207 protein-coding genes and 1 pseudogene (1 of these 208 cut by a window edge) are annotated in these 230,686 nt (G+C 69.1%); 104 read left to right on the top strand and 104 right to left on the bottom strand.

All coding sequences use genetic code 11. The annotated features are described in order from the left end of the window. A protein-coding gene (locus T333_RS23815; protein WP_496425888.1) for a MarR family winged helix-turn-helix transcriptional regulator crosses the window boundary here: on the bottom strand, positions 1 to 410 show its 5' portion. It extends 88 nt beyond the left edge of the window; only the first 410 of its 498 coding nucleotides appear in the window; its start codon is at positions 408 to 410; the stop codon falls past the left edge of the window. Between the two features lie 152 nt (positions 411 to 562). On the opposite strand from T333_RS23815, the gene T333_RS23810 reads away from it, so the two are divergent. After that, positions 563 to 1,363, top strand: a complete 801-nt coding sequence (locus T333_RS23810) for a DUF1460 domain-containing protein (protein ID WP_496425887.1) — start codon at positions 563 to 565, stop codon at positions 1,361 to 1,363. Between the two features lie 19 nt (positions 1,364 to 1,382). Here T333_RS23810 and T333_RS23805 read toward each other — a convergent pair whose 3' ends face one another. Further along, the gene (locus tag T333_RS23805) at positions 1,383 to 1,862 is read right to left on the bottom strand and encodes a nucleoside deaminase (protein ID WP_496425886.1); all 480 of its coding nucleotides are present in this window, start codon (positions 1,860 to 1,862) and stop codon (positions 1,383 to 1,385) included. Positions 1,863 to 2,073: 211 nt separating this feature from the next. Continuing rightward, positions 2,074 to 2,904 carry a helix-turn-helix transcriptional regulator gene (locus T333_RS23800; RefSeq protein WP_496425885.1) on the bottom strand — a complete coding sequence of 277 codons (831 nt, stop codon included), beginning with the start codon at positions 2,902 to 2,904 and terminating at the stop codon, positions 2,074 to 2,076. A gap of 77 nt (positions 2,905 to 2,981) precedes the next feature. Between T333_RS23800 and T333_RS23795 the strand changes: the two genes are divergently transcribed. Further along, on the top strand, positions 2,982 to 3,737 hold the full coding sequence (locus T333_RS23795) for a hypothetical protein (RefSeq protein ID WP_496425884.1): 756 nt from the start codon (positions 2,982 to 2,984) through the stop codon (positions 3,735 to 3,737). On the opposite strand, the gene T333_RS23790 is transcribed toward T333_RS23795, so the two are convergent. Next, on the bottom strand, positions 3,722 to 4,129 hold the full coding sequence (locus T333_RS23790) for a VOC family protein (protein WP_355002335.1): 408 nt from the start codon (positions 4,127 to 4,129) through the stop codon (positions 3,722 to 3,724). The genes T333_RS23795 and T333_RS23790 overlap by 16 nt on opposite strands. Before the next feature lie 344 nt (positions 4,130 to 4,473). On the opposite strand from T333_RS23790, the gene T333_RS23785 reads away from it, so the two are divergent. From T333_RS23785 to T333_RS23755, 7 genes are all read left to right on the top strand, one after another. Beyond that, positions 4,474 to 6,000, top strand: coding sequence for a PucR family transcriptional regulator (locus T333_RS23785; RefSeq protein WP_496425883.1), 1,527 nt, complete (start codon positions 4,474 to 4,476; stop codon positions 5,998 to 6,000). A gap of 362 nt (positions 6,001 to 6,362) precedes the next feature. Beyond that, positions 6,363 to 6,893: a GreA/GreB family elongation factor gene (locus T333_RS23780; RefSeq protein WP_357248583.1), complete on the top strand. Its 531-nt coding sequence runs from the start codon at positions 6,363 to 6,365 to the stop codon at positions 6,891 to 6,893. A 15-nt stretch (positions 6,894 to 6,908) separates the two neighbouring features. Continuing rightward, positions 6,909 to 7,496, top strand: a complete 588-nt coding sequence (locus T333_RS23775) for a CBS domain-containing protein (protein WP_496425882.1) — start codon at positions 6,909 to 6,911, stop codon at positions 7,494 to 7,496. 509 nt (positions 7,497 to 8,005) lie between these two features. Next, positions 8,006 to 8,491, top strand: coding sequence for a TraR/DksA C4-type zinc finger protein (locus T333_RS23770; RefSeq protein ID WP_355002339.1), 486 nt, complete (start codon positions 8,006 to 8,008; stop codon positions 8,489 to 8,491). 252 nt (positions 8,492 to 8,743) lie between these two features. Further along, positions 8,744 to 9,115, top strand: a complete 372-nt coding sequence (locus T333_RS23765; protein WP_496425881.1) for a hypothetical protein — start codon at positions 8,744 to 8,746, stop codon at positions 9,113 to 9,115. Between the two features lie 216 nt (positions 9,116 to 9,331). Beyond that, positions 9,332 to 9,700: a nitroreductase/quinone reductase family protein gene (locus T333_RS23760; RefSeq protein WP_496425880.1), complete on the top strand. Its 369-nt coding sequence runs from the start codon at positions 9,332 to 9,334 to the stop codon at positions 9,698 to 9,700. Positions 9,701 to 9,854: 154 nt separating this feature from the next. Continuing rightward, entirely contained in the window at positions 9,855 to 10,010 is a 156-nt protein-coding gene (locus T333_RS23755) for a hypothetical protein (protein WP_496425879.1), read from the top strand. Here T333_RS23755 and T333_RS23750 read toward each other — a convergent pair. Then, positions 9,989 to 10,396 carry a winged helix-turn-helix transcriptional regulator gene (locus tag T333_RS23750; protein ID WP_357248595.1) on the bottom strand — a complete coding sequence of 136 codons (408 nt, stop codon included), beginning with the start codon at positions 10,394 to 10,396 and terminating at the stop codon, positions 9,989 to 9,991. The genes T333_RS23755 and T333_RS23750 overlap by 22 nt on opposite strands. Before the next feature lie 131 nt (positions 10,397 to 10,527). On the opposite strand from T333_RS23750, the gene T333_RS23745 reads away from it, so the two are divergent. After that, positions 10,528 to 11,400 (top strand): aldo/keto reductase family oxidoreductase, encoded by an 873-nt coding sequence (locus T333_RS23745; RefSeq protein ID WP_496425878.1) that lies wholly within the window; start codon positions 10,528 to 10,530, stop codon positions 11,398 to 11,400. Between the two features lie 205 nt (positions 11,401 to 11,605). Here T333_RS23745 and T333_RS23740 read toward each other — a convergent pair whose 3' ends face one another. Next, a complete protein-coding gene (locus tag T333_RS23740) occupies positions 11,606 to 12,598 on the bottom strand; it encodes a helix-turn-helix transcriptional regulator (RefSeq protein WP_496425877.1) in 993 nt (330 codons plus the stop codon). A gap of 103 nt (positions 12,599 to 12,701) precedes the next feature. Here T333_RS23740 and T333_RS23735 point away from each other — a divergent pair, with 103 nt between their 5' ends. From T333_RS23735 to T333_RS23720, 4 genes are all read left to right on the top strand, one after another. Further along, on the top strand, positions 12,702 to 13,100 hold the full coding sequence (locus T333_RS23735) for a VOC family protein (RefSeq protein WP_496426122.1): 399 nt from the start codon (positions 12,702 to 12,704) through the stop codon (positions 13,098 to 13,100). A 300-nt stretch (positions 13,101 to 13,400) separates the two neighbouring features. After that, positions 13,401 to 14,036, top strand: coding sequence for a DoxX family protein (locus T333_RS23730; RefSeq protein ID WP_496425876.1), 636 nt, complete (start codon positions 13,401 to 13,403; stop codon positions 14,034 to 14,036). Positions 14,037 to 14,140: 104 nt separating this feature from the next. Then, entirely contained in the window at positions 14,141 to 15,076 is a 936-nt protein-coding gene (locus tag T333_RS23725; protein WP_357248604.1) for a DUF998 domain-containing protein, read from the top strand. Between the two features lie 159 nt (positions 15,077 to 15,235). Next, complete coding sequence (locus T333_RS23720; RefSeq protein WP_357248607.1) at positions 15,236 to 15,952, top strand: SDR family oxidoreductase; 717 nt, start codon at positions 15,236 to 15,238, stop codon at positions 15,950 to 15,952. Positions 15,953 to 16,220: 268 nt separating this feature from the next. Here T333_RS23720 and T333_RS23715 read toward each other — a convergent pair whose 3' ends face one another. Continuing rightward, complete coding sequence (locus T333_RS23715) at positions 16,221 to 16,571, bottom strand: hypothetical protein (protein ID WP_496425875.1); 351 nt, start codon at positions 16,569 to 16,571, stop codon at positions 16,221 to 16,223. Between the two features lie 183 nt (positions 16,572 to 16,754). Between T333_RS23715 and T333_RS23710 the strand changes: the two genes are divergently transcribed. Further along, positions 16,755 to 17,189: a VOC family protein gene (locus T333_RS23710; protein ID WP_355002657.1), complete on the top strand. Its 435-nt coding sequence runs from the start codon at positions 16,755 to 16,757 to the stop codon at positions 17,187 to 17,189. A 10-nt stretch (positions 17,190 to 17,199) separates the two neighbouring features. Here the strand turns inward: T333_RS23710 and T333_RS23705 are convergent, their stop codons facing one another. Both T333_RS23705 and T333_RS23700 read right to left on the bottom strand, forming a co-directional pair. Next, positions 17,200 to 18,066 (bottom strand): alpha/beta fold hydrolase, encoded by an 867-nt coding sequence (locus tag T333_RS23705; protein WP_496425874.1) that lies wholly within the window; start codon positions 18,064 to 18,066, stop codon positions 17,200 to 17,202. A gap of 311 nt (positions 18,067 to 18,377) precedes the next feature. Further along, entirely contained in the window at positions 18,378 to 20,642 is a 2,265-nt protein-coding gene (locus T333_RS23700; RefSeq protein WP_496425873.1) for an MMPL family transporter, read from the bottom strand. A gap of 465 nt (positions 20,643 to 21,107) precedes the next feature. Between T333_RS23700 and T333_RS23695 the strand changes: the two genes are divergently transcribed. Both T333_RS23695 and T333_RS23690 read left to right on the top strand, forming a co-directional pair. Continuing rightward, positions 21,108 to 22,235 (top strand): serine hydrolase domain-containing protein, encoded by a 1,128-nt coding sequence (locus T333_RS23695; RefSeq protein ID WP_496425872.1) that lies wholly within the window; start codon positions 21,108 to 21,110, stop codon positions 22,233 to 22,235. A gap of 66 nt (positions 22,236 to 22,301) precedes the next feature. Beyond that, a complete protein-coding gene (locus T333_RS23690; RefSeq protein ID WP_496425871.1) occupies positions 22,302 to 22,925 on the top strand; it encodes a hypothetical protein in 624 nt (207 codons plus the stop codon). Here the strand turns inward: T333_RS23690 and T333_RS23685 are convergent. The 11 genes from T333_RS23685 to T333_RS23635 all read right to left on the bottom strand — a co-directional run bounded on the left by T333_RS23685 (position 22,922) and on the right by T333_RS23635 (position 43,017). Further along, the gene (locus T333_RS23685; protein WP_355002354.1) at positions 22,922 to 23,593 is read right to left on the bottom strand and encodes an MspA family porin; all 672 of its coding nucleotides are present in this window, start codon (positions 23,591 to 23,593) and stop codon (positions 22,922 to 22,924) included. The genes T333_RS23690 and T333_RS23685 overlap by 4 nt on opposite strands. A 27-nt stretch (positions 23,594 to 23,620) precedes the next feature. Then, positions 23,621 to 25,189 (bottom strand): MFS transporter, encoded by a 1,569-nt coding sequence (locus T333_RS23680; RefSeq protein ID WP_496425870.1) that lies wholly within the window; start codon positions 25,187 to 25,189, stop codon positions 23,621 to 23,623. Continuing rightward, entirely contained in the window at positions 25,186 to 25,632 is a 447-nt protein-coding gene (locus T333_RS23675; RefSeq protein WP_496425869.1) for a nitroreductase family deazaflavin-dependent oxidoreductase, read from the bottom strand. The genes T333_RS23680 and T333_RS23675 overlap by 4 nt, the downstream gene beginning before the upstream one ends. A 68-nt stretch (positions 25,633 to 25,700) precedes the next feature. After that, entirely contained in the window at positions 25,701 to 27,941 is a 2,241-nt protein-coding gene (locus T333_RS23670) for an MMPL family transporter (RefSeq protein WP_496425868.1), read from the bottom strand. Positions 27,942 to 28,039: 98 nt separating this feature from the next. Next, the gene (locus T333_RS23665; RefSeq protein WP_496425867.1) at positions 28,040 to 29,158 is read right to left on the bottom strand and encodes a cyclase family protein; all 1,119 of its coding nucleotides are present in this window, start codon (positions 29,156 to 29,158) and stop codon (positions 28,040 to 28,042) included. Position 29,159: 1 nt separating this feature from the next. Continuing rightward, complete coding sequence (locus tag T333_RS23660) at positions 29,160 to 30,806, bottom strand: FAD-dependent monooxygenase (RefSeq protein ID WP_496425866.1); 1,647 nt, start codon at positions 30,804 to 30,806, stop codon at positions 29,160 to 29,162. Continuing rightward, entirely contained in the window at positions 30,803 to 31,819 is a 1,017-nt protein-coding gene (locus T333_RS23655; RefSeq protein ID WP_496425865.1) for an AfsA-related hotdog domain-containing protein, read from the bottom strand. Before T333_RS23655 ends, T333_RS23660 begins: the two co-directional genes overlap by 4 nt. 2 nt (positions 31,820 to 31,821) lie before the next feature. Next, complete coding sequence (locus T333_RS23650; protein WP_496425864.1) at positions 31,822 to 32,628, bottom strand: thioesterase II family protein; 807 nt, start codon at positions 32,626 to 32,628, stop codon at positions 31,822 to 31,824. After that, positions 32,625 to 35,693 (bottom strand): type I polyketide synthase, encoded by a 3,069-nt coding sequence (locus T333_RS23645; RefSeq protein WP_496425863.1) that lies wholly within the window; start codon positions 35,691 to 35,693, stop codon positions 32,625 to 32,627. The genes T333_RS23650 and T333_RS23645 overlap by 4 nt, the downstream gene beginning before the upstream one ends. After that, positions 35,690 to 41,293: a type I polyketide synthase gene (locus T333_RS23640; RefSeq protein WP_496425862.1), complete on the bottom strand. Its 5,604-nt coding sequence runs from the start codon at positions 41,291 to 41,293 to the stop codon at positions 35,690 to 35,692. Before T333_RS23640 ends, T333_RS23645 begins: the two co-directional genes overlap by 4 nt. Next, a complete protein-coding gene (locus T333_RS23635) occupies positions 41,290 to 43,017 on the bottom strand; it encodes a fatty acyl-AMP ligase (RefSeq protein ID WP_496425861.1) in 1,728 nt (575 codons plus the stop codon). Before T333_RS23635 ends, T333_RS23640 begins: the two co-directional genes overlap by 4 nt. 269 nt (positions 43,018 to 43,286) lie before the next feature. Between T333_RS23635 and T333_RS23630 the strand changes: the two genes are divergently transcribed. Further along, a complete protein-coding gene (locus T333_RS23630; RefSeq protein WP_355002365.1) occupies positions 43,287 to 43,961 on the top strand; it encodes an HAD-IA family hydrolase in 675 nt (224 codons plus the stop codon). Here the strand turns inward: T333_RS23630 and T333_RS23625 are convergent. The 9 genes from T333_RS23625 to T333_RS23585 all read right to left on the bottom strand — a co-directional run bounded on the left by T333_RS23625 (position 43,931) and on the right by T333_RS23585 (position 51,940). After that, on the bottom strand, positions 43,931 to 44,569 hold the full coding sequence (locus T333_RS23625; RefSeq protein ID WP_355002366.1) for a MerR family transcriptional regulator: 639 nt from the start codon (positions 44,567 to 44,569) through the stop codon (positions 43,931 to 43,933). The genes T333_RS23630 and T333_RS23625 overlap by 31 nt on opposite strands. A gap of 160 nt (positions 44,570 to 44,729) precedes the next feature. Continuing rightward, on the bottom strand, positions 44,730 to 45,458 hold the full coding sequence (locus T333_RS23620) for a response regulator transcription factor (RefSeq protein ID WP_355002367.1): 729 nt from the start codon (positions 45,456 to 45,458) through the stop codon (positions 44,730 to 44,732). Positions 45,459 to 45,885: 427 nt separating this feature from the next. Continuing rightward, entirely contained in the window at positions 45,886 to 46,440 is a 555-nt protein-coding gene (locus T333_RS23615) for a GNAT family N-acetyltransferase (RefSeq protein ID WP_355002368.1), read from the bottom strand. Between the two features lie 47 nt (positions 46,441 to 46,487). Then, positions 46,488 to 48,056 (bottom strand): polyamine aminopropyltransferase, encoded by a 1,569-nt coding sequence (locus T333_RS23610; protein ID WP_357248660.1) that lies wholly within the window; start codon positions 48,054 to 48,056, stop codon positions 46,488 to 46,490. A gap of 2 nt (positions 48,057 to 48,058) precedes the next feature. Further along, a complete protein-coding gene (locus T333_RS23605; protein WP_067780720.1) occupies positions 48,059 to 48,484 on the bottom strand; it encodes a DUF350 domain-containing protein in 426 nt (141 codons plus the stop codon). A gap of 12 nt (positions 48,485 to 48,496) precedes the next feature. After that, positions 48,497 to 48,916: a DUF4247 domain-containing protein gene (locus T333_RS23600; RefSeq protein WP_097244348.1), complete on the bottom strand. Its 420-nt coding sequence runs from the start codon at positions 48,914 to 48,916 to the stop codon at positions 48,497 to 48,499. A gap of 126 nt (positions 48,917 to 49,042) precedes the next feature. Further along, positions 49,043 to 49,975, bottom strand: coding sequence for a non-homologous end joining protein Ku (gene ku / locus T333_RS23595; RefSeq protein WP_357248663.1), 933 nt, complete (start codon positions 49,973 to 49,975; stop codon positions 49,043 to 49,045). Then, positions 49,975 to 51,093: a lycopene cyclase family protein gene (locus tag T333_RS23590; RefSeq protein WP_496425860.1), complete on the bottom strand. Its 1,119-nt coding sequence runs from the start codon at positions 51,091 to 51,093 to the stop codon at positions 49,975 to 49,977. The genes ku and T333_RS23590 overlap by 1 nt, the downstream gene beginning before the upstream one ends. An 82-nt stretch (positions 51,094 to 51,175) precedes the next feature. Then, the gene (locus tag T333_RS23585) at positions 51,176 to 51,940 is read right to left on the bottom strand and encodes an SDR family oxidoreductase (protein WP_355002372.1); all 765 of its coding nucleotides are present in this window, start codon (positions 51,938 to 51,940) and stop codon (positions 51,176 to 51,178) included. A gap of 186 nt (positions 51,941 to 52,126) precedes the next feature. On the opposite strand from T333_RS23585, the gene T333_RS23580 reads away from it, so the two are divergent. Beyond that, complete coding sequence (locus T333_RS23580; protein WP_355002373.1) at positions 52,127 to 53,758, top strand: ABC-F family ATP-binding cassette domain-containing protein; 1,632 nt, start codon at positions 52,127 to 52,129, stop codon at positions 53,756 to 53,758. Between the two features lie 83 nt (positions 53,759 to 53,841). After that, positions 53,842 to 54,081 (top strand): helix-turn-helix domain-containing protein, encoded by a 240-nt coding sequence (locus tag T333_RS23575; RefSeq protein ID WP_067780848.1) that lies wholly within the window; start codon positions 53,842 to 53,844, stop codon positions 54,079 to 54,081. A 132-nt stretch (positions 54,082 to 54,213) separates the two neighbouring features. Here T333_RS23575 and T333_RS23570 read toward each other — a convergent pair whose 3' ends face one another. The 4 genes from T333_RS23570 to T333_RS23555 all read right to left on the bottom strand — a co-directional run bounded on the left by T333_RS23570 (position 54,214) and on the right by T333_RS23555 (position 56,822). Next, a complete protein-coding gene (locus tag T333_RS23570; protein ID WP_355002374.1) occupies positions 54,214 to 55,143 on the bottom strand; it encodes an MvdC/MvdD family ATP grasp protein in 930 nt (309 codons plus the stop codon). Positions 55,144 to 55,188: 45 nt separating this feature from the next. Further along, entirely contained in the window at positions 55,189 to 55,644 is a 456-nt protein-coding gene (locus T333_RS23565; protein WP_355002375.1) for a hypothetical protein, read from the bottom strand. Between the two features lie 259 nt (positions 55,645 to 55,903). After that, positions 55,904 to 56,320: an acyl-CoA thioesterase gene (locus tag T333_RS23560; RefSeq protein ID WP_496425859.1), complete on the bottom strand. Its 417-nt coding sequence runs from the start codon at positions 56,318 to 56,320 to the stop codon at positions 55,904 to 55,906. Between the two features lie 79 nt (positions 56,321 to 56,399). Beyond that, complete coding sequence (locus tag T333_RS23555) at positions 56,400 to 56,822, bottom strand: cupin domain-containing protein (protein WP_355002658.1); 423 nt, start codon at positions 56,820 to 56,822, stop codon at positions 56,400 to 56,402. Between the two features lie 150 nt (positions 56,823 to 56,972). Between T333_RS23555 and T333_RS23550 the strand changes: the two genes are divergently transcribed. The 3 genes from T333_RS23550 to T333_RS23540 all read left to right on the top strand — a co-directional run bounded on the left by T333_RS23550 (position 56,973) and on the right by T333_RS23540 (position 60,040). Then, entirely contained in the window at positions 56,973 to 57,479 is a 507-nt protein-coding gene (locus T333_RS23550; RefSeq protein WP_496425858.1) for a MarR family winged helix-turn-helix transcriptional regulator, read from the top strand. A gap of 123 nt (positions 57,480 to 57,602) precedes the next feature. Then, positions 57,603 to 58,394, top strand: coding sequence for a hypothetical protein (locus tag T333_RS23545; protein WP_496425857.1), 792 nt, complete (start codon positions 57,603 to 57,605; stop codon positions 58,392 to 58,394). A gap of 140 nt (positions 58,395 to 58,534) precedes the next feature. Next, the gene (locus tag T333_RS23540; protein ID WP_496426121.1) at positions 58,535 to 60,040 is read left to right on the top strand and encodes an amidohydrolase family protein; all 1,506 of its coding nucleotides are present in this window, start codon (positions 58,535 to 58,537) and stop codon (positions 60,038 to 60,040) included. A 45-nt stretch (positions 60,041 to 60,085) separates the two neighbouring features. On the opposite strand, the gene T333_RS23535 is transcribed toward T333_RS23540, so the two are convergent. Both T333_RS23535 and acnA read right to left on the bottom strand, forming a co-directional pair. After that, positions 60,086 to 60,652, bottom strand: a complete 567-nt coding sequence (locus tag T333_RS23535; RefSeq protein ID WP_011210017.1) for a TetR/AcrR family transcriptional regulator — start codon at positions 60,650 to 60,652, stop codon at positions 60,086 to 60,088. A 202-nt stretch (positions 60,653 to 60,854) separates the two neighbouring features. Continuing rightward, positions 60,855 to 63,656: an aconitate hydratase AcnA gene (acnA, locus tag T333_RS23530; protein WP_496425856.1), complete on the bottom strand. Its 2,802-nt coding sequence runs from the start codon at positions 63,654 to 63,656 to the stop codon at positions 60,855 to 60,857. A gap of 287 nt (positions 63,657 to 63,943) precedes the next feature. Between acnA and T333_RS23525 the strand changes: the two genes are divergently transcribed. The 9 genes from T333_RS23525 to T333_RS23485 all read left to right on the top strand — a co-directional run bounded on the left by T333_RS23525 (position 63,944) and on the right by T333_RS23485 (position 72,909). Beyond that, positions 63,944 to 64,522 carry an Rv1476 family membrane protein gene (locus T333_RS23525; protein ID WP_355002380.1) on the top strand — a complete coding sequence of 193 codons (579 nt, stop codon included), beginning with the start codon at positions 63,944 to 63,946 and terminating at the stop codon, positions 64,520 to 64,522. Between the two features lie 266 nt (positions 64,523 to 64,788). Further along, positions 64,789 to 66,207, top strand: coding sequence for an NlpC/P60 family protein (locus T333_RS23520; RefSeq protein ID WP_496425855.1), 1,419 nt, complete (start codon positions 64,789 to 64,791; stop codon positions 66,205 to 66,207). 115 nt (positions 66,208 to 66,322) lie between these two features. Continuing rightward, positions 66,323 to 67,498: an AAA family ATPase gene (locus tag T333_RS23515; RefSeq protein WP_496425854.1), complete on the top strand. Its 1,176-nt coding sequence runs from the start codon at positions 66,323 to 66,325 to the stop codon at positions 67,496 to 67,498. Positions 67,499 to 67,530: 32 nt separating this feature from the next. After that, on the top strand, positions 67,531 to 68,487 hold the full coding sequence (locus T333_RS23510) for a DUF58 domain-containing protein (RefSeq protein ID WP_357248690.1): 957 nt from the start codon (positions 67,531 to 67,533) through the stop codon (positions 68,485 to 68,487). Beyond that, a complete protein-coding gene (locus T333_RS23505; protein ID WP_355002384.1) occupies positions 68,484 to 69,488 on the top strand; it encodes a VWA domain-containing protein in 1,005 nt (334 codons plus the stop codon). Before T333_RS23510 ends, T333_RS23505 begins: the two co-directional genes overlap by 4 nt. An 80-nt stretch (positions 69,489 to 69,568) precedes the next feature. Continuing rightward, the gene (gene fabG1 / locus T333_RS23500) at positions 69,569 to 70,291 is read left to right on the top strand and encodes a 3-oxoacyl-ACP reductase FabG1 (RefSeq protein ID WP_355002385.1); all 723 of its coding nucleotides are present in this window, start codon (positions 69,569 to 69,571) and stop codon (positions 70,289 to 70,291) included. A gap of 114 nt (positions 70,292 to 70,405) precedes the next feature. Next, positions 70,406 to 71,242: an NADH-dependent enoyl-ACP reductase InhA gene (gene inhA, locus T333_RS23495; RefSeq protein ID WP_355002386.1), complete on the top strand. Its 837-nt coding sequence runs from the start codon at positions 70,406 to 70,408 to the stop codon at positions 71,240 to 71,242. 21 nt (positions 71,243 to 71,263) lie between these two features. Further along, a complete protein-coding gene (locus T333_RS23490; RefSeq protein WP_355002387.1) occupies positions 71,264 to 72,328 on the top strand; it encodes a ferrochelatase in 1,065 nt (354 codons plus the stop codon). A gap of 155 nt (positions 72,329 to 72,483) precedes the next feature. After that, on the top strand, positions 72,484 to 72,909 hold the full coding sequence (locus tag T333_RS23485; protein ID WP_355002388.1) for a hypothetical protein: 426 nt from the start codon (positions 72,484 to 72,486) through the stop codon (positions 72,907 to 72,909). A 339-nt stretch (positions 72,910 to 73,248) separates the two neighbouring features. Here the strand turns inward: T333_RS23485 and T333_RS23480 are convergent, their stop codons facing one another. From T333_RS23480 to T333_RS23465, 4 genes are all read right to left on the bottom strand, one after another. Then, positions 73,249 to 74,475, bottom strand: coding sequence for a cytochrome P450 family protein (locus T333_RS23480; RefSeq protein ID WP_355002389.1), 1,227 nt, complete (start codon positions 74,473 to 74,475; stop codon positions 73,249 to 73,251). 10 nt (positions 74,476 to 74,485) lie between these two features. After that, positions 74,486 to 75,760: a cytochrome P450 family protein gene (locus tag T333_RS23475; RefSeq protein WP_355002390.1), complete on the bottom strand. Its 1,275-nt coding sequence runs from the start codon at positions 75,758 to 75,760 to the stop codon at positions 74,486 to 74,488. Positions 75,761 to 76,098: 338 nt separating this feature from the next. Beyond that, complete coding sequence (locus T333_RS23470; RefSeq protein WP_357248707.1) at positions 76,099 to 76,914, bottom strand: Rv1486c family protein; 816 nt, start codon at positions 76,912 to 76,914, stop codon at positions 76,099 to 76,101. A gap of 129 nt (positions 76,915 to 77,043) precedes the next feature. Beyond that, positions 77,044 to 77,868: a DUF3097 domain-containing protein gene (locus T333_RS23465; RefSeq protein ID WP_355002392.1), complete on the bottom strand. Its 825-nt coding sequence runs from the start codon at positions 77,866 to 77,868 to the stop codon at positions 77,044 to 77,046. A gap of 146 nt (positions 77,869 to 78,014) precedes the next feature. Between T333_RS23465 and T333_RS23460 the strand changes: the two genes are divergently transcribed. The 9 genes from T333_RS23460 (at position 78,015) to T333_RS23420 (ending at position 87,729) form a co-directional block, all read left to right on the top strand. After that, the gene (locus tag T333_RS23460) at positions 78,015 to 78,446 is read left to right on the top strand and encodes an NfeD family protein (RefSeq protein ID WP_355002393.1); all 432 of its coding nucleotides are present in this window, start codon (positions 78,015 to 78,017) and stop codon (positions 78,444 to 78,446) included. Beyond that, positions 78,446 to 79,708, top strand: coding sequence for an SPFH domain-containing protein (locus T333_RS23455; protein ID WP_355002394.1), 1,263 nt, complete (start codon positions 78,446 to 78,448; stop codon positions 79,706 to 79,708). The genes T333_RS23460 and T333_RS23455 overlap by 1 nt, the downstream gene beginning before the upstream one ends. 176 nt (positions 79,709 to 79,884) lie before the next feature. Further along, entirely contained in the window at positions 79,885 to 81,180 is a 1,296-nt protein-coding gene (locus tag T333_RS23450; protein WP_496425853.1) for an ABC transporter substrate-binding protein, read from the top strand. Between the two features lie 4 nt (positions 81,181 to 81,184). After that, complete coding sequence (locus tag T333_RS23445) at positions 81,185 to 82,990, top strand: hypothetical protein (protein ID WP_496425852.1); 1,806 nt, start codon at positions 81,185 to 81,187, stop codon at positions 82,988 to 82,990. Then, complete coding sequence (locus T333_RS23440; RefSeq protein WP_496425851.1) at positions 82,987 to 84,774, top strand: hypothetical protein; 1,788 nt, start codon at positions 82,987 to 82,989, stop codon at positions 84,772 to 84,774. Before T333_RS23445 ends, T333_RS23440 begins: the two co-directional genes overlap by 4 nt. Positions 84,775 to 84,826: 52 nt before the next feature. Continuing rightward, complete coding sequence (locus T333_RS23435) at positions 84,827 to 85,300, top strand: RrF2 family transcriptional regulator (protein WP_355002660.1); 474 nt, start codon at positions 84,827 to 84,829, stop codon at positions 85,298 to 85,300. A gap of 50 nt (positions 85,301 to 85,350) precedes the next feature. Further along, positions 85,351 to 86,571, top strand: a complete 1,221-nt coding sequence (locus T333_RS23430; protein WP_496425850.1) for an MFS transporter — start codon at positions 85,351 to 85,353, stop codon at positions 86,569 to 86,571. 58 nt (positions 86,572 to 86,629) lie between these two features. Further along, on the top strand, positions 86,630 to 86,857 hold the full coding sequence (locus T333_RS23425; RefSeq protein WP_496425849.1) for a hypothetical protein: 228 nt from the start codon (positions 86,630 to 86,632) through the stop codon (positions 86,855 to 86,857). Next, entirely contained in the window at positions 86,854 to 87,729 is an 876-nt protein-coding gene (locus T333_RS23420; protein ID WP_496425848.1) for a VOC family protein, read from the top strand. Before T333_RS23425 ends, T333_RS23420 begins: the two co-directional genes overlap by 4 nt. Here T333_RS23420 and T333_RS23415 read toward each other — a convergent pair. Beyond that, positions 87,716 to 88,675: an Lrp/AsnC family transcriptional regulator gene (locus T333_RS23415; protein ID WP_496425847.1), complete on the bottom strand. Its 960-nt coding sequence runs from the start codon at positions 88,673 to 88,675 to the stop codon at positions 87,716 to 87,718. The two genes, T333_RS23420 and T333_RS23415, sit on opposite strands and share 14 nt — an antisense overlap. A gap of 261 nt (positions 88,676 to 88,936) precedes the next feature. On the opposite strand from T333_RS23415, the gene T333_RS23410 reads away from it, so the two are divergent. The 5 genes from T333_RS23410 (at position 88,937) to T333_RS23390 (ending at position 95,434) form a co-directional block, all read left to right on the top strand. After that, a complete protein-coding gene (locus tag T333_RS23410; RefSeq protein ID WP_355002405.1) occupies positions 88,937 to 89,755 on the top strand; it encodes a CorA family divalent cation transporter in 819 nt (272 codons plus the stop codon). 128 nt (positions 89,756 to 89,883) lie between these two features. After that, positions 89,884 to 91,626, top strand: coding sequence for an asparagine synthase (glutamine-hydrolyzing) (gene asnB / locus T333_RS23405; RefSeq protein ID WP_496425846.1), 1,743 nt, complete (start codon positions 89,884 to 89,886; stop codon positions 91,624 to 91,626). Positions 91,627 to 91,629: 3 nt separating this feature from the next. After that, complete coding sequence (locus T333_RS23400; RefSeq protein WP_496425845.1) at positions 91,630 to 92,934, top strand: UDP-glucose dehydrogenase family protein; 1,305 nt, start codon at positions 91,630 to 91,632, stop codon at positions 92,932 to 92,934. Between the two features lie 13 nt (positions 92,935 to 92,947). Beyond that, the gene (locus T333_RS23395; RefSeq protein WP_496425844.1) at positions 92,948 to 94,585 is read left to right on the top strand and encodes an asparagine synthetase B family protein; all 1,638 of its coding nucleotides are present in this window, start codon (positions 92,948 to 92,950) and stop codon (positions 94,583 to 94,585) included. Between the two features lie 114 nt (positions 94,586 to 94,699). After that, on the top strand, positions 94,700 to 95,434 hold the full coding sequence (locus T333_RS23390) for a hypothetical protein (RefSeq protein ID WP_355002409.1): 735 nt from the start codon (positions 94,700 to 94,702) through the stop codon (positions 95,432 to 95,434). Positions 95,435 to 95,466: 32 nt separating this feature from the next. Here T333_RS23390 and T333_RS23385 read toward each other — a convergent pair whose 3' ends face one another. Further along, the gene (locus tag T333_RS23385; RefSeq protein WP_357248743.1) at positions 95,467 to 96,492 is read right to left on the bottom strand and encodes an alcohol dehydrogenase catalytic domain-containing protein; all 1,026 of its coding nucleotides are present in this window, start codon (positions 96,490 to 96,492) and stop codon (positions 95,467 to 95,469) included. Between the two features lie 647 nt (positions 96,493 to 97,139). Here T333_RS23385 and T333_RS23380 point away from each other — a divergent pair. Further along, positions 97,140 to 98,042: a S1C family serine protease gene (locus tag T333_RS23380; protein ID WP_496426120.1), complete on the top strand. Its 903-nt coding sequence runs from the start codon at positions 97,140 to 97,142 to the stop codon at positions 98,040 to 98,042. A gap of 3 nt (positions 98,043 to 98,045) precedes the next feature. Here the strand turns inward: T333_RS23380 and T333_RS23375 are convergent, their stop codons facing one another. Then, positions 98,046 to 98,738 (bottom strand): TVP38/TMEM64 family protein, encoded by a 693-nt coding sequence (locus T333_RS23375; RefSeq protein WP_355002411.1) that lies wholly within the window; start codon positions 98,736 to 98,738, stop codon positions 98,046 to 98,048. Positions 98,739 to 98,921: 183 nt separating this feature from the next. On the opposite strand from T333_RS23375, the gene T333_RS23370 reads away from it, so the two are divergent. From T333_RS23370 to meaB, 3 genes are read left to right on the top strand one after another with little or no spacing between them, the layout of a single operon-like run. Then, a complete protein-coding gene (locus T333_RS23370) occupies positions 98,922 to 100,811 on the top strand; it encodes a methylmalonyl-CoA mutase family protein (RefSeq protein WP_496425843.1) in 1,890 nt (629 codons plus the stop codon). Next, positions 100,811 to 103,087 (top strand): methylmalonyl-CoA mutase, encoded by a 2,277-nt coding sequence (scpA, locus tag T333_RS23365; protein ID WP_496425842.1) that lies wholly within the window; start codon positions 100,811 to 100,813, stop codon positions 103,085 to 103,087. Before T333_RS23370 ends, scpA begins: the two co-directional genes overlap by 1 nt. Next, positions 103,084 to 104,127: a methylmalonyl Co-A mutase-associated GTPase MeaB gene (gene meaB, locus T333_RS23360; protein ID WP_355002414.1), complete on the top strand. Its 1,044-nt coding sequence runs from the start codon at positions 103,084 to 103,086 to the stop codon at positions 104,125 to 104,127. Before scpA ends, meaB begins: the two co-directional genes overlap by 4 nt. Before the next feature lie 240 nt (positions 104,128 to 104,367). On the opposite strand, the gene T333_RS23355 is transcribed toward meaB, so the two are convergent. The 3 genes from T333_RS23355 to T333_RS23345 all read right to left on the bottom strand — a co-directional run bounded on the left by T333_RS23355 (position 104,368) and on the right by T333_RS23345 (position 106,940). Then, entirely contained in the window at positions 104,368 to 105,018 is a 651-nt protein-coding gene (locus T333_RS23355) for a hypothetical protein (protein WP_496425841.1), read from the bottom strand. Positions 105,019 to 105,262: 244 nt separating this feature from the next. Further along, positions 105,263 to 105,826 (bottom strand): ester cyclase, encoded by a 564-nt coding sequence (locus T333_RS23350; RefSeq protein WP_357248766.1) that lies wholly within the window; start codon positions 105,824 to 105,826, stop codon positions 105,263 to 105,265. A gap of 10 nt (positions 105,827 to 105,836) precedes the next feature. Next, positions 105,837 to 106,940, bottom strand: a complete 1,104-nt coding sequence (locus T333_RS23345; protein ID WP_357248769.1) for an MBL fold metallo-hydrolase — start codon at positions 106,938 to 106,940, stop codon at positions 105,837 to 105,839. A gap of 95 nt (positions 106,941 to 107,035) precedes the next feature. On the opposite strand from T333_RS23345, the gene T333_RS23340 reads away from it, so the two are divergent. Next, positions 107,036 to 107,722, top strand: coding sequence for a TetR/AcrR family transcriptional regulator (locus T333_RS23340; RefSeq protein ID WP_496425840.1), 687 nt, complete (start codon positions 107,036 to 107,038; stop codon positions 107,720 to 107,722). A gap of 19 nt (positions 107,723 to 107,741) precedes the next feature. Here T333_RS23340 and T333_RS23335 read toward each other — a convergent pair whose 3' ends face one another. Both T333_RS23335 and T333_RS23330 read right to left on the bottom strand, forming a co-directional pair. After that, positions 107,742 to 108,683 (bottom strand): acyl-ACP desaturase, encoded by a 942-nt coding sequence (locus tag T333_RS23335; RefSeq protein ID WP_355002419.1) that lies wholly within the window; start codon positions 108,681 to 108,683, stop codon positions 107,742 to 107,744. Positions 108,684 to 108,774: 91 nt separating this feature from the next. Then, positions 108,775 to 110,447: pseudogene (locus tag T333_RS23330) on the bottom strand (ABC-F family ATP-binding cassette domain-containing protein). Between the two features lie 520 nt (positions 110,448 to 110,967). Between T333_RS23330 and T333_RS23325 the strand changes: the two are divergent. The 5 genes from T333_RS23325 (at position 110,968) to T333_RS23305 (ending at position 114,764) form a co-directional block, all read left to right on the top strand. Further along, entirely contained in the window at positions 110,968 to 111,729 is a 762-nt protein-coding gene (locus T333_RS23325) for a hypothetical protein (protein WP_355002421.1), read from the top strand. A gap of 132 nt (positions 111,730 to 111,861) precedes the next feature. Further along, entirely contained in the window at positions 111,862 to 112,377 is a 516-nt protein-coding gene (msrA, locus tag T333_RS23320) for a peptide-methionine (S)-S-oxide reductase MsrA (RefSeq protein WP_355002422.1), read from the top strand. A gap of 223 nt (positions 112,378 to 112,600) precedes the next feature. Next, a complete protein-coding gene (locus T333_RS23315) occupies positions 112,601 to 113,590 on the top strand; it encodes a DUF6745 domain-containing protein (RefSeq protein ID WP_496426119.1) in 990 nt (329 codons plus the stop codon). Between the two features lie 10 nt (positions 113,591 to 113,600). Continuing rightward, the gene (locus T333_RS23310; RefSeq protein WP_355002424.1) at positions 113,601 to 114,005 is read left to right on the top strand and encodes a DUF8820 family protein; all 405 of its coding nucleotides are present in this window, start codon (positions 113,601 to 113,603) and stop codon (positions 114,003 to 114,005) included. A 117-nt stretch (positions 114,006 to 114,122) separates the two neighbouring features. Next, entirely contained in the window at positions 114,123 to 114,764 is a 642-nt protein-coding gene (locus T333_RS23305) for an NAD(P)-dependent oxidoreductase (RefSeq protein ID WP_355002425.1), read from the top strand. Positions 114,765 to 114,898: 134 nt separating this feature from the next. Here the strand turns inward: T333_RS23305 and T333_RS23300 are convergent, their stop codons facing one another. The 10 genes from T333_RS23300 to T333_RS23255 all read right to left on the bottom strand — a co-directional run bounded on the left by T333_RS23300 (position 114,899) and on the right by T333_RS23255 (position 125,256). Further along, on the bottom strand, positions 114,899 to 115,204 hold the full coding sequence (locus T333_RS23300) for a hypothetical protein (RefSeq protein ID WP_496425839.1): 306 nt from the start codon (positions 115,202 to 115,204) through the stop codon (positions 114,899 to 114,901). 109 nt (positions 115,205 to 115,313) lie between these two features. Continuing rightward, on the bottom strand, positions 115,314 to 115,703 hold the full coding sequence (locus tag T333_RS23295) for a hypothetical protein (protein ID WP_355002427.1): 390 nt from the start codon (positions 115,701 to 115,703) through the stop codon (positions 115,314 to 115,316). Positions 115,704 to 115,815: 112 nt separating this feature from the next. Further along, positions 115,816 to 116,703, bottom strand: a complete 888-nt coding sequence (locus T333_RS23290) for a universal stress protein (RefSeq protein ID WP_357248786.1) — start codon at positions 116,701 to 116,703, stop codon at positions 115,816 to 115,818. A 122-nt stretch (positions 116,704 to 116,825) separates the two neighbouring features. Next, positions 116,826 to 118,952 carry an MMPL family transporter gene (locus T333_RS23285; RefSeq protein WP_496425838.1) on the bottom strand — a complete coding sequence of 709 codons (2,127 nt, stop codon included), beginning with the start codon at positions 118,950 to 118,952 and terminating at the stop codon, positions 116,826 to 116,828. A 96-nt stretch (positions 118,953 to 119,048) separates the two neighbouring features. After that, positions 119,049 to 120,242 (bottom strand): peptide synthetase, encoded by a 1,194-nt coding sequence (locus T333_RS23280; protein WP_496425837.1) that lies wholly within the window; start codon positions 120,240 to 120,242, stop codon positions 119,049 to 119,051. A gap of 13 nt (positions 120,243 to 120,255) precedes the next feature. After that, a complete protein-coding gene (locus T333_RS23275; RefSeq protein WP_496425836.1) occupies positions 120,256 to 121,299 on the bottom strand; it encodes an NAD-dependent epimerase/dehydratase family protein in 1,044 nt (347 codons plus the stop codon). Beyond that, entirely contained in the window at positions 121,296 to 121,610 is a 315-nt protein-coding gene (locus T333_RS23270; protein ID WP_357248795.1) for a hypothetical protein, read from the bottom strand. The genes T333_RS23275 and T333_RS23270 overlap by 4 nt, the downstream gene beginning before the upstream one ends. Further along, entirely contained in the window at positions 121,607 to 123,286 is a 1,680-nt protein-coding gene (locus T333_RS23265; protein WP_357248798.1) for a fatty acid CoA ligase family protein, read from the bottom strand. Before T333_RS23265 ends, T333_RS23270 begins: the two co-directional genes overlap by 4 nt. Continuing rightward, positions 123,283 to 124,197, bottom strand: coding sequence for a 3-oxoacyl-[acyl-carrier-protein] synthase III C-terminal domain-containing protein (locus tag T333_RS23260; RefSeq protein WP_496425835.1), 915 nt, complete (start codon positions 124,195 to 124,197; stop codon positions 123,283 to 123,285). Before T333_RS23260 ends, T333_RS23265 begins: the two co-directional genes overlap by 4 nt. A gap of 9 nt (positions 124,198 to 124,206) precedes the next feature. Continuing rightward, a complete protein-coding gene (locus T333_RS23255) occupies positions 124,207 to 125,256 on the bottom strand; it encodes a 3-oxoacyl-ACP synthase III family protein (protein WP_496425834.1) in 1,050 nt (349 codons plus the stop codon). Positions 125,257 to 125,753: 497 nt separating this feature from the next. On the opposite strand from T333_RS23255, the gene T333_RS23250 reads away from it, so the two are divergent. Continuing rightward, a complete protein-coding gene (locus T333_RS23250) occupies positions 125,754 to 127,244 on the top strand; it encodes a flavin-containing monooxygenase (RefSeq protein WP_496425833.1) in 1,491 nt (496 codons plus the stop codon). A 92-nt stretch (positions 127,245 to 127,336) separates the two neighbouring features. On the opposite strand, the gene T333_RS23245 is transcribed toward T333_RS23250, so the two are convergent. Then, positions 127,337 to 127,993 carry a TetR/AcrR family transcriptional regulator gene (locus T333_RS23245; protein ID WP_355002437.1) on the bottom strand — a complete coding sequence of 219 codons (657 nt, stop codon included), beginning with the start codon at positions 127,991 to 127,993 and terminating at the stop codon, positions 127,337 to 127,339. 62 nt (positions 127,994 to 128,055) lie between these two features. Beyond that, positions 128,056 to 128,745, bottom strand: coding sequence for a TetR/AcrR family transcriptional regulator (locus tag T333_RS23240; RefSeq protein ID WP_355002438.1), 690 nt, complete (start codon positions 128,743 to 128,745; stop codon positions 128,056 to 128,058). Positions 128,746 to 128,894: 149 nt separating this feature from the next. On the opposite strand from T333_RS23240, the gene T333_RS23235 reads away from it, so the two are divergent. Then, the gene (locus T333_RS23235) at positions 128,895 to 130,466 is read left to right on the top strand and encodes a succinic semialdehyde dehydrogenase (protein WP_355002439.1); all 1,572 of its coding nucleotides are present in this window, start codon (positions 128,895 to 128,897) and stop codon (positions 130,464 to 130,466) included. 67 nt (positions 130,467 to 130,533) lie between these two features. Further along, positions 130,534 to 131,364 (top strand): SDR family oxidoreductase, encoded by an 831-nt coding sequence (locus T333_RS23230; RefSeq protein WP_496425832.1) that lies wholly within the window; start codon positions 130,534 to 130,536, stop codon positions 131,362 to 131,364. Positions 131,365 to 131,436: 72 nt separating this feature from the next. Here the strand turns inward: T333_RS23230 and T333_RS23225 are convergent, their stop codons facing one another. Both T333_RS23225 and T333_RS23220 read right to left on the bottom strand, forming a co-directional pair. Next, positions 131,437 to 132,237, bottom strand: a complete 801-nt coding sequence (locus T333_RS23225) for a putative protein N(5)-glutamine methyltransferase (protein ID WP_496425831.1) — start codon at positions 132,235 to 132,237, stop codon at positions 131,437 to 131,439. Between the two features lie 168 nt (positions 132,238 to 132,405). Further along, positions 132,406 to 133,278, bottom strand: coding sequence for a YdcF family protein (locus T333_RS23220; RefSeq protein ID WP_355002442.1), 873 nt, complete (start codon positions 133,276 to 133,278; stop codon positions 132,406 to 132,408). Between the two features lie 216 nt (positions 133,279 to 133,494). Here T333_RS23220 and T333_RS23215 point away from each other — a divergent pair, with 216 nt between their 5' ends. Then, positions 133,495 to 134,346 carry a bifunctional 5,10-methylenetetrahydrofolate dehydrogenase/5,10-methenyltetrahydrofolate cyclohydrolase gene (locus tag T333_RS23215; protein WP_355002443.1) on the top strand — a complete coding sequence of 284 codons (852 nt, stop codon included), beginning with the start codon at positions 133,495 to 133,497 and terminating at the stop codon, positions 134,344 to 134,346. Positions 134,347 to 134,426: 80 nt separating this feature from the next. On the opposite strand, the gene T333_RS23210 is transcribed toward T333_RS23215, so the two are convergent. From T333_RS23210 to T333_RS23190, 5 genes are all read right to left on the bottom strand, one after another. Then, positions 134,427 to 135,203: a DUF8176 domain-containing protein gene (locus T333_RS23210; RefSeq protein WP_496425830.1), complete on the bottom strand. Its 777-nt coding sequence runs from the start codon at positions 135,201 to 135,203 to the stop codon at positions 134,427 to 134,429. A gap of 153 nt (positions 135,204 to 135,356) precedes the next feature. Continuing rightward, positions 135,357 to 136,109, bottom strand: coding sequence for a L,D-transpeptidase (locus T333_RS23205; protein WP_355002445.1), 753 nt, complete (start codon positions 136,107 to 136,109; stop codon positions 135,357 to 135,359). 162 nt (positions 136,110 to 136,271) lie between these two features. Beyond that, positions 136,272 to 136,688: a PPOX class F420-dependent oxidoreductase gene (locus T333_RS23200; RefSeq protein WP_496425829.1), complete on the bottom strand. Its 417-nt coding sequence runs from the start codon at positions 136,686 to 136,688 to the stop codon at positions 136,272 to 136,274. A gap of 29 nt (positions 136,689 to 136,717) precedes the next feature. After that, the gene (locus T333_RS23195; protein ID WP_357248830.1) at positions 136,718 to 137,626 is read right to left on the bottom strand and encodes a hypothetical protein; all 909 of its coding nucleotides are present in this window, start codon (positions 137,624 to 137,626) and stop codon (positions 136,718 to 136,720) included. Positions 137,627 to 137,770: 144 nt separating this feature from the next. Next, positions 137,771 to 138,430: a cyclodeaminase/cyclohydrolase family protein gene (locus T333_RS23190; protein ID WP_355002447.1), complete on the bottom strand. Its 660-nt coding sequence runs from the start codon at positions 138,428 to 138,430 to the stop codon at positions 137,771 to 137,773. 132 nt (positions 138,431 to 138,562) lie between these two features. Here T333_RS23190 and T333_RS23185 point away from each other — a divergent pair, with 132 nt between their 5' ends. Further along, positions 138,563 to 139,600 (top strand): LLM class F420-dependent oxidoreductase, encoded by a 1,038-nt coding sequence (locus tag T333_RS23185; RefSeq protein WP_355002448.1) that lies wholly within the window; start codon positions 138,563 to 138,565, stop codon positions 139,598 to 139,600. A gap of 99 nt (positions 139,601 to 139,699) precedes the next feature. On the opposite strand, the gene T333_RS23180 is transcribed toward T333_RS23185, so the two are convergent. Both T333_RS23180 and T333_RS23175 read right to left on the bottom strand, forming a co-directional pair. After that, on the bottom strand, positions 139,700 to 140,038 hold the full coding sequence (locus T333_RS23180) for an STAS domain-containing protein (protein WP_355002662.1): 339 nt from the start codon (positions 140,036 to 140,038) through the stop codon (positions 139,700 to 139,702). Positions 140,039 to 140,210: 172 nt separating this feature from the next. Next, positions 140,211 to 141,434, bottom strand: coding sequence for a lipase family protein (locus T333_RS23175; RefSeq protein ID WP_496425828.1), 1,224 nt, complete (start codon positions 141,432 to 141,434; stop codon positions 140,211 to 140,213). A gap of 165 nt (positions 141,435 to 141,599) precedes the next feature. Here T333_RS23175 and T333_RS23170 point away from each other — a divergent pair, with 165 nt between their 5' ends. From T333_RS23170 to pcaC, 7 genes are read left to right on the top strand one after another with little or no spacing between them, the layout of a single operon-like run. After that, positions 141,600 to 142,775 (top strand): 4-hydroxybenzoate 3-monooxygenase, encoded by a 1,176-nt coding sequence (locus tag T333_RS23170; RefSeq protein WP_496425827.1) that lies wholly within the window; start codon positions 141,600 to 141,602, stop codon positions 142,773 to 142,775. Then, complete coding sequence (locus T333_RS23165) at positions 142,768 to 143,583, top strand: CoA transferase subunit A (protein WP_496425826.1); 816 nt, start codon at positions 142,768 to 142,770, stop codon at positions 143,581 to 143,583. Before T333_RS23170 ends, T333_RS23165 begins: the two co-directional genes overlap by 8 nt. Next, a complete protein-coding gene (locus T333_RS23160) occupies positions 143,580 to 144,332 on the top strand; it encodes a CoA-transferase subunit beta (protein WP_357248841.1) in 753 nt (250 codons plus the stop codon). The genes T333_RS23165 and T333_RS23160 overlap by 4 nt, the downstream gene beginning before the upstream one ends. Next, positions 144,332 to 145,060, top strand: a complete 729-nt coding sequence (gene pcaH, locus T333_RS23155; RefSeq protein ID WP_496425825.1) for a protocatechuate 3,4-dioxygenase subunit beta — start codon at positions 144,332 to 144,334, stop codon at positions 145,058 to 145,060. The genes T333_RS23160 and pcaH overlap by 1 nt, the downstream gene beginning before the upstream one ends. Continuing rightward, a complete protein-coding gene (pcaG, locus tag T333_RS23150) occupies positions 145,053 to 145,598 on the top strand; it encodes a protocatechuate 3,4-dioxygenase subunit alpha (RefSeq protein ID WP_496425824.1) in 546 nt (181 codons plus the stop codon). The genes pcaH and pcaG overlap by 8 nt, the downstream gene beginning before the upstream one ends. Further along, positions 145,591 to 147,720, top strand: a complete 2,130-nt coding sequence (gene pcaD / locus T333_RS23145) for a 3-oxoadipate enol-lactonase (RefSeq protein ID WP_496425823.1) — start codon at positions 145,591 to 145,593, stop codon at positions 147,718 to 147,720. The genes pcaG and pcaD overlap by 8 nt, the downstream gene beginning before the upstream one ends. Before the next feature lie 26 nt (positions 147,721 to 147,746). Beyond that, positions 147,747 to 148,100: a 4-carboxymuconolactone decarboxylase gene (gene pcaC, locus T333_RS23140; protein WP_496426118.1), complete on the top strand. Its 354-nt coding sequence runs from the start codon at positions 147,747 to 147,749 to the stop codon at positions 148,098 to 148,100. Between the two features lie 111 nt (positions 148,101 to 148,211). On the opposite strand, the gene T333_RS23135 is transcribed toward pcaC, so the two are convergent. Continuing rightward, positions 148,212 to 149,672, bottom strand: a complete 1,461-nt coding sequence (locus tag T333_RS23135; protein ID WP_496425822.1) for an aldehyde dehydrogenase family protein — start codon at positions 149,670 to 149,672, stop codon at positions 148,212 to 148,214. Between the two features lie 109 nt (positions 149,673 to 149,781). Between T333_RS23135 and T333_RS23130 the strand changes: the two genes are divergently transcribed. The 3 genes from T333_RS23130 to T333_RS23120 all read left to right on the top strand — a co-directional run bounded on the left by T333_RS23130 (position 149,782) and on the right by T333_RS23120 (position 152,726). Further along, positions 149,782 to 150,258 carry a MarR family winged helix-turn-helix transcriptional regulator gene (locus T333_RS23130; RefSeq protein WP_496425821.1) on the top strand — a complete coding sequence of 159 codons (477 nt, stop codon included), beginning with the start codon at positions 149,782 to 149,784 and terminating at the stop codon, positions 150,256 to 150,258. Between the two features lie 105 nt (positions 150,259 to 150,363). Further along, a complete protein-coding gene (locus T333_RS23125; RefSeq protein WP_357248858.1) occupies positions 150,364 to 151,206 on the top strand; it encodes a p-hydroxycinnamoyl CoA hydratase/lyase in 843 nt (280 codons plus the stop codon). A 14-nt stretch (positions 151,207 to 151,220) separates the two neighbouring features. Then, entirely contained in the window at positions 151,221 to 152,726 is a 1,506-nt protein-coding gene (locus T333_RS23120) for an acyl-CoA synthetase (protein WP_496425820.1), read from the top strand. Between the two features lie 162 nt (positions 152,727 to 152,888). Here T333_RS23120 and T333_RS23115 read toward each other — a convergent pair whose 3' ends face one another. The 4 genes from T333_RS23115 to T333_RS23100 form a co-directional block, all read right to left on the bottom strand. Next, on the bottom strand, positions 152,889 to 153,548 hold the full coding sequence (locus T333_RS23115) for an MspA family porin (protein ID WP_496425819.1): 660 nt from the start codon (positions 153,546 to 153,548) through the stop codon (positions 152,889 to 152,891). Between the two features lie 69 nt (positions 153,549 to 153,617). Beyond that, on the bottom strand, positions 153,618 to 154,271 hold the full coding sequence (locus T333_RS23110) for an MspA family porin (protein WP_496425818.1): 654 nt from the start codon (positions 154,269 to 154,271) through the stop codon (positions 153,618 to 153,620). Positions 154,272 to 154,363: 92 nt separating this feature from the next. Then, complete coding sequence (locus T333_RS23105) at positions 154,364 to 155,707, bottom strand: MFS transporter (protein WP_355002461.1); 1,344 nt, start codon at positions 155,705 to 155,707, stop codon at positions 154,364 to 154,366. A gap of 128 nt (positions 155,708 to 155,835) precedes the next feature. Then, positions 155,836 to 156,714 carry an amidohydrolase family protein gene (locus T333_RS23100; protein ID WP_496425817.1) on the bottom strand — a complete coding sequence of 293 codons (879 nt, stop codon included), beginning with the start codon at positions 156,712 to 156,714 and terminating at the stop codon, positions 155,836 to 155,838. 83 nt (positions 156,715 to 156,797) lie between these two features. On the opposite strand from T333_RS23100, the gene T333_RS23095 reads away from it, so the two are divergent. Further along, positions 156,798 to 157,568, top strand: a complete 771-nt coding sequence (locus T333_RS23095; RefSeq protein WP_496425816.1) for an IclR family transcriptional regulator — start codon at positions 156,798 to 156,800, stop codon at positions 157,566 to 157,568. 220 nt (positions 157,569 to 157,788) lie between these two features. Beyond that, positions 157,789 to 158,439, top strand: coding sequence for a VldE C-terminal domain-containing protein (locus tag T333_RS23090; RefSeq protein ID WP_496425815.1), 651 nt, complete (start codon positions 157,789 to 157,791; stop codon positions 158,437 to 158,439). A 16-nt stretch (positions 158,440 to 158,455) separates the two neighbouring features. Here the strand turns inward: T333_RS23090 and T333_RS23085 are convergent, their stop codons facing one another. After that, positions 158,456 to 158,821 (bottom strand): cupin domain-containing protein, encoded by a 366-nt coding sequence (locus tag T333_RS23085; RefSeq protein WP_496425814.1) that lies wholly within the window; start codon positions 158,819 to 158,821, stop codon positions 158,456 to 158,458. Between the two features lie 343 nt (positions 158,822 to 159,164). Between T333_RS23085 and T333_RS23080 the strand changes: the two genes are divergently transcribed. Beyond that, positions 159,165 to 159,671 carry a DUF2231 domain-containing protein gene (locus T333_RS23080; RefSeq protein WP_496425813.1) on the top strand — a complete coding sequence of 169 codons (507 nt, stop codon included), beginning with the start codon at positions 159,165 to 159,167 and terminating at the stop codon, positions 159,669 to 159,671. A 381-nt stretch (positions 159,672 to 160,052) separates the two neighbouring features. Then, a complete protein-coding gene (locus T333_RS23075) occupies positions 160,053 to 160,376 on the top strand; it encodes a GYD domain-containing protein (RefSeq protein ID WP_355002467.1) in 324 nt (107 codons plus the stop codon). Positions 160,377 to 160,423: 47 nt separating this feature from the next. Here T333_RS23075 and T333_RS23070 read toward each other — a convergent pair whose 3' ends face one another. Continuing rightward, on the bottom strand, positions 160,424 to 161,092 hold the full coding sequence (locus T333_RS23070) for a hypothetical protein (RefSeq protein ID WP_357248879.1): 669 nt from the start codon (positions 161,090 to 161,092) through the stop codon (positions 160,424 to 160,426). A gap of 213 nt (positions 161,093 to 161,305) precedes the next feature. On the opposite strand from T333_RS23070, the gene T333_RS23065 reads away from it, so the two are divergent. The 8 genes from T333_RS23065 (at position 161,306) to T333_RS23030 (ending at position 169,855) form a co-directional block, all read left to right on the top strand. Continuing rightward, a complete protein-coding gene (locus T333_RS23065) occupies positions 161,306 to 161,509 on the top strand; it encodes a hypothetical protein (protein WP_355002469.1) in 204 nt (67 codons plus the stop codon). 550 nt (positions 161,510 to 162,059) lie between these two features. Then, positions 162,060 to 165,167, top strand: a complete 3,108-nt coding sequence (locus T333_RS23060) for a CHAT domain-containing protein (protein ID WP_496425812.1) — start codon at positions 162,060 to 162,062, stop codon at positions 165,165 to 165,167. Then, on the top strand, positions 165,164 to 165,577 hold the full coding sequence (locus T333_RS23055) for a hypothetical protein (protein WP_496425811.1): 414 nt from the start codon (positions 165,164 to 165,166) through the stop codon (positions 165,575 to 165,577). The genes T333_RS23060 and T333_RS23055 overlap by 4 nt, the downstream gene beginning before the upstream one ends. Then, positions 165,574 to 166,485, top strand: coding sequence for a hypothetical protein (locus tag T333_RS23050; protein WP_496425810.1), 912 nt, complete (start codon positions 165,574 to 165,576; stop codon positions 166,483 to 166,485). The genes T333_RS23055 and T333_RS23050 overlap by 4 nt, the downstream gene beginning before the upstream one ends. Before the next feature lie 209 nt (positions 166,486 to 166,694). Further along, positions 166,695 to 167,930, top strand: coding sequence for an ABC1 kinase family protein (locus tag T333_RS23045; RefSeq protein ID WP_496425809.1), 1,236 nt, complete (start codon positions 166,695 to 166,697; stop codon positions 167,928 to 167,930). A gap of 41 nt (positions 167,931 to 167,971) precedes the next feature. Beyond that, on the top strand, positions 167,972 to 168,247 hold the full coding sequence (locus T333_RS23040; RefSeq protein ID WP_357248896.1) for a hypothetical protein: 276 nt from the start codon (positions 167,972 to 167,974) through the stop codon (positions 168,245 to 168,247). After that, positions 168,244 to 168,963, top strand: coding sequence for a WXG100-like domain-containing protein (locus T333_RS23035; RefSeq protein WP_496425808.1), 720 nt, complete (start codon positions 168,244 to 168,246; stop codon positions 168,961 to 168,963). Before T333_RS23040 ends, T333_RS23035 begins: the two co-directional genes overlap by 4 nt. A gap of 109 nt (positions 168,964 to 169,072) precedes the next feature. Beyond that, a complete protein-coding gene (locus tag T333_RS23030) occupies positions 169,073 to 169,855 on the top strand; it encodes a hypothetical protein (protein ID WP_496425807.1) in 783 nt (260 codons plus the stop codon). Positions 169,856 to 169,923: 68 nt separating this feature from the next. Here T333_RS23030 and T333_RS23025 read toward each other — a convergent pair whose 3' ends face one another. Then, positions 169,924 to 170,448, bottom strand: a complete 525-nt coding sequence (locus tag T333_RS23025; protein ID WP_357248905.1) for a winged helix-turn-helix transcriptional regulator — start codon at positions 170,446 to 170,448, stop codon at positions 169,924 to 169,926. Positions 170,449 to 170,509: 61 nt separating this feature from the next. Between T333_RS23025 and T333_RS23020 the strand changes: the two genes are divergently transcribed. Both T333_RS23020 and helR read left to right on the top strand, forming a co-directional pair. After that, positions 170,510 to 171,154 carry a dihydrofolate reductase family protein gene (locus T333_RS23020; protein WP_496425806.1) on the top strand — a complete coding sequence of 215 codons (645 nt, stop codon included), beginning with the start codon at positions 170,510 to 170,512 and terminating at the stop codon, positions 171,152 to 171,154. Positions 171,155 to 171,420: 266 nt separating this feature from the next. Further along, positions 171,421 to 173,616: an RNA polymerase recycling motor ATPase HelR gene (helR, locus tag T333_RS23015; protein ID WP_496425805.1), complete on the top strand. Its 2,196-nt coding sequence runs from the start codon at positions 171,421 to 171,423 to the stop codon at positions 173,614 to 173,616. 24 nt (positions 173,617 to 173,640) lie between these two features. On the opposite strand, the gene T333_RS23010 is transcribed toward helR, so the two are convergent. From T333_RS23010 to T333_RS22975, 8 genes are all read right to left on the bottom strand, one after another. Next, the gene (locus T333_RS23010) at positions 173,641 to 175,023 is read right to left on the bottom strand and encodes a flavin monoamine oxidase family protein (protein ID WP_496425804.1); all 1,383 of its coding nucleotides are present in this window, start codon (positions 175,021 to 175,023) and stop codon (positions 173,641 to 173,643) included. Positions 175,024 to 175,248: 225 nt separating this feature from the next. Continuing rightward, entirely contained in the window at positions 175,249 to 176,250 is a 1,002-nt protein-coding gene (locus tag T333_RS23005) for a dipeptidase (protein ID WP_355002480.1), read from the bottom strand. 25 nt (positions 176,251 to 176,275) lie between these two features. Then, positions 176,276 to 177,505: an NAD(P)/FAD-dependent oxidoreductase gene (locus T333_RS23000; RefSeq protein WP_496425803.1), complete on the bottom strand. Its 1,230-nt coding sequence runs from the start codon at positions 177,503 to 177,505 to the stop codon at positions 176,276 to 176,278. A 217-nt stretch (positions 177,506 to 177,722) separates the two neighbouring features. Then, positions 177,723 to 178,517 carry an aminoglycoside adenylyltransferase domain-containing protein gene (locus T333_RS22995; protein WP_496425802.1) on the bottom strand — a complete coding sequence of 265 codons (795 nt, stop codon included), beginning with the start codon at positions 178,515 to 178,517 and terminating at the stop codon, positions 177,723 to 177,725. A gap of 198 nt (positions 178,518 to 178,715) precedes the next feature. Continuing rightward, on the bottom strand, positions 178,716 to 179,225 hold the full coding sequence (locus T333_RS22990; protein WP_355002483.1) for a metallophosphoesterase family protein: 510 nt from the start codon (positions 179,223 to 179,225) through the stop codon (positions 178,716 to 178,718). Between the two features lie 107 nt (positions 179,226 to 179,332). Beyond that, entirely contained in the window at positions 179,333 to 179,629 is a 297-nt protein-coding gene (locus T333_RS22985; RefSeq protein ID WP_357248929.1) for a DUF6506 family protein, read from the bottom strand. A gap of 33 nt (positions 179,630 to 179,662) precedes the next feature. Continuing rightward, on the bottom strand, positions 179,663 to 180,604 hold the full coding sequence (locus T333_RS22980) for a LysR family transcriptional regulator (protein WP_357248932.1): 942 nt from the start codon (positions 180,602 to 180,604) through the stop codon (positions 179,663 to 179,665). A gap of 127 nt (positions 180,605 to 180,731) precedes the next feature. Further along, the gene (locus T333_RS22975) at positions 180,732 to 181,118 is read right to left on the bottom strand and encodes a hypothetical protein (RefSeq protein WP_496425801.1); all 387 of its coding nucleotides are present in this window, start codon (positions 181,116 to 181,118) and stop codon (positions 180,732 to 180,734) included. A 176-nt stretch (positions 181,119 to 181,294) separates the two neighbouring features. On the opposite strand from T333_RS22975, the gene T333_RS22970 reads away from it, so the two are divergent. After that, positions 181,295 to 181,774 (top strand): GNAT family N-acetyltransferase, encoded by a 480-nt coding sequence (locus T333_RS22970; protein ID WP_496425800.1) that lies wholly within the window; start codon positions 181,295 to 181,297, stop codon positions 181,772 to 181,774. A 50-nt stretch (positions 181,775 to 181,824) separates the two neighbouring features. Here the strand turns inward: T333_RS22970 and T333_RS22965 are convergent, their stop codons facing one another. From T333_RS22965 to T333_RS22950, 4 genes are all read right to left on the bottom strand, one after another. Continuing rightward, entirely contained in the window at positions 181,825 to 182,658 is an 834-nt protein-coding gene (locus tag T333_RS22965) for an RNA polymerase sigma factor SigF (RefSeq protein ID WP_355002488.1), read from the bottom strand. A 118-nt stretch (positions 182,659 to 182,776) separates the two neighbouring features. After that, entirely contained in the window at positions 182,777 to 184,189 is a 1,413-nt protein-coding gene (locus T333_RS22960; RefSeq protein ID WP_496425799.1) for a phytoene desaturase family protein, read from the bottom strand. 27 nt (positions 184,190 to 184,216) lie between these two features. Then, positions 184,217 to 186,037 carry a DUF3556 domain-containing protein gene (locus tag T333_RS22955; RefSeq protein WP_496425798.1) on the bottom strand — a complete coding sequence of 607 codons (1,821 nt, stop codon included), beginning with the start codon at positions 186,035 to 186,037 and terminating at the stop codon, positions 184,217 to 184,219. A 117-nt stretch (positions 186,038 to 186,154) separates the two neighbouring features. Next, a complete protein-coding gene (locus tag T333_RS22950; RefSeq protein WP_496425797.1) occupies positions 186,155 to 187,615 on the bottom strand; it encodes a class I adenylate-forming enzyme family protein in 1,461 nt (486 codons plus the stop codon). A gap of 174 nt (positions 187,616 to 187,789) precedes the next feature. Here T333_RS22950 and T333_RS22945 point away from each other — a divergent pair, with 174 nt between their 5' ends. Continuing rightward, on the top strand, positions 187,790 to 189,103 hold the full coding sequence (locus T333_RS22945) for a PucR family transcriptional regulator (RefSeq protein WP_496425796.1): 1,314 nt from the start codon (positions 187,790 to 187,792) through the stop codon (positions 189,101 to 189,103). 157 nt (positions 189,104 to 189,260) lie between these two features. On the opposite strand, the gene T333_RS22940 is transcribed toward T333_RS22945, so the two are convergent. The 6 genes from T333_RS22940 to mftR form a co-directional block, all read right to left on the bottom strand. Further along, complete coding sequence (locus tag T333_RS22940) at positions 189,261 to 191,693, bottom strand: SpoIIE family protein phosphatase (RefSeq protein ID WP_496425795.1); 2,433 nt, start codon at positions 191,691 to 191,693, stop codon at positions 189,261 to 189,263. A gap of 49 nt (positions 191,694 to 191,742) precedes the next feature. Beyond that, a complete protein-coding gene (locus T333_RS22935) occupies positions 191,743 to 192,378 on the bottom strand; it encodes a SpoIIE family protein phosphatase (RefSeq protein ID WP_355002494.1) in 636 nt (211 codons plus the stop codon). Next, positions 192,371 to 192,784: an anti-sigma regulatory factor gene (locus tag T333_RS22930; RefSeq protein WP_141811885.1), complete on the bottom strand. Its 414-nt coding sequence runs from the start codon at positions 192,782 to 192,784 to the stop codon at positions 192,371 to 192,373. The genes T333_RS22935 and T333_RS22930 overlap by 8 nt, the downstream gene beginning before the upstream one ends. Then, the gene (locus T333_RS22925) at positions 192,774 to 193,163 is read right to left on the bottom strand and encodes an STAS domain-containing protein (protein WP_067781095.1); all 390 of its coding nucleotides are present in this window, start codon (positions 193,161 to 193,163) and stop codon (positions 192,774 to 192,776) included. Before T333_RS22925 ends, T333_RS22930 begins: the two co-directional genes overlap by 11 nt. 13 nt (positions 193,164 to 193,176) lie before the next feature. After that, entirely contained in the window at positions 193,177 to 194,082 is a 906-nt protein-coding gene (locus tag T333_RS22920; protein WP_141810165.1) for an STAS domain-containing protein, read from the bottom strand. A gap of 124 nt (positions 194,083 to 194,206) precedes the next feature. Next, positions 194,207 to 194,800 carry a mycofactocin system transcriptional regulator MftR gene (mftR, locus tag T333_RS22915; RefSeq protein WP_496425794.1) on the bottom strand — a complete coding sequence of 198 codons (594 nt, stop codon included), beginning with the start codon at positions 194,798 to 194,800 and terminating at the stop codon, positions 194,207 to 194,209. 86 nt (positions 194,801 to 194,886) lie between these two features. Between mftR and mftE the strand changes: the two genes are divergently transcribed. Further along, positions 194,887 to 195,588: a mycofactocin biosynthesis peptidyl-dipeptidase MftE gene (mftE, locus tag T333_RS22910; protein ID WP_496425793.1), complete on the top strand. Its 702-nt coding sequence runs from the start codon at positions 194,887 to 194,889 to the stop codon at positions 195,586 to 195,588. 3 nt (positions 195,589 to 195,591) lie between these two features. After that, on the top strand, positions 195,592 to 196,800 hold the full coding sequence (gene mftD / locus T333_RS22905) for a pre-mycofactocin synthase MftD (RefSeq protein WP_357248954.1): 1,209 nt from the start codon (positions 195,592 to 195,594) through the stop codon (positions 196,798 to 196,800). A gap of 6 nt (positions 196,801 to 196,806) precedes the next feature. On the opposite strand, the gene T333_RS22900 is transcribed toward mftD, so the two are convergent. Next, complete coding sequence (locus tag T333_RS22900; RefSeq protein WP_355002498.1) at positions 196,807 to 197,274, bottom strand: MarR family winged helix-turn-helix transcriptional regulator; 468 nt, start codon at positions 197,272 to 197,274, stop codon at positions 196,807 to 196,809. Positions 197,275 to 197,599: 325 nt separating this feature from the next. Between T333_RS22900 and T333_RS22895 the strand changes: the two genes are divergently transcribed. From T333_RS22895 to T333_RS22880, 4 genes are all read left to right on the top strand, one after another. Next, positions 197,600 to 199,276 carry a fumarate hydratase gene (locus tag T333_RS22895; RefSeq protein WP_357248959.1) on the top strand — a complete coding sequence of 559 codons (1,677 nt, stop codon included), beginning with the start codon at positions 197,600 to 197,602 and terminating at the stop codon, positions 199,274 to 199,276. Positions 199,277 to 199,450: 174 nt separating this feature from the next. Continuing rightward, entirely contained in the window at positions 199,451 to 199,846 is a 396-nt protein-coding gene (locus T333_RS22890) for a hypothetical protein (protein WP_496425792.1), read from the top strand. A gap of 142 nt (positions 199,847 to 199,988) precedes the next feature. After that, positions 199,989 to 200,177: a hypothetical protein gene (locus tag T333_RS22885; RefSeq protein WP_355002501.1), complete on the top strand. Its 189-nt coding sequence runs from the start codon at positions 199,989 to 199,991 to the stop codon at positions 200,175 to 200,177. Between the two features lie 671 nt (positions 200,178 to 200,848). Continuing rightward, positions 200,849 to 201,361 (top strand): M15 family metallopeptidase, encoded by a 513-nt coding sequence (locus T333_RS22880; RefSeq protein ID WP_357248963.1) that lies wholly within the window; start codon positions 200,849 to 200,851, stop codon positions 201,359 to 201,361. 444 nt (positions 201,362 to 201,805) lie between these two features. Here T333_RS22880 and T333_RS22875 read toward each other — a convergent pair whose 3' ends face one another. The 6 genes from T333_RS22875 to T333_RS22850 all read right to left on the bottom strand — a co-directional run bounded on the left by T333_RS22875 (position 201,806) and on the right by T333_RS22850 (position 212,131). Continuing rightward, positions 201,806 to 202,078: a DUF2283 domain-containing protein gene (locus tag T333_RS22875; protein WP_355002503.1), complete on the bottom strand. Its 273-nt coding sequence runs from the start codon at positions 202,076 to 202,078 to the stop codon at positions 201,806 to 201,808. A 62-nt stretch (positions 202,079 to 202,140) separates the two neighbouring features. Further along, positions 202,141 to 203,493 carry an MFS transporter gene (locus T333_RS22870; RefSeq protein WP_496425791.1) on the bottom strand — a complete coding sequence of 451 codons (1,353 nt, stop codon included), beginning with the start codon at positions 203,491 to 203,493 and terminating at the stop codon, positions 202,141 to 202,143. Positions 203,494 to 203,504: 11 nt separating this feature from the next. Continuing rightward, the gene (locus T333_RS22865; RefSeq protein ID WP_496425790.1) at positions 203,505 to 207,716 is read right to left on the bottom strand and encodes a TIGR02680 family protein; all 4,212 of its coding nucleotides are present in this window, start codon (positions 207,714 to 207,716) and stop codon (positions 203,505 to 203,507) included. A gap of 2 nt (positions 207,717 to 207,718) precedes the next feature. Further along, the gene (locus T333_RS22860) at positions 207,719 to 209,116 is read right to left on the bottom strand and encodes a TIGR02678 family protein (RefSeq protein WP_496426117.1); all 1,398 of its coding nucleotides are present in this window, start codon (positions 209,114 to 209,116) and stop codon (positions 207,719 to 207,721) included. Beyond that, a complete protein-coding gene (locus T333_RS22855; RefSeq protein ID WP_496426116.1) occupies positions 209,116 to 210,735 on the bottom strand; it encodes a TIGR02677 family protein in 1,620 nt (539 codons plus the stop codon). Before T333_RS22855 ends, T333_RS22860 begins: the two co-directional genes overlap by 1 nt. Before the next feature lie 256 nt (positions 210,736 to 210,991). After that, positions 210,992 to 212,131, bottom strand: coding sequence for an NsdA family TPR-like regulatory protein (locus T333_RS22850; protein WP_355002506.1), 1,140 nt, complete (start codon positions 212,129 to 212,131; stop codon positions 210,992 to 210,994). A 324-nt stretch (positions 212,132 to 212,455) separates the two neighbouring features. On the opposite strand from T333_RS22850, the gene T333_RS22845 reads away from it, so the two are divergent. Then, positions 212,456 to 212,803, top strand: coding sequence for a hypothetical protein (locus T333_RS22845; protein ID WP_355002507.1), 348 nt, complete (start codon positions 212,456 to 212,458; stop codon positions 212,801 to 212,803). 159 nt (positions 212,804 to 212,962) lie between these two features. On the opposite strand, the gene T333_RS22840 is transcribed toward T333_RS22845, so the two are convergent. After that, positions 212,963 to 213,847 (bottom strand): PAC2 family protein, encoded by an 885-nt coding sequence (locus tag T333_RS22840; protein WP_355002508.1) that lies wholly within the window; start codon positions 213,845 to 213,847, stop codon positions 212,963 to 212,965. 350 nt (positions 213,848 to 214,197) lie between these two features. On the opposite strand from T333_RS22840, the gene metH reads away from it, so the two are divergent. The 8 genes from metH to hisG all read left to right on the top strand — a co-directional run bounded on the left by metH (position 214,198) and on the right by hisG (position 226,101). Further along, positions 214,198 to 217,794, top strand: coding sequence for a methionine synthase (gene metH / locus T333_RS22835; RefSeq protein ID WP_496425789.1), 3,597 nt, complete (start codon positions 214,198 to 214,200; stop codon positions 217,792 to 217,794). Between the two features lie 461 nt (positions 217,795 to 218,255). After that, complete coding sequence (locus T333_RS22830; RefSeq protein WP_496425788.1) at positions 218,256 to 219,953, top strand: serine/threonine-protein kinase; 1,698 nt, start codon at positions 218,256 to 218,258, stop codon at positions 219,951 to 219,953. After that, a complete protein-coding gene (locus T333_RS22825; RefSeq protein WP_496425787.1) occupies positions 219,950 to 220,630 on the top strand; it encodes an HAD family hydrolase in 681 nt (226 codons plus the stop codon). Before T333_RS22830 ends, T333_RS22825 begins: the two co-directional genes overlap by 4 nt. Positions 220,631 to 221,059: 429 nt before the next feature. Continuing rightward, positions 221,060 to 221,920, top strand: coding sequence for a HalD/BesD family halogenase (locus T333_RS22820; protein ID WP_496425786.1), 861 nt, complete (start codon positions 221,060 to 221,062; stop codon positions 221,918 to 221,920). Positions 221,921 to 221,952: 32 nt separating this feature from the next. Continuing rightward, positions 221,953 to 222,774: a class I SAM-dependent methyltransferase gene (locus tag T333_RS22815; RefSeq protein ID WP_496425785.1), complete on the top strand. Its 822-nt coding sequence runs from the start codon at positions 221,953 to 221,955 to the stop codon at positions 222,772 to 222,774. A 154-nt stretch (positions 222,775 to 222,928) separates the two neighbouring features. Beyond that, positions 222,929 to 224,743: a choline/carnitine O-acyltransferase gene (locus T333_RS22810; RefSeq protein ID WP_357248987.1), complete on the top strand. Its 1,815-nt coding sequence runs from the start codon at positions 222,929 to 222,931 to the stop codon at positions 224,741 to 224,743. Positions 224,744 to 224,860: 117 nt separating this feature from the next. Further along, positions 224,861 to 225,124, top strand: coding sequence for a phosphoribosyl-ATP diphosphatase (locus tag T333_RS22805; protein ID WP_355002515.1), 264 nt, complete (start codon positions 224,861 to 224,863; stop codon positions 225,122 to 225,124). A 125-nt stretch (positions 225,125 to 225,249) separates the two neighbouring features. Then, on the top strand, positions 225,250 to 226,101 hold the full coding sequence (gene hisG / locus T333_RS22800; protein ID WP_357248990.1) for an ATP phosphoribosyltransferase: 852 nt from the start codon (positions 225,250 to 225,252) through the stop codon (positions 226,099 to 226,101). A gap of 163 nt (positions 226,102 to 226,264) precedes the next feature. Here the strand turns inward: hisG and T333_RS22795 are convergent, their stop codons facing one another. Further along, on the bottom strand, positions 226,265 to 227,173 hold the full coding sequence (locus tag T333_RS22795) for a RecB family exonuclease (protein ID WP_496425784.1): 909 nt from the start codon (positions 227,171 to 227,173) through the stop codon (positions 226,265 to 226,267). An 82-nt stretch (positions 227,174 to 227,255) separates the two neighbouring features. On the opposite strand from T333_RS22795, the gene T333_RS22790 reads away from it, so the two are divergent. Next, positions 227,256 to 228,089: a tRNA (adenine-N1)-methyltransferase gene (locus T333_RS22790; protein WP_355002518.1), complete on the top strand. Its 834-nt coding sequence runs from the start codon at positions 227,256 to 227,258 to the stop codon at positions 228,087 to 228,089. 93 nt (positions 228,090 to 228,182) lie between these two features. On the opposite strand, the gene T333_RS22785 is transcribed toward T333_RS22790, so the two are convergent. Continuing rightward, complete coding sequence (locus T333_RS22785) at positions 228,183 to 228,716, bottom strand: WKL family lipoprotein (protein ID WP_357248996.1); 534 nt, start codon at positions 228,714 to 228,716, stop codon at positions 228,183 to 228,185. Between the two features lie 181 nt (positions 228,717 to 228,897). Between T333_RS22785 and arc the strand changes: the two genes are divergently transcribed. After that, on the top strand, positions 228,898 to 230,658 hold the full coding sequence (arc, locus tag T333_RS22780; protein ID WP_355002520.1) for a proteasome ATPase: 1,761 nt from the start codon (positions 228,898 to 228,900) through the stop codon (positions 230,656 to 230,658). The last annotated feature ends 28 nt before the right edge of the window (positions 230,659 to 230,686 follow it).

The following is a 230,686-nucleotide window of genomic DNA, read 5'->3' as shown; positions in this document are numbered from 1 at the left end:
AGCTTGCGTACCGACTCACAGGCCTGCTCAGCGTCGTCCTCGCTCCAGTCGGCTAGGGCGGTTTGCAGGCCGCGCGCCCGCGACGCCCGCACCCGGCCGAGCAGTTCGCGGCCCTCGTCGGTGACCTGGATGAGGGTGGCCCTGCCGTCGCTCGGGTCGGCGTGGCGGCTGATGTAGCCCGCGCCGACCAGCTCGGTGACGTGCCTGCTCAGCGCGGACGCGCTGATGCACAGGTCCACGGCCAAGTCGACCTGGCGGCAGGGGCCCTTCGATTCGAGCGTGCCGAGCACGCCGATGCCGCCGGGTAGTAGTTGCCCTTCTTCCGGATGAAGTAGGGCGATCCGGATGGCCCTGCCGATGAGGTAAAGCTCCTTGATCAGGCTTTGCGCCGTATCGGGTGATACCGGCATGTTCGCTCCCCGCACGAGAAAGTTTGCTTGCAGTCAGCAACTATATTTCATTTGCTTGAGCTAAGCAACTAAATCTGTGACTTCGGGCCGGTGGGGGAGCCGGGCTACGGTGGGTACCGCACTCGTGCACCGATCGACCCTCGGGAGGCGTCTTGCGCACCATCGCCCGCGTACTGCTCGTTCTGCTGGCTCTCGCGTGCGGCATGGCGCCGACGCTGCCCGCGGCGGTGGGAGCGCCGAACATAGACGACGTCAGCGCGCGCAAGATCGATGAGCTGCTGACCTTGCGCGCGACTGTGCCCGGGGCGACCAAGGGGGAGCTGATCGAGTTGCTGTCGAGTCGCTTCCTCGGCACGCCGTATCAGGCGAACATGCTGGTCGGCTCCGCGACCCAACCGGAGCAGCTGGTCGTCGATCTGCGGCGGGTGGACTGCTTCACCTATCTCGACTACGTGGAGGCGCTGACCAGATCCGTCGATCGCGACCAGTTCGTGGCGAACCTGATCGAAACCCGCTACGCGGGTGGGCAAGTCGACTTCCGCAACCGCAAGCACTTCTTCACCGATTGGGCGCACACGCCGAGAATCGCCGCGACCGACATCACCGCGACCCTGACTTCCGCCGCGGTCACCGTCGGCAAGCAGCTCAACGCGAAAGGCGATGGGGGGACGTATCTTCCCGGGTTGCCGGTAGTCGCCCGCGACATCACCTACATTCCGAGCGCGGCGGTGGACGAGCACGTCATCGGACAGCTCCGCACCGGCGACTACATCGGCGCGTACGCCGACCAGCCCGGTTTGGACGTCACCCACGTCGGCATCTTCGTGATGACGCCGAACGGTCCGGTCTTCCGGAACGCGTCCTCGCTCGCCGCGAACAACCAAGTGGTGGATTCACCGTTGATCGATTACGTGCGGTCTACGCCGGGAATCGTGGTGCTCCGGCCGCAGTGACGTTCGGCGACTCCGCCGCTCAGGTTCGGGGCGTGCGGTGGAGGCGGTGCAGTTCGCGCATCGCGCCCGCCAGTTGGGGTGCGGGGCCGTCGGTGGGGATCCCCGGCGCGACCTCGTTGATCGGGAGTGAACGAACGGGGGCGGGTGGAACTCCCAGGTCGCTGAGCCATTCGGTTAGCTGCGCCGCCGAGCTGGCGTAGACGATCCGACCCAGACCGGCCCAGGCGTGGGCGGCCGAGCACATCGGGCAGTGCTCGCCGGAGGTGTAGACGGTCGCGGCCGCGCGGGCGGCGGGGTCGAGGTTGGCGATCGCCCAGTGGGCGAGCTCGAGCTCGGGATGCCGCGTCGGGTCGCCGCCACCTTCCTCGTTCCTTGCCTCCGCGACGATCCGGCCCCTGCTGACGAGCAGTGAGCCGAACGGCGCGTTCCCGGTGTCGAGCGCCTCCCGCGCCAAGTCCACGCAGCGCCGCAGGTAGCGGAGATCAGCATCGTCGACCATGCTCCGAGCCTAAGCGTCCGCATTGTTTGCCGGTGGTGAACTGTGGCTGATCCACGCGCTGTAGCAACCGGGTTGTTGACGCCGGTAGCTACCGAGGACCGGTGCAGGTCTCGGGAGAGCCACGCTTCATTGCACTATTTGGATATGCGCATCTATAGATGTTCGTGCCGCTGCACGAGCGGCCGGTAGTAATGCGCATGGAGGGGAGAGGTCAGTCCGACGTGCGCCGAGTGGCAGCAAGCGAGCCGAGCAGCGCCAGCGCCTCGGCACTCGGCGACGACGGCTCGGCGTGGTAGACGACCAGCTCCTGTCCGGGGCTGGAGCGCACGTCGAAGGTCTGCATGGTCAACTCGAGCGGTCCGACGTCGGGGTGATTGAACCGCTTGCGCGCCAACGCTTTCCCGCGTGCGTCGTGCCGGGCCCAGAGTTCGGTGAACTCGGGACTCGCGTCGAGCAGTTCGGTGAGCATTTGGCCGACGCGCGGATCATGCGGCGCCGCACCGTATCCCAAGCGGAAACCGGCGACGACGTTGCGGGCGACGGCGGACCAGTCGCGATAGAAGGTCCGCGCGGCCGGGTCGGTGAACACCAGCCGCAGCAGGTTGCGTGAATGACTCCAGCCGCAGAACAGTGCGTCGGCGATGGCGTTGGCGGCGAGGACGTCGTAGGCGCGGTTGTAGACGACCGCCGGATTGTGCGGCCAGGCGGCGACCAGTTCGAGCAGGCTCGGGTCGACGCGGTCGTCATCGGCTTCTCGGGTCCGCGGGCTCAGTCCGGCGAGCCGGAACAGGTGCTTGCGAGCGTCCTCGCCCAATTGAAGCGCCGCGGCCAGCGCATCGACGACCTGCGCCGACGGCCTGCGCTCCCGTCCTTGTTCGAGACGGGTGTAATAGTCAGCGCTGACCCCGGCGAGCAGCGCCACCTCCTCACGTCGCAGACCCGGCACGCGCCGATATCCGCCCGCCATTCGCAGGCCGGTTCGCGACGGTGCGACTTGTTCGCGCCGGGCCCGTAGATACGCGCCGAGTTCGGTACCGGTCATATCAGCATCGTAGGGCGCGGACGTCCCGGGTTCGGGGGTGCGTTACTCCCAGGAACGTTTCGGTCTGCCAAAGGGTGATGCAGGGCGGTTCACGACGGTTCGGGTACGGGAAAGTCGTTGGCACCCATCCGATTACCGGCGATGACGTTCTTGACCGGTATGCGTTGCGGGAGACCGAGGTTGCTGTTCTGTGTGAAGGGCGGGATCGGATCGTCAACGGGGAGTCGCAGACCACGATCGTCACCGACTGGAACGCTCGGGGAATCACCGCCTCCGAGGGCAAGCTGTGGCGGGTGGGCAAGCTCAGTGAATTGCTGCCGTTGGAGGCGTATGTCGTCTACGACCTGGGTGAGCACACCGACGCGAACGGGCAGCGGTGCGAGTGTCTGGACAACCCGGAGGGCAACGGCATTCGGGTGTATGAGTGTACCGGCACCCGGCACCCGGCACCCGGCACCCGGCACCCGGCATCGGGCGCGGTGGCCTGCTGTGTCACCCGCGCCGAGCATGACGACATGCGAGCGACGATCGGACTGAAGCAGAAACTGAAAGCGCTTCGTGCCGAACAGGATTCGTTGCGTGGCGCGCAAGCTCTCGCGGTGCTGGCCGATATCGGGTCCACACCGGGCGAGTCGCGTCAGGCCGTGGGATACGAAGGGTTCGCGCTGGCGGCACGAGGCTGCTGCGCGGCTGGTCGAGAAGGTCATCGTCGAACCCGCGCGGGTGTATGCCGCGAAATGGGTCGATCAGAACGGCAAGGCGTGGCGGTTCGACACCTCCTCGGTCGAGATCGTGTGGCGGGATCATCGGTCAGGAGTCATCGGAAGCGGTGATCGATTACCTCGCGTGGAAGCTGTTCGGGGGTCGGGTAGGTGATCAGCACGCGGCAACCATCCGGGTCGACGCCGTCGACGAAACTGATCCCGTTCGCGGTGCTGGTATGGGTACTGGGGTAGTGCGCGCGCATTCGGTGTTCGATGCGATCCAGTTCTGCTTTGCTGTCGGTGGACCAGATGAGGTGCACGACGCCCAGGTCACCGACGTAGCGCCTGGCAGGCATCCCGCTCACCCGTAGATACAGCTGGAAGCCTTCGGGTGTCAAGAGCAGCGCGGCGTCCGGCTCGTGAATCGAGACATGGCATTCGAGCACGTCGCAGTAGAAGCGGATCGAACGATCCAAATTCGACACTTCCAGCAAACACGACGCGGCACGCACAGTACCCATCTGGTTACCTTTCAGTAGCCTCGCCCAATCCCTACGCTATCTGTGCTGTGCTGGGCAAGCTGCTTCACGTCATCGAGCGCCGATAGCTGACATGGCGTCAAGAACGCCCACATCTCTCGAGCAGTCGTACTCGCCGATCTCCTTGCGCGACCGGACAGATCCGCCGAACCGTGACCGGCCGAGACGAGACACAGGCGGGCCGCGGAAGCCTCTCGCCGAACACAGCGCACGCGTCTACGGCTCGAGTCCATTATGGAAGGCGGTCCGGCGTCTTGGTCCACGACCTTCCTGGTCGGGTCGGGTCGTCTGATCGTGCTGACGTCGATTCGACACAGGAGCGGCCGATGGTGACATTGGATCGGTTGGCGAACATTCTGGGTGGTTACGGGGTCCGTTTGAGGTTGGGTTCGGTTCCTCGATCCACCCCATTGCGCAGCGTGGTGATCCACGGTGCCGATGAGGACGCCGCGGAAGTGGGTGATGTGCTGCTGGGGATCGGGGCACGCTCGGTCTCGGAGGTGGTGGACTGGGCAGTGTCGGCACGGGCTGTTGTCGCGCTTTTACGAGGGGGTGCGGAGACCGAGGACGAGCCGCGGGTCGAGGGTGTGGCGGTGATGGTGATCAGTCGCGAGGTGGCCTGGAGCGAGGTGGCCGCGGTGGTCTATGGGTTGGTGCTGGAAGGCCGTGAGACCGAGGCCGGGCGGGGCCCGACCGATCTGTTTGCCTTGGCCGACAATCTGGCCGACGCAGTCGAGGGGGCAGTGACGATCGAGGATCGTCAATCTCGGGTCCTGGCCTATTCCAGGGGGCCTCAGCAGCATCTCGACCCCGCATGGGTCGAGACGATCCTGGGCCGGGAGATGCCGCCGTGGTTGCGGGCTCTGTTGGATGCTCACGGTGTTTTCGCGCATTTGGCAGCCTCGGTAGAACCGTTGTTCGTTCCCGCGCAGGCGGAACGCGGTCTCACGGGGCGGATGGTCGTGGCGGTACGTGTGGGTCGGCAACTGCTGGGCTCGGTATGGGTGTCGTGCCCAGCACCGTTGCGGGGGGCTCGGCGCGCGGCTTTGGTCGATGGGGCGCGCACGGTGGCGCTGCACCTGTTGCGGTCGCGGGCCAGCGCGGACCTGGAGCGTCAGGTGGAATCCGACCTGGTGATCGGTTTGCTGGAGGGTGCCGCGGACGCGGCGACGGTGGCCAGCAGGCTGGGGTTGGCGTTGGAGAGTTTGCGGGTGATCGCGCTGCGAGCTCGGATCGGCGACGAGCAGCATGCCGCACTGCTGCAGGTCTTCGAACGCGCGACAACAGGATTCGGCTGGTCACGTCCGAGTCGCAGCGCCCTGGTCGGCGACACTATCTACACCGTGCTGCCCGCTGATCAAGCGGTGACGGCGCGCCGCTGGATGAGCGAGCTGCAGACGGCGCTGCCCGAGCGGATGACAGTGCTGGCCGGTATCAGCGGTGTTGCCCGGGCCACGGAGTTGGCGTTGGCGCGTCAAGAGGCTGAGGAATGCCTGGCGCTGCACGAGGCACGCTCGGCGGATACCGCACCGCCTGCTTATGACGAGTCGTGGGACGAAATCTTGCTGCAACGCCTTCGTACCGCAGGGCTTTCCGGGCGCACCCCCGCACGGGGGCCGGTGTCGGAGTTGCAGCGCCACGACCGCGCGAACTCCACCCAGTATGTGGCGACTCTGCGCGCCTGGTTGCAGTCCCAAGGCGACCCCGCCGAGGCGGGCGCCCTACTCGGCGTGCACGAAAACACCATCCGTAACCGGCTGCGCAAGATGGCCGAGGTGACCACCCTCGACCTGGACGATCCCCGCAAACGCCTGGCGATGATGATCGAACTCGCCGCCACCGACAACGTCTGACAACCCTGCGCTGTGCCCTCGCCACAATCTCGACGCCTCGATTGTCGGAAGAGCGCAACTGATCACCTCGGCAGCCACGCCATCATTGGAGGTGTGAGCAGAAGTCGCAGGTAGGAGCAGCGAAATGGTGGGCATCGATCAGATCGACAACCGACCGTGGCCAGCCATCGTCGTCAACACACCCTACGGACCTGACGCGCCGCGCGAATCCGATCGCTGATTCGGCACTGACCCGCGTAGCCGTGGGTCCGAGCGACTGAAAAACCCGGCCCGCTCTCAGAGCCCGCGCGTTGTCAGGGGCGGTACGCCGCCCTGGCCCGCCCCTGCCGATACCTCCCGGCCCCAGCAGGAAGGAAACCTACATGACCAGCACCGCAGGCGTCTGGATGACCCCTCGAGCCTATGACCGGCTTCGGACCGAATTACTCGAGCTCCACGCGCAACGCGACGCCGAAATGTCTGATGAGGGCAGTGACGACTACGCACTGGGCCAGGCTCTGCGTTCCGCGCGCCAAGCACGTATCCGCCGGATCCACCAGCTGCTGAGCAACGCCCTCATCGGTCAGAACCCGCCCGACGACGGAGTAGCCGAACCCGGCATGGTCTTGACCGTCCGCTACGACGACACCGGAGAGGTCGAAACGTTCCTGCTCGCGGTACGCGAGGCCCAAGACAGCGAGATGGAGGTCTACTCCACGCACTCGCCACTGGGCAGCGCCATCGCCGGAGCGCGACCGGGCGAACGCCGCACCTACCGCGCCCCCACCGGCGCCACCATGGCAGTGACGCTGCTACGCGCGGTCCCCTACCTGCTGACCGACCCAGCCTCCGGCGAGCACGAGGACAGCCCAACCATGGATCTGTCCTCTCGCGCCGAGCTAGCAGCCAGTTGAACGGAGTTGAACGGAATGAAGGACATGCAGGTGAGCGAGGTGATGCAACGACCGATCATCGCCTTGCGGCACAACAACACAGTACGCGAGGCGGCGCTGATGCTTGCCGAACTGGGTTACGCGGCGTTGCCTGTTCTCGACCAGAACGATCGCCTCGTTGGGATACTCAACAGCGGTGACCTCTTGCGGGCCGGTGAACTCGATGACACCGTCGCCGCGGTGATGACCACGCCGGCGGTGTCGGTGCCCGGTGGCGCGGCACTGGCCGAGGCCTTGAACAGGCTGATTGCGCACGGACTTCGCAGTCTGCCGGTCGTCGATGCCGACAGCCGCGTGGTCGGCATGTTCAGCCGCGGCGACGCGTTGCGAATCATGCTCACTCCCGACGACACACTCGCTGCCGAGGCACAGAATCGCCTCGATCAATACACCGGCGCACGGCGCTGGCGTGTCACCGTCGATGAAGCCGACGCCACCATCTGCGGCCGGTTCGCCGACGAATCCGAACGGCGCATCGCCATCGCCCTGACCCGCACAGTGCCCGGCATCCGCACCGCAACTATCGCGACCACACCGGCCGCTGCGGTCACATCCGTGCATTGACCTGACAATCACGACAGCGGACAAGCGGTTCAGCATGAGCGTAATCCCTGTCCGCCTGATCGGATCCACGCCCGCGCGGCTGCTGCGCCGTGCCCGCTGCCCGGTCACCGTCGTGCCTTGACAGCGGCGCCGTCGACCTCGTGAGCCGATCGGGTGGAGCACCCACGGCTGGCGGCGCCGATAAGTGCCTGGGCGCTACACGGGGGACGTTCCGCGGATCGTGTCACTCGGCGTACGACCCTGCCTTGGGCGACATCTTGCTGCAGCGTCTGAAGACGGCGCGCGGGCAAGCAGGCCCCCCGGAGCGTGGAGAAATCGGACAAGTTACGCACCGACAATTGGCGCAGCCGGACAAGCGCAGCCATCCGGTGTAAACGATCCTGGGGTTGTCAGCGAATATTCCGATCGCGTGGAGGTGGTTATGCACCGGGCGCCGCCAGGGCGGTCCCTTCCTTCTCACGTGACCACATCTCGAACAACTTTCCAAACCATCAGCCCCGGAGATCCGGATGACCTACGCACACCCCATCTCACCCGCACGCCTCAACGATCACCTGCCCGCCCTGCACGCCAGACTGAACCAGCAACGCCGCTTCCGCCTGCAGCAGTTGGCAGAACTCGAAGCCGAACTCGACCGCGCCGCACCCACGAACGCGGCTGATGCCGCCAGGCGTGATGTCACCATCAAGTTGGCCAAGGCAGCACTACAAGCGTTGGCCGACATCGAGAACACGCTCACGCTCATCGCTACAGGCCGTTACGGCCGTTGCCGCCGCTGTCACGCCGAGATACCGATTCACCTGCTGCAGACCATCCCTGCTACCCAGTGGTGCCTGGATTGCCGAAGGCATGTCCCTGCCTCCGACGGTTCCCGCCCGATACGCCGCCAGCCGCCCCGCGCAGCCGTCCGAACGCCGCGACGCGACTTGCTCGTACACGCCCGAGGCCACACCCGACCATTGAGCAAGCGCCTCAGCCAGACCGCTCTCGAGTAGATCCTGTATTGCCGCTGAGCGCTCGGCTGCGCTAACGGGCCGACGTCGCGCTGGGAGGCCCCTCATGCCGGTGAGCGCGCCCGATCATCGGTGCGCTGGCGCGCCGAGAAGGGCAGGCGCCGTTTACAAGTCGGAGTCGACCTGGTCAGCTTCCGTCGATTACCCCGTCCAGCGCCGCACGTGCCACATCAATGAACTCGTGATGCGCGGCCATGTAGCTCAGTCCAGTCGCTTCGGCGCCCGGGCTCGTTCATGAGCGTCTTCTGCCGCAGCCGCGTGTGCCTGGCCAAATTCTCGAACCTCTCGGACCAAGTCGGCCTGCACTTCGATCAGTTTGCGAGCTGCCTCAGCCACGCCCGATGGGCCTTCGAGCAAGACCCTGTTGCCGCGTTGTTCCGCGTCTTCGAACAGATGCCGGACCTCCGCTACCCGCGCTTGCTGAAGAGGTACAGGTTCGGTCGCGGCGGCCCGGCGGTCGCGGAAATACAGCTGAATGGCTCGGTCTGCGGCGTCGACGGCATCGAGGAAGTCGAGGTAGGCGGATTGGCGGCGTTCACGTCGCCAATTCAGTCAGCGCCCAGGAGGTATTTCGAGTGCCAGACAGGCTGTCCGACCGCGCGATAGGCGGCTAGCGGACGTTCATTGTGGATGAAGAAGATCGCTGTCGTCAGAACTGCCGGAGCGCACCGTTTGCGGTCGAGGCCGATCGACCCGACCAGTCGGCCCGGATGGTTTGTCAGAACCTACTCGGCTTTCGCTGCCGCTCGCCTGCCGAGGTTCATCTCCCGTCGCATCGCATGGAAACTCGATCCGCTGTTACTGCGACTCACGCGTGGCCGCATGGCAACAACCCTCATCTTCCCGACTGCGATCCTCGAGACCGAGGGCGCCAGGACGAAAGCTCCGCGACGCAACGCCCTCATCTACTTCCTGGACGGTGATCGCCTTGTCATCGTGGCGTCCAACGCGGGCAGCGCGACCAATCCCGGTTGGTACTACAACCTTCTGTCCAATCCCGATGTCGTATTCGCTGGGGCCCCGATGCGGGCGACCGTGATCCACGACGAGGCCGAGCGCCAACGACTCTGGACCATCGCCGATCGGGTCTTCCCGGCGTACATCTCATACCGCCGGGAGGCGGACCAGGCGGGCCGAACCATCCCGATCATTCAACTGACCTCGACGAGATCTGGTCGACCCGCCTTCTGAAAGACTGCCGCAACACGACACCGAAGTCTCTGTCCAGCTGGTGCAGATGCTCGCTCATCGGCATGGTGGTGCACTCGGCCGGCCCAGGTCGGCGATCCGAACTTGTAAGCGGCTATTACAGGATGGCCGCCCCAGGACCGTGCCGCAACGCTCTTTGGCAAAGTTGTCGTCTGCCGTCGGCAACAACGTCGGCAAGCGCGCGCTGTTCACCGCCGAGGAGCGGATCGCCGTGGCCCGCAAGGTCACTGGCGAATATTTTGAGCGTTCGTGCAAGCATCCGCGGCTTGATCAGGCGGTGCCGGTGTCGTAGCTGGCTCGGTTGTCGAGCACGTCGTCCATGTGTATCTCGGCCCAGCTCTTCACCCCACGCATCATCTGGCGCAGTGAGAGGCCGAGTTCGGTCAACTCGTAGCAGACCGTGACGGGCACGGTCGGCGTCACGGTGCGGGTGATCAGACCGTCTCGTTCCAAGGAGCGCAATGTCTGGGTCAGCATCTTCTGGCTGACGCCGGCCAGTTGGCGGGACAGCTCCGAATAGCGCATCGAACCACCGTCACCGCCGAGCGCACACAGGATCAGCGTGACCCATTTGTTGGAGATCCGGTCGAGCAGTTGGCGGCTCGGGCATGCCGCCAGGAACGCGTCGTATTGCGCCTTGGTCTGTGCCCGTTTCTGCGCCGCTGTCTGTGTTGCCATCGACCGCTCCTGTGATCCGCGAGTGCATTACGCACTTCGAGGTGCGTACTTCCCATCAGAGAGTTACACCTCCATTCTGGAGCAACGTTCGGTTGTGCACCACTAACCAGCTCGATACGAAAGGCACAGTCATGGGCATGCAGTCCACCGCGCTTCCCGGCGGTACTTGGTCCCTGGGGGATCTGACCGTCAGCAGATTCGGTTACGGCGCAATGCAATTGGCCGGTCCGGGGGTCTTGGGGCCACCGGCCGACCACGACGGCGCACTCGCGGTCCTTCGCGAGGTGGTGGACCTGGGCATCACCCACATCGACACCGCCGATGCCTACGGACCGCATATCACCAACCGGCTGATCCGGCAGGCGCTGCACCCCTACCCCGAATCACTGCACATCGTGACCAAGGTCGGCGCGATCCGTGACCGGCAGGGCGGCTGGCCCCCAGCCCGAGAGCCCGACGATCTGCGCCGCGCCATCGACGACAACCTCGAAACCCTCGGCGTCGAGGTGCTCGACCTGGTCAACCTCCGACTCGGCGATGCCCAGGGGACCCGATCCGGCTCGCTCGCGGCGGCGTTCGAGACGCTCGTCGAACTCCAGCAACAGGGGCTGATCCGGCACCTCGGGGTCAGCAACGCGACCACCGAGCAGGTCGCACAGGCGCAGTCGATCGCCCCGATCGTGTGCGTGCAGAACATGTACAACCTGGCCTACCGCCACGACGACGAGCTGATCGACCGGCTCGCCGACGAAGGCATCGCCTACGTTCCCTTCTTCCCGCTCGGCGGATTCAGTCCCCTTCAGTCCTCGGCACTTTCGGCCGTAGCCGCCAGGCTGGACGCGACGCCGATGGCAGTCGCTCTGGCCTGGCTGCTACAGCGGTCGCCGAACATCCTGTTGATCCCGGGTACCTCCTCGGTCGCGCATCTGCGCGAGAATGTCGTCGGCGCGAAATTGCCGCTCTCCGATGAGGACCTCGTCGAACTGGACAAGATCGGCCACTAGCCACCGATCCGCTTTCACCGCAGCCAAACAACAAGGCAGGAAAAGCGTCCCATCGCCGACAGCCGACTGCACACCATTCGGCTAGTTGGAGGCTGGTGCCAGGGTCAACCGAGATTTCACCCCGGCGAGCAGGGCCGACTGCGCACTCCTAAGGCCCGGAACAGCCCGCGCGATCAGCGGCTTTACCGAGCGTCCGGGCTGCTACCTATGGGTTTTGGTATCGGCCGTCGGCGGCCGCGGTGAGTCGGCGGGCCAGGGCGCGTACCTCGTCGTTGAGTGTGTCGGGGTGCTCGATGATGAACGGGCGGTTCAGGCCGGCGAGCAGGGCGGGAATCCAGTCGAGTTGTTCGGCGCGGATTCGGATCCGGACCCACGGTTCGGTGTCAGCGGGCTGCGAGTCGATCTCATGCACGGTCGCGATCGTCGCAGGGAGCAGCGGGCGGACCTGAGTGAGTATCCCCATGACTCGGATCGATACCTCGTGCCGATAGGGCGCGTTGGCCAATGCGGACAGCAGATGAGCGGCTGGCTCGAATCCGGCAGGCGGAGCGAACGTTCCGGGCTGTGTGCTCACCGCGGTGATGCGGTCCAGCCGGAACTGGCGTAGTTCGTCGCTGTTGCTGTCCATTCCTGTCAGATACCACCGGCCGGAGTGGTCGACGAGCCCGTAGGGGTGCACGGTCCGTTGGCTGGACCGCCCGTTTCGGTCGGTGTACCCGATTGCGACCGGTCGGTGCTCGCGGGTGGCCTCGGCGAGCCGGAGCAGGACGGGGGTCTCGACAGCCACTTCCGGGCGCGCGTCGGCGGTGAATTCGACGGTGTCGATCAGTGCGTCCAGTCGGGCGGTCAGACGTGGGGGTAAGACGCGGCGGAGTTTGGCCGTCGCGCTGTCGGCTGCGCGGGCGGCCGCTGTCGGCCGGTCGGCGCCGAGGCTGGTGAGGAGCCCGAGTAACACGGCCACCGCCTCGTCGTCGGTCAGCATCAGCGGTGGCATGCGGTATCCGGGAGCGAGCCGGTATCCCCCGTAGCGGCCCCGCACCGACAGGACCGGGATATCCAGGTCGGTGAGATGGGTGACGTATCGCCTGACGGTGCGTTCATCGACGCCGAGCCGTCCGGCGAGTTCGCCGACGGTATGAGTACCGCCGGTCTGCAACAGCTCGAGCAGGGCCAGCACTCGGGCGGTGGGGCGCGTCATCGGGGAATTCTCGCATCCATACTGGGCGGAAACTGTCCGGTATCGGCTCTACCGTGGCGTGCGGCGGTGGAACCCCCGCCTCATCCGACAGCAGGAGCACACAATGAAGCTCGTCTCGATCCGTCTGATCACTGACGACATCCAGCGGCTGGTCAGTTTCTATCGCCACGTGACCGGCGTCGAAGCACACTGGGCTACACCGGATTTCGCCGAAATCGTCACACCGGCCGGCACCCTCGCGATCGGAAGCACCCGCACCGTGGCGCTGTTCGCGGCAGGCAGCGCGCACCCAGCCGACAATCACACGGCGATCATCGAATTCCTGGTCCCCGACGTCGATGCCGATTACCGGCGGTTGCGAGATACGGTCGAGGATTTCGTCAACGAGCCCACGACGATGCCGTGGGGGAACCGGTCTTTGCTGCTTCGCGATCCAGACGGCAATCTGATCAACCTCTTCACCCCGGTCACCGCGCAGGCCGCCGCGAAGTTCGCCGGTTGACATCGGGGCTGCTGCACGAACAGGGACAGTGGTGACCTGCCCCGCCGATTGGGTTCCGGTCGAGGTGGCAGCGGTGATGGGTGTCTCTGATCGACTCATCGAGAGTGACCCGGGCGGCGGGATCCTCCGGGGTGGAACTGTCGAGCCATTCCGACCGGCTCGGTACCGGCTCTGGAATCCATTCGCCCACGTACGCCTGACATTCCGGACGGCTGTGTCGTCGGAAGGTCGTGACACTGTCAGCAAAGCAGGAGTTCGGAAAATGATCAGAATCGGCATCATTCTCGGCAGGAGTTGACCATGGCCATGACCAACGTTTTCCAGCGTGCAACCGATGAGAAGTCAGCCACCGTCGCACGAAACAACCGGAACTCGAGCCGGATCCGATCCATCGCCTTTTGGGTCACCACGCTCGTCATCGTCTTCGAATTGGTTGCGGGATCGGTGTGGAACCTTGTGCCGATCGAATGGATAGAAATCCAGTTGCAGCATCTGGGATACCCGCACTTTCTCGCCTACGTGCTGGGTGCGTGGCAGGTCGGCGCCGCCGTCGCGATCATCGCGCCCGGTCTCCCCCTGATCAAGGAGTGGGCGTACGCGGGCGCCATTTTCCTGTGGTCGGGTGCCGTTGCGTCCCATCTGGCAGTCGGTGACGGTATCGAGTCGTGGTCGGGGGCAATGATGTTCGCGATCTGCGCCATCGTGTCGTGGATGCTGAGACCGGCCGACCGGCGGCTCCCGCGGACGCGCCTACGTCGGGACCGCACTGCTGACGCTGGACAGGACGGGGCGCGTTTGCCGGAATTCAGTGTTCGAGGTTGGGCCGTTGCGATCGGGCTCCTCGTTGTTCTGTATGCGGTTTCGTTCCTCACGCTGCCCGTAGTCGAAGACGTCATGCACGAGAACGCGATTCAGCTCGGCTGGATCGAGGACTAGCGTTGCCCGCCGTAAGTTCGGGGGTCGCGAACTGATTGCCGACGACGCTGGCGAAATCGTTTTTGGCGCAGTGTGACAGGTCGACGCGGACGCCGGATCCCGAGGTGATCGCCGCCTGGCATCGCATACTCGCCTCCGGTGGCCAGGCGAAGGTCGGCGAGCTCGCCGAATCCTCGGATGGAGCCGTAAACGGCTATGGGGTACCGGGCCTGGGGAACATTTTTCCAATCCCCGGCCTGACCGATCGGTCGATAGTGGTGTTCTCCTCGGGTGCGGTCGGCGAGCCGAACGCAACTCGAACCCCCACACTGATCGACGACAAAAGGACACGTGTCGTGACCGACACCCTCAGCCCTGAAACCACAGCACGAAATACCGGACAGCAGTCAGCGGCAACGCGAATACTGCTGGCCTGTGGAATCATCGCTCCACTGCTCAACATCAGTGTCGTTCTCGTCCTCGGGGCGATACGCCCTGACTACAACGCCTTGGTGGTCCCCGACAGCAACCTCGAACTGGGGCCTGGTGGGTGGATGCAGATAACCAACTACATCGTCACCGGAGCGCTCCTGCTCGCTTTCACCGTCGGAGTGAGGCGGCTGCTGCGTAGCGGACGTGGAAACACCTGGGTCCCCATCCTGCTCGGCATCTATGGCCTCACCTTCGTCGCCATCGGGCCTGTCCTGCCCGACCCTTCGCTGGGGTACCCACCGGGAGCGTCGGAGGAGCTGACCATTCACGGCGCCATCCATAGTCTCCTCGGTCTGGTTCAGTTCACTTCGCTGACCGCGGCTTGCTTCGTGCTCGCACGACGCGACGAGGCACTCGGAAGCCGCGGCTGGTCCCGATATTCGAAAGCCACCGGCCTTCTGGTCGCCACCTCATACGTCGCCTTCGCCCTCACCGCCAAATTGGTGGACGGGGGACCCGCAGGGCTCATTGAACGGATCGGGATCATCGCCTGCGGCATTTGGATCGCTCTGTTGGCGATCCGCCTGAGATACGCACCGAGTTCGGCACCGGTCATATCCGCATCGTAGGGCGCGGACGCCCCGGGTTTCCGGGTGCGTTACTCCCAGGAACGTTTCGGTCTGCCGGGGGCGGTCGAGGGCTTCGAGAGTGGAAGTCGCGTCGACCGATTGGCGATGCCGGTGTTCCGCCGATGTGGCGGCCACCGTGACCGACCAAGGGGAGAGAACATGACCGACTCCGTCGCCTTCGTCACCGGTGCGAGCAGCGGCATCGGACGCGCCATTGCCCGTCGGCTCGCCGCCGACGGTATGCGCGTTGTCGCCGCGGCGCGGCGTGTGGACTTATTGCACGCGCTCGCCGACGAGAGCGGAGGCGCGATCGAGCCGTGCGAACTCGACGTCACCGATCGGGAGGCCGTTCGTTCCGCCGTCGACGACGTTGTGGCGCGGCACGGCCGACTCGATGTCCTGGTCGCCAACGCGGGTGTGATGCCGCTGTCGCGGCTGGATGCGGGCCTCGTCGACGAATGGGATCGGATGATCGACGTCAACATCCGCGGTCTGCTGCACGGCATCGCGGCCGCGCTTCCGCATTTCCTCGCCCGAGACAGCGGCCATCTGGTGACGGTGGCGTCGATCGGCGCGCACGCGGTCAGTCCGACCGCGGCCGTGTATTGCGGGACCAAGTACGCCGCGTGGGCGATCACCGAGGGTCTGCGGCTGGAGGCGCCGCCCGGAATCCGGGTCACCACGATCTCGCCGGGTGTGGTGACCACCGAACTGGCCGAGTCCATCAGCGACCCGCAGGCCAAGGCGTTCATGGCCGAGTACCGTCGCGACGCGATCGCACCCGAGTCGATCGCCGATGCGGTCGCCTACGCGGTGGGCCAAGCGCCGGACGTCGACGTCAACGAGATCGTCGTCCGGCCAGTTCGCCAGCGCTGAGGCGTCAACTCTGCGGTCGCCGTCTACCGGGCGAGTAACGGGCCTGCACCCGAACACGATTCGACCGGTAGACATCGGCGCGCGGAGGGGACGAGCATGATGATCGACCCGCGATGCGGTGGGGCCTCGCCTCGGTGCGGCTCCACCTCGCGCTCGCTTTCCGCGTTCAGCACATGATCAGCGCGCGGTCGGCATCCGGGATCCAGTGTCTTCCGGCTGGGCTATCGCCGATGCGAAGGTGCTGTCGCGCTCGACGGCGCGTGATGGATCAGTCCCGGTAGATCGTCACGTAGGCGTTCGTCGCGGTCCCGATGCTCAGCGGGCCCATGCACGAGGCCGTGCCTTGGCCGGACGGGCCGAAGGAGCCACTCCACGAACCCTGGTAAGGGCCGATGGCCATGAGCGGAAAGGCGTTGGGCACGCCGTGCAGGCCGAAACACTCGACGATCAGGGCGTACTCCCGCCCGGCGGGTCCGTCGTCGTGGCACGTCGCCGTCGCGCCGACCAGGTCCCGCGTGACAACGCAGTCCTGCGGCGCGGCGTGGGCCGCACCGGATCCGAGCGTGGTAGCGAAACCCGCAACAACGGCGGCGGCAACGACAGTTGTCGTCCTTCTCATGCGAAATCCTCTCTGCCACATCGCTTCGCTGTCACCTGACCATCGATTGCCCACCGTGCGGCGTTACGGAGCACAGGGAGCGCCGGGTCTCCGGGCTGACGCGTTACCGGCGGCACGTCAACCCATGACTTCAGGTCGATGTTCGAGGGCTCGGTGACCAGCACACGCCGTTATGGTGGACCGATGGCATCGGTTAAGCAGGTCCAAATCACTTTCGACTGTGCGGAACCCGAGCGCGTCGCTCGTTTCTGGTGCGAGGTGTTGGGCTACGTCGTACCGCCGCCGCCGGAGGGGTTCGCCACGTGGGACGAAGTCGATCGCTCGCGTCCACTCGAGCGTCAGGGTTCGTCGTTCGCCTGCGTCGATCCGTCGGGAGCGGGCCCGCGACTGTACTTCCAGCGCGTTCCCGAAGGCAAGGTCGTCAAGAATCGGGTGCATCTCGATGTCCGGGTCGGCACCGGCCTCGTGGGTGAGAAGCGCCTTGCCGCACTGGAAGCCGAGTGCGCACGACTGGTCGCCCTCGGCGCGGTACGCGTGCGACTACTGTCCGCCGATGGCTACGACGAGTCGTGCATCGTGATGCAAGACATCGAGGGCAACGAGTTCTGTCTCGACTGAGGTGGCCGCCTCACAGGCTGTCGATGAATTTCATGAAGCGCGGAATCACCTGGTCCGGATTGGCCCACAGCAGATCGTGTCCAACGCCCGGGTAGGTCTCGACCTCGACGCTCGGGATGCAAGCGTGGGCACGAGCGGCCCCGTGCCCAGGATCGCTGACGATTGTCTCGGCGCCGTAGAGGATCAGGCTCGGCGCGGCGATGGCGGCCAGCTGTTCGTCGGTGAACGGCCGATCCCACGGCACTCCCGACCGGAACTTCGTCGTCGCCATGGCTACCGCGAATTCTTCGTCGGTGTGCTCGAGTCCTGGCATCAACCACTTGGTGAGCTTTCGCATGCGTTCGGGAGTCGGCCGCATGCCCGCCATCAGGAATTTGACCAGCAGCCCCACCCTCGGCCTGGCGAAGGTGGCTCCACTGGGCTCGATCATGGTGAGACTGGCCAGGCGTTCGGAGTGGTACACCGCGACCACGCCGGCCAGCCAGGCGCCGTAGGAATTTCCTGCGAGGTGCACTCGATCCGCACCGAGACCGTCGAGGACTGCGACCAGCCAAGTCGCGATGTCCTCCGCATCGCGCAGCGGCGCGGTCTGCTCACACCGCCCGGCCCATCCGATGACGTCCGGCGTGTACACCACACGGTCGCGCGACAGCTCGCCGATGAATCGGTGCCACACCATGCCGTTGCCCCCGATGCCGGGCAGCAGCACGATCGGCGCGCCCTCGGCGACTCCTGATTTGCGGACTCGTGTTGTGCCGAACGGTGTTTCGACATCGATGTCGACCGAGGGCACTGGCCATCGCGCTGCCACGGTGTCGTAAGCGCGAAAGAAATCCGCCTTCGCTTCGGCGCTGGTGAATCGCCCGATCTTCGGCACGAGCCTCCCCTTCGTCCTCGTTGCGGTATGTACGTATCATTTAACGCGGTACGAACGTACCATGGATGCGATATGCGCGTACCATTTAGATCCGTTGGGGCCGTCCTCGACTCGGGTGCCGCGCCCCGACGAAGCCCTCCGGGCGGTATCGACCGAACATTGCCGCTCGACGATCAGCGCCGAGGAAAGCTCTTGTGCTCGGGCCTTCGGCTGGGCGGCCGTTATCGATGGATCGGCGTGGTGGGCGGTTCGGTGTCGGTCGAGATGGCTCGGGGCGGGTGTGGGGGCCGAAGTTGTGACACCCGCCGTGGTTACGGCGTGGGGTCGGGACCGAATACCGCGGGCAGCTGTGTGGTGACCGGATCGGTGACCGGTGTGGTGCGGATCAGATCGACCGGGTTGGCGTTACGAGGATGCGCGTCATCGAGGACTGGTTCGCCGAGGCCGACCTTCTGCTGAATGCGTTTCAGCCATCTCGGCGCCCACCAGCAGTCGTCGCCGAGCAGTTTCATGGTCGCTGGGACCAGCAGCATGCGCAGGACCGTGGCGTCGATAACCAGCGCCGCGATCATGCCGACGGCGATGTACTGCATCATCACCAGGTCCGAGAACGCGAACGCGCCGACGACCACCAGCAGGATCAAGGCGGCGGCGGTGATGATGCGGCCGGTGTGCGCGGTGCCGATGCGCACCGCCTCGGTGGTCGAGGCGCCTTGGGCGCGGGCTTCGACCATGCGGGATAGCAGGAAGACCTCGTAGTCGGTGGAGAGACCGTAGATGATGGCCATGATGACCACCAGCACCGGCGAGGTGATCGGTTGCGGGGTGAAGTTCAGCAGCGTCGCGCCGTGGCCGTCGATGAAGATCCAGGTCAGGATTCCGAGGGTGGAACCGAGGCCGAGCGCGCTCATCAGTGCGGCCTTGATCGGCAGCACCAGCGATCCGAAAGTCAGGAACATCAGCACCGTCGTGACCAGCACGACCAGGGCGACCATCCACGGTATCCGCGACAGCAGAGTGTCGACACTGTCCTTCTGCAGGGCGGGCATACCGCCGACGAGCATGCGCACGGACTCGGGCTGTGGCAGGTCACGCAGGTAATCGATGGAGGGCCCGGCGTCGCTGGAGTCGGTGAGCGCGGCGGTGGTGCGGAAGACCTCGGGTTGTGTGGTCGATCGGGTCGGCACACCGAAGGGCGCGGCCAGGCCGGGTGCGGTGTTGGCTTGTTTCCACAGCGCGCCGACCGCGTTGGTGTCGTCGGAGACGAAGACCAGTTCGAGGGGATCGGATTTGCGGAGCGGGAAGAGCCGGTCGAATTCCTGTTGGGCCAGGCGTGTCGGATTGTCCGGCGGCAGGTACTTCTCGCTGAGTCCGCCGAATGCCAGATTGCCGATGGGCAGGATCAGCAGCACGAGCCCGAGCATCAGTGGGACCAATACTTTGACCGGGTGGCGCATGACCCAGCGGGTGCTGCGACCCCAGAACCCGTTCTCGACCTCCTCGGCGGGTCTGGTCCGGCGAAACCGCTTGATACCCAGCATGTCCACGCGCGGACCGAGGACCGCCAGCATCGCGGGCAGGATCGTGATGGCGGTCAGGGCCGCCATCGATACCGTGGCGATCGCGCCGTAGGCGAAGGATTTCAGGAATCCTTGGGGGAACAGCAGCATTCCGCCGACGCTGGCGACGATCATTGTCGCGGAGAAGACAACAGTGCGCCCCGCGGTCATCACGGTGCGCCGCACGGCGGCGGGAGTGTCGTAGCCTTCGGCGAGTTCTTCGCGGAACCGGCTGACGATGAACAGTCCGTAATCGATGGCGAGGCCGAACCCGATCATCGAAACCACCGCGGAGACAAACGAGTTGACCTCGGTGAACTCGGTGAGGAACTTGACGATGCCGAAGGCGCCGAAGACCGTCAGCCCGCCCACGACCAACGGCAGCGCCGCGGCGACGAGACCGCCGAAGACGAAGAACAACAGCAGTCCGACGACGGGGAAGGCCAGCAGCTCCATCCGGTGGATGTCGTCGGCGATGGTGTCGTTGAGTGCGCCGGCGACCGGCTGCAACCCGCTCACCCGCACATCGACGCCTGCGATGTCGAAGGCGCCTTTGACAGCTCGGTAGTTGCGGATCATCGTCGTGTCGTCGTCGCCGCGCAGGGCGATGGCCGCGAAGGCGTGCCCGCGATCGTCGGTCGCGAGCCGGGGGCCACTGATCTTGCCGGTTTCGGTACGCCAGTAGGCGGCGGTGATGCCGGAGATCTGCTCCGGGTATCGCCGCGGTAGGTCGTTGAGGCTCGCGACGACCTTGGCCGAGAAATCGGGGTCGTCGACGGTCTGCCCCGCGGGCGCGGTGTAGCGGACGAGCACATCACCTTCGTGGTTGCGCCCGAACGCCGCATCGGCCAGCCGCGCGGCTTCCGAAGACTCCGAGGTCGGGTCGAACATTCCGCCCGAACTCAGATGATCCGCGAGCCCGGCCCCGTAACCGGCCAAACCGAGCATGCCCGCGGCCACCACCCCGATGACCACGAACCGGATCCGCGAGACCAAGCCGCCCCACCACGCGAACACTCACACCACCGCCACAATGCGCGCGGTAAGCACTCGTTCGATGCGTTCTGCAACGGCGATGCCCCCGAAACGCACCTTTTCGATCGTGCCTATCCGCATGAGGCCAGCACCCTTCCCGCCGTTGAACCCACCCGATGTGCTTCCCCGCCAACGGCTCTCACAATTTTCGAGTTCCCAGGAGGCGCGCATTCTCAGGAAAGAATCAGGGTTACCGGCCGCATGGACAGGCGATCGCGAGGCTCGCCGCAGGAGCGCTGCGGACACCGCTGAAGGCGACTTCGAAACATCGACCGCCGATCGGGCGGTGGGAAATCGCGGACCGGAGGGGGCTACCTCGAGCGCTCGACATGAGGGAGGCTGGGGGTGGGACTTCGGACGTTCGAGAACTGTTCGCTCTGTATCCGATCCCTGTGATCGCCGGATTCACGTCGGTGATCGCGGTGGGGTCGGGGGAGAGGGGAGATCATGCGCTGGTTCGTGGTGGTGGTTGTTCTGGTCGCGTCGATGGTGTGGGCGGGGCCGAGTCCCGTCGGGGCGGAACCGGGGGTCGAGGCGAATTGGCAGTCGGAGCTGGATCGGGTCGTGGTCGCCTCGGGTGTGCCGGGCGCGCAGCTGGTGGTGAGCGGCGACTCGGGCGAGACGCGGCTCAACAGCGGGGTCGGCGATCTCGGCACCGGGGCCCCGTTCCCCGACGACGCGCGGGTGCGCGTCGCGAGCAACACGAAGTCGTTCGTGGCCGCCGTCGCCTTGCAGCTGGTCGGCGAGCGGCGTGTCGAGCTGGACTCGCCGATCGATGCCTACCTGCCTGGCGTGGTCACCGGGCCCGGGGGTGACGGGCGCCGCATCACCGTGCGCAATCTGCTCCAGCACACCAGCGGCATCCCCGATTACCTGGACGAGGTGGATCTCGACAGCGTGGCGGGCATGCAGCGGTACCGTCCGGCGTCCGAGCTGATCCGAACCGCGTTGGACCGACCGGCCGAGTTCGAGCCGGGCGCCCGATGGGGGTACTCCAACACCAACTATCTGATCATCGGCTCGTTGATCGAACGGCTGACCGGCCTGCCGGTAGGCGTCGAGGTGACGCGCCGGATCATCCTGCCGCTCGGACTGCAGGAGACCTACTGGCCGCTGTATCCGCTGGAGCAGGTGGTGCGGGGGCCGCATCCCCGCAACTATCTCGTCGTCGGAGGGGAACGCGTCGACATCACCGACATCGACCCGAACTGGGGACTCCCCGACGGCGCGATCGTCGCCAGCGGACGGGACTTGAACCGCTTCTTCATGGCGCTGATCACCGGCCGGGTTGTCGCGCCCGCGCAGCTCGAGCAGATGCGCACGACGATTCCCAGCGGGGTGCCGTTGCTCGACCAGGAGGTCGGACTCGGGCTGTTCCGCAGGGTGAATCGGTGCGGCATCGAGACGTGGGGCCACGGCGGCTCGATCGCGGGCAGCAGCGTGGTGGGCGCGGCCACCGACGGGCACGCGGTCACCATCGCGATGAATCAGCTCCCCAACATCATCACCACGCTCACTCCGCACGGGGGAGTGCAGGACGTGATCGACATGGTCCTGTGCGACCTCGCCCGGTGAGCGCCGCGCGAGACGCGATGCGGCGAAACCGCTGTGCGCCGATCCGCGACGGCGCATGATGCGGGAGTGGACGAGGCAACGTACCGGGAGACCAGGAACTCCCTGCACGGGACGGCGGAGCTGCTGATCGCCGGGCCGCAGTACCGGCGCGACGGCACGATCCGGTTGCGGGTGGTGCTCGGCGGGTTCGGCGGGGCGCGGCTGCCGGTGTCGGTGGTCGGCGCCAGCCTGGTCGGACCGTTCGGCCGCGCGCCGTTGACCGGCACCTACCGCCAGCTGGCCGACGCGGCGAACCTCGAGCCGGGCGCACCCGAGGGCGTGTACGCCGACACCACCGGACGCGGCCTCGACGACGAAGTGCGCGTCGAGGAGGAGGCCGCGGCCGTGATCGCCGACTGGTTCGCCATCGGAGACGCCGCCCTGCGCTGCCTCGCGCCCGACATCACCCCGGTCCTGTGGCCCGAGCATTTCGACCTGTCCAGCACGCTGGACGAGGTCAATTTCGGTGTGTCCCCAGGGGATTCGTCCCACCCGGGCCCTTACGCGTATGTCGGCCCGTGGACCCCGCGCACCGGCCCCTACTGGAACGAATCGTTCGGTGCCTCGCGCCCGCGCGACCAGGTGCCCACCGTCGCGCGATTACTGGATTTCTTCGAGGAAGGCAGAGCTCGCGCCGTCGCGACCGACTAGCCGAGGCTGAACGGCGCGCCCCAGACGGTGAGGTGGGAGGCGACGTTCGCGGTCTCGATCTCGACTCGGATGAAGGCTCGGGCTTGGGCGTAGCCCGCGCATCCGGTCAGTGCGATGGTGGAGTCGGCCCACGTGACCGAGGCGGTGTTACCGCGAAAACGGTTGACGGGCTTGTGGTCTTCGTTGCCGAAGTCGTCGGGGACCTCGACGTCCAGCAGGTAGAACGAGCGGGTCTGGCCGGGGCCGAGCGAGAGCGCGCCACCGGACTCCGCGCCGACGTTCGGGCGGACGTTCTGCGGATCGCGCCAGCTGAGGCCGCCCTCCACGCCCCCTTCCACCCCGCCGCCGGAGATGTCCACCTGACAGCCGACGGTGTAGCCGGGGATGAGTTTGCCGCCCGGCCGGTCGCCCGCGCCGGTCACCTCGACGTGCGCGCTGCCGGACACCCAGGCGTTGCGGTGCAGCGGCGTCCCGCCGAGCGAGGGGTTGATGGTCACCGATTCGCCGGTCAGGCGCACGGTGACCACCGTCCCGTCCATGAGCGTCTGCACTTGGTGGGCGCCGGGTAGCGGCACCACCACGTCGGCGCCCGCGGTGCCGCAGGCCAGCGCGGCGACACCCGTCGCCACGACCGCCGTGGCTCGTCCGATCTGTTTGCGGCAGTTCATGATTCCCCTTCGATCTCGGCCCGCCCGTCAGGGCAGGGCGGGTGCGTCGTCGTGTTCGGGTGCGGCCGGATCCTGGACGAAATCCTGACGGCGGATCAGGAAAAGCGCGGCGGCGCCGACGATCACGCTGGCCAGCCCGCCGATGGTCGCCACGGCGTGCAGGCCGGACACGAAGGCCCGGTGCGCGGCGTCGGTCAGCTCGGCCGCGTGGGCGGCCGAGGTTTCGGTGGTGAGCCGGTCGATGGATCCGGCCGCGACCGCGTCCACCGCGGCGGCGGGCACCGGCTGGCCGGACAGACTGTCGGCGATCCGCGCGTGCGCGACCGCACCGAGCGCCGCGACGCCGAGTGCCGAACCCACTTGCTGGAAGGTCTCGTTCACGCCCGAGCCCATGCCGGAGTCCTCCGGCGCGACGATGGCGACCGAGGCGTTGGCCCGCGGCGGATTGAACAGCCCCATACCGATACCCGCGACCAGGAACGGCACCAGGGCGGCGGTCCAGTCGTCCTCCGGGCCGATGGCGTTGAGCAGCAGGAACCCGATACCGGTGAGGATCAGCGCCGCGCCGATCAACCGGTTGGTCGCGACCCGCACACTCAACACGCCGCCGAGCACGCCCGCCACCAGCAGCATCGCGGTGAGCGGCAGGAAGCGCAGTCCGGTCTCGATGGCGGAGTGGCCGAGCACGCCCTGCATCCACAGCACCCCGAACAGGATCACCGGGATGACAGCGAAATTCAGGACGAACGTCGCGGCCGAGAGTGCGTCGAAGGTGCGGTTGGCGAACAGCCCCAGATCGAGCATGGGATGCTTGCCGCGGCGCTGCACCAGCACGAACGCGGCGACCAGCACGAGGCAGCCGGTGAAGCACAGGATGGTCGAACCCGCTGTCCATCCGGCGACCGGACCGCGAATGATGCCGTACACCAACAGGAACAGCGCCGCCGAGAACAGTACGAGCCCGGCCCGATCCACCGGCCTGCCGCCCCGGCGCGCGCTCTCGGGCACCTTCGCCAGCACCACTAGCAATGCCACCAGCCCGGTCGGCACGTTGAGGTAGAACACCCAGCGCCAATCGATTTCGGTGAGCGCACCGCCGACCAGCGGACCGGCGGCGACCGAGATCCCGGTCGTCATGCCGAACAGGCCGAACGCGGTACCGCGCTCCTTGCCGGTGAAGGCCGCGGCGAGCATGGCGGGGCCGACCGCGTAGAGGATCGCCGCGCCGACGCCCTGGACGCCGCGAGAGAGGTTCAGCAGCAAGGGAGTTCCCGCGACGCCGCAGGCGACCGACGCGGCAGTGAAGACCACGAGACCACCGGCGAACAAACTGCGCCTGCCCATTCGGTCCGCCAGTGAGCCGCTGGTCAGCAGGAACGCGGCCATGCCGAGCGCGTAGGCATCCACCACCCATTGCAGCGCGCCGAAGCTCGCCGACAGATCGGCCTGGATGGCGGGCAGCGACACGTTCACCACCGTGATGTCCAGGGTGAGCATGAACGTGGAGACGCAGACGGTGGCGAGCACCCACCACCGGCTCGGATCGCGAATCGTCTCGAGCGCCGCCGAACTCGCCGCGGGGCGGGTGGTGGTCATGGGGTCTCGCTCCAGCCGTGCAGTAGGAAGACGGGGTGTCGGTGCGCCTCGGCGGTGAACACGCCGGGCGCCGAGCGCGGCGAGGCGTCGAAGTACGGCATCGTCACCGGCGCCTTCTTGACGTACTGGTGCAGCACGTGGCCCGCGCGGTCGCCGTGCACCGATTCCGCCCACACCCGCTGTTCGTCGTGGCCGCGGCGCAACACGACGACGTCGCGTTCGCGCAGGTTGTGCACCCAGCCCACCTCCCCGTAGGGGGAGACGAGCCACCGCTGTCCGTCGAATTCGATGATGCGCACCGGGTTTCGGCGCGTGAGGCCGCTGCGCCGTCCGATGGTCTCCAGGATGTACATGCCGTCCGGTCCCGCGCCGCGCGCGGCCAACGCCATCACGACGCGGTTCAGGATCTTGCGGACCGGACCGGCTTGGTACTTCGCTGCCATGAGCTATGTCCTTCCGGGGCGGCGGGCCCGGCCAGAGGAGTCGACCGGGCCCGCCACGAAACCGACGATCACCGCGACAGCGCTGTCGAGGTCGCCGCCGTGGTGCCGAGCGCATCTGCCGGTTCGATGCCACTCGGCCGGCCGGCACCGCCGGGTTCCGGAGCCACGTCGGCTCCAGGTTCGGGAATTCCGTACTTCTGCCACCAGGCGGCCAGCGGCTTCGGCGCCCACCAGGCCTTGTCGCCGAGCAGCCGCATCGTGGCGGGCACCAGCAGGCCGCGCACGATGGTGGCGTCCAGGAAGATGGCGAGCACCAAGCCGACGCCGATCATCTTCACGATGGTGATGCCGGAGAACACGAAGGCGCCGAGCACCACCGCGAGCAACAGCGCGGCGCTGGTGATCAGTCGCGCGGTGTGCCGCACGCCGAAGGCCACCGACTCCACCGGATCACCGCTGCGCAGGTAGTGCTCGCGGATGCGCGCCAGCAGGAACACCTCGTAGTCCATGGCCAGACCGAAGGCGATCGCCATGATCATCATCGGCATGTTCGCGTCCATGAAGCCCGCCGGAACGAAATTCAGCGGGCCGGAAAGGAATCCGTACTGGAAGATGAGCGCGACGATGCCGAAGGTGGCGAACAGCGACAGCAGGTTCATCAGCACCGACTTCAGCGGAAGCAGCACCGAGCCGAAGGCGAGGAACAGCACCGCGAACGAGACCACCGTGACGATCAGCAGCATCCACGGCAGCCGCTCGGCGAGCATGTCGAGCAGGTCGGCCACCGCCGCCGGGCGGTTGGTGAACGACGAGGTCGACTCGGCGGGCGGTTCGACGGCCCGCAGCTCGCGCACCACGTCGCGGATCGGCGCGTCCATCGAGTCCAGCGAGTAACCGAGCGTGACGCGGGCCAGGTCGCCCGCCGTGCCGGTGACGGCGGCGCTGTCCACGCCCTGCACCGCCCGCAGGCGGTCGAGGTAACCCGAAAGCGCCTGCTGGGCTTGCGGACTCGCGGCATCACCGGGCATGTCGACCACCGCGGTGATCACCTTGGTCGGATCGAGCGGGAAGTCCCGATCGAGTTCCTCGGAGACGACCCGGCTGTCGGTGCCCGCGGGCAGCGCCCAGTCGGCGGGCCGCGACCAGGTCGCGCCGAACAGCGGCAGACCGAGCAGCACCAGCACCAGGCCGATGCTGCCCGCGGCGAGCACCGGACGGCGCATGACCGCGTGCGCGACCTTGTACCAGCGCGCGCCAGGCTCGCCGCCGCGCTTGCCGAACGACGGCAGCGGGATCCGCAGCGAGTTGATGCGCAGGCCCGCGAAACGCAGCAGGGCGGGCATCACGATGAGCGCGCCGAGCACCGCGAACAGCACCACGCTGACGCCGGAGTAGCCGAGTGAAGTGAGGAACCGCGACGGGAAGATCACCAGGCCGCCGAGGGTGACCGCGACGGTGATGCCGGAGACGGCGACGGTGCGACCCGCGGTGGCCATGGTGGTGCCGATGGCGTCGTCGACCGTGCGGCCCGCGGCCAGCTCGTCACGGAATCGGTTGACGATGAGCAGCGCGTAGTCGATGGCCAGACCCAGACCGAGCAGGACGACCAGGTTGATCGAGAAGGTGGACAGGTCGGTGAACGTGCCGACCACCCGCAGCACCGCGAGCGAGCCGACCGAGACCACCACGCCGACCGCGAGCGGCAGCGCCGCGGCGATCGCGCTGCGGAAGATGACGATCAGCAGGATCAGCAGCAGCGGGAACGAGATCAGCTCGGCGCGCGCGAGGTCTTCCTCGGTGATGTCGTTGAACTGGTCGTTCACCGCGACCAGGCCGCCGAAGCGGACCTCGAGACCGGGCTGGTCGAAGAGGTGCTCGATCTCGCGCCACACCACGACCCGGTCTTCCTCGATCTGGCCGGGCAGCTGCATGGAGATGTAGGTCTTGTGCCGGTCGGCGGAGACGAAGTCCGGGGAGCCGGTGGTCCAGAACGTCTCCAGCCAGGTGTAGGAGCTGCGCGGGACCTTGGCGACCGCGTCCTCGACCCGCGCGCGGTAGCGCGGATCGTCGACAGTCATCTCCGCGCTCTCGTACATGACCACCACGTCGGCGACGTGCCTGCCGAGGGTGGTCTCCAAGATCTCGTCCGCGTGGGACGACTCGCTGGTCGGATCGTCCAGCCCGGCGCCGCCGCCGAGCAGGTTTCCCGCGCCCGAACCCCAGAGACCGCCGAGCAGGATGAACAGAACGGTGCCTACCACCACCCATCTGCGATGGGCGGCGGACCACCTGCCGAGTTTCTCGAACACGATTCCTCCACCTATATAGAGTCGAACTATCCACTACAGGTAGTGCTGCTATCTATTTCTGGAATGCTACGGCGGGTTGCCAAGCGCGGCAACAGCAATCAGACGAAGGCCAGCGCCCGCACCGGCGCGCCGAAGCCGCCACGCAGCTTCGCGGCGCCGACCACGAGGGTCGCTCCGCGTTCCGGGACCGTGTCCAGGGCGGCCAGGTTCTCGATGCCGTACCGGCCGGAGCGCAGCAGCATTCGGTGCACCATCGGCTCGAATCGGGTGCCGACGTCCAGGCTGCTGGTGTCGGTGCCGAAGCCGACGATGGAGCGTTCGGTGAGCAGGAATTCGGCGGCGTCGGGGCCGATGCCGGGAATCAGCAGGGCCAGCCGCAGCGGGTCGAAGGGCAGGTAGGCGGCGGGATCGTGGACGCGGTGATACCAACCGGTGTCCATCGCGACGAACGCGCCGTCGGGGATGCGGCCGTTGCGCCGCTCCCAGTCGAGCAGGTCCTCCACGTGCAGTTCGGTGGTGGTGTCCTGGGCCGCCCGCTCGGCGATGCGGACGACACACAGCGGCGCGACCAAGTTCTCCACCGGGATCGCGTCGGCGCGTGCCAGGCCGCGCTGGGAGTGGGCGGGCACGTCGATGTGAGTTCCGGTGTGCTCGTTCATGGTCCACTCGGCCGTGTTGAAGCCGATGATCTCCTCGAACATCACCTGACGCTGCACCGGCTGGCGCACGTACAGGTTGAACACCGGGAAATCCGGCCCCACCGCGTGGGTCAGGTCGCGCACGGAGAAACCGCTCAGGTTCAGTGGTTGCGCCTGGGCGCGCGGCGCGCCGATCGCCCCGGCGGCGGCCGACGCGCCCGCGATGCCGAGCGCCGCGCCCAGAGCGGTGCGCAGCGCGCGGCGACGGCCCACGCCCTCGGCGGCGACCGCGCCGCGGCTGTGCGTCACCGAGGCACTGTGCTCATGTGGGGCTCGCGCACCGTGTCCGTTGTGCGCGGCGCTGTGGCCGTGGTGCGATGGGGCGCTGCGCTCGTGGTGCGATGGGGCGCTGCGCTCGTGGTGCGGTGGGCCGCTGAGTTCGTGGTGCGCGCCCGCGTGCCCGTGGTGGGCGGTGGCGTGATCGTGGTGCGCGCCTGTGCCGTGTCCGTGCCCGCCGCACAGGTCGTCGTGCGGCGGCGCCTCGGCCAGGGCGGCGGCGAGGATCTGTGGGGAACACATGTCAGGGGACCTTCCGTCCGAGCAGGGTGGGCGCGGCATCGTGCGGTGCGCGGAACCCGGGTAGCTTGCCGAGCAGGTCGTCGAGGTCGAGTGTGGGTGAGGCGTCGGCGACATAGCCGTCCGGTCGGATCGCGATGAGCTTGCAGCCCGCGAGCTCGTGCTTCGGTGCGAAGCCGGGCGGGGCGTAGAACACCTCGCCGAGGTCGGGCGCGGTCGTCGCCGACGGGTCGCCTGGTACGACGACGTGCAATCGGAACGGCAAGCCCGACTCGTGGATTCGCGCGCGCAGCGTCGACACCCGCCGGGCGTCGTCCGCCGACGGCGTCGCGTCGAGCGCCGCGAGCAGCACGTGGCCCGGGGCGGAGAGCAACCGGCGCAGGCCGGTCGCCGCGCCGTCGGGGCCGATGAGCGCCGCCTCCGGAATCGCGCGCCCGAGCGCCCGGCGGCCGCCGCGCTTGCCGACGGCGGGGCTGTGCCGGTAGTCGAGCTCGTACTGGGCCAGCGAGGGCACCAGCCGCTTCTCCAGCAGCCCACTGCGACTCAGGGTCCCGAGCACCAGGTCGCGCACCGCGCGCCCCGGACGCGAACCCACGGTCCACAGTTTGGTCTGGCGGTCGGCGGCCTGGATCACCTCGCGCGCGATCGGCATCCGCTCGGACTCGTACCCGGCCAGCAGCACGTCGGCGTCGGCGCCGCCGCTGATGATCGCCGCCAGCTTGCCGCCGAGATTGGCCGCGTCCTGGATGCCGGTGTTGAGGCCTTGGCCGCCCGCCGGACTGTGCACGTGCGCGGCGTCGCCCGCCAGCACGCAGCGGCCCTCGCGGAAGGCGGCCGAATGCCGCATGTGCACCAGAAACCTGGTGGCCCACTGGAGTTCGTGGATGCGGATGGGGTAGGGCGCGCGCTTGTCGGCCAGCTGTTGCAGGTCGTCCACGGTGGGCGCGGCGTCCGGGTCGCCGCCGATGCCGCTGGCGTCGGCGAAGACCCGCACCTGACCGTCCGGCAGCGGCACGACCACGAGCACACCGTCGGGGTGCAGGTGGTAGTGCGCCTCGCCCGGCGGCACCGGCGCCGTGATGACGCCGTCGCCCAGCGTGTAGGACTGCGGATAGGTGCTGCCCTCGAAGGTGATGCCGCTCAGGGTGCGCACCGCGCTGTGCGCACCGTCGCAGCCCACCACCCACTGGGCGGTGAGTCGTTCGGCTTCCTCGCCGCGGCGCAGCAGCACCTCGACGTGCTCGCCCCGATCGGTCAGCTCCACCAGTTCGGTGCGCCACTCCACCGGCACGCCGAGCGTCCGAAGGTGCTCCACCAGAACGGATTCCACCGACGGCTGGGTGATGATCAGCGGCTCGGCGTCGTTGCCGGTCTGCGGTCCGAAACGCACCTGCGCGACGGGACGTCCGCCGGAGAAGTAGCGGGCGGCGGTCATCGGCAGGCCTCGCGCGCGCACCGCGTCACCGGTGCCGTGGCGGTCGAGCACATCCAGCGCGCCGTCCCACATCGTCAGTGCGCGAGCCTGATTCGCGGGCCTGTCGATGGCGCGATCGATGATCCGGCAGGTCAGTCCGTGCCTGCGGAGTTCGGTGGCCAGTGCCAGACCGGTCGGCCCCGCGCCGACCACCAGCACGTGCAGTGTGTCACTCATGACGGCTGCTCCGTCCGGTTCAGGTAGCTGTCCTCGCAACCGGTCAGCTCGGCGAGCTCCAGCGTGCCGACGGTGAGGACCCGGTCGAACTGGCGCAGTTCCAGATCGATGCGGGCCGTGCCCGGCCGGGTCGGATCCAATGGCGTGCAACGGCATTCGATCGGCGCGCCGAACTCGGCGAACTGGGTGAAGCGGGACGAGCAGGACACGACCGTGGCGTTCGGCGTGCCGAGCATGCCCTCGCGGACCGCGGTGTCCAGCGCGGCCTGCCGGAACGCCTCGATGATGAACGGGCCCGGCACGTGGTCGTAGTCGTGGTCGAACAGCGCCGGGTGGCGGCGATCGGGCAGCAGCGGATAGTCCCAGGCGGGACCGACCGCGACCGGCGCGCCGATCACCACGTTGCGCGAGTCCCGCCGCCCGACGGCCGCGGCGGGCAGCGGCGCGGCCGTGTAATCGGGCCCGCCCGCGGGGACCCGCCCGAGCTGGTACGCCCGCAGCGCCTCGTAGTCGGCGCGGGCCAGGAAGACCACATCGGCGCTCAATTCCATGGCGGCCCGGCCCCCGACGACGAGTTCGCCCGCCAGCGTCAGGTCGCTGAAATCGGCGCCGCGATCGACCCGCGAGACGATCTCGTAGCGCAGAATGCCCTCCAGCGGCGACTTCTCGTCGTCGCGGAAGGCCTCCCGGTCGGTGACCGCGAAGTCGTAGCGCTGCATGCTGAACGGCAGCCCCACCGGGACGCCGACGTGCCGGTGCAGGACCACGAACGAGCCCTGCCGCGCGGCCTCTGCCATCGCGAACGGGTCGTGGTAGACGGTGGTCCTGTCGTACCAGAGGCTGTGCGCGCGCGGGATCTGCAACGCCGTGTAGAAGGTGGAGTCGCCGTCGGCGACCGAGTCGGCGACGAACACCTCACCGAGCGCGCGGCGGTGCGCCTCGGCCCGCGGTACGGTGCGATCGAAACTCAGCGCGGAAGGCGCTGCCGGGAAACGGATCTCGGTCTCTGTCATCGTTATGCTCCTTTGCCCATCGGTGCGTCGAGCGCGCGGCGGATCGTCCGGAGCACGCCCGCTTCGGACTCGTCGAGATAGAAGTGGCCGCCGGGGAACTGACGCCACCGCGCCGTCGCGGTGGTGCGGTCCTGCCAGGCGGCCAGCTCTTCGGTCGGTGTCATCGGGTCGTCCACGCCCCCGAGGGCTGTGATGGGGACCGTCAGGGTGCCCGCACCGCGATAGCGGTAGTCGGCGCCGAGCATCAGGTCGGCGCGCAGCGTCGGCGCGAAATGCTCGGCCAGTTCGGGCGAATCCAGGATCGCCTCCGGCACCCCGCGGTAGACCCGGTCGACCAGCCGAAGCAGTTCCGTGTCGTCCTCGGGCAGGTCGAGGGTGAACTGCCTGCGCGGGTGCGCACGGGCCGACACGAACAGGTGCTGCGGCGGCAGGTCGGCGTCGGTGAGCCGCAGCGCGACATCGTAGGCGAGCAGCCCGCCGAGGCTGTGCCCGAACAAAGCGACGGGACGCGGAACGTGCGCCACGATCGCCTCGCAGATGTCGGCGACCAGCGGTTCCCATGTCCTGGCGTGCGGTTCGCGCCACCGCGGCCCGCGCCCGGGCAGGGTGACCCACCACAGCTCGATCTCGGGGGCGAGCTGATCGACCCAGCGCTGATACATCCGCGGATTCCCGCCGGAGTGGGCGAAGCACACCAACCGGATCGCCGGATTCGTTTGCGGCCGTGGGCAGGTCAGCACACCGCGATGCCCGGTCGGCAGCGGCGCCGCGGAAACGCCGACGACTCCGCCGTGCTGACGCCCGTTCACAGCGGCCCGCTTCCGACTTCGTCGCCCGTCACCGCCGCGGCGGATTCGGCCTCGACGATTACCTTGGCCAGGTCCCGCGCGCTGCCTTGTTCGAGGGTCTCGAGCAGCTGGGCCAGCGGCACGACGGTGCCGGACTCGGCTTCGATCTCGTTCTTCATCTCGACCACCACCAGCGATTCCAGCCCGTAGTCGCGGATCGGCGTCGCCTCGTCGATCTCGGTGATGGGTTTGCGCAGCGCACGCGCGATCCGTTCCCTGACGAATCCGGTGAGCGCGTCGAGCCGGGTCGGCCGGTCGACGTGGTGGGCGCGGGTCAGCGCCACCGGGCCGGATCCCCTGCGCTTGGCCGTCGCGGGGCGGACGGTGGCGTGCACGTGCTGCTCCTCGACGGCCCGCCGTTCCGGCAGCCAGTGCCTGCTGCGGTTCCAGGGGTAGTGCGGCAGCGGCGGCCGTCCGCTCGGCGTGCCGAGCACCGCGGACCAGTCCAGCTCGTGGCCACCGAGGTAGAGCTCGGCGACGCTGTGATCCAGGGACGCGGACCGGGACTGGCCCCGGCGCAGGCTCGCCGCCAGGATGACCGAACGGTCGAGTTCGCCTGCCGCCGAGGCGATGTCGCGGATCAGCACCGGGTGCGGACCGACTTCCAGCACGGTGGTCAGCGCGTGGTCGTCGGCCAGCGCCGCCTGGAGCGCGGGCGCGAACAGCACGGCGTCGGCGAGGTTGGCGGCCCAGTGCGCGCCGGTGAGATGGTCGGCGGTGACGCGCTTGCCGGTGACGGTCGAATACATCGGGATCGATCCCGGCGTGGCGCGCACCGCGTCGGCGTGCGCGGCGAATTCCGGTGCGCACGCGGCGAGCAGCGTGCTGTGGAAGCCGTACTCGACCGGCAGGTCCTTGACCGACGCGCCGCGAGCGCTCGCCTCCACCGCGATGCGGCGCACGCCGTCCGCCGGGCCGGTGATCACGGTCGAGCGCGGGCCGTTCACGGCGCCGATCGTGACCTCGGATTGTCCGGCCAGCAGCTCGGTCACCGCCGCGGCGGGCAGTGCGATGCTGCACATCGCGCCGCCGCGGGCATGCCGCTCGGTGAGCGCCGCTCGGCGCACCAGGATCTCGAAAGCCTGCTCTCTGCTGAGCATTCCGGCGACGGTCGCGGCCACGATCTCGCCCATGCTGTGGCCGACGACGGCGGCGGGCCGCACGCCCCAGGACTGCCACAGCGCCGCCAGCGCCAGCTCCACGGCGGCAATGCACACCTGCGCGACATCGGTGCGGTGCAGCTTGCTGTCGGGCTCGGCCGCCAGCAGCTCCTCCGACAGCGACCAGCCCGCGAGCCGCCGCACGAGCGCGTCGCAGGCGTCGAGCTCGGCCCTTGCCACGGGTTCGTCGGCGAGCAGGCGGCCCATCTCCGGCCACTGCGAACCCTGCCCGCTGAACACGAACAGCGTCCGGTGTCGCGCCGCCGCGCCGATGTGCCTGGCCGCCTTGGCGGTTCGCGCGCGGTCCACCAGCGCGTCGACCGTGTCGCCGGTGAGGCACAGCCGTACCGGAAGATGCGCGCGCCGGGTGGCCGCGGCCGCGCAGATCTCGGCCGCGGTCGCGTGGTCGGCGGCCGCGAGCAGATCGGCGTAGCGCCCGGCCAGTGCCCGCGCGGAGGCCGCGCTGCGGGCCGAAATGGGAAGCACCAGAGCGCCTTCCGCGTGCGGGTCGACTTCCTCGCGCGCCGCGGCGGCGAGCACGGCGTGCACGTTCGCGCCGCCGAAGCCGAACGAGCTGATCGCGGCCAGCTTCCGTCCGTTCCCGCCACCGAGCGGGGTGCGCTCCCTCGGTAGACGCAGTCGGGTTCCGGTGAGATCGAGCTCCGGATTGGGCCGCTCCAGGTGCAGGTTCGGCGGAACCTCGTCGTGTTCGAGAACCAGCATCGCCTTGACCAGACCCGCGATGCCCGCCGCGGCCTCCTGATGCCCGAAGTTGGTCTTGACCGCGCCGACGGGGCACGGCTGCTCGCCCGCGCCGTACACGGCGCGCAGCGCGTCGAACTCGATCGGGTCGCCGAGCGGGGTTCCGGTGCCGTGCGCCTCGATGTAGACCACCTCGGCGGGGTCGGCGGCGGCATCGCGCAGCGCACGGCGCAGCAGGTCGGTCTGGGCGCGCGGACTCGGCGCGGTGAGGCCGTTGGTGCGCCCGTCGTGGTTGGCGGCGGTGCCGCGGATGAACGCGCGCACCGGCCTGCCCTCCGCCTCGGCCAGCGACTCCCTGGTGAGCACCACCATGCCGCAGCCCTCGGCGCGCACGATGCCCTCCGCGCCCGCGTCGAAGGTGCGGCAGCGCCCGCCGGGCGCCAGCGGCAGCACCTTCTCGGTGACGGTGGTGGACAGCGGCGACAGGATCGTGTTGACGCCGCCGACCAACGCGATGTCGCAGTCTCCGTTGCGCAGCGCCCGCACCGCCAGGTGCACCGCCATCAGCGAAGAGGAGCACGCTGTGTCCACCGCCAGGCTGGGGCCGGACAGGTCGAGCAGGTAGGACAGCCGGTTGGCGACGATGCTGTGCGCGCCGCCCGGCGCGGTGTAGGCGTTGATGCCGGACGGGTCGGCGAACTGCATCATCAGGTAGTCGCTGCCGTACACCCCGAGGAAGACGCCGGTCGTCGCGGCGCGCAGCTCGGCGGGCGTCAGCCCGGCGTCCTCCATGGCCTCCCAAGCCACCTCGAGCACCAGCCGCTGCTGCGGATCCATCCGCTCGGCCTCGGCGGCCGAGATGCCGAAGAACTCCGCGTCGAAGCCGTCGACCTCGGCGAGCAGCCCGGCGTAGCGGCCGGTGCCCGCGGCGTGCCCGGTGCGGCGGCCGTCCTCGCTGTCGACCAGCGGCGTGATGGCGTCGCGTCCGTCTCGCAGCGCTGACCAGTAGCCGTCGAGATCCTCGATGCCCGAGGGCATTCGCACCGCCGCGCCGAGAATCGCCACCGGCTCGGTGCGGCGGTCGACTTCGGCTCGCAGGCTGCGGATCTCGTTGAGCGCCTTGCGTAGTAGCGCGCGGCGATCGTCGGTGGTTTCGGTCGTCATCGGGTGTCCCCTTCGGTGGAAAGATCCAGTTCCGCCGATAGGAGATCGGCGAGTTCGTCATCGGTGGCCTGGTCCAGGTCCGCATCGATTTCGGGCCGGGCGTGCCGCTGTGGCGGCGTATCGGACGCGGGCTCCCGCGGCGGGAGCATCCGCTGCGCCAGCTCCTCGACGAGCTGGTCGACGGTGGGGTGGGCGAAAATGAGGCTGGCCGGAATACGTTGGCCCAGCCCGGTTTCCAGTCGGTTGCGCAGATCGACCGCCATCAGCGAGTCGAAGCCGAGATCGCGGAAGGGCATGGTCGGGTCGACCGGCCGCGAGGTTCCGACGATCGTCGCGACCTGGCCGAGCACGAAGCCGCGCACCAGCTCCAGTCGTTCGGCGGGATCGTCGATCTCGTGCAGCGACAGCGCCTGCTCGGCCGGGCCGCCATGACTCTCGTCGTCGGGTAGCAGGTTCGCCAACAGCTCGCGCGCGGCCGGTGGCGTGCCGGGACCGGCCAGCGTCGGCAGGTCGAAGGCGGCCGCCGCGAGGACCGGGCCGGGATCGGCCAGTGCCGCCTCCAGCAGGTCCATCGCCGCTCCGGTTTCCAGCGCGGGCACGCCCATGGCGGCGAGGCGGCGTTCGCTGCCCACCGCGGCGGCCAAGCCGATCGCCGCCCAGGGACCCCAGGCGATACTGTGCGCGGGCCGCCCTTGCGCGGCGCGCGCTGCGGCTAGCGCGTCCAAGTAGGTGTTGGCCGCGGCGTAGGCGCCCTGGCCCGGCGAGCCGAAAAGCCCGGCGAGCGAGGAGAACAGCACGAAATGCGCGAGCGGCTGGTCGAGGGTGAGGTTGTGCAGGTGCCAGGCGCCGCGCGCCTTGCCGGCCAGCGCGCGGGCCAGCCTGGCCTCGTCGAGATCCGCGACGACCGCGTCCTCGAGCACACCGGCGAGGTGGAAGACACCGCCGATCCGTCCGGCTTCGGCCAGCACCGCGGCGAGCGCGGCGCTGTCGGCCACGTCGACTGCCGCCACGGTGACTCGGACGTCGCGCGCTCGCAGGTCGGCGATCGCCTGTTCGGCAACGGCGTCCGGCGCGGAACGACCGAGCAGCAGCAGGTTTCGCGCGCCACGTGCCGTCAGCCAGTCGGCGACGCGCAAGCCGAGCGCGCCGAGGCCGCCGGTGACGACCTGGCACAGGTCCGGATCGATGGACACCGAGGTGTGGGCCCGCGGCACCGGAACCAGCCGGGGAGCCAGAACCGCTCGGTCGATCGAAACCTGCTGCGGTGCTTGCGGATCCCGCAGGACCGTCACCAGCCGATCGATGTCGGCGCCGCTGGGAGCCGCGGGCAGATCGAGGACGCCGCAGGCCGTTTCGGGATGCTCGGTGGCTATCACCCGGCTCACGCCCCACAGGCTCGCCGTGGACAACCGCGACGGACGCACCGCGCGCTGGGTGTCCGGGGTGAGCAGCCACAGTCGCGGCGTCTCGCGCCAGGTGCGGCCGATCAGGAATGTGGCCAGCTCCACCGAGTCCGCCGTGTAGGCGGCCGACTCGACCGGGTCTTCGCCCGCGCTCGAATAGGCCCGCGCGTCGATGACGCCGCGCAATCCCTCGATGGTTTCGGCCAATTCGGCCGCCGCGGTCTCGTAGTCGGCCGCCTCGTGCGCCGCGGTGCGCACGACTCGGTCGCCGCGCGCGGTGAGGCGTTCGGCCAGCGCGTCCAGCGCCGGATGCGCACCGCCGACGATCAGCCAGCCGCCGCGCGGCGCTCGCCCGCCCTGGGATTCCCACGGCTGCCAGGCGAGCCGGTACAGCCTGCCGCGCTCGGCGGTGGCGGCTTCGGCGGTGGTGACGCGGAAGTCCATGGCCGAGCACAGGACTCGGCCGTCGGCGCCGAGCACGACGAGGTCGGCGATCAGATCCCGTTCCCCGTACTCCACGATGCGGGCATGGCACCAGACGTCGGTGACGGGCGCGGCCGGGGTGGCGAACTGCACCCGGGTGGCCCCCGCAGGCAGGGCGAGCGCGTCGGTCAGCCGCGGTCCGGCCGCTGCCGCGACGGTGTGCAGGCAGGCGTCGAGCAGCGCGGGATGCAACCCCGCGCCCGCCGTGAGTTGGATTGGCAGCGTGAGCTTTCCGACGGCTTCGTCGCCGCCGCGGGAGAGCTGGGTCAGCGCGCGGAAGGCCGGTCCGTAGTGCAGCCCGTTCCCCGCGAGGCGCTCGTAGAACTCCTCGATCGGCAGTGGCTGGGCGCACCGGGCCAGCAGTTCCCCGATCTCCGGTGCGGGTCGATCGGTGAGCGGGGCCTGCGCTTGGTCGAGCCAGCCGCGCGCGTGCGTGACCGCGGCGCCGTGCGAATCGGAGACGATCACGAATTCCGAACGCCCGCCCGCCGATTCGACGACCAGCTGGAGTGACGAGGCCGTACCGGGCAGCAGAACGTGCGGCGCTTCGAAGGTGACGTTGGTCAGCACCACGGTCGGCGTGCCGCCACCGGCCAGATCGCGCGCGGCCTGCGCCGCCGCGCCGAGCCAGTACGCGCCAGGGATCACCGGCACCTCGTCCACCACATGATCGGCGAGTTCGGGAGCGGCGTCCGGCCGTAGCGGCCACACGCCGAGCTCAGGGCGGGTGGCGATCCGCACACGCGGGCCGAGCCAGCCGCCGACCGGCGCGACTACGGCCGCGGCGCTCTCGGCGCGAATCAGCGGGAACCGCTGGGTGTTCCAGCCCTGCGAGGGAATCGGCACCGGCGTGCCAGGGCGGTAGAGCCGCGTCCAGTCCAGGTCCGCGCCGCGGGAGTAGAGCACGCCGAGCGCGTGCAGGAAGGCGAAGACCTCGTCCTCGTCGCGCCGGGCCGAGGACACCGCGACCATGTCCGCGCCGGGCGCGTTCGCGGTCGCGATCTCCGTGAGCGAGCGGGCCAGCACCGGATGCGGCGCGATCTCGACGAAGGTGTCGTGATCGGCGGCGAGCAAGGCGGTGATCGCCGTGTCGAACAGCACCGGTTCGCGCAGGTTGCGCGCCCAGTAGTCGGGGTCGACGAGCGTGTCGGTCAGCGGGCCGCCGGTGACCGTCGAGTACAGCGGCACGCTGGGCTCGCGCACCGCGATGTCGCGCACGGCCTCGCGCAGCCGGGGCCGCAGCGGCTCGACGGCGGGGCTGTGCGCGGCGAAGTCGACCGCGATGCGCCGGGCGAAGACCCCGTCGGCCTCCAGCCGCGCCACGATCTCGTCCAGCGCTCGCGGCTCACCGGAGATGACGGTCGCGCGGGGACCGTTCACCGCCGCCACCGACACTCGATCGCGGTACTCGGTGAGCGCCGACTCCACCTGCGCCGCATCGAGTTCCAGCAGTGCGAGGCCGCCGCGACCGGAGATCTCGGTGAGCAGCGCACTGCGCACGCAGACGATGCGCGCGGCATCGGCCAGCGACAGCGCGCCGCTGACGTGCGCCGCCGCGATCTCGCCCATGCTGTGCCCGCACACGGCGGCGGGTTCGATGCCGAAGGACCGCCAGGTCTCGGCGAGCGCGACCTGCATGGCGAACAGCGCGGGCGGCACGTGCGCGGTGCCATGCGCGACGATGCCGCGCTCGGCCGACCACAGCGACACCCCGAGCAGGCGCTCCAGCTCGGCGGCGCAGCGCCGCATCGCCTCGGCGAACGCGGGCACCGACGCGGCCAGCGCGCGGCCCATGCCGTCCCACTGCGAGCCCTGGCCGGGGAAGACCAGCGCAGTCCGCCGGGCGCGACGGCTCGGCGCCTGCGGTTCGCAGACCCCGCGGACCAGTTCGCCGTCGGCCAGCGCGGTCAGGCCGTCGATCAGTTCCTCGATGTCGCGGGCCACCACCGCGGCGCGGTGACCGTCGTGGTCGCCGCGCAGCGCTGCGGTGGCGGCCGCCCTGGCGAGCCAGGTCGAATCGTCACGGTTCTGCTCGGCGGTGCGTGCCCAGCCGCGCGCCCGCCGCCGCAGCCCCGCCGCGGAGCGCGCGGTCACCGGGAACAGCACGAAATCCGTTGCGCCGGAGTGCTCGTCCGGTTCGGTCGCCGGTGCGGTGGACAGCACCACGTGCGCGTTTGTCCCGCCGAAGCCGAACGAGCTCGTCCCGGCGATCGCGGCGCCGTCGGCGTCGACGGGCAGCGCCTCGACCACCGCCTGCACCGCCACCGGAACCCTGTCCAGCTCCAGCAGCGGGTTGGGCCGCCGGTAGTGGATGGTCGGCGGCAGCTCCCGATGATGCAGGGAGAGCGCGGTTTTGATGATTCCGGCGACACCGGCCGCGGCCTCCAGGTGGCCGAGGTTCGATTTCGCCGAGCCGACGCGCAACGGCTTCTCGGGATCGCGGCCTTGGCCGAGCACCGCGGCGAGCGCACCCACCTCGATCGGGTCGCCGACCGCGGTGCCGGTGCCGTGCGCCTCGACGTAGGCGACCCGGGCCGGGTCCACGCCCGCGGCGCGGTAGGCCGCGCGCAGCACCCGCTCCTGCGCGGGACGGCTCGGGGCGATGAGCCCGTTCGTCCGGCCGTCCTGATTGACCGCGCCGCCGCGGATCACGGCGTAGACGCGGTCGCCGTCGCGGCGGGCCCGCGCGAGCGTCTTCAGCACCACCACGCCCGCCCCCTCACTGCGGACGTAGCCGTTGGCGCGCTCGTCGAACGGCTTGCAGCGCCCGTCCGGCGCCATCAACCGGCCTTTGCTGAAGCTCAGCGCCACCCGCGGCGCCGCTATGACGTTCACGCCGCCGGCCAGCGCCACCTCCGATTCGCCCGCGCGCAGCGACTGGCAGGCCAGATGCACCGCGACCAGCGAGGACGAGCAGGCGGTGTCCACCACCATGCTCGCGCCCGCCAGGTTCAGGCAGTAGGACAGCCGGTTGGCGACGATGCTCAGCGCCGAGCCGGTGCCGTCCTGCGCCGACACCTCGGTGCCTGGCGCCAGCACGGCCACACCGTGGTCATAGGACGACGCGCCGAGGAAGACTCCGGTCGAGGTGCCCGCCAGCCTGCTCGGGCCGACGCCCGCGTCCTCGATCGCGTGCCAGGCGACCTCGAGCAGCAACCGCTGCTGCGGGTCCATCCGGATGGCCTCCTTGGCCGCGATGCCGAAGAACTCCGCGTCGAAATGCTCGACGTCGTCGAGGAATCCGCCCCACTTGGTGGTCATCCGGCCCGGCGCGTCCGGGTCGGGGTCGTACAGCGCCGCCGCGTCCCAGCGGTCCGCGGGGACCTCCGTGACGGCGTCCACGCCCGCGCGCAGCAGATCCCAGTACTCCCGTGGGCCGTCGGCGCCGGGAAATCGGCAGCCGATCCCGACGATGGCGATGGCGTCGTCGGGATCGGTGGCGATCGCCGCCTGTTCCGCCGTCTCGGCGACGCCGCCGAGCGCGGCGGCCAGCGCGGCGGCCGCGGCGGCCACGCTGGGATGGTCGTAGGCGAAGGTCGGCGACAAACTCGTCTCTGCCCAGCGCTGGAGATCGTCGGACAGCTCCACCGCTTGCATGGAGGACAGGCCGAGCGCCGCGAACGGCACGTCGACCGGGAGACCGGCCGGATCTACGCCGAGCAGCTCGGCGATCCTGGCGACCAGCCAGGCTTCGATGTCCGCCGCTGATCTCATGGCCGCACCGCCTCGGTCGCGGCGGGGGTGATCTCGTCGAGCGTGCCCGCCTCGAACGCCGCACGGGTCGCGCGCCGCTGCAACTTGCCGCTGGAGGTCTTGGGTACCGTGCCCGCCCGCACCAGGACGACCCGCGCGGGGGTGATCGAGTGGTCGACGCTGACCGCCGCGCGCAATGTCGCGGTGAGCGCGGCGATGTCGGGATCGGTGTCCGCCTTGACCTCGGCGACCACGATGAGCTCCTCACCGCGTTCCCGGTCGACCGCGAACGCGGCGGTGCAGCCGCGCCGGATCCGAGGATCGGCGTTCTCGACGGTGTGCTCGATGTCCTGCGGGTAGTAGTTGCGCCCGCCGATGATGACCAAGTCCTTGCGCCTGCCGACCACGTACAGCTCGCCGTCGACCAGCGCGCCGAGGTCGCCGCTGCGCAGGTACGGACCCGACTGCGGCGCAACGGTTTCCGCGCGGAACGTCTCCTGGGTGGCGTCCTCGTTGCCCCAGTAGGCCAGCGCCGCGTCCGGCCCGCCGATCCAGATCTCGCCGACCTGCCCGTCGGGCAGCGGCATCCTGGTGTCCGGGTCGACGATCAGCAGCTCGCGGTGCAAGGTCACGCGGCCGGAACCGACCAGCGTCTGATCCGGGCCAGGCGTGAGGCGGCCCTCGGCCAGTTCGTCGCGGCTCACCGTCAGCGTGACCGCGCCCGCGCCGCGGTGCGAACCGGTGGTCATGAGGGTGGACTCGGCCAGCCCGTAGCAGGGGTAGTAGGTGTTGGAATCGAAACCGTGCCCGGCGAATTCGGCGGCGAACTTGGCGAGGGTCTCCGCGCGGATGGGCTCGGCGCCGTTGAACGCGACCTCGAGCGAGCTGAGGTCGATACCCGCCCGATCGGCGGCGGGGATGCGGCGGCAGCACAGCTCGTAGGCGAAATTGGGACCGCCGGTGATGGTGGCCTGGTAGCGGGTCACCGCGCGCAGCCAGCGGACCGGTCGCTGCACGAAGGTCAGCGGCGGCATCAGCACCGTGCGGCTGCCCGCGTAGACGGCGGGCACCACGATGCCCATCAGGCCCATGTCGTGGAACAGCGGGAGCCAGCCGACGATGCGCGATTCGGCGCTGTAACCCATTGTCCGGCAGAGCAATTCCTGGTTGTGCATGAGCGCGTCATGGGTGACGACCACACCCTTCGGCGCGGAGGTCGACCCGGAGGTGTACTGGAGGAACGACACATCCGCGCCGGTCACCGGCACCGGTTCGAAGTCCGCGGCGCCGTCCGTGTCGGCCACGATGCCGATCCAGCGCAGGCGGTCCAGTTCCGGGGCGGCCTCGACCAGCAAGCCTCGGGTCTGCTCCGGCGCGGCGCACAACACCGCGGCGGCGTCGCAGTCCGCGGCGATGGTGCGCAGGGTCTCCACCCGGCGCGGCGAAGTCACCGGGAACGGCGGGTACACCGGCACCGCGACCACGCCGGCGAACTGGCAGGCGAGGAACGCGAGCACGAAGTCCGCGGAATCCGGCGCTACGATCAGTGCCCGGTCGCCGGGCGCGGCCTCTCGAGAAATGCGCGCGGCAAGTGCGCGGGTCAGTTGCTCCAGTTCCGCGAAAGTCCAGGAATGCGATTCTTTTTCACCGTCCGGCAAAAAGGTGTACGCGATTCTGTCGGCAGCGTCGGCGGCGCGCTGCGAAATTGCCTCGGCGAGCGTTCGAGCCCGGAGTTCGGTTTCCATCGCAATCCCTCCTCGATCAGCCGGCAGCCATCACGACGGTGCCGACAGAACAGGGACATTACGGGCGGAGGCGGCGAAATGGACAGGCTCAGAACGTGGTCCGAAGGGCGACACGCGGGGAATCGGAAGACATATCACTTTCGGACGGAAAACTCTCGGAAGGAATAGTCCGGAGGGATTGTCACCTTTGTGTAATGGCGATCGGCGCAGTCTCGCAGATACGTTCCCGCTGCACCGAAGAATTGCCGAACACAGAGCGGAGTAGAACTGTGACGAGCAGCACAGCGCGGGAGCGCATCGCCATTTGGTCGGATTTCGGGGGAGTGCTCACGCCGCCGGTAGCCGAGACATTCGCGGCATTCTGCGCGAAGACGGGATTGGCGCCGGATCCCTTGCGCCGCGCGATCGCGGAAGTCACCGCGACATTCGGCACCGAGGACATGATGCTGCCTTTGGACACGCCGCTGATCGGCGAGGACGAATGGCTGGATCTGGTGCGCGCGGCGCTGCGCAGGCAGGGCGTGCACACCGCGGTGCCCAGCCTCGCCGAGACCTGGTTCGACGGCCGAAAAGCCAACGCGCAGTGGGACGACGCGCTGCGGCGCTACCGAAGCGCCGGACATTTCGTCGGCATGCTGTCGAATATGCCGCCCGCGTGGGAAGCGCACTGGCGGCGGATGGTCGTCGCGGAGGAGTTGTTCGAGGAGATCGTCAACTCGGCGCAGGTCGGCTGCCGCAAACCCGATCCGGAGATCTTCGAGCTGGCGGCCGCGCGCGCAGGCGTCGAACCGAACCGCTGCGTCCTGATCGACGACCTGCCGCAGAACTGCGCGGGCGCCAGGGCGGCCGGTTGGCGCGCGGTGCTGTTCCGTGACGCCGCGACCGCGACCGCCGAGGTGGACGCCGAGCTGCGTCAGCTCGTCGCCGAGGGCGTCGCGATATAGGCCGAGGCCGCGTCCTCGTGCGCCAGCCGGCGCAGAGCGCTGAACATCGCGTCGCCGAGCGCCGTCCAGACGACGAGCGCCTCGGCCATGCTCTCCGCGTTCGGCTGGCGCAGCAGCGTGTCGATCTCCTTGGCCGCGATCCGTTCGGCCAGCTCGGCGTAGTCGTCGAGCAGGTCCCAGTGCTGCTGTCCCAGCCTGCCGAGGGTGGCGAGCACCGCGGCGAGGGTGCCGCGCGCCGGGTTCGTCTCGCGGACCTGCCAGCCGCGGCGGGCGAGCAGATCGCGGACCTGATCGGCGGCGGCCAGCTGCGCGTCGTCCGGCTCCGCGGCGGGCGGCTTGCTCATCGCGAACTGCGCCTTGCCCGCGGATTCCAGCACGGTCATCCCCGGCGTCCGCATCTTCTCCAGGACTTCCCTGGTCGCCGCCACCGACAGCCCGCCGACCTCGATCAAGGCCCGAACCAGCTTGAGCCGCCGCACATGTGAGTCGTCGTACTGCATCTGGTTGGGGCTGGTCCGTTCACCGGGAAACAGCAGCCCCTCGCGCATGTAGTACTTGATGGTGGGTGCGGGCACGCCCGAGACCTTGCTCAATTCGGCGATGCGCATATCCGCCTCCCGTCCGTGGCTACTACTGGTCGCCCAAGTGTAGGTCAGACGGATAGCGACCAGTTCCGGTTGCTGTTCGACTGCTCCGGCCGTCAGGACGCACTTTCGTGTTCGCGACGGCCGTGCGCGAGCTTCGGAAAGATCGACTCCGACGGCATCGTCACGCGGAATCCTGCTGGCCGATGTGCGCCCGATACCGGTTCACCGCGTCGATGCGGGAGACCGCGCCGAGCTTGTCGAAAATACTACGCAGATGCCGTTTCACGGTGCCCTCGGTGATGGACAGCGCATTGGCGATCTGCCGATTCGTCATGGCCTCGGACACCAGGCGCAGCACCTGTTCCTCGCGCGCCGAGAGCCTGCCCCGATTGGCCCCGGCGCCGGTGAGAAAATCCCGCGGCACGCTGACGGTGATCTGGTCCTCCACCGAGGCGATCCCCCGGATCGCGCTGACCAGCTCGCTGCGCGAGATCTTCTTGTGCAGGAAGCAGCGCACGCCCGCGTCGAGCATGTCGTACAGCAGGGTCTCGGTGCCCGTCGAGCTGAGCACCACGACGGCCGCGGACGGACAGGCACGGGTCAGCGAGCGCACCATTCGCACGGTGGCGCTGCCGATCTCGTCGTTGTCCAACACGATGACGTCCGGATGCGCGGCGGCGGCGAGATATCCGGCCTCGTTCCAGGACACGTCGCCGACTACCGTGAAATCAGCTTCGGAATTGAGGAAATCGCACAACATCTCGCGCGTCAGGAAGTTGTCTGTGACAATCTGAATGTGGACGACGCGCTGCGGCAGACCGTTTGTCGGTATCACCGAGACGAGGCGCGGAGCGGAGCATTCCGAAACGGCGTCCGTTATCGCGCTTTCCACGTCTGCCGTGCGTTTCATTCGGGCGGTTCCGCTCATTTCCACCATCCACCTCGGGGTTGCTGAGTCGGACCCGGCGGTCGTCCCAGACGACTTCCGGCGCGTAACCGACCCGTCGGCCGATGCCACGACAGCACGCGGCATCAACCCGCTGGATTTCGTTCACCGATGAACCAGAAAACCGGCCCCGCCCGGATCGGTATCGAAACGACTACCGACACTTGGCTTTTGGAACCTGAGACCGGTTATAGGAAGTGACCCTATCCGTAAACGGTGCACTCCACAAGCCGGTTGTTCCGCAGCGCACAATTAGGCTTCGAGTGTTCCCGATCCGTTAACACTTACCGCAAGGATCGGAAACGTGGTTGTGAGAAGCCGGTACGGCAATTGGTGGTCAAGACACGAAAAACAGGGGCACGCAAGGGGATTCGCGGAAAGTCGAGCGTGCTCAGCGACCACCGCGTCCCTCGCCCGCGAGCCTGCCGCGGCGGATGAGATCGCGTTTGGTGCCGGGGGCGATCGGCGGCAGCGCCGCGTCGGCGTCGGCCTCCGGCTCGTCGGGGTTCGGTCGCACGAACAGGGTGACGGTCGCGGCGGGACGGAAACCGCTGCGGGTCATCAGCGTCGCCGAGGCGGTGTTGTTGTTCTCCACGTCGGTGACGATGCGCCGCGCGCCGCGGGTGAACAGCGCCGTCGAGCACGCGTCGACCAGCCTGCGCGCGATGCCGTGCCCTTGCATGTCGGGCGCGACCGCAATCCACTCCAGATAACCCCAGTCGTCGCGCAGCTCGAATTCCATTGAGCCGAGCACGAATCCGACGACTCGATCGGAATCCAGCGCGACCCAGCACGCGTTGTCGGGGCTGTCCAGGTGCTCGGCCACGCTGGTCAGCGACCAGGAGGTGTAGGGCTTGGTGCCGGTGTCGAAGACCTGATGGCCGAGATCGAGCACCTGGCGCAGATGGCCGAGGCCCATGGGGACGATCACGGTGGCGGTGTCCATGGCGCACAGTTTGCCAGGAGCTAGCCGCTCTGCCGCTCAATGGAGGCTCAGCGCCGCCATTCCCGCAGTTCCAGGTCGACGATCACCGGATGCATCAAGGTGGAGACGGGCGCGCCGGTGTCGCGGCGGTCGGGCGCGAACACCGCCGCGGCCGCGAGCGTCGCCTCGTCGAGCGAGCGCAGCGGCGCGGGCGGGTCGAGGCGCAGGCGCGGTTCGGCCTCTCTGGTCGCCAGCACGAAGCCCCAGTCGCCGAAGCTGGGCACGTCGACGTGGTACGGCAGCGTCCGCAGGCCCGCCGCGCGAATCGTGTTCGCGATGCACCAGTACGAGCGCGGTGCGAAGAACGGCGAACCGGACTGGACCGCTAGCGTGCCGCCGGGGGCGAGCACATGGGCGGCCATCGCGTAGAACTCCTTGGAGTACAACTTGGCGATCGAGGTCTGGTCGGGGTCGGGTAAGTCGACGAGCACCGCGTCGTACGCGCCGGGCGAGCCGCGCAGCCAGGAGAACGCGTCCTCGTTGACGACCCGCACCCGCGGATCATCGAAGGCGTTGTGGTTCAACGTGTTCAGCCGGGCATCGGTGCGGGCCAGCCGGATCATCTCCGGATCCAGCTCCACCAGGGTGATCGTCTCGACATCGGGGTAGCGCAGGATCTCGCGCAGCGCCAGACCGTCGCCGCCGCCGAGCACGAGCACGTCGCGGCGCGGACCGGCGAGGGCCGGATGCACGAGCGCCTCGTGGTACCGGTACTCGTCCACCGAGGAGAACTGCAGATCGCCGTTCAGGAACAGCCGGGTGTCCGGGGTGCCGAACGGTGAGATCGACTCGGTGAGGACGATGTTCTGGTACTTGGTCCGCTCGTGCAGCACGATCGGATGGGCGAACAGCGCCTGCTGCGCGGTCGCCTCGAACCGGTCGGCGTAGAGGTAGGTGCCGAACAGCGTCGCCGCGACGAGCGCGGTCAGCGCGCCGAAGCCCCACCGCGCCCGCGGCCGGAGTTCGGTGCGGAACAACAGGAACACCAGCGCCAGCCCCGCCGCCGCGTTGACCACGCCGACGATCAGGCTGCCGCGGATCTGGCCGAACACGGGCAGCAGCAGGAACGGGAAGGCCAGCCCGCCGAGCAGCGCGCCCACGTAGTCCGCGGCGAACAGGTCGGCCACCGCGCTGCCCGGCTCCTGTTTGCGAATCCGCTGCAAAAGCTCCATCAGCAACGGGATTTCGGCGCCCACCAGAATGCCGAGGACGCTCGCGATCGCGATCAGCGCCGTGGTGTAGATGTTCAGCCAGGCATAGGCGGCGTAGAGCATCAGCACCGAAAGCCCGCCCAGCAGCGCGAGGATCAGCTCCACCGCGACGAACGCCGCCGCCGCGTGCCGCCGCAGCGGTTTCGCGGCCAGCGCGCCGATGCCCATGGCGAAAACCATGACGCTCAACGTGATCGAGGCCTGCGCCGCGGTGTCGCCGAGCAGATAGCTGCCCAGCGTCACCAGCGACAGTTCGTAGACCAGGCCGCAGGCCGCGCAGACGAACGCGGTGACCAGCAGCGCGATTCGGGCCGGGCGGCGCCGCAGGCGCGGCGGTAGCGGTGCGGTCTCGGTGTCCGCCCCCATACTCAGGACAGGCCCGCGGCCACCACGAAGGACACCGCGAGGTGCAGCGCCGCGGTCACCCAGACGGCCGGGTGAATCGCGCCGTCCGCGACCACATCTCGGAACTGGCCGGGCGTGAGCAGGTCCAGCAGCAGGAACGACAGCGCCATCGCGCCGAGACCGATCACGCCGTACACCGCGCTGGCCAGCAGCGCCTCACCGATCGCGCCCTGGGAGGTCCAGATCGCCATCGCCACGATGATCCCGACGCCGAGCAGGTTCGACGCCACGAGCAGCGACGCGTTCCGGTTCCGCTCGACCCAGATCTGCTCGCGCAGGTTGCCGGGCGTGATGACGTCCACCAGCACGAAACCGAGCGCCATCAACGCGATACCGACGCCGGTGTAGGCGAGCGCCGCGCCCGCGTCGGCCGCGAGGTCTGCCAGCATGTGTTTCTCCTTCTATTTGCCGCTCTGGCCGCGGTATTCGCTGCCCGGCGGCTGGCTCGGCCAGCCGAAACTCGACACCGTCGACTGGTGGCGCCGGTATCCGTTGCCGTACTGGTCGACGAGGATCATCGAGCCCGTCCCGTGCGGGGCGACGGTGATGATGTCGTTGCGATACTGCAGATAGGTGCGATCGCCGACGCGGCGGTTGTCCAGCGGCTGCGAGGCCGCGACGATAGCGCTGCCGACGGCGGCGGGCGCGAGGGCGGCGGTGTAGGCGCGGCCGTCGTTCGCCTGGTCCAGCGAGGTGGCCCGGGAATACTTGGCGGCGACGAAATCGCGCGCGCTCTCGATGTCGTCGCCGCAGCCGACGACCGAGAGCAGCAGCGCGGCCACCGCGACGAAACCGATGACCGTCCTGCCGAGGTGGTGCATGCGTCCCCCCGTAGAGCGCCGGGCCGTACCCGGTAGGTGATACGTCGAGTCCTCTATGTCGAAAACTCGTCGCGCACTGTATCACCGACGCGGCCACCCGCGTCCAGTCCTCGACGCGACAGTGCGCTACGCGCCCTTGCGGGCGGGGGTCTTCTTCGCGGCTTTCTTGGCGGGCTTCTCCGCGGTCTTCTTGGTCGCCTTGGCGGTCTTCTTCGCTGGCGCGGCCTTCTTGGCGGCCTTCTTCTGCGCGCCGCCACCGGAACTCGCCGCGCGCCTTCCGCTGGCCTCGAGGCTGCGTTGCAGCGCGGCGACCAGATCGACCACCTCGGCGTCCATCTCGGCGGGCGCGGCCTCGGGCTTGGTGGTCACCCGGTCGCTGCCGCTGGCGATCGCCTCGTCCAGGATCTTCTGCAGTTCGATCTGGTACTCGTCGGTGAACTGGCTCGGATCGAAATCGTCGGACATGGACTCGACGAGCGTCTCGGCCATCTTGATCTCCTGCGGCCGCGGCTCCGAGGCGTCCTGCAAGGACTCGAACTCGACCGCGCGCACCTCGTCGGGCCACAGCAGCGTCTGCAGCACGAGCATGCCCTCGCGCACCCGCAGCGCGGCGAGCCGGGTCTTCTGGCGCAGCGTGAAGTGGACCAGCGCGGTCCGGTCGATGCGCTCGAGCGTGGTGGCCAGCAGCACGTAGGCCTTCGGCGTCGTGGAGTCCGGCTCGAGGTAGTAGCTCTTGTCGAACAGGATCGGGTCGATCTGCTCGGACGGCACGAACTGCAACACCGGGATCTCGTGCTTCTCCGCGGCGGGCAGCCGGGCGAAATCCTCGTCGGAGAGGATCACCCGCTCGCCCTCGGGCGACTCGTACGCCTTGGCGATGTCGACGTACTCCACGGGTTTGTTGTCGACGGTGCAGACGCGCTGGTATTTGATCCGGCCGCCGTCCTTGGCGTGCACCTGGTGGAATTTGATGTCGTGGTCCTCGGTGGCGGTGTACACCTTGACCGGGACGTTTACCAGCCCGAATGCAATCGAGCCCTTCCAGATAGCTCGTGCCATCACTCCATGATGGCCGAACCATCCCGCCCGCGCGAGCGAACCGGAATCCCCGAGGTCGCGGCGGCGATTCGGATGCGCGATCCGGTGGGAAGCGCCGCGAACAGCGCGCGCATGGCCGCGACGGTGCCGGCGAGATCGGTGCGGCCGGACAGGTAGGCGCGTTGCAGCGGCGCGGGCAAGTCGAAGAAGGCGTCGAAGAACGCGGGGAGGTCAGCGGGCGGCAGCGCGAGCAGCGCGCGCAGCCCGGCCGCGCGCAGGGCCCGCACCGCTCGGGCCGAGGGCGGCCACAGGTCGGCGCCCGTCGCCGCCGCGTCCGCCGCGGCGAGTGCGGACGCCACGCTGTATCCCGTTGCGGGATGGGTGAATCCGCCCGCCGCGCCGAATGCGCGCTGGCCCGGTCGGCCGCCCTGCACCGGGAAGCGCACTCGCTCGACGGGCTCGTCGCCGTGGAGCGCGATGCCGCGGGCGCGCAACCGGTGCCGAAGGCGGGTGCGCAGTTCGCCGGTGTCCAGCGCGGGCCGCCCGGCCAGACAGGTCTCCTCGAGCAGCATCGCGCCGCCGCCCAGCGGAACCGCGTACAGGAACGAGCGCGGCGCGGCCGGATGCGCGCCGTTGTCGGCGCGCCAGTCCATGAACAGCGGCTCGATGCCCGCGGCGACCGTGTCGCCGACGAGCACGCCGTAGGCGGTTTGTTCGGCGCGGGCGGGGGAGCGGGCGATCCCGCGCGCGTCGATCACCCGCTCGGCGGGCAGCGTCCGGCCCGAGGCCAGCGTCACGCCGTGCCGTTCGAGCCGCACGGCGCGCTCGGCGACGATCTCCGCGCCCGCCAGGTCCAGCGAGTTCTGCAACCGCCCCGTGTCGAGCACGACGTAGGCACGATCGAGTTCGTGGCGGCGCGCGCCCCACGCGGTGGGGCGGGCGACCGTCGCGGCCGTGACCGCCGGATCGAGCCACCCGGGCAGTTCGTCCGCCCAGGCGGCGTAGGTCGCGGTCCACGGCCGTGCGGGCGCGGGATCGACCACGGTGACCGCCATGCCGCGAGCCAGGCAGCGGTGGGCGAGCGCCCGCCCGGCGGGGCCGAGACCGCAGACGACGATGTCGGTCACGACGGCCGCCATCGCTCAGGCTCGATCGGCCGCCGCCCTGCCGGGTGCGGCCGCTGTCGCCCGACGATGACCGGCTGCCGTCGCCCGCCGTCGATCAGATGCCGCCGGTGGAGAGCAGGCCGCCGTCGACGCGCACGGTCTCGCCGGTGATCCACGCGGCCTCGTCCGAGACCAGGAACGCGATCAGCCGCGCGACGTCCTCGGGCACGCCGAGCCGCTTCATCGGATACGCGGCGGCGGCTCGCTCCTCGTCGGCGGAGTAGAGCGCGTCGGCGAACTTGGTCTTGACCACGCCCGGGGCCACCGCGTTCACCCGGATCTTCGGGCCGAGCTGCCAGGCCAGCTCGTCGGTGAGGTGGATGAGCGCGGCCTTGGAGGCGCCGTAGGCGGCGATCACACCGCTGGACCGGATGCCAGCGACGCTGGCGACGTTCACGATCGCGCCGCCGTTGTCGCGCATCCAGGCCTTGTACGCCTCCTGGATGTAGCCGAGCGCGGCGACCACGTTGACGTCGAAGATCTTGCGCACCGCGTCCAGGTCCGCGTCCATCAGCGCGCCGTAGATCGGGTTGATGCCGGTGTTGTTGATCAGGATGTCGAGCGAGCCGAACTCCGAGACCGCGCGCTCGACCGCGGCGGCGCGGCTCTCCGCCTCGCCGGAATTGCCCGCCAGCGCGACGACCTGGCCCTGGTGGCCGAGGGCACGCAGCTCGGCGGCCGCCTCCTCCAGCGGTTCCGGTTTCCGCGCGGTGATCACCACGTTCGCGCCGCGGCGCAGCAGCTCGGCCGCCACGGCCTTGCCGATGCCCCGGCTGGCCCCGCTGACCAGCGCGCTTTTGCCCAACAGATCGGTACTCATGCCATCGCACGCTACCGAAGCCGGTCGAACGGCAGTTATCGCGGTCACACCGGCTTCCTCGGCTGCGGGGCCCGTCACGGGCACAGGTAAAATCGGTGGTTCTTGTGCATCGAGGGGCGCACAATCGAGCAGCGACTGCCCGGCCCCGCCATGCCACGACCACCACCATCCGTGAGGAGCCCATCTGTGATCACCGCGACCGACCTCGAGGTTCGGGCCGGAGTCCGGACCCTGCTGTCGGCGCCCGGTCCCGCGCTGCGGGTACAGGCCGGTGACCGCATCGGACTGGTCGGGCGCAACGGCGCGGGCAAGACGACGACGCTGCGCATCCTCGCCGGCGAGGGCGAGCCGTACGCCGGAAAGATCCTGCGCTCCACCGAGATCGGCTATCTGCCGCAGGATCCCAAGGAAGGCAACCTGGACGTGCTCGCGCGCGACCGGGTACTCTCCGCGCGCGGTCTGGACACGCTGATCCGCGACATGGAGAAGCAGCAGGCGCTGATGGCCGAGGTGGCCGATGAGAAGGAGCGCGAGAAGGCGGTCCGCAAGTACGGCAGGCTCGAGGAGCGCTTCTCGGCGCTGGGCGGCTATGTCGCCGAGAGCGAAGCCGCGCGGATCTGCCACAGCCTGGGGCTGCCCGACCGGGTGCTCGGCCAGCCGCTGCGCACCCTCTCCGGCGGTCAGCGCCGCCGAATCGAGCTGGCGCGCATCCTGTTCTCCGCCTCCGACGGCAGCGGCGGGCGCTCGGATCGCATCCTGCTGCTCGACGAGCCGACCAACCACCTCGACGCCGACTCCATCACCTGGCTGCGCGGGTTCTTGCAGAACCACGACGGCGGTCTGATCGTGATCAGCCACGACGTCGAACTGCTCGACGCGGTGGTCAACAAGGTGTGGTTCCTCGACGCCGTGCGCGGCGAGGCCGACGTCTACAACATGGGCTGGAAGAAGTACCTCGACGCCCGCGCCACCGACGAACAGCGCCGCCGCCGCGAGCGCGCCAACGCCGAGAAGAAGGCGTCCGCGCTCAAGGCGCAGGCCGCCAAGCTCGGCGCCAAGGCGACGAAAGCCGTTGCGGCACAGAACATGGTCAAGCGCGCCGAGCGACTGCTCAACGAGCTGGACGACGTGCGCGTCGCCGACAAGGTGGCCAGGATCAAGTTCCCCGAGCCCGCCGCCTGCGGCAAGACGCCGCTGATGGCCGAGAACCTGACCAAGATGTACGGCTCGCTGGAGATCTTCACCGGTGTGGACCTGGCGATCGACCGCGGCAGCCGGGTCGTGGTGCTCGGCCTCAACGGCGCGGGCAAGACCACGCTGCTGCGCCTGCTCGCCGGGGTGGAGCAGCCGTCGGCGGGCGGGCTGGTGCCGGGGCACGGTCTGAAGATCGGCTACTTCGCCCAGGAGCACGACACCCTCGACGACGACGCCACCGTGTGGGAGAACATCCGGCACGCGGCGCCGGACGCGGGCGAACAAGACCTGCGCGGCCTGCTCGGCGCGTTCATGTTCACCGGTCCGCAGCTCGACCAGCCCGCGGGCACCCTCTCCGGCGGTGAGAAGACCCGCTTGGCGCTGGCCGGTCTGGTGTCCTCGGCGGCCAATGTGCTGCTGCTCGACGAGCCGACCAACAACCTGGACCCGGTGTCTCGCGAACAGGTGCTCGACGCGCTGCGCACCTACGCCGGGGCCGTCGTCCTGGTGACCCACGATCCGGGCGCCGCGGAGGCTTTGTCGCCGGAGCGGGTCATTCTCCTCCCCGATGGCACCGAGGACCACTGGTCCGCGGAATATTTGGAACTGATTCAGCTCGCGTGAGTTTCATCACACGAACCCGTTGATCAAGGCCTGTTCAGTGCTTAGCCTGGAATGACGCGCTGCTCGGCGACTCGGAGGAAGCCATGAGCGACAGGGCCACACAAAGCAAGGCCACATTGGGTAAGGGCACACGCGTCACGGGGAAATCGCGTGACCGTCTGCAATCGCAGCTGAAGAAGCAATACGAGGCGGGCGCCAGCATCCGTTCGCTGGCGCGCTCGACGGGACGCTCCTACGGTTTCATCCACAACGTGCTGGTGGAGTCGCATGTGCAGCTCCGCAGCCGGGGTGGTGCGAACCGGCGTAAGAGCCCCGGCAAGTAACGCCGACGCTCGCTCGAATCCGGCGGCTGCGCACAGTCTTTCGCAGCCACCGCGGGAAATTCTTCGCGTCGGCGTCGTCCCTTCGCCGGGACGGTGCCGACGAGAGGAGGAGCGGGAGACCCGTACCGGCGGTCAGTAGCCGGGAACCATGCCGTCGCTGTGCACGAGCAGGTTGGACAGGCTCTGGAAGATCGGCATGCCGGTCTTGATCTCCAGGTAGGCGAACTGCCCCTGGGGGTTGACCTCCAGGAAGTAGTACTCGCCGTCCAAGCCGAGGCGCAGGTCGAGGACCCCGAAGCTGAGCCCGAGCGCGCCCATGAGCGTGGCCAGGGATTTGCTGACCGAGGCGGGCAGCTGGTCGCGGGTGAACTCGACGGAGGTGTCCAGCCGGGAGTCGACCCGGCCGACGCCCGCCTGGGAGTCGATGCGCACCGTCCAGGCGATGCCGTCCACCCACACCACCCGCAGGTCGCATTCGGCCTGGATGTAGTCCTGGAAGGTGGTCGGCGCCGACCGGATGCCCGCCAGCTTGCCGAAATCGGCGGCGGTGATGATCCTGGTCTCGGCGAATTCCGCGCGTCCCGTGCCGGTGCGCTTGTAAACCACTGCGCCGGGCCGTGATTCGACGAAGCTGCGCGCCTCGTCCGGATCGTTGGTGATCAGCGTCTCCGGGATCGCGAACCCGGCGCGCTGTGCCGTCTCCAATTGGACGATCTTGCGCGCCGCGGTGCGGTCGGCGCCGGGATCGTTGATCCAGAACGCCGGGATCGACCACAGCAGGCCCTGGATGAAGCCGTCGCACTCGGCCTGGCGGTAGGCGTCGTCGGAGGCGCGCACGCCGCCGGGCACCTGGCACGGGTGCGGTCGCCGCCACCACACCGAACGGACGGTGTCGAGCCCGATGACGTGCGAGAGCGAGCGCGTGGTGCCGAGGCGGTCCAGCCGGAAACTGCCCGACTCACGCGGGAAATCGCGCAGGTCGAGGTGTATCGGACTGAGCCCGTGGTGTTCTCGCAATGTCGCCGCCATCGCCGTGGCGTGCAGATCATCGGATTCGGACACGATCAGGACCGAGCCTGGGAGCCGGCTCACCATCGGCGGGTCCGCTCAGTCGAGGCTGTCGCAGTTGATGCCGTCGTCACTCGTCGCGAACGATTTCGTCTGACAATAGGTATAGGTCGCACCGGTGCCCGCCGGATAGTCCACGAGCCGAAGTCGATCGGCCCAGGTGGCCGTGAGTTGTTGCAGCAGTTCGTCTCCCAGCGCTTCCGAGGGTGCGGCGGCGATGGTCATCGGCCGGTCGACGAGGTCGATGCGCAGCCGCTGGGTGAAGTCGGCGGTGGCGCCGGGGCGGATGTCCACCAGAACCGGTCGGCCGTCGCCCGCTTGGTCGTCGGTGACGTTGTCGAGCATGCGGAGCACATCGTCACGGCGGAAGGTCCACGTGCCCTCGGCGACACGGACGGTGATCTCGCGTTCCGACTCGGCCACCAAGAGGCCCTGCAGTGCGGGTACGCGGTCTTCCGTCGACGTGACACCGGGTCGGTGGATTGCGTCGGCCATGGTCTGCTCTCCGATCTGCTCGCGATTTGCCAGGACCCCCGAGCGTGAACTGGATCATAACGCGGAAGGGGTCGGCCCCGGCCCGGATCGAAAGATTTCACGGCCGTTGGCAAACCGGATCCGGACACGGAAGGCGCTAGCGCCGAAAGATTTTCGGCAGTCCGAAAATAGCCCTACCGCAACCTTCTAGCTATTTCCGATTGGGGGTAGCGGACGGGTATTGCCCAAGATTGGCGGCCATGTCGACCGCCGCGCCACGCTACAGGTCGAGCAGATCGGGTCGTTCGGCGAGGGCTCGGAAACGCTCGCCCGGATCGGCGACCAGCTTGCGCTCGGCCAGATCGAGCAGGCCGCCGACGACAGCGACCTCGGCCGACACCGTACCGTCGAGCTTGCGGATCTGCTGGCGCATTCGGAAGATCTTGCCTTCGGTCCAAGCGAATTCGCAGCTGATCGTCACCTCGTCGCCGCCGCGCAGTTCACGGAAGTACTTGATGTTCGTCTCCAGGACCACCGGCCCGACACCGGCCTCGATGAGCTTGTCCTGGGCGACCCCGGCGGCGCGCAGCAGTTCCCAGCGGGCGTGCTCGGCGTACTGGAGGTACACCGCCTGATTCAGGTGGCCCTGGGTGTCGAGCTCGTAACCGCGGACGACGACGGGGACGGAAAAGGTCATATCGAAGCGAACCCGTCGCCGTCCGTTGTTGTTCCCGTTCCGCGCTGACGTCTGCGCCACACTCCGGTGCGCGAACGCATCACCGCCGGTTGGCGGTTCGCTCGGCCCACCACCGCGGAGCGTCCACGAAGTGGTTGTCGAATTCCTCTTGGGTGGCGGCGAGATCGGCGAGCGTCGCCTCGCCTCTGCCGAGGCGGTCGAGCAGGCGGAAGTACTCGAAACGTTGGACGCCGGGCATGAGCGCGATCAGCAGCCGGGCGGTGCTACCCGGCGCCGCGCCGAACGCGTGCGGCATGAACTTGGGCACCACCAGCGCGCCGCCCGCGCCCACGGTGACGATCTCCTCCCCGGCCAGCACCTGCAGTTCGCCCTCGGCCACATAGAACAGCTCGTCGGACTTGGTGTGGTAGTGCGGCGCGGCGCCGTCGGCGCCCTCGGCCAGGGTGACCTCCAGGCTGCTGACCGACCCGCCGGTCTCGTTCGCGTCGATCAGCAGGCGCATCCGGACGGTGTCGGTCCGCAAGGTCTCCGCGTCGTGCGGCTGACGGAGGGCGGGTTCGTGGCGGGGAAGGGCGGCGGTCAAGACGACTCCTGTAGTTCGGCGATTGATAATTCGGTACCGAACTATATCCCGGCGAATAGAATCCTGTCCATGACCGAAGCGAAACCCGATCCGGTGGACGCCATCGCCGAACAGTGGCGGCGCGAGCGGCCCGATCTCGACCTGGAGGCGATGGCGATCGTCGGGCGGCTCTGGCGGCTCATGGTCGTGGCGCAGCAGGCGATCGAAGCGGTCTTCACCGCACACGGATTGCAGCGCGGCGAGTTCGATGTGCTTGCGGCGCTGCGCCGTTCGGGCGAACCGTTCCAGCTGAACCCGTCCGTGCTCGCCGACACGCTGATGCTCTCCCGCGCGGGCATGACCGGCCGCCTGGACCGGCTGGAATCGGCGGGACTGGTGCGCCGCATCGCCGACGCGGCCGATCGGCGCGCTGTTCGGGTGGCGCTCACCGACGCGGGCCGGGAACTGGTCGACACCGTGGTGACGGCGCACACCCGCAACGAGACCCGCATCCTCTCGGTGCTCTCGGCGCAGGACCGCAAGGATCTCGACCGCATCGCGCGGAGTCTGCTCGCCAGTCTCGAAGGCGACGACTGACATTCGCGGCGCGTCGGGGAAACTGTCGCGCGAAATCGAGTAGTGCGCTACTCGTGTGCTGGGCGGCGCGCGGCCCTACGGTGTGGCTCTGCTTTCAGACCTTCAGGCGGGCAAGGAGAAACGATGATCGACATCATCACCCTCCGGGGCACCGGCGAGCCCCGCAATCCGGACGGCGCGCCCGCGGGCATGCTGCGCGACGTCACCAAACTGCTCGACCCGGAGAAGTTCACCGCGTTCGAGCCGAACTGGCCCGCCTCGGTCGGGCCGGCGCCGGAGGTGTGGGGTCCCTCGCTGGAGACCTCGGTCCGGCTCGGCGTCGCCGCCGGGGTGCGCGCCATTCAGGATTCGCCGAATGTCTGTGGGCTGCTGAGCTATTCGCTCGGCGGTATCTGCGCGAGCCGGATATTGGAGGGTGTGCGGTCGGGCAAGTACAAGAACTTCGACGGCTCGCCGCTGGAGATCGCGTTCGTGGTCAACATCGCCAATCCGGTGCGCAAAGCGGGTCAGTCCGTGGGGAATCTGTGCCCGCCGTCCACCTACGGACTGCACGGCCAGCGCGGCGCGTGGCCCAGCCTCGACGTCCGGGAATACGCCAATCCCGGCGACATCATCACCTCCTCGCCGCCGGATTCCCCGCTGCGCGTGATCGATGCCGGCATCTCCCCGTTCTCGTTCGTCGAGGGCGCTCGCTTCGGCAACGTGACGCCGCTGATCTTCGAGGAACTGCTGCGCTTCCTGTTGCGGAACCCGCTGGCCAATCTGAACCGCTACACCGCGGCCGTGCAGGGCGTCATCGGCTACCTCACCCCGTGGCCCGACGGTCAGCACGTCCTGTATTCCGGCCACAACATGCCCGGCACGAACGTCCTCTGGACCACCCACGCCGCCAACTACCTCAACGACACCTACTGACGCGCCCGCCGTCGACCACCCTGCGCCCGCCCTCGGCGTACAGTCTCTCGCGAGACACCGCGAGCCCGAAAACCTCTGCGAGACAGTGCGCTCGGGCTCGACAGTCGGATCGGGCAGCAGGGAGAGCGGACGTGGGCGAGATGAACCGCGGGCAGTTCCTGACGTGGTTGGCGGGCAGCGCCGTCGGCGCGGTGACCGGTGGCGTGCTAACGGGCGCGATCGCCGAGGCGGAACCGAACGCGCCGGTGACGGTCCTGGTGGGGGCCACGGTGATCGACGGGACGGGCGGGCGGTCGCAACCGGACACCACCGTAGTGCTGGCGGGCGATCGGATCGTCGCGGTCGGGCGTTTTCCCGACCTGCCGACGCCGCCGGTGCGGACCATCGATCTGCGCGGCAAGTTCGTCATCCCCGGTCTGTGGGACATGCACACGCACGTCGCCACGGCGGAGCGGACCTTTCCGCCGATGTATCTCGCATACGGCGTCACCGGCATTCGCGAGATGTGGGGCTTCCCGGAGACGCATTCGCTGCGTCGGCGCATCGAGGGCGGTGAACTACCCGGACCCCGGATGCTGGTAGCCAGCAGCATCATCGACGGCCCGCCCGTTATCTGGCCCGGCTCGGAAGGCGTGGCGACCGACGCCGAAGCTCGTGCGGCGGTCCGCAGGGCACACGGCACGGGCGCTGATTTCGTCAAGGTGTACTCCCAGCTGACGCGGGAGACTTTCGGAGCCATCGCCGACGAGTCGCGCCGGGTCGGGCTGCGTTTCGCGGGCCACGTGCCCTATCGCATTCCGGTCGAGGAGGCCGTCGAGACGGGTCTGTACACCCTCGAGCACATGTACGGCATGCTGACCGCCGCGTCCGCGCGGGCATCGGAGCTGCAAGCCGAAATCGACGCCATGCCTGCCGATCCCGGGCACCCCGAGGGCTGGCTCGCGCAGCGTGCCCGGCTGGAGCGCGAGGCGGCCGAGACCTACGACCCGGCACGTGCGGCGCGACTGTCCGACCTGATGATCCGGCGCGGCTGCTGGCAGTCGCCGACCCTCGTCGTGCAACGCCGGCTCGTGACCGGAAGCGGATATCCGCCGCCGGACGATCCGTCCGCCGAGGACATGCTGCGGCGCTACATGCCCGAGAGCATCCGGCAGTTCTGGACGGGCTACCGAACCGCTCCGTCGACGCCGGAGCAAATCGCCGAGCGGGAGTTCGCCTTCCGAGTGCGGCTGGATCTGCTCGCGGCGATGGCGGAGGCCGGTGTCGGGATCGTCGCGGGCACCGACGCCGGAAATCCCTATGTGTTCCCGGGCTATTCGTTGCACGAGGAGCTGGAACTCCTTGTGCGAGCGGGCCTGGCGCCGATGCGGGCGTTGCAAGCCGCCACGCGCGACGCGGCCCGCTGCGCGGGATGGGAACACCTGTCCGGCACCGTCGCACCGGGGAAGTTCGCGGATCTCGTTGTGCTGGACGCCGACCCGCTGGCGAGCATCGGCAACACCCGGAGTATTCACGCGGTCGTCAGCCGGGGCCGTTACCTGTCCGGCGCGGACCGGGAACGGATGCTGCGGGAGGTCGAGGTGGCCGCGCAGGAGCCGTCGCCGGTGTTCGTCCCCGGTGGGTCGCTCGGACGGTGCTGCGGCTGATCGCGGCTCAGTCCTTGCGGCGGAGCTCAGTCTTTGCGGCGGAGCTCAGTCTTTACGGCGGACCGAGGCTTCGACGAGGTCGAGGACCGCGGAGAGGTTCTCGTTGGTGTGGCCGGAGGCGATACGGGCGATGAGGCCGTCGAGGACGAGGTCGAGATAGCCGAGCAGGACGTCGGTGGGGACGTCGTCGCGCAGCGCGCCCGCGGCCTTGCGCCGCTCCAGGCGGGCCAGGGTGGCCGCGGTCAGCTCGGCGGAGCGCTGGGTCCAGCCCGCGCGGAACTCGGGATCGGTGCGCAGCCTGCGCGCGATCTCCAAACGGGTGCCGAGCCAATTGAATTGCTCGGGGTGGGCGAGCATATCGCGCATCACCTGCACGATGCCCTGGTTGGCCGCGACGTCGGCCATGCGCTCGGCGTCCTCCTGCGCCAGCGCGAGGAACAGCGCGTCCTTGTCGCGGAAGTGGTGGAAGATGGCGCCGCGAGACAGTCCGATGGCCTCTTCCAGGCGACGCACGGTGGCGCCGTCGTAGCCGTATTCGGCAAAGCAGCGTCGCGCCCCGTCGAGGATCTGACTGCGCCGGGCGGCGAGGTGGTCATCGCTGACCTTGGGCATGGGCGTGGCTCCTCCGAAAGAGTGACGCTGCGGGATGCGGAGAGGTCCGCGCACCGCCGTGGCGATGCGCGGACCTTCCGCACTGGCGACGAGCCGGCTACCCGGCTCGGCCGCGAATCATCGGTCGACCCCGCGTGCGCGGGGAACGCTCGAGGATCAGCCGCGAATCATGGGATCATCCCCGCATGCGCGGGGACGGGGCTCAGCCCCGAATCATGTTCCGCAGCACGTACTGCAGGATGCCGCCGTTGCGGTAGTAGTCGGCCTCACCGGGGGTGTCGATCCGGACCACCGCGTCGAAGACGACCTTCTCGCCGCTCTCCTTGGTGGCGGTCACCTTCAGGGTCTTCGGAGTCACACCCTCGTTCAGCTTGGTGATGCCCTCGATGTCGAAGACCTCGGTGCCGTCCAGGCCCAGCGACTTGGCGCTCTCACCGGCCGGGAACTGCAGCGGGACGACGCCCATACCGATGAGGTTGGAGCGGTGGATGCGCTCGAACGACTCGGTGATGACCGCCTTCACGCCGAGCAGGCGGGTGCCCTTGGCCGCCCAGTCACGCGACGAACCCGAGCCGTACTCCTTGCCGCCCAGCACGACCAGCGGGATGCCCGCGGCCTGGTAGTTCTGCGAGGCGTCGTAGATGAAGGCCTGCGGGCCGCCCTCCTGGGTGAAGTCGCGGGTGTAACCGCCCGAGACGTCGTCGAGCAGCTGGTTGCGCAGCCGGATGTTGGCGAAGGTGCCGCGGATCATCACCTCGTGGTTACCGCGACGCGAGCCGAGGGAGTTGTAGTCCTTGCGCTCCACGCCGTGCGAGTCCAGGTACTGCGCGGCCGGGGTGCCGGGCTTGATCGGACCGGCCGGGCTGATGTGGTCGGTGGTGACCGAGTCGCCCAGCAGCGCGAGGACGCGCGCGCCCTTGATGTCGGCGACCGGCGACGGCTCCATCTCCATGCCGTCGAAGTACGGCGCCTTGCGGACGTAGGTCGAGTTCTCGTCCCACGCGAAGGTGTCGCCCTCGGGGGTGGACAGGTTCTGCCAGCGCTCGTCGCCCTTGAAGACGTCGGCGTAGGACTTGGTGAACATGTCGCGGTTGATCGCCGACTTGATGGTGTCGTCGATCTCCTGCGGGGACGGCCAGATGTCGCGCAGGTAGACGTCGTTGCCTTCGGTGTCCTTGCCGAGCGAGTCGGTCTCGAAGTCGAAGTCCATGGTGCCCGCGAGCGCGTAGGCGATGACCAGCGGCGGCGAGGCCAGGTAGTTCATCTTCACGTCGGGGGAGATGCGACCCTCGAAGTTGCGGTTGCCGGAGAGCACCGCGGTGACCGAGAGGTCGTTGTCGTTGATCGCCTTGGAGATCTCCTCCGGCAACGGGCCGGTGTTGCCGATGCAGGTGGTGCAGCCGAAACCGCCCACGTAGAAGCCGAGCTTCTCCAGGTACGGCCACAGGCCGGCCTTCTCGTAGTAGTCGGCGACGACCTGCGAGCCAGGGGCCATGTTGGTCTTGACCCACGGCTTGGAGGACAGGCCCTTCTCCACCGCGTTGCGGGCCAGCAGAGCGGCGCCGAGCATGACCGACGGGTTGGAGGTGTTGGTGCAGGAGGTGATGCCCGCGACGACGACGGCGCCGTGATCGAGCACGAAGTCGCCACGCTCGGGATCGGAGACCTTGACCGGCTTGGTCGGGCGGCCCTCGGAGCCGTTGGCGGCGGTCGGCAGCACGGCGTCGTCCTCGGCGAAGGACAGCACGGCCGGATCGCTGGCCGGGAAGGACTCCTCGACGGCCTCGTCCAGCTGGGTGTGCGGCGCGGTGTCACCCTCGGTGACGTAGTTGCAGATGTCCTTGCGGAAGGCGATCTTGCTCTCCGACAGCAGGATTCGGTCCTGCGGGCGCTTCGGACCGGCGATGGACGGCACCACGGTGCTCAGGTCCAGCTCCAGGTACTCCGAGTAGGCGGGCTCGCGGTCGGCGTCGTGCCACATGCCCTGCTCCTTCGCGTACGCCTCGACGAGCGCGAGCTGCTCGTCGGTGCGGCCGGTGAGGCGCAGGTAGTTGATGGTCTCGGCGTCGATCGGGAAGATCGCCGCGGTGGAGCCGAACTCGGGGCTCATGTTGCCCAGGGTGGCGCGGTTGGCCAGCGGCACCTCGGCGACGCCCTTGCCGTAGAACTCGACGAACTTGCCGACCACACCGTGCTTGCGCAGCATGTCGGTGACGGTGAGCACGACGTCGGTCGCGGTCACGCCGGGCTGGATCTCACCGGTCAGCTTGAAGCCGACGACGCGCGGGATGAGCATGGAGACCGGCTGGCCCAGCATGGCCGCCTCGGCCTCGATGCCGCCGACGCCCCAGCCCAGCACGCCGAGGCCGTTGACCATGGTGGTATGCGAGTCGGTGCCGACGCAGGTGTCGGGGTAGGCCTGGCCGTTGCGGACCATGACGGTGGGGGCCAGGTACTCGATGTTGACCTGGTGCACGATGCCCATGCCCGGCGGGACGACGCGGAAGTCGTCGAAGGCGCCCTGGCCCCAGCGCAGGAACTGGTAGCGCTCGCCGTTGCGCTCGTACTCGAGCTCGACGTTGCGCTCCAGCGCGTCGGCGCGGCCGAAGACGTCCAGGATGACCGAGTGGTCGATGACCATGTCGGCGGGGGAGAGCGGGTTGACCTTGTTCGGGTCGCCACCGAGGGCGGTGACGGCCTCACGCATGGTGGCCAGGTCGACGACACAGGGCACGCCGGTGAAGTCCTGCATGATCACGCGAGCCGGGGTGAACTGGATCTCGGTGTCCGGCTCGGCCGACGGATCCCAGTTCGCGATGGCGCGGATGTGGTCGGCGGTGATGTTGGCGCCGTCCTCGGTGCGGAGCAGGTTCTCCGCGAGGACCTTCAGTGCGTAGGGGAGTTTTTCGGTGCCGGGCACGGCCGAGAGACGGAAGATCTCGTAGGAGTTGCTTCCGACCTCGAGGGTGCCCTTGGCGCCGAAAGTATCGATACTTGTCGTCACGTCAGCTCCACTCGTCTGTGAGGGTTGGCCACCGGCGGGGCTGTGCCGGCGACTCGAGTCTTTGGAGGGGCTCCTGCGCCTGGGAGAGCGCCGGTTCCTCGCGCCACGACTCTAACAGTACGCTTGTCCTGTGAAATACGCGGGGGCCGGTCGGCGTGGCGGGTGGCAGCGTCCGAACATCGGGTCGCGTACTGTGCTTTCGAGCTAGCCGGGGTAATAGTTAGCTCACCCTGCAGTGTTGGATGCCCGTCGCAGCGCCCGCTGACGCGGCTGGACAGACCGGATGGATGATGGCCCCTTCGTACACCTCGGTGTTCTCCCCCATGGCCGCGGAGCTGCCGCCCACCATCAACGACAGCGCGTTGCGGACCATCAAGGCCGACGTCGCCGACAATCACGTGGCGGCGCCGAAGGGGAAGGACCAGTCGGGACTCGAGGCGATCGTGGCCGAGGCGCGCGCCGACGGGATCCCGCTCAGCATCGTGGTGATTCCCGGCAATCCCGGTCACGACTCCAATCTACGGGACCTGGCCACCGAGATCGGCAAGACCGAACACGGCACCGTCGTGGTGCTCAGCGACGACTGGGTCGGCACCTACAGCGATTCCATCAGCCGGGTGAAGCTGGAGTGGGCCGAGGACGCCGCCAAGAGCAAGCAGGGCAACTCGGTCGAGGCCGCGCGAATCTTCGTCGGCCGCCTCGAAGAGCCGGAAACCTTCTCCTGGACCGCGATCACCAGCGTGTTGCTGGCCGGTACCGCGATCGTCATCGCCGGCCTGTACTGGGTGAAGTCCCGGCGTGCCGCGGCCGAATCCGCCGCCGTCGCGGTCGCCGAGCGTGACGACCTCGGCACTCCCGCTCGATAAGCGGTCTCTCTTTCACCACTTTTCATAACGATCGGTTCGTTTTCTTCCCCTAACGCCGATCGGCAATCCGGCTAATTCTTGGCTATGCGCAAATTACGTGCATGTCATTATGTTGCGGATGTTTTCTTGGTGAAAGAAGTGTCGTACGGTTCAAGTAGTTACCGATGGGGAAAGAGTGTTGTCGAGGGTTGCCCGCCGCCCACTGAGCTTGATGGGGCGGTTGGGGCTCGTGAGGCCTAGCCGCGTTCGAGTCCTTGGGAGGTGCGATGCACAAAAAAGGTCCGACCGGTCGGTCGCGTGGCCTATCGGTCGCTCTGGGGTTGCTCGTCTCTGTCGCCGTGGTGTTGACCGCGGGACCGACCACCGCTGTCCCGCCCGCGCCGCCCAATCCGAGCGACGGTGAGATCGCCGCGGCGGGCGCGCGCGTCGACGCGGGCGTCACCGAGGTCGGCGCGCTGATCAACCAGGTGGGCACGGTGAATCAGCAGCTGCAGGAACTCGATGACGCGGTGGCGCGCAAGCGCGAGGAAGTCAACAAGGCGCTCGTCGATTTGCAGAGCGCGCGGGACGCCGCCGACGCGGCCGCCGCCACGGTCGTACAGACCAGGGAAGACCTCTCCGACGCCGGGGCGAAGGTCGCGCAGGCGCGGCGCAATTTCGACGAGTTCGCCACCCAGGCCTACACCAGGCCGTCCTCGGGCTCGATGGTCACGTATCTGGCGGCCTCGTCGCCCGGCGGCGCGATCGATCGCTCCCAGGTGCTCGGCCTGGTGACGAAGAACCAGCAGCAGGTGCTCGACGCGCTGCGCCGCGCCCAGATCGAGCAGGGCAATCGGAATTCCACTGCGCGCCAAGCCAAATCGGAGGCCGATGCGGCCGCGGCGATGGCCGAGCAGAAGAAGAACGACGCCGAGCACGCCGTCGCCGCGGCCAAGACCGAGCTCGACCAGCAGACGGTGCGGCGCGACACCTTGCTGCGCGAGCGCGACGCCGCGCAGGGCAGGCTCGACATCGCCCGCGCCAACGTCGCCGGACTGCAAGGCCAGCGCGAGGCCTTCCTGGCCTGGGACGAGCGGCGCCGCGCCGAAGAGGCCGCGATCCGCGCCGCCGCGGCGGCCGCGGCCGAACGCGCCGCCGCCGATCAAGCCGCGCGCGACCGAGCCGCCCAGGCGGGCGACGGCAGGCGCCCGCACACCCAGCTCGAGGACGCCCCCGCCCCGCGGCAGAGCACGCCGCGACCCAGCGGGCCGGCGGCACGCGGCTCGCAGGCGGTGGAAATCGTGGTGGACCGGGCGCTTTCGCAATTGGGTGTGCAGTACGCCTGGGGCGGCGGCGACGAGAACGGCCCGACGCTCGGTATTCGCGACGGCGGCGTGGCCGACAGCCACGGCGATTACAACAAAGTCGGCTTCGACTGCTCGGGCCTGATGATCTACGCCTTCGCGGGTATCGGCGTCTCGCTGCCGCACTACAGCGGCTATCAATACAACGCTGGCACGCGCGTTCCGGTGGACGAGCGAGCCCGCGGCGACATGCTGTTCTGGGGGCCGAGCGGCAGCCAGCACGTGGCCCTCTACCTGGGCAACGGACAGATGGTCGAGGCGCCGCAGTCGGGCGACGTGGTGAAGGTTTCGCCGGTGCGGGAAAGCGGCATCATGCCCTACGCGGTGCGCATCGTCTCCTGAGAATCGGCCGCCGATCCGGCGCGAATTCCACTGATACCGGAGCCGGTTGCGGCATGCTGCGCGAATACCTGGAATAGTTGGGGCGAGCACGCACGAGACCAAGGCGAAAGCGGGGATGTTGGTGACTTCGACGGACAGCGTGAGCGGGGCGGATCTGGCGAAAGGTGCGCCGGAGCCCGCGTCGGGCACCCTGGAGCGTGACGTTCAGACCCTGGAGAAGGCGATCTACGAGGTCAAGCGGGTCATCGTGGGCCAGGATCGGCTCGTCGAACGGCTGCTCGTCGGTGTCCTCGCGCGCGGCCACGTGCTGCTCGAGGGCGTGCCGGGCATCGCGAAGACCCTGGCCGTGGAGACCTTCGCCAAGGTCGTCGGCGGTTCCTTCTCTCGCGTCCAGTTCACCCCCGATCTGGTGCCGACCGACCTGATCGGTACCCGCATCTACCGCCAGGGCCGCGAGGAGTTCGACACCGAACTCGGGCCGGTCGTCGCCAATTTCGTGCTCGCCGACGAGATCAACCGCGCGCCCGCCAAGGTGCAGTCCGCGCTGCTCGAGGTGATGGCCGAGCGGCATGTGTCGATCGGCGGCAAGACCTACCCGATGCCGGATCCCTTCCTGGTCATGGCGACTCAGAACCCGATCGAGAGCGAGGGCGTCTACCCGCTGCCCGAGGCGCAGCGCGACCGCTTCCTGTTCAAGGTCGTCGTCGACTACCCCTCCGTCGAGGAGGAGCGCGAGATCATCTACCGGATGGGCGTCACGCCGCCGGAGGCCAGGCAGGTCCTCGGTCCGGAGGACCTGATCCGGCTGCAGAAGGTCGCGGCCAACACCTTCGTGCACCACGCGCTGGTCGACTACGTGGTCCGGGTGATCGCGGCGACCCGCAAGCCGCTCGACTTCGGCATGGCCGACGTGGCGAACTGGATCGCCTACGGCGCCTCGCCGCGCGCCAGCCTCGGCATCATCGCCGCGGCCCGCGCGGTGGCGCTGATCCGTGGCCGCGACTACGTGGTGCCGCAGGACGTGGTCGAGGTGATCCCGGACGTGCTGCGCCACCGCCTGGTGCTGTCCTACGACGCGCTGGCCGACGAGGTCAGCCCGGAGGACGTCATCAAGCGGGTGCTGCAGACCGTCGGCCTGCCGCAGGTCGCTCCGCAGGCGGTGCATTCCGGCAGCCAGTCCGCACCCGCGCCCGCCGTGCCGCAGCCCGCGAGCCAGCAGCAGATTCCGCAGCCGCCGCAGCAGGGCCAGCCGCAGATGGCCCCGGCCGCCGGCAACCACCAGACCAAGTGACGGCCGCGTCGGCCGCGCCCGAGGTTTCCCGAGTGACAACGTCATCGCACGCACCGCCGTCGTTCCGGGCCGGAGAACTGACCGACCCGCGGCTCTCGGCGGCGCTGAGAACCCTGGAGCTGACCGTGCGCAGGCGCCTGGACGGCGTGCTGCACGGCGACCACCTCGGCTTGATCCCCGGACCGGGCTCGGAGCCCGGCGAGTCCCGGATGTATCAGCCGGGTGACGATGTGCGCCAGATGGATTGGTCGGTCACCGCCCGCACCACGCATCCGCACGTGCGGCAGCTGATCGCCGATCGCGAGCTGGAGACGTGGATGGTCGTCGACCTCTCGGCCAGCCTCGACTTCGGCACGGCGGCCTGCCAGAAACGCGATCTGGCGATCGCGGCCGCCGCGGCGATCACCCACCTCACCAGCGGCGGCGGCAACCGGATCGGCGCGGTCGTCGCCACCGGCGAGCAGCTGGTGCGGATTCCCGCGCGCAGCGGGCGGATTCACGCCCAGTCGCTGCTGCGCGGCGTGGCGACCACCCCGCACGCCCGCGACGGCGTGCGCGGCGATCTGCGCGGCGGCATCGAGTCGCTGCGCCGCCCGCAGCGCAAACGCGGTCTCGCGGTGATCATTTCCGACTTCCTCGGCGATATCGATTGGCAGCGTTCGCTGCGTGCCATCTCCGCGCGGCACGATCTGCTCGCGGTCGAGGTGCTCGACCCGCGCGATCTGGAGCTGCCCGACGTCGGCGATGTGGTGCTGCACGATCCCGAGAGCGGCCGCACCCGCGAGTTCAGCGTGACGCCCACGCTGCGCACCGATTTCGCGGCCGCCGCCCAGCGACACCGCGAGCAGGTCGAGCAGGCGCTGCGCAGCTGCGGCGCGCCGGTGCTCACCCTGCGGACCGACCGGGACTGGATCGCCGACGTGGTCCGGTTCGTTTCCACCCGGCGTCACAGCTTCGGCGCCCCGACCGGGCGGGTGCCGCGCCAGTGAGTATTTCGCATTTCACCGCACTGATCTGGCTCGGTTTCCTCGCGGTCGTCGTGCTGATCGCTCTCGGCTACGTGCTGGTGCAGCGCAGCAGGCACCGCCAGATGCTGCGCTTCACCAACATGGAACTGCTGGAGAAGGTCGCGCCCGCTCGGCCGAGTCCGATCCGGCACGTGCCGATCGCGCTGATGCTGGTCGGCCTGGTGTTGCTGACCGTCGCCGCGGCCGGGCCGACGGCGGTCAAGAAGGTGCCGCGCAACCGCGCGACCGTCGTTCTGGTGATGGACGTTTCGCTGTCCATGGAGGCCACCGACGTACCGCCGACCAGGCTTCAGGTGGCCCAGGAAGCTGGCAAGGAGTTCGTCGACGGCCTGACCCAGGGCATCAACCTCGGCTTCGTCACCTTCGCGGGCACCGCGTCGGTCATGGTGTCGCCGACGACCAACCGGGAATCGGTCAAGGCCGCCATCGACAACATCAAGCTGGCCGAGCGCACCGCCACGGGCGAGGGCATCCTGACGGCCCTGCAATCCATCGACACCCTGGCCACCGTGCTCGGCGGAGCGGAGACCCCGCCGCCCGCGCGGGTCGTGCTGATGTCCGACGGCAAGCAGACCGTGCCGGACGACAAGGACGTCGACAACCCGAGGCACGCGTTCACCGCCGCCCGCCTCGCCAAGAACAAGGGCATTCCGGTGTCCACGATCTCCTTCGGCACCGAATGGGGTTCGGTGGAGATCCCGGATCAGGACGGCCAGGGCTCGCAGCGGGTCAAGGTGCCCGTCGACAACGACTCGTTGCGCGAGATCGCCCAGCTGTCCGGCGGCGAGTTCTACACCGCCTCCAGCCTCGAAGAACTCACCGCCGTCTACGACACTCTCGAAGAGCAGATCGGCTACGAGACGACCCGCGGTGACGCGAGCAGGCCGTGGCTGTTGCTCGGCATGCTGGTCGTCGCCGCGGGCATCGTCACCGGCTTGCTCTATCGTCAACGCCTGCCGTAGCGCCGCGCTCGCTGTGGCATCGCACAAGGTTGCGGTGCCCCGAGCCCGGCGCACGAACCCGAACAGATAGGTTGATGCTTATGTCGAACATCACATCCCGGTCGGTCCTGGTCACCGGTGGCAACCGTGGCATCGGACTCGCTGTCGCGCAGCGCCTGGCAGCCGACGGCCACAAGGTGGCCGTCACTCATCGCGGATCGGGGGCGCCGGACGGACTGTTCGGCGTGAAGTGCGATGTGACCGACGCCGCGTCTGTCGACGCCGCGTTCGCCGAGGTCGAGGCGCACCAGGGTGCCGTCGAGGTGCTGGTCGCCAATGCGGGCATCGTCGACAACACGCTGCTCATGCGGATGAGCGAGGAGCAGTTCACCCGCGTCATCGACGCCAACCTGACCGGCGCATGGCGCTGCGCCAAGCGCGCCAACCGCGCCATGCTGCGGGCCAAGTTCGGCCGGATCATCTTCCTCGGTTCGGTGGTCGGCCTCGGCGGCGGCCCCGGCCAGGTCAACTACGCGGCCTCCAAGTCGGGCCTGATCGGTATGGCGCGTTCGATCACCCGCGAGATCGGTTCCCGCAACATCACCTCCAACGTGGTCGCTCCCGGCTTCATCGAGACCGACATGACCCGCGAGGAAGTCACCGAGGAGATGCGCGAGGTGGTCCTCAAGTACGGCGTCCCCGCCGGGCGTCCGGGCCAGCCCGAAGAGGTCGCGGCGGCGATCAGCTTCCTCGCCTCCGACGACGCCTCCTACATCAATGGCGCGGTCATCCCGGTCGACGGCGGCATGGGCATGGGCCACTAGTACTTTCGTTTCCGGGCACGCTGCCCCGAACACCGCGGCGCCGCGCGCCGGGACGATGTCCCGCGCGCGGCGGGGCGACAACTCGACTTTCAACTTCAGGAGAACCGAGAACTCATGGGCGGACTGCTCGAAGGCAAGACCATCCTGGTCACCGGCATCATCACCGACGCGTCGATCGCGTTCCACGCGGCCGCGGTCGCGCAGGAGCAGGGCGCCAAGGTCGTCATCACCGGCATCCCGGAGCGGCTGCGGCTGATCGACCGGATCGCGAAGCGGCTGCCCCAGGAGGTCCCGCCCGCCATCGGTCTCGACGTCACCAACGAAGAGGATCTGGCCGGGCTGGCCGACAAGCTGCGTGAGCTGGCGCCGGAGGGCATCGACGGCGTGCTGCACTCGATCGCGTTCGCGCCGCGCACTCTGATGGGCCCCGAGGCCCGTCCGTTCCTGGACGGTCCCGGCCCCGACGCGGCCAAGGCGTTCGAGATCTCGGCGTGGAGCTACGCCTCGCTGGCCCGCGCGGTGCTGCCGGTCATGAACGAGGGCGGCTCGCTCGTCGGCATGGACTTCGATCCGCGCACCGCGATGCCGTACTACAACTGGATGGGCGTGGCCAAGGCGGCGCTGGAGTCGGTGAACCGCTACGTCGCCCGCGAGGTCGGCGTCGCCAAGCGGGTCCGCTCCAACCTGATCGCCGCGGGCCCGATCAAGACTTTGGCCGCCAAGGCCATCGCGGGCACCGCCACCGACGACGCGGCCAAGCTGAACCAGCTCAACACCTACTGGGACGGTGCGTCGCCGATCGGCTGGGACGTCGACGACCCGACCGTGGTCGCCAAGTCGATCGTCGCGCTGCTGTCGGATTGGCTGCCGGGTACCACCGGCTCGATCATCTACGTCGACGGCGGCGCCAGCCACAACACCTGGTTCCCGGAGAACTGGTCGGCCAACTGAGTTCGTAACAGAGGAGATGCCGTGGCACCGGCCGTCGACGCACTGCTGCTGCTGTCCTTCGGCGGCCCGGAGCGGCCCGAGGACGTGATGCCGTTCCTGGAGAACGTCACCCGGGGCCGCGGGGTGCCGCGCGAGCGACTCGAAGAGGTCGCGCAGCACTACCTGCACTTCGGGGGGGTGTCTCCGATCAACGCGCTCAACCGCGACATCATCGCCGCGGTCGAGCGCGAATTCGCCGCCGCGGGAACGGAATTGCCGGTGTACTTCGGCAACCGCAACTGGCATCCCATGGTCGAGGACACCGTCGCGCGGATGGCCGCCGACGGTGTCCGCACCGCCCTGGTGTTCCCGACCTCCGCGTGGGGCGGCTACTCCGGCTGTCTCCAGTACCACGAGGACATCGTCAGGGCGCGAACGGCGTTCGGCGAGGGCGCGCCGGAACTGGTGAAGCTGCGCCAGTACTTCGACCATCCGCTGCTGATCGAGGCGTTCGCCGACGCGATCCGCGCCGCGGTGGCCGAGATTCCCGCCGAGCGCCGCGACGAGATCCGTTTGGTGTTCACCGCCCATTCGATCCCGGTGTCCGCCGACGCCACCGCGGGCCCGCCCACCGGGGGCGGCGGACTGTACAGCCGCCAGGTCGCGGAGGCGGCCCGGTTGTGCGCGGCCGCAACCGGATTCGGCGACTACGACCTGGTCTGGCAGTCGCGCTCGGGTCCGCCGCAGGTGCCGTGGCTGGAGCCCGACATCGTGGACCACCTCGAGGAGCTGTCCGGCAAGGGTGTATCGGCCGTGGTGGTCTGTCCCGTCGGTTTCGTGTCGGATCACCTCGAGGTCATCTGGGATCTCGACAACGAGGCCAAGGACAAGGCCGCCGAACTCGGCATGGCCTTCGCTCGCGCCGCGACGCCCGGCACCGACCCGCGATTCGCGCGACTGGTGGTGGAGCTGATCGGTGAGCACATCGGCGGCGTCGAACCGCGACGCCTCGGTGCGGTGCCGGGTTACGGCTGCACCCGTAACGGGGAGCCGTGCGCCGTCGGTTGTTGCGCACCGTCTCGCGGCGGTCGGCCCGCGCGGAGCTGAGCCCGATCGGGGCGCAGTCCGTGTGGTTCGATAGCGCTCCGCTCTGAATCGCCCTGGGCCACACCGGTTTCGGTGCGGACTTTGCTCTGCGGTAGCATCGGGGCCGGCCTTCGGGAGGAGGGCCGACCATCAACTCTTACCGGGGAGGCCCTTCGTTGTACTCCGAGCTGCTAGCCGCGACCGATCTGATGGCGGAGAGCGCCGTCTGGACTACGGCGCTGGATTCCTACGAGGCCCGGCGCGGTGGCGGCGGAAGTTCCAGCGGCGACGGCGACGTCGAGGTCTCCGACTACATCGGGGGCATCATCTGCCTGATCCTGGTGATCGTCGCGATCGTCCTGCTCGTCTGGTACTTCGGCAAGAAGGGCAACGACGCGCCGCCGCAGCAGCCGCCGCACCAGCTGCCGCCGCAGTATCCGCAGCAGCCGTACGGTCAGCAGCCGCCCTACGGGCAGGACCCGTACGCGCAGCAGTACCAGCAGGCTCCCTATCCGCAGCAGCCGCAGTACCCGCCGCCCTATCCGCAGCAGCCCTACCCGCCGCAGTACCAGCAGCAGCCGCAGTACCCGCCGCGTTACTGACCGCCACCCAGCTTGATGCCGCGCCTGGTCGCGGCGAACATGCGGCCCGGCAACTCTTCCGGGCTCGATCACTGGGTCCGGAGGGCGAGGTGTTGCCGGATCGCAAACCGCACTCGGTCGCGGCTGATGTCCGGCCCGGCAACCCTTTCGAAGTCCGCCACTGGGTGCGACGGAGGGCCGGATGCGATCGGATCGCAATCCCGCGCTCGTCGCGGCGAATATGGCTGCCCGACAGCCGATTCGACGTCGGTCCAGTATGCCCTGGACAGGCCGGGTGCTACCGGTTCGCGAAAGCCGGACGCTCGGGCGGGACGGGCCCCACCCGAGCACGACCGAAACCTACTGCGCCGCTTCCAGATACACCGGCAGCGTGCGATGCCCGTTGGAGACGAAGCTGCCCACCGGCAGGAGCTCCGACGGGTCGACGGCCAGCCGCATCTCCGGGAACCGCTGGAAGATCGCGGGCAACGCGATTTCCGCTTCCAGCCGAGCCAGTGGCGCGCCGAGGCAGTGGTGCGCGCCGTGGCCGAACGCGAGGTGGTCCTTGTTCGCGCGGTGCACGTCGAACTCGTTCGTCGTCGCGCCGTGCACCTTCGGGTCGCGGCTCGCCGCGGCGTAGGACGCCAGGATCGCCTCGCCCTTCGGGATGCGGATGTCGCCGATCTCGATGTCCTCCACCGCGTAACGCAGCGGCAGGTGCGCGACGGGCGACTCGTAGCGCAGCGCCTCCTCCACCACGTCCGACCACGGCACCCGGCCCGCGACGACGTCCGCGCGCTGGTTCTCGTGCGTGAGCAGGGCGAAGATCGCCTGGTCGAGCAGGTTGACCGTGGTCTCGTGCCCGGCGTTGATCACCAGCATCAGGGTGTCGACCAGTTCCTTCTCGGTCAGCTGGGAACCGTCCTCGTCCCGGGTGGCGATCAGCACGCTGGTGACGTCGTCACCCGGGTTCTGCCTCCGGTGTTCCACCAGCTGGCTGACGAGCCCGTACATCTCCAGGTAGTTGGCGACACCTTCCTCGGGTCCGAGCGAGGTGTCGAAGAATCCGTCGACGCACTTGCGCAGGCCGGGGCCGAGGAACTCCGGAACCCCGAGCAACTCGGTGATCACCTGGATCGGCACGGGATAGGCGAAACCCTCACGCAGGTCGGCGGATTCGCCACGCGGGGTGGCGGCGAGCGCGTCGAGCAGCTGAGTGGTGATCTCCTCGATGCGCGGTCGCAGCGCCGCGCTGCGCCGATGGGTGAACGCGGGCGCGACCAGTTTGCGCAGGCGGCGGTGGTCTGGTCCGTAGGCGGTGAACATGTTGTCGACGGCCACCCACGGGTGCAGCGGCCACGCCTCGGTGATCTCGCCGTTGATGAACGCCGACCAGTGCTGCCGCGCGTCTTTCGAGACCCGCGGGTCGGCGAGCAGGCTCTTGAGCACGGCGGCGTCGGTCACCGACCACGCGGGCACGCCGCCGGGCAGTTCCACGAGCGCGGCGGGCCCGCGCTCACGGATCCGTGCGGACTCGCCCTGGATATCGGCGCCGGTCAGATCCAGGACTATCGGTTCGTACTCCATCGGTGGCTCCTTACACCAGATTCAACGGAGGGGACGGGGGAAAGACGACCGGTAGCGCCGTCATGGCGCGGTGGAAAGGCCCGGGCCGCCAGGACAATTCGGCGGCGGGCACGGCTAGCTCCAGCTCGGGCAACGCATCGAGCAGCTGATCGATGGCGTCCTGCACCACCAGGTACGCCACCGACCGCGCCGGGCAGGCGTGCGGTCCGGCGCCCCACGCCAGGTGCGAGCGGTTGCCGGTGCGGTCGCCGCCGCGCACGTCGGGATCGTTGTTGCTCGCGGCGAGGCTGATCAGGACCGGCTGGTGCGCGGGCAGCCAGGTGTTGTCGATCAGGATCGGCTGGCGCGGGTAGGTGATGGAGAAGTTCGCCATCGGCGGGTCGTTGAACAGCACCTCGTCCAGCGCGTCACGGGTGGAGAGGCTGCCGCCGAGCACGTGTCCGCCAAACCGGTCGTCGGTCAGCATCAGCAGCAGGGTATTGGTGATCAGGTTCTGCTGCGGTTCGATTCCCGCCCCGTAGAAGCTGATCAGCTGACAGAGCATCTCCTCGTCGTCGAGCTTCGCGGGGTGGTGCGCCAGTCGGGAGGTGACGTCGTCGCCCGGGTCCGCGCGCCGCAGCGTGATCAGCTCCATCAGCGCCGCGCTGAGCATCTCCATGCCGCGCGCGGCCTCGACGGTGTCGAAGAGCATCGCCATGCCGGTCGCCACGCGCTGACCCAGTTCGGTCGAGCAGCCGACCATCTGGTTCAGGACCTCGAAGACGAGCGGGAAGGCGTACTGGGTGACCAGATCGGCCGAGCCCGCCTCGCAGAAGGTGTTGATCAGCGGGATGGCGATCTTCTCGACGGTGGCGTGCAGCGCGTGCAGGTCGATGCCGTCGATGCTCGCGACGTAGGCCTGCCGGTAGCGCGCGTGCACCGCACCCGCGTTGCGCAACGCGTTCGGGTACCACTCCATCATGGGTTTGACGGGGCAGTCGTCCGCGATGTCCTTCTGCCACATCCGCGGGTCGGCGGGGAAGTGGTCCGGGTCGTTGAGGATGCGCAGCGCGGTGCCGTACCCGATGATCAGCGTCGCGGGGACACCCGGCGCCAGTTCGATGGGGACCACCGAACCGTACTGGCGGCGCATGTCGTCGTAGGCGCCGTGCGGGTCGGCGGCGAATTCCGGTGCGTGCAGCGGGATCCGAGGGCCGTCGGCGCCGATCGGGGATCCGTGCTGGACCGGGCAGACTCCGGGTGCGGTGACGTGCGGCGCGGTGACCGCGGACTGTGACGTGGTCAAAAGACGGTACTCCAGACGAGGGACATGAGCTCCGCGTCGAGTGGCCGGAACTCGGGCGCGGCGCACCGTGATTCATCGCGGTGACCGCACAGTGCCTGCCGGACAGGCGATCTGGGCTGCGATCACCGTCGACCCCGACAAGCTCTGACCCAAGCGTCCAGAACTCGACAACTCGCCCACGTTAGCAGCAATGCGAGAGGTTCTGTCTCGTTGTGACAAAAATTTGTTAGCACACGAAAGTAACGCGCGGCCGAAAACGCCTGGTCGCAAGGGGTGTGGAAGGTGGCGCCGAAAGTCGCTGCGGCTAACCGTGATTCGTGAGGAGCTACAGACAGGGCCTAGTTCCCGCCGCGCGCGGACGCGTGCACGGCAACGAGCCGGGCCGCGCGGATCGCGTCCCAGAGCGGGCGCAGCAGCGTCTCCTGCGCGCCGATGGCGCTGGCAGAGGTCGGTGCGGACGCCGGTTCACGTTGCGCCACTGTCAATATCGCGGCCACGTGATCGGCCGTGTCGAGAATGCGCTTGGCGCGCAGCGGGATCGAGCTCGGGTAGTCGTGCCTGGCGTAGTCGGCGAGCTCGGCCTCGATGAGTTCGCGCGGATCGGAATCGGCTGCACCGACCGCGGTGGTGTGCAGCTGCATCAGCGCGTCGGCGGCATCGCGGACGGCCTCCCGCATGGCGTATTCGGCCTCGCCGAGCGACATGTCCGGGCCGGGGGCGGGTGGGATCGGGGTGCTGTAGAGCGTCCACTGCAGGGTGTCGTCGTCGGGCCACCGCGGGATCAGGCCGGTGCCCTCGGTGCCGGGCACGCCGATGAGCAGACCCTCCTCGGCCTCGATGGCGTCGGCGCCGAACACGGTGCCCGGCGGCAGTCCGCGCACGTCGCCGGGGACCGGAAGCACCAGGCGCAGCTGCGCGCCGGGCTGGGCCATGGCCTCGCGGATGACCTTGAGCAGTGCCATGACACCGGACCCTGGCAGCATGGTGCGCGAGGACCACGGCAGGTCGGTGCGAGCGCCGGTCATCGGGTCGCCCGCGGCGATGGTGTGCCGCGGCGCCCACGCGTGCAGCGCCTCCAAGACGTCGTCGGGCGCACTGCACCCGGCCAGCCAGGAGCCGGCCCACACCGTCAGCGTGGCACTAGGAGAGCACATAATTATCGAGCATAAACGCTTCGGGCTACCGGTGGGCATCGGCGCACGAGCCCTCGTGAGCTGCGCGCACCCGCCAAATCGGCCCCGCGTGAAGGCGCCGCGTCCACCGGTCGGGCGGCTCGTGCCGGGCTACTCCGGTTCGGTGACGAAGTCGATCAGACGTTCGACCGCACCGATGAGCGGAGCCTCCAGATCGCGGAAGGACTCGACCGCGTCGTAGACCCGGCGCCACCCGTCCTGCGGCGTGCCCCAGCCGAGACGCCGGCAGACGCCGGTCTTCCAATCCTCCCCGCGCGGCACCTCGGGCCAGGCGTCGATGCGCAGCGTCGCGGGCCGCACCGCCTGCCACACATCGATGAACGGGTGCCCGGTCACCAGCACGTGCGGGCCGAGACCGGTGGTGAGCTGGGTTTCCTTCGACCCGGTGACCAGGTGGTCGACCAGCACACCGACCCGGCGGCCGGGACCGGGCTCGAACTCGGCCAGCCGCGCGGCCAGGTTGTCCAGCCCTTCCAAGTGCTCGACCACCACGCCCTCGACCCGCAGATCGTGGCCCCACACCCGCTCCACCAGGGCGGCGTCGTGCACACCCTCCACCCAGATTCGGCTGGCCTTGGCGACCTGGGCGCGCAAGCCCGCCACCCGGGTGGAGCCGGAAGCGGACCTGGTCGGCTGCTTCGGCGCGGCGACGGCAGGGCGCACCAGGGTGACCGGTCTACCGTCGATGAGGAAGGCCGCCTCCCGCATCGCGAACAACCGCACCGCACCGCGCGCGTCCTCCAGCTTGACGAACTCGCCGTCGTAGCTGCGATCGAATCCGACCACGGCGCCGCAGAATCCGCTGGCCGCGTCCTCCACCACGAGGTCGCGTTCGGCAGTCACCTGCGGCACCGCTCGCTTCTTGGTCCTCTCGTGCCCGGCGAAGATGTCGCCGTACCTGTCCCGCGTACCCACCCGCCCGAAACTACCGGCCGTCGCGCGGTTTTCGCGGGTGCGACGCGACGTTTTCCGGCGCGGAGAGTGTGCTGTGCGCCGCTGTGCCCGGTGTCGAAACCTTTAGTAGAGCTCGAAGATCGGCTCCCTGCGATTAGAGTGGGTGCGTGGCCGCAATAGCTTGGCTGGTCGCGGGCATTCTGCTCGCGGCCGCAGAGATGCTCACCGGGGACCTCACGCTGCTGATGATCGGCGTCGCGGCCCTCGGCACGGCGGGGGTGAGCGCCACGGCGGACACCTCCCTCGTGGTGGACGCGGTGGTCTTCGCGGTGATCACCGCGGTGCTCATGCTCGGGGTGCGGCCGGTGCTGCGCCGCAAGTTCGGCACGCCGCCGCCGATTCCGACGAATGTCGATGCGCTGCCGGGGAAGTCGGCCCTGGTGTTGGAGGAAGTGGCCGCCCACTCCGGCCGGGTGAAGCTGGGCGGCGAAGTGTGGACCGCGCGGCCGATGAACCCGGACGAGGTGTACGAGCCGGGCGTGACCGTGTACGTCATGAAGATCGACGGCGCGACGGCCGTCGTCTGGAAGGGGCCGTAATGGCTGTATTGATCGTCGCCGCCGTGCTCGTCCTCTTGGTCGTGGTGGTGGTGTTCAAATCGATCGCGCTGGTGCCGCAGGCCGAGGCGGCGGTCATCGAGCGGCTCGGCAGGTACTCGCGGACGGTGTCCGGTCAGCTGACGTTCCTGGTGCCGTTCGCCGATCGGATCCGGGCCAAGGTGGACCTGCGCGAGCGGGTGGTGTCGTTCCCGCCGCAGCCGGTGATCACCCAGGACAACCTGACGCTGCAGATCGACTCGGTGGTGTATTTCCAGGTCACCAGCCCGCAGTCGGCGGTATACGAGATCAGCAACTACATCGCCGCGGTCGAGCAGCTCACCGTCACCACGCTGCGCAATGTGGTCGGCGGCATGACGCTGGAGGAGACGCTGACCTCCCGCGACCAGATCAACAACCAGCTGCGTGGTGTGCTCGACGAGGCCACCGGACGCTGGGGCCTGCGCGTGGCGCGGGTCGAGCTCAAGGCCATCGATCCGCCGCCGTCGATCCAGGAGTCGATGGAGAAGCAGATGAAGGCCGACCGCGAGAAGCGCGCGATGATCCTCACCGCGGAAGGCACCAGGGAGTCGCAGATCAAGACGGCCGAGGGCGCCAAGCAGGCGCAGATCCTGGCCGCCGAGGGCGCCAAGCAGTCCGCCATCCTCGGCGCCGAAGGTGAGCGGCAGAGCCGCATCCTGCGCGCCCAGGGCGAGCGCGCCGCCGCCTACCTGCAAGCCCAGGGTCAGGCGAAGGCCATCGAAAAGGTCTTCGCCGCAATCAAATCCGGCAAGCCGACGCCGGAACTGCTTGCCTACCAGTACATGCAGACGCTGCCGATGGTGGCCCGCGGCGACGCCAACAAGGTGTGGCTGGTGCCGAGCGATTTCGGCAAGGCGCTGGAGGGCTTCGCCAAGAGCTTCGGCTCGCAGGGCGAGGACGGCGTCTTCCGCTACGAGCCGCCCGCCGACGACTCGGCGCCAGTCAAGGTCGAGGACGATTCCGATGTCGCCGACTGGTTCGACACCGCCTCGGATCCCACCATCGAACGCGCCGTTCGCGCGGCGGAAGCCACCGCACGCCAGCCTGTCGAAGGCCTGACGCCCACCCCGCTGCAGCGCTCGCCCGAGCCCTCGCCGCACCAGCAGGTCGTTGCGCCCACCGAGTCCGCTCCCGCGCAACAGGACCCCGCGCAACCCCCGGCCTACCGCCCGGACGACCCGCACGGCCGCCCGTGGCAGCCCCCGGAGAACTACCGGCAGTAATTCGGTTCCAGCACCGCCCCGTCGCTCACCATCGAGCGGCGGGGCGGTTCGCGTGGCGCGACCTCGCGTAGCCCAAGGAATCGGGGGCAGTGCGGTTTTCGCCGTGTTCGGCCGAAAACGTCCGGCGCCACGGATAATCGGTGCGTGCTCGTGGGCGAACGAACATCCGGGAGAACATGCTGACGCGGAGGGCCTTGTTGCGGGCGGCGTCGATCGCGCCGCTGGCGGGCTGTGGCACGGGTGTGCTCGGCACACCGGGCGCGGCGCGTATCGCCGTGTCCTGGAGCGGTTCCGAGCTCGCGGCGTTCCGCGCGGTGCTCGACGCGCTGCACCTGTCGGGCTCGGTCGACGTGATCCCGCTCGGCGACGAGATCGAGACGGCGTTGACCGGTGGACGGTCGGCGCCGGAACTGGTCATGCTGCCGCAGGCGGGGCGGGTGCGCGAACTGGCCGAAGACGGCGTGCTGCGTGATGTTCCCGAATCGCTGTGGCTCGACGAGGTCGAGGAGCGTTGCTATTCGGGGGTCTGGGCGGAGTTGCTGTACCACGACGAACGCCCGTACGGCGTGCCGTTCAAGGCGGCCGACAAGTCGATGGTCTGGTTCGACCGGGAATCGGCGGTCGAGGCCGAGGTCGGCACCCCGGCGCTGTGGACGCTGGATTTCTGGCTCGACCGCATCGAGTTCCTCGCCGGGAAAGACCGGCGGCTGCTCGCGCTGGCCGCGGCGGACGGGTGGGCGCTGACCGATCTGTTCGAGAACCTGCTGTACGCGCAGGACCCGGAAACCTATGCGGCCCTTGCCGCCCGCGGCCCGACGGCGATCTGGGCGAAGGACCCGGTGCGCGCCGCCCTGCACCTGCTCGGCTCGTGGGCGGCGAACCCCGCGGCCTTCGCCGGCGGGATCGGCACCGCCCTGACCATGCAATTCTCCGACGCCATCCGGGAAGTGTTCGAGCGGAGGCGGGCGGTGATGGTGGTCGCTCCCGATTTCGCCGAGCCGGTCGTGCGCAAGGCCGTCGCGCGATCGGGACGCAAGCCCGCCGAGGTCGTCGGGGTGACGGCCTTTCCCGGTCTCGCGCCGGGTGGACCGCGCCCGCGCATCCTCGGCGGCGACGTCCTCGTGCTCAGCCGCTCGGCGGACGACGGTGCGAAACGAGTGCTGGCCGCGCTGGCCGCGCCCTCGGCTCCGCTGCCGTGGATCAACGGATTCCACGGTTTCCTCGCGCCGAACACGCGAACCGACGCCGCGTATTCGCCGTTTCTGCGGCCGTCGGCCGAACGCCTCGGCGACACCGCGGTATTCGGTCCGCGCGACGAGGTGGTGTTCGACCTGTCCGACCAGATCGGAGCGCTCGGCGGACGAAACGGGTTGTGGCGCATACTCACCGAGTTCCTGGTCGCCGTCGACGGCGACCCGTCCGGCGTCGGTCTCGCGGTGAACGACGCGGTAGCGGCGCTGGCCGGGTGGTGACTCGATGACGACGCCGCCCGGATTCCTCAGCAACGGATTGCATGTGGAACTCGCCACCCGGCGGATGCGCGGTGCGTTGATCGGTGGACGACAGCCGTGGCGCGGCTGGGGATGGGCGCGGGTGGCGCCCGCGTGGCTGCTCGGGGCGCTGCTGCTGCTCGCCTCGGGCTGGACAGTGGCCACGGCGGGGGCGCGGGTCGGGGTGGCGCTGTCGCTCGTCGTCGTCGGCGCCGTGGTCCTGCTCGCGGCGCGGCTGTTCCCGTCCGGCACGCCGCGGGTCGGGGCGGTGGTCGCCGCCGTGGTTTCGATGCTGGCCGGACCGCTGCTGTTCGTGATAGTCGCGAGCACGGACACGCTGGCCGTCTACGGGCGGACGATGCTGTTCGTGCTCGGCGGATTCGTGCTCATGGCGGCGGCGCTGTTCACCGCGTGGTGGAGTCGCGGCGTGCGGTGGTTGTGGCTGCCGCTGGTCTTGCCGTTCGGTGTCGCGGCTTTCGTCTCGGGTCTGGCGTTCCGGGTCATGTTCGAGGCGGCGGTGCCCGTGGGTGATGTCGCGACGTTCCAGACCGGTTACCGCTGGATGCCGCTGATGGCGTTCTGGTGGACCTGGTTCGGCTTCCTCACCGGCATGTTCTCGGCAGGCCTCCGGGCGATCGAGACCGATCCGGTGCGCTGGGGCTACCTCAACGCCCCCACCGGTCGTTTCCGGTTCGCGTGGATGGCCTGGCGCGGGGTGCGGCTGGTGCACCCGGTGGTGCTGATCGCCGGGATCGCCGCGGTCGTCGCGGCGGCCAGGGTGTTCGACGTCATCCTCATCGGCATCCCCGCCGCCTACCAGTACGACAGCGACAGCGCGACAGTGCGCTGGTGGCGGTTGGCGACCACCGACAGCGCCGCGGCCGAGGTCGCGATCTACTCGGTGCCGTTGGCCGTCCTGGTCGGCGTCTGCGCTTTCGCCCTCGGAAAGACCGGCGGTCCGCGGGAACTTCGCCTGCCGCTGCGCCCACGTTCGCACGAACCGCACGCCGCGCGGCGGCCGGGCAGGCTCGTCACCGGTTTCGCGGTGCTGATGGGTTTCGTCTCCGTCGCGCCGCTGCTGATGCTGGCCGTGGTCTCGATGCGGCAGGCGGACGGTCTGGGCTGGCCCGCGATCGGCCGGGTCTGGGAGGCCGGTCTGCCCTCGACGTTGGGTGTGACCGCCCTGGTGGCGACGGTCGCGACCGTGCTGGCGGTCTCGGCCGCGCTGCCGGTCGCGCGGTGGCTGTCGGCGACGCCGTCGGACACGTGGCGGGTTCGCCTTGCCACGGCCGCGCTGGTGGTGCTCGCCGTGCTGCCCGCCCAGATGTATCTCGGGCCGATCGACGAGGTGAGTGAATCGCTGGGCCTGTCGGGGACGCAGTATCCGCTGATGCTGGTCCACGGCGCGGCGGGACTTCCGGTCAGCGTGTTGATCCTGCGCGGTGCGATGCGTGCGGCCGAGGAGAACCCGAGCTCGGCCGCGCTGCACGGGCTGGCCAGGCCCGGCGCCGTCGCGCGGCGTTTGTGGGACGGTGCGGGGCGCGCCGTGGTCACCGCGGCGGTACTCGAATTCGTCTTGGTGTGGAACGACTTCTTCGTCAGCCTGATGATCAGCGGCGCGGGCGCGAGCCCGTGGTCGCTGCTGCTGTGGGGCGAGGCCCGCCAGTACGAGGAGAACTTGCCGCAGCTGGCCGCCGGAGCCCTGGTCTTCGCCATCGTCCCGGTCGCGTTGTTGCTCGCGACCTGGCGCCGGTTCCTGGTGCCCGGGCTGACCGGGGGAGTGCTGCGATGAGCGGGCCCGTCGGCGCGCCGCCGCCCTCGCCCGGGATCGCCGCGCCGCCACCGGCCCTGCTGCGTTTCCGGTTCGGCGGTGGCGCCTTGGCCGCGGCTGTGCTGCTCGGACTGGTGATCAACATCGTGTCGAGCCTGTTCTTGGAGCGCGGCGTCGGCGTGCTGCTCTCCGTGGGGCTGCTGGTGATCGCGTCACTCGCCGTGCTGCTTCTGGTCAGCCGCTGGCTGCGGGCCGAACGGCGCAGGCTCCGCGAAAGCCCGCACACCGCAAGGGAACTGGAACTGCTCAGCGATTTCGACGACGCGCAGACGCCGATCGGCGCCAACCCGAGCGCACCGGCGCCGCCGCTGACGAGAATATTCGGCGCCACCCATGAGGAGGCGGCGGTGCTCGGCGAGCTGCCGGTGCGTGGATACAGCGCGGCCGCGTTGCTGGCGGTGCTCACGGCGATCCTGGACGCGCCCGCCCGCGACCCGTCGGACGGCACGCCGCCGCGAACGACCGCGCCGTTGCTGCTCACCGAGCTGGAAGCGGACGGTTTCGTGCGGGTGGCCGGTGTGCAGCAGTACTGGGTCGTCGCGGTGCCCGATACACCCGGCGGAGCCGACGCCCGGGCCGGATCGCGGTGGAGCGCCGCGATCACCACGCTCGCGCAGCATCACGCCGACCGCGCGGAACGGTGGGCGATCGGTTTGGGAACGCCGCGTTTCGCGGCCGCGGGGCGCGGCTGGTTCGAGGCCGAGGAAGAATTCCTGCGGCACCTGGTGAAGGAGTGCGCATCCCTCGGAGCTCTGCTGCCGCGGACCGCAGTGCCCAGCCTGATCCGGATCGCCGACGCGCTCGACGTCTGGGACGCGCGCACCAGAGGGCACGACGCCGAACTCGCTCGGAAGCTGTGGCCACCCCCATCCGATCCGGACCAACCGCGCGATACACCACTGCCAGGTCTGGACGCGCTCGGCGCGCACGCGGACCACGTGCGGCTGCGCGCGGGCCACCTCGCCGAACCGCCCCGCCGCGGCGGCGACCGTGGTCGTTACGCCGACCTGACCGCGCGCTACCACCACGTCCGTGCGCTGGAGACGCTGGACCCCGCGCTCGAGGAGTTGTGCCGCGCGCTGGATACGCGGCGCCTGGATACGCGGCGCCCGGATACGCAGGCGGCACACCGGGCGCGTTCGGACCGCCGAATAGCGGAGGCGCGCGGCAAGCTGGAGAACGCGGGCCGCCAACTGGAACGCGTCTGGTGGTTGATGCCGCGCGAGGACATCCCGGGCGAGGTCTGCACGTTGGTGAACCTCGGCATCGTTTTGCTGTGCCAGGGTCGCCTCGACGACGCGCAGGACCGCTTGGAGCTGGCCGAGGCGCTGACCAGGCAGGGCCGCGACCCGGACGGTCGCGCCCACATGCACGAGATCCTCGGCCACGTCTGGTGGGCACGCGGCGAGGCCGTCCGCGCGCTGCGCTGCTGGCGGCTCTCGCTCACGGCGTACCGCGCGCTGTGCGACGATCACGGAATCGCCCGCTGTCTCCAGCATCTCGCCGCCGCGGTGATCGCCGACCCGTGCTGCGTCGACGATGTGCTCGGTCCGGATCCGTGCCGTCCGCCCGGCCACGCGATCGAGCAGGCGACCGGCTGGCTGGCCGAGGCACAATCGCTGTATCCCGCCGCGCGAACGGCGAATCACTATCGGGCCCGAGCGCTCCTGCAGTGCGGTGTTTCGCCGCGCCACGCCATCGATCGCTGGCCGCTGCCGCTCGAAGAGAACGTACCGAGCCGATGAGTCGCCGCGTCGACAGCGCTTAATCGGGATCTGTAATATCCCGATTGTGATCATGGGTGAAGGCGTCGAATGGGGGCTGCACTGCTGCCTGGTGCTTGCCTGGCTGGAGGACCGGGCGCCGATCGCGACCGCTCGCCTGGCGCGCATGTTCGAGCTGCCGCCCGACTACCTCAAGAAGCGGCTGCAACCGTTGGTCCGGGCCGGGATTCTGGAATCGACGCCCGGCGCGCGCGGCGGCTATCGGCTCGCCATGGCGCCCGAGCGGGTGACGGTGCTCGATGTGGTCGTGGCGGTGGAGGGGCGCACCGAGGCGTTCGCCTGCAACGAGATTCGCCAGCGCGGCGCGGGGGCGACGGCGGCGGCCAGCGAATTCGCGCGCCCGTGCGGCATCGCGACCACGATGCGCCGCGCCGAGCTGGCGTGGCGGCGCGAACTCGCGGGGCGGACGCTCGCCGATCTGATCGCGGAGAGCCCGCCCAATGCTTCCGTGCGGGCGCGCCGCTTCTACGAGCAGCTCGCCGTCTGATCTTTCGCCCGGTCGCGAGGCCGGGCTTGCTACGAAGGAGATTAGGGACAGTGAATATCCCGATTGTTGCCGAACGTAAGGTCGAGCTAGATGGTTTGGGCCGCATCGCGGTTCTCGCCCTCGGCACGTTCGCGGTCGGCACCGACGCGTTCATCCTGGCGGGCTTCCTGCCCGACACCGCCGCCGAGCTCGGCGTCGACACCGCCGCGGCGGGTCTCGCGGTGAGCGTGTTCGCGGCCGCCTACGCCGTGCTCTCACCGGTGCTGGCCGCCGTCACCGCGCCGCTGCCGCGCCGCGCGCTGCTGATCGGCGCGCTCGTCGTGCTCGCCGCGGCCAACCTGGGCTCGGCCGCGGCGCCGAACCTCGCGGTCCTGCTCGGCACCCGCGTCCTCGCCGCCGCGGGCGCGGCGGCCTACACGCCGAATGCCGGGGCGGTCGCCGCGGCGCTGGCGCCACCCGAACTGCGCGCCCGAGCTCTGGCGACCGTGGTCGGCGGGTTGACCGTGGCCACCGCGCTGGGGGTTCCGCTGGGCAATCTCGTTGGGCGCGTGCTGGGTTGGCGTTCGGCCTTGGCGCTGGTGGCGGGGTTGTGCGTCGTCGCCGCGGTGGGGCTGGCCGCGGTGCTGACCCCGGCGCGGCAGTCGGCGTCGAACGACGAGGCTGTGGCCGCGTTGTCCGGCGCGCCGCGCGTCCCGGTGCGCGCGCGTGTCGCGGTACTGCGCAGGCCCGGGGTGGCAACGGTGCTACCGCTGACCGTGCTCGGTATGGCCGCCGCCTATGTCGTGTACGCCTACAGCGTCCCCGCGCTCGCGCAGGTCGGTATCGGCTCGGCGGCCACGGCGTGGGTGCTCGCCCTGTACGGTGTCGGCGCGGTGCTCGGCAACACCGCCTCCGGATACGCGACGGACCGCTGGGGTGCGACCCGAGTCCTGATCTGCGGGTACGCGGCCATGGCCGTCGCGCTGGGCGCCCTCGGTTTGCTGGCCGCCACGGATCGTGTCGCGCCCGTGCTCGTCGGCGTGCTCGCCGCGGTGTGGGGCGCGAGCGCGTGGTGCCAGACGCCCGCGCAACAGCACCGCCTCATAGCGGCTGCGCCCGCCGAGGCGAGTCTCGTTGTCGCACTGAACGCTTCGTGCATCTACCTGGGCATCGGCGCGGGCACGCTGCTCGGCGGATTCGCGGTGGGCCACGGCGGCGTCCTCTATGCCGCGGGCGCGGCGCTGGCCGTGATCGCGTTGCTGTTCGCCGCCGGTACGACGCGAAAGGCCTGACGGGGCGCGGCTCGAACAATCACAGGTCGTCGCGCCGACCGAGCGTGAAGTCCTGCGCATGGCCATGGATCTGGTCACCGGCAGGCTGGAGCTCACCGAGGCGCAGTTCCTCGACGGCGCGGTCGTATGCGCCGAGGCGCTGCGCCCGCTGCTCGATCCGGATGGTGACCTCGCGGGCTGCCGAGTGCCGGAATCCGTCCGCCGCCACCGAACTCGCGTCGGAATCCGGCGTGCCGCCGCGGTCCACGGGTGCTCGGCGGTGCGGGTCCGCAGGCTGATTCCATGACCGACGACATCACCGCCATTCATCACACCGCCGTTCTCACCCGCGACCTGGACGGCCTCGAACGCGTCTACCGCGCTTTGGGTTTCACCCTGAGTCCGCGGTCACGGCACCTGCTGAGCGCGCGGCAAGGGGAGGCGCCGCAGGCGGGATGCACCGCGAATCTGTGCGCCTTGTTCGGCGGGTCCTATATCGAATTGCTCGGCATCGTCGACGAATCCGCACCGGACCCGTGGCGCACCAAGTCGATGGCGGATCAGTACGAAGGCTTCCGCATCCTGAACCTCGACACCGACGACGCGGCCGCCACCCACGCACGGCTCGTGGCGCTGGGCATGCGAACCTCGGGCGTGCTCGACCTCGAGCGCGACGTCGACACCGTCGAGGGAGTGCGCACGGTCCGGGCCCGCGCCGTCCACCTCGACCCGCGCAGCACGCCCGAGGGCTATCTCGGCCTCGCCCAGCACCTCACCCGCGAGTACGTGCACCAGCCGCGATACCTGTCGCATCCGAACGGCGCGCGCGGCATCGCGGCGGTGCTGATCGTGGCCGACGGCGACGAATTCGACGGCATCGCACGGCGATACGCCGACCTGATCGGCGCGGGATGGACCGACGAGGGTCCGCTCTCGGTCCTCGTGCACAAGGACGTCCGCCTGGAACTGGTGCGCGCCGCCGACGCCCCCACCGTGCTGCCCGGCGAATCCGCCCCGGCCCCTTCCTATCTGGCCGCGATGACGATCCGCGTCGACGACATGACCGCAGCGCGCGGGCTGGTGGAGCGCGGCGGCATCCCCACCCGCACCACCGCGTACGGATTCTTCGTTTCCGGTCGCGACGCGTATGGAGCGGGTCTGTTCTTCACCGCGCGGTGAGCGCGGGCGCCGCGCGCTTGGCGTACCGGGTGACCGGGGCGGTATCCAGTCGTTCCACACCCGGCAGTGCGCCAACCCGCTCGACGACGTAGTCGAATACCGCGTCCACGTCGCGGCAGATCGCCACGGCGATGATGTTGTGCGGTCCGGTGGTCGCGCCCGCGAACGCGATCTCCGGATCCTCGATCAGCGCCGCGCCGACCGCGGCGAGGTGCCGGGGCGTCACCGTCAGCCACAGCAGGCACTGGAACGTGTAGCCGAGCAGCGCGGCGTCCACCTCGACGTCGAACCGGAGCACGCGCGCCCGCCGCAGCTCGTCCAGCCTGCGCCGCACCGCGGATTCCGACCAGCCGAGCGCACCGGCCAGGCCCGGATAGCTCGCCCGGCCGTCGGCGGCCAAGCGGGGCAGCATGCGTCGATCGAGGTCGGTCAAGGCGATCGGCCCGCCGTCGACCGGCAGCTCGGCGTGCAGCGCGGATACCTGATCGGTGTCCAGCGCGGACGTGCGGCCGTGCCAGCGCCTGCGCGTGAGATGGCGGACCAGCCGCTGCGCGTCGACGCCGAGGACGTCGGAATGCCTGGCCAGCGCGGGCAGCGGCGCGGGCTCGGCGGCCGCGGTGCGGAAGACGCAGACGATCTCGGCGCCGCTGGACAGCACCGTCACCCAGGCGGTGTCCGGTCGCACCGCCAGCGCGTGCGCGAGGGCGTCGGCGCGGTGCGGCCGAACCCGCAGGCGCACCACCCACTCCGCGGTTCCGGTGCGTCCACTGTCGGCCACCCCGGTCACCCGGACCGCGCCGGTGGTGGCCAGGCGCGCGAATCGTCGTGCCACCGTCCGATCGGAGACGGACAGGATTTCCGCGATCCTGCTGAACGGCGCCCTTCCGTCCACTTGGAGGGCGTGCAGCAGTCCGAGGTCGACCGCGTCGAGCGCCTCCGTCTTCATTTACCAAGGATAGGGCGGCGCGACGGGTTTCCGTGGGGTGCGGGCGACGGCGACGATCGTGTTGCTCGAAAATGCGTGCGGCCCCGTCGAATACGCGTCCCAAGCGTGGGGAACCGCACAGTCGCCTCGATTGACGGGGCCCGAGACGCCGGTTACTAATGGACGGTGGCGCGTCTCGCGCCACACAGCAGCCTGACGAGCGAAGCGGGGTGAGCGGCGGATGCCGGATGTCACTATCGGAACGCCGATCGAGAGTTCGAGATGACCAGCTCGCTCGGCACGCCGACCAACCGCTTCGACACCGAAGTGCTCGGTCTGCACTGGATCCCGCTGTCGGCGTCGGACGAGGACACCGCGGCGGTGTTGCGCGAACGCCTCGGCATCGACTTCACCCGCACCACCGATCGGATCTGGGAGACGGGCGATTTCGTCTACCTCCCGGTCGCCGCGACCTATCTGCGCGGCGACGCGGTCCGGCGCGAGACGATCGTCTTCGCGCTCGGCGGGGACTTCGTGGTCACCTCGCAATCCGCGGAACCGTTCGCGCCGTTCGATCGCGCCGTCGCCGAGATGGGCCGCCGACCAGCCCTCGCCGGTTCCCCGCACGGCGTGCTCTACGCCCTGCTTCGCTCGCTGAACGAGGCCGCCGAGGGCGTGCTCGGCCGCGCGCGGTCGGGGCTGGAGTCGCTCGCTCGCGAGATGGCCGCCGCCGTCGACGGCGACCGGGCCCACGAGGTCGCCGACCTGCGCGCCGCGGTCGCCGACCTGGACGCCGCGGAGGAAGCCGTCACCATGGTCCGGGACACCCAGCGTGATCTCGCTCGCGCGACCCGCCGCCTGCTCGCCGAATACGGCGACCGTGCCGAGGAACTGAGCGGCGCGATCGGCCACCTGCTCGCCGACATCGAGGACGTGCGCCAGCGCGCGGTCGCCGAACACGACCGCGCCCGCTACCTCCAGCAGGCACTGCTCATCCGCCTCGAGCTGCGGCAATCCCGAACCGTCAAGGTCCTCGCCGTGTCCGCCGCGCTCCTGTCCATCGCCCTGCTCGCGCTCTGCTACCTCGTGGCCCTCGCCTGACGGTGCCGCCGCAGCCCGCCCCGAAAAAGCCACTCTCGCAGCTGAAGTCGGAAACGCGATCCGGCCATGGCCGACGCGGTTCCGGGTAGTATTCGACTGACCCGCGGGTGGGAAGAACGGAGCGGGCCGTGTGTGGAATCAGTGGCCACCTGGCCAGACCGGGCTTCCCGTCGCGCGGTGACCTCGTCGAGACGATGACGGGCGCGCTGCGCCATCGCGGGCCCGATGCGACGGCGATGTACGCCGAGGACTCGATAACGTTGGGCTGCACCCGGTTGGCGATCATCGATCCCGGCGGCTCCGCGCAGCCGCTGCGCAGCGCCGACGGTGCGCTGGTCCTGATCGCGAACGGGGAGATCTACAACTTCGCCGAATTGCGCGACGGCCTGCGGCGACGCGGTCATGTCTTCGCCACCGACGGTGATTGCGAAGTCATCCTGCACCTCTACGAGGAGCACGGCGACCGCGCGGTCGATCATTTGCGCGGCATGTTCGCCTTCGCCCTGTGGGACGGACGGCTCGGTCGGCTGACCCTGGCCCGCGACCGGATGGGGGAGAAGCCGCTCTACTACACGGAACGGCCGGACGGACTGCTGTTCGCGTCCGAGGCGAAGGCGCTGACGGCCGCTGGCGTGCCGGTCGAACTCGATCACGGAAGCGTCGCCGACTACTTCCGCCTCGAGTACGTGCCCGAGCCACGGAGCATCCTGCGAGACGTGCGGAAAGTCCCGGCCGGACACGTCGTCGCCGTGGACACCCGTCCCTGGCGGGTGCGTCCGCGCGCCTACTGGCGGCTCGAGGACGCGGAGCCGATCGAAGGTTCGAGCGCCGACACACTCGGCGCGATCCTGGCCGAACTCGCTCCGCTGGTCACCAGAACGGCCCAGCCGCTGGGCATTTCGCTCAGCGGCGGACTCGATTCGAGCCTCGCCGCCGCGCTCGCGGCCAAATTCTGCGCCGCACCGGTGCGGGCGTTCTCGGTGGGTTACGCGGGCCGACCGGCGAACGACGAGCGACACCACGCCAGAGAACTGGCCGCCGCGCTCGGCATGCCGTTCCACGAGATCGAGATCGGCGCCGCGCGGGCGACCGCCGACCTGCCTTTCGTCGTCGCCGCGCTGGACGACCCGATCGCAGATTTCGCGGGCGTGTGCTATCACGCGGTGCTGCGCGCGGCGGCCGAGGCGGGTGTCCGGGTGATGGTGCAGGGCCAGGGCGCCGACGAGCTGTTCTGGGGTTACGGGTGGGTGCGGGAAGCCGTCGCGCTCAGCGAGGCGCGCGGGAATCTGGTGTTCTACGAACTCGATCCGGATTTCCGGGAGGCCGAGCGGTTGGCGCCGCGGTACTTCGGCGAAGCGATGCGCGACGCGGCGCCGACCGGTTTCGCGCTGACCGGCGATCGGCCCGATATCGATCTGACCCGGCTGATCGTCGGAACCTACCTGCGGGAGAACGGCATCGCCCAGTGCGACCGGCTCAGCATGGCCAACTCCGTCGAATTGCGCCTGCCCTTCGTGGACCACCGCCTGGTGGAGGCCGTCGTCGGCCTACGCAGAACCCGACCGGACCATCGAGATCCGCCGAAGCACCGGCTGCGGGAGGTGGCGCACGCGTACCTTCCCGCGCATGTCGCCGACCGACCCAAGCGCAGCTTCTCGCCGCCGCTGCGCGAGTGGCACGCCGCTTACCTGCGGAGCTACGGCGACCTGTTGCCCGGCGGCGAGTTGGTACGCCGCGGGATCTTGACCGAAGCGGCGGCCCGGAGTCTGTCGGTCGCCGACTTCCCGCCGGGTGCCGGCTCCCCGTTCTCGTTCAAGGCCTTGATGCTCGAAATGTGGTGTCGACACAACGTCGCTCGCGCAAGGAGATGATCGATGCAGGTGGCAGTGGTCGGCATGGGCTACGTCGGGCTGACGGCGGCGCTCGGACTCGCGGCGTCGGGACACGACGTCCTCGGCATCGATCACGACGAGAACCGCATCGCCCTGTTACGCGACCGGCGCTGTCCGTTCCACGAGCCGGACGTCGCCGAAGCCCTGCTCACCACGACGGCGACCTTCGAGCAGGCGCTCGATGTTCCGGTGCAAGCCGTGATCATCGCGGTCTCCGCGCCGCTGGACCAGAACGGCGCGATCGATCTCCGCCACGTGGAGGCCGTGCTCTCGGGAATGCTGTCGGCCCAGGCGCTTCCGGACCTCGTCGTCGTGAAGAGCACGATCCCGCCGGGTACCAGCGAGCGATGGGCGACGCGGTTTCCGGCGCTGCGCCCGCGCTACGCGCACAATCCCGAATTCCTGAACCAAGGCCGCGCCCTTGCCGATTGGCAGACGCCCGACCGCATCGTGCTCGGCCTGTGGAACCGCGAACTGCTGCCCGTGCTCGGAGCGCTGTACCACGACAAGACGGCGCCGCGGCTGGTCATCGGCCCGACCGAGGCCGAAGCGGTGAAGTACGCCAGCAACGCCTTCCTGGCGACGAAGATCAGCTTCGCCAACGAGATCGCCAACTTCTGCGACGAGCACGGCATCGACGTGGACGCGGTGATCGACGGCGTATCACTGGATCCCCGCATGGGACAGGGGTTTTGGCGTCCCGGTGTCGGCTACGGGGATTCCTGCCTCGCCAAGGACATGACCGCGCTGACCCGTTTCGCCCGGCGTTCCGGCCGGCCCATGACGCTGCTCGAATCGGTCGCCGAGGTGAACGACCGTCAGTTGCGATTGCCCGTCGAGATCGTGGCGCGTGAGGCGGCAGCGGGCGCACCGCCGCCGGAGGTCGCTGTCCTCGGACTGCTCTACGAACCCGACAGCGACGACATGCGCGAAGCGCCGAGCCGGACCGTGGTACCCGCGCTGGGGGCCATCGCTGCGGACGTCCGGGTCTGGGATCCGATCTTGAGCGCGGCGGCTTTCGCCGATCTGTTCCCAGGGGTCCGGCGCGCCCTCGGCATCAAGGAAGCCGTGCTGGATGCCGCTGTCGTCATCGTGCTGACCGAGTTCCCGGAGGTTCTCGCCCTCGACTGGACCGCCGTGGCGCAACTCGCGCGGCCGAATTGTCTTGTCGTCGACGCCAAGAACGCCCTCGATCCGTCCGTCGTCGCGGCGGCGGGGCTGCGCTATCGCGGGGTCGGGCGGGCCGGTGGTCGAGGCGCGCCGGAAGAAGGCGTCGACGCGAAGTAGAAGGGATGTCGCCATGGGGATTCTGGTCCGACCGCGTTCGGAGGGCGGCGGTTACGGCGGCTGGCGATGCGAGGTGGACGACATCGTCCTCTCGGCCGACGGCGCGGAATACACCACCCACGAGACCGACGAGGCGGTGTGCGTTCTCGACGGGTGGCTCTGCTCGGGCGGCGGTGCGGCCGAACTGCTCGCGCTGTATCGCACGCACGGCATGGCGGCCGTGGCCGGGCAGGACGGACAGTACGTCGCCGTCGTGCACGATCGCTCGCGCGGAGAAACGCACCTGGTGGCCGACCCCGGCGGATTCGGGAACGCGTGTTACCGCGCCTCGGGTTTCGGGTTCGGCTCGCGCCCCTACGACCTCGGGACCGGAAGGTTGTCCCGCGAGGGCCTCGCTCTGTATCTGACGTTCCAATACGTCCCCGTTCCCTATTCGATCTTCGACGGAGTACGGCGGGTGCCCCCGGGCGCCGTGGTCACCCAGCGCGGGCGAGACCGCCACGTGCGGCAGCAGACATCGTTTCCCAGCCCGGCCGATCCGTCGGAAGTCGGCGCGGCCGCGCCCGAGGAGTTGGTGGCAAGGGCGCTCGACCTGCTGACCGAGTCGCTGGCCCGCCACGCCGCGCCACACGAGCGATTGGGCATGATGCTCAGCGGCGGGATCGACACCAGCACGAACGCCACCGTGCTCGCCACCAGGCTGGGCTGTCGGCCGCGGGCTTTCACGGCGTCGTTCCGCGAGACCGGGTACGACGAAACCGAATACGCCGCGCTCGTGGCCGAGCGGTTCGGCTTCGACCACGTGGTGGTGCCGGTCGGGCCCGAGGCCGTGGAACGCCTGCCGGATCTGGTGCGCTGCTTCGACAGCCCGAACGCCGACCAGGCGATCGTCGCCACGCAGGTGATCGCCGAACGGGCCGCGCAGCTGTCGTGCACGCACATCGTCACCGGCGAAGGCGGCGACGAGGTGATGGGATTTCCGATGTCGCCGCACGACGACGTCCACCTCGTCGACCTGCCCTCGGGCTCGCGGGACCTGGCGCGGTTCTACCTGGGCCAGATCGCACTGGGCAGCGCGGCGGATCGCGCGCTCGTGCACCGGGCGCTGGGCGTGCCGGAGGACCTCGCCGTCGACATCCTCGCGGAACTGTACGAGGAACACCGCGCGCATTCCGCGCTGGACCGATTGCTGTTCGGTCAATGGCGAACCTGGTTGACCGAGGGGGTGTACCGCAAGGATCACCACACCTTCCGCGCCGCCGGGCTGACCAGCGTGTTGCCGTTCGCGGATCCGCGCGTCATGTCCTTCGTCGCGGGAATGCCCGCGGGCCAGCGATATCGAGCCCTCGATGGCAAGGCCATGCTGCGCGCCGGTATCGCGCCGCACTTGCCCGATCGGATATTGAAGCGCAAGAAGCACAAATTCTGGATCCCGTTCGCCGAATGGTTCCGCGGCCCACTGCGCGATCACCTGCACGGCGGCCTGCTCTCCGGTCCGGTGGCGAACGACCTCCTGGACCCGAAACTCGTTCGCACACTTGTCGACTCGCACGAGCGCGGAATCGAGGACAAGAGCGGAATCCTGTGGGCGCTGTGCTTTCTCGACGCGTGGCTGTCCGCACTTCCGCCGCGACCGCGGAGCGCACCCTAGTGGATTCGGCTGCGACGCGGACCACTTCGGTGCGAGTCCGCGAATCCGAGGACACCGCGGGACGAAACTGGCACCATCCGAATGGCGGCCCTTGGAGACAGGATTCGACGCTCGATGGTTACGTGGCTACTCAGCATCGTGTCGGGATTGATCGTCGCGATCACAACGTTCGGGGTGACGAGGTTCTACGACGCGACGCGGGTCCGGCGTAAATCCGGACACCTGAATGTCCTGGCCGAGGGTCAGGACATTCAGATTGTGATCCCCGATTTCCACGCGGGCTGGCTGTCGATCTACGGCACCGACGAGAAGGCGGAGATGCCGCCGAACGTCCGCGTGATGCCGATGGCGGAGGGCGGCGCCATCGCCGAGGCGGTCCTGGCCTGGCGCGGGCTCGGCAAACGGAACCGGATCAGTATCAGCACCCAGGACGCCTACCAGGACACCCACGGCCTGACCATTCTCATCGGCGGGCCGAGCGTCAACCGGTTGACCGGAAACCTGCTCAAACGGTGCTTCCCGAAGTTCCAGATCAAATACCCCGAGCACGTGGCGTCCTACGGTTCGATCAGTTACGACGTCACCGCGGACGAGAACGGCTCGCTGCTCGAGGACTACGGATTCATCGCGGTCAGTCGCACGCCGACCGGTAAACGGTGCGTGGCGCTGTTCGGCGTCTGGGCTTTCGGCACGCTGATCGCCACCCTCGCGCTGCTCGATCGGGTGGCGCGGGGAAACGATATCTGGAATTCGATTCGCGAGAAGAAAGACTTTCTCGTCGTCGTGCACTGTGAATTGGACGGGCTCGAATACAGCAATATTCGAATCATCGGATACGAAGAGGTATAGCGGCGTTCGCCGCTATACCTCGATCGCCCACCTCAGAAGACGAGAATATCTTTGGCACCGATCCGCGCGTGCGGAACGAATGCTTCGCGAAAACGGTCGAAGGGAATTCGGGTCGTCGTTCCGCCGATGATTCCCGGCCATGCGGCGTCGACCTCGCGCAGGAGTTCGATCGCGTGCTCGAAATGCACCCGTGAGGAATTGACGACGCCGAACAGCACCTGGTTGCGCTTGACCATGGTGCCCAACAGCGCGGCGCCGTCCACGGTGGCCTCTTGGCCGCTCGGCAGGCCGACGACGCAGCAGGACGCGTTCTCCGCGCCGTGCGTCGCCAGTAGTTGCGGCAGAAATGCCACGCCCGCCGCGTCGATGACGACGCGGTGCGCCGCGATCGCCTGATTCGTCACCATGTCACCGGGAGCCAACTGGTGGGACTGATATTCGGCGCCGAAGGACGCGGCCGCTTGGGCGGCGAGCGAACTCGGTGGGGCCGGATCCACGACGGTGACCTTGTGACCGGCCAAGCGCAGGAACGCGGTGGTGAGCAGGCCGATGATGCCGCAGCCGATCACCAAGGTATTGCCGGACGGATCCGACGTCCCCAGTCGCTCGTCCATCTGCCGCAGCGTGTCCAGCGCCTTGACCACGATGGAAGCGGGTTCCACCAGGACGCCGAGGTGGATGAGCTCTTCCGGAACGGGAACCAGCTTGTCCGCGGGCGCGCGCCAGTACTCCGCCATGAAACCGTCCAGCTCGCGAATCCCGCGCTCTTTCCACGAGCCGTTGCTGCACAAATCCGGCCTGCCGCGGCGGCATTGACTACACGGCACCGGGTCCGGATCGCGGACGACGCAGGTGACCAACTGACCGGCTCGCAGCTCGGGCGTCGCGCTGTGCACCACCCGCCCGAGTACCTCGTGTCCCAGTATCATTTCGTCGGCCGCCGTGGGAAGTTGTCCCTCGGTCCCCGCCACGATTTGGATGTCGGTCCCGCAGACGCCCATCTCCAGGGTGCGAACCAGCGGCCCCCGCGGGTCGACGGCATCCAGCGTTCTGATCACCTCGCGCGGTGCGCCCGTGGGATCGGGCGGTACGACGAGGCAACGCGCGCGTATTGTCCGATCCTCGGATGATCCAGCGTAATCCACTTCGCATTACTCCTTGTTCGGAATCGTTGGTGAAGCAGATGATCGAGGCGTGCGGCATTCGGCCGGATGGGCACATTCCGCCACACGGGGAGTTTAACGGACCCGATCGGCGCCGGATCGATGATCGCGATTCGGTGCTGCCTCGTGCGGGAGGTACCCGGCGGTGGTCGATCGGAACGCTGTAACGCCCGGAATTCACTTCGGTTTCGCCCGCGAAAACTGACCGCGCGCCACCTTTCGCGGGCTATCTCACCGCTTGTTCGATCGTGGTAGTGCTGCCGTTGAACGGGCGACTCGCCGTCGCGACGGAATTGTGCAGCCTGGCTTCGAGCGGCCGTCCGGCTGGAGCGTGGAGATGGTCGCGAGCGTGTAGGGGTGTTGACGGCCCGGCGTCGATCGCGCTGTCATGTGACGTCCTCGGAGCAGGAAATCGGTTGGGCGACTGAAGACTTCGGTCGCCGCGGACGATCGCCACGAAGACGGTGCGCGGCGCGTCCGGCGGGGGCATCCTGGGAGGTGCTGTTGCCGACGGCGAGAAGGTGGTCGATGTGGACGATGCGATGGACGCGTACTCGCGGACGGTGGTGTCGGTGGCCGAATCGGTCACGCCGCACGTGGCGAGCGTGCGGACCCGGCGGGGGACCGGTTCGGCCGTCGTGTTCACCGATGACGGATTCCTGCTGACCAACGCGCACGTCATCGGCGCGGCGTCGCACGGGGAGGTGGTGTTCGCCGATGGCGTGGAGTCCCGGTTCGACGTGGTCGGCGTCGACCCGCTCTCCGATCTCGCGGTGCTGCGCGCCCGCGGCGGCGGTCCGGGCGCGGCGGTGCTCGGCGACGCGGACAAGCTCGTCGTCGGGCAGCTCGTGGTCGCGGTGGGCAGCCCGCTCGGTTTGGCGGGCTCGGTGACCGCGGGCGTGGTGAGCGCGCTCGGCCGCGCGGTGCCGGTCGCCTCGCGCCGCGCGGGACGGGTGATCGAAGACGTCATCCAGACCGACGCGGCCTTGAATCCCGGCAATTCCGGTGGTGCGTTGGCCGATTCGGCGGGCCGGGTGGTGGGCGTCAACACCGCCGTCGCGGGAATCGGTCTGGGACTTGCCATTCCGATCAACGCAACCACCCGTCGCATCATTGCCATCCTGCATGCCGAGGGCCGCGTCCGCCGCGCCTACCTTGGGCTGGTCGGCGTCCCCGCGCCGCTGCCGTCCGAGGTGGCCGAGCGGACCGGTCAGCGAGCGGGCGTGCGTATCGTCGAGGTGGTGCGCGGCGCGCCCGCGGAGGCCGCCGGACTGCGCCGCGGCGATCTGGTGCTCAGCGTCGCGCGCGAGGAGGTTCGCGACGCCCAGGGCATCCAGCGTCAGCTGTTCGCCGACGCCATCGGCCGTCCCGTTCCGGTCACGGTGCTGCGCAACGGCGCGATGGTCGACGTCATCGCCGTGCCGAGCGAGCTGACCGTCGACTGACGGTCAGTCGCGCGCGACCACGAGCTCATCGGAACGCTCGAACTCGGCGGCCGGGACCTCGGGCCGCCAGCGGGCGTCCACGACGAGCCCGAGCAGGCCGATGGCCAGGCATATGCCCGAGACGACCAGCATCGCGGGATGGGAGCCGCCGGTCAGCGCGTCGGCGAGGACGACGGTGGCGATGGTGCCCGGCGCGGAGCCGACGAAGGTGGCGGCGAGATACGGCCAGAAGCGAATCGAGGAGAGCCCGCAGCAGTAGTTGACCACCGAGAACGGCGCGAAGGAGATCAGCCGCAGCGAACCGACGGCCAGCCAGCCGCGCCGCTCCAGCCGCTCGTCGATGGCGCGCACGGCGGGATGGGTGAGCCGGGAGGCGACCCGGTCGCGGTCCAGCACGCGCACCAGGAACAGCGCCATCCCGGCGGCGACAACGGTGGCCGAGAGTGCGATCGCGGTGCCGAGCAATGATCCGAAAAGCACACCGCAACTGACCGTCAGCACCGTGCGCGGCAACGGCGCCACTGCGAGAATCGAGTAGACCCCGAAGAACAGCAGTGGGAACCACGAGCCGACCGAGTCCGCCCACTGCTGGATCTGCGTCGGACCGGGTAGCGGGACGAGCAGCGCCGCGACGAACAGCGCACCCACACCGACGAGCAGGGCGAGGATACGCGGGTTACGGAGCAGCCTGGTCACCCGCGACAGGTTACCGGTTGGTAGTGGCGGCCAGGGTCAACCGACGCTGCCGCTGCCGCTAGCATCAATGGAAACGGGACGAATGCTCGTTAACCGAAGTGCTCGCTGAGCTGGGCGAATGCGACGGTTCGGGTGCACATCTGTGGGTGCGCTCCGTGGTCGAGTGGAAGAGGAACAGCAGCTATGCCGATTGCTTCAGATCCGCCTCCGGGCGCCGGGCTCGCGGAGCGTCCGGCGGGCACGGATCCGGTTCCCCAGTATGCCGCCTGGCGTAAAGGCGTCGCGGGTGTGCTCGCCAAGGCGCGCAGGGTCGACGTCGCCGAATTGCCGGACGAGCCGGAGCAGCTGCTCGAGCAGACCACCTACGACGGGCTCACCGTCGCCCCGCTCTACACCCGGCGCGACGAGCGGCCGGAGCTGCCGTTGCCCGGCGCCTTCCCCTTCGTGCGCGGCCGCGACGCCGCGCGCGACGTGCATCGCGGCTGGTATGTCAGCGCCTTCGTCGGCCCCGGCGACGGCGCCGCGGCCAAGCGCGAGATCCTGGCCGGACTGGAGAACGGCATCAGCGCGGTCTGGCTCGGGGTCGGCGAGCGAGGTGTTCCCGTCGCCGAGCTGCCCGCGGCGCTGGACGGCCTGCTCTTCGAGCTGGCGCCGCTGACCCTGGACGCGGGCGCGCAGGTGTCGTCCGCCGCCGCAGCGCTTTTCGCGGTGCTCGACGCCTACCAGGCGCCGCAGCGCGCCGATATTCGGCTCTCCCTCGGCGCGGCGCCTCTTACCAGCCATTTCGCGGGCATCGCCGACGCGGAGCTGTCGGAGGCGCTCGCGCTGGCCGTCCAGTCCGTCGCCCGTGCGGAGACGGTGCGCGCGATCACCGTGGACGGCACCGTCTTCCACGACGCGGGCGCCTCGGACGCGCAAGAACTCGGCGCGGCGGTGGCCGCGGGCCTGGAGTACCTGCGGGCGCTGACCGAGGGTCAGGACATCGCGGACGCGCTGGGCCAGCTGGAATTCCGGTTCGCCGCCACCGACGACCAGTTCGCGACGATCGCGAAATTCCGTGCCGCGCGCAAGCTCTGGGCCCGCGTCGCGCACGCCTGCGGCGCACCGGACTTCGGCGGCGCACCGCAGCACGCGGTCACCTCCGCGGCCATGATGAGCCAGCGCGACCCCTGGGTGAACATGCTGCGCACCACGCTCGCCGCCTTCGGCGCGGGCGTCGGCGGCGCGGACACCGTCACCGTGCTGCCCTTCGACTCGGCGCTGCCCGCCGGCGAGCTGGGCGTGTCCAAGTCGTTCGCGGATCGCATGGCCCGCAACACCCAGCTGCTGCTGTTGGAGGAGTCGCATCTGGGCCACGTCCAGGATCCGGGCGCAGGCTCCTGGTATGTCGAGGACCTGACGGCCGAATTGGCCGCCAAGGCTTGGGCTTTCATGCAGGAGCTGGAAGCCGCGGGCGGTTACCTTGCCGCGCTGGAATCGGGTCTGCTCGCCGAACGCGTCGCCGCCACCAAGGCCGCCCGCGATTCCGATGTCGCGCACCGCAAGACCGCGGTGACGGGCGTCAACGAGTTCCCGAACCTGGCCGAGCGGCCGCTCTCCTCGGCGGCACGCACGCCGAGCCGGGTCGCCCGCTACGGCGCGGCCTTCGAAGCGCTGCGCGACCGCTCGGACGAGTATCTGGCGGCCAACGGGTCCCGGCCGAAGGCGCTGCTCGTGCCGCTCGGCACGGTGGCCGAGCACAATGTGCGGGTCACCTTCATCGCGAACCTGCTGGCCTCCGGCGGCATCGAATCGATCAACCCCGGCCCGCTGGACGTGGACGGAATCGCTTCTGCCGCAACGGAAGCCGGTGCACCGATCGCGGTTCTGTGCGGTTCGGACGCGCGCTACGGCGCGGAGGCGGGCGCGGCGGTCGACGCGCTGCGCGCTGCGGGTGTGGAAACGGTGCTGCTCGCGGGCGCGGCGAAGGCCGTCGCCGAGCTGAGCGGCACGCAGCGCCCGGACGGATTCCTCGCCGCGAAGATCGACGCGGTGGCGGCGCTGTCCGGCCTGCTGGAGAAGGTGGGAGCCTGATGACTACGCGTGAGATCAAGCACGTGATCGGCAATTTCGCCGAGGTGCCGCTCGACGAGCACGCGCCCGAACCTGCCGCGGTCGACGCCGCCCAGGTCGAGGCGTATGTGGCGGGCGCTGCGGCGGCCAACAACTACACGCCCGAGCAACTGGTGTGGTCGACCCCGGAGGGCATCGACGTGCCGCCGGTGTTCACCAAGGCCGATCGGGATGCCGTCGCCGCGGAGGGTTATCCGCTCGACAGCGTGCCCGGTGTCGCGCCGTTCGTGCGCGGGCCGTACCCGACCATGTACGTCAACCAGCCGTGGACCATCCGCCAGTACGCGGGCTTTTCCACAGCCGCCGACTCGAACGCCTTCTACCGCCGCAACCTGCAGGCGGGCCAGAAGGGTCTGTCGGTCGCGTTCGACCTCGCGACGCACCGCGGCTACGACTCCGATCACCCGCGCGTGCAGGGCGATGTCGGCATGGCGGGCGTCGCCATCGACTCCATCCTGGACATGCGTCAGCTCTTCGACCACATTCCCCTCGATCAGGTGAGTGTGTCGATGACGATGAACGGCGCGGTGCTGCCGATCCTGGCGCTCTACGTCGTCGCGGCGGAGGAGCAGGGCGTCGCGCCCGAGCAGCTGGCCGGAACCATTCAGAACGACATTCTGAAGGAGTTCATGGTCCGCAACACCTACATCTACCCGCCCAAGCCCTCGATGCGGATCATCTCCGACATCTTCGCCTACACCAGCGCGAAGATGCCGAAGTTCAACTCGATCTCCATCTCCGGCTACCACATCCAGGAGGCCGGAGCCACGGCCGATCTGGAGCTCGCCTACACCCTCGCCGACGGCGTGGAGTACATCCGGGCGGGCATCGACGCGGGCATGGAGGTCGACAAGTTCGCGCCGCGGCTGTCGTTCTTCTGGGCCATCGGCATGAACTTCTTCATGGAGGTCGCGAAACTCCGTGCGGGACGGCTGCTCTGGAGCGAGCTGGTCGCGAAGTTCGAGCCGAAGAGCGCGAAATCGCTGTCCCTGCGCACCCATTCGCAGACCTCGGGTTGGTCGCTGACCGCGCAGGACGCCTACAACAACGTGGCGCGCACCTGCATCGAGGCGATGGCCGCGACCCAGGGCCACACCCAGTCGTTGCACACCAACGCCCTCGACGAGGCGCTGGCGCTGCCGACGGACTTCTCCGCCCGCATCGCGCGCAACACCCAGCTGCTGATCCAGCAGGAGTCCAACACCACCCGGCCGATCGACCCGTGGGGCGGCTCGTACTACGTCGAGTGGCTGACCCACCAGCTGGCCAACCGTGCCCGCGCGCACATCGCCGAGGTGGAGGCGCACGGCGGTATGGCGCAGGCGATTTCGGAAGGCATCCCGAAGCTGCGCATCGAGGAGGCCGCCGCCCGCACCCAGGCGCGCATCGACACCGGCCAGCAGCCGGTGATCGGCGTCAACAAGTACCAGGTGGAGGAGGACCACGAGGTCGAGGTCCTCAAGGTCGAGAACTCGCGGGTGCGCGCCGAGCAGATCGAGAAGCTGCGGCAGCTGCGCGCCGACCGCGACCCCGCGGCCGTCGAGCGGGCACTGAACGAATTGACCCGCGCGGCAAGGTCTTCCGAAGGCGGCATGGAGAACAACCTCCTGGCGCTGGCGATCGACGCGGCGCGCGCCAAGGCCACCGTCGGCGAGATCTCCGACGCGCTGGAGAAGGTCTACGGCCGCCACCAGGCCGAAATCCGCACCCTCTCCGGTGTCTACCGCGACGAGGCAGGGAAGGTCACCAACATCACCACGGCTAGCGAACTCGTCGAGGAATTCGCCGAGGCCGAAGGTCGTCGGCCGCGCATCCTCGTCGCGAAGATGGGTCAGGACGGACACGACCGAGGGCAGAAGGTGATCGCCACCGCCTTCGCCGACCTGGGCTTCGACGTCGACGTGGGCCCGCTGTTCCAGACCCCCGAAGAGGTGGCGCAGCAGGCGGCCGACAACGACGTGCACGTCGTCGGTGTGTCCTCGCTGGCGGCAGGCCACCTCACGCTGGTGCCCGCCCTGCGGCAGGCGCTGGCCGATGTCGGGCGACCCGACATCATGGTCATCGTCGGCGGCGTCATCCCGCCCGGTGACTTCGACGAGCTCTACCAGGCGGGCGCCGCCGCGATCTTCCCGCCCGGCACCGTCATCGCCGACGCGGCGATCGATCTGCTGAAGAAGCTCGCCGCCGAGCTCGGTCACGAGATCGGCAGCGGCGCCGCGGAGTCCGCCGCCGAATGAGTGAAGCAGGTTCTCCGCGTGGGGGAGCGGTGCGCCGCACCATCGATGTCGACGCACTCGCCACGGCGGTCCGCAACAACGAGCGGGCCGCCCTGGCGCGGGCCATCACCCTGGTCGAGTCGACAAGGGCCGACCATCGGGCGCTGGCCCAGCAGCTGCTGCTGAAGCTGACGCCGGAGGCGCAAGGCTCCGCGAACGCGGTGCTGTCGAATCGGGTGGGCATCACCGGTGTTCCCGGCGTCGGCAAGTCGACGTTCATCGACGCGCTCGGCATGTACCTGATCGGCAAGGGGCATCGGGTCGCGGTGCTCGCCGTCGACCCGTCCTCGACCCGCACCGGCGGCTCCATCCTCGGCGACAAGACGCGGATGGCGCGACTCTCGGTGGAGCGCAACGCCTATATCCGGCCTTCGCCCACGGCGGGCACGCTCGGCGGCGTTGCCAAGGCGACTCGCGAGACCATCGTGCTGCTGGAAGCGGCGGGCTACGACGTGATCCTGGTGGAGACCGTCGGCGTCGGCCAGTCCGAGGTGACGGTCGCCAACATGGTCGACGTGTTCTGCTTCCTGACGCTGGCCCGCACCGGAGATCAGTTGCAGGGCATCAAGAAGGGCGTGCTCGAGCTAGCCGACCTCGTCGCGGTGAACAAGGCCGACGGCAAGCACGAGATCGAGGCCAAGGCCGCCGCGCGCGAGCTCACCGGTGCACTGCGCCTCATCCACCCACACGACGCGCTGTGGCGGCCTCCGGTGCTCACCATGAGCGGCCTGGAAGGCGTTGGCCTGGACAAGTTCTGGGATACGGTACTGAAGCACCGGCGGGTGCTCACCGACGCGGGCGAGTTCGACGAGAAGCGCCGCCGTCAGCAGGTCGACTGGACCTGGACGATGGTGCACGACCAGCTGCTGCGCAGGTTGGCCGACAACCCGAACGTGAAAGCGATTCGCGCACAAGTGGAAAAGCAGGTGCGCGAGGGGACTCTCACCGCGGCACTCGCCGCCGAGGAGATTCTCGACGCCTTCGACACCGCTGGCGACTAGCGACTCGGACTGCACCACGAACCCGGGTGTAGCCGCCCAGCCGAGGTCTCGCACGGCATCATCGACAACCTGCGGCCTGACAGGCCCGCGGAGGACGCGCGGCTGGCCGCCTGCGATCACCATGACCGCCACTGTCGACAACGTTTTCGGCCGCTGGCTGGTCAGCGAGCTCGACTCGCCGCAGCTGTAGCAGTCCGCTTCGAGCCGGTCCCCCGGGGGAGTGATCGCTATCGAGGCCTATTATCCGCTTTGCGGCCGCAGCCGTCGGCCTTTGGGAGTGAAGGAGAAGGTGGCGGGGAAGGAGTCTGTGCCGTAACGGATCGCCAAGAGGAGCGGCTCCGGGTACTTGCGCGGCCAGTGTTGTTCCGCACCTTCGTCTACACCATTCCAGAGATGGCAGACCACCATCGGATCGGCGGCGTCGGCAGTCGCGTAGGCGAGTGTCTTGCCGTATAACCGATTCGAACTACCGAACAGAACGCTCGGCTCGCCGAAGGTGTCGATGACGTCGCTGTAGCTGCGGTCCTGGCCGGTGAACGATGCTATGGCTTCGCGAATTTCGACGTACTCGTCGGCTGTCAAGATGCGATCCAGCCGAAGCCACCCTCTGTTCCGTGCGGCCTCCGCGTACATCGATGCCAGCGCGTGCGCGAGATCGTTGCCTGGAAGGTGGCGTTGCAGAGCACCTTTGGGGCCAGTGGGTGTGAAGGCGTTGCGCTCGCGCCAGGACTCCCACAGATCTGCCCGGCCGCGATCCTCGTCCTCGAGGAAGAACAGGTGATCGAAGGTCGTCCAGAGCGCGGGCTCACCGCCGTACATTTGGGGCCGCCGCAGCATCATGTTGACCTGGTCGATGAGATAGGCGTGCATCCGATCGCCCGAGCGAACCATCGTTCCCTGTACTCCTTCGCGCGCCACACGGCGAACGTCTGCAAGCCGTAGACGTGCAACCGAAGCATGTGCGGGGTGCGAACAACAAGTCCGACTTCGCCTCCGACGCATTGGTGGATCGCGAACACGGGGGTTGCGATGGCGAACACTCAAACCCGATGGCGTTTTCGATCGAGACGGGCCGAGGCGAGTTGGTGTATCTGCTGCGCGAGAGCCCGTAACGATCGTCCGTGAAGCGTGGCGGTCAGTCGCCGAGGTCGGGCGGGGTGGTGGTCAGCAGGCGCGGGTCGGGTTCGGATCCGGCGGTGGCGAGCGCTCCGGCGACGGCTCGGCCGAACTTCAAAAGCCCACGGGGGCTGCGTTTGTCGATTGCGCCGAGCAGCTGTTTCAGGATGGTGAGCTGGTCGAAGTAGATCCGCTCGGTGACGAGGTTCTCGTGTTCGTCGAAGACGAAGTACGCCGTCATTCTGGTGCGGTGCTTGGAGCCGGTCGGCGGGATCTTGCCGAGCGGGCCGAGATGTGTTCCGAGGAGCCAGAATTCGACGACGACCGCGTCGTGGCTGTGACGGAAGGCGATGATCTCGTGGTCCTGGTCGGGGAAGGCGACGCGGGTGTCGCGGTAGTAGTCGCGCACCTCACCGTCGCCGTCGTGGACGAGCATCTGCGCGATCAGCTCGTAGTGCGGGTGCGGGAACGTCGACAAGGTCGCGTCCCAGTCCTGGCGGACTTCGTCGTGGAAGTGATCGAGGACGAGTTTCTCGCGGGCCCGCAACACATCTTCGGGCGGCAGTTCGAATCGTGATGGCACAGAGTCCTCCTCAAAGGCTCGAGTCGTGGGTGATGCGGCCGTGGCTGAAGGTCGGCCGGGTACCGGGATTGGTCCACGCGCCGGTCAGCTCGCTGGACGGGAAGAACTGCAGGAACCGCGAGTCGGCCTGGCTGCGGTCGGCCAGCGTCTTCTCGAGGACGATCGAGTTGTACTGGTCGGCGGTGGTCTCGATCGTGTTCGCGTTGAGCACGACTTCCTGCTGCCACCGCTGCGCCCAGCCCGCCACACCCGGCAGCCGCGAGTGCTCCGGGGTGAGCGCCTCGGCCGCGATCACGTTCTCGCTGCTGACCCAGATCCCGGTCGAGGTGTTGACCACCAGACTCTGGTTGCCGAACACGTGGCCGGGCGTCTTGACGACGGCGACGCCGGGGCCGAGCACGATCGACCCTTCGATGGGCAGGAACGCCTCGGCGGGGACGTCGCGGTAGGCGGCGGGCTGATACCACGGTTTTTGCAGCGGATGCAGTTCGGCCATCGCGGCGAGCTCGTCGCGCTGCACGATCACCTTCGCGTTCGGGAAGATCGCCCGGGGCGTGCCGCCGAGATCGTCCTGATGCGCGGTCGCGCCGATCCAGCGACGCAGGTCTTGGGTGTGCAAGTGGTCGAACATCAGGTAGTCGACCTCGTCCGGCTCGATCCCCAACCGCTCCAGATGCGCGAGCACCGTGCCGTGCTCGCGGACGACCTGTCGTTCGAGGACACGCGGCGTCCGCTGCGACAGGTTGTCGAAATACGGTGTGTACCTGCCGAGTTCGAAGTCCGAAGGCTCGAACAGCAGCGTTCGGCGCCGACCGTCGGAGTCGTGCCAGCGAATCACCAACATTCGGTTGGTGATCGACAGAAACGGCGCGATCGCCCGCGAGGCCCGGAACAAGCCGAACCGCGTCGGATACGGCAGCGTCACCAGATCGCAGGTGGTGACGCTGTCCGGTGTGCCGGTGCTCGGGAACTCACGGCGGAACGACCGTGCCCGTTCACGGGCGAGGCGCAACCGGGCGCCGGGGGTCTCGTCGGCCTTCGCGATATCGGTGAACGTGTCGATGCGGTCCCCGACGGTCGGAAGGTCGGCGACGTCACCCCACGGAAAACGCATTCTGAACTCCAAAATCCACGGTGTGGGTTTTACTGCTGCCGCGAATTTATACCCACGGTGTGGATTTATGCAAGAGGGTGCGGAACAATGACGCCATGACCCAAGCCCCCATCGCCCGCCGCGGACGACCGCCCAAAGGCGCCAGTCAGCTCACCCGAGCGGCGATCGTCGAAGCGACCCTCGAAGTCATCGACGCGGAGGGCGTCGGCGCGGTAGGCATGCGGGCCGTCGCCCGGGTACTCGGCGTCGACCCGAAAAGCCTGTACAACCACGTCGACGGCAAGGACGGACTGCTCGACGCGGTCGCCGAGCACCTGTTGGGTTCGATCGCGCTACCGACCCGCGCGGGCGATCTCCGCGGCGATCTGCGTGCCATCGCCGACGCGTTTCGCGATCGGGCGCTGCTGCACCCGGAAGCCGCCGCCCTGGTTCTGACCCGACAGCTCGCCTCGTTCGAGGGTTTGGCGCCGATCCAATCCGTTCTGGCGATACTGCGCGCCGCGGGCTGCCACCCCGAGGAAGCCGTCCACATGCTGCGGACCGTGCTCGCCGCGCTCATCGGAACCCTACTTCGCGAAGTGAACGCGGGTCCGACCTACGGCACCGACGACGCGGCGGGCATCGCCGCGCGCCGGGCCGCACTCGAGCAGTCGGGACTCCCGGCCGTCGCCGAGGCCGCGCCCTATCTCGCACGGTTCGACAGCCAGGCGGAGTACGACTACGCGATGGATCTCGCGCTCGACGCGGTCGTCGCCCGGCTGGAAAGGGCGCGGCCGCGCTGACGCGAAATCGTTTGGCGCGCTAACCGACCCGCGCCGCTTCGCGGGCGAGGATGCGCTCGCGTTGTTCTTCGAAACGGACGACGTCGCGGGACAGTTTGTCGAGGTACTCGCCGAGTTCTTCCCGGCTGCGTTCACCGCGTGCGGTGAAGTCGTTGCGGTCGAACACGTCCCAGATGCGCAGGACCGGCAACACGACCTCGTCCTGATGCTGGCGCAGATCGTAGATGCCGTGCTTGACCATCATCACCCCGTTGCGGCGCCAGTTCGGCATGCCGGCGCCCGGCATGGCGAAGTACTTCACGACCATGGTCACCGACTCCATCGCCTGGTCCGGCGCGATGTCGAACGCGGCTTTGGCGATGTTGCGATAGAACATCATGTGCAAGTTCTCGTCTGCCGCGATGCGCTGCAGCATCCGGTCGGCGACGGGGTCGTCGCAGACTCGTCCGGTGGTGCGATGGCTGACCCGGGTGGCCAACTCCTGGAACGTCACGTACGCGATCTGATCGCACACACCGCCGAAGCCCGGCGGCGTGTGCACACCGCGGGTCAGATGCACCATCCGGTCGTTCTCCAAGGCGACGGGATCGACAGCGCGGGTGCAGACCAAGTAGTCGCGCATGGCGATGGCGTGGCGGTTCTCCTCGGCGGTCCAGCGGCCGATCCAGGTGCCCCATGCGCCGTCGCGCGAGAAGTTCTCGGAGATCACGCGGTGGTAGGAGGGCAGATTGTCCTCGGTGAGCAGATTCGTGATCATCGCGATCTTGGCGACCTCCGAGAGCCGTGACTGCGCGGGATCCCAATCCTCGCCGCCCATGGCCGCGAAGTTGCGGCCCTCGTCCCACGGAACGTAGTCGTGCGGACACCATTCCTTGGCCGTCGCCAGATGCCGGTCGATATTGGCCGCGACAACCGGTTCCAATTCCGTCAGAAGTTCGAGTTGCGTCAAGTTCCTTGCCATGCAGCGCCTTTCGATTCGGTGGAAAAACCACGGAACGTACCGCTGATCACGCCTCACTGACTGTGCGGGCCTCGCCGTGCACCCACACACCCTAGACCAGTTCCTCGTCGTCGACGATGTTGGACTCGAGGGGAAGGTGGGGCCAATCCGCGAGGTCGGCGAGCATCTGCCGGTCGTGGGTGGCCACGACGACCGCGGCCGGGGTCTCCGACAGCGCGGCGGTGAGTTCGTCGACGAGGGACCCCGAGAGGTGGTTGGTGGGCTCGTCGCAGAGGAGCACCATCGGGCGGGAGGCGAGCTGCATGGCGAGATGGAGTCTGCGTTGCTGCCCTTGGGACAGTCGGCCCACGGGGGTGCGGTGCGATTGCTTGTCCAGCAGGCCTGTCGAGGTCAGCGGTATCGGTTCGACGTCGTGGTGCAACTCGAGCATGCGGATGTGGCGGTCGTAGAGGTCCTGTGCGGTCAGATCGGGCTCCCATGCCGGAACTTCTTGGCCGACAAGGGCGATTCGGGTGGCGGCATGGTGGTGGGTGCTGCCGGTGGACGGCCGCACTTCGCCGGCGAGCACGGCGAGCAGCGTGGATTTGCCCGCGCCGTTGCGACCAGTGACGACGAGCCGTTCGCCCGCATCCAGCGAAAGCGTGACGGGGGAGTCCAATCGTCCTGCCACGGTGATGTCGTCGCAGCGGAGCAGAGGCGTGCCTGGACGGACGGGTAGATCGGGAAACCGCAGTCGCAGGGGCGGTTCGGGCAGCGTGACGGTGTGCGCCTCGAGCTCGGACTGGCGTCGCTTCAGCGCCTGGACCAGACCCGGAGCTCGGGACTGGCGCTGGTGCTTGCCGTGTCCTTTGTCGGGACGCCAACCGGTGCTGAGCCGGTCGCGCGCGCCCGCGACCGCGTCCCGCAGGCGCGCGCGCTCGGCGAGTTGGTCCTCGTACTCCTGTTCCCACCGGTCGCGAGCACGGTGCCGCCCTTCTTGCCACCCGCGTAACCTCCGGCGAAGAGTTGCGGTCGACCGTCCTTGCTCGGGTCGAGATCGAGGAACTCGTCGGCGACGTCGCGCAACAGCGCGCGGTCGTGACTGATGATCGCCAGCCCGCCGGAGTGGCTACGCAGGCGTTCGGTGAGAAAGTCCAATCCGTCCCGGTCGAGGTGATTCGTCGGCTCGTCCAACAGCAGGATGTCGTGTGGGGCGCCCAGCAAACACGCCAATCGAACTCGATAGCGTTGCCCGACAGACAGCGTCGTCAAGGGGCGCTCTCGGTCCGCGCACGCGCGCAGTGCGGCCAGCGCGATGTCGACTCGGCGTTCGGCATCCCAGGCGTCGAGCCGGGTGGCGGCGTCCAACGCGGCCGCGTAGGCGTCGTCGGCTCCCGGCGCGCTGTCCGCGAGCATGATCGTCGCGGTATCCAGCTCCCGTAATGCCCGCGTGGCCGGTTCGATGGTCTCGGCGACGAGCGCGCCGACAGTCTCCTCCGCGCGACAGGGTATGGCCTGCTGAGCGACACCGATCGTTCCGACTCTGCCGACGGTCCCGCCATCCGGTGGCTGCAGTCCAGCGAGCACGTGCAACAGCGTGGTTTTGCCGCGCCCGTTCTCACCGACGATGGCGAGGCGTGAGCGGGTCGACACCGTGAGGGAGACGTCGGCCAGAACTGGTCGCGACCCGAGGGCCACGTGGACCGAGGTCGCTCGGATGTGTGCGTGCGCACCCGCGGGTAGCGGGTCGGTGGACGAAACGTTCTGGTGATTGGTTGTGGACAGGCCGGATCGGCCCGTGAGGGAAGTAGACACTGGTTCTCCGCGGCTCGAGAGGAAGCCGGAACGGCACGATCACCGCCCGGCACGACTACCCGGACGGCGGCGTCAGAAGATTGTGAGAACTCGGATCGCCGCCGTCAGCGGAGCGACCAAGGCTTCATCATCGCGGTGCCTACATACACGCTCGTGACGATATCCGAGTCGCCCACTTGTTGCCAACGAGATTTCGGCCGCCACCACCGCGACACATCGACCGAACCACATCACTGGAGGCTGAACCTCCTCCGGCTCGAGGTTTTCGAGCATGGGAGCTGCAATGTGGCGGCGCGTCGCCGATCTGACGACCGAACCAACCGTGCCGACGTTCTGACCTGGCGTTTAGGGGCGGGTACCTGGCGTCTTTCCGGTGGTATGTCGGCCGGGCCGATTGTGCTGTAACTTACTGGCCGGGAACAGCGTTCACCGCGAGAGCGGTCGACAGTGCTCTCCGAGTGATTCACCTCGAGCAGTGGGAGTATTTGCCGTGGCAGGTCGGCATCGACGGGTACAGAACTCCGGCGCGCGCAACGCCGTCCGACCGATGGTCGGCGCGGGGACGATCGCGCTAGCCGTGGTCTGCGCGGGGACGGCGACCGCGGACCCGACCGGTGCGCCGACCTCGCCGGGAATCACCCAATCCGAGCAGCCGGTGCAACCGGCGGTCGCGCCGGGGACGCCCATCCAGCCCGGTGTCACCACCGAACCGGTCCAGCCGGTCGTGCCGCCCGCGCCGGAGCAGCCGTCTCCAGAACCGCAGGTCGAGCCCGGACTCGACTACGCCGACCCGGTCGAGGAGCCGGAGCCGGTTCCGCAGAGCGCGCCGGAAGCGCCGCAGGAACCACCCGCGCCCGAGGTGGCGCCGCCGCCCACGCTGCGTGTCGGCTCGTTCAGCGCACCGGTTCCGCACGAGGTGCCCGCCGACGTGCTCGCCGGAGTGAACCACGGTGTCGCCGAGTTCGAAGCCCATGTCGCGGCGGCGACGCAGGGCTTCGGCGTCGACGCGCGCCGGGCGGGCAACATCGCGGGCGGCGCGCTGATCGGCGCGGCGATCGCGGGCGTCCCGGCGGCGGTGGTCGGCGGGGTCGGCGGCGGGCTGATCGGCGCCGGCGTCGGAACCATGGCATGCGGGGTGGGAACGGCCGCGGGTGGCGCGGTCGGCGCCGCGGTCGGCGCGGCCGCGCTCGGCATCCCCGCCGCCGCGGTCGGTGGGCTGATCGGCGGCGCGGTGGGTTCGCAACTCGCCTGATCACAAGTGAGCGGCCCGTCGCCGCCGCGCGGGGTGTGGCGGTTGTCGAGATGGGACTTTTCTCGCAGGGGCGTGGGTTGTACGTGGGGCCGATAATGGCTTTCGGGAAGTACAAGCTGCGAAGGAGGACGCGTGACCGACGCGCGGAAGGCGATTCTGGCCGGCGGATGCTTCTGGGGCATGCAGGATCTGATTCGTAAGCAGCCGGGGGTGCTGTCGACGCGGGTCGGCTACACCGGTGGGCGCAACGATCACCCCACGTACCGGAATCATCCGGGGCACGCGGAGGCCGTCGAGATCGTCTACGACCCGGAGCGGACCGACTATCGGGCGCTGCTGGAGTTCTTCTTCCAGATCCACGATCCGACGACGAAGGATCGGCAGGGCAACGACATCGGCACCAGCTACCGATCGGCCATCTTCTATCTGGATGAGGATCAGAAGCGGACGGCGCTCGAGACCATCCTCGACGTCGACGACTCCGGGCTGTGGCCGGGGAAGGTCGTCACCGAGGTGACCCAGGCCAGCGAGTTCTGGGAGGCCGAGCCGGAGCACCAGGACTATCTGGAGCGCTACCCGGACGGATACACCTGCCACTTCCCGCGTCCGGGGTGGAAGCTGCCGAAGCGGCAGACCACGGCGCAGTAGTAGTCCTGCGTCGAGCCGGGCCGGGTTATGAGCTGGCAAACCCAGGCGGGCACCGAAATATGGTGCCCGCCTGCGTCTTGCAGGGGACCCGACCGTTGCCGAATCGCGGCCGGTCTGTCACCCTTGTCGTCATGATCGTTGGAAAGGACGACACCACCGTCATCTGGTGAGTGTCGACTCGCAGCGGGAAGCTGCCGAAATCCGTCGTAAGTGGCTCGGTCGGATGCTGTCCACCGAACCGGCCGATCGTCCAGCCGCCGAAGCGGCGATATCCGAACTCTACGAATTGGTCGGACTCGACCCACCCCGATTCCGTTGGGTCTCTTCGCCGTTGGTCGCGTTGACGACCGGCGAGCCGGGGCGGTCCGGCCAATTGCAGCAGAATATGGGTGGCCTCGCTCACCCCGTACCGCAGGCCCTTTCGTCACTCCGCTTGGAACAATTGCCGCTTGTCGGTGCGACACATCGATTGTTCGAGATGTGGGTGAGCGCGCCGCTGTGGTCGTCGTGGGGCAGCTGCGTGCAGCCCATCATGAACGCGGCGCATGATCGGCCGTCGAGCCTACTGCTGAATTGGCAGGGCGCGTTTCAGGTCGGCTGGCTACCGGCCTGGTCGGAGTGTCTGGTGGGCAGGCGTGACCGTGTGGGGCGGTTGTGGGAATCCTGGGCCGCGACAGCGGCTGCGTGCGGACCGTGGTGGTGGCCGGACGACGGGGTGTGCGTCGTGTCGGACCCACCCGAGACGCTGCGCACCGAGACCGCGGGCGACCTCGACAGGGTGCGACCGCATTGCGCCGACGGCCCCGCCGTGCGCTACCGCGATGGCTGGGAGCTGTACTTCTGGCACGGCACGCGGATTCCCGAGTGGGTGATCACCGCCCCGACCGCCGCCGCCATCGATCGCGAAACCAACATCGAGGTACGGCGTTGCGCCATCGAGAATCTCGGCTGGCCCGCCTATCTCGAGCAGGCCGGGATGCGGCTGCTGGCCACCGCGCCCGACCCGGGTAACCACGGCTCGGAACTGCTCCTCTACGACCTGCCCCGCAATGAACGCGTCTTGGTCGCGGTGAACGGCTCGGTCGAACGCGACGGTACCCGCCGCCGCTACGGACTGACCGTGCCCGGCCATTTCGACGACCCCATCGCCGCGGCCGCCTGGACCTACGGCCTGAGCCGCGCGCAGTACTCCCAGCTCCTCCATCGCACCTGAGGTGATACTCATGACGAATTCCCTTGCCCTCGAACAGCTCGAGCAGTCTCTGCGCATTCCGATCATCGACGGCATGCACGCCCAAGGCGACCTTCTCGTCATTCCCGCGCGAATGGCGGATGAGGTGACTCTTCGAACCGACGCGAGATGGCGCGACGTTCCGCCGAGCGGAATCGAGGTGCTTCGGGGCGCCGCGGGCGGCAACCCGCACACGCTCGTGGCGGAACACGGCACCTGCCTGTGGACGCCCGCGCTCAATGATCCGACCGGCCTGGCGCTGGGGATGTTCGACGCCCTCGGAGTCGCTTATCTGATGCATCCCGAACACGGAGCCACCGGATCCGCACCGGGGTGCTACGTGATTCGTCGCCAGCGCGAGCACGGCAACTACCGGACCCGCCTGGTGGCCGACTGAAAGCTAGCAGGAGCGGCGCGCGCTCACGCGGTGTCGGACATGCCGATTGCGGAATAGTTTAGCGTTGAGATAAATTACTTAGTGCTAAGAGATTCTTGCGACGAGGAGGTTCTGACGATGCGGATCACGGTGTTCGGAGCGGCGGGGGAAGTCGGCCGTCGGGTCGTTGCCGAGGCGCTCGCCCGCGGGCACGAGGTGACGGCGGTGGTGCGCAACCCGGAACGGGCGACGGGCCTACCGGCGGAAGTCGAGGTCCGCGCGGGTGACGCCGCGAAAGTGGACGATGTCGAATCTCTCAGTGCGGGGCAGGATCTGGTCATCACCGCCACCCGGCCCGCGCCCGGCCGGGAAGCCGATCTGCCGGAGACGACGGCGGCGATCCTCGCGGGCGTGGCGCGGACCGGGGTGCGGCTGTTGGTGGTCGGCGGCGCGTCGACGTTGCTCGTTCCCGGCGCCGAGGGGATGACCTTGCACGAGATGCCGGATTTCCCAGCGGAATTGCGCCCGATCGCGCAGGCCTGCGCGGAGCAGCTCGCCGTGTGCCGTGCGGCGCCGACCGCGAACTGGAGCTACCTGAGCCCGCCCGCGGAACTGCTGCCCGGCGAGCGGACCGGTGCCTACCGCCTCGGCGGCGACGAACTGCTCAGCGATCCGGACGGCGTCTCCCGAATCTCCCTGGAGGACTTCGCCGTCGCACTGCTGGACGAGGCGGAGCGCCCAGTGCACGGCGGCGCCAGGTTCACCGTCGCCGCGGCGTGAGAAGTAGTGCCGGGCGTGCGGAGTGGTGCCGGGCGTGCGGAGTGGCGCCGCGGCGTGAGAAGTAGTGTCGCGCGGTGGGATCGGTGCCGAGGCGGCGACTACCTCGGCACCGAATTTCCCTGATCCGCCGCGAATCAGTGGTGTCCGGGCGGTGGCAGCGGCTTGCCGTCCGGGCCCAGCGGCGGCGGGCACGGCTTGCCATCGGCGTCGAGCGGCGGGGGCAGCGGCTTACCGTCGGGACCCAGCGGCGGGGGCAGTGGCTTGCCGTCCACTCCCAGCGGGGGCGGCGGGCAGCCGTTGGCCGGGTGGGACGGGTCGTGGTCATGGTGAGCCGTCGGCGCGAGGTGGGCCAGCGGCTCCGCCGCGACCGGTCCCGCGGTGACCGCGCCGAAGACCGCGAGCGCGGCGGAAACGAGGAGGGTGGCGGTTCGAAGCTTCAATGCGTCGTCCTGTCTCGAAATACGTTGTCCGTCATGGCATTGGACGTCGCACATCGAATTCGGTTCCCTCCGGGCCGAATTTGTGACTGGCGTCACGGTCGCGAGACCTCTATCCCGTGATCTCCCGAATCCGGGCGGCGAACTCCGCGTCGGTTCGCTCGAACGTCTCGCGGATGACGCCGAACAACGTTCGGATCTCATCGACAACCGCTACGTACTCGCCGATCGTGTCGTAGGCACTGCCGGGCCCGCCGAAAGCCTTCTCCCGGAACAACTCCACCAACTCGATCGCCGACCAGAGTCGCGGATTGTCCTCGCCGAGCCCCCAGGCGCCGAGTTCACCGAGCGACTGTGCGTCGTGTCGCGCGCCTGTCAGCGCGTCGGCCAGCTCCTGGCAGGCGCGATCCAGGTCGACGAAGACCTGCGGTTCCAGACGCACTTGTAGCGCACCGGTTCTGGCGCCTTCGATGAATGCCCCGAACGGGCTTGCCACGGCCATAGCGGTCGCCCCTTCCACTGGTTCCGTCGATGAATGAGACGCACTGGCGCCGGAACCGGTTCCATCGAAACACGAATTCGCCCCGGGGATCGCGGAAAGACGCCGCGGCGGCTCAGTCGGCGTCGTGGGCGATGATCACCGGGCAGTCCGCGGAGAGCATCAGCGACTGGCTGGTCGAGCCGAACAACATGCTGGTGAACCCGCCGCGCCCCCGCGTGCCGACCACCAGCAACTGCGCGTCCTCGGAACGTTCGCGCAGCACGCGTTCCGGCCGATCTTTGACGACCTCCCGGTGGATGCGGACGTCGGGAAAGCGCTCCTGCCAGCCCGCGAGGCTCTCGGCCAGCACGTACTCCATGTCGGCGGCGCTCGCCTCCGGGGCCGATCCGTAGCGTTCGGGCAGCTCGACCCCGGTCCAGACGTGCAGGGCGACGACGTCCACCTCCCGCGCCGCCGCCTCGGCCAGCGCGATGCCGATCGCGGGCTCGCTCACCTCGGTGCCGTCCACGCCGACGATCACCGGCCGCGCCCGCACCTCCGGCGAGAGCTCGATGCCCTCGCGTACGACGGCGACCGGGCAGTGCGCGCGCCGCGCCAGCACCGAACTGACCGAACCGAGCAGCGCCCGCCGTAAGGTTCCGCGCTCCCTGGTGCCCACGACGACCATGAGGGCGCCTTCGGTGTGCTGCAGCAGGGTCGGTGTGGTCACCGCCTGCACCAGCTCCGTGCCGACCGCGACACCACCGAATTCCGCCGCGGCCTCCCCGGCCTGCTTGGCGGCGGTGTCGAGCAGCGTCCGGCCGTGCTCGGTGAGCAGCGCGTAATCGGTCGCGGTGAGCGGCTCGGTGGCGCCGGGACCGTAGTCGGCCACCACGTCGACGATGTGCAGCAGGTGTAGCGGCGCCCGACGCCGCGCGGCGGTCTGCGCCGCCCAGATCACCGCCGCCGTCGACCCCGCGGAACCGTCCACGCCCACCAAGACCGCCGGTTTCTCCGCCATGACCGTCTCCTCCCGTGCCGCGCGTATGCCTGACCTCGAGAAAGCCGCGGTGGACCGAAGCCACCTCCCGCGACGATACCGCGCGCGATGGCAGGTGTTCCGGTGTCGAAGATCGCGCTCGCTCAGGAGGACGTGGCCGCGGGCTCCCCGGTCTTCTCCAGCACGGTGGCGACGTGGCGGCGCGGACGCTTCGCGCCCGGCACCCACCAGTTGGCCTCGCCCATCAGCTGCACGAGCGCGGGAACGAGCAACATCCGCACCAAGGTCGCGTCGATGACGAGGGCGATGATCATGCCCAGGCCGAGGAACCGCATCGGCGTCAGCGGCGAGAGCGTGAACGCGCCGGTGACCAGGACGAGCAGCACGGCGGCCGCCGTGATGACGCGTGCGGTCTTGACCGTCCCGATGCGCACCGCCTCGGCGGTGTCCGCGCCGGCGTTGTGCGCCTCGACCATCCGCGAGAGCAGGAACACCTCGTAGTCGGTGGACAGTCCGAAGACCACCGCGATTATCAGCACCAGCATGCCCGCGGCGATCGGCCCGACGCTGACGCCCAGCGGTCCCGCGAGGTGGCCGTCGGCGAAGATCCAGGTGAGCACGCCGAAAGTCGCGGCGAGACTGAGGAACGCCATACCGACCGCCTTGAGCGGCAACATGATCGATCGGAAGGCGGCGAGCAACAGGCCCATGGTCGCCAGCACCATGGCCAGCACCATCAGCGGCATCCGCGCCACGATGGAGTCGACGCTGTCGCGAGTGGCCGCGGTGTCGCCGCCGACCCGAATCACGGTGTCCGGCGGGGGCTCCAGGGCGCGGATGTCGAGCACCGCGGCCGTGGCGGCCTCGCTGCGGTCGGTGGCGGTCAGGAAGACGTGCAGCACCACGAAATCCTCGGCACGCCCGACCTGCAGCACCGAGCGCACGCCGGGCACCTCGCCGAGCGCGCGCAGCGTCTCGTCGACCGCGGCGGCGTTGGGCACCGAGCCGTCCACCCCGCGCAGCACCGCGGTGACACCGCTGCTCGCGGCGGGGAATTCGGCGGTGAGCCGTTCGACCGTCTCGCGCATCGCGTGGCCTTCGGGCAGGGCCCGGTGATCGATGTCGCCGAGCCGGATGCCGCTGAGCGGCGCGGCCAGCGCGAGCAATACCGCGCCCACCGCGATCGTGACCACACCCGGTCTGCGCAGCACGGCGCCGACGACGCGACCCCAGAACCGTTCGGTGCGTTCGGATGTCCGCGCGCGACCGATGCGGGGACCGAACAAGGCGAGCATCGCGGGCAGCACGGTCAGCGAGAGCGCGGCGGCCAGCGCGACGGCCGCGATGGCGCCGAAACCCAAGGAGCGCAACACCGCCTGCGGGAAGACGAAGGTTCCGGCGAACGCGCAGATCAGCAGAAGCGCGGAGAACGCGACGGTGCGGCCCGCGGTCGCGCAGGTGCGTTCGATCGCTTTCGGCACGTCGCGTCCGTCGGCCATCTCCTCGCGGAACCGGTTGACCAGGAACAGCCCGTAGTCGATCGCCATGCCGAGCCCGAGCAGCGAGGCGATGTTGACCGCGAAGGTGCTCACCTCGGTCACTTCGCTCAGCACCCGAATCGCGCCCATCGCACCGGCGACCGCGAGCATGCCGACCACGACGGGCAGCGAGGCCGCCGCGACCCCGCCGAACACCAGCACCAGCACCAGCAGCGTCACCGGCAGCGAGATCGACTCGGCCACCAGCAGATCTCGCTGCGACTGCGCGGTGATCCCGGTGGACACGGCGCTGTAGCCGGACAGTTCGGTCTCGATGCCGGGAACGCGCAGCGCCGCTGCGAGTTTTGGATAGGCGGCGACGCGCTCGGTGTCATCGCCCGCGGTGAACACCACCGCCAGCGCCTGCCGCTCGTCGGGCGAGCGCAGGAAGGTGGTGCGCGGCGGGACGCTGTTCCAGTAGCTTTCGACCGGCCGCGCCAGCAGCGCGGGGTCGATGGCGGCGATCGCCGCGCGCACCCGCGGCCCGATGTCGGCGAGTGTCTGGCCCTCCGGGGCCGTGTAGATCGCCACCACGTCGGGATTCTGCGGGCCGAAGTGCTCGGTGACGAGCCGGTCGACCAGCGCGGACTCGCTGTTCGGGTCGATGAATCCGCCCGCGCTGAGCTGCTCGGCGGCACTCGCACCGAACAACCCGCACAAACCCATGACCACCACCGCGACGCCGAGCACCGTGCGTGGCCGCGCCATCACGAATCTGGCCCACGCGATCATCGCGGACCCGCCCGATGGTCGTCCCCCGGAACGAAAGGATGGGTGTGGCTCATCGGAAACTCCTGTGCCGCAGTGGTTGTGCCGTAGATGCCGGAGTCAGCGCGCCGACGATGCCGCGAGTTCGCGTTCCAAGGTGGCCACGAGGCGATCCAGCAGCGCCTCCAGTCGCTGCTCGACCCCCGCGCCGTTGCGGCACGACACCGTGATCTCCAGCCGCCCACCGGATTCCACGATGCCGAACAGCAGCGGCATCATCCCGCTGTGCTGCGGCAGCACCCGGACGGACACCGGGGTATAGCCGGGCACCGCCATCTCCGTGAGGTCGAAGACGCCCACGTGGGTCACCGTGGCGGAGACGAGATTCCGGCCGAGGCGGGCGCCGACCCAGTTGCCCGCGCGCATCACCCCGCGCACGACCGCGGACGGGAACGCCGTCAGCCCGCCGTTGTCCATCTGGTTGAGCTCGCGGTTCTCCCGGAGGCCAGCGCGCAACTGGTCGTTCACGGACTTCCAGTCGTCGCCGGGGACGACGTCGAGGAACAGCGGCAACGCGAGATTGGCGGTGGACCGCAGCGCGGGGTCGTGCCTGCGCAGGTCGACCGGAATCATGAAGCGAGACTTGGCCTGCGTCGCTTCGGCGAGCACCGCCGCCACACGCGCGACGATGCCCTTGCCGGTCGCGTCGATCGTGCGGTGCCGCAGCAACCAGCGTGACGCGCTCGGGTCCTGCTTGCCGCGCCCGGCCGCCGACGAGAAGAACGGCAGCAGCAGCGAAGGCTTGCCGGGAGCGCCGATGCGCGCGACCAGTTCCGCGTCCGCGACCGGGTCGGGCGCGCCGAACGGCTCGACGCCGCGCAGCGCGCGGAACACGTCGTCCACCCACATGCGCATGCCCATGCCGTCCATCACGCCGTGGAAGGCGCGAAAGACGATGGTCACCGGATCCGCGGTGAGCAGCAGGACTTCACAGGTGCGGTCGGGCGTCGGACCGATCGGGCTGTTGAGGACGGGGTCGTTCTCCAGCTCGGGGTAGGTCAGGGTGTGGCCGTGGACGACCCGCACGGTGGGCGCGAGGCCCGAGTCCACCCATTCGACGCCGTCGCGGACGAGCCGGGAGCCGGGGATGGCCGCCGCGACGGTGTCGACCGCACGCTGGAGTTCGGCGGGGTCCAGCGTGCCCTGCCCGTGCACCGCCACCTGCATCAGGAACGGCGGAGCGAGCTCTCGCGCGGCGAAGTACAGGCGCTCGGTCGGGGTGATGGGACGACGAAAGGTGGTGTCGCTGCTCATGTTTGCCTCCGGGTCAGCGCAAATGCCTGGTCAGTTCGCGGACGCCCCCCTGAGTGTCGAGCCAGGCGAGGAAGCTCGCCAGCCCCGTGGCCCGATCGACGATCGGGCGGTAGCCGAAGTCGCGGGTGGCCGCGCCGGTGTCGTAGGTCGCCGAGCGGGTCATCAGCGCGACCGCGTAGCGGGACAGCGGCGGCGACCAGCGAGTGGACACCGCGGGAATCCGCCAGACGGCCTCGATCACGGCCACCACCGCGTCGAGCACCCGGCGGTTCGGCTGCCTGGTCGGCGGTTGGTAGCCGAGTTCGGTGGCGACCTGCCCGAGGAACTGCCACACGTTCGTCTTCTCGGCGTCGGCGATGAAATACGGCTTGCCGCCGACATTCTCGGTGTCCAGCGCCAGCACGACGGCCTCGACGATGTTGTCGACATGGCACAGCGACGCGTACACCTCGCGTCCGAACGACAGATCCGGCAGCTTGCCTTCGGCGGTGCGGCCGAGCAGCCGCACGATCGGGCCCGACCGGTCGCCCGCGCCCCAGATCGCCCTCGGCCGCAGCGCGCAGGTGGTGAAGCCCGGTGCGTTCGCGGCGAGTACGGCGCGTTCGGCCGCGGCCTTGGTCTCGGAGTAGAGATTCAGGTAGCGGCGCGGGTAGGGGAGGGACTCGTCGATGTCGAGCAGGTCGCCGCCGTGGTAGTCCATCATCGCGCTCGGGCTGGAGATGAACACGAACCGCGACGCCCCACCTCGCTTGGCCGCGTCGAGCAGCCGCTGGGTGGCGCGGACGTTCTCCTCCCAGAACTGCTCGCGGGTGCCGCGTTCGTCGACGCGCGCCGCGCTGTGCACGACCGCGTCGATGCCGCCGGTCGCCTCCACCAGCGACGGCGCGTCGGTGAGATCGCCGTAGACGATCTCCACCCGCTCTCGCGCGTCGCCGAGATCGTTGAGATTGCTGGTGCGCCGCACCAGGATTCGCACGTCGTGCGCTCCGTCGGCCACCAGCCGCCGCACGAGTGCGCCGCCGAGGAAACCCGACGCTCCGGTCACGAGAATCTTCATCGCTCGCCCTCTCGATGATCGCTGGGTAGTCCGTCGCCCGACCCGGCGCCCAAGCTCGCGCCGTACCAGGTCAGGCCGAAGATCTGGGTCAGCACCGCGGTCTTCCACGGTGAATGCCCGGTGCCGCGGGTGGCGCGCAGCGCGACCGGAATCTGCGCCGCGTGCACCACCACGCTGAGAAACGCGTCGATCCACCACACGGCGCGCAGCCACCGGTTGCGCGGCGCCTGTCCGGTGCGCGCCGCGACCAGACCGGCCGCCAGGTAGAGCCAGCCGAGGATCGGAATCGCGCGTAGCGCGGTAGTTTTCATCGTCGCGCCTCGGCTTTCCACTGCTTGTCCGCCCACACCGCGAGCTGTTCACGGCCGATCTTGGCGTTGTGCCGGATGTCCACCGGGAACTTCGGATGCACGAGCACATCGGAGATCGGCTTGGTGAGGTCGAATTCGGTGGCGCGGGTGCGCAATTTCAGCTCGACGGCGGTGCGGTCCGCGCCCGGCTTCAGCTCGACGCACAGCACCGGCCGTTGCGCGCCGCGCTCGCCGACGCCGACCAGCGCCGTGCGGGCCACGCCGGGCACCGTGTTGAAGATCTGCTCGACCTGCACGGTGAACATCGGTCCGTCCGCTGTCACCACCCGCTGACTCTTGCGCCCGCAGAACCAGATTCGGCCCTGTTCATCGATCCAGGCCAGGTCGCCGGTACGGTGCCAGATCCGCGCGCCGTCGACGATCTTGCCTTGGCGGTTCGCCTCCCCCGGCCAGTAGTACTCGGTGCTCACGTTCGGACCCGAGACGACGAGTTCGCCGACGCCCCTTGTCTTCTCGAGTTCACCCGCCAGTTCCTCGGCGTGCGCCCAGGTGGGGATCGGCGCGTCGGTGATGGCCACCAGGCGCGCCTCGACCCGGTCCGACGGCCGCCCGATGCAGGTGCCGTCGCCCTGGTGCGCCCTGGTCACCAAACCATCGAGCAGTTCCCGTGATTCGATGGTGGACATGGGCAGCGCCTCGGTGGAGCCGTAGCCGGCGAAGATGCGCACGTCCTCGGCGAGTACCTCGCGCAGACCGGCGATGCACCAGTCCGGCACCGGCGCGCCGCCGGAGTAGATGCTGCCGAGCGTGGGCAGCGCCGTCGGCTGCTGCTCCAGGTGGCGCAGCAGCGGGATCAGCACCGCGGGGGAGGCGAACATGGTCCGCACCCCGAACTTGGCGATGGCGTCGACCACGTGCGCCGGATCGGTCGAACCGACCTTGCTGGGAATGAGCGGCGGCAGCACGCAGCGCGCACCGAGCAGCAGATCGAGCACGCCGACCAGCGGCAGCGTGATCAGCGAGGTGTCCGGCGGGACGTGGTCGCGCGCGGTGTCGACCTGCTCCACCATCGCGGCGAGATTGCCGTGGGTGAGCTGAACCGCCTTGGCCGGGCCGGTGCTTCCGGTCGTGAAGGCGATGAGCAGCAGGCTCTCCGGGGAGGCCGGGGTCCGCTGCGGCAGCGGCCGCTGCGGGCGGCGGCCCCAGTCCGCCAACCGCTCGCCGCGCCAGAACCACTGCTTGCCGACCGTGACCGCGACGCGCACGCCGCGGAAGCTGTGGCGGAACAGGACGCGCAGCGCGTGCGCCTGCGGGATGCCGATGAACGCCTCGGCGTCCACCGCGCGCAGGCAGCGCAGCATCTTGCCCACACCCATGCCCGGGTCGATGACCACGGGCACGGCGCCGATCTTCAACAACGCGAACATGATCGCGTAGAGCTCGGGGCTCGGCAGCACCAGCACGATGGTGCGGGTGCCGGTGCCGACACCCGAGGCGGTGAGCCGCTCGGCGATCGCGTCCGACCACTCGTCGAGTTCGCGATAGCTGATGTGCCGATAGGCCGGCAGGCCATCGGGATTCTTCCCCTCGGGGTAGATCACCGCTTGGCGGTCCGGCTCCGTGCGCGCGAACGCACGGAACCGGTCGATGGCCTGCCAGTAGTTCCCTTCGGTCACGCGGGCGCCCCGACGAGGGCGGGCAGCCGGTACAGCACCGCCGCCGCCGACGGACCCGCGCCCGCCGCGACGAACAGCACCCGCGTGTGCGCGCCGAGCGTCTCCTGCGCCACCGCGCGGTCGTAGGCCAGCGGCAGCGCGGCGGTGTGCGGGTCGCCGTAGGACAGGTCCGGCGTGCGCACCGAATCCCGGGCGATGCCGAGCGAATCCGCGAGCCGCAGCGGGAATTCCGCGCTCGGTGTGGAGGCGATGAGCACCGTGCCCGACAGGTCGGCGTCGCCGGCCTCGGCGAGCGCCGCCCGCGCGGTCTCCAGCGCGACCTCGAGCAGACGGTCCTCGAAGCCGGGCTCGCGCTCGACGGTCATCAGGCCGCGGCCGACGGTGCCCATGGTGGCGGTGTCGACGTAGGCCTCGATGGCCGGGGTGCCCTCGGCGGTCGCGGTGTGCACGCGGCCGAAGCCCTCGGGCTCGTCGGTCCGCTCCAGCAACAGAGCGGCACCCGCTGTGGCGTAAGGGAATTCGTCGTCGGCAACCGCGCGGGTCAGCGACGGGTGGGTGTCGCCGGAGACGATCAGCACGTGCTCGGCGCTGCCGGTCTCCAGGATGGAGGTGGCCACCTGCACCGCGTTGAGGACGCCGATCGCGCCGTTCATCAGATCGAAGGAGAACGAGGTCGGATCGTCCTTCTGGTACTCCAGGCCGATGCCCGCCGCCTTCTGGATCAGCGCGGACACCGCCGGTTCCACGATGTTCGAATCGCGGTGCACGCCCGCGTTGATCATCACACCGACCTGCTCGGGCTGGATGCCCGCCCGATCCATCGCGCGCTTCGCGGCGCGACCGCTGTGCGTGATGATGCTGTGGGTGTCGCCCGCCCGGCTGACTCCGGTGGACTTGATACGCACGCCCATGTCGATACCTCAGACCTTCAGGGAGGAGATGGTGGTGGACAGGAAGCCGGTCACGACGCCGGAGGCCGCCGGAATCATCAGCAGTTTCGATCCCGCCGGGATGTTCTGATCGCTGAGCTGATCGTGCAGCACGATGAAATGCGAAGTGGTGGAAGTGTTTCCGTACTTGTGGATGACATTGAGGTCCGGCGGCATCGGCGTGCCGAGCTCGCGCGCGGCGATGGCGTTGGCGTACGGGACCGCCGCGGCGCCGAACTGGTGGTGGATGATGTAGTCGAACTGCTCGTCGGCGAAGGTCGTGCCCTGCTTCTCCAGGTAGCTGCCCTGGGTGTTCGGCCAGAGCATGAACCGGGCCTCGTTGTGCATCTTGCGGTTGTCGGTGTAGAGCGCGACGCCCGGGGTCCGGCCGCTGGGCATGCCGAGGCACAGGTGCGAGTGCTCCGAGGCCGTCATCATCTCGATGTAGTGGATCTTGTCGGCGTCGTCGACCGCCTCGTCCAGCACGAGCGCACATCCCGAGTCGCCGACCGACAGCGAGGCGAACTGAAGATCGTATTTCTCGGAAATCTCGTTCACCGCGGTTTCGGAGATCGGCGTAATTGCCTCGCCGCTGACCACCATGCCGTTTCGGACGATGCCCGCGCGGATCATCCGATCCAGGATGTAGGTGCCGGAGAGCATTCCGGCACACGCGTTCGAAATATCGAAAGTGATCGCCTTTCGAGCGCCGACGTGCTTGGCGATCGAGGAGGCGAAAGAGGGCTCCATGTATACCCGGGTACCGTGCTTGCTGCGGGTGATCGAACTGGAGATGATCACGTCGAGATCGGCAGCGGAATACCGTGACCTGGACAGACAGTCCTCAGCGGCCTTGATGGCGAGCGCAAAGGAATCCTCGTAACTTTCCGGACGCGTATCGTGCACCCGGCGTTCCTTGATTCCTGTGATTCGCTCGAGATCGAACGACGGCGGCACCTTCAGCCGCGCGATCAGCTCCTCGGTGGTGACGACTTTCGAGGGCAGATATGCGCCGATGGATTCGAAGCGAGAATGCGACACGTGAGCTCCTGGAAATCGTTGACAGATACGGTTCCGGATCTTCTCTGATCGTCGGTGCGACGGAACACTACCGGAGAGTAACTAGAAATGGGTACGGTCCGAAACGGGAATCCTTCTGGGACAGTTGGCCATTCGAGATAGCCGTATCGTGCAGTGTCACTAACTGGTCACCGTCCGGCTATGGCGGCTCGCTATGGTGGCCGGTAGGGGGCGCCGCACCGTTCTGACACCCGTTTCCGGGCGTGCCGCGCGACGGGGTCGAGCGGCGGCGCGGCGAAGGGCCGTTGTGACGGCGAACAATTCGCTAACGGAGCTTCGGGGTAGCTGGACGGGTCGGCGCGCGGGCGGTGCGCGGGCCCGTGTGAGTGAGTTCACTCGACGGCGCCCGCGCTTGTGCGCGGGAACCATCGGCCGATGCGCCGGGGAGCGCCGACTACGCTCGACCTATCGCGGATGCGGCGCCGCACCCGTCCGCAGGAGATCGGAGGAGCTGTGTGATGACGACCGAGACCGAGCACGTCGATGTACTCATCGTCGGGGCCGGACTGTCCGGCATCGGTGCGGCGTACCACGTGCGGCAGGCGTTTCCCGGGCGCAGCTTCGCCGTCCTGGAGAGCCGCGCGGCCCTCGGCGGGACCTGGGATCTGTTCCGCTACCCCGGAATTCGCTCCGACTCGGACATGTACACCCTCGGCTACCGCTTCCGTCCCTGGCTGGGGGACAAGGCGATCGCCGACGGCCACACGATCCTGGACTACCTACGCGACACCGCGCGCGAGAGCGGCATCGACGAACACATCCGCTACCACCACCGTGTCGTGCGCGCCGAGTGGTCCTCGGCCGACAACCGGTGGACCGTGCGCGCCGAACGCACCGACACGGGCGAGATGGTCACGCTGACCACCGACTTCCTGTGGTGCTGCTCGGGCTACTACCGCTACGACGAGGGCTACACGCCGGACTTCGCGGGCACCGAGCGCTTCGCCGGTCCGATCGTCCATCCGCAGCACTGGCCGGACGAACTGGACGTGGCCGACAAGCACGTCGTGCTCATCGGCAGCGGCGCCACCGCGGTGACGCTCGGCCCCGCGCTGACCGAGCAGGGCGCGCACGTCACCATGCTGCAGCGCTCGCCCAGCTACATCATCTCCGCGCCGGAACGCGACGACCTTGCCCACCGGGCGCGCAAATGGTTGCCCGCCAAGGCGGCCTACGCGGTGGCGCGCGCGAAGAACGTGGCCATCGCGACCGCGATCTACCAGCTGAGCCAGCGCTACCCGGACCGCATGCGGGCCAGGATCCGCGGCTGGCAGCAGCGCTGGCTGCCGCCGGGCTTCGACATCGACACCCACTTCACGCCGAAGTACAACCCGTGGGATCAGCGCCTGTGCCTGGCGCCGAACGGCGATTTCTTCCGCGCCATCCGCAAGGGGCGACTCGACATCGTCACCGATCGCGTCGAGACCTTCACCGAGCGCGGGCTCGCGCTGGCTTCCGGAAACCACCTCGACGCCGACATCGTCATCACCGCAACGGGTTTGAACCTGCTCGCCTTCGGCGGCATGGAGCTCGTGGTGGACGGGACGCCGGTCGACATGGCCGATCACCTCGCCTACAAGGCGATGATGCTGTCCGGGGTGCCGAACTTCGCCTTCGTGATCGGCTACACCAACGCGTCGTGGACGCTCAAGGCGGACTTGGTCAGCGAGTACGTGGTGCGGCTGCTGCGGCACATGGACGCGCACGGCTACGACCGCTGCATGCCGGTGCGCGATCCCTCGGTCGGCAAGGCGCCGCTGTTCACCAATTTCATGCCCGGCTACGTGCTGCGCGCCGCGACCATGTTCCCGATGCAGGGCGATCGCGCGCCGTGGACACTGCGCATGAACTACGTGCGCGATCTGGTCACGTTGCGCCACGGCGCGATCACCGACGGAGCCATGCGATTCGAGCGCGCCGCGCTCCGCGACCGGGTGGCCGCCGAGTAAGGGTGCTGCTGGACGGAGTCCGTCCACGGACCACGCACGGCCGCAGTTCGGAGACCGCCGACCGACCCCGCCGCCGGACTTCGAGACAGGGACTAAGCGTCGGAAGACCTGATCGGCGCGATGGCGGTGAGCAGGCGGGCGGCGTGCTCGTCGAACCGCTCGCGCGGGACGTCGATCGTGCCGTCCAGCCACGGCCGGTACAGGTAGGCCAGCGCACCGAAGATCGCGTTCGCGTTGAGCACGCTGTCGAGGTGGTCCGGTCCGGGTTCGCGGTAGTCGCCCGCGCCGATGGTCATGGCGATGGGCGCGGTGAACAGTTCGATGAGTTCGTCGCCGCGCTGCGCGAGCACGGGGGTGGACTGCGACTCCACGAACATGATCCGGCCGCGCCGCCGATCCTCGGTCAGATAGTCGGTGAAGGCCGCGACGACGTGGCGGAACATCGCCTCGCGTTCGATCGGCGCCTCGGTCAGCGCGTCGAGCAGGTGGTCCCGCGCGCCGACGACCACCGTCTCCAGCACGGTGGTGAGCAGCGCGTCCAGATTCGGGAAGCTCTCGTAGAAGTAGCGCTCGGTCAGTCCGGCCTGCCTGCACACCCCGCGCATGGAGATCTCGGACGCGCCGACGGTCGCCATCAATTCGGCGGCGGCTTCGACGAGTTGTGTTCTGCGCGTGGCGATTCGCTCGGCGGGGGCCAGCCCGCGCCAGTTGCGCATACGGGCGAAGGATTCGTCGGAATCGGCGACCATCCCTCGATCCTCTCATGCCCGAACAGGCCCCGGCGGGGGTCGACTTCCGGCCTCGGGCCGTATCAGGGAGGCGTCGGCGCTTCGGGGAAGAGATTCGGGATGTCGAGGGCGTATTCGATGTCGGCGCGGGTGCCGAGCGTGGTCAGCAGGACGCGGATCATGGTGAGCCGCGCGGCGTCGACGGTCTCGGCGTCGGGTTCGGCGCCGGGCGCGGTGCCCGCGGAGATGCGGTAGACGACGTATTCGCAGACGTGCAGCGCGGCGTCCAGATCGAGCGGCGAGGGCACCGGCCTGCCCAGCTCGGTGAACGTCTCGCGGACGGTCGCGCGGATGTCGTCGAGCGCGCGCTCGCGATAGGCGGAGACCGGCGAGGCCGGATCGTGCAGTTCGGCGAACAGCGGGCGCAGCATGGGGCCGTGGCCGCGGGCCCAGTCCAGGTAGGCGTCGATGAGCCGGATGCCGAGCTCGACGGGTTCGTCGGTGCCGGTGAGCGCGGCGCGGATCCCGCCGACCAAGCCCTCGTTGGACGCGGCCAGCAACACGTGCAGCGGTTCGGCGGCGTTGCCGAAGTACCGGTAGAACGTCGGCCGCGCCAATCCGGCCTGCTCGATGATCTGCGCGACGCTCAGGCCGCGAGAACCGTTGCGGGTGAACACTTCCGCGGTCGCGAGCACGATCCTGGCTTTGACCTCCTCGGCCTGCTCCTTGGTCTGCGGCGGGCGGCCGCGGCGGGTCGGCGCGTCAGCGGGCATGGTGAGGCCTCACAGCTGGATGGCGGGCATGTCTGTGCTGCACAACGGAGAGCTTGACACGGGACGCGTCACGAGGATTAATCTAACACCACTGTTCAGTAAATGCTCTGGACGCGAGCATCCGAATCCGTCCCACGAGAGGGCCGACAATGACGACCGCCCCGAAGCTGGCCGAACCGGCCGCACTGCCCGCCGACCTGGTGCGGCCGCTGCTCGAGCACGCCGTCGCGGGCGGCGCCCCAGCGGTCGAGGTCTTCGCGCCCGCGACCGGGCGGTTCGTCACCGAGCTGCCGCAGTCCGGCACCGACGACATCGAGCGCGCCTTCGCCACGGCGCGGGCCGCGCAGCGCGAATGGGCCCAGCGTCCGGTGCGCGAGCGCGCCGCCGTGCTGCGCCGCTTCCACGACATCGTGCTCGCCGAGCAGGACGCCATCCTCGACATCGTGCAGACCGAGACCGGCAAGTCCCGCGCGCACGCCTTCGACGAGGTCGGCGATGTCGCGGTGAATGCCAGGTACTACGCCTCGGTCGCCGAGAAGCTGCTGGCGACCCGCAAGCCGCGCGGCGTGCTGCCGGTCCTCACCCAGGTCGATGTCCGGAACCGGCCCAAGGGCGTCGTCGCGGTGATCTCGCCGTGGAACTACCCGCTCGCCTTGGCCGCCTCCGACGCGCTGCCCGCCCTCGTCGCGGGCAACGCCGTGGTCGCACGGCCGGACAACCAGACCGCGCTGACCGCACTGTGGGCCATCGACGCCGCCGTGCGCGCCGGACTGCCGCGCGGCTTGTGGCAGGCGGTGCTGGGACGCGGTTCGGTGATCGGCGGCGAGGTCATCGCGCGCGCCGACTACGTCGACTACACCGGCTCCAGCGCCACCGGCCGCACCATCGCCCAGCAGGCGGGCGAGCGGTTGATCGGCTACTCGCTGGAACTGGGCGGCAAGAACCCGCTGCTGGTGCTGGCCGACGCCGACGTGTCCCGGGCCGCCAAAGTCGCCGTCCGCGCCTGCTTCTCCTCGGCGGGACAGCTGTGCGAATCCATGGAGCGCGTCTACGTGCACGAGGCGGTCTACGACCGGTTCGTCACCGAATTCGTCGCGAATGTGCGCTCGATCGAGCTGGGCGCGCAGCTGAACTACGCCAGCGACATGGGCTCGCTGACCTTCCAGCGTCAGCTGGACACCGTGCGCGCGCACGTCGACGACGCGGTGGCCAAGGGTGCGCGGGTGCTCGCGGGCGGCCGTGCGCGCCCCGACCTCGGTCCCTTCTTCTACGAGCCGACCGTGCTCGCCGACGTGCGCCCCGGCATGACCGTCTACCGCGAGGAGACCTTCGGCCCGGTGGTCTCGGTCTACCGCGTCGGCAGCGACGAGGAGGCCATCGAGGCGGCCAACGACACCGCCTACGGCCTCAACGCCAGCGTGTGGACCAAGGACGCGGCGCGCGGCCGGGCGGTGGCCGCCCGCATCAACGCCGGATCGGTGAACGTCAACGAGGGCTTCATCGCCGCGTGGGGCAGCGCCGACGCGCCGTCCGGCGGGCTCGGTATCTCCGGCACCGGACGGCGGCACGGCCCCGAGGGCCTGCTCAAGTACATCGACACCCAGACCATCGCGGTGCAGCGCGTGCTGCCGATCGCGCCGCTGCCCGGGATGTCGGAGGAGCTGTGGGCCAAGACCATGACGCTCTACTTCAACGTCATGAAGGCGCTGCGACAGAAGTAGGCGGCGCCGAGAAACCGCCGTCGTCACGAGCGACGTCACCGGAAACGAACGCAGGGATAGGGAACGGATGAAGCTGGACACGGTCGCGGGCAAGAAGGTTCTGGTCACGGGCGCCGCCATGGGGCTGGGCAAGTTGTTCGCCGAGCGCGCGGTGCGCGAGGGCGCCGCCGCGGTGGTGCTGTGGGACATCAACGAGGTCGCGCTGAAGGGCACCGCCGCGGAACTCGCGGGCCGCGGCTCGGAGATCCACCACTACGTGGTCGACGTGTCGGATCGGGACGCCATCGCCGAGACCGCGACCTCGGTCCGTGAGACGGTCGGCGACATCGACATCCTGGTGAACAACGCGGGCATCGTGCGCGGCAACACCTACTTCTGGGAGACCGAGAACCGCGCCGACATCGACAAGACGATGGCGATCAACTCGCTCGCGCCGATGTACATCACCCTCGAATTCCTGCCCGCCATGGTGCGTGGAACCGGCCAGGCGCGGGTGCTGAACATCGCCTCGTCCGCGGGCCTGGTGGCCAACCCGCGCATGTCCGTCTACGCCGCGTCCAAGTGGGCGGCCCTCGGCTGGTCCGACTCGGTGCGCCTGGAACTCGAGCAGGCGGGCCACGACCACGTCAAGGTCACCACCGTGTGCCCGACCTACATCAACACCGGAATGTTCGACGGCGCCAAGGGTTTCTGGCTCACCCCGATCCTCGAGCAGGACGCGGTCGTCGACACCTCGTGGAACGAGATGAAGCAGGGCAACGCGCTGGTCGTGCTGCCGTGGACCTCCCGCCTCAACCGGGCGCTGTCCGGCATCCTGCCGCTCAAGCTGCGCGATCTGTTCCTCGACACGGTGGGCGTCTACCACTCGATGGACGAATTCACCGGACGTAAGAAGTAGGCCCGGACGACGAACGACCGCGCGTTCCAGGGGGACGCGCGGCCGTCCGCGGCTTGTGCCCACGGGTGACACTCACGGACGCGTGCCGATGACGACGGTCGCGTAGTGCTCCTCGGACTCCGCGACGCGGGCGAGGAGGCCGCGCTCGGTCAGGATCTCGGTGGCGACGATCGCCTGCTCCGGGCTCGATTCGACGAGCAGGTGTCCGCCGGGAGCGAGCCAATCGGGCGCGTCGGCGACGACGCGACGGAAGATGTCCAGACCGTCGGCGCCGCCGTCCAAGGCGGTGCGCGGCTCGTGGTCGCGGGCCTCGGGCGGCATGTCCGCGATGTGGTCCGAGGGCACGTACGGGGTGTTGGCGAGCAAGAGGTCGACGCGACCGCGCAGGGCGGCGGGCAGCGGCGCGAACAGGTCGCCCTCGTACACGGCCGCGCCGAGCGGAGCGAGATTGCGGCGGGCGCACTCGACGGCGGCGGGTTCGATATCGGCGGCCGACAAGTCGACCGTCTGCCCCTCGGCGATCAGCGCGGTGGCCAGCGCCATACCCAAGGCGCCGGAGCCGCAGCACAGGTCGACCACCACGGGCGTCGGCTCGATCGCGTTCGCGAGTGCGAGCGCCTCCTCGACCAGGAAAGCCGTGCGCTGCCTCGGCACGAACACACCCTGCCCGACCGCCACCCGCAACCCGCGGAATTCCGCCCAGCCCAGCAGGTGCTCGAGTGGCATCCCGGAAACCCGTTCCGCCACAAGGCCATCGATATCGCGTCCGGTCTCTTTCGCGGCATCGATCAACAGCCGCGCCTCCTCCTCGGCGAACACACACCCCGCCACCCGCAGCTGCGCCGCCACCTCGGCGACCTCCACACCAGACACCCGGCCATCCTGCCCCAGGCCCTGGCTCGAAGTCCCATCCGGCGCCTCCGCGGCCCGGATCGCCGCCTGACCGCGTTGTCGTCGTCACCGATACAACCCCGGGTATCGGCACGAGACGTTCCGCGGCCCGACCGAGAACGTCTCGATCGGGCCGCGGGCCGCGCGTGTCTAGCGGGAGGTGGCCAGTTGGAAGGTGCGGGTGGCGTCGAGGTAGATGCCGCGCTGGGCGTGGCGGGCGGGTGGAGGGAGCTGGGAGACCAGCTGCTCGAGCGATGTCATGGCGCCGACGACGTGGGTGCCCGCGACGATGAAGTCCGCGACCGCGCGGCGAATGTGGTTGGGCGAGGTCACCACGACCGCGCTGGTGGCGCCGACGTCGCGGAGCAGCTTGCTGCTGTACAGCGCGTTCTGCACCGTCGAACCCGCGCGGTTCTCGACGTGCACGCGCGAGGCCGGGATGCCGCGCTCGACCAGCCAGTTGCGCATGGCCTCGGCCTCGGTGATCCCGTTCTGCGGGTTGCCGCCGGTCACCACGATCGGCGAGAACGGCGACGCGACGGCCTGGATCCACGCCGCGGTCAACCGGTTCACCAGCTCGGGGCGCAGCGCGCCGTCGGGCAGCAGACCGTAACCCAGCACGACGATCCCGGTCTGCGGGCCGACCAGCGCGGGCAGCGGATTGGGCAGTGTGCCGACCGCGGCGCTGATCGCGTGCAGCACGTGGCCGGTGCCCGCGGCCAGCTCGGGATCGGCGATCTGCAACCGCCCCATGGCGTCGGCGAGACCGAGCAGATCGTTGGCGTAGTGCGACCAGATCGCCTGGAGCGAGAGCGCTTCGGTGTCATGGGGATCGGCGCCGATCAGCGCCCGCAGATCGGCGAGGCCCGCGCCGTCGTTGCCGTCGACGAAGTGGCGCTGGGCGGAGTTGTAGAGGGCGTCGGTTTCGGGGGACGCCTGGGCGGGCGCGCCCGCCAGGCCGGTGAGGGTGAACGTCGCGAACGCTGTCGCGACCAGGATTCTCCAATGCCTCGAGATATTCACTACAGTCGACACCTTTCCACGCGTGAAACGGGGTTTTCGGCACGTCAGCTGGCAGTTGGCCGGGCAAAGCTCTCCACACGATACGACCGGACCCCGCCGCAGCCCGGTAATTGCGTGGCCGAATCGCCCGGTCGATTCACGCGGCCGTCCGAGCTCGACTCGGCCAGCGGGTTGCTGACGGAATGCGTGCGGCCGCGCCCATTAAGCTGTCACCCCGTGGACACCCTTTCGCTGACCGGCAAGGAACTCGCCGCCGCCATCAACGCCGACACCAAGGAGCGCACCGCCGCGCTCGCCGCGGGCATACACGCCCCGCGGCTGGCCCTGGTCGTGGCCAACGACGATCCGGCCAGCGCCTGGTATGTCAACTCGCTGCGCAAGGCCGCCGAGCGGCTCGGAATCGCCTGCGAGCGTATCGATCTGGGCGCCGACGCCACCGCGGAGCAGATTCGGGAGGAACTCACCGCGCGCAGCGCCGACACCTCCTACGACGCGATCATGCTGCAGACCCCGTTGCCCGCCGGTGTCTCGCTGGACGACGTGAGCTCGGCGATCGCCGCGGACAAGGACGTCGACGGGGTCAGCCCGCTCTCGCTCGGCCTGCTCGCCGCGGGTCTGGACGGTTTCGTGCCCGCCACCTCCGAGGCCGTGGTGGAACTGCTGAAGCACCACGAGATCCCGCTGCGCGGCAAGCTGGTCGCGGTGGTCGGCCGCTCGAACATCGTCGGCAAGCCGCTCGCGCAACTGCTGCTCGCCGAGGACGCCACCGTCATCGTGTGCCATTCGCGCACGGCCGACCTCGCGGCCGTGACCGCGACCGCCGACGTGGTGGTCGCCGCCGCGGGCCGGGCCGGGCTGGTCACCGGCAAGCACGTGCGCGAGGGCGCGGTCGTCATCGATGTCGGCACCAACGAGGCGCCCGACGGCGGCATCGTCGGCGACGTGGACGCGGACTCGGTGCGCGGCAAGGCCGCCGGACTCAGCCCCGTCCCCGGCGGCGTCGGCCCGGTGACCACCGCGCTGCTCATGCGGCACGTGGTCGCGGCCGCCGAGAAACTGCGCGGCTGAGAGATGTAGGAAGCGCCGCCGTCGAACAGGGCCGCGGCACCAGTTGCCACGGCCCGCCGCGAGCGCTGTCGTACTTCGGCTCAGCCCGCCGCGGCGATACTCGTGATCAGGGTGCGGTCACCCGTCCGCGCCACGCTGACCAGCTGGGCGTTGTAGGTCATCGGGTCGCGGCCCGGCCGGTTCTCGGTGATCACCACGCGATACTGGCCCGCGAAGGCGCCCGGCGTGATCGCGACGCAGTGCGTGGTGCCCGCGGGAATGCTGTCGATGCCGTGCTGGATGGCCGCCACCGTCGGCACCGAGGCGTTCGGCGCGACCACGGCGCGCGCCTGTTCGGCGGAGCGCGTCACGTAATACGCGTACTGGAAGGCGAAGATCGCGCCCGGCCCGGAATCGGTGCCGCCGTCGCCGTTTCCCTGGATCTTGTTGCCCACGCGCTCCGCGGGGCATCGGGTGGCGGGAGCCACCGGCTCGGCTGTCGGGACCGGGCTGTTGGCGGCGGTGGGCTGCGGTGCGGGATCGCCGCGGAAGTACAGGAACGCCGCGGCGGTCATCGCCAGCGCGGCGACGGAAGCGACGAGCGCGGGAGCCCAGCGCTTGATGGGCGGGCGCTTGGGGGAGCGGTCGATCATCCGCGCGAAGACGTCTTCCTCGGGGAAATGCGCTGGCTCCGGGACGAATTCGGCCTCGGGTTCCCATTCGGGCTCGGCCGCCGAGTCGTACGGTCGCCGCGGCACCCAGTCCGCCCACTCGCCGCGATAGTCGGTTTCGCCGCGATAGTTCTGTTCGCCGGGCCACGGCGGCGTCCCGGGCGCGGCGGGGCGCGGCATCATGCCCCGTCCGGGTCGTGTCGTCATGTCCGGTCGTTCCATCTCCCCGCCTTCATCAGGTCACGCCGTCGGGTGCATCCCACATCGAAACCAGCTCCCCGGCACGATACTGCCAGGGAACTGGCTTCCGCGAAACGTCCGGGGCGCGTCGCGAGGAGAGGAGAACCTCCGAACGCGGCCTCACCAGTGCACGTTCACCGGGTCGCCGATGCCGACCGTCTCGTAATACCAAGCGGCGTCGTCGGGCCCGAGATTGATGCAGCCGTGGCTGACGTTGGCATAACCCTGGGAGTCCACCGACCACGGCGCCGAATGCACGAAAACACCGCCCCACGTCAGACGTTCGGCGTATTCGCCGTTGATCAGGTATCCCTCCGGCGAACTCAGCGGGATGCCGATGGTGCGGGAGTCGAAGACCACCGAGCGGAACTTCTCCAGCACCGGGTAAGTGCCCGTTGGTGTTTCGAATCCGGGCTTGCCCATGGACGCGGGCATGCTCCGCACGACTTGGCCGCCGATGCTCACGGTGAACGTGTGCGCGGACATGTCGGCCTCGGCGTAAACGCCTTCGTTGGTGCGGAATTCGGTGCGGGAGTTCCCGAATCGCACGGTGATGTCGGAGCGCGCGGGCAGGAAGTCCGTCGGCGTCCAGGTGAGTTCGCGGTCGTTCGCCCACGCGAACGTGCCGTCGAGCGGGCCTGCCGAGCCGATGCTCACGAGGCGCTCGGCGCGAGCGCGGTCAGTGACCGGTGCGGCGAACTGGATGGTGACCGGGTGCGCGACGCCGACTTCCTGCCCGGCGGTCGGCGTGATCGCCGTGATCCTGTCGGCGAATGCCGGGCCGATCAGCGTCGCCGCCGCCGCGCCCGAGCCGAAGACGGCCACAGCGACGACAACGGTCGCGAGGAACAGGTTGCGAAGAACGCTCCGCATGGCTCCACCCCTTTCGAGATGGTGTGGTACGCGGAAAACTATCCTACGCCTTCATGATCAACCCGGCTTGCCGAACATGTGAGGCATGATTCCGGGGAGGTAATCATGAAACCGGTCGGTTTTTTACCGCCGCGCGAGGGGGCGTGTGAAAGGTCTTCTCGCTCAGTCGCGGTGCACCGTTTTCCTCGTCTCGTACCACTGCTCGCCCGCGGGCTCACCCGCGAGATTCCAGCTCCACGACACCGTGGGCGAGATCGGCAGGTAGAAGCCGGGGCCGACCATGCCGACCCGCTCGACCGGGTCGCCCGCGGTCCCGTAGATCCGGATGCCGCGCGCGACGAACGGCTCGATGGACACCAGGTCGTCGACGACCAGCGACACCCTGCGATTCCCGGCCAGCACATTGCGCACCTTGCGGGTGCGCAACACCTGCTCGCCCGCGCCGCAGATCCACAGCCCGGGATTCTCGACCTCGATCGCGACCGGCACCACGTCGGGTTGCCCGTCCGGATCCACCGTCGCCAGCCTGGCCAGCGGCTGGGCGCGCAGGTAGGTGATCTCTTCCTCGGTGAACGCCACTGCGGCCTCCTCCTCCTCCTCCTCGTTCGCTACGCCTGCGGCGCGCCGCCCAGCGGACGGATCGGCCGGGATTCCGGCTTGGGTGTGGCCGGAGGACGGGACATGCGCCCGCCCAGCCGTTCCTGCACCGTGAAACCGTGCGCGCGGCACCAGCGGGCCAGCGCGGCGACCGTCGCCTCGTCGTCGCGGAAGGTGGGCAGCAGTTGACCGGCGATGTGCAGGTGGTGCGCGTCGGCCGTGCGGCACAGGTGCACCAGGCCCGCGGTGCCGAGGCCCATGCCGCGCAGCGCGGGCGTGACCGTGATGCCGTCGAGTTCGATTGTGCTGGTGTGGATCTCGAATTCGATCTCGATCGGTCCCGGCCCGCTCCTGCGCAACCGCATGACATCGGAAGGAATCGGGCGCAGTTCGCCGGGCAGGTGATCGACGAGCCGCTGCCGCGCCGCCTCGGACGGCGCGAGTCGCACGGCCTCCGCCAGTCGATAGGTGAGTTCGTCGACGGACGTGCGGTCGCCCTCGGCGGCCTGCTCGCGCACGTAGGGGCAGTCACGGGCGAGGGCGCGCAGCTGCCGCGCCCACTGCGGCGCGATCATCGCGAAACGCGGCGCGACGGCGGCGATCGTCGCCTCGATCCCGACTACGCCGCTCAGCGTGGTGGTCTCCCCGCCCGAGAGCACGCCCCACGAATGCTCGTCGGCGCCGACGCCGTGCCTGCCGAGTTCGCGACGGAGCCGGTCGAGCCGCCGTTCCGCGCGCTCGTACGGCCCGCCCGGCAGCCGGCCGAGCCACTCGGGCCTGCCGCGCAGATTGGTGCGGATGCGCAGATCCGCCAGCGCGATGCGCGCGGCACGGTAGTTGCTCCAGGCGTGCGCGCGTCGCTCGCGCACCTGCAGCGCCGGGTCGCCGGGCGTCTCGGAGGACGGGGGAGCGTCACTCATGACCATCAACCGTAGATCCGGCCATGGTCACCCGGGAGACCCTTCGGTACGAAGATTTGCGCATCCGCCGACACGCCCCTGGTCAGGGCCGCCACACCGGAATGTTGTCGGCGTGTCTTCCTATCGGCGTGTCGCCGACGGGATTCAGCTGCGGACGACGTGCACGACCTCGGCGTGCAGGGCGTCGGCGCGCGCGGTGATCTCCTCGATGCGCAGCAACGCGGGCGCGAACTTGTCGCCCAGCGCGGCGGGCAGCGAGGCCACGTTGATCTCGATGTTGAGCTGCGAGCTGGACGCGGCGGCGCGGGCGGCGTCGGCCGCGGCGCCGATATCGGTCACGACGTTCGGGTTGCCGATCGGCAGCAGCTCCGCGGCCAGGGACAGCACCTCGTCGGCCTCGTCCACCACCGCGGCGGGGACCCGCGCGGCCTCCACCAGAGCGGCGTTGATCGCCTCGGTGCGTGCCGCGGTCTCCTCGTCGGTGTCCTTCGGCAGCTTGTACGCGGCGCCGACGGCGGTGAACGCGGCGGCGTCGGCGTCGGCGAGGGCCAGCGCGCGGTCACGGGCGGCATCGGCGGCCTCGATGATCCGGTCCACGATCGGCCGGTGCTCGGCGTCCTTCGCGCGGGTCGTGTACCGGGCGACCATGGCGATCAGCGCGGCGCCCTGCGCGGCGTGCAGCGCGGCCACCGCGCCGCCACCCGGCGCGGGGATCTTGGCGGCCAGATCGGTCAGGTACCGCGCGAGGGTGACCTCACCGAAGGAAGACGCGGTTTCCTGGGACGACGTGCTCGGCTGCGACACGGGTGGCCTTTCGTTCTTCGGCGGCGTGAACTGATGATCACGCTACCGCTTGCCGCCGCGCGCACCCTGGCCGGACCGCCGCGTCGGACAGCCGGTGCGCGGCCGGTGCAAACCTGCGGTTATGTTGAGCACATGCGGATCGGATTGGGCATCAACTACTCGGGCGGCTTCAAGGAAGCGGCGGCGGAAGTGGCCGACCTGGAACGGGCCGGACTCGACACGGTCTTCGTGCCCGAGGCGTACTCCTTCGACGCGGTCAGCGCGCTGGGGTACCTGGCCGCGAAGACCGAGCGGCTGCAGTTGGCCTCCGGCATCTTGCAGATCTACACCCGCACCCCGAGCCTCACGGCGATGACCGCCGCGGGCCTCGACTTCGTCTCCGAGGGCCGGTTCCTGCTCGGCCTCGGCGCGTCGGGTCCGCAGGTGATCGAGGGCTTCCACGGCGTGCCCTACGACGCGCCGATCGGGCGCACCAGGGAGCTGGTGGAGATCTGCCGCAAGGTGTGGCGCCGGGAACGGCTCGAGTACCAGGGCAAGCACTACCGGATCCCGCTCCCCGAAGGCGAGGGCACCGGTCTCGGCAAGCCGCTCAAGCTGATCAATCACCCGGTGCGCGAACGCATTCCGGTGTTGCTCGCGGCGCTCGGCCCGAAGAACGTCGAGCTGGCCGCCGAGATCGCCGAAGGCTGGCAACCGATCTTCTTCCTGCCGGAGCGGGCCAAGGACGTCTGGGGCGCGTCGCTGGACGCGGGTCTGGCCAAGCGCGATCCGGCCCTCGGCGAGCTGGAGGTGTTCGCCGGTCCGGCGCTGGCCATCGGTGAGAACGTGACGCCACTGCTGGAGTTCGTCAAGCCGCACCTGGCCCTGTACATCGGCGGCATGGGCGCCAAGGGCAAGAACTTCTACCACACCCTCGCCACCAAGTACGGCTACGGCGCCGAGGCGGACCGCATCCAGGAGCTGTACCTGGCGGGCCAGAAGGAAGAAGCCGCCAAGGTCGTGCCGGACGAGCTGGTTCGCGACATCTCGCTGGTCGGTCCGGCCGGTTTCGTCAAGGAACGCGTCGCGGCCTTCCGCGAGGCGGGCGTCACCGCGCTGAACGTGGTGCCGATGGCCGCCACGCCCGCCGAGCGGGTCAAGCTGATCGAGCAGCTGCGCGAGCTGGTCTGACGAAAACGACGGCGTCCCGGCCTGCGTGCCGGGACGCCGTCGCGTTCGGGTCTGGTGGTGTCGCAGCTCGGTCGAGTCGCGGCTGGGTCGCCTCGCGGCTCAGTTGGATCGCAGCGAGGACAATGCCGCCTCGAGCGTCGAGTGCAGCGCGAAGACCTGATCCAGGCTGGTCATCTTGAGCTGACGACTGGTCGCCGGTCCGTCGGCGACCACCGCGATGGTCGTAGCCTCCCCGGCCCGCTGATGCGCCGCGACCAGCGCCGCCATCCCCGCCGAGGCGAGGAAGCTGACCGCGGTCAGGTCGATGATCAATGCCGTCGGCTTGCTCGCCAGGATGCCCTCGATCGCGGTTTCCAGTGCGGGCGCGGTCGCAAGATCGACCTCGCCGGCCACCGTGAGCACGGTCGCACCGTCACGCACTGCGACGGAGGTGGTCATCGTGTCCGCCATGGGATACGCGTCTCCGGAAGTGTTGGTCACACAAAACAATCTGCCATGAACCGCCCGATCCTGCTGCATCGTCCCGCAGATTCCGACGGTTCGCGCCGCTCGGTGGGGGCACCGAGGGCGCTTTCGTACGGGTCGACCCTACAGCAACCGCGCTATACGGTCAGGCGGGACAGTTGCTCGGCGCCTGCTCGCCCGCGAAGCGGTCGGCCGCCCACGCCGGGAAGAGTTCGGCGCCGCGAGCGACGACGCTCTCGTGGTCGAGGCCGGGGTATTCGTTGTACTCGACCGCCGAACCGGCCCTGCACAGCGCGGTGCGCTCACGGGCGGTGAGTTCGGCGGGGGTGGTGATGTCCTCGGCGCCCTGGTAGATCGTGAACGGCATGGCGCCCGCGGGACGGAAGTCGTCGGCCGCGGCCATCGCGTTCGACCAGGGAGCGCCCGGCGCCATCGCCTCGGGCTTGTAGTAGTCGCGCAGCGGCTGGGCGGCGGTCCACATGTCGAAGCAACCGTCGGCGAGTACCGGCAGCATCTCCATCGCGTTCGGGTTCAGGAAGTCGGCGTAGCGCAGGTCCGGGTTGGCGGCCTTGATGCCGGGCAGGGTCGCGATGACATAGCCCGCGTTCTCGGGACCCTTCATCGAGTTCAGGGTCAAATCGCGGATTCGGACCGCCGGGGCGATGAGACCGGCGCCCATTCCTTCGAGTTCCGGCGCGTAGCCGCGGGCGATCGACTCGACGTGCATGGTGGTACCGCCGCCCTGCGACCAGCCGTACTCGACGTATCGATTCGAGGTGTTCAGTTCGGGCAGCGCGCGGACCGCACGCAGCATGTCCAGGGACGCACGGGCGTTCACGTCGCCGACCATGTAGTACGTGGGCCCGGGCAGGCCTTGGCCCGGGTAGTCGCTCATCGCGACCACATTGCCCTGGGCGAGCAGCGCTTCGATGCCGGGCACCCTGGACTCCTCACCCGCGCCGAGGCTGCGTCGCGACGGGGCGCAGTTGTCGGCCAGTCCGGTGGTCTCGTGGTTCCACAGGACCAGGTCGCGCGGGCTGTCGGAGCCGCCGACCGGCGCGTAGATCTCGCCGGAGACGTAAGCCTTGACGCCGGGGCGGATCTCGGAGACGTAGACGACGTTCCAGCCCTGGGCGCCTGCCGGTGCGTCTGATCGTGGTTGGGCCCAGTAGATCTCGCCCGGCTCGGCATCGGCGGGCGGCTGGTCGGTGATGTCCCAGAACGTGGTGCCGGCCGGGCCTGCCTTCGCCGTCAGCTGGACCGGGGTCGCGTCGTCGTTCGAGCTGCCGCATGCGGTCAGGGAGAGGGCGGCGGCGAGGGCGAGCGCGGTGCTCACCATGCGAAACGCGCCGCGTCGGTGGCCGGTCATCTGATGCTCCTACTGGTCCGGGAATGGTGCGGGTCACAGCACATCATCGATGGGCGATGCCACCGCGCCCGGTTTCCATTGAATGGAAGGCGGCATGGTGTCGCGGCTGGTAGCGGGGACATTCTAGGCCTCACCTACCAGCCCAGATGAGGAGTTCGAACCATCATGCGAACCCGAGTCGCGATCATCGGATCCGGTCCGGCCGGGCTGCTGCTTGCGCAGTTGCTCGACCTGGCGGGCATCGATTCGGTGATCGTGGAACGACAGACCGCCGACCATGTGAGTTCCCGCATCCGCGCGGGGATCCTCGAGTCGGGCACCGTCGACGTGCTCAGGAAAGCGGGTGTGGGCGAACGGCTCTCGGCCGAGGCCATCGAGCACCGCGGAATCTATCTGCAGTGGCCGGGGGAGCGCAGGCATCTGGACTTCGTCGAGTCGGCCAATCGCGCGGTCTACGTCTACGGGCAGACCGAGGTGACCAAGGATCTGCTCGCCGCGCGTGAAAAGGCAGGTCAGCAGGCGTTCTATCAAGCCGGTGACGTCGCGCTGCACGATCTGACGACCGACCGGCCCTACGTCACCTTTCGTGACGCCGACGGTGTCGCGCGGCGGATCGACGCGGACGTGGTCGTCGGCTGCGACGGCTACCACGGGCCGAGCAAGCAGGCCATGCCGCAGCGCCGCAGCTGGGAGCGTGCCTACCCGTTCGCGTGGCTCGGCGTGCTCGCCGAGGTCGCGCCCTCGACCGACGAGCTGATCTACGCCTGGCACGAGAACGGTTTCGCGCTGCACAGCATGCGTTCCGACACCGTCAGCCGGTTCTACCTGCAGGTCGACCCGGCCGAGCGGATCGAGGAGTGGTCCGACGACCGGATCTGGGAGCAGCTGGCGACCCGGCTGCACCTCGACGGCTGGGACCTGAAAACCGGTCCGGTGCTGGAGAAGAGCGTGTTGCCGATGCGCAGTTTCGTCACCACCCCGATGCGACACGGCAGGCTGTTCCTGGCCGGCGACGCGGCCCACATCGTGCCGCCGACCGGGGCCAAGGGACTCAATCTCGCGGTCGCCGACGTGGCCTTGCTGGCCGAGGCGCTGGTCGCGCTGCTCGCCGACGGTTCGGCGGAACTCGCGAATAACTACTCCGACACCGCATTACGCAGGGTCTGGCGCTGCACGCACTTCTCCTGGTGGATGACAAGCATGCTGCACCGCCACGGCGACGACTTCGACGCCCAACTACAGCTCGCACAGCTGCGCCGGGTCGCGGACTCCCCCGCGGCGGCCAGGGAACTGGCCGAGAACTACGCGGGCCTGCCGATCGGGGGAGGCAGCCATGGCTGAGATCATGTCGCTGGCCGATGCCGTGCGCGCGCTGGTGCACGACGGCGACACCGTCGCGCTGGAAGGTTTCACCCATCTCATTCCGATGGCGGCGGGTCAGGAGATCATCCGGCAGGGCCGTCGCGATCTGACGCTGGTGCGTATGACCCCGGATCTGGTGTACGACCAGCTGATCGGGGCCGGCTGCGCGCGCAAGCTCGTCTTCTCGTGGGGCGGGAATCCGGGTGTCGGCTCGCTGCACCGGTTCCGCGAAGCGGTGCAGCGGCAGTGGCCGCGCGCGCTCGAGATCGAGGAGCACAGCCACGCGGGCATGGCCAACCGCTATGTCGCGGGCGCGTCCGGGCTGCCGTTCGCGGTGCTGCGCGGTTACGCGGGCACCGATCTCGCGCGGGTCACCTCGACCGTCGCGTTCATCGACTGCCCGTTCACCGGGGAGCGGCTGGCCGCGGTGCCCGCGCTGAACCCCGACGTCACGATCATCCACGCGCAACGCGCCGACCGGCACGGCAACGTGCAGCTGTGGGGGTTGCTGGGCGTGCAGAAGGAAGCGGTGCTCGCCGCGCGGGCCGCCCTGGTGACCGTCGAGGAACTGGTCGACGAGCTGACCCCGATGCCCGGTGCGATCGTGTTGCCGCACTGGGTCATCGGTGCGGTGGCCGTCGTCCCCGGCGGCGCGTGGCCTTCGTACGCGCAGGGCTACTACGAACGCGACAACGACGCGTATGCCGAGTGGGATCCCATCGGACGCGACCGAGAAGCGTTCCAGCGGTGGCTGAAAGAACTGACCGATGGGGAGGCGACGGCATGACAACGCTCGAATACGCCGCGGACGAGATGATGTCGATCGCCGCGGCCCGTGCGCTCGGTGGTGGTCAGCGAGTCTTCGTCGGCATCGGATTGCCCTCTACCGCGGCCAATCTGGCGCGGCGCTTGCACGCACCCGATCTCGTCCTGATCTACGAATCCGGCGCGATCGGCGCGAAGCCGGACCGATTGCCCGCCTCCATCGGTGACGGGATTCTCGCCGATACCGCCGATGCCGTGGTCGGCGTGCCGGAGATGTTCAACTACTGGCTCCAGGCCGGGCGCATCGACGTCGGCTTTCTCGGTGCGGCGCAACTGGATCGGTACGGCAATATCAACACCACGGTGATCGGGGACTACGCCGACCCGGCCGTCCGCCTGCCCGGCGCCGGTGGCGCACCCGAGATCGCGGCCTCGTGCGGCGAGGTGTTCGTGGTGACTCGCCAGAGCAAGCGCAGTTTCGTCGACCGGGTCGACTTCGTCACCTCGGTCGGACATGGTCGCGGACTCGGCGACCGCGCGAAACTCGGCCTGCCCGGCGCCGGCCCGACCACCGTGATCACCGATCTCGGTGTCCTGCGGCCTGATCCGGAGACCGCTGAGCTCGTCCTCACCGCGTTGCACCCCGGCGTGACCGTGGATCGGGTGGCCGCCGCGACCGGATGGGAACTCCGCGTGGCACCCGAGCTGTCGGTCACCGCACCACCTACCGCGGCCGAGCTCTCGGCCCTGCGGGCGCTGCAGGAGGCGTGATGAACCGAACGGATTCGCCGAACACCCTCACCTACCGTCCCGATCCGCCGGGTACGCACCCGGCGTTGGACGAGCGGGCATACCGCTCCACCGCGCTGCGGCATCCCACCCGGCCGCTGGTCGTGCTGCCGCACCTGCTCACCGAGGTGAGCGCCCCCGCGCTCGGTGCGGACCGCCTCGGCCCGAACGACGCCGATCTCACCAGGCAGCACACGGGTGAGGCGCTGGGTCAGCGCATCATCGTCTCGGGCAGGCTGCTCGACGGCGACGGCACACCGATCCCGCACTCGCTGATCGAGATCTGGCAGGCCAACGCCGCTGGCCGCTACCGGCACACCGGTGATCGCTGGCCAGCTCCGCTCGATCCGAACTTCAGCGGCGCGGGGCGGACCCTCACCGACGGCGAGGGCCGCTATTCGTTCACCACGATCAAGCCGGGCGCCTACCCGTGGCGCAATCACGACAACGCCTGGCGGCCCGCGCACATCCACTTCTCGGTGTTCGGCCGCGCGTTCACCCAGCGGCTGGTGACCCAGATGTACTTCCCCGACGACCCGCTGTTCGCCCAGGACCCCATCTTCAACGCGGTGCCGGAAGCGGCGCGGCCCCGCCTGATCTCCCGGTTCAGTCTCGAAGGGACACAGCCGGAATGGGCGATGAACTTCGAGTTCGACATCGTCCTGCGCGGGCGCGACGCCACCCCGTTCGAGGAGCCGCACGATGACTGAATACCTGCTCTCGACGCCATCTCAAACGGTCGGGCCCTATCTGCACATCGGATTGACCTGGCCCGACGGCCCGTTCGCCGCGCCGGTGGGCACCGCGGGCGCGGTGTGGATCCGCGGACAGGTCTTCGACGGCGCGGGCGAGCCGATCACGGACGCGCTGGTGGAGACCTGGCAGGTCGACCCCACCGCGTTCGCCGAGCCCGATCGATCCCGTTCGGCGCGTGCCGGTTTCGGGCGCAGTGACACGCGCGACGGCGGGTACGCCATTCATACGGTTGTCCCGCCGGAACTTCCGGCTAGGGGCACGGCGGTGCAAGCGCCGCATCTGGATGTGTCGGTCTTCGCCCGCGGACTCCTGCACCGCGTCGTCACCCGGATCTACTTTCCGGAGTTCGACTCCGCCAATGCCGCCGACCCGGTGCTGAGTTCGATCGAACCGGCCCGCCGGGAGCGGCTGCTCGCGCGGCGGACCGGCGACGGTTATGTCTTCGACATTCACCTCCAAGGTGAGCTCGAGACGGTGTTCTTCGATGTCTGAGCTGTTCGGGCCGCTGCGTGCCGCCGGACCGGTGGCCGCCGAGACCGGCGATGCCGCCTGGCTGACCGCCCTGCTCGACGTCGAGGCGGCCCTGGCGGGAGCGCTCGCCGACGCGGGGGTGATCGCCCCGGAGCACGCCGAGGCGATCGCCGCCGCCTGTAGGCCGGAGCTCTACGACGCCGCCGAGATCGGCGCGGCGGCAACCGGCGTCGGCAACCCCGCGGCGCCGGTGGTGCGAGCATTGACCGCGCGGGTCGCGGATCCGGCCGCGGCAGGCGTGGTCCATCTGGGCGCGACCAGCCAGGACATCATGGACACCGCGGCGATGCTGATCGCCGCGCGCTCCATCGACGTCCTGCTCGTGGATCTCGCCGCCTGTACCGAACTGCTGGCGCGGCTGACCGAACAGCACGCCGCGACCCCCGCTGTCGGCCGGAGTCTGCTGCAGCAAGCCCTGCCGATCACCTTCGGCCTCACCACCGCGGGTTGGCTGTCGGCACTCGGGGCCGCGGCCGACCGGATGGCCCAGGTGCGGGTCGAACAGCTGGCCGTCCAATTGGGCGGTGCGGTAGGCACTCTGGCGTCCCTCGGCGCGCACGGTCCGGCGACGTCGGCCGCCTTCGCGCGGCGCCTGAACCTCGCAGAACCCGAACTGCCGTGGCACACCGACCGCACCCGGATCACCGAGATCGCCGGTGCGCTGGGCACTCTGGCCGCCGCCGTGGCCAAGATCGGCCGCGACCTCACACTGCTGTCGCAAACCGAGATCGGCGAGGTGTCCGAACACGCGCCGGGCCACGGTGGTTCGTCGACCATGCCGCACAAACGGAACCCGATCGCCGCGGTCTGCGCCGTCGCCGCGGCCGCGCAAGCCCCCGGCCTCGTCGCCACCCTGTTGGCCGCCGCTCCCGACCTGCAACGGGGGGCAGGGTCGTGGCATGCCGAATGGCAGCCCTTCACCGAACTGCTCCGCAGCACCGGATCGGCGGTGTCGTGGCTGCGGGCCAGCCTGTCTCGCTTGCGGATACACCCGGTGCGGATGCGCCGCAATCTGGCTGCCACCGGCGGTGCGTTGCTGGCCGAACGGGTGAGTACCGCGCTGATACCCCAGCTGGGCAGGCTGACAGCACACGAGGTGGTGGAGGAATGCGTGGCCCGAGCCGACGACCGGCTCACCTTCGCCGACGCGTTGCGGGCGCACCCGAGACTGGCCGGGCTGCTCGATCGCGCCGAGATCGAGGCACTCGTAGAACCGTCCACCTACCTCGGCAGCACGCGGTTCTTCCTCGGGCGAGCTCTGGCCGAGCACGCGGGCCGACAGCGCGATGGCGGCGGGCCGCGCACAACCGGGCCGGTCGACCTGCGGAGCGAGAGTTACGGCGACGGCTCGGGCGAGGCGGTGTTGCTCGTCAACGCCCTCGGTAGCGACCTGTCGATCTGGGACGACTACGTGCGGCCGTTGGCCGACAACGGGTTTCGGGTCATCCGGTGTGACACCAGGGGCCACGGCGATTCGCCGGTACCGCTCGGACCGTACTCGCTCGCCGATCTCGGCGGTGACCTCGAAGCGGTTCTCGATCGGCACGGGGTGGAGTCGGCGCACGTCGTCGGGATCTCGCTCGGTGCGATGACCGGCTTGTGGCTGGCGCGGCACCGGCCCCAGCGGGTGCGGCGGCTGGTGGTCTGCTGCACGTCGGCTCGGCCGGGGAATCCGCCGCAATGGCGCACTCGGGCCGCGCAGGCGCGGGCCGAAGGGATGGCCGCTATCGCCACCGCCAGTGCGCGGCGGTGGTTCACGCCGGAGTTCGCCGCAGCGCACCCGAGGGTCGTCGCCGAAAAACGGCTGCTCACCGCGGACACGCCCGCCGAAGGCTATGCCGCCTGCTGCGAGGCGCTCGCCGAGATCGACCTGTTCGACGACCTGCCCGCGATCACGGCGCCGACCCTCGTGTTGTCGACGGCGCAGGACCCGGCGTTCCCGCCGGACGACGGCAAGGCGATCGCCGATCGAATCCCCGCCGCCCGGTTCCGGATCATCGGCGATGCCGCGCACCTGGGCACTGTCGAACAGCCCGGCTCGTTCCTGACCGCCATCACCGACCATCTCCAGGAGTGCTCGTGACCAGTGACCCGAACAACGACGCCGCCATGGCCGTGCGGCGGGCCGTCCTCGGGGACGCGCACGTCGACCGGGCGCAGGCCAGAACCACCGAATTCACCCGGCCGTTCCAGGAATACCTGACCGCGGCCGCGTGGGGCGGTGTGTGGACCCGCGACGGCCTCGACCGCCGCACCCGCAGCGCGATAACGCTGTCGGTGCTCACCGCGCTCGGCTGTCATGACGAGCTCGCCATGCATGTGCGGGCCGCGTTGCGCAACGGCCTCACCGAAGCCGAGATCGCCGAGGTGCTCCTGCACACCGCCCCCTACTCGGGAATTCCCAAGGCCAACAGCGCTTTCGCCATCGCCGACCTGGTGTTGCGCGAATCCGCCGCCGAATAAGGCAGGCGCACAGACGAAAGCCCGGCTCCCACGAGGAGCCGGGCTTTCGCGCACCACCGACCGGTCGACGACAAGGCCGGACCACCCGGGGGTGATCCGGCCGGACCGAATTCAGCCGGGGAACGGCAGCTGCTCGGTGGCCACTGTGACCCAGCGGGTGTTGGAGAACGCGTCGATGCCCCAGCGTCCGCCGAAGCGGCCGTAACCGGAGTCGCGGACGCCGCTGAACGGCGCCTGCGGCTCGTCGCCGACGGACTGGTCGTTGATGTGCACGATGCCGGTGCGCAGGCCGGCCGCGACACGCAGGCCGTGGGTGGCGTTCTCGGTGATGATGCCCGCCGACAGGCCGTGCTCGGTGTCGTTGGCCATGGCGATCGCCTCGGCGTCGGTGGCGAAGGTGTCCACGACGCACAGCGGGCCGAAGGCCTCGTCGTGGTGCAGGTTCGCCGCGTGAGTGACACCGGTCAGCACGGTCGCGCGGTGCAGCGCCCCCTCCGGCTCGCCGCCACCGGCCACGACCGTCGCGCCCTTGGCGACCGCGTCGGCCACCAGGCCCGCGATGCGCTGGGCGGCAGCGGGATTCACCATCGGACCGATGACGGTCTGCGGATCCGACGGATCACCGGTCGGCAGTCCGGCCACCGCGGCGGCGAACTTCGCGGTGAACTCCGCGGCCAGCGACTCGTGTACCAGCACCCGGTCGGCCGACATGCAGATCTGGCCCGAGTTGGCGAACGCGCCGAACACCGCGGCGCCGACCGCGTAGTCCACGTCGGCGTCGTCCAGCACGATGATCGAGTTCTTGCCGCCCAGTTCCAGCACGGCGGGCTTGAGGTGCTCCGCGGCGAGGGTACCGATGATCCGGCCGACCCCGGTCGACCCGGTGAAGTTCACGGCGCGCACCCGCTCGTCGCTGATCAGCGTGCGCGCGATCTCGGGCGCGTCCGCGGGATCGTTGGTGATCACATCGAGGACACCGGCGGGCAGCCCCGCCTCGTGCAGCACGTCGGCGACGAGCAACCCGCTCGAGATCGGTGCGGCCTCGCTGGGCCGCAGCACCACGGTGTTGCCCGCGGCCAGCGGTGCGGCGACGGCACGCGCCGACAGGATGATCGGCGCGTTCCACGGCGCGAACGCCGCGACGACGCCCAGCGGTTCGCGCACGGCCATGCTCAGCACACCGGGTGCGCCCGAGGCCAGTACGTCACCTCGGGACGCGGTGATCGCCGCGGCGGCCTCGCGAAAGACGTTCGCGGCGAGCGCGACGTTGAAGCCTGCCCACGGCGCCGCGCCGCCGACCTCGCCCGCCATATGTCCGATGGCCTGCTCGGCGCGCGCGTCCAGCAGATCGGCGGCGCGCAGGAAGATCGCGCGACGCTCGAACGGGGGCATGGCGGCCCAGTCGGCGAACGCCGAGTCGGCGGCGTCGACGGCGGCGGTGACGTCGGCGGGCGCGGCGGCCGCGACCGTGGCGTAGACGGTGGCCGACCAGGGATCGATCACGGTCGTGGTCCGCGCCGACGTGGCCGGAACCTCCTTGCCGCCGATCAGAAGAGCACGAGAAATGGGCATGGTGCCACGATGGGCTTTCTGTGGCCGGGGCCACTACGGCACTTTCATTGAATGGAAACCCAAGGCGCGGAAAGGCTGCCGGACGGTCGCGCGGTGTAAAGATGGCCCGGTGACCGATCGGCCGGAACCCGAAGCACCATCGACGCTGTACCTGATCAAGCAACTGGAACTGGCGGTGCGCGCGCTGATGGACGACGCGCTGCGCCCGCTGGGCCTGACCACCTTGCAATACACGGCGCTGACCGTGCTGGAACGCCGCAGCGGCCTGTCCTCGGCGCAGCTGGCGCGCCGGTCGTTCCTGCGTCCGCAGACCATGAACGTCATGGTGCAGACGATGGAGGAACGCGGCCTGATTCGCCGCGACCGCGACCCGGCCAACCGGCGGGTCCTGGTGGCTGCCCTGACCGACCACGGGCGCGAGGTCCTGCGCGAAGCCGAGCCGCTGGTCGCCGCGATCGAAGGCAAGCTTCTGAACGGTCTGAGCCCGCGCCGTCGCGCGGAATTCCGCGCGGTGCTCGCGCACGGCACCGCGACACTCGCCGCCGAGGCAGGCGCTCGCGATTTAGGCGAAATGCCCATCGGCTGAATGGTTTCGGCGTCCATACCGGGAGTGGAAACAGGTATTGACGGACCGGATCGGGTGGGGTAGACCTGTCCCGAAATCATCAGCAATACTGATAAAGGAAGTGTGATGGACAGCAGCGCCGAACCTTGGGGCAACACCGTCGACGTGCAGTTCGACGACGGCATCGCGTGGGTGACGCTCAACCGGCCGGAGAAGCGCAACGCGATGAACCCGACCCTCAACGACGAGATGTGCGCGACCCTCGACGTGCTCGAGTACGACGACCGGTGCCGCGTGCTCGTACTCACCGGTGCGGGTGAATCCTTCTCCGCCGGAATGGATTTGAAAGAGTACTTCCGCCAGATCGAGGCCGCGGGCACGGTCGCGGCACAGAATCGCGCGCGCCGGGCCAGCACCGAATGGCAGTGGCGGCGGCTGTCCTACTTCGCCAAGCCCACCATCGCGATGGTCAACGGCTGGTGCTTCGGCGGCGCCTTCAGCCCGCTGGTCGCCTGCGACCTCGCCATCGCCGACGAGAAGGCGCAGTTCGGCCTGTCCGAGGTGAACTGGGGCATCCCGCCGGGGTCGGTGGTCACCAAGGCCATGGCCGCCACCGTGAACCAGCGCGACTCGCTGTACTACATCATGACCGGCGAGCCCTTCGACGGCGCCCGCGCCGCCGAGATGCGGCTGGTCAACGAGGCCGTGCCCGCCGATCGGCTGCGCGGTCGGACCCGCGAGCTGGCGCTGAAGCTGGCCGGTCTCAATCAGGTGGTGCTGCACACCGCCAAGGTCGGCTACAAGTTCGCCGCCGAGATGACCTGGGCGCAGTCCGAGGACTACCTGTACGCCAAGCTGGACCAGTCGCGGACGCTCGATGTCGAAGGCGGCCGGGAGAAGGGTCTGAGTCAGTTCCTCGACGACAAGACCTACCGGCCCGGTCTCGGCGCCTTCGACCCTGCCAAATAACCGCGAGGAGAGGGATGAACGTGCGGAATCGGGGGCTCGGCTCGTGGCCTGCGCGCCGCGCCCGGATGACACCGACGGCCGTCGCCGTCACCGCGGATGATCGGGAGATCACCTACGCGCAGCTGAGCGAGCGGGTCGACCGCGCCGCGCAGGCCCTGCGCGCCCTCGGCGTCGGCGCGGGGGACCGGGTCGCGTACCTCGGCCCGAATCATCCCGCCTACCTGGAGATACTCTTCGCCGCCGGTCGGCTCGGCGCGGTCTTCGTGCCGCTGAACAACCGGTCGGCCGTGGCGGAGATCGAGTACGCGCTCACCGATTCCGGTGCGCGCGTGCTCGTGCACCACGGCGAGCACGATGCCGCGGTCGCGGCCCTGCCCGGCATCGCGGGCCTCGGCATCGTGCGCGTCGGCGGTGTCGGCGGCTACGACGACCTGCTCGCCGCCGCGTCGGCCGAACCGATCGATGTCGAGGTCGGTCTGGACGACGACTGCCTGATCATGTACACCTCCGGCAGCACCGGGCGGCCCAAGGGCGCCGTGCTCACCCACGGCAACCTCACCTGGAATTCGGTCAATGTGCTCGTCGAGAGCGATGTCGCCGGTGACGAGGTGTCGCTGGTGGCCGCGCCGCTGTTCCACGCGGCCGCGCTCGGCATGATCTGCCTGCCGACTCTGCTCAAGGGCGGGCGGGTGGTGCTGCTGGCCAAGTTCGATCCGGCCAGGGTGCTCGCGCTGATCGAGCAGGAGCGCGTCACCTGGATGTTCGGCGTGCCGACGATGTACGACGCGCTCGCCGCGCAACCGGGCTGGGCCGACGCCGATCTGTCCAGCGTGCGGATTCTGTTGTGCGGCGGCGCGCCGGTGCCGCACGCCACCATCGCCCGCTACGTCGAACGCGGCCTGGGCTTCGTCCAGGGCTACGGGATGACCGAGGCCGCGCCGGGCGTGCTCGTCCTGGATCGGGCGCACGCCGAAGCCAAGCTCGGCTCGGCCGGCGTGCCGTCGTTCTTCACCGACGTGCGCGTGGTCGACGCCGACGGCGCGCAGGTGGCGCCGGGGCAGCGCGGCGAGGTACTCGTCAGCGGGCCCAATGTGATGCGCGGTTACTGGAACCGGCCGGAAGCCACCGCGGACGCGTTGCGCGACGGCTGGTTCCACTCGGGCGATGTGGCCACCGTCGATGCCGACGGCTACGCCTACATCGTGGACCGGGTCAAGGACGTGATCATCTCCGGCGGGGAGAACATCTATCCCGCCGAAGTCGAGAACGAGATCGCCCATCACCCGCAGGTCGCGGTCTGCGCGGTGATCGGGGTCCCGGACGAGAAGTGGGGCGAGGTGGGCCGAGCGGTCGTCGTCGCGCGGGAGGGGACTCAGCCCGACGCCGAGGAACTGCTGGCCTTCTTGCGGGAACGCTTGGCCGGGTTCAAGATTCCCCGCTCCGTCGTCTTCGTGGACGACTTGCCGACCACCGGCTCGGGCAAGATCCGCAAGACGGAGGTCAAGAAGCAGTACGGCTGAGCCACCGCTCGATGTCGCACACCACGGCCCCTCGATCCGCACAACGGCTCGAGGGGCTTTGTGCTGTGTCCGGTAGCGGCAGCAGAACCTGTTGTGCCTTCGGACACGACGAAACCGCCCCGGCTGCAAGGACATCCGGGGCGGTCTGGGGAGGTATCGAACTCAGCCGAGGCTGAAGGGCTGCCCCCACAGGGTCACCCAGCTGGTGACGCTCTCGGTGACGACCTCGACACTCACGAAAGCCCGTGCTTGCGCGTACCCGCCACAGCCGGACAGCCCGATGGTCTGGTCCGCCCAGGTGACCGACCCGCTCGTGCCGCCGAAGACGTTGTACGGCTTGTGGGATTCGGCGCCGAAATCGTCGGCCTTCTCCCGATCGAGAATGTGGAACGAGGTGGCCTGGCCCGGGCCCAGCGACAGTTCGCCGCCGGTGTTCGCGCCCACAGACCCTTGGCCTTCACCGCTGACCGAACCGTCGACGCCACCCGATACGCCGCCGCCGGCGATGTCGACCTGGCAACCGACCACATACCCGGGCAGGATGAGCCCACCGTCGGCGCCCGCACCCGCCACCTCGACCTGTGCGCTGCCGGACACCCAGGCATTGCGGTGCAGCGGCGTGGAACCGAGCGAGGGACTGATGGTGGCCGACTCGCCGACCAAACGCACGGTGACGACGGTGCCGTCGGAGAGGGTCTTCACCAGTTCCCCGCCGGGGAGCGCAACGAACGTGTCGGCCTCGGCCGAGCCGGTCGCGAGCAGACCGAGCGTGACCGCCGTCGCCGCACTACTCAGGCGAAACAGATTCTTACGGTTGAACATCACAATTACCTTCGATTGATGTCGAATTCGCTGATGCGAGAGATGAATTCAGGACGGTGCTTCGACATCTCAGCCGATGCTGAACGGCGCGCCGTACAGCGTTGTCTTGGAGTAGTGGTCGCCGATGATCTCGACGACGGTGTAGGCGCGCGCCTGGGCGTAACCCGCGCAGCCCTGGATCTCGATCTCGGCGTCCTGGTATTCGACCGAGTACACACCCGGCTTCGGAATGTCCTTGTAGTCGATCTGGACGAACTTCACCTCACCCGGACCGACGTCGACCCCGATGGACCCACCGGCACTGACTCCGCCGGTGCTGATCCCACCCGACACGCCCGCGCCGATCGCGTCCTCGGCGATACTCACCTGGCAACCGACGAGGTACCCGGTGTTCAGCTGCGACGCGCCGTGGGTGGACGAATTGTTCGACCCCGGGATGTCGGCCGGACCGTTGTTCGGGCCGACTTCGCCCTCGGGCGTGACCGAGACATCGGCGGTGGCATTGCCCGATACCCAGACCACCCGGCCCGCGCCGTTGGCGGCCAGCGACGGTGAGATCACCGCGTGCTCTCCGGTGCGCGTCACCGTGACGCCCGGACCCTGCTTCGAACCATCCGGCAACGGCACGAAGGTATCGGCGACGGCCGGGCCGGTGGCGAGCAGCCCGGCGGCGACGGCGGCGGCGACACTACCGCCGGTCAGCACAGCTTTACTACGAATCACGACAGTTCTCGAACTTCCTGTTCCGATGGGAAATCGAGGCGCTGGGGATGTCTCCGGCAGCGCCTGCTTCGGCCGCTTCGCGCGGCGCGATCTCACGAGTTGACCGGTACCGAACCGACTGCGGTCTCGGCTTCGGGCTCGCGCGCCTGCAACGCGGGCAGGTGCGCGATCGCGATCGCGATACCCGACACCACGGTCAGGACCGCCAGATACACACCGATCAGCAACGAACTGCCGGTGCCGGTGAAGATGGCGGTGGCGATGATCGGCGAGAGCGAGCCGCCGAGGATGGCGCCGAACTGGTAGCCGATCGAGGATCCGCTGTAGCGCACTCTGGTCGGGAACAGGTCGGCGATCAGCGCGGGCAGCGGCGCGTACTGCGTCGTCTGGGCGATCAACGCGATCGAACAGGCCAGAATCGCGAGCGCGACGACGCCGGAATCGAAGATCGGGAAGAAGATCAGCGCGGCGATGGCCTGGAAGACCGAACCGACGACCATCAGCTTGTTCCGGCCCCAGCGATCGGCCATGGCCGACAGCACCAGCATCGCGACGAACTGCACGGCGCTCACCACGATCACCACGACCAGCAGCGAATTACGTGTGTAGCCGACCTCTTTCGTGCCGTAGGACAGGATGAACGTCAGCACGATGTAGCCGACGGCGGGGCTGGCGGCGGAGGCGAAGAGCGCGACGAGCACACCGAGCGGATAGCGGCGCAGCACCTCCACGATCGGTGCGCGCGCGGTCTTGCCGTGCGCGGATTCCTTGGCGAACAGCGGGCTTTCGGCCAGTTGGCGGCGCAGCCGCAAACCGTAGAGGACGAGCGCGATACTGGCCACGAAGGCGATCCGCCAGCCCCAGTCGTTGAACGCGTCGCCGGTGACCGCCGAGAGCAGCAGCATCGTCGAGTAGGCGATGATCGCGCCTGCGGGCACACCGAGCTGGGTGGCCGCGCCGTAGAACGTCTTGCGTCCGGGGGGCGCGTTCTCGACCGACATCAGCGCGGCCCCACCCCATTCCGCACCCACGGCCAGACCCTGCAGCAGGCGGAGGATGAACAGCAGGATCGGTGCGGCGACACCGATCTGGGCGTAGTTGGGCAGCAGGCCGACCAGCACCGTCGAGCCGCCCATCAGCAGCAGCGACATCAACAGCACGCGCTTGCGGCCGATCCGGTCACCGAAATGCCCCGCGATGACACCGCCGAGCGGGCGCGTCAGGAAGCCGACCGCGAAACTGGCGAACGCGCCCAGCTGGCTGATCGCCGGATTGCTCGACGGGAAGAACTGCGGCCCGAAAATCAGCGCCGCCGCGGCTCCGTAGAGAAAGAAGTCGTACCACTCGATCGCGGTGCCGATGAAACTCGCGGTCGCGGCCTGTTTGGCCGCGGCCGGAGTGATCGGTTTGCTGATTTCTGTGGGCTGGTTGTGCATCAACCCGCTCCTGTTCGAAAAGGTGACTGAATGCCGATCAGGAAAGGCGACAGCGGGAGCACGCTCAACGGATCTTTTCATTCAATGAGAACTGGGTCACAGTGCGCTGTGCTGCTGTGAACCCGCGGTCAACGCAGGCGAAGCGCTCGGATCGCATTGCCTTTCATGATGTCCGGCAGTAGAGCCGAATCGATCTCGAGCTGGGCGAAGTCGCGGATCCAGCGCTCGGGGGTGATCATCGGGAAGTCGGAACCGAACAGCACCTTGCGTGCGAGCTGGCCGCGGATCGCGCGCACCAGCTGCGCCGGGAAGTACTTCGGCGACCAGCCGGACAGGTCGATGTAGACATTGGCTTTGTGGGTCGCGACCGAGATGGCGGCGTCCTGCCACGGCACCGACGGGTGTGCCATGATGACGGTCAGGCCCGGGAATTCGGCGGCGACGTCGTCGAGCAGCATCGGGTCGGAATAGCGCAGTTTGATCCCGCGCCCGCCCGGTAATCCCGCGCCGATACCGGTCTGGCCGGTATGGAAAAGGGCGGGGACGCCGAGGCTTTCGATTTCGGCGAACAGCGGATAGGCGCTGCGGTCGTTGGGTGCGAAGCCCTGCAGACTCGGATGGAATTTGAATCCGCGCACCCCGAATTCGGTGACCAGCCGGCGGGCCGCGCGTACCCCGGCGAGCCCGCGCGCGGGGTCGATCGAGGCGAACGGGATCAGCACGTCGCGGTGGGCCGCGGCGGCCGCGGCGAGTTCCTCGTTCGGCAGAGCCGGATGCCCGGTCGCGGCCTCGGCGTCGACGGTGAAGACGACGGCGGCCATGCGCGCGGCGCGATAGCGGGCGGCGAGTTCGTCGACCGTCGGCCGCGGCGGGGTATCGGTCTTGAAGTACGCCTCGGCCGCGGTCATCAGCTCGGTGTCGAGAGCGAGGTTGCCGCAGTCGTCGGCGTGGACGTGCGTGTGGACATCGATGGCGGTGATCGCGTCGAGGTCGATGGCGGTTGTCACAGCATTGACCTCGGTGGTCTCGGAGTGGTACACATCTCATCTATATCAGTAAAGCTGATGATTGAGCGAACGGAGGCGGCAGCATGGCCCGATCCTCGAGCGGTGAATCCTTGCTGTCGCGTGTGGTGCGTATCTACGAGGCGTTCGGCCCCGATCACCGGGCCGTGACCCTCTCCGAACTGGCCCAACGCAGCGATCTGCCGCTGGCGACCGCCTCGCGTCTCGTCAACGAGCTGATCGACTACGGCTGGCTGCGACGGGACGCGCAGCGCCGGGTGTGCGTCGGCGTCCGGATGTGGGAACTCGCCTCCCGCGCCGCGCCGACTCTCGGCCTGCACGACGCGGCCTATCCGGTCATGGCCGATCTGCATGCTGTCGTCGGGCACAACGTGCAACTGGGCGTGCTACAGGACCGTGAGGTGCTCTACATCGAACGGCTCGCCGCGCCGCAAGCCGTCCGCAACCGGGTCCGCGTCGCCGGGCGGCTCCCGCTCCACGCGACCTCGAGCGGGTTGGTTCTGCTCGCGCACGGACCTCGTGAGTTGCAGGAATCGGTGCTGTCGGGTCCGCTGCGTGCGCTGACGCCATACACCATCACCAGTCCCGATCTGCTGCGCGCGACGCTGGGCGAGATCCGGCGCACCGGCTTGGCCTACTGCCCCGGGTTCGTCGACGAGTGCGCCACCGGCATCGCGGTGCCGGTCCGCGCGGCGGGCGGGCGGATCGTGGCGGCGCTGTCGGTCGTCGTTCCCAACGACACGTCGGCCCGGACGGCGGTTCCGGCTCTGCATGCGGCAGGTCGGGGGATCTCCCGGATGCTCGGTGCCACGGCTCAGGCGCGAGTAATGGTTTGAGCGGGATGCGGATGGCGGGCGTGTCCGTTAGGCGCCGCACTCTCGCACCTGCCGACCGTGGTCGCGCTACGACTATGCGGAAAGGCCCCGGGGCCAGCGTGATTCGCTCCGCGTGATCCGGCGGCGACACGCCCGGGCGGTCCGTCCGCCTCCGTACGACGTGACTTTTCCGCGACCGTTTCGTAATCTATTGGTGATCTTGTCCCCGACACGCTAGCCGGTGATCGACATCATGCCTGGTCAACATCGAAAACGGACCGCAGCTTCGAAGCTCATCCCTTCGGCTGTGTGTGGCAGCGTGGCGACCGCCGCCGTCGTGCTGGGGGTGACGGTCCGGCTGAGCCCGGTCGCTCAGCCGGTCGCCGCAGTCGATTCGCCGTCGGCCGCCGCTGCCGAATCCGGCTCGGCCTCGACCACCGGGCCGTCGGCAGCTCCGCTGGCGGGGGCGGCGATCGCCGCCGAGCTGCCTCCCCTGACGGAAAAAATGGCCGTACAGCACCCGCCTCCGTTCGTCCCGTGCTCGACGGAACTCGTCGGCACGCGGCCGCATGTGGCGCAGGTGGGCAACATGCTCAAGAAGACGTTCGGCGTCAGCGAGGTCGGCGGCGCCGTCGGCCGTTGGGACGGCGACCACGGCGCCGGCCTGGCGCTGGATTTGATGACCTCCGATTTCGCACAAGGCGACGCGATCGCCGAATTCGTGCTGGCCAATCGGCAGCGTTTAGGCGTGACCTATGTGATCTGGCGGCAGCGATACAACGACGGCAACGGTTGGTCGTACATGGAGAACCGCGGGAGCCCGACCGCCAATCACTACGACCACGTGCATGTCTCGTTCGCCAGCGCCACCCACGTGGACGTGAGCTGCTGAAGCTTTCAGCTCGTCGTTATGGCCGCTTCGCGTAGTCGGCGAAGCCCTGCCAGTCGAGCATGACGCAGGGTTCGTCGCCCACGGTCCACGCGTCGTGGCCGGGCGGGACGATCATGAAGTCGCCGGGGCCGTATTCCTCTTGCTCGCCGCTGTCCATGGCCACCACCATGCGACCAGAGACGCAGTAGCCGATGTGGGCCGACTGGCAGCTGTCGGTCTGGGCAATCGGCTTGACGTGCTCCGACCACCGCCAACCCGGTTCGAACACCGCCCTGCCCACCGGCCCTTGTTCCATGTTGACGAGATCGACTCTGCCCTTGTCCTGCTGGAAAGGACGAGTTTCCTCCGGGGATTCGAAACTCCGGCGCACTAGACCAGCCATGGTTCTCTCCTTCGACGGCCCCGACGATGCGTGGTTGTGGCTTTCGACAGCAAATCGCAGTTACCGGATAGCACTCGTGATCGACGGCAAACGTCACACGATTGGCCTCCGATGCGATTTCTCCCGAGAGTGGGTAAGCGGGTAACGGGTGCGCTGTCGGGCTGGACTTCGGCCGATGTTCTCGATCCTGATGGAGGGCCGAACCGGTGACGCATCCGCCCAGTGCTGCACACCGGCGAAATACCCGGTGTGCAGCCGGGCGGTGCTATCGGCTGGTTCCAGGCATCGGGGGCGACGCGATCGGTGCTGTCGTGCGGGTGGTCGATCTACAACGGAGGTTGTCGTGCACAGTGATTCGCAGCAGGCCAAACGACCCGTCAGCGCGGTCCTCGCGGGGCCGTACGGGCATCCGTTCCATCCCATTCTCGTCACGGTTCCCATCGGGGCGTGGGTGGCGAGCCTGATCTTCGACATCGGCTCCCACGTCGTCGACGACCCCGAGTTCCTGGCCGAGGGAGCGCGCTGGCTGATCGCCATCGGTGTGCTCGGCGCCTTGGCCGCCGCCACGATCGGCTTGCTGGATCTGCTGGCGATTCCCACCGGCACCGCCGCGTTCCGCACGGGCTTGCTGCACATGGGCCTGAACCTCGCCGTGACGGTCGCTTTCGCGGTCGGTTTCCTGTGGCGCGGATCCGATCCGACGGGAGCGGTGAAAGCCGGTCCGCTGGTGCTGTCGGTGGTGAGCCTGGCCGCCCTGGGCGTCTCCGGCTGGCTCGGCGGCAAACTCGCCTACCACTATGGCGTCCGGGTGGCCGACGAAGCCACGCAAGCCGCCGGATTCGAACGCTGACCATGACGGCATGACCCGGCCCTGCGCCCATTCGGTGTCGCAGGTCACAGCGCCGCGCTGTCACAGAGTTTCGGCCACGCAAGGACGCGGCCACTCAGTTGACCCGTGCCGACGACACCGTTCGTGACGTGTCCTTCGGCGGACGCGTCGCGGTCGTGCTGAAAGAAGTGGCGACCAGAAGCGCGTTCGCCAGCGCGCGGGCGGGACGCTCCGCCCTGTGAGGTAGCCACCGCGCCACAGGAACGGCAACACGCAATATCGCCACTGTCACGGTGCCGCATCATTGCCGCGACGTCGTTCGCGGAGTGCCCGCCCGGCGCCGGGGGAGACCGTAGGGTCGGGTCTGCCCGAGATCGTTCCGCGAGAAGGAGGCGACACGAAATGCCGAAGTACCTGTGGCGGGTCAGCTACTCCGAGGATGGGGCACGCGGCCTGCTCGCGCAGGGCGGCACCGCCCGCCGAGCGGCCATCACGGAAATGGTCGAGAGCGTGGGCGGCCATGTGGAGGTCTGCTATTTCGCTTTCGGCGAGGACGATCTGTTCGTGATCGGTGACGCTCCGGACGAGGTTTCGGCCGCGGCGCTCGCAATTCGCACCGCGGCCTCCGGTGCGGCGATCTCGCACACCGTGACGCTGCTGACCCCGGAACAGGTCGACCAAGCGGTCGCGCGAGAGGTCACTTACCAGCCGCCCGAAGCGTCCTAGGGTTCCGGTCCGCCGCATCCCGTGGTGCGGCGGACCGCCCGCGTCCGTTACGCGACCGGCCGCTGGTCGAGGCGGGTTCGCGCGTAGGCGAGGACATCCGCCGCGTAGTCGGCCCGGTCCGAGACGCACTCGCGGAGTTGATGTATCGCGTCGTCGAGTCGCGGCCCCGGTCCGTGGTCGGCGAGCAGGACGACAATGGCCGCCAAGGTCGGCGCCTGCCGATCGGGTCGGGCCAGGAGTTCGTCGAGGTAGCTGTCCGGTTCCAGTAGCCGTAATGCTCTGCGCGCGTAGGCGTGAACGCGGCGCGGAAGTTCGGCGCGGATGGTGTCGATGTCGGATTGCAGCGCTTGGCGGCCTGCCTGTGCCGGGTCGAGCCGCAGGGTCCACGGCTCGGTCAGTCCGTCGGGTAGGGAGTCGGCGCCGACCAGGTCGGGACCGGTGGCCGCATCCAGGGGAACGGGCGGTAGGCCCAGTCGGGCGTTGCGCCAGTTGCAGTACTCCCACCAGGCGGTGGGCGTGGCGTTCATGGTCAAGCCGAATCCGAGAACCTGCTGTCCGTCGGTCCATGTGCGGGAGACGCGGGTGCGACCGACGGAAGCGACTCCGCCCGGCGCGACGCGGGTCCACGTGGGCTCGCTGCCGTGAAACCCGTACGGCTGTAGCAATTTTCCTATCTCTTGCAGCAGACGACGCACTGCCGTATCGGGGCTGACCATGCCAGGCAGATTAGCGACGAGCCCCGACACGGCAGCACGCCCGCACCTGTGCCGCCGTTTGGCGCGGTCTAGCGGGTGCGGGGCGAGTGAAGCTGTGATTGTCGCTTTCGCCGGTATGTAGTTGTAGCCCAGTAACTTCGGGCTGGTCGCCGTTTCGGGGACGCGGTACTGTGCGCGGCGATGACTACCCCGGTGGGGACAGGAGGATCGGCGATGATCGGCACGGTACGGATCGCGCTCGTGGTGGCGGGGGTGGCGCTGGCGACCGGTTTGGGGATCGGTGGCTCGGCGGCCGAGGGGGACGAATGGGAGGGTGACCACACCGCGATCGACGCTCGGGTGTGCGTCGACGGCGGTGGAGTGGTGGTCGGGCGAATCTGCGAAGGTGGTGTCTACACCGGCTACATCGTCGGCTAGCTCGCCGCACCGCCTCCCCCCAGCTGGGATGCCGCGCGGTCTGCCCCGGATCGGAAATCCGTTGCGCGGCAGTGCCATCGGCGTTCATCACCCAGATCTCTGCTCCGGGTTCGGGTGCGGGATTGCGGGTGTAGAGAATCTTCGTGCCGTCGGGGGAGAACGCGGGACCGTTCCCGCCGGTGGCGAGCTCGACGACATTGCCGCCGTCGGGATTCATCGTCGCAATGGCCCGCCCGCCGACGACGATCCCACGCAGGCTGGGGCTGCTGGGTGTCGAGACCGGAACCGCCTGCGGCGTGGCCGAGTCCTCGAGTGGGCGTAGCGTGTCGCCGATGAGCCGGTCGATCTCCTCGGCCGCACCCTTACCTCGCCGCCGCTGCGCGTGAGTACCTCCAGCGTCGGGTGATCCGGTCTCCGCCGATCCGAGCATGTATCCCGCAGGGTGTCTGGCGACAGACAGGGCAAGCCCGAAGACGCAGACGGTATTCCTGAGATAGTGTCGCCCCGTTACTAGCCGCGACTCCCGCCAGGGGACGAGGAGATTGGCAGGTTGGACGAGATCCGTACGGCAGCGTTGCTGGAAGCGGGGAACCTTCGAGCGCAAGGTGCCTACAGGGCGGCCGCCGAGGTTCTGCGGAAAGCGTGCGTCGAAGCACTGCACGTCGATCTGCTACGCGCAAATGACGAGCTGTTGGGCGAATGCATTGGTAGGGAGGAGTTCGCCGCCGCGCTGGTTCTCGCCACGACTGGGTGGGAGAACATCAGAGCAATCCGAGGCGATGATGAGGTCGTGCTCGAACGCGCGACCACCGTGCTGATTGTCGCCCAGAAACTGGGCGACAACAAGCGGGCCGCGGCGTTCGCGGACTATATCGTGCGAGGCTGGCGCGAGTTGGTGCCGCCCCGTCATCCGGAGTTACTGCGGGCGTTGTTGGATGCGGCGGACGTGGCGATGGATGCCCGCGAGTTCGAGCGGGCTCTCGAGCTGTACACCGAGCTGGCCACAAGCGTGGGACCGGGCCAACGAGATCCGACGGCGGACGCGTCTCTACGCGCCCAATGTCACTTTCTGGCAGGAATGCTGGCCGCCCGTCTCCAGTCTGGCGACAAGGCCGAAGAACACTGGCAGCGGACTATGCACTACGCATCACAGCTCTCGGCGGAAGTAAGGCGCCCGCTGGAGATCGGGGCGCTGCTGCAAATCGGCAACCTGATGCAGCGTTTCGGAGATCTCGCAGGTGCGACAGAGCAGCTGATACGGGCACACGGCTTGGTGCGCGAGCACATGGAGTCGTCCAGCGAACCCGTCTGGCTGAGCGAGGAAGCGAGTGGAACGGCCGCGGCCAATGAGCTGTTGAATCTAGGTATTCGGCTGATCCGCGCTCAGGACCTGCCTGAGGCCGAGTACGTGCTGCAGTCCGCGATGGACTTGTTCAACCGCACCGGCGACCGCTATGGCGTTGCCCGTGCTGTGCACATGATCGGGCAGGTCTACCACTCGATGGGGCACTTCGACCATGCGGAACGCAACTATCAGCACGCGTTGAAGGTGCTGCGCAGTTCGGCGGCGTCTTCGGAGCAGTGCGCACCGGTGTTGATCTCGTTGGGTGCGCTCTATGAAATGGGCGGCCGGTACGAGGAAGCGACAGCTGCTCTCCGTGAGGTCGTTGCGGCGCAGCCCACCGACGCAGGTCCGTCCGAACGCGTCGCTGTCCTGAACGGCCTTGCCCGGCTGGACTATCGTCTGCGACGGGACCAAGACTGCGAACAACGGCTAGTAGAGGCCATCGCCCTGCTGCGTACCTTGCCCGACAACAAGGACGGGCTGAGCAAGTTGCTCGCCAATCTTGCTGAGCTGTATGCCTCGACCGGTCGTGCCGTCGAGGCACTCACGACCTTCGACGAGGCTCTGGCCCTGGACGACCGCTGGCTGATCGAAGTGTTCAGCCGTGGGTCGCAGCGCCAGTGGCTCGCGGCGGCGAGCGCGTCACGGTTCCGAGTGGACCAGATGCTGTCCCTGGTGTTCGCCGAGCTGTCTGGCGATCCGACGGCAGCTGCCATCGTCGCCAGCGCAGCACTGCGACGCAAAGGCCTCACCACTCGCGCGGCAAGATCGTTGATCGATCGTGCCGCACGCAAGTCCGACGCCGATCCATTGGTAGCCGCACTTGCCCAGGAAGCAGCTGAATTGCGCGCGACGATTGGAGCGTGGCAGCTGGCAGGGCCTGCACTCGGACATGAGAAGGAGCATGAGGATCGGCTGTTCGCCGGTCGCCGGCAGCTGGACGCTATAGAGGCGGAGATCGCCACTCGGGCACCCCATGTGAGCGAGTCGGACCTGTTCGGTGTGCCGCTCAGCGAGCTCATCTCTGCAATCCCGTCACAGGCCGCGCTCGTAGAGTTTCGCCGTTTCACGGTATACGACTTCCACTCCGAGGACCGCAGCGAGGCAGGCATGCGGCGCGGAACGCGCTACGCGGCGATCATCTTGCGCGATCGAACCAGTACCGTGGTTGTCGATCTGGCCGACGGTGATGTGATCGACCGGCTCGTCGACGGCTCCGTCCGGGAACTCAGTGGCCAGCAGGCAGAGACGGACGATCCTGCCGAATTACGCCGCGCACTCATCGAACCACTGGCGCCTCATCTGGACGGTGTAGAGCATCTGATGCTTTCCCCGGACGGCGAACTGACCCGACTGCCGTTCGAGGCACTGCCGTTGGGCGAGGGCGGGCATGTGATGGATCGCTGGTTGGTGTCCTATGTATCCGCGAGTCAGGACTTGATGCGTGGCACAGCTTCGTCATCGCACACCGAGCCGATGGTCATAGCCGCCCCTGATTTCGATCTGCTGGCGTCATCCGACACGACTGGGCCATTCGCCCCGCTTCCCGGGGCGTATACCGAGGGCGAGAAGGTCGGTGCGCTACTCGAGGTCACGCCGGTGACAGGGGCAGACGCGGTCAAAGCAGAGGTACTCAGCGCCCGTAGTCCGTTGGTGCTTCACCTGGCCACGCACGGCTTTTTCTCGAGCGCCGTCCCGCCACCGGTGCTGCGCCCCGAACAGTTCGCCAAGGGTATGACGATCACCGCGGCGGATGTGCAACGTCAGCTCGTCGCGCTCGACGGCATCTTGTCCACCCCCATCGAGTTCGTCGAGGTCGGCCCGAAGGACGAGTTCAAGCGGTTGTCCGGCGAGGGCGTGAACGATCCGATGCTGCGGTCAGGTCTGGCCTTGGCGGGAGCCAACTCTTGGCTGGCGGGCCAGGACCTTCCGCCGACCGCCGGCAACGGTGTCCTCACCGCAGCGGACTTGGCGGATATGGACCTCACCGGGACCAAGCTGGTTGTGTTGTCCGCCTGCGATACAGCCCATGGCGATTCACACGTTGGGGAAGGGGTGTTCGGACTGCGCAGGGCTGTCACGCTCGCCGGTGCCAGGTGCCTGGTGATGACACTATGGAAGGTCCCGGACCGGCAGTCCACCGAGCTGATGACCGATTTCTACACCCGGTTGAGGACAGGCGAACCACCACCGATCGCGCTCGACACCGCACGTAAGACGTTGCGCCGACGCTACCCGCACCCGGCGTATTGGGCTGCGTATATCTGTCAGGGCAGCGTGGGATCTGTATTCCTTCCGGAGGACCCTCGATGATCACGCTGGCAGCGCTGATGGCGCAACTCGACCGTACGGCCGAACCCGGCGAACAGGTGCCGACCATCATCGTCGACGCCGACGCCGACGCTGACCCAGCGGTCGCCTCTGCATTGACGTACTTCGACGACGACGACGAACGTACGTCGGTTCTGGTTCATCACAGTGGCGCGGTTCTCGGTGTCCTGTCCCGCGAAGCGGCGTATACATTGCCGCCGCCACCGCAGTATCTGCGGCGCGATGCCGATTTGGCGGGACGTGCGGTGCTGCCGGGCCAGCCTCGCTGGGAAGTTGTCGCCCTGCACTGTCCGCAGCCCGGCTGTACCCGGCGACTCGGCCTCGTCTTGTACGCGCCAGAGCTACCCCGCTGCCCGGTTCACTCGGATCCCATGGTGGCCGAAGTCCGATGACAGCCGCGAGTTTGCCTGGCCTCGGCCAGAATCTGGGTCGTCGACTCACTGTTGTCGGAGCACTCCCGGCACTTGTCGTTGTGCTGGGCGTCGCCGTGCAACTTGCCGCCGGCGCGCCGAATCATCCGCCGAGCCGTCAGCACCTGGTCAAGACCTTCGAGGGGCTCAGCGCCACCGAGTGGACGCTGGTCGCGGTGGGCATCTTGGTCGCTGTGCTGGTGCTTCAGCCGTTTCAGGTCGCCCTGGTCCGCGCGCTCGAAGGGCATCCGCTGCTCCGAGGCCCGCTGAAAATCATCGGTCTGCCAATGCGAGCCGTCTGGACATTCCGCTGGAACCACCTGAACGCACGTCAGCAAACCCACGATCCGGACAGCGCCGACAACGGCAAGCTACTCGCCGCGGCTGCCGCGATGAGCCGGCTGCCGAGCAGAGAACGTCTCTTGCCCACCCGGCTCGGCAATACGCTCCGAGCCGCCGAAGACCGTCCGGCAGATCGTTACGGCCTCGATATCGTGGTCGCCTGGCCACATCTGCACAGCCTGCTGCCCGAACGCGCAGCCGCAACCACAGACGACGCCCGCGATCAACTGGACGCTGCTTGCCGTTTCACTGTCGCGTTCGCTTCGCTCGGCGTGGTATCCGCTTTCCTGCTTTCCGGCTGGTGGCTGGTCACCGTCGCGCTCGCATCCGCCATTCTCACCGTGCTGGCCTATAGAGCGACTATCGCCGCCGCCGGCACATACGGCGAACTGGTGAACGCTGTTGTGGCACTGCACCGCTTCGATCTCTTGAAAGCGCTTCACCTGCAACTGCCCGACAACACCGAATCGGAACACAAGCTGTTCAAAGCTGTATCGCTCCACCTACGCCAGGGGTGGCCACTGGACGTCGGCTACCACCACGACTGACTCACGTTTCGATGTCCCGATGCCGCATCGACGGGTTGCGGTGAGGGTGAACCGGCAGCGTCGCTGGGTCTCTGGCGGTGCTCGAACGGCGCCGGGCGATCGACGGTCGCGGAAGCATTGGCGCAGCGATAGTTTCGGAAAGGGGCCCGGATGTTCATTCGATAACGGCGGCCGCGCGCGGCGCCGCCCGCGTTCTGGTCATCGTCCGGGTGCTCGCACCCGTGCTGGCACGCGATCTGGTGCGGCGGCGCACCGGTCGCCCGTCAGCGCTGGTCGCCGAGCTGCCCGGCGCGTTCGTCGCGCTCGGGCCGATCTTCGTGAAGTTCGGACAGTTCGTCGCGTCCTCGCCGAGCGTCTTCGGGACGGCGGCCGCGCGGGAGTTCGCTCCGCTGCTCGAACAGGTCGCGCCGGTGGACGTGGCGCTGATCCGGCGGCGCATCGAGGCGAGCCTGGGCGTCGAGGTGGGCCGGTTGTTCACCGAATTCGACGACGAGCCGCTGGCGTCCGGGTCCATCGCGCAGGTGCACCGCGCGGTGACGAGCTCCGGTCATTCCGTAGCGGTGAAGGTCGTCCGGCCTGGCATCGAGCACACCGTCGCCGCCGACGTGACGCTGCTGCGCTGCGCGGCGGTCGTACTCGGCTGGACCGCCGAGGGACGCCGGTGGAACATCTCCGGCGTCATCGAGGAGTTCACCAGGCTTTTGCCGCGGGAACTGGATCTCGCGGCGGAAGCGGACGCGATGCGGCGGTGGGCCGCGGAACTGGCTGCCGCCGGTTTCACCGGGCAGGTTCGGGTGCCCGAGGTGTACACGGAGTGGTCGTCGCGCTCGGTGCTCACCATGGAATTGATCGAGGGGTCGACGATCATCGAGCCCGCGCCGGGAGACTCCGAGGTGTTCGACGGCGAGTCGATCATGAGCAGGCTGACCCTCTCGCTGTTCCACACCGCGCTCAAAGGCGGGTTCTTCCACGGGGATCTGCACGCGGGCAACATTCTGATCGACCGGGACGGCGGGGTCGTGCTGATCGATTTCGGGATCGTCGGCGAGCTCGACGAGCCGACGCGTCTACAGATCAAACACTGCATCGCCGCGCTTCTGCTCTTGGGCGACTTCACCGCGGCGACCCGCGCGCTGGTGCGCCTCGGTGTGCTCAGCGCCTCGGCACCCGTCGAGCAGTTGGCCGACCGGATCCGCGCGGTCGCCATGCACGCCGACGCGCCGGTCGGCATGCTACGGCTCGGCGACGTCGGCACCGAACTGCGCGCGCTCGCCGACGAACACGGCATGACCATCCCGCGCAACCTGGTTCTGGCCGGTAAGCAGGTCGTCTACCTGGAGCGCTACATGAAGCAGGTCGCGCCGGGCTGGAATCCGGTGTCCGACAAGGCATTGAGCCGCTTCTTCGCGGGCGTGCTCGCGGAATCCCTGCGCGCGACCTCCTGAGTCGCGCGGTCGCGGGCAAGAGTCGCGGTTGGAGTGAGGACATGATGTGGAACAGTGACGACATCGTCGTCGATCCCGAAAAGGTACGCGCGCACGCCAGCGCGGTCGAATCGACGCTCGGCAACGTCAGCCAAGCCAAGCAGGCCGCCGACTACGTGGCCAAGTTGGACGACGGCTACGGGCTTTTCGTCATTATGGTTTCGACCAGAAGGCGCTGCTTCCGAGGATCAACAGCGACGGTGCCGAACCGGGGCTGCTCAAAGGTACGCCGCTGGGAGATACGTGGGAAGCCGGCGGGCTGGTCAAGGAAGCCTTGAATGGGGAAGACCCGGTCAAGAATTTGTACAGCGCGGCTCTCAAAGCTTCCTCGGTAGCCGTCGCCGCGGCGGACGTGCTGGAGTACCGGAGTCGCATGGCCGCAGGGGTTCCGCTGGCGAAATTCGATCCGTTCAATATCGTGGGCGCCCTGCTGATGGGCTGGATGCTGGAGAATGTCGAGCCGCTGCGCAAGGCGCTCGACTGGGTCACCGGGAACCCGGACATGGTCAAGGCGTATTCCAAGTCCTGGGAGAACATCTCCGATGTGCTGACCAAAGCCGCCGCGACATGGAACACCGAACTCGACAAAGATGTCAGTGAATGGGCCGGTGCCGCCGGTGCGGCCTACAAAAGCAAGGCCGACGCGTTCATGGCGGACATCGAGGCTCAGGCCTCCTTCGCCGCCTCGCTGAGCAAAGTGAATGCCGCGCTCGGTGATCTGGTCGAGGGCGTTCGCGGTGTCGTGACCGAACTCCTGAACTGGCTGGCCGGTGTACTCGTGGAGGCTGCCGCGATCATCATCTGCACCGGGGGGACGGCGTCTTTCGCGGCGGTCGCCCGTGCCAGCACGAGCATCGCGGGCGCGGGTACGAAGTTGTCGAGTATCCTGCTCCAGCTTGCGAAAGAAGCGTCGACGATCATCGGAATGGTGCCGAAACTCATTCAGATCGTGCAGGGGGCGACCGAGGCTTCCATCAGATCGGCGACCGCGTAGGCCGGGCGAGATCGCAAGAGGAGACGTGGTGGGGAGATACCGTAGTACGTCCGCCTTGCCGCTACCAGCGGATTGGGAGCGAAAAGCGTTCGGCGCGTATCGCTATGCGGTGCTGCCGTTCGCGTGTGCGCTGGTCTTGTGGCCGATCGTTGCGGGCGTGATCTGGGCAGTCGTGACAGGTGCGGGATCGGATCGATGGGCCGGACTCCTCGGGGTCGCGCTACTGGGTCCCCTGGCCGCCTCTTTCACGATGTGGGGATGGTCGGAACTCCCTCGAACCGCTCCGGTGGCTGCTGACATCCGTGTCACCGATGCCGGGCCCGCACTTGTGCTGCCGGTACCGCGCCCTTCCTCCGCCGGAAGCTTGCTAGCCGTAGCGGTCGGAGTGGCCTTGCTCGGGGCCGGACTGTGGCAGTTCATCGCCTCGTTGAACGACGACTGGTCGACCGGAGCCGCGTTGTTCTTCCTCATTGCCCTGCCCGCCTTGTTCGCCATCCTCCTCGGCCTTGGTACCTACAAACCTCGCAAAGTCCTCGGCAACGTCGGTATCGTGCTCACGGCACAGCACGTCGCGATCGATTACGGCAATGGCCCGACCAATGTTGCCTGGCAGGACATCTCGGCGGTCGGCGCCCGAAACCGCCGAGAAGGGTTCAGATTCGGTAGCGGCACCAACGTGACCACGCTTGTCACCGGCGATGCCGACACCGGCTACGGAACCATCGACATGGGCCACAAGGACCTCGAGACCGACCCGACCCGGGTTTACCACCTGTTCGTGTTCTACGTGCGCAATCCGGGGCTGCGCTCCGAACTCGGGACCGAATACGGGTTGGACCGCTTCCGGCGCGGCGGGTACGCGCCGGAGCAGCCCCCGGCCTTCATCGATTGAGATCCATGCCCTCGACAGCGGTCCTGCCGACTACCAGGGACGCTTGACCCGCCCGGTCGCGGCTGCGGTCAGCCCGCCTTCGCGGCCGCTTCGTGATAGGCGGCGGTCAGCTCCGCGAGCACCCCGTCGGCGGGCGGCGGCGCGCCGTGGAGGTGGGTGGCGCGTAGTTCGGTCATGAATCGTTCCCAGAGTGGCGGGCCACCCGCGGCCAGCAGCTCGGCTCGCACGGTCAGTTCCGGTGTCGTGTCCAGCCAACGTGCGCCCCACGCGCCGAGCTGCGCCATGACCGGGACGAGTTGGATCGCCGCCTCGGTGAGGCGATATTCGACCTTCTGGCGGTGGCTCGGGTCGTCGTGGCGGGTGAGCAGTCCCGCGGCGACGAGTTTGGCGAGGCGGTTGGCGAGGATGTTCGACGCGATGCCTTCGATGGACGCGGTGAGCAGCTCGCGGAAGTGTGTGTTGCCGCCGAACACGATGTCGCGCAGGACGATCAAGCTCCAGCGGTCGCCGAGAAGCTCGACCGTCATGTTGATCGGGCAGCCCGATTTGCCCGGGGACACCGGCAGCTTGTCATGGGCAACTGGTTGCGACACGGGATCAGTCTAGGTTAGGTTCCTAACCGATTGCATATTGCAACCAGAAAGGGGAGTTTCCATGACACAGATGGTCCGCGTGCAGAACTTCATGGTGTCCGCCGACGGATACGGTTCGGGCGAGGGGCAGAGCTTCGAGTGTCCGTTCGGTCACGCCGATCCGAGTGCGTTCTTCTCCTGGGCGGGCGCCACCGCGCACTGGCCCACCCGGACCGAGCCGGGTGGAACCTACGGCCTCGACGACTACATCACTCGCGACTACCGCAACAACATCGGCGCGGAGATCATGGGGCGGGGCAAGTTCGGTCCGCAGCGGGGACCGTGGGAGAACTACGACTGGCAGGGCTGGTGGGGCGACGAGCCTCCGTTCCGCACACCGGTATTCGTCCTCACCCACTACGAGCGACCCTCGATCACGCTGGGGGACACAACATTCCATTTCCTGGATGCGACTCCCAAGGACGCGCTCGCGCGGGCGTTCGAGGCCGCCGAGGGCAAGGACGTGCGGATCGGCGGCGGGGTCGCCACGATCCGGGAGTTCCTCGAAGCCGACCTGATCGACCGGATGCACTTCGCCGTCGCGCCGGTCGAGCTCGGTCGCGGCGAACGACTGTGGACGAGTCCCGACGAACTCGCCGACCGTTTCCATCTGGAGCGGGTCCCGCGCCCGAGCGGGATCGTGCACCACTTCTTCTGGCGGAAATGATCTTTTCGACGGCTTCGTGAGGAGGTTGCCCGACCGCGTCGGACGATGAATGGAAAGCGGTCCCCACCCCTTTCCACTTTCAACATATAGCGCACAGGGGGGCTTGCGGCAAGGCCCCGGTTGTCACGCACAATGGCCCGCCGAAGCCAGAACCTGCGGAAATGGGGTGTCGCGAAGTGCGCGGTGTGTTGTCGACGTCCGGGTCGCAGAAGACCGGCGTCCACGGGAACCCGAGGAATCGTCGAGCCAGCGAAAGTGAGGGGCAAGTGTCGACCCGGCGGTACGAAGACGAATTGCGGTCCGAGCGGAGCTACGTGGACGGGCTCTACGCGCGGCTCGACGCCGAGCGCGCGCGAGTGAAGGGCCGCTACAGCGCGGCGTTGCGGGGAAACGGCGTGTCACCGATGGAACGGGATTTCGAGGTGCGCGCGCTGGGCAAAGAGGTGCGGCGGCTGGACGTGGCCGACAACGGGCTGTGCTTCGGCCGGTTGGACTCCCTCTCGGGCGAACGTCTCTACATCGGCCGGATCGGCCTGTTCGACGAGGCCAACGAGTTCGAACCGCTGTTGCTCGATTGGCGAGCGCCCGCGTCGAGCGCGTTCTACACCGCCACCGCCGCGCATCCGGAGAACATGCGCCGTCGCCGCCAATTCCACACGCGCGGAAGGCGATTGGTCGATTTCACGGACGAGGTCCTTGGTCGCCCCTGCGGTCGCGAGCGCGGCGACGCGGCCTTGCTCGCGGCGGTGAACGCGCCGCGCGGTGCCGGGATGCGCGACATCGTGGCGACGATCCAGGCCGAACAGGACCGGATCATCCGGCTCGATCACCCTGGCGTTCTGGTGATCGAGGGCGGCCCGGGCACCGGGAAGACCGTGGTGGCGCTGCACCGCGTCGCGTATCTGCTCTACACCCAGCGCGAGCGGATGGAGCGGCACGGTGTGCTCGTGGTCGGGCCCAATCCGGCGTTCTTGACCCACATCGGCCGCGTCCTGCCCTCGCTCGGCGAATCCCATGTGGTGTTCACGACCACCGGCGATCTCGTGCCCGGTCTGCACGTCACCGCCGAGGACGCCCCGGAAGTCGCGCGGCTGAAGGGCTCGCGGAAGATCCTGGACGTCCTCGCTGCGGCGGTCGCCGATCGTCAGCGGCTGCCGGAGCATCCGTTGCCGATCGCATTGCAGGACGTCACGGTGCGGATCGACGCGCCGACCGCGGAATGGGCCAGGGAGGAGGCGCGCGCGAGTGGATTGCCGCACAACCAGGCTCGTGCGGTGTTCAGCGAGATCGTCACGTACGTCCTCACCGAGCGGGCGATCGCCCGGATCGGCCGGGGCTGGTTGACCCGTGACGACCGCGAGGCGTGGGAGCAGCTGCGGGCCGACCTTCTGGCGGAACTCGCGGACGACGAGAGGTTCACCGCGGCGCTCGACGAACTCTGGCCGATACTGACGCCGGAAACATTACTGGCAGAGCTGTATTCGTCCCCAGAACGGTTGCGTGCGGCGGGCGCGGACCAAGCACTGTGGCGCGCCGACGGCGACGCCTGGACGGTATCGGACGTGCCGCTGCTCGACGAACTCGTCGACCTGCTCGGTCGCGACAAGTCGGCCGACGGGGACGCCGAGCGGGAACGCAAGGACGAGGCGGCGTACGCCGCGGGCGTGCTGGACCTGATGATCAGCCGCGAAGACCTGATGGACGACGAGGACCATCTGCTCGCCCAGGACATGCTCTACGCCGAGGATCTCGCGGATCGGTTTCTCGAACGCGACACCCGCGAGGTCGCCGAACGCGCTGCGGCGGACCGGGATTGGACTTACCGGCACGTCGTGGTGGACGAGGCCCAGGAGCTGTCCGAGATGGACTGGCGGGTGTTGATGCGGCGCTGTCCCGGCCGATCGTTCACGGTGGTCGGCGATCTCGCCCAACGCCGGTCGGCCGCCGGAGCGACCTCGTGGGACGCGATGCTGGAGCCGTACGTGCCCGGCCGGTGGGTCTACCGGTCGCTGTCGGTGAACTACCGCACCCCGGCGGAGATCATGGCCGTCGCCGCCGCGGTGCTCGCCGAATTCGCACCCGGGGTCGAGCCCCCGGAATCGGTGCGCGCCTGCGGCGTCCAGCCCTGGTCGAGGCAGGTCGCCGCGGACGAACTGCCCACCGCCATCGAGGAATTCGTCCGTGACGAAGCCGATCGCGAAGGCACCAGCATCGTGATCGGGCCACCCGGCGTGCCGGGCACGGTGCCCGCGTCGGAGACGAAAGGCCTGGAATTCGACGCTGTCCTCGTCGTGGAACCGGAACGAATCCTCGCCGACGGCCCTCGCGGCGCGGCCGAACTCTACGTCGCCCTCACCCGCGCCACCCAACGCCTCGGCGTCCTCCACCAAGGTCCGCTACCGCGGTCCCTGACCGGGCTCACCGAGACCGGACCACGCGCCCACGCCGGAATTCCGCGGTAGGCGTTGCGATTTCGCCGTCGGGCATCAGCGAGGCAATGGGCTGCCCGCGGCGGTCGCGGTGTCGTGTTCCATGACTTCGGTGGCGGCGCGCTCGCCCGAGCGGACGGCGCCGTCGACCCATCCGCACATGACGGCGGAGCTCTCGGTTCCGGCCCAGTGGATGCGGCCGCACGGTGCGCGCAGGGCGTGGCCGAACTGGGTCAGCACACCGGTCGGTGCGTGGCTGAGCATGCCGCCGCCGGAGTAGCGTTCGACGCTCCAGTTCTGCTCGAGGTAGTCGACGGGCGGGCGGGCCTTCGCGCCGAACCGCTCGACGAGTGCGTCCAGAATGGCTTCTCTCCGTTCGGTTTCGTCGAGTCGGCCGATCCGCCGCGCGATAGGCCCCTCGGCGATGACGCACAGGATCCCGGGTCGGCCCGTGTCCGTGCAGGCATCGATGGTGATGGTCGCGGGCGATCCCGGTGCGACCGACTGGCCCGACAATCCGTCGCTACGCCAGAACGGTTGGTCGTAGACGACGGAGGTCTTGATGATGGAGCCGCTCGGCATCCGCTGGTGCAGGAACGATCGATCGACCGGAAGCATTGGCTCGTAAAGGATTTGGCTCGCGATCGCCAAGGGGACGGCGACGATCGCCCGGCGTGCCCGCACGGTCGAGTCGTCGGAACGCACCGTCACTCCGTCGGCGTCCTGCTGGATGCGCCGCACCGGCTGCGACAGGTGGATCGAATCGCCGATCGCGGCCGCCATCGGACCGTAGACGGCGCCCATACCGCCGACCGGCCGCGCATCCTGGGCGCCGTCCTCGACGCCGAGGACGAAGCCGGGCCCACCGCCGGACGCCATCTGGTACAGCACGAAAAGCAGCGACACTTCGGCGGCGGCGGAGGTGTAGCAACCGGCGATCGCGGTCTCGAGGAGTTCGTGCGCCGGTTTGGACGCCACAGTGCTGTCCAGCCACTGCGCCAAGCTGATTCGATCCCATTTGCCCGCGTTCTTCGCCGCCCACGGACTCTCGAGGGGAACCGATCCGCACATATGACCCAGCTCGAGCAACACCGCGCCCAGGTTCATCGCCGCCCACGGACTCATCGTCCACGGGATGGTGCCCGTGTAGCGGTGCTGTTTGCCGCCGACCATCATCATGGCCTCGCCGTCGGTGTACTGCTTGTAGCTCGGGACACCGAACTCGTGCATCAGCGCGTGGATCCGGTCCTGACCCGGCCCGATCCAGGCGCCGCCGCGATCGATCCAGGACCCGTCCGCGCGCGCTTCGGTGAACGTGCGCCCGCCCAGCCGGTCGCGTGCCTCCAGCACCACCACCGACCGACCCGCTTGGCTGAGCCGCAGCGCGGCCGTCAGTCCGGCGAAACCCCCGCCAATCACGCAATAGTCGACGTCTGTCATGGAGCGCCGCCCTCGTATCGGATTTTCCGCGAGCGGCCGATTTCCGCGTGCCGCCACCGTGCGGCCGTGCGCATCACCGGCCGCGGCCTCGACGCACCCTCTGCGTTCGGGCTCGCGTCGAATTTTTCAGCAATTCTATAGCAATTCGCACGCCGAGTCTGCCCGCACGGCATCGCCGTTCGTGCTCGTGGCAGCGATTCGGTCGTGCGCTGGGATCGGCTTCGTTCAGTGGCTGGGGGAGATGACGTCGAGCACGCGGAGCACGTTGCCACCGAGGAGCAGGTGGATCGTCTCGGCGGCGAGGCCGCGGCGCAGCAGCGCGTCGGTGAGCCGCGGCAGCTGGGCGGGGCTTTCCAGTCCGCGCGCGGGTCTGATGAAGCCATCCCAGTCCGAGCCGAGCGCGACGGTCTCGCGGCCGCCGACATCGATGATGTGCAGCAGGTGATCGACGACCGCGTCGAGTTCGCCGCCGAGGTAGGCGGGGGAGAAGATGACACCGACGACGCCGCCGGTATCGGCGATGGCGCGGATTTGTTCGTCGTCGATGTTGCGCCACATGGGCCGGACTCCGGCCACGCCGGTGTGCGAGACGATGACCGGTCCGTGGGCGCGGGCGATGGCGTCGAAGAAGCCGGGGCGGTTGATGTGGGCGAGGTCGACCAGCACGCCGAGTTCGGCGCACGCGTCGACGACCTCGCACCCGAAGCCGGTCAACCCTTCCTCCCGGCTACGGCCGATACCCATTGCTGGACAACCGATCTCGCTTCGACTGAAGTGCAGCAACCCCAGGTAGCGCACGCCGCGCCGCGCGAAGGCGACGAGGTTGTCGAGGTCGCCCTCGAGCGCTTGGCCGCCCTCGATACCGCGCAGCCCGACGCTGATTCCCTCGGCGCGCGCCCGGCGGATGTCGTCGCCGGTGGTCGCCAGCCGGAAGCTGTCGGGATGGGCGCGGGCGGTTTCGTCGAGCGCGTCGAGCTGGCGGTGGATGTCGGCGGCGGTGCCGCGGCGCGGGTAGGGGGCCGTCCACATGCCGAACCATTGCGCGGCGAGACCGCCGTCGCGCATGCGGGGCAGGTCGACATGTCCGACGTACCGACTGATCGGCCAGCGCGGGCGATGGCGGACGGTGAAGTCGTAGCCGCGGGATATCAGTTTCGGAGTGTCGGCGTGCAGGTCGATGACGGTGGCGCTGTCGTGCACTTGCTGGGCTTCGACGGAGACGAGCATGCGTACCTCCAGACGAGAAGGACGGTCAGCGCCGCCGGAATCGGTCGGCGCGAAACGGTGTCAGTACCGGCGGGCGAACGTCGTCGATCACGTAGCGCGTGAGGGCTTCGGCGGCGGGCGCGGCCAGTGTCATGCCGAGCATGGAAAACCCTGTGACGAGGTAGGTTTCGGCGTGGCCGGGCAGCAGGTCGATGATCGGCAGTCCGTCCGGTGTCAGTGGTCGTTGCCCGCTCCACTCGCGTTGCCGGTCGGTCCAATCGATGCCGTCGAGCATGACCGACGCGCAGCGGGCGATGGGGTCGAGTCGCTGAGCGCTCAACTGCGCCGACGGCCCGAAGTCCATGCCCGAGGCGATGCGCAGCCGGTCGCCGAGCGGTGCGCAGGCGATGTGGTCGTCGAGCAACAGCACCGATCGGCGCAGCGCGGTGGCGGCGGGGACGTCGAAGCTGTAGCCGCGACCGCCGATGAGCGGGAATCGTCTTCCGATCAGGGCGGTACTCGCTCCGGTCGCGACGATCACCACATCGGCGTGACGACGGCCCGCACTGGTCGCGACCTCGGCGCGCGTACCCAAACGAGTGGCGGTGACTCCTTCCTCGATGCGCACGCCGATGCCACGGAGATGCGCGGCGAGAGCGGCGACGAACGCGCCCGGATCGATCTGAACGTGATCGCGCAGTTCGACGCCGTGGCGGACCAGCGTCGACAGCGCGGGTTCCAGCTCATGGAGCGCGTCGGCGTCCAGGATGGTCTCCGGCACCGAGAACCCGGCGGCCCGGAACGGTTCGCGGGCGCGGCGGAACGCCCGCACGGCATCGGCCTCGCGGGCCACGGCCAGCAGACCCGCGTCGACGCGCCGGAATTCGACGCCTTCGTCGGCGAGCTCGTCCAGCAGCGGGAAGCAGCGCTTGCCCAGCTCGGCCAGCGCCAGGACGCCGCGTCCGTAGCGGCGGGCGGTGGAATGGCGGGCCAGGGACAGCAGCCAGGGCAACAGCCGCGGATAGTCCCGGGCGGCGATCCGCGATGCCGACTCGGGCGAGCGCAGATGCCGGAGCCCGTCGCGCATCAGTCCGGGCTCGGGGAAGGGGCCGGTTTGCGCGGGGTTCACCCACCCGGCGTTGCCGTGGGAGGCGCCCGCGCCGACGCGCTCGGCTTCCAGCACCGTCACCTCGACGCCGCGGTGCGCGAGCTGGTGGGCCACAGTGAGCCCGGCGATGCCCGCGCCGACGACTAGTGCGGTTCGCGGCGTGCTCATATGCCGGAACTGACGTAGCGCGGCATTGTGCGCCCTTCGTTTCGAACGCCGGAAGCATTCCGACGACCGGTGCGTCGTCCTCGCTGGATTGCCAGAACGTTGCCGACGGTCGGGGTAGTCGCAGTCTATTCCGGGCCCGGCGACGGTGTCCTCGATGTGGGATCACTTCGGCACGATCACGCGTTTCGTCTGCTCGGATCACGACCGCCGCTTGGTTTCACCGGGCTATCGCCTCGATTTCGATGCGGTCGGCGACCCAGGACAGGAAGGTGCGCACGTCGGCGGCGGGTAGTGGGACCGCCGAGGAGCGGGGGCGCTCGAAGCTGTCCAGCGCGGCTCCGATGAGCGGTCGGAACGCTTCCTCGGTCTGCGCTATCAGCCGCGCCGCCTTCCGCTTCGCCAGCCAGCGGCCGGTGCGGCAGAACGCGACCGAGCGACAGCCGTTGAGGACCTGGTTGTCGCTCAAATGACCTACCCCGTCCGCGTGCTCGCGGACCGAGGCCAGGATCGCGGCGTAGAGGTCGCGGTCGTGCGGCGCCGCGACGACCTGGCGTACCGGACTCCCGTAGAGGAGCCGACCGGACTGGTGGGCGATGGAGCGATCGATGACATGCCAGAACGCCGGGGATCGCTTCGGGTCGAAGTCGGCGCGGCTCGGCAGCAGCGGACCGGTGTTGAGGTTGAGCGAATATCCCGCCGCTACGGACGGTCGCTTGGCGAACTCGGAGTCGTAGATCACCAATTCCAGCCCCGCGGCGGGACAGGGCAGCGCGGGATGAGCGAGCACTTTCGCCATCTGGCGCACCGCCCGCCCGGGAAGAGCCGGACCGGCCACCACCGTCACATCGACGTCGCTGCGCCCGTGCCGATAGTCCGCGAGCGCGATGGACCCCACCGCGAACACGCTGACGAGATGCGGTTCGCATACGGCGCGGGTGCGCCGCACGAGCTCTTCCAGGTACGGCCGCACCTCGACCGGCACCGATTCCGGATCCACGAGCGTGGAGGTCATACGACCAGTATCGGCCCAGGGGCGGATACCGGCCCTCGGACACGTGTGCGTAGTCGAAACCGATGTGCGCTGGGTGACCTGACCGTGGCGACCCGTCCCCAGCGCGTCGCTGGTCGTATGCGGCATCGACGGATCGAGACCCGGCTCCTGCCACGGGGCGATCCACTGGGGGACTCGGTGAAATCGTCCGAGGGAGGGCTAAGCGCGGCGCGCGGGTGGGATCGTGTGCAGTTCGACTTCGGTGATCTCGCCCGAGGTGACGGTGGCCGTCAGGTAGGTGTGGTGGGGCTGGCGGCGTTTGTCGGTGGGGGAGCCGGGGTTGAGCAGGCGCAGGCCGGTGGAGGTGACGGTGTCCCACGGGATGTGGCTGTGGCCGAACACCAGGACGTCGGTATCGGGGAAGTCGCGGGCGCAGCGAGTGTCCCGGCCGGTGGCCGGGCCGGTCTCGTGCACGACCGCCAGCCGCAGGCCGTCGAGGTCGGCGCGGGCGATCTCGGGGAGACGGCCGCGCAGCTCGGGCCCGTCGTTGTTGCCGTAGACGGCGATCAGTCGCTTGCTGCGCGCTTCGAGCCGATCCAGCAGCGCCACCTCGACCCAGTCGCCCGCGTGCACGACGACATCGGCGGCGTCCACCGCCCGCCAGACGGATTCCGGCAGATCGCGCGCGCGTTTCGGGATGTGGGTGTCGGAGATGATCAGCAACCGCACGGTGTCCGGTCTACCACCGCCGGAGGTACGACGAGCCGAAGCCACCGAATCCGCGCTGCGAGCGGCCGACCAGCGCGTCGATCGGGCATCCGCGGCAGAGACACCCGTCACGAGAAGATCGCGTGCACCTGGTCGACGGCCTCGGCGCCGTAGGCCACCGCGCCCACCGGAACCGCACCGCGCACCGCCTCGATCACCCGTGCCGTCCATACCGGACCGAACCCGCCGCACAGTTCGATCAGCTGGGCGCCGCCGTCGACCAAACGGCGAGCCACGTCGACGGCCTGCTCCGGGTGATCGACGCCGACGAACACCGACCGGCAAGCGGCCGTCTCCACGACGGTTTCGTTTTCGGGATCGCTTCCTGCCGCGGTGTAGATGAATCCCCATGCGGTCAGCGCCATGCGCGTGCCTCTCCTAGAGCTTCGGCCGCGGACCTATCGAGGCGCGACCCGATCGAAGCCCAGCGAAGCCGATGCCGGGTCGCGCTGTCCACGAGGTAGAACCGCAGAGGCGTGCGGCCATTCCGCACGCACCAGGTCGGCGACCATCCGGCACCATCGCGAGGCCGCCGAATCGGCCGGATTCCAGGCCAGCGCGTAGCGGATGAACGGCGAGTCTTCGACGAAAGGCAGCCAGACCAACCCGTCGCCCGGACGCACGTCCCACGCCGGTCGCAGTGCGACGACATCCCCGCCGTGCGCGAGCTCGGCCGCGAACAGTGCTCGTCGCGGTGCGCTGGCTCGGATCGCCGAGGGCTGCCAGCCCGCTCGGAGCCATGACTCGCGGATCGCGTCGTGATAGCCCGGCGCCGCGGATCGCGCGAACCACGACAGCGCGCTGCCGTCCAGATCGGCCCACCGCACCGCGTGACGCTCGGCCAGCCGATGACCGGCGGCCACGATCACGCCGAGCTGCGCCTCGGCGATCACGACATGATCCAGTCCGGCCAGATCCGTGGGCAAGAGCAGAACGCCCATGTCGAGCGAGCCTTCGCGCAGGGCGGGCAGCTGTTCGGCGGTCTGCGCGTCGAGGAACTCCAGGGTCGGCTCGGCGACCCCGCGCCACAACACCGAAGCCGACCACGGCGGCGCACCGGGTGTCACGGCGACGCGCGGAGTCCGCGCTTCCCGCACGGACTCTCGTGCTCGGCGAGCCGAATCCAACACGGCACGAGCATGTTCGGCGAGCCGCGCGCCCGCCCGAGTCGGCGTCATGCCGGCGGAACCCCGTACGAACAACGCCGTACCGAGGTCACGTTCGAGCGCGATGATCTGCTGACTCAACGATGTCGGCCTGATCCCGACCGCATCCGCGGCGCGCGTGAGATTCCGCTCCTCGGCGACCGCGAGGAAATACCGCAACTGTCGCAGTTCCACTCCGCCACGCTAACGAACCAGCGCCCACGCACCTTCCCGGCGACGGCCCGGTTCGGCTCGCGAGGGGCCGCGCCGGGACCGCGACCGCCGGTTCGACACGCACGGGACCGCGGCATCGGTGGTTCCGTCAGAGGGCCGGTCGATTTCTCGTTCCGTAGGTGCCCCATTCGTCGCCGCGCAGATACGCGAGGTGCTGGGCGTCGGCGCGGGCGGAGACGGCGGCGGCCACGGCGGCGGCGGCATTGTGGCGCAATTTCAGGAGCACGCCCACGCAGCCCGCGACGATCGCGAAGCCCGCGGCGGCGCCACCGAGTTCGGCGTCGAAGAGATTGCCGATACCGATGAGCAGGCCGAGTGCCGCGACCGCCCACGTCCACGCGCGAGGGTGCCGACGCATCGACCCTCGGAGGCTGCCGAAAGCTTGCTTTGTCTTGTCCGGGTTCTGGAAGCACCAGACGACGAGGTAGAAAGGCCACAGGAACGGAGCCAGCAGCAACAAGACGATGATCTTCATGGCCCTCCTCTCACTGATCCTGGGAATGAGGGATTACCCACCCCATCGAGACCCAGTCCACGCGCTGGTGCTCGCCGCGACTCTGCCGCAGCTGGCAGGCCGGAAATCCGCGAACCGCGCGCCGACCGCAGAGCCGTTCGCGACCTCGGCCGCGTCGAGCGGGGCAGACTGGTCGGATGATCATCGAGCCGTTGCGCCAGCGCGCGATTCCCGAGGTGATCGCGCTGATGGAGCTGGGAATGCCCTACATCACCGCGCGCACCTACTCCGACTACTGGCTCTACGCGAACCTGTTCTCCTCGACCTGTCCGGTGGCGACCATCGACGGCCGGATCGCTGGCGCACTCGTCGCCTTTCGCAGCCAGGACGCACCGGCCGACGTGTACGCGCAGGACCTGATGGTCCATCCCGACTTCCGCCGCCGCGGCGTCACGCGCGCCCTGATGGACCAGCTGCGCGCGACCGCGGCGACGATGGGTTGCCGCCGGATCTACCTGACCTCGATGCCGGGCAACCACGCGGCCCACCGTACCTGGGCGGCGCTCGGTTTCCGGAACGTGCCCGGCGACCGGACCATCGACGGTGTCTCGGTCGTCTCCGACTTCAAGGGCCCCGGCAAGGCGCGGGCGGTCTTCGAACTGCCACTCGACGGATGAGCGCCGAAACCATTGGTGCGAGGGATTTTCGGCCGACAGAGCGCGGCACCTCAGGCCGCGCTGGTCACGCGGGCGGGCGGCTCCGCGAGTGCCTGTTCGCGCAGACTGTCGAGCGTGTTGGTGAGGATCCTGGAGACCTGCATCTGCGAGCAGCCGATCAGGCGTCCGATCTCGGCCTGGGTCCGGTTCTCGTAGAACCGCATGATCAGCACTCGACGTTCGCGCTCGGGCAGCGCGGCGATGAGCGGTCGCACCGCCATGGCGTCCTCTAGCAGGCGATAGCACGGTTCGACGGTGCCGAGAGTCTCCCGGATCGATGGCGTCCCGCCTTCCTCCTCGCCGCGTTCGGGAGTGTCCAGCGAGTCGGCGGTGTAGGCGTTGCGTGCGACGAGCGCCTGGGTGACCTCGGTCAGTTCGACGCCGAGTTCGGCGGCCAGCTCGCGCGCGGTGGGCATGCGCCCGAGCCGGTGGGTCAGCGCGTCGGTGGCGGGCCCGAGGCGCTGGTGCAGTTCCTTGATGCCGCGCGGCACCCGGACGGCCCAGGTGTGGTCCCGGAAGTGGCGGCGCACCTCGCCCATGATCGTGGGCACGGCGAAGGCGAGGAACGGTTTGCCCTGGGAGACGTCGAAGCGGTCCACCGCTTGCACCAAGCCGAGCAGCGCGATCTGCTGCAGGTCGTCGAGATCCTGGCCGCGGTTGGCGAAGCGGCGGGCGATATTGCCCGCCAGCGGCAGACACCGGTGCACGATCTCTTCCCGCAGCGCGCGGCGCTGCGGGTCGTCGGCGTCGAGGGCGGCCAGCTTCTCGAACCAGGGTTCGATGTCGTCGTAGCTGTCGCCGGACTTCTTGGCGCCCGGCTTGCTCTCCGATGCCGAGTTGCTCATGGAATACCTCGCTCCCAACCGAATTCGACGTCGGTCAGATACCCGCGACCGCCGACGGCAAACGTCCGTCGAAGCCGGAATTCGTGCCGCCTGAGACCTCTTCGTATGGCGTCGCCGGTCAGCGGAGGCGGCGCAGGGCGCGGTCGGCGGCGTTGGCGCCGCACATGCCGTGCGCGCCGGGGCCGGGCGGTGTGGCGGCGGAGCAGAGGTAGTGGCCGGGGAGGCCGAGGTCGTACGGCTGCAAGGTCTTTCGCGGGCCGAAGACGAGCTGGGGGATGTCCTTGGCGCCGGTCATGATGTTGCCGCCGACGTAGTTCGGGTTGTAGTCGGCGAAGTCCGTTGTGGTGCGCACGTCGACGCCGAGGACGCGGTCGCGGAAACCGGGGGCGAAGCGTTCGATCTGGGCCACAATCGCTTCGGTGGCGTCGCCGGTGTAGCCGTACGGGACATGCGCGTACGCCCAGATCGGGTGGATGTCGCCGACCGAGCGCCCCGGGTCCGCCAAATACTGCTGACCCACGAGCACGAACGGCCGCTCGGGCATGCGTCCGGTGTGGATGTCGCGCTCGGTCGCGGCGACCTCCGCGTAGGTTCCGCCCAGATGCACGGTTCCGGCCCGGCGGGCGGCCGTCGCGGTCCACGGGATACCGCCCTGCACGGCGAAGTCGACCTTGAAGGCGCCGGGTCCGTAGCGGAAACGCCGGAACGCCTTGCCGATTCGCGCCGGAAGCCGGTCGCCGAGGATCTCCGCGACGGCGGTGGGCGCCACGTCCCACATCACGACCTCCGCCGCGGGCAGATCGCCGACCGACCTGACCGGAGTTCCGGTCTCGATCTTGCCGCCGAGGTCGCCGAGCCGCGCCGCCATCGCGTCGGTGATGCGCTGCGAACCGCCCGCGGCGACGGCCCAGCCGTAGGCGTGGCCAGCGGTGAGGATGCCGAGGCCGATGCTCGCGCTGAGCGGCCGGTTCAGCGGGCGGAAGGCGTGGGCGGCGACGCCGCCGAACAGGCCGCGCGCCTGCGGCGTGCGGAAGGCCGCCGCGAGCAGGTCGGCGGAAATCAGCGCGGGAATTCCGAAGCGCGCCAAGCTCACCGGATGGCGTGGCACCCGCAGCAGCGGCCGCATGATGTCGGTGCTCGTCCGGTCGTAGCGCGCGACGGGACGTTCGAACAGCAGCCGCCACGCACGACCGTCGGCGCCGAGACCGGCTGCCGTGTCGGCGACCGAGCGGTGCAACACACCGGCGCTGCCGTCGTCGAGCGGATGGACGCAGTCGATGTCCGGCCACGCCCAGGTCAGCCCGTAGCGAGCCAGGTCGAGCGACCGGAGGAACGGAGAGCCGACGGCCATCGGGTGGATGGCCGAGCACTGGTCGTGCAGCAGACCGGGCACGATCGCTTCCCTGGTCCGCGCGCCGCCGCCGATCTCGTCGGCGGCCTCCAGCACGGTGACCTGAAGGCCCGCCTCGGCGAGCACGATCGCCGCCGCGAGACCGTTCGGGCCGCTGCCGACCACGACCGCTGTGCTCATATCGCTCTCCGTTCCGGTGGTCATGGGTCAGCCGACGCGCGACGGCTCGGGTTCGCGGACCGGCGCGGCGGGCAGCGTCGCCGCCTCGTAACCCGCGCGCCGCCAGGTCACCTCGTGCGGGATCGGGCCGTCGGGCAGCCACGGCTGCGTCCGCACCGCGTCGCGCACCCGCCATTCTCCGCGCTCCACAACGCCGAGCGCCGCATCGATGACCTGGTACCGCTGGACGCCGCGGTGAATCGGCTGGGACTCCACCCATACGATGATCCACTCGCCGGGCGCGAACCCGACGCGCGACTGCACCGCGTCGATCAGATCGATGTTGTGCAGGTGCCCGTCGCCGAAGTTGAAGCCGATCAGCGAGTTGCAGCCGAACTCGGCCTCGCGCACCGTCCACCGGTCGAGATCCGGAATGTGCTTGTACAGCAGCGAGAACAGTCCGCGGCCCTGGCTGTGCATGGACCGCCAGGCGATGGTCTGCTGCATGGTGATCTCGGCGATCGCCTTCGGGTAACCCATGTCCTGCAACTGGTCGATCTGGTTCTTGGCGGGCCGGTGCGGCAGGCTGTTCAGCTTCTCCTCCGCGCCGGGCGCGAAGGCCCACAGTGCCGAGGCCCAGTTGCCCGCGTACTGCCGCATCGACGGCAGGAACGACACCAGATCCGGGCGCAGATTGCCGAGGACCGGGAAGAACACCAGCGCGGCGACGATGCCGAGGGTCAGCCACGGCGAGGACATGTCGGTCACGGCGTAGCCGTCGGCCGCGGGGTACCCGAGGAAGAGGAACACCGTCAGGTAGGCGAACAGGATGTTCCACTCCAGCGGCACCGCCAGCGGGAAGGTGGAGGTGATGAAGAAGTGGAACACCACCATCATCACCACGCCGGCGAGGGTCAACCAGTGGTTGGTCGAGAACAACAGCACCAGCGGCGTGACGATCTCGACCGTGGTCCCGCCGACATGCGCCAGGAACGAGGCGACCTTGGACGGGCGCAGATCACGCGGGAAGTCGCGGTAGTGCAGGCGCTTGATCCACCGGAACGGCACGGCGGGGCTGTTCGACATCATCGGCGGAACCACGTTCGAGAAGTGGTCGCCGAACTTCGACACGCCCGCACCGATCCAGACGGCGCAGATCAGCAGCTTCGCCGCGATGATCATGTCGACGAACGGCAGCGCCGCGAAGAAGATCAGCGCGGGCAGGTACTGCTCACCGCGCGCCGCGAGGAAGATCGTCTTGTCCCGCAGACCGCACAGGACATACAGCACGATCGGCGCGATCAGCAGCGCCGGATTCACCAACCCCGCCGTGTTGTCCGGCAGCGCGGCGCTCAGGGACGCGCTCGGGATGCCGGGACGCACGATCGCCGTCAGCAGCGAACCGAGGAACGCCAGGTACAGGCCGACGTCGACGATCGTGCGGGTGTCGCCGTTGGTGAACGGCACGTGCCGCCACGGCCGCAGGCGAATCGTGCCGGGCCGAGCCCAGAACAGGATGCCGCCGGTCATCGGCTTGAATTTGCCCGCGAGCGGACCCCAGGATCCGGCCAGGCCGATCGCCTCGAGCAGGATGGTCCAGAGCACCAGCTTCTGGTAGACGATCGGTTCGTTCCACCACTCGCCCACCGCCCAGAACGGTCCGACGCCGGAGGTCCAGGTCGCCAGCGCGACGCCGCCGACGGTGTAGAGCACGAGCAGTTTGACGATATAGACGGTGTGGATCATTCGCGGGCTGCCGAACCCGTATTCCACCCAGTGCAACGCCAGCGCGCGCATGCGCTCGCGTAGCGGTTGCTCGAGGAATGTGTCCACGTCGACGGGCGGGAAATCTCCCGTTTTGAATCCCATTGTTCGAACCTTTCTCGCGATCGTTTTTCGGGTGCACGGCATCGACATCCGTTCGCTCATCGATCGCGTTCGGACGGTGGCCGGTTCAGTTCTTACGGAGCCGAATTACTGTGCGGCTCAGGCAGGCGCCGCCAGGGCGCGCAGTTTTCTCTTGTCGATCTTGCCCACCGGATTGCGCGGCAGCGATTCGGTCAGATGAATGGCGACCGGCAATTTGACGCGGGCGAGCGAAACGCCGCAGTGCTCGAGCAGGGTCGCCGGCGTGAGCTCGGCGCCCGGCATGGCGACCACGTGCGCGACCGGCACTTCGCCGAGCACGTCGTGCGGCGCGCCGACCACGGCGGCCTCCAGCACGGACGGGTGCGCGTGCAGGACGTTCTCGATCTCCTTGGGGTAGATGTTCTCGCCGCCGCGGATGATCATGTCCTTGATGCGATCGACCAGCACCAGGTAGCCGTCCTCGTCGAAGTAGCCGACGTCGCCGGTGTGCAGCCAGCCGTCGACGACGGTCATGGCGGTCGCTTCCGGCCTGCCCAGGTAGCCGCGCATCACGTTCGCGCCCTTGATCACCACCTCGCCGCGCTCGCCCGCGCCGAGCAGGTCGCCGTCGGAATCCATGACGGCCACGGTCTGACCGGGCAGCGGCACCCCGACCGTGCCCGGCTTGCGCCGCCCGCGCGGCGGGTTCACCGTCGACGCGCAGGTGCCCTCCGACAGGCCGTAACCCTCGACAATCGGTACGCGGAAACGGGTTTCGAAGCGCGCGATCAGTTCGGCGGGCATCGGGGCGGCGCCGCAGACCACCAGCCGCAACGACGAGGTGTCCGGCGTCCGCTCCGCGGCCTGGGCCACCAACATGGCGTAGATGGCGGGCACCGCGGAGAAGTAGGTCGGCCGGACGCGCTCGACCACGTCGAAGAAGGTGGACGCGGAGAAACGTCCGGCGATGGTGGCGCGGCCGCCCGCCAGCAGCGGCGACAGCACGCTGACCACGATCCCGTTGACGTGGAACAGCGGCAGGATCAGCAGGCTGTGATCGGTCTCGTCCAGCCCGAGCGTCTCGATGAGCATGGCGCACATCGCGGCGATGTTGGCGTGGTCGAGCACGACGCCCTTCGGCTGTCCGGTGGTGCCGCTGGTGTAGATGATCAGGGCGGTCGCGTCGTCCTCGATCGCCACTGCGGGCACCGGCGCGCCGACCCCGACGGCGGGTCCGGCCACGTCGGCCACGTCCAGCGCGTCGAGTCCGCGTCCGCCTTCGGTGATCACGACTTTCGCGGCGCAGTCGGAAATCTGATAGTGCGCCTCGTCGAATGTCGAATCCGGCTTGATCGGCGTGACCGCGGCGCCGAGATGCCAGGCCGCGAAAAGGATTATGACCAATTCCAGGCGGTTCGGCAGCATTACCGCGACCACGTCGCCGCGCCGGACTCCGTGCGTGTGCAGAACGGTCGCGGCGGCCCGGACGCGGCGCGCGAAATTCTCGTTGTCGAGTTCTTCGCGATCGTCCGCGAGACAGGGCCTGGTCGGATTCCAGAGCGCCCGCACGTAGGGTATTTCGGCTACGTTCTGCACCATTTCCTCACCATCGAATGCGTACGTGACTCGGATTACATTTCCAAGGTAGGTACCCGGCGAAGGCGGAGCTACGGGCCCGCATCCCAGAGTTTTCGGCGCGGGTTGTGCCGGTGGCACAAAAGGTTGGCGTAAGCGCCCGCCCGGGCCGCTGACCTGGCGTATCGTCCGGAACAAATGAGCGAACCTGATGACCGGACGATCGACGGGGGCAGGCCACACGCCGAACCGAATGGCGGCGCGGACGTGGGCGGGAACGACGACGTCGAGTCGGCGGTCCGCGAGGTGGCCGAACGCATCAAGGCCGACCTGCCACGGTTGCTCGCGGACATGACCGCGATGTTCGCCGACATGATCGAGGAGTTCCGGCACGACGACGAGGTGCGGCGGCTGATGGAAGCCAGCACAGCCTCGAACCTCGCCGCGATCCTCGACCTGCTCACGCTGGGCATCTCGTTCGACGACCTCACGGTGCCGCCCGCCGCCGCCGAGTACGCCCGCCGGTTCGCCCAGCACGGGATGTCGTTGGAGGCGCTGCTGCGCGCGTACCGCCTCGGCGAGCACATGTTCGCCCAGACGGCGATGACCGTGCTGCGGACGCTCGATCCCTCGGCCGAGCTGGCGCTGGCGACCACCAGCCGGATCGCGGCGCGGATCAACCGCTACATCGACGGGGTCATCGAGGGCGTCATCGACATCTACGAGAACGAACGGCGGCGCTGGGACGCCCGCACGGACGCGACGCGCGCCGCGCAGGTCAAAGCGGTGCTCGAGGGGGAGGAGCTGGATCTGGCCTCGGCGGAGCAGATGCTGGGGACCTCGCTACGCGGCTGGCATCTCGCGGCGGTCATCTGGACGCCGCCCGGCTCCGCGGCCTCCTACGATCTGCTGCGCACCGGCGTGGGCATGCTCGCCGCCGCGACCGGCAAGCAACCGCTGACCATCCTCGTCGACGAACACAATTGCTGGGCGTGGATCTCCTCGACGGGCAAGCCGTCGCTCGATCCGGCCGTGCTCGAAGCCGAGTTGCGCAAGCAACCGTCGCTGCGGATGGCGGTCGGAGATCGAGGGGCCGGACTCGCCGGGTTCCGGCAGACGTTCCACGACGCGCAATGCGCGCGCGGCGTGGCGGTCACCGCCGCCAAGGTACGTCAGCTCACCCTATATCCCCGGGTCGCCGTGGCCGGTCTGCTGAAGGACAGTCTCCCGGACGTGCGGGTGTGGGCGCGGCGAGTGCTCGGCGATCTGATGCGCGACGACGAATCGACGGCCCGGCTGCGCGAGACCGCCCAGGTCTACCTCGACGCGCGCGGCAGCCTCACCGACGCGGCCGCCCGCATGCACGTGCACAAGAACACCGTGCACTACCGGATCCGCAAAGCCGAAGAGCTGCTCGGTCATTCGCTCGGCACCAACCGGCTCGACGTCGAGATCGCGCTCATGGTCTGCGCTCAATTCGGTATCACGACAACGGGTTCCGCACGGGAATGACAGTCCCGTCGCCGGAGGTGGTGTCAGCAGATCGGTGGCCGGTGGTCGGCTTTCCGGTGGCTCGGTGGTGAGGCCCGGTGGTCGGCTCCCCGGCGACTCGGTGGTGAGGCCCGGTGATCGGCTCCCCGGGGGCTAGGTGGCAAGCCTCGGCGGTGGGTCACCCGGCGACTCGGCGGTGGGCGCCGCGCAGCGGGTTCGCCACCGGCGACTTGATCGCGGGCAGGGTGATGGACATGCGGACGCGGGTGCCCCGTCCGTTGTGGTCGATCTCCAGTTCCTCGGTGAGCGCGCGCATCATGTCGATGCCGCGCCCGCGGTGACCGGGATCGGCCGAGCGCGGCTTCCATGTCCCGGTGTCGGTGACCTCGATGACCACCCGTTCGGTGTCGCATTCCGCGCTCAACCGCACCCGTTCGGTCGCGGCCGCGCCGTTGCGGTAGGCGTGCTCGATGCTGTTGCTGCACGCCTCGTTCGCAGCGGCGACCAGGTCGGAGGCCAGATCGTGCGGCACGGCCGCGGCGGCGAACCAGGCCTTGAGCTTGCGGCGCATGCCGGAGAGTTCGTCGGCGTCGGCGGGGACGTCCAAGCGCAGCGGCGCGGGCGGCTGCCGGTACACCACCATCGCGACGTCGTCGTCGTAGCCGGCGGCCGGGCGCAGCCGGGAGAGCACCGCGTCGGCCACCTCGCGCGGCAGCTTGCCCGCGGTGTCGGCGAGCACGGCCGCGATCTTGGCGAAACCGTCGTCGATGTCGACGCCACGCTGCTCGACCAGCCCGTCGGTGAACAGCACCAGCGTCGAGCCCGGGGTCAGCGCGGTGGTGGCCTCGGGGCGGCGCGGCATGTCGAAGGTGGCCAGCGGCACCGAGCGCCCGCCCTCCAGCAGCCTGCCCGGCTTGTCGACGTCGGCGAGGATGGGCGGCATGTGGCCCGCGCTGCTGTAGCGGACCAGTCCGCGCACCGGATCGAGCACGGCCGCGCACACCGTGGTGCACATCGCGCCGGGAATGCGGCCCGCCACCGTGTCGAGTTCGGCGAGCAGCTGCGCGGGCCCGGCTCCGCGCAGTAGCAAAGCCCTTCCCGCCGAGCGCAATTGGCCCATCACCACGGCGGCCGACAGCCCTCGGCCCACGCAGTCGCCGACCACGACGCCGATGGTGCCGTCGCGCAGCGGCACCACGTCGTACCAGTCGCCGCCGATCTCCAGCGGCGGCAGGGCGGGTTCGTAGTGCACCGAGAACCGCGGCGGCAGTTCGATGGGACCGAGCATGGCGCGCTGCAAGGTGAGCGAGGTGGCGCGGGCCTGATCGAAGTTGCGCGCCCGCTGCACCGCCAGACTCAGGTGCCCGATCAGCAGCGAGAACAGCGTCCAGTCCGCGGCACTGATGGCGCGCGGCGCGGCGAAGCGCAACCACAGTGCGGCGTCGCCGGTTTCACCGAGCGGGGCGACGATCCCCTCGGAGCTCTCCGCGCCTTCCGGAATCGCGAACAGGCTGCGCGGCGGCCTGCGCCGGGCACGTTCGAGCAGGGCGCGGGCGGAGTGGTCGAGCGCGGCGGGGTCGGTCTCGACTCCCGTACCGCTCGACGGCTCGACGGTCCCCGAGACGTAGACCTCGGGCTCGGCATTGCGGCTCGGCCACACGGTGACCACCGCGGACTCGGCGCCGACGGTGCGCCGCAGTTCGTCGAGGCCGACCGCGAGCACCTCGACCACGCTGGTCGCCGCGCCCACCGCGGTGGCCAGCCGGGAGGCGGCCTGGTCGCGGGCCTGCGCATCGTGCTCGGCGGTGACGTCGCGGATGGTGCCGACGTAGATCAGCTCGTTGTTCTCCGGCTTGACCAGCGCGCTGGTGCTCACCGCCAACCACAGCTGCCGCCCGTCGCGGTGCCGGATCGGCAGCACGAAACGCAGTGCCTCGGTACCCAGATCGGGATAGCGCGGCCCCGCGGGCAGCGACCACGGGTGCGGCACGGCGTACGGCACGTCCGCGGGGCCGTAGCCGGTGAGCGCGCCGAAGGCGGAGTTGACCTCGACGATGGTGCCGCGCGCGTCGGCGACGAAGAATCCGTCCTGCAGCGATTCGACGAGGGCGGTGCGGAAGGCGTCGCGGCCCGCGAGATCGTCTGCGCGCGAACGCTGTTGCTCGTAGCGGCGTGTGCCGTCGAGGTAGCCGCGGGTGGCGATGTCCAGCGCGGCGAGGGTCTGCAAGAGGAATTCGAGTGCGGTCTCGGCGATTCGCGGTTGCGGTGCGGTACCGCTCTCCGCGGCGGTGTCGATCAGTGGCTCGGCCGCGGTGTCGATCAGCGGCTCGGCCGCAGTGTCGATCAGCGGCTCGGCCGCAGTGTCGATTCGTGGCTCGGCCGCGGTGTCGATCGGCGGCTCCGCGGTGGCGCCGGTCTCGTACTCGGCCTGTTCGGCCTCGGTGGCGAGCCGGAAGTGGTTCTCGGTGAGATCGAGCAGGCTGATGCTCTCGACCAGCGCGCGCCTGCCGAGGTCGTAGCCCTCGGACAGGCTGTCCTGACTCGGGGCGGCCAGGTGGCGGCGCAGCGCGTCGGCGTAGGCGTCCAGGAATTCGGCGAGCACGGTGCTCATGGGCGACCGCCGATCACGACCCCGCCTCGCCTGCACCCCGCTGCATCGGTCATGACGCCCCGTTCGTCGTCCCGCCGCGGTGCCGGGCGGCCAGCACCAGGGCGTCGTCGGTGTCCTTGGCATGCCTGGACAGGATCTCGGAGGTGATCTCCGCCGTGGACCTGGAAAGGTCGATGCCCTCGGCGGATTCGGTGACGATGCCGTCGGTGGTCATCAGCAGCAGGTCGCCCGCGCGCACCTGCACGGTCTGCGGTTGCAGGGTCTGCGGTAACCGGTAGCCCACGATCCCTCCCGTCTGCAGGACCGCGGCGCGCACGGTCAGCCCGGCCGGGCTCGCGGAGAGCACCCGGCAATCGACATTGCCGACGCCGAGCCAGCGGATGATGTCGGTGTCGTCGAACAGTGCCAGCGACACCGCCGCGCCGCGGGTGTCGGCCATGGCCCGATGACACAGCACCATCAGCACGTCCAATGGCTCGGAACGATTCTCGGCGAGCACCTGGGCGGCACGGTCGGCCGCGTCCGCGGCGGCGGCGCCGTGGCCGAGCCCGTCGAGTACGGCGAACAGCACCGTGCCGCCGCCCGCGTCCAGGACGACACAGCGATCACCGGAGATGTGCTGGCCCGGTAACGCGCGACCGGCCACCGCCCACTCGATTCGGCCGATGAACCCGTCTTCATGCACCGTTGGGTACCCACTTCCACATTTCCACCAACGTGCCGCGACCGGGCGCGGAGTCGATCGTGAGCCGATCCATCAGCCGTCGCGCGCCGGGTAGTCCGAGGCCGAGGCCCCGGCCGGTCGAATAGCCGTCCTCCAGCGCGCGGGGAATGTCGCGGATGCCCGGCCCTTGGTCCCGCGCCTGGACCACGAGAGCTTGGCGGCCCTCGCGGTCGTCGACGGACAGGCGGATTTCACCGGTACCCGCGTAACTGGTGATGTTGCGGGCGATTTCGGAGATGGCCGTAGAGATCATGGTGCAGTCGGTCAGGGAGAAGCCGAGCTTCGCTGCCAATTCTCGTCCTGCTTGTCGTGCTGTCACGATGTCGCTGGACAGCTTGACCGCGATCACCACGTTCTCAGCGGCCACTGTCACGACCGTCTCGCTGGCGGCGTACGGAAGACTTTCGGTCCAGCCATGCCAGTCCTTCTTCGAGGTCGAGGGCGGTGTGCATGTCCTCGAAGGTGAGTCCTAGCTGCACCATGGCGAACGCGACCTCGGGTTGCAGTCCGACGATGACGGTCTCCGCCCCGCGCAACTGGGTCATGTGCGCGATGGTGCGCAGCGATCTCGCGGCGAAGGAGTCCATCACGTCGATCGCCGTCACGTCGACGATGATGCCGTGCGCTCGGTATCTGCTGACCTGTTTCATCAGGTCGTCCTGCAGGCGCTCGGTATCGGCGTCGGTCAGTGCGGACTGAACCGACGCGATGAGATAGGTGCCCTGCTTGAGAATAGGTACCGGCATCGCAGGGACTCGATCAGCGTCCGTCGCGTTCGGAAACCCGATCGGTCACCCGGGTCACCTCGTAGCCGAGCAGGCGTTCGGCTTCCTCGATACCGCCCTGGAGGTCGCCGACCGCGTTCATCTTCGACAGGTCCAGGCCGATGGTGACCAGGGTCAGCGCGATCTCCGAGGACAGGCCGGTGATGATCACGCTGGCGCCCATCAGGCCGGAGGCGTCGACGGTCTGCACCAGGTGGTTGGCGACGGTGGAGTCGATCGTCGGCACACCGGTGATGTCGATGACGACGACCTTGGCGCGGTTGTGCCGGATGGCGCGCAGCAGCTGTTCGGTGAGCTGGCGGGCGCGCTGGCTGTCCAGCACGCCGATGATCGGCAGGATCAGCAGCTGCTCGCGGACCTGGAGCACCGGGGTGGACAGCTCGCGGATGGCTTCCTGCTGCTGGCGGATGACGCGCTCGCGCTCCTGCACGAACGAGATGGCCACGGTGCTCGCGATGCGGTTGGCGGCCGGTTCGTAGGCGTCGAGCGCGTGGTTGAGCAGCTCGAAGTTGGACTGGTACTTCTCGAACAGCGAGCGCGCCAGCACATCTCGTAGCAAGAGCACGATGCCGAGGACCTCGTCGGTCTCGACTCCTCTCGGGATGATGCGCTCGGACAGGTCGCGCGCGTAGGCCTGCAGCGCTTCGACGCTACCGGTCTCCAGCACCTCGACGTAGTTGTCGTAGATGGAGGTGGCCTCGGAGAAGATCTCCTCCGGGGTCATGGCGGTGAGCAGCTGGGCGTCTGTGATGCGGCGCGCCCATTCCTCGCGCAGCGCGGTGCGGTTCTGGCGCAGGTGCTCGACCAGCTGCGGCAGCAGGTTGTCGACCGGTCCCGCGGCCAGCGAGTCCGCCGAAAGGCTCATGGACACCTCGGACATGGAAATTCCAGCCCCTTTCGACGGGTAGGTCGGTAAACGTCGTGCGCTCGGCCGTGGCCGAGTCCGAGCCTAGTCATACCCCATCCCGATTGCCGCCGAAACCTACGGGTTGCTCGTGCGCAATTCACGTGCGCGCCACGAATCCGCGTTCCAGTGCGAGCAGGGCCTCCTCCAGGTACACGGTGAGATCGGCGTCCGCCCGGCGCAACCAGGCGTCGAACGCCGCGCGTGCCGCCGCAAGGGTGGCGCGGCCGACGGCCATCGGGATCAGCGCGTCCTCGGGTTCGCCGAGTCGTCGCCCGGCGAACGCGCTCACCGCCCGCTCCCAGGCGTCGTAGTGCGCGCCCGCCGTGGCGGCCAGCGCGGGCACGGTGGCGATCAGGTGCATGCGATTGCGCAACTCGGGCACGTCTTCGGCGCGATAACGGTTGGCGTTCACCACGACTCGGCGCACGGCCGTCATCATCGGCACGTCGTCGGGCACCGTCGCGAAGTCCGCGCGCAGCGCGGCGACCTCGTCGTCGAACTGGTGCCAGAGCACCTCGGCCTTGGTGGGGAAGTAGCGGAAGAAGGTGCGCCCGCTGATGCCCGCGGCGGCGGCGATCTGGTCGACGGTGGTGTCGTCGAAGCCCTGCTCGGTGAACAGGCGCATGGCGATGACCTCGAGCTCGCGCTTGGTGGTGCCGCGGGGCCGGCCCCGGGTGGTCCGCGTCGTCACGGAGCCATTATGTCCGCTGCGGCGCCGATTTTTGTCAGTCACTGAAAGTATTGATTTTGTCAGCCTGTGACGTTAATCTCGCCGACATGGGCACCATGGCGGATCTCACATGGCCGGAGGCGGGCGAACGCGCCGCCGCCGGCGCGATCCTCGCCGTGCCGGTCGGCGCGACCGAGCAGCACGGGCCGCACCTGCCGCTGTCCACCGACACCGACATCGCCGCCGCGCTCTGCGCGCGGTTGGCCGCCGCGCGCACGGATGTCCTTGTGGCGCCCGCGATTCCGTACGGATCCAGCGGCGAGCACGCGGGCTTCGCGGGCACCCTCTCCATCGGGCAGGCCGCGCTGGAGCTGCTGATCGTGGAGCTGTGCCGCTCGGCCACCGACACCTTCGACCGCGTCCTCGTGGTGAGCGGGCACGGCGGCAACCTGGAACCGCTACGCCGCGCAGAGGAGCTGCTGCGCAGCGAATCGCGTGACGTCCGGGTTCATCTGCCCAGCTATCCGGGCGGTCTGCACGCAGGCCGCGCCGAGACCGCGCTGCAGCTGGCGCTGCGCCCCGACCTGGTGCGCGCGGACCGCGCGGAGAAGGGCGACACCCGCTCGCTCGCCGAGTTGCTGCCGCTGCTGCGCGCCGGGGGAGTGCGCGCGGTGAGCCCGAACGGCGTGCTCGGCGATCCCGCTGGCGCGCACGCGGAGGAGGGGCGCGCCCTGCTCGCCCGGCTGACCGACGACCTGACCGCGAGAACCCGGCACTGGTGGCCGGTGGCCGTCCCCGAAAGGACTTAGCTCATGAATCCCTGGTTCGAAACCGTCGCCGAGGCGCAGCGTCGCGCGAAGAAGCGGCTGCCGAAATCGGTGTACGGCGCGCTGATCGCCGGTTCCGAGCGCGGTCAGACCATCGACGAGAACCAGCAGGCCTTCACCGAACTCGGTTTCGCGCCGCACTGCGCCGGTCCGATCGGCGAGCGCGACCAATCGACCTCGGTGCTGGGCCAGCAGCTGTCGATGCCGGTGCTGATCTCGCCGACCGGTGTGCAGGCCGTGCATCCCGACGGTGAGGTGGCCGTGGCGCGGGCCGCCGCCGCACGCGGTATCGCCATGGGGCTCAGCTCTTTCGCCAGCAAGCCGATCGAGGAAGTGATCGCGGCGAATCCGGCCACCTTCTTCCAGCTCTACTGGTGCGGCGGCAAGGACGAGATCCTGCAGCGCATGGCGAGGGCGAAGGCGGCGGGCGCGGTCGGGCTCATCCTGACGCTGGACTGGTCGTTCTCGCACGGCCGCGACTGGGGCAGCCCGGTGATCCCGGAGAAGCTGGATCTGCGCACCATGTTGAAGTTCGCGCCGCAGACCCTGGCTCGTCCGCGCTGGCTGGCGACCTACGTCCGCTCCGGGCACATTCCCGATCTCACCGCGCCCAATATGGCGGTGGGCGACGGCCCGGCGCCCGGCTTCTTCGGCGCCTACGGCGAGTGGATGGGCACGCCCGCGCCGGACTGGGACGACGTGCGCTGGATCGTCGAGCAGTGGGACGGTCCGGTGATGCTCAAGGGCGTGATGCGGGTCGACGACGCGCAACGTGCGGTCGACGCGGGCGTCACCGCCATCTCGGTCTCCAACCACGGCGGCAACAACCTGGACGGCACCCCGGCCGCCATCCGCGCGCTGCCGGTCATCGCGGACGCCGTCGGCGGCCAGATCGAAGTCGTCCTCGACGGCGGCATCCGCCGCGGCAGTGACGTCGTCAAAGCCGTGGCGCTTGGCGCACGCGCGGTGATGATCGGCCGCGCCTACCTCTGGGGCCTCGCCGCCAACGGACAGGCGGGCGTGGAGAACGTGCTCGACATCCTGCGCGGCGGCATCGACTCGGCGCTGCTCGGCTTGCGCAAGACGGCCGTCACCGACTTGGACCGTGACGATCTGGTGGTGCCCAACGGTTTCGAACGAGCGCTCGGTGTTCCGCAGCGCTCGACGGCGAAGGTGGTGCCCGCCTCGGCCTGAGGTCGCTCAGCTCGGCGGCTGCCGCCGGTGGTGCGCGAGCAGCGTGTCGTAGATGTCGGCCAGCGCGCTGAGCTGTTCGCGGTCGAGCGCGTCGATCATGTGCCTGCGCACGCTGCGCACGTGCGCGGGCGCGGCGGTGCCGAGGACGTCGGCGCCGCGCGGGGTGAGTCGCGCGGCGGTGCGGCGGGCGTCGTCGGGAATCGGCTCGCGCACCACCAGCCCGCGCTTCTCCATCCGGGTGATCTGGTGCGAGAGCCTGCTCTGCGACCACTCCAGCGCCTCGGCCAGATCGGCGAAGGTGAGCCGGTGGTCGTCGGAGCCGGCGAGGTTGGCAAGCACCGAGTACTCGACGTAGGTGAGGTTCGACTCCCGGGAGGAGTCGCGCCCCACGGCGGCCGCGATGAGGTCGCGCGTGCGCACGAATCCCAGCCAGGCCCGCATTTCCACATCGTCGAGCCACTGCGGATCGGTCACGACAGCCTCCAAACTCTGACGTGTCATCTACATTGCCTCGCTGTGGTCGTGTCGAGCGCGACAAACTTCGGATCTGACAGGTAGCACCACCGGGGTTGAACGTGCAACCTTTTGTGCTGCTTACCAATGGGAGACCCGGGGCCTTGCGTCCGGTGCCGAGGGGTCGGGTGTGGGTCACTGTGTCCGCCAGCACTATTAGGTTTGCCTAACCCGGAGTCGGTCGCGGCCCGTGGATAGGCTCCCTGTGCTTGTGACCAGCCCGGCTCAGGCCGCCTGTGGCCGCTGGTCCGCTCGAGCCCCAGCCTCACCCGAAGGAGTGCGATCCGTGACCGCCCCGGAGTTCCGCTATTCAGATCTGCTGCCGACCGGCGCCGACGACACGCCGTACCGGCTGCTGACCACCGAGGGCGTCAGCACCTTCGAGCACAACGGACGCACGTTCCTGCAGGTCGATCCCGAGGCGCTGCGCCTGCTGACCACCGAGGCGATGCACGACATCAGCCACTACCTGCGCCCCGCGCACCTCGGCCAGCTGCGCAAGATCATCGATGACCCGGAGTCCTCGGGCAACGACCGCTTCGTCGCGCTCGACCTGCTCAAGAACGTCAACATCTCCGCGGGCGGCATCCTGCCGATGTGCCAGGACACCGGCACCGCGATCGTCATGGGCAAGAAGTCCGAGGGCGTGCTGACCGGCGTGGACGACGCCGAGTGGATCAGCCGGGGCGTGTACGACGCCTACACCAAGCTGAACCTGCGCTACTCGCAGCTGGCTCCGATCACCATGTGGGACGAGAAGAACACCGGCTCGAACCTGCCCGCGCAGATCGAGTTGTACTCCACCCAGGGCGATCCCGCGCACCCGTCCTACAAGTTCCTGTTCATGGCCAAGGGCGGCGGTTCGGCCAACAAGTCCTTCCTCTACCAGGAGACCAAGGCCATCCTGAACCCCACGCGCATGCTGGAGTTCCTGGACGAGAAGATCCGCTCGCTGGGCACCGCGGCCTGCCCGCCCTACCACCTCGCGGTCGTGATCGGCGGCACCAGCGCCGAATTCGCGCTCAAGACCGCCAAGTACGCCTCGGCGCACTACCTGGACAACCTGCCCACCGAGGGCTCGCTCGCCGCGCACGCCTTCCGCGACCTGGAACTCGAGGAAGAGGTCTTCAAGCTCACCCAGGAGTTCGGGATCGGCGCCCAGTTCGGCGGCAAGTACTTCTGTCACGACGTACGCGTGGTGCGGCTGCCGCGACACGGCGCCAGCTGCCCGGTCGCGATCGCGGTGTCCTGCTCGGCCGACCGGCAGGCGCTGGCCAAGATCACCCCGGAGGGCGTGTTCCTGGAGCAGCTCGAGCGCGAGCCCGCGCAGTACCTGCCGGAGCAGACCGACGAGATCCTCGGTGGCGACGTGGTGAAGATCGACCTCAACCGGCCGATGTCGGAGATCCGCGCGGAACTGTCGAAATACCCTGTCAAGACCCGGCTTTCGCTGACCGGTCCGCTGGTCGTCGCCCGCGACATCGCGCACGCCAAGATCAAGGAGCGGCTGGACGCGGGCGAGCCGATGCCCGAGTACCTGCGTGACATGGCCGTGTACTACGCGGGTCCGGCCAAGACCCCCGACGGCTACGCCTCCGGTTCCTTCGGCCCGACCACCGCGGGCCGGATGGACTCCTACGTCGATCAGTTCCAGGCCGCGGGCGGATCGTTCGTCATGCTGGCCAAGGGCAACCGCTCGGCGCAGGTCACCAAGGCGTGCAAGGAGCACGGCGGTTTCTACCTCGGCTCCATCGGCGGCCCGGCGGCCCGGCTCGCGCTGGACTGCATCAAGTCGGTCGAGGTGCTGGAATACCCGGAGCTGGGTATGGAGGCGGTCTGGAAGATCGAAGTCGAGGACTTCCCGGCGTTCATCGTCGTCGACGACAAGGGCAACGACTTCTTCGCCGAGACCCAGAAGCCCATCGCGCTGCGGGTGCGCACCCGGTCCAAGGAACGGGTCTGAGACGCCCGGTTCCCCCTGCTCACCGGCGGCGCGAGGCGGTCGGCTGACTTCGCCGCGCGGTGTCGGGCGGGAGGTGCGGACATGGCGATGTCACCATGATCACCGGTGTGGCATCGCCGCCCTCCCGAGGCACCCTTAGCGGGGTAGGTCGATGAATTTCGAGCGAGGAGGGCAATGAGTACGTCGTTTCGCGTCTCGGAATCGGCCGGGCGACGGCTTGTCGCGCGCGCCGCGCAGGAGGGAACCAGTTCGACCGCACTGCTGAACAGGTTGATTCGGGAGGGGGTCGACCAGTTGGAGCACCCGGGGATCGTGTTCCGTGGGCCGATCCACGACCGGCGGGCCGCGCTGGCCGCCGGGCCGGAGATCTGGGAGGTGGTCGCCCGGCTGCTCGAGTTGGAGGGTCCGGTGGAACAACGGATCACCGTGCTGAGCGGGCAAGCCGATCTGCAGTCCCGGAAGATCCATACCGCGCTTGCGTACGCGCGGGAGTACGGGGTGGCGATCGGCGCCAGGATCGGTCGCAATCGTCAAGCCGCCGAAGCGATTCAGCGGGGCGAGCCGATCTAGCCGGAAAGCCGACCGGTTGGTCGCTGCGCCGAGGCCGTTCGCGGGCCTCGGCGCATCTTTGTTTCGGGGCCGCGAAAGAGGCTCGCGGCGCGGAGTATTCGGACAAATCGCTCCGGCTCGTCCGGCGCGTAGGGTCGGTCCGATGTGGGCGATCGTGCAGACCTGGATCCCGGATTCCGACGGCGGCTTCGGCGAAGTGATCACCGAGACCTGTGAACGCGTCGCGGTTCGAGATGTCCTGGTGGAGACCGATGTTCCGGTCGGGGTCGGTGACCGTGTCCGATTGGAGTACATCGACGGCGAGCTGGTGCGGGTCGTCCGGGCGCAGTAGGGGATTGGTAGCAGCGCCCACTCGACTGTGATCCACAGCACTGGATAACTATGTGGACAGCGATCTTTCCTGTGGATAGTGGGATTGGCGGGCAAGCGGATTGGGGATCGGATGGGGCGATCTGGGGCCGGGATGTAGCCGTTCGCTATCACTGCTGGTTATCCACACGCCTGTGGATTCGAGAGGTCGGGAGGCGGCTCGCCGGGTTTCTCTCCACAGGTAATACACACGAAATCGCCGGTGTGAACCCTGAGTTGGCATGGACTGCAGGTTTCCGGCGGTGATGGTGAGGTCGTACCGGTGCCGCTCCGGGGGTGTGCTCGAAAGGACCGTCCAGTATCGGCTCGCCGCTCGGCAGCCGCCCTTTCGCTGCCGAGCGGAGAGGAATGGCTTCGACCGGAGCGGTGGTGCAGCCGAAGTGCTTGTCGGGCAACCATCTTCCCTCCTCGGTTCGCGGGTTCCGACTGCTGCGCGGGTGATGGGTGTCGGGTGGGGGATGCCGAACCCGATGGCGCGCCGAGATCGAGACCCGGTGGGAATGGTGTGGTGTCGGGTGCCGCACGGGACCGGTTTGCCAGGTGCCGCATCGCAATCGACGCCGAGTGTGTTGTGGATCTCCCGATCGTTCCGAGCCGGGGAGCGGGTGGTGGCCCGCCACTACTATGGCGCCCATGCTGCTGTGGAGTGAGGGCATCGGGAAGGGGATGGCGGTCGGCGTACTGGCGGCGGCCGCGATCGGGAGCACTGCCGCACCGCAGGCGCTGGCGGCCCCGGCCGGACAATGGGAGGTCGTCGGTTCGGCCGCGGGCACCGAGGGACTCGATCCGGTGCTCGCGGTGGCCTACACCCTCGCCGAGAACGCGGCGCACGCCGAAGACGTTCCGCTGTGGATCAACTCGGGTCACCGCGGCTACGCCGAGCAGCAGGCGATGTGGGAGGACGGCATCGCCACCTACGGCAGCCCCGAGGAGGCGCGCCGCTGGGTGCTGCCGCCCGAGGAGTCGACCCACGTCGCGGGTCAGGCCGTCGACGTCGGTCCGCAGGAGGGTGCGCAGTGGCTCCGAGAACACGGGAACCGCTGGGGCCTCTGTCTCACCTATGCGAACGAATGGTGGCACTTCGAAGTCGCCACCGTCCCCGGCGGCGCCTGCCCGACGCCGCGCACGGACGCCAGCGAACGCTAGGACTTGGCCGACACTGCAACACAGACGTTGGGCGACGCTGTGACTGGGTGCGGCCCGGCCAACGGCGAACACTGCGACCGGTTCGACCCGGCCGTCGGCGACCGCCGAAACTCGTGCCGGGGCCATGCCCGGAAACGTGAAACGCCGCCAGGATCACCTGGCGGCGCTCAGTCCCCCGGCACCGGCGAACGGTGCCACGAACGGGGTGCCGACGTCCCACAAGCGCCTCTCGGCGAGTGGTCGCTCGAAGCGACTGAAAGGGGTGCGGCCCGGGGCTGTCCGGACGCCGACGGTGAGCTTCAACGGGCCGCCGCGCGGATCTATTCCGCACCCGCTGGTGTGACGTGCGCCGCGCGATTCTCGTCCGCGTTCGCAACGGGAGCGTGTCACCTCGGGAGTGCGCTGCGGCTGGTCCGCGCTGGGACAGGTCCGAAGTCGGTCACCTCAGGAGTGCGTCGGCGGGGTCGGGGCCCGGCCGAGGACTTCGGTCGGGACGATGCGCTGCGCGCCCAGAACCTCGAAGCCGAGCAGGGTGCCGGAAGCGCTGAAGTCGAGAACCACGGTTCCGCCCTCGACCGGGGTGACGATCTGCCGGGTCGCCTCACCGGGCGCCACCTCGTCGGCGATGGTGAAATACGCGGCGTCGGCGGCCGGGTCGTAGGTCATGTGCATGTCCGGGTCCTCCGTCGCGTCGCCGTTCGGTCGTGAGCACTTCACGGTAACTCCGATCCGGCCGGACCGCCGAGTCGCGAGCCGTAGCCCGGTCGCCCGCGCGGTGGTCAGCGCACCGGTGCGGGCTCGGCCTCGGGTTCGGTCGACGCCGCTCGTGCCACGGTGCGGCTCGCGTGCCGCGGCAACACCCAGAACAGGACGAACGTGCTGGTCAGGCTGATCGCGCAGACCGCGACGACATACCAGGCGATCGCACCGGACCCGGCGCCAGCGGTCCACAGCGCCGTCGCGATGAGCGGCGCGAGTCCGCCGCCGAGAATGACGGAGATCTGAACGATCAGCGATGTCCCCGAGTACCGCACCGCGGCGGGGAACAGATCCGCGATGATGATGCCGCCCACGCTGTGGCTGATCGGCAGGACAACGCCCATCCCGATCAGCGCCAGGAAGACCACGACCCGATCGCCGGTGTTCAGCAGCGGGAAGTAGACCGCGCACCACGCGAGCAGCGCCGCGGTGCCCGCGAGGAAGACCCGTGCGGTGCCGATCCGATCGCCGAGCGCGCCCCACAGCGGCATGGTGGCGCACCACACGACGGCGGCCACGATGACGCCCGCCAGCAGGAAGTCCCTGCTGAACCCCAGCGTCTTGGTCCCGTAGGTGAGCGTGAAGACCATGAAGATGTACACCACGGCCGAGGTCGCCACCGCCGCCAGCAAGATCAGCGTCAGCCGCGGCAATCCGACGCGCAGTGCGTCGCGCAGCGGAAACGCCGACACCTCGCCGCGTCGCAGCAGCCCCGCGTACTCCTCGGACTCGGTGACGCGCAGCCGCACCACCAGCCCGACGACCACGAGAATCACGCTGAGCAGGAACGGAATCCGCCAGCCCCAGGACAGGAACGCCGCATCGGGCAGCAGCGCGCTCGTGCCGAGGAACATCGCGTTGGCCAGGATCAGCCCCGCGGGCGTGCCCATCTGCGGGAAGCTCGCATATCGGTTGAGCCGCCCCGGCGGCGCGTGCTCGATGGAGAGTACGGTCGCGCCCGCACCCTCGCCGCCGAGACCGACGCCCTGCGCCAGTCGCAGCACGACCAGCAGCACCGGCGCCCAGAACCCGATGCTCGCGTAGGTGGGCAGCAGGCCGATCAGTGTCGAGCTCACGCCCATCAGAATCAGCGACACCACCAGCGTGGTGCGTCGCCCGAACCGGTCGCCGAAGTGCCCGAACAGCAGCCCGCCGATGGGGCGCGCGCCGAAACCGACGGCGAACGTGCTGAACGCCGCGAGGGTGCCCGCGGCCGGGCTCAGCGAGGGAAAGAACTGCTTGCCGAAGATCAGCGCCGACGCCGTGCCGTAGAGCATGAAGTCGTACCACTCGAGTGTGGTGCCGACCAGGGTCGCGGCGGCGACCCTGCGCGGTGCGGACACGGCGGTGGAGCGGGGTGGAACAGAGGTCACTGCGATCCGTTTCAGCCGACGGGCGCGGGAGCGCCCGGCATGTCGTCGAGGGTGAGTCCGCCCTCGATGGTGGTGGGCACCCTGCGGCGGTTGGGGGAGCCGAGGGCGGTGGTCAGGTCGCTGCCGTCGTGTTCGGCGAGCAAGTCGCCGCTGTCCCACACCAGCAGCGTCGCGCTCACCGTGTTCTCGGCGGTGGAATGCGCCAAGTCGTAGTGCGCGCAGCCCGGCACGTGCGGGTAGGTGATCCACAGGTCGTAGCCGGTCATGAACAGGTCGAGGTCGAATTGCACACTCAAGCCCAGCAATTCGCTGCGGCCGTTGTCGTCGACGCCCGCGAACGCCTCGTCCAGCGCGAGCAGCCGCGGCGCCTGCGGGTCGGCGGAGTCGAGCATGACGTGCGCCGCCGCGAACAACGGAAGGTGCAGCGACACCGACTGCTCGCCGCCGGACAGCGCGCTGTGCCTGGCGACGGTCAACTTGTCTTCGCTGCCGTCGCCGGAGATCAGCGTGAACGAGAACACCCGCCACGTGCGGTAATCCAGGGTGGCGGCGAGGATCTCGGGGTAGGAGCGTTCCGGGTGCGCGGCGCGCGCCGCGCGGATCTCGGCGGCGAAGTGCGCGCGGATCGCGGCGAGATCGTCGGAACTCAGCGTGGTGGCGTCACGATCGAGCAGCTTGCACATCGCCCGCGCGGCATCGGAGAGATTGTCGGCGAGCACCCAGTGCACGCCGATGGTGTTGCCCGAGGACATCCGCCGCTGCTTCATCTCCGCGCCCATCTTGGCGATGAGTTCGCGTGCGTCGCTGGTGCGTTCGTGGATCTGCTGGGCGAGCCCGGTGAGCAGCGCGTCCTCCAGGATGCGTCGCTCGGCGTCGGTGAGCAGCAGCTCCTGGTCGTGGCGCGCTTGGTCGATGCGTCCGGCGAAGTCGGCGAGCGCGGCGAGGCCGTGCTCGTCCTGCACCTGCACCACGGTCAGTCCGTCGGCCGCGTCCCACTGCAAGCGGTAGTCGCGGCCGGAGGCGGCCAGCGCGGCGTCGAACTCCTGCAGGGCCGCGGTCACCGCGCTCCGGGTGGACTTGCGCGCCGCCTCGCCCGCGCGCACCGACTCCGTTGCCGCGGCGAGGCTTTCGAAGAGCTCGGCCACTTCGTCGGGCAGCACCCGCGGTTCGTGTTCCGGACCCGCCTGGGTGATGCGATAGAGCAGCTGTTCGGGCGTCGACCACGCCGCGTCGCTGCTCGGCCATCGGCACTCGGGCGCGGCGCCGAGCAACGACAGCAGATCCGGCTGGGCATACGGGGCAAGGCTTTTCACGTCGGCGAGCACCTCGGTGAGCGCGGTGCCCAGCGATTCGTGCGCGGTGCGGTAGGCGGCCTCCGCGTCGCCGACCGCCTCGATGGCCGCGTTGGCGGCCTTGCGCGCGGTCTTCTGTTCGGCCCTCGTCGCCTCGATGCGCTGCCTGGCCTGCTCGAGTTCGCGGTCGATATCGGCCGCGCCCGCGCCGAGCGCCTCGCGCAGCGTCTCCAGTTTGCGCAGCTGCTCCTGGTAGCCCGCCTCGGCCGCCTCGGCCTCCTCGGCGAACGCCTCGGCCAGGTCGCGTGCCTCGTCGTGCCGGTCGGCGCCCTCGCGTTCGCGTTCGCGTTCCCGCTCGTGGTCGGCGCGCAGCCGGAGCAGTCCGGTGCCGGTGTTCTCGAAATGCCGGATCGCGGCGGCGAGCGCGTCGAGTTCGCGCGGTTCGCGCGGCGCGCGGTGCGCGACGGCGGCGGCCCGCAGCTTCTTGTCGATGGCGGCGACCTCGGTGACCGCTTGGTCGAGATCCTTCTCGGCCTGCGCCGCGGACTCCGAGCGGGAGCGCATGACGCCCGCGGTCTCCGACACCGCGCGCAGCGCGGCGGTGACCGCGGCCGGGCGTGGAAGCGCCTTGGCGGCGGCGGTGATTCGAGCCAGTTCCGCGTCCGCCGCGTCCGCTTCCTCTCGCGCGACGCGCTGCGTCTCGGCGGCCGCGTCCAGCGCGTTCGCCAGCTCGGCGAGCCGTAGCTCGCGGCGGCGGGCGCGCGCGGTCGCGCCGATGAACTCGGCGTCGGACTTGTGGTGCCTCCCTACCTGCACGCCCTGCCGGAATCCGCCCGCGCCGCTGATCGCGACGCCAGCGGCGCCGTCGAGGTCGTCGAGCAGGGCGATCGAGGCGAGCACGTCGGCGACGACCTGCCGCGGCACGGTCAGTCCGTCGGTGTCGTCCTCCACCACCAGCACGTCCGCCAGGGTGCGCCCAGCGGGTCGGCCCTTCGGCGGCAGCGGGACGAGGAATTGATCGCTGCGGTAGTCGTCGGGTAGCTCGTTTTCGGCGCACACCCAGGCGTCCAGCAGACCGGCGGCGTGCAGCGCGGCCTCGATACCGGCGGCGGTTTCGGGCGAGACCTCGTCGGCGAAGCGGACCAGCCGCCACAGCGGAGCGCCGGGACGACCCGCTCGGTCGTCGGTGCGCGCCGCGGCGTTCGGCGGCGCGTCGTCGCGCTGCGCGCCGACTCGGTCGCGCTCGGCGGTGAGCTCGGCGATCTGTTCGCCCGCCGCCGCGGCGCGCGCCTTGGCCGCGAGCCGACGGTCCCGCAACTCGTCCAGCAGCGGTTCGGCGCGTTCGGCGAGCACCTCCGCCACGCCCGCCGCGTCATCGGATCCGACCTTCGCCAGGGCCGCGTCGAGGGCGTCGAACAGACCGCCGCCGAGCGGGAGATAGCACTCGCGGTGCGCGTCCCACCAGGCGCGCAGCGCCGCCGCGGCCTCGGTGCGGGCCAAGGTCACCGCCGCCTCGGCGTGCGCCGCCTCGGCGGCGGCCGCCTCGCGCGCCTGGACCGCGCGCTCGGCCAGGCGTTCCGCCCTGGTCCGCTCGGCAGCCGCGGAATCCATGAGCACCAACGCTTTACGCACCGCGCGCACGTCGGCGTCGCGCTCCTCGGCCCGGGCCCGCACGGTCGCGGTGAGCTGATCGCCGCGAGCGTCGTCCGGCAGCGCCGTCCACGCGATGCCCGCCTCCTCGGCGGCGGTACGCAACTCGTCCTCGCCACGGGACAGCGCGGCCGCGGCCTGCTGCACGGCGGCGCGGGCCCGCTCGGCCTCCTGGGCCCGCTGGTCCAAGGTCTGGTTCGCCTTGAGCGCCTTGTCGCGGTGCACCGCCGCCGAGGTCTCCAGCCTGCGCACCGCGTCGGCGAGGTCGTCGAGCTGCTGTTTGCCCTCGTAGGCGCTGGAGCGTTGCAGGGTCTCGCGATCGGTCAGTGCCTGCTCGTAGGCGCGGTCGGCGTCGTCGGCGCGGGCCTCCGCGGCGGTGCGCTCGGCCTCGCGGCGCTCGCGCAGCGCGGTCGCGGCGAACAGGGCGGTGCTGGCGTGGGTGACCGCGTCCAGCCGCGCGCGCACCTGGTCGACATCGGTCTTCGCCTGTACCGCAAGGTATTTCCGGTACACGCCGACGAAGGCGCGGGTGGCGGTGTCGGCGTGCACCAGGCCCTCGAGCGTGCGGCCGACCTCCTCCATATCGCTGAAGGAGCGCGCCGCGTCCAGGATCAGCTGCTCGTCGAGCGGGCGCAGGCCGTCGGTGAGCGCCTGGGATAGCCCGCGCGGATCCAGGTTCTTGGCCAGCTGCGGACGGCGCAGCGTCAGAATGAGATTGATGAGCTGGTCGTAGCGCTGCTGACCGAGGCCGAACATGCGGGCGTCGATGGCGGCCCGGTATTCGACCGGCCGGTCCACGATGGAGTCGGTGCCGATCTGCTCGGCCAACTGCTTGCGGGTGAACGGGCGGTCGTCCGGCCCGATGAGCGAGAAGTCGACGCCCACCCGGCCGTCGGCGACGAAATACCAGCGGGTGACCTTGTCCGAGGATCGGGTGGCGCGCATCCCGATGCCGACGGTGACCACCTCGGGGTCGTCCCACTTCCCGCGCGCGAACTCCATCCAGACATAGGAGTAAGCCGACTCCTGCTTGCGGTACAGCAGATTCGACTTCATCGTGCGTTCCTCGCCCGCGAACGGATTGAGCCTGCGCGGCTCGATGCGACCGTCCAGCACGAAGGGGAACAGCACCTCGAGCGCCTTGGTCTTGCCCGAACCGTTGGGTCCGCGCAGCACCAGCCTGCCGTCGGCGAAGCAGAACTCCTGATCCCGGTAGTCCCACAGGTTGACGATTCCGGCGCGGGTCGGGAGGAAACGCACTCCGCCGTGGATGACCGACATGTTCAGATCCCTTCCGTACCGGTGCTCGAGGCCCCGACCGTGTCGGCGGCGGTGACGAACAGTTCCGCGGCCCGTTTGGTGCGCACGGTGACCACCGCGCCGCGGTAGCGGGCCAGCGCGGGCAGTACGAGCAGCCCGTCCTCGACCACCTGGATCAGGCGCAGCCGCGCCAGCAGCGCGGTGACCTGGGCGGTGAGCCCGGGCACGTCGGCCTGCCATTGCGCGGCGAAGGTGACGCCGTAGCGGTCGGTGAGGGCACGCACGGTGTCGCGCACCCAGTCGGCCGCGACGAACGGGTACGTCGCCTCGGGTTCGTCCACCGTCGAATCCGCCTCGCCCGCTTCGGGTTCGAACGGCAGGTCGGCCATCGGGGCGAACAGCGTGGATTCGGGGATGGCGTCGTCCAGTTCGTCGGCCAGCGTCTCGCCCGGCTCGGCCCTGCGCGGGCGGCGGGGGAGCGGATGGTCGATGTCGAGGACGACGTCGGCGATCTCGCCGACCAGCAGCAGCGCTACCTGGGCGAGCGTGCCGGTTCCTGGAAAGCGCACATCGGACAGCCGCCCGGAGGTGTCGATGAGCGCGACGCCCTCGGCCCGGCGTTCGGCGCGCAGACCGGTGAACAACTCGACATCGGCGACCGTGCGCTCCTGCGCCAGCACCGGGCGTTCCTCGGGAGTCAGATCGTCGGCGTAGACCACCGGCCGCTCCACCAGCGCCCGGCGCACCCGGCGGGCGAGTTCGCCGGACTGCGCGGCGGGCTGACCGGCGGTGACGGCGGGATCCTCGGCGAGCAGGCCGCGCACGCTGTGCAGATGCTGGAGCGCCCGTGGCGGGCGGAACAGCGCGAACACCACCGGCCGGTCGATGTCGTAGAGCGCCTCGCCCGCCTCGGGATCGGCCGCCCAGCCGCCCGCGTCACCGTCGGCGAGGGTGAGCGCGCCGCGCGCGGCCAGCCAGCCGACCGCGTCGACGAACGCGTCGCGGTCCGCAGCGCGATCCGGGGCGAGCTCGAGCCCTTCGATCCGCGCCGTGTACGCCGCGACCTGGTCGGCCAGTTCGGAGAGCGTGACCTGATCGCCCGCGCGGCCGAGCGCCGCCAGCGCCAGCGCGAGGTAGGCGTAGCGGCGGCGGTCGAAGACGCGATCGTTCACCGTGCGCGCGGGTTTGCCGCCGTCCAGCCGGTCGATCACCGGGTAGACGCGCGCGGTGGTCTCGGTGACCTCGAGCCGGTAGCCGAAGAGTTCGGCGAGGTCCTCGCGCAGTTCGGTGGCCCACCGGCGGATCAGCGGCAGCGCGATCCGATCGGGATAGGTGCGGGTCACCAGGTGATTGGCCAGGATCACCCTGGCGGCGCGCTGATAGTTGTCCAGCGCGAGCGCGTCGATGCGACGTGCGTGAATCATGCCGCGCCCCCTGTGGTTTCGGAGTCGGCGGTGTCCTTCCCGCGTCCGCGCTCCGGATGCCCGCCGCGAGACTTGGTCGCGCGGACGTCGAGCTTGCGGTTGTTCAGGTGCAGCAGACCGCGTGAGGTCCGCACCACGGTTGGTTCCGGGTGTTCGGAGACCATGAGCGTCACGCCGCTGTCGGAACCGGTGGTTCCCGCCACCCGGCCGGTGACCGGCACCCAGGCGGTCGAGGCGGCGTCGAGCAGCCGCAGCAGGACCTCGGTCTCGCGCTCGTCGAGCACCCGTTCGTGGACATCCGCGGCTGCCAACGACTGCGCGGCCTCCGCCCTGGCGCGCTGCGCGGCCAGCTGGGCTTCGCGCAGACGGCGAATCCCCGCGTCGTTGCGCTGGATTCGGCCCGGCGCGCCCGCCGAGGGCGGCCGTCCGGTCTCGGCCAGCGTGCGCGAGATCTCCAGTGGCGGCGCCTCCCACCACGACCGCGTCGCGGGCACGATGTCGGCGTCGGGATGCTCCATGGCCAGGTGGCGGGGTCTGCCGAGCCCGAAGACCGCGTCGAAGAGCGCGTGTGCGCCGTCCGCGGTCGGCGCCGCGGTGAACCAGCCCGCCAGGTGCCGCAGCGCCGATTCCCGGCTCACCCCGCCGCGGCGCGTCTCGGTGACCCGCCGCAGCAGCGACAGCACGGCCGCGATCGCGCTCATGGTCGCCTCGCGCAGCCGGTCGGCCTCGGTGGACTCGCCCTCGCCGCCCGAGGTGACGAACCAGGTGCGCAGACCGTGCCAGCGGGCGCGCCAGTCCGCCTCGCGTTCCGCGGCGCTCAGCAGTACCCGCTCGTCGCAGCTCGCGGCGCGGGCGATGAGCTCGTCGACGCCGGTCTCCTCGATCTCGCCGATGGCGGCGGCCAGCCGCGGCAGGAAACGCGCCAAATCCATGCTGAACTCGCGCATGTGCGCGAGCAGCGCGTCCTTGTGCGCCAGGAACGACTCCGGGGTGATCTCGGTGGTGCGCACCAGATCGCCGAGCGACAGGTAGAAATGCGCGGCGCGCGCGGCCATGTCGGACAGCGCCGCGTCCAGCCTGCGCAGCGTGCGGTAGACGCGCTCGGCGTCGCCCGCCCGGTTCGCCTCGGCGAGGGTGTGCAGGTCGGCGAGCAGTTCGGGCAGCACGAGCCGGGACAGCGCCGCCTCGTCCAGCCGCGCCTCCAGCACGCCCGCCACCGCGCGATAGGCCTGGAATCCGGCCTGGGAGAACTGGTAGACGTAGTGCCGGTTGCGGTATTCGGCCAGCGTCGCGGCCCTGGTGCCGTCGTAGCTGCGCTCCAGCACGCCCCACTGGTGCAGCTGGTCGAGCAGTGGTCCGATCTCCGCGGCGCTCAGCGGCGCGGCGTCGGCGCGCCGGAAAAGGCCGGGTTGCGCCTCGGCTGAGGCGGTTTCGTCCGCGTCCGGCGACGCTCCGCTCTCCGCGACCCGCGCCCGTCCGCCGTTGCGCCGAATCCAGTCCGCCACGTCGTCGGCGTGCAGCAACACCACGTACGCGGCGCGTGCGCTGTCGAACGCCCGCAGCACCCACAGGTATTCGGCGCGTTTCTCCGCGGTCGCGAAGGAGAACAGCCGCAGCCGCTCGTCCCACAACACCGCTGAGCCGGGCTGGTCACCGAGGGCGGCTGGGCCGGGTCGATCACCGAGCACGGCTGAACCCGGCTGGTCACCCGGGGCGGCTGAGCCGGGCCTATCGCCGTAGGGCGGGCCGTCGTCGGAGTCGGTCACCGGCAACAGGGTAGTAGCGGGCCGGTCGCCGCCGCCAAGACCGACCCCCGTTCGGCGTGGCTGTGTCCGCCGCGCCGCGGTTCGCCCGCCGTCCGCCGCGCCCCGCTCACTCGGTGGACAGCGCGCGCAGCTGCTCGAGGTAGCAGCGCGTGCGCGGATCGCCCGGGTAGCGTTCGATGATCTCGCGCGCCACCTCGCCCGCGATCCACATCAGTGAGGGCAGCGAGCGGCGTTTGCCCGCGAAGGCGCGCATGCCCTCGGCCACGGCGAGTTCGAGGTCCCGGTTGCGCACGGCGACGACGGCCAGCGTCAGGTGCGCCTCGGAGACGCGCATCGGATTGCGGATGGTGCCGTCGGCGCGGGTGGAGTTCCGGATGACCTCGCGGGCAAAGGATTCCGCGAGCCGATCCTCACCCGCCACGCGGCAGCAGTCCATCGCGTAGAAGTCGAACTTCTGCGGATCCACCACGAAGTGGTTGTCCAGGTTCGCCGGATGGTCGAGTCGCTCGAGGATCGCCCGGCCGATGCCGAGCGCCCGCTCCACCTCGCCGCGGTCGCCGAGCCGAGCCCACGCCTTGGCGCGTTGCGCGGCGAGTTGCACGCCGACCCCGAACTCGCGACTGTCCTCCAACGCGCCGTCCACCGCTTCCACAGCGCCCCGATAGTTACCTTGAGTGAGCGCGAACCAGGCCGCCATTTCCGCGGCCCAGCCGGTGATCTCGCGATGTCCGGCCTCGTTGCCGAGCGACCACGCCGCGCGCCTGGTGGCTTCCGCCGAGGTGCGGCGGCCGAGGTCGTAGTCGACGCAGCCGACCAGCAGCGCGACCCAGCCCGCGAGCACCAGGATCTCCCGGTGCTGGGCCAGCGTCAGCCGCCCGTCCAGCAGAGAGGTGATGCGGCGCAGCCAGGACGTGCCCTCGGCGTGCAATTCGTGCGGATCGGCGTAGGCGTACTCGCAGCACAGGCGCTCCGCGGTGATCCGAACGGCGTCCAGGGTCGCGGCGGACACATCGGACATGCGCAGCCTGCCGATGAATTCCAGCGTGTCCATCCCAGTGGCCGAGAGCAATTCGTCGTCCCGGTTCGGCCTGGCCTTGGGGAAGAACGCCGCGGTGACGGTGTCGAAGGCGGCGGCGATGATGGGCGCGTAGAAATCGTCGGGCCGCGACTCGCCCGACTCCCAACGCCGCCAATTGCGTAGCAGCGTGCTGTCGGTCGGCAGATTGTGCGAAGACTTCGCACGCATCACGCGGACTGCGTCCGCCTGTGACCACCCCCTCGCATCGCGCTCGGAACGCATCCGGACAGCCCAGACGGGTCGATCGTCTCCAGCGGCCACGGTTGTAGTATCGCACCAGTTAACGCGCGGCGGCCCGGATAGGGCATCTAGATGTCACTGGGTTGACACCTGCATTCGCAGTTTTGCGTCAGCGATCCTGGAGAAGGAGCGGTCGGATTGCCCGATTCGCAACTGTAAGTACAGATGCAAGGCCGAGACCGCCCCACCGGCAGTACCCTGCACGGGAAGATCCAAACGAGAGAACAGCGGCCCAATCCAACGGAGGTTCGGGTGGAAGCGTTGATCTATGGATACTTGCGTGACGATCTGGCCGACGGCCACAGCGAAGAGCTCGAGCGGGCGATGAGCACGCTCGCCCAAGCCGAAGGGCTTTGCTTCGCCGCAACATTCCATGAATCGACAGCGGGTGACGGCACGGCGTTCGCCGAGCTGACGCAGGAACTCAAGCGCGCCGACGCACACCACGTGGTGGTGCCCTCACTCGATCACTTTGCCGGCCAGACGATTCCGCGCGACATTCTGATCGCGAAGCTGGCCCAGGAGGCGGCGGCCCAGGTCTGGACCGTCGAGGAGGTGCGGGCGACGAGCGTCGCGGCCCCGCCACCCACCGCCTCATGAGCAACCCGGATCCGGAGGATGCGAGCAACACCTGACGGTGTTGCTCGCACCGGGGGGACAGAGTCGTCGTATCGCTCGCTCGGCGGACGAGCTGATGCCGTGCTCACACGGGGGATACAGCCGTCGTCGTGCGTGCGGGAATACCGGCGAGCCAGCCGATCACAACCCGAAACTACCGGGACCCCTTCTGCGCAAGTACTTTTCGAACTCCGCCGCGATCGCGTCGCCATCGATCTTGGCCATCGCGTCGTTCAGATCGACCGCCGCGTCACCGCGCTCCTCGAGCGAACGCACGTACTCGGTGATCTCCTCGTCGCCCACCGTCATCTCGTTGACCGCGGCCTCCCACTCCTCGGCCTGCTTGGGCAACTCGCCCAGCGGCACCTCGATGTCGAGCACGTCCTCGACCCGGTGCAGCAGTGCGATCGTCGCCTTCGGATTCGGCGGCTGGGACACGTAGTGCGGCACCGCCGCCCAGAACGACACGGCGGGCACCCCCGCCTTGACGCACTGATCCTGGAGGACGCCGGTGATGCCGGTCGGACCCTCGTAGCGGGTCTGCTCCAAGCTGAAACGCTCGGCCGCTTCCTTGCTGTAGGCGGAACCGGTGACCGGGACGGGCCTGGTGTGCGGAGTGTCGGCGAGCAACGCGCCCAGGATCACCACGGTCTGCACACCCAACTGCTCGATGAACTCGAGCAGATCCCCGCAGAAGCTGCGCCACCGCATGTTCGGCTCGATCCCGCGCAGCAACACCACATCCCGGTCGCTGCCGGGCGGGGAACACACCGAGAGCATGGTGGCGGGCCACTGGATTTCCCTGGTCACGCCGTCGACCTGACGCACCGTCGGCCGATTCACCTGATAGTCGTAGTAATCCTCGGAATCGAGTTCGGCCAGCGGCTCGGCGTCCCAGATCAGTTCCAGATGCTCCACGGCGCCGCTCGCCGCGTCACCGGCGTCGTTCCAGCCCTCGAAGGCGGCAACCAGCACCGGATCCCGCAACGTCGGCAGTTCCGAATCGGAAGTTTCACTGGGGTTCACCCGGTCAGCCTACGGTGTGCGCTCGCCCGGTGCTGTATCTATTGGCGCGCTTCGCGCGCGTGTTCCCGGCCCCTGGTGTCTCGCGTCCGAGACCGCGAGTCTCGCGACTGCGACGCATGCGCCTCGCGGTCTCGGACGCGAGACGGGCCGGGAACGGGCTCGTAGGACTCGCGCTCGGGGTGGTTGGGAATGTGGGGGTGGCCGTCGGGTGGCGTTGTGCGCCGAGTCGTAGTGGCGGCAGCCTCGAGGCGGCGGCGCGGTCTTCGTTCGGATGTGGCGCCCCTCACGCTCACCGAGGAGATCCGCAGGCTGTTGGTTACCGGTCGTACCCGGCCTTTACGCTTGTACCCATGTCTGTGTCCAATTCCGCCGGGTTCGATACCACGCTTCTCGACACGCTCAGCCGGCGTGTCGTCATCGGTGACGGCGCGATGGGCACGATGTTGCAGGCGGCGGATCTGACCCTGGACGATTTCCGCGGGCTCGAGGGCTGCAACGAGATCCTCAACGAGACCCGGCCCGACGTGCTGCGCGACATCCATCGGGCGTACTTCGAGGCGGGCGCGGACGCGGTCGAGACCAACACCTTCGGCTGCAACCTGCCGAACCTGGCCGACTACGACATCTCGGACCGGATTCGCGATCTGTCCGAGCGCGGTACCCGTCTGGCCCGTGAAGTGGCCGACGAGATGGGCCCGAGCGAGGACGGCACGCCGCGGTACGTGCTGGGTTCGATGGGGCCCGGTACGAAGTTGCCGACGCTGGGGCACGCGCCGTACACGGTGTTGCGCGACGCCTACATCGAGGCGGCGCTGGGCATGCTGGAGGGCGGCGCGGACGCGATCCTGATCGAGACCTGCCAGGACCTGTTGCAGGTGAAGGCGGCGGTGACGGGCAGCAGGCGGGCGATGGAGCGCGCGGGCCGCCGGATCCCGATCATCACCCACGTGACGGTGGAGACGACCGGCACCATGCTGGTCGGCAGTGAGATCGGCGCGGCGTTGACCGCGCTCGAGCCGCTGGGCATCGACATGATCGGGCTGAACTGCGCGACCGGCCCCGACGAGATGAGCGAGCATCTGCGGCACCTGTCGCGGCACGCGAAGATCCCGGTGTCGGTGATGCCGAACGCGGGCTTGCCGGTGCTGGGCGCCAAGGGCGCCGAGTATCCGTTGACGCCCGAGGAGCTGGCTGTTTCCATGCGCCAGTTCGTCAGCGAGTTCGGGTTGGCGCTGGTCGGCGGGTGCTGCGGCACCACGCCCGAGCACATCCGCCAGGTGCGCGAGGCGGTGCGCGAGGTCGAGCCGACGCTGGCGCCGATCGTGGAGCGGCGCACGCCGGTGCACGAGCCGAGCGTGTCGAGCATGTACACGGCGGTGCCGTTCGAGCAGGACGCCTCGGTGATGATGATCGGCGAGCGCACGAATGCCAACGGCTCCAAGGCTTTCCGCGAGGCGATGCTCGCCGAGGACTGGCAGAAGTGCCTCGACATCGCCAAGGACCAGACGCGTGACGGCGCGCACATGCTGGATCTGTGCGTCGACTACGTCGGTCGCGACGGCACCAAGGACATGGAGGCGCTGGCTTCGCGCCTGGCGACCGCGTCGACCCTGCCGATCATGCTGGACTCCACCGAGACGCCGGTGCTGCAAGCAGGCTTGGAGCACTTGGGCGGCCGGTGCGCGGTCAACTCGGTGAACTACGAGGACGGCGACGGGCCGGAGTCCCGGTTCCAGCAGACCATGCGGCTGGTCGCCGAGCACGGCGCCGCGGTGGTCGCGCTGACCATCGACGAAGAAGGCCAGGCGCGCACCGCCGAGAAGAAGGTCGAGATCGCCGAGCGCCTGATCGCCGACATCACCGGCAACTGGGGTCTGGCCGAGTCCGACATCATCATCGACACCCTGACCTTCACCCTGGGCACCGGCCAGGAGGAGTCGCGCCGCGACGGCCTGGAGACCATCGAGGCGATCCGGGAACTCAAGCGCCGCCACCCGCAGGTGCAGACGACACTGGGTCTGTCGAACATCTCCTTCGGTCTGAACGCGGCCGCGCGGCAGGTGCTGAACTCGGTGTTCATGCACGAGTGCGTCCAGGCGGGGCTGGATTCGGCGATCGTGCACGCCTCCAAGATCCTGCCGATGAGCCGGATCCCGGACGAACAGCGCGAGACGGCGCTGGACCTGGTCTACGACCGGCGCGCCGAGGACTACGACCCGTTGCAGAAGTTGATGGCGTTGTTCGAGGGTGTCTCGACGTCGTCGTCCAAGGCCTCGCGCGCCGAGGAGCTGGCGGCGTTGCCGCTGTTCGAGCGGCTCGAGCGGCGCATCGTCGACGGCGAGAAGGCCGGGATGGACGCCGACCTGGACGCGGCGATGACCGAGGTGCCGCCGCTGCGGATCATCAACGAGACGCTGCTCGCGGGCATGAAGACCGTCGGTGAACTGTTCGGTTCGGGGCAGATGCAGCTGCCGTTCGTGTTGCAGTCCGCGGAGGTGATGAAGGCCGCGGTCGCCTACCTGGAGCCGCACATGGAGGCCACCGACGACTCCGGTAAGGGCCGCATCGTGCTGGCCACCGTCAAGGGCGACGTGCACGACATCGGCAAGAACCTGGTCGACATCATTTTGTCCAACAACGGCTACGAGGTGGTCAACCTCGGCATCAAGCAGCCGATCGCGACCATCCTCGATGCCGCGGTGGACAAGAAGGCCGACGTCATCGGCATGTCCGGGCTGTTGGTGAAGTCGACCGTGGTGATGAAGGAGAACCTCGAGGAGCTCAACGCCCGCGGTGTGGCCGATCAGTTCCCGGTGCTGCTCGGCGGGGCCGCGCTGACCCGCGCCTACGTCGAGAACGATCTGACCGAGGTCTACGAGGGCGATGTGCACTACGCCCGCGACGCGTTCGAGGGCCTGCGGTTGATGGACGACATCATGACCCGCAAACGCGGCGGCGGTCTCGACCCCGACAGCCCCGAGGCCGTGGCCGAACGGGAGAAAGCCGCCGAACGCAAGGCCCGCCACGAACGGTCCAAGCGGATCGCCGCCCAGCGCAAGGCCGCCGAGACCCCCGTGGTGGTGCCCGAGCGCTCGGACGTCGCCGCCGACCTGCCGGTGCCGGTGCCGCCGTTCTGGGGCACGCGGGTGATCAAAGGCCTGTCGCTGCACGAATACTCGGGCCTGCTCGACGAGCGGGCGCTGTTCCTCGGCCAGTGGGGTCTGCGCGGCCAGCGCGGCGGCGACGGACCCTCCTACGAGGAACTAGTGGAAACCGAAGGCCGCCCCCGCCTGCGGGCCTGGCTGGACCGGCTCTCCACCGAGGGCGTGCTGCAGCACGCGGCGGTGGTCTACGGCTACTTCCCTGCGGTGTCGGAAGGCGACGAGGTCGTCGTGCTGACCGAACCCGATCCCGCCGCGCCGGAGCGGTACCGGTTCCGTTTCCCGCGCCAGCAGCGCGACCGGTTCCTGTGCATCGCCGACTTCCTGCGCTCGCGCGAACAGGCCGTGGCCACCGGCCAGGTCGACGTGCTGCCGTTCCAGTTGGTGACCATGGGCCAGCCCATCGCCGATTTCGCCAACGAACTCTTCGCCGCCGACAACTACCGCGACTACCTCGAGGTGCACGGCATCGGCGTCCAGCTCACCGAGGCGCTAGCCGAATACTGGCACCGCCGTATCCGCGAAGAACTCGTCCTGGAAGGGCATTCGGTCGCCGAATCCGACCCGGACGACGTGCAGGACTACTTCAAGCTCGGCTATCGCGGGGCGCGCTACTCCTTCGGTTACGGCGCCTGCCCCGACCTCGAGGACCGCGCCAAGCTCGTCGACCTGCTCGAAGCCGATCGCATCGGCGTCGTGCTCTCCGAGGAACTCCAGCTACACCCCGAGCAGTCCACCGATGCCTTCGTCCTGCTGCATCCCGAGGCGAAGTACTTCAACGCCTGATCGGTCCGGCGCGAATGGCGGCGCGTCGCGGCGCCGCCATTCGCGCTGTGCGTGGCGCCCCCGGACCGGAGAGCTGTGATGGTGCTCACCGGGGTGATGGGCGGCGCTTGTCAGAGGGCTCAGCTCTGTTTCCTGCCGCTGACCTGCGGATAAGCACGGAGCAACCGGCCGCCGAACGGTCGTGGCACAGATATCCGGTACCGGCGGGTACGCTCGAATGTTCGAGGCTACCCGGGTATTCGACCGTCCGGTCCGCGGCAGCGGGTCGACGCGGCTGGAGTCTGTCGGGTGCGTATGCCATTGTCGACTAGTTGCAACTGCATCCGGAGCAGTCGGCGGATGCCGTTCGTCTCGCTGCTGACGGGTGCGAAGCACTTCGGAGCGTAGGGATTTCGCCGGAAACCCGCTGGGCGCGCCGGAGTGCTCGACGGCTCGGCGCACAGCAGGAGGGGCACGACCACATGACGGCGGATCGGTTGATCGCTGGACGGTATCGGCTGACGGATCCGATCGGCACCGGCGCGATGGGTGTGGTGTGGCGGGCGACCGACGTGCGACTGCGCCGCACCGTGGCGGTGAAACAGCTGCTGCTCGGCCCCGGGCTCTCCAAGGAGCAAGCGCTGGAGTCGAAACTGCGCGCGATGCGCGAGGGGCGGATCGCCGCCCGGCTGCACCACCCGAACGCGATCACCGTCTTCGACGTCGCCGAAGAGGACGGCCAGCCGTGGCTCGTCATGGAGTACATGAACGCGCCCAGCCTGGCGGCCAAGCTGTCCGGGCATCGCACCCTGTCGCCGATCGAGGTGGCCAAGATCGGCGCGCAGGCCGCCGCCGCGCTGGCCGCCGCGCACGACGCGGGCATCATGCACCGCGACGTGAAACCGGCCAACCTGCTCGTCGCCGACGACGGCACCGTGAAGATCACCGACTTCGGCATCTCCCGCGCCGTCGGCGACGTGACCGTTACCGCGACCGGATTCCTCGCGGGCACCCCCGCCTATCTCGCGCCGGAGGTGGCGCGCGGCGAGAACCCGGAACCGGCGTCCGATGTGTTCGCGCTCGGCTCCACGCTGTACGCCGCGGTGGAGGGCGCGCCGCCGTTCGGCGAGGGCGACAACGCACTGGCGGTGCTGCACGCCGTCGCGCGGGCCGACGTGCCCGAGCCGCGCCGCGCCGACGGGCTGGCGCCGGTGCTGATGCACCTGCTCGCCGCGAGCATCGACGCGCGCCCGACCATGCGCGAGGCGAAGGAGGCGCTGGAAGCCGTTGCGGCGGGCCGCGTTCCGGCATTGGCGACCGCACCGGTGATGACCAAGGTGCTGCCCGCGCCCGGGGCCGACGCGACCACCGTGCTCCCCACCTCCGCCGCCACCGCCAGCACCGGGAACGCCTCCGACGCCACCGAATTCGTGCCGAGCGCGGCGCTCGCCGCCGCGCCGCCGTCGTCGTCGCCCAGCGGACCGTCCGGCGGCGGCACGCTGCCCGGCGCCACCGGTGGCGGCGCCGGGCCGAACAAACAGATCCTCGCCGTGATGGCCGCCGCGGCGGTCGTGCTGGTCGTGGTAGTGGCGTTCGTGCTGTCCTCCGGTGGGGACCGAAACGGATCGGACGATCCCACCGCGGCCCCGCCGCCGGGGACAAGCGAGGCGCTGCAGCCGCCGCCCGGCACCGGCGGTGATCCGACCGAAGAGCCCCAGGCCCAAGTGCCCACCGCCGCGCCGCAGAACAACGAGACCCCGACGGTCGTGCCTGCCACGCCGACCAGCAGCGCCGCGCCGTCGAGCAGCCCGAACAGTCCGACCAGCACCACGCGGCCGCCGACGACCACGATCACCACGACGCCGTTCGGGCCGCCGACGCCGGACCGGATCGCCCAGTTCATCCAGGGCTACTACGGCATGCTGCCCGGCAATGTTTCCGGCGCGTGGTCGCAGCTCGCGCCCGGCTACCAGTCCCAGACCGGAGGCTACAACTCCTACGCCTCGTTCTGGTCCACCATCCGCTCGGTTCAGGTCAACGGCATCACGCCGCGGGGCAACGACGGCGCCACCGTCTCGCTGACCTACGTGAAGACCAACGGTGCGGTGGATCGGGAGAACCGCTGGATCCAGGTCCGCCAGGACGGTGGCCGGATGGTCATCACCGGCTCCGGTGTATGAGCGGGAATCACGTGCCGACGCGACTCACCGCGGTCCTGTGGGACATGGACGGGACGCTGCTGGACTCGGAGAAGCTTTGGGACGTAGGAGTCCGCGAGCTGGCGGTGCGGCTCGGCAGCGTCCTGACCGACGAGATCCGGCACGCGCTCATCGGCGCGTCCGGCCCGAACGCCCTGCGCATCCTGTTCAACGGACTCGGGCTGGATCCGACACCGGACGCGCTGCGTGATGCCGCGGGCTTCCTGGAGCGGCGCGTCACCGAACTGATGACCGGCCCCATCCCGTGGCGGCCGGGCGCCAAGGACGCGCTCGGCTTGGTCCGCGACGCGGGCCTGGCCTCGGCGCTGGTCACCAACACCAAGCGCTCGCTGACCGAGTACGGCCTGGACACCCTCGGCCGTGACTTCTTCGACGTCTCCGTCTGCGGTGACGAGGTGCCCGAGGGCAAACCCGAGCCCGATGTCTACCTGCGCGCCGCCGACCTGCTCGGCGTGCACCCGCGCGACTGCGTGGCGATCGAGGACTCGCCCACCGGCGCCCGCGCGGCGGCGGCCGCGGGCTGCGCGGTCCTGGTCGTGCCCTGTGAGATTCCGGTCCCGCGCGCCCCTGGCCTCGCTTTCCGCGACACTTTGGTCGGCCTCACCCTCGCCGATCTGGAACAGACGCTCCGCGACTGACGTCCCGCACGCATCCACCGCGGTACGTCCGCTTGCCGGGCGACCATCTGAGCCACGGTTGCATCCGGCCGGACTTCGAGACAGGGCCTGACGTTCCGTGCGCGTCTGCCCCCGCCGGCGGCCAGGTGCTGCCGTCGCCGGCAACCGAAGGCGAACCGGCTGACGACTTCGATCGTTGGCGTTTGTCGAATATCGTCCGGCGCAATGGGTCGTTCTGCGCGGCAGCGCGAGAGGTGCGGCGAGACCCCGATGTCGAGGTTGTCGCCGGGCACAAGACTGGTCGGTTCGATTGTGTGCTGAGCACCGGGGAATGCGTGGGAGTTACTGTGCCGCAACGCAAATGCGCGCAGATAGTAAGTGTGACTGCACTCACCGGCAACTTTTCCGAATCTCCGGGCGTGTCGTCGGGCGCTGCACCAAAATGACGCCATGGCTGCGACGGGAGTGTTGGACGAAATCGTCGACACCGCAAGGTATCCGCTGGAATCGCCGGGCTCGGCGGGGTGGCGCACGGCGGTCGACGCGGCGCGGGCCGACCTGGCCGACAGCGGCTGCACGGTGCTGCGCGAGTTCATCCGGCCCGAGCTCGTCGAGACGTTGCGCGCGCAGGGCGAGGACATGGCGCCGCACGCGCACTACGAGGTGGAGCGGGTCAACGCCTACAACATCCCGCTGGATACCGAACTGCCCGAAGATCATCCGGGCCGCATCGTGCTGGAGCGCGGCAACGCGTTCGTGCCGCGCGACCGCATCCCCGCCGACGCGCTGATCCACCGGCTCTACACCAGCGCCGCGTTCCAGCGCTTCGTCGCGGACTGCTTCGACCTGCCCGAGCTGCACGAATACGCCGACCCGCTGGCCGGGCTGTGCCTGAACGTGGTCGCCCCCGGCATGTCGCACCCGTGGCACTTCGACACCAACGAATTCACCGTCAGCATGCTCACCCAGCTGCCCGAAGCGGGCGGGACCTTCGAGTACTGCCCCGGCATCCGCTCGCCGCAGGCCGAGAACCTCGCCGACGTGCGCGACGTGCTGACCGGTTCCGGCGAGCGACTTATCCGCAAGCTCGAGCTGTGCCCCGGCGACCTGCAACTGTTCCAGGGGCGCTTCTCGCTGCACCGGGTGTCCCCGGTTTCCGGTGGCAGGCAACGACATTCGGCGATCTTCGCCTACACCGACCGGCCAGGTGTCATCGGCACCGTGGAACGGACCCGCCAGCTGTTCGGTCGCGTCCTGCCCGAACACGTCGCCGAGGACCGCCTGGTCCGCGGCGACCGACTACTCGACTGAGCCCAGCTCGACCCCGAGAGGAACGAACACACGTGCCAGTACCCTTAGACACGACCGGGAAAGCCTCCTTCGACGACATCTACGACCGTCCCGATCCTCGCGAGTACTACGCACGGATGTCCCAGCTGGACTACCGCATACCCGACCTGGCGAAGCCGTTCTTCGAGCAGCAGATCCGGGAGTATCGCGCCTCCGCGCGCGTCGCGACGCCGACCGTGCTGGACATCGGCTGCTCCTACGGCGTGAACGCGGCGTTGCTGCGCTTCGACACCGGCATCGGCGAACTCGCCGCCCACTACCGCGACGCCGCCGAGGCCGACCGCGACCGCCTCATCGCCCGCGATCGCGCCCGCCTCGCCGAGCGCGATCACCATCCCGACGTGCGCTTCGTCGGCATCGACGCCGCCCGCCCCGCGCTCGACTACGCGCGGGCCGCGGGATTGCTGCACGACACCGTGCACGCCGACCTCGAATCCGCCGATCCGACAGACGAACAGCGCGAGGTGCTCGCCGCCGCCGACATCGTCCTGTCGACCGGCTGTATCGGGTACGTCACCGAGAAGACCCTGCTGCGGATCGCCACCGCGCACCCGCGGCGCAGGCCGTGGATGGCGCACTTCGTGCTGCGCATGTTCGACTTCGACCCGATGGCCGAGGAACTCGCCGCGCTCGGCTACCGCACCGAGCGTGCGCCCGGCCTGTTCCAGCAGCGCAGGTTCGCCTCCGCCGACGAACAGCAGCGCGTGCTGAACACGCTGTCCGACAAGGGAATCGACACCCGAGGCCAGGAAGCCGACGGCTGGCTGTACGCGCACCTCTACCTGTCGCGGCCGGGCCCCAAGGGCCGCGCCTGAAGGTTTCGCACCGAAACACCGGCAGCCTCTTGTCGAAACTCGGCCTCGTCGCCGAGGATCTGTAGTGGAGCGACGCACTCCACACCCGCACGCACGGACGTTGTCTCGCCGTGCGCGTCTCACCCCATCGCACCCGAACCTCGAGGACTCCGACTTGACCGACCGCACCTTCGCCGCCGAAGACCACCTGCCCCGGGTACCGCTGCCGACACTGGAGGACAGCTGCGCCAGGTTCCTGGAATGGTGCACCCCGCTGCTCAGCGACGACGAAATCGCCACCACCGAGGCGGCGGTCGCCGACCTGCTCCGGCCGGACGGTCCGGGCCGGACGCTGCACGCGGCGCTGGCGGAGTACGACGCCACCCCCGGTGTCGGCAGCTGGCTCGACCTGTTCTGGCCGTCGCGCTATCTCGGCCGACGCGACCGAATCGCGTTGAACGCCAACTTCTTCTTCCTCTTCCGCGACGACACGCCGCTGGCCGCGTCCACCGCGGCCGATCAGGTGGAGCGGGCCGCGGCCATCGTCTCCGCGGCCGTGGACTACAAGCTGGCCCTCGACGAGGAAGCCGTCCCGCCGGTCACCCAGCGCGGGCAGCAGCTGTCCATGTGGCAGAACAAATACCTGTTCTCCGAGACCAGAATCCCCGGCGAACAGCAGGACACCGTGCGGGTGCCCTACAGCCCCGAGTGGCCCGGCCCCTCGCGGGAGCGGCACATCGTGGTGTTCTACCGCGGCAGCATGTTCCGGATGGACGTGATCGGCCAGGGCGGCGCGCCGTACTCCCTCGACGACCTCGCCGATGGTCTGCGCGCGGTGCTCAAGGCCGGGTCGCGTTCGGCGCGCACCGACACCGCCGTCGGTCACCTCACCACCAAAGCGCGCGCCGAATGGGCGGCGAGCCGGGCCGCGCTGCGCGCCGAACCCGCCAACGTCGCGGCGCTCGACACCATCGAGACCGCGCTGTTCTGTCTGTGCCTGGAGGACTTCACTCCGCGCGACACCCTGCACGCCTGCGATCAACTGCTGCACGGCGACAGCGCCAACCGCTGGTTCGACAAGGCGGTGTCGTTCATCGTCTTCGGCGACGGCCAGGCGGGCATCAACGTCGAGCACTGCGGGTTGGACGGCACCACCATCCTGTCGTTCGTGGACACCTTGCTGGAGACGCCCGCCGCCGAACACGCGCGGCGCTCGGGCGCCCAGGCGCAGGGACTGCCCGTCGTGGAGCCCATCGAGTTCACCCTCGACGCCGCGCTGCGCACCGACATCGCGGCGGCGGGCGCGGCCTTCGCCACGTACGCGGCCGAAAATGCCACGCAGACGGTCTCTTTCGAGGATTTCGGCACCGCGCGAGCCAAGCAGCTCGGCATCTCGCCGGACGCCTTCGCTCAATTGAGCTACCAGCTCGCGCACCGGCGCAGCAAGGGCATCACCGGCGCCACCTACGAATCCATCGCGACCCGCCAGTACCGCAACGGCCGCACCGAGGCCATGCGGGTGGTGACGCCGGAGATGATCGCCTTCGTCGACACCATGCTGGACCCCGGCGCCGACACCGCCGCCCGCCTCGCGGCCGCGCGCACCGCCGCGGCCAAGCACGTCGAACGGGCCAAGCAGTGCCAGGCCGGTGACGCGCCGGAACAGCACCTGTGGGAGCTGGAGTGGATCCAGCGCCGTCGCGGCGCGGAACTCGGTGTCACCGAGCCGATTTCGCTCTACACCAGCCCCGGCTGGGTGATCATGCGCGACGACTACCTCAGCACCAGCTCCGCGCCTTCGGTCAACATCCAGTACTTCGGCTTCGGCTCGACCAGCCCGCGCTGTATCGGCGTCGCCTACGTGCTTCTGCCGGACCGCTGGAACCTCTACCTGGCCACACCCAAGACGGTGGCCGACCAGATGTACGCGTTCGCCGATCACCTCCGCGAGGCGGTGCGCGAACTGGCGGAGCTGCTGGCGCCGGAGTGACCGGCGTCGAGCGGCCGCGCTGAGCCCAGCGTCCGCGCGGTGAGCGCGCGGGCCGTCCCGGTCCCGGGGTGGACCGGGACGGTAGCTGGGAATGCGCGTCTGAGAGAATGACCAGCCGTGAAGACTTTCGAAACCCTGTTCGCCGAGCTGCAGGATCGTGCCATCACCCGTCCCGAGGGTTCCGGCACCGTGGCCGCGCTGGACGCCGGTGTGCATACCCAGGGTAAGAAGGTGCTCGAGGAGGCGGGCGAGGTCTGGCTCGCCGCCGAACACGAGAGCGACGAATCGCTGGCCGAGGAAATCTCGCAGCTGCTCTACTGGGTCCAGGTGCTCATGGTGGGCCGGGGACTGAAGCTCGAAGACGTGTACCGACATCTGTGACGGTCGCGTCCATTCCGTAGTTTCGTTTCGCGCCGGAGCGGGTCAGGCCCGGAGGCGGCAGCGCAGCGTGACCACGGAGGGGCCCCCGCTCAGGCCAAGTCGAACACCGAAAGGACATCCACCCCATGCTGCGCGTCGCAGTCCCCAACAAAGGCGCCCTGTCCGAATCCGCGACCTCCATCCTGGCCGAGGCCGGATATCGCAAGCGCACCGATTCCCGCGACCTGAGCGTGCTCGATCCCGCGAACCAGGTCGAGTTCTACTTCCTGCGTCCCAAGGACATCGCCGTCTACGTCGGTTCCGGTGAACTCGATCTCGGCATCACCGGCCGCGATCTCGCGCTGGACTCCGGCGCGCCGGTGCAGGAGCGGATCGCGCTCGGTTTCGGCCGCTCCACCTTCCGCTACGCCGCCCCCGCGGGCCGGGAGTGGAAGGTCGAGGACTTGCAGGACAAGCGCATCGCCACCTCCTACCCGAACCTGGTGCTCGCGGATCTGCGGCGCCGCGACATCGAGGCCGAGGTGATCCGCCTCGACGGCGCGGTCGAGATCTCCATCCAGCTCGGCGTCGCCGACGCCATCGCCGACGTGGTGGGCTCGGGACGCACGCTGCGCCAGCACAACCTGGTCGCCTTCGGCGAGACCCTCTGCGATTCGGAGGGCGTGCTCATCGAGGCGGTCGGCTCGGACCAGAACGACCGGGCCCGCAACCAGCTCATCGCCCGCGTCCAGGGCGTGGTGTTCGCCCAGCAGTACCTGATGCTGGACTACGACTGCCCGAAGGACCTGCTCGAGCAGGCCGTGCGGATCACGCCGGGCCTGGAATCGCCGACCGTCTCCCCGCTGGCCGACGCCGGCTGGGTCGCGGTGCGCGCGCTGGTGCCGCGCGGCAAGGGCAACGCGGTGATGGACGAGCTCGCCGACCTCGGCGCCAAGGCCATCCTGGCCACCGACATCCGCTCCTGCCGGGCCTTCTGACCAAGCCGGACGCCGGGCGGATACCGGAGTGCATCCGCCCGGCGGCTCCGCCGTCGCGGTGAATCTGCTTGTGGGCCTTGGTCTCTCGGCGCTGTCGTTCCGCGACTTCACGGCCTGAGCCGCGGGATGGCGCGGTGACGGTCTCGCCCGGGGTGTCGCCGGATCAGTCGGCGACGGCCTCGGCCAACGTCTCGCCCGGCGACTCGCCGTCGTCCTCCGGCCAGCCGGGGTACGGCGGCGGGGTGCCACCGAACGCCGGGCACAGCGGCTTGTAGTCGCAGTAGTTGCACAGCCAGCTGGTGGTCGGCGGGAACTCCCCGGTGCGACCCGCCTCGCGCACGGCCGTCCACAGCGCGGACAGGGTGCGTTCGAAGCGGCCGAGCTCCTCGGCGTCTGGCGCGTAGGTGAGGATCTGCCGGTCGGCCAGGTAGATCAGGCGCAGCTGGGCGGGCAGCACGCCGCGGGTGCGCAGCACGACCAGCGCGTAGAACTTCAGCTGGAAGAGCGCTTTGGTCTCCTGCACGAGTCCGGGCGCGCGGCCGGTCTTGTAGTCGACCACCCGAAGCTCGCCGGTCGGGGCCACGTCGATCCGGTCGACGTACCCGCGCAGCAGCACGCCGTCGTCCAGCTCGACCTCCACCCGCGCCTCGCGGGACTCCGGTTCGAACCGGGTCGGGTCCTCCAGCTGGTAGTAGCTCTCGACCAGCGCGCGGACCTCCGCGAGAAACGGCGCGAGCCCGTCGGCCGGGATCAGCTCCGCCACCTCCGGCTGCGCCGCGAGCACCCTGGCCCACGCGGGCTCCACGAGAGCGTCGGCCCGCTCTGGTCCGCGCTCCATGGCGGGCAGCCCGTACAGGTCCTCGAGCACCGCGTGCACCACCGTGCCGCGCACCGCGTGCCGCGACGGCGGCTCGGGGATCCGGTCGATCGCCCGGAAGCGGTACTTCAGCGGACACTGCTTGAAATCCATTGCCCGCGAAGGCGACAGCGCGGGCCTGCGCCGCGCCGAGACGGCCGCGGACGGCTCGGTGGAGGCTGCGTCGGCAGGGGGCGTGGACACGGGCGCTGGCATACCTGGCAGGCTATCCGGCGGCACCGACACGCCGGTGCCGGACCGCGACGACAGCGCGACGACGAGCAGCGAACGGAGATTCATGACGGCCAGACGGACCGGGCCATTCACCACCGGGGACCGGGTGCAGCTGACCGATGCCAAGGGACGCCTCTACACGGTGATCTTGGAGCCGGGCAAGGAGTTCCACACCCACCGCGGCGGGATCAAGCACGACGATCTGATCGGCGCCGACGAAGGCAGCCTCGTGCACTCCACCAACGGCACCCCGTACCTCGCGCTGCGGCCGCTGCTCGTCGACTACGTGCTGTCCATGCCGCGCGGCGCGGCCGTCATCTACCCGAAGGACGCCGCGCAGATCGTGCACGAGGGCGATGTGTTCCCCGGCGCGCGCGTCCTGGAGGCCGGCGCGGGATCCGGCGCGCTGACGTGTTCGCTGTTGCGCGCCGTTGGCCCGGAGGGCGAAGTCGTGTCCTACGAGATCCGCGAGGACCACGCCGAGCACGCCGTCCGCAACGTCGAACGGTTCTTCGGCGAACGTCCAGCTAACTGGAGTCTGACCGTCGGCGACGTCGCCGACTACACCGGCGACCCGGTGGACCGGGTGGTGCTGGACATGCTGGCGCCGTGGGACGCGCTGCCCGCGGTGTCCAAGGCGCTGGTGCCCGGCGGCGTCCTCATCGTGTACGTCGCGACCACCACCCAGCTGTCCAAGGTGGTCGAGGCGCTGCGCGAGCAGGAATGCTGGACCGAGCCGCGGTCCTGGGAGTCGATGGTCCGCGGCTGGCACGTCGTCGGCCTCGCCGTGCGCCCCGAACACCGCATGCAGGGCCACACGGCGTTCCTGGTGAGCGCGCGCAGGCTGGCCGAGGGCGTGGTCACCCCCAAGCCGCAACGCCGCCCCTCGAAGGGCTGAGGCGCCGCGACGCCCGTGCGGGAACCGGGTCCGCGCCGCCGTGCGCGGTCCGACGGAAGACCACGCACGGCCGGAGCGAAGGCGGGGGTACGCTCAGGGCGTACAGGGCGCCTGCGCGAAGCCGAGCAGGGTGCACGCCGTGGCGTCCGAGAGCTTCCACTTGCCGTCGACATGCTGGAAGGTCATCGGCATGGCCGGCGCCGAGCCGTGCGGCGACGTGATGACGACCTGCGCGGTCGCGGTCTCGCCCTCGGTCTTGACGTCGGTGACCGCGAAGGTGAGCTGACCGTAGCCCGCGAGCAGCTGGTTCATCTGGTCGATGTTGGCGGTGCGCTTCTCGCCGTCGACGATCACCGCGGTCTTCTCGGACGTCGGCTTGCTCGGGTCGGCGACCAGTGCCAGGGTGGCCTGCAGATCCTCGGGCTTGGGCGCGTCGGCTCCCGCGTGGTCGTGGCCACCGGCCGCACCGGTGGTGGCGGCGGCCGAGGTGGTGGCCACCGCCGAGGTGGTGGTCGCGGCGGTGTCGGAGGAGTCGTCCGAGCCGCAGGCGGTGAGCCCGACCGTAACGGCGAGGGCGGCCGCGGCGGTAGCCACGGAAACACGCAGGGTCTTGGCGGGAAGGAGCATTCTCTAGCAACCTTTCGGCTTGGGCGTCGAGGGACCTCGCGCCTTGTCGGGTTAGGGCAGGCTAACATGGTTGCTCGGCCGCCGATCGCAGCACAGATGTGATCACGACGAAACCATGTCGGACAGCGAGAACGGTTCGCGCCCGGTAGCGTTGATAGACCGGGACTGGGAGGAGCAGCACATGAGCCCCATCGAGAATTCGGATTCGGCGGCCTGGAGAGAGCTCGAGGCGATACGCGCCGAGGCGGCTGCACTCCGGAGGCAACTCGCCGATTCGCCGGATCGCACACGGGAATTGGAAGCCCGCATCGATTCGCTGACCATTCGCAACACGAAGCTGATGGACACACTCAAGGAGGCGCGCCAGCAACTGGTCGCACTGCGCGAGGAGGTCGATCGGCTGGGTCAGCCGCCGAGCGGATACGGCGTTCTGATCGGCGTGTACGACGATCAGACGGTCGACGTGTTCACTTCGGGTCGCAAGATGCGGTTGACGTGTTCACCGAACATCGACACCGCGACCCTCGAGTACGGCCAGACCGTGCGTCTCAACGAGGCGCTGACGGTGGTCGAGGCGAGCACCTTCGATTCGGTCGGTGAGATCGGCACCTTGCGCGAGATCCTCGACGACGGTCGCCGCGCGCTGGTCGTCGGCCACGCCGACGAGGAGCGGGTGGTCTGGCTGGCCGGCCCGCTGGCCAAGGTCGCCGAGGTCGACGATCTGGACGACCCCGATTCCCCCATTCGCAAACTGCGGCCCGGTGATTCGCTGCTGGTCGACACCAAGGCGGGCTTCGCTTTCGAGCGGATTCCCAAGGCCGAGGTGGAAGACCTCGTGCTCGAGGAAGTCCCGGATGTCGACTACAACGACATCGGCGGTCTCGGACGCCAGATCGAGCAGATCCGCGACGCGGTGGAACTGCCGTTCCTGCACAAGGATCTGTTCCGCGAGTACGCGCTGCGTCCGCCCAAGGGCGTGCTGCTCTACGGTCCGCCCGGCTGCGGTAAGACGCTGATCGCCAAGGCGGTGGCCAACTCGCTGGCCAAGAAGATCGCCGAGGCGCGCGGTGAGGACGCCAAGGAAGCCAAGTCGTTCTTCCTGAACATCAAGGGCCCCGAGCTGCTCAACAAGTTCGTCGGCGAGACCGAGCGTCACATCCGGATCATCTTCCAGCGGGCGCGCGAGAAGGCCTCCGAGGGCACGCCGGTGATCGTGTTCTTCGACGAGATGGACTCGATCTTCCGCACCCGCGGCTCCGGCGTCTCCTCCGATGTGGAGACAACCGTTGTGCCGCAGCTGCTTTCGGAGATCGACGGCGTCGAGGGCCTGGAGAACGTCATCGTCATCGGCGCCTCCAACCGCGAGGACATGATCGACCCCGCGATCCTGCGGCCGGGCCGCCTGGACGTGAAGATCAAGATCGAGCGGCCGGACGCCGAATCGGCGCAGGACATCTTCTCCAAGTACCTGACCGAAGGACTGCCGCTGCACGCCGACGATCTCGAGGAGTTCGGCGGCGACAAGGGCGCCTGCATCCGCGCGATGATCGAACGGGTCGTCGACCGGATGTACGCCGAGAGCGAGGACAACCGCTTCCTGGAGGTCACCTACGCCAACGGTGACAAGGAAGTCCTGTACTTCAAGGACTTCAACTCCGGCGCCATGATCCAGAACATCGTGGACCGCTCCAAGAAGTACGCCATCAAGGCGGTGCTCGACACCGGCAACCCGGGTCTGCGCATCCAGCATCTCTACGATTCGATCGTGGACGAGTTCTCCGAGAACGAGGACCTGCCCAACACCACGAATCCCGATGACTGGGCCCGCATCTCGGGTAAGAAGGGCGAGCGCATCGTCTACATCCGCACCTTGGTCACCGGCAAGAACGCCAGTGCCAGCCGTGCGATCGACACGGAGTCGAACACGGGTCAGTACCTGTAGTTCGGTGGATATCGCGGGCCGTGTCTCC

The sequence above is a fragment of the Nocardia sp. CNS-044 genome, assembly GCF_059570515.1.
The sequence above is the reverse complement of the archived record's forward strand: the minus strand, read 5'-3'. Positions and strand labels throughout refer to the sequence as shown.

What these genes read in the sequence shown, in the direction of transcription:
- T333_RS23805 (WP_496425886.1), bottom strand. Translation starts at nt 1,862, where the DNA reads ATGGTCGACGATGCTGATCTCCGCTACCTGCGGCGCTGCGTGGACTTG.
- T333_RS23800 (WP_496425885.1), bottom strand. Translation starts at nt 2,904, where the DNA reads ATGACCGGTACCGAACTCGGCGCGTATCTACGGGCCCGGCGCGAACAA.
- T333_RS23795 (WP_496425884.1), top strand. Translation starts at nt 2,982, where the DNA reads ATGCAGGGCGGTTCACGACGGTTCGGGTACGGGAAAGTCGTTGGCACC.
- T333_RS23790 (WP_355002335.1), bottom strand. Translation starts at nt 4,129, where the DNA reads ATGGGTACTGTGCGTGCCGCGTCGTGTTTGCTGGAAGTGTCGAATTTG.
- T333_RS23785 (WP_496425883.1), top strand. Translation starts at nt 4,474, where the DNA reads ATGGTGACATTGGATCGGTTGGCGAACATTCTGGGTGGTTACGGGGTC.
- T333_RS23780 (WP_357248583.1), top strand. Translation starts at nt 6,363, where the DNA reads ATGACCAGCACCGCAGGCGTCTGGATGACCCCTCGAGCCTATGACCGG.
- T333_RS23775 (WP_496425882.1), top strand. Translation starts at nt 6,909, where the DNA reads ATGAAGGACATGCAGGTGAGCGAGGTGATGCAACGACCGATCATCGCC.
- T333_RS23770 (WP_355002339.1), top strand. Translation starts at nt 8,006, where the DNA reads ATGACCTACGCACACCCCATCTCACCCGCACGCCTCAACGATCACCTG.
- T333_RS23765 (WP_496425881.1), top strand. Translation starts at nt 8,744, where the DNA reads ATGAGCGTCTTCTGCCGCAGCCGCGTGTGCCTGGCCAAATTCTCGAAC.
- T333_RS23760 (WP_496425880.1), top strand. Translation starts at nt 9,332, where the DNA reads ATGGCAACAACCCTCATCTTCCCGACTGCGATCCTCGAGACCGAGGGC.
- T333_RS23750 (WP_357248595.1), bottom strand. Translation starts at nt 10,396, where the DNA reads ATGGCAACACAGACAGCGGCGCAGAAACGGGCACAGACCAAGGCGCAA.
- T333_RS23745 (WP_496425878.1), top strand. Translation starts at nt 10,528, where the DNA reads ATGGGCATGCAGTCCACCGCGCTTCCCGGCGGTACTTGGTCCCTGGGG.
- T333_RS23740 (WP_496425877.1), bottom strand. Translation starts at nt 12,598, where the DNA reads ATGACGCGCCCCACCGCCCGAGTGCTGGCCCTGCTCGAGCTGTTGCAG.
- T333_RS23735 (WP_496426122.1), top strand. Translation starts at nt 12,702, where the DNA reads ATGAAGCTCGTCTCGATCCGTCTGATCACTGACGACATCCAGCGGCTG.
- T333_RS23730 (WP_496425876.1), top strand. Translation starts at nt 13,401, where the DNA reads ATGGCCATGACCAACGTTTTCCAGCGTGCAACCGATGAGAAGTCAGCC.
- T333_RS23720 (WP_357248607.1), top strand. Translation starts at nt 15,236, where the DNA reads ATGACCGACTCCGTCGCCTTCGTCACCGGTGCGAGCAGCGGCATCGGA.
- T333_RS23715 (WP_496425875.1), bottom strand. Translation starts at nt 16,571, where the DNA reads ATGAGAAGGACGACAACTGTCGTTGCCGCCGCCGTTGTTGCGGGTTTC.
- T333_RS23710 (WP_355002657.1), top strand. Translation starts at nt 16,755, where the DNA reads ATGGCATCGGTTAAGCAGGTCCAAATCACTTTCGACTGTGCGGAACCC.
- T333_RS23695 (WP_496425872.1), top strand. Translation starts at nt 21,108, where the DNA reads ATGCGCTGGTTCGTGGTGGTGGTTGTTCTGGTCGCGTCGATGGTGTGG.
- T333_RS23685 (WP_355002354.1), bottom strand. Translation starts at nt 23,593, where the DNA reads ATGAACTGCCGCAAACAGATCGGACGAGCCACGGCGGTCGTGGCGACG.
- T333_RS23680 (WP_496425870.1), bottom strand. Translation starts at nt 25,189, where the DNA reads ATGACCACCACCCGCCCCGCGGCGAGTTCGGCGGCGCTCGAGACGATT.
- T333_RS23675 (WP_496425869.1), bottom strand. Translation starts at nt 25,632, where the DNA reads ATGGCAGCGAAGTACCAAGCCGGTCCGGTCCGCAAGATCCTGAACCGC.
- T333_RS23665 (WP_496425867.1), bottom strand. Translation starts at nt 29,158, where the DNA reads ATGTGTTCCCCACAGATCCTCGCCGCCGCCCTGGCCGAGGCGCCGCCG.
- T333_RS23660 (WP_496425866.1), bottom strand. Translation starts at nt 30,806, where the DNA reads ATGAGTGACACACTGCACGTGCTGGTGGTCGGCGCGGGGCCGACCGGT.
- T333_RS23655 (WP_496425865.1), bottom strand. Translation starts at nt 31,819, where the DNA reads ATGACAGAGACCGAGATCCGTTTCCCGGCAGCGCCTTCCGCGCTGAGT.
- T333_RS23645 (WP_496425863.1), bottom strand. Translation starts at nt 35,693, where the DNA reads ATGACGACCGAAACCACCGACGATCGCCGCGCGCTACTACGCAAGGCG.
- T333_RS23640 (WP_496425862.1), bottom strand. Translation starts at nt 41,293, where the DNA reads ATGAGATCAGCGGCGGACATCGAAGCCTGGCTGGTCGCCAGGATCGCC.
- T333_RS23635 (WP_496425861.1), bottom strand. Translation starts at nt 43,017, where the DNA reads ATGGAAACCGAACTCCGGGCTCGAACGCTCGCCGAGGCAATTTCGCAG.
- T333_RS23625 (WP_355002366.1), bottom strand. Translation starts at nt 44,569, where the DNA reads ATGCGCATCGCCGAATTGAGCAAGGTCTCGGGCGTGCCCGCACCCACC.
- T333_RS23620 (WP_355002367.1), bottom strand. Translation starts at nt 45,458, where the DNA reads ATGAAACGCACGGCAGACGTGGAAAGCGCGATAACGGACGCCGTTTCG.
- T333_RS23615 (WP_355002368.1), bottom strand. Translation starts at nt 46,440, where the DNA reads ATGGACACCGCCACCGTGATCGTCCCCATGGGCCTCGGCCATCTGCGC.
- T333_RS23610 (WP_357248660.1), bottom strand. Translation starts at nt 48,056, where the DNA reads ATGGGGGCGGACACCGAGACCGCACCGCTACCGCCGCGCCTGCGGCGC.
- T333_RS23605 (WP_067780720.1), bottom strand. Translation starts at nt 48,484, where the DNA reads ATGCTGGCAGACCTCGCGGCCGACGCGGGCGCGGCGCTCGCCTACACC.
- T333_RS23600 (WP_097244348.1), bottom strand. Translation starts at nt 48,916, where the DNA reads ATGCACCACCTCGGCAGGACGGTCATCGGTTTCGTCGCGGTGGCCGCG.
- ku (WP_357248663.1), bottom strand. Translation starts at nt 49,975, where the DNA reads ATGGCACGAGCTATCTGGAAGGGCTCGATTGCATTCGGGCTGGTAAAC.
- T333_RS23590 (WP_496425860.1), bottom strand. Translation starts at nt 51,093, where the DNA reads ATGGCGGCCGTCGTGACCGACATCGTCGTCTGCGGTCTCGGCCCCGCC.
- T333_RS23585 (WP_355002372.1), bottom strand. Translation starts at nt 51,940, where the DNA reads ATGAGTACCGATCTGTTGGGCAAAAGCGCGCTGGTCAGCGGGGCCAGC.
- T333_RS23575 (WP_067780848.1), top strand. Translation starts at nt 53,842, where the DNA reads ATGAGCGACAGGGCCACACAAAGCAAGGCCACATTGGGTAAGGGCACA.
- T333_RS23565 (WP_355002375.1), bottom strand. Translation starts at nt 55,644, where the DNA reads ATGGCCGACGCAATCCACCGACCCGGTGTCACGTCGACGGAAGACCGC.
- T333_RS23560 (WP_496425859.1), bottom strand. Translation starts at nt 56,320, where the DNA reads ATGACCTTTTCCGTCCCCGTCGTCGTCCGCGGTTACGAGCTCGACACC.
- T333_RS23555 (WP_355002658.1), bottom strand. Translation starts at nt 56,822, where the DNA reads ATGCGCCTGCTGATCGACGCGAACGAGACCGGCGGGTCGGTCAGCAGC.
- T333_RS23550 (WP_496425858.1), top strand. Translation starts at nt 56,973, where the DNA reads ATGACCGAAGCGAAACCCGATCCGGTGGACGCCATCGCCGAACAGTGG.
- T333_RS23545 (WP_496425857.1), top strand. Translation starts at nt 57,603, where the DNA reads ATGATCGACATCATCACCCTCCGGGGCACCGGCGAGCCCCGCAATCCG.
- T333_RS23540 (WP_496426121.1), top strand. Translation starts at nt 58,535, where the DNA reads ATGAACCGCGGGCAGTTCCTGACGTGGTTGGCGGGCAGCGCCGTCGGC.
- T333_RS23535 (WP_011210017.1), bottom strand. Translation starts at nt 60,652, where the DNA reads ATGCCCAAGGTCAGCGATGACCACCTCGCCGCCCGGCGCAGTCAGATC.
- T333_RS23525 (WP_355002380.1), top strand. Translation starts at nt 63,944, where the DNA reads ATGATGGCCCCTTCGTACACCTCGGTGTTCTCCCCCATGGCCGCGGAG.
- T333_RS23520 (WP_496425855.1), top strand. Translation starts at nt 64,789, where the DNA reads ATGCACAAAAAAGGTCCGACCGGTCGGTCGCGTGGCCTATCGGTCGCT.
- T333_RS23515 (WP_496425854.1), top strand. Translation starts at nt 66,323, where the DNA reads ATGTTGGTGACTTCGACGGACAGCGTGAGCGGGGCGGATCTGGCGAAA.
- fabG1 (WP_355002385.1), top strand. Translation starts at nt 69,569, where the DNA reads ATGTCGAACATCACATCCCGGTCGGTCCTGGTCACCGGTGGCAACCGT.
- inhA (WP_355002386.1), top strand. Translation starts at nt 70,406, where the DNA reads ATGGGCGGACTGCTCGAAGGCAAGACCATCCTGGTCACCGGCATCATC.
- T333_RS23480 (WP_355002389.1), bottom strand. Translation starts at nt 74,475, where the DNA reads ATGGAGTACGAACCGATAGTCCTGGATCTGACCGGCGCCGATATCCAG.
- T333_RS23470 (WP_357248707.1), bottom strand. Translation starts at nt 76,914, where the DNA reads ATGTGCTCTCCTAGTGCCACGCTGACGGTGTGGGCCGGCTCCTGGCTG.
- T333_RS23455 (WP_355002394.1), top strand. Translation starts at nt 78,446, where the DNA reads ATGGCTGTATTGATCGTCGCCGCCGTGCTCGTCCTCTTGGTCGTGGTG.
- T333_RS23450 (WP_496425853.1), top strand. Translation starts at nt 79,885, where the DNA reads ATGCTGACGCGGAGGGCCTTGTTGCGGGCGGCGTCGATCGCGCCGCTG.
- T333_RS23445 (WP_496425852.1), top strand. Translation starts at nt 81,185, where the DNA reads ATGACGACGCCGCCCGGATTCCTCAGCAACGGATTGCATGTGGAACTC.
- T333_RS23440 (WP_496425851.1), top strand. Translation starts at nt 82,987, where the DNA reads ATGAGCGGGCCCGTCGGCGCGCCGCCGCCCTCGCCCGGGATCGCCGCG.
- T333_RS23435 (WP_355002660.1), top strand. Translation starts at nt 84,827, where the DNA reads ATGGGTGAAGGCGTCGAATGGGGGCTGCACTGCTGCCTGGTGCTTGCC.
- T333_RS23425 (WP_496425849.1), top strand. Translation starts at nt 86,630, where the DNA reads ATGGCCATGGATCTGGTCACCGGCAGGCTGGAGCTCACCGAGGCGCAG.
- T333_RS23420 (WP_496425848.1), top strand. Translation starts at nt 86,854, where the DNA reads ATGACCGACGACATCACCGCCATTCATCACACCGCCGTTCTCACCCGC.
- T333_RS23415 (WP_496425847.1), bottom strand. Translation starts at nt 88,675, where the DNA reads ATGAAGACGGAGGCGCTCGACGCGGTCGACCTCGGACTGCTGCACGCC.
- T333_RS23410 (WP_355002405.1), top strand. Translation starts at nt 88,937, where the DNA reads ATGACCAGCTCGCTCGGCACGCCGACCAACCGCTTCGACACCGAAGTG.
- T333_RS23400 (WP_496425845.1), top strand. Translation starts at nt 91,630, where the DNA reads ATGCAGGTGGCAGTGGTCGGCATGGGCTACGTCGGGCTGACGGCGGCG.
- T333_RS23395 (WP_496425844.1), top strand. Translation starts at nt 92,948, where the DNA reads ATGGGGATTCTGGTCCGACCGCGTTCGGAGGGCGGCGGTTACGGCGGC.
- T333_RS23390 (WP_355002409.1), top strand. Translation starts at nt 94,700, where the DNA reads ATGGTTACGTGGCTACTCAGCATCGTGTCGGGATTGATCGTCGCGATC.
- T333_RS23380 (WP_496426120.1), top strand. Translation starts at nt 97,140, where the DNA reads ATGGACGCGTACTCGCGGACGGTGGTGTCGGTGGCCGAATCGGTCACG.
- T333_RS23370 (WP_496425843.1), top strand. Translation starts at nt 98,922, where the DNA reads ATGCCGATTGCTTCAGATCCGCCTCCGGGCGCCGGGCTCGCGGAGCGT.
- scpA (WP_496425842.1), top strand. Translation starts at nt 100,811, where the DNA reads ATGACTACGCGTGAGATCAAGCACGTGATCGGCAATTTCGCCGAGGTG.
- meaB (WP_355002414.1), top strand. Translation starts at nt 103,084, where the DNA reads ATGAGTGAAGCAGGTTCTCCGCGTGGGGGAGCGGTGCGCCGCACCATC.
- T333_RS23355 (WP_496425841.1), bottom strand. Translation starts at nt 105,018, where the DNA reads ATGGTTCGCTCGGGCGATCGGATGCACGCCTATCTCATCGACCAGGTC.
- T333_RS23345 (WP_357248769.1), bottom strand. Translation starts at nt 106,940, where the DNA reads ATGCGTTTTCCGTGGGGTGACGTCGCCGACCTTCCGACCGTCGGGGAC.
- T333_RS23340 (WP_496425840.1), top strand. Translation starts at nt 107,036, where the DNA reads ATGACCCAAGCCCCCATCGCCCGCCGCGGACGACCGCCCAAAGGCGCC.
- T333_RS23335 (WP_355002419.1), bottom strand. Translation starts at nt 108,683, where the DNA reads ATGGCAAGGAACTTGACGCAACTCGAACTTCTGACGGAATTGGAACCG.
- T333_RS23315 (WP_496426119.1), top strand. Translation starts at nt 112,601, where the DNA reads ATGCTGTCCACCGAACCGGCCGATCGTCCAGCCGCCGAAGCGGCGATA.
- T333_RS23310 (WP_355002424.1), top strand. Translation starts at nt 113,601, where the DNA reads ATGACGAATTCCCTTGCCCTCGAACAGCTCGAGCAGTCTCTGCGCATT.
- T333_RS23305 (WP_355002425.1), top strand. Translation starts at nt 114,123, where the DNA reads ATGCGGATCACGGTGTTCGGAGCGGCGGGGGAAGTCGGCCGTCGGGTC.
- T333_RS23295 (WP_355002427.1), bottom strand. Translation starts at nt 115,703, where the DNA reads ATGGCCGTGGCAAGCCCGTTCGGGGCATTCATCGAAGGCGCCAGAACC.
- T333_RS23290 (WP_357248786.1), bottom strand. Translation starts at nt 116,703, where the DNA reads ATGGCGGAGAAACCGGCGGTCTTGGTGGGCGTGGACGGTTCCGCGGGG.
- T333_RS23285 (WP_496425838.1), bottom strand. Translation starts at nt 118,952, where the DNA reads ATGATCGCGTGGGCCAGATTCGTGATGGCGCGGCCACGCACGGTGCTC.
- T333_RS23280 (WP_496425837.1), bottom strand. Translation starts at nt 120,242, where the DNA reads ATGAGCAGCGACACCACCTTTCGTCGTCCCATCACCCCGACCGAGCGC.
- T333_RS23275 (WP_496425836.1), bottom strand. Translation starts at nt 121,299, where the DNA reads ATGAAGATTCTCGTGACCGGAGCGTCGGGTTTCCTCGGCGGCGCACTC.
- T333_RS23270 (WP_357248795.1), bottom strand. Translation starts at nt 121,610, where the DNA reads ATGAAAACTACCGCGCTACGCGCGATTCCGATCCTCGGCTGGCTCTAC.
- T333_RS23260 (WP_496425835.1), bottom strand. Translation starts at nt 124,197, where the DNA reads ATGGGCGTGCGTATCAAGTCCACCGGAGTCAGCCGGGCGGGCGACACC.
- T333_RS23250 (WP_496425833.1), top strand. Translation starts at nt 125,754, where the DNA reads ATGACGACCGAGACCGAGCACGTCGATGTACTCATCGTCGGGGCCGGA.
- T333_RS23245 (WP_355002437.1), bottom strand. Translation starts at nt 127,993, where the DNA reads ATGGTCGCCGATTCCGACGAATCCTTCGCCCGTATGCGCAACTGGCGC.
- T333_RS23240 (WP_355002438.1), bottom strand. Translation starts at nt 128,745, where the DNA reads ATGCCCGCTGACGCGCCGACCCGCCGCGGCCGCCCGCCGCAGACCAAG.
- T333_RS23235 (WP_355002439.1), top strand. Translation starts at nt 128,895, where the DNA reads ATGACGACCGCCCCGAAGCTGGCCGAACCGGCCGCACTGCCCGCCGAC.
- T333_RS23230 (WP_496425832.1), top strand. Translation starts at nt 130,534, where the DNA reads ATGAAGCTGGACACGGTCGCGGGCAAGAAGGTTCTGGTCACGGGCGCC.
- T333_RS23210 (WP_496425830.1), bottom strand. Translation starts at nt 135,203, where the DNA reads ATGACGACACGACCCGGACGGGGCATGATGCCGCGCCCCGCCGCGCCC.
- T333_RS23205 (WP_355002445.1), bottom strand. Translation starts at nt 136,109, where the DNA reads ATGCGGAGCGTTCTTCGCAACCTGTTCCTCGCGACCGTTGTCGTCGCT.
- T333_RS23195 (WP_357248830.1), bottom strand. Translation starts at nt 137,626, where the DNA reads ATGAGTGACGCTCCCCCGTCCTCCGAGACGCCCGGCGACCCGGCGCTG.
- T333_RS23185 (WP_355002448.1), top strand. Translation starts at nt 138,563, where the DNA reads ATGCGGATCGGATTGGGCATCAACTACTCGGGCGGCTTCAAGGAAGCG.
- T333_RS23180 (WP_355002662.1), bottom strand. Translation starts at nt 140,038, where the DNA reads ATGACCACCTCCGTCGCAGTGCGTGACGGTGCGACCGTGCTCACGGTG.
- T333_RS23175 (WP_496425828.1), bottom strand. Translation starts at nt 141,434, where the DNA reads ATGACCGGCCACCGACGCGGCGCGTTTCGCATGGTGAGCACCGCGCTC.
- T333_RS23170 (WP_496425827.1), top strand. Translation starts at nt 141,600, where the DNA reads ATGCGAACCCGAGTCGCGATCATCGGATCCGGTCCGGCCGGGCTGCTG.
- T333_RS23165 (WP_496425826.1), top strand. Translation starts at nt 142,768, where the DNA reads ATGGCTGAGATCATGTCGCTGGCCGATGCCGTGCGCGCGCTGGTGCAC.
- T333_RS23160 (WP_357248841.1), top strand. Translation starts at nt 143,580, where the DNA reads ATGACAACGCTCGAATACGCCGCGGACGAGATGATGTCGATCGCCGCG.
- pcaH (WP_496425825.1), top strand. Translation starts at nt 144,332, where the DNA reads ATGAACCGAACGGATTCGCCGAACACCCTCACCTACCGTCCCGATCCG.
- pcaG (WP_496425824.1), top strand. Translation starts at nt 145,053, where the DNA reads ATGACTGAATACCTGCTCTCGACGCCATCTCAAACGGTCGGGCCCTAT.
- pcaD (WP_496425823.1), top strand. Translation starts at nt 145,591, where the DNA reads ATGTCTGAGCTGTTCGGGCCGCTGCGTGCCGCCGGACCGGTGGCCGCC.
- pcaC (WP_496426118.1), top strand. Translation starts at nt 147,747, where the DNA reads ATGGCCGTGCGGCGGGCCGTCCTCGGGGACGCGCACGTCGACCGGGCG.
- T333_RS23135 (WP_496425822.1), bottom strand. Translation starts at nt 149,672, where the DNA reads ATGCCCATTTCTCGTGCTCTTCTGATCGGCGGCAAGGAGGTTCCGGCC.
- T333_RS23125 (WP_357248858.1), top strand. Translation starts at nt 150,364, where the DNA reads ATGGACAGCAGCGCCGAACCTTGGGGCAACACCGTCGACGTGCAGTTC.
- T333_RS23120 (WP_496425820.1), top strand. Translation starts at nt 151,221, where the DNA reads ATGAACGTGCGGAATCGGGGGCTCGGCTCGTGGCCTGCGCGCCGCGCC.
- T333_RS23115 (WP_496425819.1), bottom strand. Translation starts at nt 153,548, where the DNA reads ATGTTCAACCGTAAGAATCTGTTTCGCCTGAGTAGTGCGGCGACGGCG.
- T333_RS23105 (WP_355002461.1), bottom strand. Translation starts at nt 155,707, where the DNA reads ATGCACAACCAGCCCACAGAAATCAGCAAACCGATCACTCCGGCCGCG.
- T333_RS23095 (WP_496425816.1), top strand. Translation starts at nt 156,798, where the DNA reads ATGGCCCGATCCTCGAGCGGTGAATCCTTGCTGTCGCGTGTGGTGCGT.
- T333_RS23085 (WP_496425814.1), bottom strand. Translation starts at nt 158,821, where the DNA reads ATGGCTGGTCTAGTGCGCCGGAGTTTCGAATCCCCGGAGGAAACTCGT.
- T333_RS23075 (WP_355002467.1), top strand. Translation starts at nt 160,053, where the DNA reads ATGCCGAAGTACCTGTGGCGGGTCAGCTACTCCGAGGATGGGGCACGC.
- T333_RS23070 (WP_357248879.1), bottom strand. Translation starts at nt 161,092, where the DNA reads ATGGTCAGCCCCGATACGGCAGTGCGTCGTCTGCTGCAAGAGATAGGA.
- T333_RS23065 (WP_355002469.1), top strand. Translation starts at nt 161,306, where the DNA reads ATGATCGGCACGGTACGGATCGCGCTCGTGGTGGCGGGGGTGGCGCTG.
- T333_RS23055 (WP_496425811.1), top strand. Translation starts at nt 165,164, where the DNA reads ATGATCACGCTGGCAGCGCTGATGGCGCAACTCGACCGTACGGCCGAA.
- T333_RS23050 (WP_496425810.1), top strand. Translation starts at nt 165,574, where the DNA reads ATGACAGCCGCGAGTTTGCCTGGCCTCGGCCAGAATCTGGGTCGTCGA.
- T333_RS23040 (WP_357248896.1), top strand. Translation starts at nt 167,972, where the DNA reads ATGATGTGGAACAGTGACGACATCGTCGTCGATCCCGAAAAGGTACGC.
- T333_RS23020 (WP_496425806.1), top strand. Translation starts at nt 170,510, where the DNA reads ATGACACAGATGGTCCGCGTGCAGAACTTCATGGTGTCCGCCGACGGA.
- T333_RS23010 (WP_496425804.1), bottom strand. Translation starts at nt 175,023, where the DNA reads ATGACAGACGTCGACTATTGCGTGATTGGCGGGGGTTTCGCCGGACTG.
- T333_RS23005 (WP_355002480.1), bottom strand. Translation starts at nt 176,250, where the DNA reads ATGCTCGTCTCCGTCGAAGCCCAGCAAGTGCACGACAGCGCCACCGTC.
- T333_RS23000 (WP_496425803.1), bottom strand. Translation starts at nt 177,505, where the DNA reads ATGAGCACGCCGCGAACCGCACTAGTCGTCGGCGCGGGCATCGCCGGG.
- T333_RS22995 (WP_496425802.1), bottom strand. Translation starts at nt 178,517, where the DNA reads ATGACCTCCACGCTCGTGGATCCGGAATCGGTGCCGGTCGAGGTGCGG.
- T333_RS22985 (WP_357248929.1), bottom strand. Translation starts at nt 179,629, where the DNA reads ATGGCGCTGACCGCATGGGGATTCATCTACACCGCGGCAGGAAGCGAT.
- T333_RS22975 (WP_496425801.1), bottom strand. Translation starts at nt 181,118, where the DNA reads ATGAAGATCATCGTCTTGTTGCTGCTGGCTCCGTTCCTGTGGCCTTTC.
- T333_RS22970 (WP_496425800.1), top strand. Translation starts at nt 181,295, where the DNA reads ATGATCATCGAGCCGTTGCGCCAGCGCGCGATTCCCGAGGTGATCGCG.
- T333_RS22965 (WP_355002488.1), bottom strand. Translation starts at nt 182,658, where the DNA reads ATGAGCAACTCGGCATCGGAGAGCAAGCCGGGCGCCAAGAAGTCCGGC.
- T333_RS22960 (WP_496425799.1), bottom strand. Translation starts at nt 184,189, where the DNA reads ATGAGCACAGCGGTCGTGGTCGGCAGCGGCCCGAACGGTCTCGCGGCG.
- T333_RS22955 (WP_496425798.1), bottom strand. Translation starts at nt 186,037, where the DNA reads ATGGGATTCAAAACGGGAGATTTCCCGCCCGTCGACGTGGACACATTC.
- T333_RS22950 (WP_496425797.1), bottom strand. Translation starts at nt 187,615, where the DNA reads ATGGTGCAGAACGTAGCCGAAATACCCTACGTGCGGGCGCTCTGGAAT.
- T333_RS22945 (WP_496425796.1), top strand. Translation starts at nt 187,790, where the DNA reads ATGAGCGAACCTGATGACCGGACGATCGACGGGGGCAGGCCACACGCC.
- T333_RS22940 (WP_496425795.1), bottom strand. Translation starts at nt 191,693, where the DNA reads ATGAGCACCGTGCTCGCCGAATTCCTGGACGCCTACGCCGACGCGCTG.
- T333_RS22925 (WP_067781095.1), bottom strand. Translation starts at nt 193,163, where the DNA reads ATGCCGGTACCTATTCTCAAGCAGGGCACCTATCTCATCGCGTCGGTT.
- T333_RS22920 (WP_141810165.1), bottom strand. Translation starts at nt 194,082, where the DNA reads ATGTCCGAGGTGTCCATGAGCCTTTCGGCGGACTCGCTGGCCGCGGGA.
- mftE (WP_496425793.1), top strand. Translation starts at nt 194,887, where the DNA reads ATGGGCACCATGGCGGATCTCACATGGCCGGAGGCGGGCGAACGCGCC.
- mftD (WP_357248954.1), top strand. Translation starts at nt 195,592, where the DNA reads ATGAATCCCTGGTTCGAAACCGTCGCCGAGGCGCAGCGTCGCGCGAAG.
- T333_RS22890 (WP_496425792.1), top strand. Translation starts at nt 199,451, where the DNA reads ATGAGTACGTCGTTTCGCGTCTCGGAATCGGCCGGGCGACGGCTTGTC.
- T333_RS22885 (WP_355002501.1), top strand. Translation starts at nt 199,989, where the DNA reads ATGTGGGCGATCGTGCAGACCTGGATCCCGGATTCCGACGGCGGCTTC.
- T333_RS22880 (WP_357248963.1), top strand. Translation starts at nt 200,849, where the DNA reads ATGCTGCTGTGGAGTGAGGGCATCGGGAAGGGGATGGCGGTCGGCGTA.
- T333_RS22865 (WP_496425790.1), bottom strand. Translation starts at nt 207,716, where the DNA reads ATGTCGGTCATCCACGGCGGAGTGCGTTTCCTCCCGACCCGCGCCGGA.
- T333_RS22850 (WP_355002506.1), bottom strand. Translation starts at nt 212,131, where the DNA reads ATGCGTGCGAAGTCTTCGCACAATCTGCCGACCGACAGCACGCTGCTA.
- metH (WP_496425789.1), top strand. Translation starts at nt 214,198, where the DNA reads ATGTCTGTGTCCAATTCCGCCGGGTTCGATACCACGCTTCTCGACACG.
- T333_RS22830 (WP_496425788.1), top strand. Translation starts at nt 218,256, where the DNA reads ATGACGGCGGATCGGTTGATCGCTGGACGGTATCGGCTGACGGATCCG.
- T333_RS22825 (WP_496425787.1), top strand. Translation starts at nt 219,950, where the DNA reads ATGAGCGGGAATCACGTGCCGACGCGACTCACCGCGGTCCTGTGGGAC.
- T333_RS22820 (WP_496425786.1), top strand. Translation starts at nt 221,060, where the DNA reads ATGGCTGCGACGGGAGTGTTGGACGAAATCGTCGACACCGCAAGGTAT.
- hisG (WP_357248990.1), top strand. Translation starts at nt 225,250, where the DNA reads ATGCTGCGCGTCGCAGTCCCCAACAAAGGCGCCCTGTCCGAATCCGCG.
- T333_RS22795 (WP_496425784.1), bottom strand. Translation starts at nt 227,173, where the DNA reads ATGCCAGCGCCCGTGTCCACGCCCCCTGCCGACGCAGCCTCCACCGAG.
- T333_RS22790 (WP_355002518.1), top strand. Translation starts at nt 227,256, where the DNA reads ATGACGGCCAGACGGACCGGGCCATTCACCACCGGGGACCGGGTGCAG.
- T333_RS22785 (WP_357248996.1), bottom strand. Translation starts at nt 228,716, where the DNA reads ATGCTCCTTCCCGCCAAGACCCTGCGTGTTTCCGTGGCTACCGCCGCG.
- arc (WP_355002520.1), top strand. Translation starts at nt 228,898, where the DNA reads ATGAGCCCCATCGAGAATTCGGATTCGGCGGCCTGGAGAGAGCTCGAG.